The organism is Enterococcus sp. C74 (assembly GCF_040887125.1).
Classification (GTDB): Bacteria; Bacillota; Bacilli; order Lactobacillales; family Enterococcaceae; genus Enterococcus_B; species Enterococcus_B hirae.
Window position 1 is genome coordinate 1 of the sequence record NZ_JBFOFA010000001.1, and the last position, 230,686, is coordinate 230,686.

The following is a 230,686-nucleotide window of genomic DNA, read 5'->3' on the forward strand; positions in this document are numbered from 1 at the left end:
ATTCATCTGCTTTTTTGTTATTCAATATTATAAAACAGCTTCAATCGCGCTGGTCATTTTCATAGGTGTCGTTTGTGGAGCAAAACGTTCAACGACATTCCCCTCTTTATCAATCAAAAATTTAGTAAAATTCCATTTGATAGCATTTGATAATGTGCCGGGGGCTTGTTTTTTTAGATAGTCGAAAAGAGGGTCTGCTTTTGGACCGTTGATATCAATGATTTGATGCATTGGAAAAGTAACGCCATAGGTATTTCGACAGGCTTGAGCGGCATCGCTGGCAGAAGCAACTTCTTGTTTGAATTGGTTAGAAGGAAAACCTAATATAATTAATCCTTGAGATTGATAACGCTCATAAAGTTCTTCTAATTGCTCGAATTGCGGAGCTAACCCACATTTCGTTGCGGTATTCACGATGATCATCGGTTGGTTCTTGTACTTATCTAATGAATAAGAGGTTCCATCTTCTAAAGTAACCGTAAAATTATAAATACTCATCATCTTTCCTCCTCAGGATAGTTTAAAAGCTCCAAACATCAAACAAAATCATTTGTTTTCGTTTAGAGCTTAGCTAAAAATTATCTTCTACTGATAAATATGGTTATTTTGTAACTCTTTGTCAAAAGTTTCGCTTATCGCTTATAAGGAAACGATTTGTTATAGAACATTGAAATGACATATCTGAGAATATATGGATTTCTCAATAGCTATGTCAATTATGCTTCTACTTGAGACCATTCATCACGTTTTTCTAAGAATTCACGAGCGAGTGCTTGCGCACCTTCCAAAGTATGGCTAGCTGCCCAGCCACATTGCGTTTCGTTGCTTGCAGGGACTTCCGTCGCTTCAAGTACATCTTTCATTGTTTGTTCTAAAACTTCTAAAATATCTTCGTAACTTTCATGGTTCAAAACAGTTAAGTAAAAACCTGTTTGGCAACCCATTGGTGACCAGTCAACAATATAATCAGCATGGTTACGGATCAATTCTGCAGTTAAATGCTCTAAAGAATGTAAACTTGGCATATCCATATGCTCTTTATTAGGTTGTTTGAAGCGAACATCATATTTGATAATGACATCGCCGTGTTCCCCAGTTTTTTTATCAGCTACTCTGATATAAGGTGCTTTTACTTTTGTGTGATCAAGATTAAAACTTTCTACGTTCATTTTCATGACTTAAGGCTCCTAACTATTGGTAATCATTTTTGTTTATCGGAATCAAGTACACATCTACTAGAAGAAACTTCGATAAACACAGTGCTTCCAATTAGATTCTAACACTTATTGCTTTGTAGGTGTAGCAATCTGAAATGAAATTTATCTTTTCTTTCATTCGCTAATTTTCTTTTAATTGCTGAAATGCTTGAGTTAAATCTTCAATAAGATCATCCTCATACTCAATTCCCACGGATAAGCGGATCAATCCATCTTTGATACCTGCTTTTTCCCTTTTTTCTTTAGGAACGGAAGCATGAGTCATCACTGCGGGAAGTTCGACTAAACTTTCCACACCACCTAAGCTTTCTGCCAAAATAAACAATCGGAGAGATTCAACGAAAGGAATCGCAGCCTGTTCATTTTTTAGTGTAAAAGAAACCATGCCACTATAACCACTCATTTGTGCTTGCGCAATTTCATGATTTTTATGAGTGACCAAACCAGGATAAAAGACTTGTTCAACTTCAGGACGTCCTTTTAAAAAGTGTGCGACCGCAAAAGCATTTTTTTGATGTTCTGCCATTCGTACACTTAATGTTTTGATTCCTCTTTGAAGTAGCCAGCTGTCTTGTGGCCCTAATACACCGCCAATGGCATTTTGATAATAGCCGATAGCATCCGCTAAGGTTTCATTATTTGTAGTAACCAAACCTGCGACGAGATCACTGTGTCCTCCGAGATATTTTGTCCCGCTGTGCAAGACGATATCTGCCCCTAAGTCAAGTGGTCTCTGGAAATAAGGGGTGGCAAAAGTATTATCAACAATTGTTATCAGTTGGTGTTTTTTTGCTAGTTGACTATTTTTTTGGAGATCAGTGATTTTTAATAACGGGTTACTTGGAGTTTCTAAATAAAGTGCTTTTGTATTGGGTTGAATGGCTTGCTCTACTTGTGCCAAATCACTCGTATCGACAATTGTATATTCCAGACCACTTTTGGTTAGGACTTGATCAAAGAGTCGAAAAGTACCACCATAAACATCATCGCCTAATAAAATGTGGTCTCCTGATTGAAAAAGAGAGAAGACTGCATGAATACCGGCTAAACCAGAGGCAAAAGCAAATCCTTTGATTCCACCTTCCAACTCAGCAATCAATTCTTCAAGGGCAAAACGTGTGGGATTCCCAGAACGAGAATATTCATATTGCTTGGGATTTCCCACGCTATTTTGTCGATAAGTGGATGTTTGATAGATCGGAACACTAACTGCTCCAGTAGTAGGGTCTTCACTGATTCCGCCGTGTATTAGTTTTGTTTGAATATGCATTATTTGTTCCTCCTAATTTTTTATATCTGGATTTCGGACAAAACGACTATTTGTTTTTATGAATAGATTCCTTTTGACAAATAACGGTCTGCTCCATCTGGGAAAATAGTTACCACTGAACTTCCTAAAGGTAATCGTTGGACTTCATGTAAGGCTGCCGCAAAAGCAGCGCCGCTAGAACTGCCAACTAGTATTCCTTGTTGCTTGGCTAGTTGCTTCGTGTAAGCAAAGCCTTCTTGATCAGAAATCGTTTCAAAACCATCTATGGTGATTCCAGAAAGAAATGGTGGGGTAAATTCAACGCCAATTCCCTCGATCTTGTGACTATGAGCAGTACCACCATTCAAAATTGAGCCTTCTGGTTCGACACCAATTAAACGAATGTCTGCATTTTGTTCCTTTAAATATTTAGCGGTGCCCGCAAACGTACCGCCACTACCAATCCCCGCTACAAAGCTAGTGATTGGTTCTGTAAGTTCTTGACTGATTTCTGGACCAATCGTCTGATAATAGGCCATGGGATTTGCCCAATTCTCAAATTGCATTGGTAGAAAGCTGTGAGGAATGGTTTTTGCTAATTCTTTACTTTTTTCAATCGCACCAACGATGCCCAGTTCACTTGGTGTGTGGATGATTGTTGCGCCTAATGCTTTCATCACTTGTTGTTTTTCCATACTGAATTTTTCAGGAACAACAAAGATTGTTTTGATAGAATAACTTAAAGCAGTTAATGCTAAACCAATTCCAGTATTACCAGCAGTAGGTTCAATAATTGTTGTCTCTTTTGTGATCTGTCCGGTTTGAATCCCTTGTTGGATCAGATAATGACCGAGTCGATCTTTGATACTTCCGCCAGGGTTCAGATACTCTAATTTTGCATAAATAGCTGAATGTTGGGGCATAGGATAATCTTTAGCAGTAAATTTAAAAAACGGGGTGGAACCAATTGCTTCGGTGATTGTTGTAATAATCATAATTCCCTCCTAAAAAAATAGAATATAAAAAGGAGCTGACTATTAAATCAGCTCCTTGAAAAAATCATGAAATAAGTATTGGAAAACGGAAGAAGGCAATACCAATTTATGAAGGGCTATTAATAGACATGACAAATCGTATGCTGCTTTTATGCACCATACAACAACAAATATTCATTTGTTTTGATTTGCTGTTTGTCATGTGAAGTCCCTCCAAAAATGAATTTCATTAAAAATAGCATGATTAAACGAGAAAGTCAAAGAGTAAAACTTAAAAATAGATAATTCCCTAGTTTTCTAAGCGGTTGTCTGATACAATAAAGTTGATTATGATTAAGTTAAGAAGGAGCAAAAATAATGATCTCAGCAAGTGATTTAAGAGCCGGTATGACATTTGTTCAAGACGGTAAATTAATTAAAGTTTTAGACGCAAGCCACCACAAACCTGGTAAAGGAAACACTGTGATGCGTATGAAACTAAAAGATGTTCGTTCAGGAGCAACATATGACACAACTTTCCGACCAGAAGAAAAGTTTGAAAAAGCACATATTGATACGAAACCAGTACAATATTTATATACAATGGACGACACAGCATTCTTTATGGACCTTGAAACATATGAACAATATGAAATTCCAGTAGAGACTGTAGAAGAAGAAATGAAATATATTTTAGAAAATATGGAAGTAAAAATTCAATTCTTCGGCAGCGAAGTGATTGGTGTTCAACTTCCAACAACGGTTGTTTTGCGTGTTGTTGAAACACAACCTTCAATTAAAGGAGCAACCGTGACTGGTTCTGGTAAACCAGCTACAATGGAAACAGGTTTAGTCGTGAACGTTCCAGACTTCATCGAAACAGATGAACTACTTGAAATCAATACAACAGAAGGCACATACGTAAAACGTGCATCAAAATAACAATAAAGGCTTTTGTTCAAGATCCAGTAGGATACTTGAGCAAAAGCCTTTATTTATAGCTGTTTTTTTAATTTTTCATGGTGGGCATGTGAAAGTCGTTGATACAATGCCGTTTCAAAATCATTGTAACGACAAAAATCAATGACCGCATATTTTGCTGGGTCTAGCTCTGGAGGAATAAGCAAGGGCGAACCAATAATATAAAAATCATACTGTTTCGTGAGTGGCAGATGGGCTTTTTCAATCTCGATAAAAGGAATCTTTTCACCTAGATTAAATATCTCATAAGTTATCAAGTATTCTGAAACGTTGATAAAGCCAACTTTCAATTTATAGTCTTCTTCTAGCTTGGTATAATACGGATAAAGTAAACAAGCTTGGATGAAAGCTAATTCACTACTACAATTTTTTAACCAAAGGAAGTTTTTACGATTCGCAATCTTTTTCCAATAACCTTCGATTTTAGTAGCTAAAATTTGGATCATAGGATATTTCTTTTGGATATACGTAGAAATAAAAAAGGTTGTTAAAGGGATTTTTTGTTTGAATACAGTAAAATTCAACAATGAAAGGTAGATATTCGCATGAAGGGAAGGCTCTTCATGAAAGTTGAAATTACAAATATATTTTTGACAATGCGTTTCAAACTCTTCCAAGACTTTTTTTAAATGGTTGTTCGCCTGCAGATAAGAATGTTCCACGATTGGTAATTGGACATCTGATTTGGAATTTAGAAAAGGCCAATAATAGAACAAATAAAAAAGGGAATTGATTTCTAAAATATCGAGCTTCAAATTAGCAAGTTGAAAGAAATCATAAAAAAATTCAACATCTGTTCCACTAGGGATAAAAGAAGTGGGAGTTAATTCATAAATATCAGTGAAATGACCCTCTTTAATTCGTAAAAGATTGATTTTACAATGGAGCATAGCTTGCTTCTTGCCGATTGCATATTTATCTTTCAGATGTTCCGCTTCGTATAACTCAAATAGTGCTTTTAAATCATCGCTAAAATAGAGATCATCTAGACTTTCACCTAATGAAACAAACCAAAAAAAGTTAAAAAACATAATCCGGATCAGCATTTCCGAACCTGTTAGTGTTAAGTTCGTTAAGTTCAAAGTGATATGATAGTCTTTAAAATACTGCGCTAATTTTTTGGTTTGGCGAAAACAAGTGGAACGGCTAATATAGTTGCGTTGACAAAAAGAAGCAAGATCTTCATCTTGCTTCTTGATGATACTAAGCAATAACTGATAAGGGATACTTTGTGTGGTTAAAAAATTTTGATATTGATTGTAATGGATCATTCTTTCACGAATGATCAACTTATTTTTAGCCGTTAATAATTGTTTATTACTTATCTTTTCCAAGTCTTCTTGAATAGAAACAAGAATTTTTTTTAGTTTAACCATACTGATTGTTGTTTCTAAGTTTTCTCTTAGGTTATCGATCAAGTGCTCTCCTGGAGATAACGTCAATAGTTGACCATAAACAGCTAATTTTCCTCGCGAATGATCATCTAACAATAATTGCTCGATCAATAAATCACCATCTTTTCTAATTTAGTATTATTATTATTAACTCATTTTTATCATCTTGTAAATATGTATCTCAGATTTTTATATTTTTTCAGTAATTGTAGAAATGAGAAGAAAGTCAGTGTTTCAAAACCAAGTCTATTCGATCAGTTATTTTGAAAATATAAACTATATCATTATATAAAAATAACAGAAAGTTTATAGATATATTTTTTACTTACATATCTTCTGTAGATTTAATATAACTAAAAAATCCACTTAAAAATTGAATGAGAATAAAAAGAGAAAAAATAGAGGTTTTTTCTCTTTTTTTATATTATCTAACTGAATTTTAAATAATTTTTAAGGAGGATATCTATGAGAAAGAAACAATTATTCTTTTTGTTAGGGTCTTTAGGAATCATTGTTGTACTCAATTTTTTCTTTCAGAATAGGAAACTTGTGGAAGCAAGTAATGAGGCTACTATGGAAATAATGGCTAATGAATATGGCCAAGTCCAAGCTCATCAATCTGCGGAACAATTGACCGTCGAATTAGGGCTTTCTGAGAATGACCAAGGACATAGATACTTGGTACGGGTTATTGATTCAGAAACAAAAGAAATGCTTCTACCAATTCCAACAACTGAATATACGGAATACCTTAATGAAACTAGTGGAAAATGGCTCACAACTAGCCAATTTTTCAAGCAAGAGTATCACGAGAAGTGGATTTTTGCAGGCATCAAGCAGAATCAGTCAGTTGACGTAGAAGTTTTAGTGGAACAACAAACGGCAGAAAATGAGCAAGGAAAAGCACTCACGCCGATTGTGAAGGAATCATTTAAGTTTCTGGAAAATAATACATTAGAGCAACAAAGTAATAAGGAAACTTCGCTGGAAACAACGGAGCAATCGACTAAATCTAACGAAGCAGATACAAAGGGATCAACAGAAAGAGGAAATGAAGAGCAGCAAGCAAAGGAACAAGATCTTGAAGAAGAGACCAAAGAAGAGGTTGTACGTCCGTTTGAATTTCCCGCTCTCTTTTCTGCTGGAAATAATAAACAAACTGTCACACCTATCGTACCAAATTATACCAACGATTCTACCGGGGTCTACCCACAAGCAGCGTGGCAGCCGACAGGGAACGAAACGGTTCTCAATCATCAAGGAAATCAAAATGGTCAGTGGGATGGTGTGACGTCATGGAATGGCGACCCATCTAATCGGTCAAATTCTTATATTGAATACGGGGGAACAGGAGAAGAATCCTCTTATGCTATTCGTAAATATGCACGTGAAACGACTACACCAGGATTATACGATGTTTTTTTAAATGTACGTGGGAACGTTCAAAAAGAGTTTTCACCTGTAGACGTTGTATTAGTAGTCGATTGGTCAGGCAGTATGAATGAAGACAATCGTTTGGCAGAAGTGAAACGAGGGGTCAATAGTTTTGTAGATACCCTTGACCATAGTGGTATAGCTGAAAAAATCAATCTTGGCTATATTGGGTATTCTAGTGTGGGTTATAACAACGGTTCAATCCCACTAAGTTCATTCAATTCTGTAAAAAATCAGATTAAAGCGATCACACCTTCAACGACACAAGGGGGAACCTTTACTCAAAAAGCGTTGAGAGAAGCTGGTGAGATGTTGGCTGAACAAAATAATCATGAAAAAGTGATTGTGTTATTAACGGATGGTGTGCCAACCTACTCCTATCACGTGAACAAAGTGTTTACAGAACAAGATGGTAGTTATTATGGAACTGAATTTAGCGATGTACGAGAAGGAGCCGGAAATACTTCTCTTTTAAGTAGATATTACGATGTTCCAGATCAAAACAATCGAGAGAAGCAAATTCGGAGTACGTTTATAGCGACGATTGGCGAAGCATTAGCGTTGAAAGAACGAGGAATCAAGATCCATGGCTTAGGAATCCAATTGCAATCAGATATTCCAGCTGGCTTATCAAAAGCGGATGTGGAAACAAATATGAAGAAAATGGTATCAACGGATGAATCTGGGCAATTCTATTACGAATCGGCTGATCGTGCCACAGATATTTCTGATTATTTAGCGAAAAAAGCGGTCCATATTGCTGGAACCATCAGTAATGGAAAAGTGATTGATCCGATTGCTCAACCCTTTGTTTACGAAGAAAATACCCTCACGATCAAAGATGTAGGGAAAAATGCTGTCGCAGTAATGCCTACGATTGGTATTTCTGGTTCAACGATCCAAAGCAATCAACTATATTTAGGGAAAGATCAGGAAATCCAAATCCATTATCAGGTACGAATCCAAACTGAAAGTAAAACGTTTAAACCCGATGTATGGTATCAAATGAATGAAAAAACAACCTTGCAACCGACGGCGGATGCTTCAACAATTGTTGAATTTGGCGTTCCTTCCGCAAAAGCACCAGGCGTAACATTGTCTTTCACAAAAGAATGGGAAGAATATGATCATGATACTAGCCTACGACCAGATCAAATCACTTATGAAATAAAACGAACGCCAACAACAGATAAAAATAGTTGGCAAACGGGATTTATCCAGTTAAATAAACCAACTAATGATACCGAGGGAACTTGGAGACGTGAAGACATCAAGTTACTCTCAGCAAGTACTGGCGCTGACTATCAAGAAAACATAATGTTGCCAAAATTTAATAACCAAGGACAACCGTTTAACTATCAAGCAAGTAACGAAATGACCGTTGAAGGCTATGAGGCTGCTAAAGTCAACGATACGACTTGGAAAAATACTAAAAAGTTTACACCATTTGATTTGAACATCACCAAACATTCTTCATCTGGAGCAAAAAATCTTGTAGGAGCAGTTTTCGAATTAACTGGTCAATCTAAAACGATCCGCTTGATCGATAACAAAGATGGCAGTTATCACTTGCCTGCTGATGTTCGATTAATGAAAGGGGAAACCTATACGCTTACAGAGGTACAGGCACCAGACGGACATGAACTTGCTCAAAAACACACCTGGAAGATTGCGGTATCAGCCGAAGGAAAGGTAACGATCGACGGACAATCCGCAAAAATCGAGGAACAGGCGATTCTTCTAACGATCGAAAATCCTTTCAAAAAAATTCCTTTGGCGATTCACAAATATACGCTTCATGGGTCAGAAAAAGTCCACTTAGCAGGTGCTACTTTTGAATTACAGAAAAAAGATGCTGCTGATAGTTATCGAACAGTAGCGACAAAAGTATCGGAACTAACGGGACTGGCTCAATTTACAGTAGAGGAACCAGGAGAATATCGAATGGTAGAGACGAAAGGACCCGTTGGCTATGATACGATTGCTGGGAATTATGAATGGACGATTGATCAATATGGCACGATCCACTATGAACATGAAAATGTTGAGGTAGATCCGCAGTGGACATTACAGCATCAAAACCATCTCAAACCTTTTAATCTTACGGTCTATAAAAAACAAGATAACGGGCAATCATTAAAAGGGGCTAGCTTTAAACTAGAGGGAGAAGGGTCAAGTGTCGAACTACCTCAAGCAGGTGAATCAACGGATATATTTACATTTGAAAACCTTCAACCTGGTTCTTACACGTTAACGGAAACCAAAACACCAGATGGGTATCAAGGATTGAAAAAGCCAGTCTTGATCGTTGTGAAGGAAGATGGAACAGTGACCGTGGATGGGGCCAAACAAGAAAGTGGATTAGTAGCTGGAGACGAAAATAATCAAATTACGTTAACGATTACCAATCAAGTCAAAGTTCCTTTACCTGAGACTGGCGGAATGGGTCGTATTTGGTTCTATTTAGCTGGTTTCCTTGCGATAAGCAGCACATGTTTCGTTGCCTTTTTCAAAAAACAAAGAAAGGGCGTGGCGTAATGAAAAAAAGAATCTGGTATATCTTGTTCCTCATTCCGCTGTTGTTGACGATTGGATCGCAAAGAAGTGCGGCTCAAAATATTCCGAATCAATCTTCGAATGAGCAAGTACAGATTATCTTGCATAAACTTCTGTTTACGGAAGGGAATTTACCTGATCCACAAAAAAATACGGGTGAAGAGCAAGTATTCTTCCAAGAAGCTCAGGGACTAAATGAGGTGAGTTTTTCGGTTTATGATGTCACAGCTTCTTTCTATCAATTGAGAGAACAAGGGATCGATGTCACAACAGCGCAACAACAATTAGCAAAAAAGGGACAAGAGATCGGAACGTTTGTAACAGAACAAATCACCAAAACCGTTGGTAACGAAGCTGGTATCGCTCAATTTCAATTACCAAAGCAAGATGCACAAGGAAGAGATCAAGTGTATCTTTTTCAAGAAACGAAGATGCCAGTAAACGTCAAAGAAAAATCAGCCAATTTAGTTGTGGTACTCCCAATTAATAATGAGCAAGGTCAAGAATTGAAGACGATTCATTTATATCCTAAGAACGAAGAAACGACTCCACTTTCTTTTTTGGAAAAAAAGATCCAAGGAGATTCCAGTGTTTCGTTTGGTGAAATCGTCACTTATACAGTAGATACCATTGTTTCTGACTGTCAAAGCTATCAACTCATTGATGAAGCTGATGATCATTTGCTCTTCTTACCTGATACATGGAAACTCAAAATTGGCGGACAAGAAATACATTCCGGGTATAAGATGGTTTCTCATCAAAATGGCTTTGAATTGACATTGGCTAAAGAGACACTCCAAAAAATGGTTGGACAACCACTTTCGATTACCTATCAGATGCAAGTATCAGCGACAGCAATTCCAGACGAGGAATTGAAGAATAACGTCACGGTCACTACAGAACGTGAGTACCTCCAACGATCAACTGCCATCCGTACGGGAGGAAAGCATTTTTTGAAAATTGATAGTCGAAATCAAAGTCCTCTACAAGGCGCTGTATTTCTAGTAAGAAATCAAAGAGGCAAATACCTTCATCAAACGAAGGAAGGCGTTACTTGGCGAATGAGTAGTGAAGGAGCGTGTCGACTAACTTCCGACCAATCAGGGAATTTTTCAGTTCGAGGGTTGACCGACGGGAATTATTACCTTGAAGAGATCCAGTCACCGAAAGGTTATATCAAAAGTGAAGAGCTAATTCCTTTTGTAGTTGAAAAAAATTCGTTTCAGCAAAACGGACAACAGGCGGATCCTTTGAAGGTAAAGAATCGTAAAGCAGATTTCGGTTTGCTGCCTAAAACAAATGAAAAAAATAGCCAGTTTTATGTCATCGTTGGGCTAATACTAGTTAGTATCAGTCTGTGGAAATGGAGAAAGAAAGGTGAAAATAAATGAAAAAAGAGTGGAAAGCAATCGACATTTGTTGGGGAATATTATTCGTGTTATCAGCTGTTTTAGGTAGCTGGGTAGGGCAATCGCCTGTCTTTGCAGCTACCGATCAAGAAGTTGCACAAGTGATCTTGCATAAGAAAAAAGCACTTTCTTTACCCAATGTTATTCAAAACAGTGGGAAAGAGATGACAGAGTTTGACCAATATCAAGGTCTAGGAGATGTATCATTTACTGTTTATAATGTAACGAATCAATTTTATGAACAACGAAATAATGGTAAATCAGTCGAAGAAGCGCAACAAGCAGTTCAAGAGCTGACTCCTGGAGAACCTATCACGTCGGGAACGACAGATGCACAAGGAAGCGTAACGCTGGAATTGCCAAAATCTCAAAACGGAAAAGATGCGGTTTATGTCATCAAAGAAGAACTGAAAGCAGGGGTAGTCGCAGCTGGCAATATGGTATTGGCTTTTCCTGTTTATGAAATGATCAAACAACCAGACGGCTCTTATCAGTATGGTACAGAAGAATTAGACACGATTCATTTATATCCTAAAAATCTTGTTTCTAATAATGGGGTATTGCAAGTCAAAAAAGTGGGGACAGCCGAAAATGAACCATTGAATGGCGCAGTCTTTAACATTTTAAAAACCGAAGGATCAGTAAAAAAATACCTTCATAGTGTGAAAGACGGGCTTTATACTTGGACAACTGATCAAACCACTGCTAAATCTTTTTTGACTGGGAAAACGTATCATATCGGAACAGCTGACTTCATTGAAGAAAACAGTGAAAAAGGTCAGATGGAAATTTACGGGTTAGAAGTTGGCCGCTACCTTTTGGAAGAAGTGAAGGCACCAGATAACGCCGCATTGATTGAGAGTCAAACGAAAACAGCATTTGAAATTACCGAAAATAATCAAACGCCTGTCGAAAAAACGATTAAAAATGATACATCAAAAGTTGAAAAAAGTACGCCAAAATTAAATGGCAAAGATGTAGCAATTGGCGAAATGATCCAGTATGAAATCAAGGTCAATCTTCCCGAAGGAATTGCTGATAAAGAAGGTTCAATGAACAAATACACGAAATTCAATTTAATCGATCAACACGATGCAGCATTGACTTTTCATCATGCAGTCAATGGCGCCAATGGCTATGCACTTTACGATGGAGAAACAACAATCGATCCAAGTCATTATACAGTGATTGAGCAAGAAAATGGCTTTACGGTGGCAGTTGATCCAGCATACATTCCTTCTTTAACGCCTGGAGGAACATTGAAATTTATTTATTATATGTATTTGAATGACCAAGCAAATCCAACTACAGGATACCAAAATGAAGCAAATGTAGAAAACGACTATACGAAAGACCAAACACCACCAACTGTTGAAGTAGTTACAGGTGGTAAGCAGTTTATCAAAGTTGATGGAGCGGTTTCAACAAACCAACCGTTAGCAGGCGCTAGCTTTGTCGTTCGAGACCAAGATTCAAGTGAGGCGAACTATTTGTTGATTGATCCTCAAACGAAAGCCGTTAATTGGACGAAAGAGCAAGGAAAAGCGACTGTTTTTACTACTGAAAAAGATGGGTTGATTACCATCATTGGATTAGCTTATGGAACCTACTATTTAGAAGAAATCAAGGCACCAGAAAATTATGTACAGTTGACTAGTCGCCTTTCATTTGTAGTCGATGAACAATCTTATCATTTGTCTGGACAAGTCATTTCACCAGAAAAGGTACCAAACAAGCATAAAGGAACATTACCTTCTACAGGTGGCAAAGGGATTTACCTTTACCTAACAATTGGTACAGTCTTATTAATCATGGGAATTGGTTATTTTGTAAAAGTAAAAAAATCCCATCAATAAAAGGAAAAACTAGTCAAAAAAGGATGACGATCAATGAGTAACAACAAGCGGCGATATTTGGATAGTTTCATGACCTTGTTATTCATCACAGGAATCGTAATTTTTATGTATCCTTTTGTTAGTGATCGTATCAATGATTACCTGGATCAGCAAATCATTAGAAAATACCAACAACAAGCACAACAACAAAAGACAGAAGAGTTAGAGAAAATCCAACAAAAATATCTAGAAAAAAATCGAGAACTTGCAAAAAGTAATTCTTCCCCAGGCTCTGACCCATTCGCCGAAGAAGAACCGGAGAAGGTAACACAATCAACGATCCAAAAACATACCATTGGTGTGTTATCAATCCCGAAAATCAATGTGCGACTACCGATTTTTGACCAAACGACTTCTTTTTTTCTGGAAAAAGGTGCATCTTTATTGGCAGGAACCTCTTATCCAGTTGGGGGTGAAAGTACTCATGCCGTTCTTTCCAGTCATCGTGGATTACCCAAAGCCAAACTATTTACGGATTTAGATCAACTAGAGAAAAACGATTTGTTTTTTATCGAAAGTCAGAATGGTAAATTAGCGTATCAAGTGGATCAAATCAAAATTATTGAGCCTACAGATCTTGATGATCTGATGATTGAAAAAGGGCAGGATTTAGTTACATTATTAACATGTACCCCTTATATGGTCAATAGTCACCGGTTGCTGGTACGAGGACACCGTATTCCCTATGAAGATCAAGACATTGAAAAAGAAGTCAAGAAAATCGATAGCCAAAAAACACGCTCTCTTTTGATTCTTGGATCCGTATTGATTGGATTGCTAGTGGTCGGGATAGTGTGTTTCATTTGCTATTTTAAACATTAAGTTTTAATATAGTTTTGGAAACTAGATGTAAAAGTCTTATAAACAGTATATAATAGGTTTATAAGAAGAAGGCATCAATGATTGGAGGAAATACAAAAATGGAAGTAGAATTTAGTCGGAAGTATCAAATAGTGAATGAAGTGTTGAATGCCGTCACCCATGGAATTGCAGCGTTTTTAAGTCTCATTTGTTTTGACTTGCTGATGGAACAAGCTCATTCAACCCTCGATTATGTTGCGTTTATCATTTATGGCAGTTCGCTGTTTTTGCTTTTTTTCAGTTCTACGTTGTTCCATAGCTTGATTTTTACAAAAGCAAAAAAAGTGTTTCAAATATTCGATCATTGTTCGATCTATTTACTGATTGCCGGGACCTATACGCCTTTTTGCCTGTTAATCGTTCAGGGACTTTCTGGTGTACTATTACTTAGTGTGATCTGGGCAACAGCAGTTATCGGGATCATTTACAAGTGTTTGACTTTAGCGAAAGCCAGTCAGGTTTCTAAAGTATCAACGATTATTTATAATGTGATGGGCTGGGGAATCGTGATTGTTTTACCGAAACTTTATCAAAATATCAATTTGACCGGTTTACTTTTATTGGTCGCTGGTGGGTTAGCTTACTCGATCGGCTCAATTTTTTATAGCATGAAAAGTAAGAGATTCACACATGTTATTTGGCACTTATTTGTGATGTTAGGTGCATCATTGATGTTTTTAGCCGTTTACTTTGGGTATGTGGTTTAAATAAAATCAATTTAAGAATGAATTTTCTGATGAACAAAGGAATAGCTCTCCTTTTTACAACAAAGGATTAAATTAAAAAATACGTTTGGTTTCGATGGAATGATCGCAACCAAACGTATTTTTATTTGATGGAGCAGTTGCTTTCATTAGATTGTATGATTGAAATAGTGAGATTTATGAGCATATCCATTGTTTTTTAATCTTTTATTCGCTAGTTTTGTATTTATACAAAAAAATGTATGAATGCACTTTTTTTTATTAAATTTATGAATATAGTAGACAATCACTGAGAATTTGTTTAATATTATTCAAATAAAATTCAAATCTTAATGAGAGAAATTTTAAAAAACATTGCGGAAAAGAGGTAGTCTCGAATGTCAGAATTAATGATCGGTGAAATTCCTGTTAGTCAATTAGTAAAACAATATCAAACACCCCTTTATGTTTACGACGAGAAGCAAATGGTGGAGAACATCAAGGCATTTAAACAAGGATTTCAATCAGATCATTTTGAGACAAAGATTTTATATGCATCAAAAGCATTTCAGACCGTCGCCATGTTAAAACTGATTCAATCACAAGGATTAGGTTTAGATGTAGTTAGTGGTGGCGAGATTTATACAGCTGTGTGTGCTGACTTTCCAATGGAAGAGGTCTATTTTCATGGAAACAATAAAACACCTGCGGAAATCCGTTATGCTATCGAAAATGGACTTGTTCATTTTGTAGCGGATAATCTCATGGAAGTTGAATTGTTAGTCGCACTTAGCCAAGAATATCAAAAAGAACTTCAGGTGATGATCCGGTTGAATGTAGGGATCGAAGCACATACGCATGAATATGTCGTTACCGCTCATATTGATTCAAAATTTGGTCTACTCTATGAAAGTGAAGAGTGTCAAAAAGCGATCCAATTTATTCAGGGTAGTGAATTTTTACAGTTAGAAGGCTTTCATGCCCATATTGGTTCGCAGATTTTTGAATTATCGGCCTGGATAGCAGAAATCCATAAACTGGTTGGTTATCTTAAAGATTTTGATGAAGTACTTTCGCTAAATCTTGGGGGAGGGTTCGGTATTCGTTATACCGAAAGTGATCAGCCATTACCCATTGAAGAATCTGTTCGAGAATTAGTACGTTTTACGGAAGAAGCTTTAAAAAAACAAGGATTAGTAATCAATGAATTGTTGATCGAACCCGGAAGAAGTATCGTTGGGGAAGCAGGAACGACGCTTTATACGGTAGGATTTATTAAGCAAACGCCGAATAAAAAGTATTATTTTGTCGATGGGGGAATGACCGATAATATCCGTCCAGCACTCTATCAAGCGAGCTATCAATGTGATCTGGCAACCAAATTAAGGGAAAAGAAAACCGAAAAAGTCACGATCGCTGGGAAAATGTGTGAGTCAGGTGATGTGGTTATTCAAGAAGCTCTTTTGCCTATCGCTGAACCCGGAGATATTTTAGCGGTATATGCCACAGGCGCTTATGGTTATTCAATGAGTAGCAACTATAACCGAGCCTTGAGGCCTGCTGTGGTATTCGTCAACGGTGAAACTGCTCGATTAGTGGTACGTAGGCAAGAATATGAGGATTTATTGCGAGGTGAAGTTCAATGATCCTGCATAAATATAATGGTTGCGGCAATGATTTTATCTTAATGGACTATGAAGAAGGTATCGATTATCACCAATTAGCCAGCAAGTGGTGTGGACAGGATCGTTTTGATACAGATGGGCTGATTGTCGTTCGAGAGCAACCTTTAACGATGCTTTATTTCAATAAAGATGGCAGTCAGGCGCCGATGTGTGGGAATGGGATTCGTTGTTTTGCTCGGCATGTATGGGATAAAGCTATGGTAGAAACTTCACCTTTCGACGTACACACATTAGCGGGTGTGATTTCCATTGAAATTTTGACAGAAGAACCTTTTTATTGTACCGCTCAGATGGGACAACCCGATTATTCGACAGAAAAGTTAGCGGTCAATCAAACAGAACCCATCGTGGATCAAATAGTACGTATTGGACAAGTGGATGTCCAGCTAACTAGTTTGTTTATGGGCACGATCCATACCGTTGTTTTTGTAGAGGATGCAAAAGCGCAACAAATGAAAGCGTTAGGGGAACAGATTTGTCACCATCCATTATTCTCAGAAAAAACCAATGTTAATTTTGTCCAACGAGTCAATGAACAGGAACTGATCGTACGCACGTATGAACGTGGCGTTGGTTGGACATTGGCTTGTGGTACTGGCTGTTGTGCGGCTTATGTCGTAGCTAGAGATCATGGATACTTAGCAAGTGCTAAGGCCATGATTCACTTAGAGCAAGGAGAGTTAATGATTACTGGGGAGACACAAATACAAATGACGGGACCAGCTGTTCATGAATGGTCACAAAAGGAGATGTCGTATGATTAAAGGTTCGATCGTTGCATTGATTACACCGATGGATGCGCTTGGCGAAATTGACTATCAAGGATTAGAGAAACTAATTGAGTTTCATCTTTCAGAAGGTACAGATGGCCTGTTAGTGTTAGGAACAACTGGGGAATCTTCGACGTTAACGCCAGAAGAAGAAGAGGAGATTCTACGTTTTACAGTAGCAAAAGTAAATAAAAGAATCCCAGTCATCGCAGGCGCAGGAACAAACGATACGAAAAAAACAATTGAAAGAGTCCAACGTTTAGCAGCGATTGGGGCGGATCAATTGTTAGTGATCACGCCTTATTATAATAAGACAAGTGATGCAGGTTTGTTGGCGCATTTTACTGCAATTGCTGACCAATCACCACGACCGATCATTTTATACAATGTACCATCTAGAACTGGAATGACGATCCCAATCCCAGTCCTGGAAAAATTAGCGACACATCCACAAATCAGCGGTATCAAAGAAGCATCAGGTGATCTGGCTTATGTGATGGCAGTTGGTCGTCTTTTGACAGACTCGTTTGTCCTTTATAGTGGCAACGATGATGCTATTTTGCCGATATTAAGTGTGGGTGGAAGTGGGGTTATCAGTGTTTGGGCCAATATCCAGCCTAGATTAGTCCATGAATTAGTCGCAACGTTTGAGCAAGGGAATCTTCGACGAGCGCAGCAAATCCAATTAACTGCCTTACCATTGATCCATGCCTTGTTTAGTGAAACAAATCCGATCCCAATAAAAGCCGCAATGGAGATGATGGCTCTTCCTTCAGGTGTGTTACGGCTACCACTTGTTCCTCTGTCTGAGGACAAGCGAGGAGTATTACAGGAATTATTACCTATGAAAGGACGAGAACAGGTATGAAAATTGGTGTAGTCGGACATGGTCGAATGGGTAAAAAAATCCAAGAAGTCATTGAATCTTATGAGCATGAAGTCGTTTTTCCAAAGGTCTCCCTTAAAGAAGCGACTACTTTATCTTTTCCGAGTAATATCTCACTTCTTATTGATTTTTCTCACGCAGATAATTTGGAAAAAGTGCTAGATTATGGAGCAGCACACCAACTTCCAGTCGTGATCGGAACGACTGGCTATAGTGAGGAACAATTCCAGGCAATCGAAGCGTTTGGGCAACGTTTCCCCATTTTATACAGTGCGAACTTTTCTTTAGGGATTTTTGTCATGAATCAATTAGTGAAGCAGGCTGCTGAATTATTGAAAACATGGCAAATCGAATTGATTGAAAAACATCATGACCAAAAAAAAGATGCGCCTTCTGGAACGGCTCAATCACTACTCGCTAGTATGCAAGAAGTCCGCAAACTATCGCCTGTTTTCCAATGGAAAGATCAACCTAGAAAAACCGATGAAATCGGAGTACACAGTTTACGTATTGGTTCTGTACCTGGAGAGCACGAAGTTTTATTTGCATCTACGGATGAAGTATTATCAATCAAACATGAGTCGTTTTCCAATCAGATTTTTGCAGAAGGAGCAGTAAGTGCAGCTTTTTGGTTAAGCAATCAACCAGCTGGATACTATCAATTAGCAGATACTTTAGGTGGATAAAGGAGAGAAAGCAAATGGACGCACAAGCAATTATACGTTTGATTCAAACAGCTGATAAAAAAACACCGGTTAAAGTGTATTTAAATGTCACTGAACCAATTAAATTTGAAAAGTGTAAAGTATTTGGTCAGGGGAATAGCCAAATTATTTTCGGTGATTACCAAGAAATCGCACCAATCCTCGCAAAAGAATCCGCTAAAATCATTGAGATCGAAATAGAAGAAACAGCTAGAAATAGTGCCATACCTCTGCTTGATTTAAAAGAAATCAATGCTCGGATCGAGCCAGGAGCAATTATCCGGGATCAAGTAACGATCGGTGATCATGCGGTTATCATGATGGGAGCAATCATCAATATCGGTGCTGAGATTGGGGAAAACTCGATGATCGACATGGGGGCAATCTTAGGCGGAAGAGCGATTGTTGGCAAAAATTGTCACATTGGTGCGGGTGCAGTGTTGGCGGGTGTGATCGAACCGGCTTCCGCTCAACCAGTGGTGGTTGAAGACGGTGTCTTGGTTGGTGCGAATGCTGTCATTGTTGAAGGTGTCCGTATTGGCAAAAATGCAGTCGTGGCGGCTGGAGCAGTTGTTTTAGAAGATGTAGCCGCTGATACCGTAGTAGGTGGAACGCCTGCCCGAGTATTAAAGATCAAAGATGACCAAACGAGGGAAAACACCGCATTAATCGCTGCATTACGGGAATTATAGAGAGGATGACAAAGATGCGCAAAATAGATACCTGTATCGTTGGAGCAACTGGTTTAGTTGGCCAAACGATGTTGAACGTGTTAGCAGAATATGATTTTCCAGTAGGTCGTTTGAAATTATTAGCATCCAAGCGTTCAGCTGGAAAAGTCTGTGTGTTTAAGGGAAAAGAATACACAGTAGAAGAATTAACAAAGACATCATTTGACGGGTATGATTTAGCGCTTTTTTCAGCCGGAGCAGAAATTTCACTTGAATTTGCGCCACTTGCTAAAGAACAAGGATTGGTCGTCATTGATAATTCTTCTGCTTGGCGAGAAGATCCGACGATTCCGTTGATCGTTCCAGAAGTCAATCTAGCAGATCATGAAATGAACCGATTGATTGCCAATCCAAACTGTTCCACGATCCAAGCCGTTTTACCGTTAAAGGCATTGCAACAGACATTTGGTGTCAACCGCGTGAACTATTCCACCTATCAAGCGGTCTCTGGTTCGGGGCAACAAGGGCTAACTGATCTTCACGCCACTCAAAAAGGGCAGGAACCTTCGCTTTATCCGTATGATATCAGTCAAACAGTCATCCCCGAAATTGATGCACCGTTGGACGATGGGTATACGAAAGAAGAACACAAAATGATGGCTGAGACAAGGAAGATCCTACATTTGCCTAACTTACCTGTCTCGGCTACTTGTGTACGTGTCCCCATCGAAGTTGGTCATGGTGTTTTAATCGCAGTCCAGTTGGCGCAGCCATTTTCACTTGCAGCAGTCCGTCAATGTTTGCAACATTTTCCGGGAATAACAGTCGTGGATGATTTGCCCAACCATAGTTACCCGACCAGTATCCTTGCTAAAGGAACAGATGAGGTATACGTCGGCAGACTCCGGCATGATCCTACATTGGAAAATGGGCTGTTGCTGTATACCGTAGCGGATAATATCCGTAAAGGCGCAGCTGCGAATGCTGTACAAATCGCCTCTGCATTGTTATCACCAATCAGGGAGGGGATCCAATGAAAGTCGCAAAATTTGGTGGCTCATCGATGGCTCATGAAGAACAATTCAAAAAGGTAAAATCTATTATTTTAGCTGCTCCTGAACGAAGTGTGATCGTTGTTTCCGCTTTAGGAAAACGAACAAAAGAAGATGACAAAGTCACGGATCTCTTGTATTTGATCCATGCCTATCTTCATCATGGAGTCGATTGGACACCTTTGTGGGAAAGGATCTGTGAACGATTCATTCAAGTGAGAGATGTCTTGTCGTTGACTTTTCCGATTGAAGATGAATTGTTAGAGATCCAAAAAAAATTACAGCGAGAAAAAGTCTCACAGGATTTTTTGGTCAGTCGGGGAGAATATCTCACTGCGAAGTTATTAGCTGAATATGTTGGTTATACGTTTATAGATGCGAAAGAACTGATTTTCTTTGATTATACGGGTGAGATCGATGAAGAACGGACGAAACAAGCAATAATAACTATTTATCAAGAAAAAGGCCCACTAGTAGTCCCAGGATTCTATGGTGCTAATCCAGTTGGAAAAGAAAAATTGATGGGGCGAGGTGGGAGCGACATCACTGGCGCAATCTTAGCCAAACTATTGAATGCCGACTGTTATGAGAATTGGACGGATGTTTCTGGGATTATGATGGCTGATCCACGAATCATTGACACGCCAAAAATCATCAAAGAAATTTCATTTAGAGAATTACGAGAGATGGCGTATATGGGGGCAAATGTTCTCCATGAATCAGCTATTTTCCCAGTACAAGAAGCAGGTATCCCGATTCAAATAAAAAATACGAACGATCCAGAGGCGCAAGGCACTAGAATTTCCAGCAAAGAAGTCGAAAAAGAAAATGGCTTAACAGGGATTGCTGGAAAAAAAGATTTTCTTTCGCTAACACTATTTAAACGACATATGTCTGATGAAATCGGGTTTATTTGGAAAGCAATGAGTGTCTTTGCGAATCATGGTATCTCGATCGAACACATTCCTTCGGGGATCGACAATATTGGAGTAGTCGTTTCAGCAGAAGCCATTGCAGATCAATTATTTTTGATTACCAAAGAGTTAAAAGAAAATTTGGGTGTCGAGGAAGTCGAAATTATCGAGAATCTGGCATTGATCTCAGTTGTTGGCGGACCACATAAAGAACTGATTGGACTTTCTGGCAAAGTCTTATCCATCTTAAATCAACTAGAGATTCGGACATCGATCTTATCCCAAGGGGCACAAGAATTAAACTTGATCATTGGGGTAAAAAATGAAGAATATGAAACAGTCGTTAAAGGGCTCTATGAAGGGATGGTGAATGTCGATGTTAGCAAAACATCGCATGGCGTTACATCAAATTCCTGAAATCGGCTTTCATGAATTTAAAACCAAAGCGTATTTGCATGAACAAATCAAGGATCTTGGGGGAGTCCTGCATGAAATCGGCGAGACTGGTTTATTGCTTTATTTTGATCATCAACAAAACGAAACGATTGCTTTTCGGACAGATATTGACGCCTTGCCGATCCAAGAAGAAACAAATCTTCCCTTTGCTTCTACTCATGAAGGGATGATGCATGCGTGTGGTCACGATGGACATATGGCAATGTTATTAGGGTTAACGGAATATATCGCAAATCATAAAGAACAGTTAATGTACAACGTTGTTCTGATTTTTCAACCTTCGGAAGAAATATCTGGCGGAGCGGAAAGTGTTATTCAAACAGGTTTGTTAGAGGACTATCAAGTCCAAGCGATTTTCGGGTTTCATTTATGGCCAGGTCTTCCCAAAGGCGAGATCTATTCACGATCGGGCGCCTTTATGGCACAAAGTAGTGAGACAGATATCATTGTCAAAGGGAGATCTGCCCATATTGCCTCTAGTGAACAAGGGATCGACAGTATCCGAGGAGCCATTGGTTTTATGGATGTAGTATACGAGTTGGAACAATTTTTACCTAAAGAATGGCGACGTTTAATAAAGTTTGGACAGATCACTGGTGGTACGATTCGAAATGTTTTAGCAAATGAAGTGACTATCTCAGGCAGCATCCGTTCTTATGATCAGCAAATCCAAGATTCGATCAAAGCACAACTGGCTGATTTAGCAGAGAAATTTCAAAAAAATTCGCAGGTATCGATCCAATTCCGTTATAATGATGGATATCCAGCGGTCATCAATGATCCTCACTTATATACAGCCTTGAAGCAATCAGAAAAATTACATGAGCTTGAACAACCGGTCTTGCAAGCAGAGGATTTCGGTGTTTATACCCAGAAGTATCCATGTGTTTTTTTCTTTCTCGGTGTCGGTGATACACCAGCACTTCATGATGCACGATTTGATTTTGATATGGCTGTGTTAGAAAAGGGTGTCGCTTGGTATCAAACGATCCTTCATACAAAAGGACTTTTGCTAAAAAAGGATCAGTGACAAAGAAGTGATAAAAAGGAGAAAACCACATGAATTTAACCAATCGTTTTAATCACAGGCTTGCAAAAATAGCAGTGTCACAAATCAGAAGTTTTGACCAACAAATTTCTGCTATCCCCGATGTCATCAAGTTAACCTTAGGAGAGCCTGATTTTCCAACACCCGAACATGTCAAACAGGCGGGGATCACTGCTATTGAAGAAAATTATTCCCATTATACGGGGATGAGGGGACTACCCGAACTTTGTGAAGCTGCTTGTTTATTTCAAAAAGAACGTTATGGGTTGGTATACGATCCTCAAACTGAAGTACTAACGACAGTTGGTGCCACAGAAGCAATCGCTGCTTCTTTACTAGCGATTTTAGAAGAAGGCGACAAAGTATTGATTCCTGCGCCTGCTTATCCTGGCTATCAGCCGATAGTGGATCTTGCTGGAGCGGAATTGATCACGATCGATACGTCAGAAACAGGCTTTATTTGCCAACCAGAACAGTTAGAAGCAGCCTTTGCTATTTATGGCGACTCGATCAAAGCAATTATCTTGAACTATCCAAGCAATCCAACAGGAACACTGTTAACTTCAGAACAAATGGCAAAATTAGCTGAAGTCATCAAACAACGATCGGTCTTCGTGATCAGTGATGAAGTCTATGCAGAGTTGAATTATGTCGGAGACCATGTCTCGCCAGCGTCTTATCTTCCGGAGCAAACAATTGTGATTAGCGGTTTATCCAAATCTCATGCGATGACCGGCTGGCGGATCGGCTTTATTTTTGCTCAAAAATATGTGATTGATGAAATCATCAAAGTCCATCAATATTTAGTCACTTCAGCCACCACAATGGCTCAAAAAGCTGCGGTTGAGGCACTTACTACCGGAATGTATGATGGGGAAAAAATGAAAGAACAGTATGCGAAGAGAAGAGATTATCTTTTAGGTCAATTAAGTGAGTCAGGGTTTGAAGTCATACCACCTGATGGCGCCTTTTACCTGTTTTGTAAACTGCCAAAAGAAGTTACCTTGAATTCTTGGGAGTTTTGCTTACAGTTAGCAGAACAAGGCAGAGTCGCCTGTATCCCTGGTTCAGCTTTTGGACCAGAGGGTGAAGGCTATATTCGGATTTCTTATGCAAGTAGTTTGGCAGAACTTACGGAAGCTTGCCAACGGATTCGCCTTTTTTTAGCTAATATATAATCAAAAAAAATGAAAAGCTGCGTTCGTTTTATTGAACGAAGTTTTTCATTTTTTTGTTTGTTTTGTTGATTGAAAGAAGATCATTTGTCATTTTTCTTTTTTAATGGTGTACATTTTTTAGTTTTATTTGGCATAACGAAAGATTATGATCCAATTTAAGGTGCTTAAAATATATACTGGATAATCTGATCAATTTTAGCCATATCTTGTAAAGGTAAATTTTCGACCTTTTTGAGTTTTCTTTCCTTGAAATCAAGTGATTTTAATTGAGAAATAAGTACTTGTCCCTTTGTATCTAAATCTTTGGGAAGCGAATAGCGTGTCGGTAGATTTTTTATAGTAGAAGTAATTGGATAGATTATTGCAAACATTGTTGTGCAATTAAATTCATAACAAGATACAAACAATCCTGGTCTTCTCTTTTGAATTCCTTTGCCTGTGGATGGATCAAAATCGATCCAAACAATATCCCCTTGTTTAGGAATATAATTTCTAGCTTTAGGCACTATAAAATTTCTCTCCCTTCAGGAGTTAAGTCTTTCCATTCATCTTTTTCGTAATACTCAGCTTCTTGTCCAGCACTAAATGGATCTTCGATTTTAGGAACTAATGTGATTGTCCCATCTTCAGAGTAGACAACAATATATTCTTGATTTTCTGAAGGTTTTTTACCATTATCAGATGGTAGAGTAATTACTACAGAACCACCTTGTAATCTAGATTTTGCAATGAGCACATATACCACCTCTTTACTCTTATAGTACTATACAACATTAAGTAACGAAAATTTTTTTCCTATATTTATTTGTAAATGTTAAGTGTCCTGAAACGATCTTTTTTGTACAATTATTATTTTTGGTATGTTTTTTTGTTTTTTTTTCTAATTTATGGTTGAGGAGGTCTATAGTACCAACTAACTTTATTAGTATGAAAAATGTCTTTTACATAAATTTTACAAGTTAAGTCAAGCGATATAATTGACAAATAATAGCATAACCGTTTTATTTTTCTGTACAGTTATTTCTTACTAAAAAGTATTGCCATCTAAAAAGAAAGTTGATAAACATTTAAGTCAAAAACTTAATAGAGAAAGTCTTATTTTTTCTGTCCAATATTTGGGCATTTCTTTTGATTTATAAAAAATCGAGTGTTATGTTTGAATTGTTTAGAGTTATTCTAAATAATTGAACAAGGAGGTTTCATCAATGGAGAAAACAAAGGTTATTATTGTCGGCGCATCTCATGGCGGACATCAATCGATTTTAGAATTGCTATCTAGATATGGTGAAAATGTCGATATCACCTTATTTGAAGCAGGGGATTATGTTTCGTTCATGTCATGTGGCATGGAATTATATTTAGAGGACCAAGTGACAGATGTTAATGATGTACGAAATTTCAGACCAGAAAACTTTCCACAACCCAATGTTCACATTTTAAACAATCATGAAGTAAAAGCGATTCATGCAGACCAAAAGACAGTAACGGTGACTAGTATCTTAGATAAGAGTACCAAAGAGTATGAATATGATAAATTGATCTTAAGCTCAGGAGTAAAACCAAATTCATTGCCAGTACCAGGAACAGATTTAGAGAACGTTTATTTGATGCGTGGGTACGATTGGGCTACTAGAATCAAAGATAAATTAACTGATCCAGCAATCAAAAATGTAGCTGTTATCGGTGCAGGCTATATCGGGATCGAAGCCGCTGAAGCTTTTCAAAAAGCAGGGAAAGAAGTGACGTTATTAGACGTGATTGATCGACCATTAGGCACTTATTTAGATCCGGAAATGACGGATATTTTAACCGAACATTTAAAAGAAAAGGGTATCAAAGTCGTGACGGGTGCGAAAATCACTGCTTTCACTGGTGAGCAACAAGTCGCTGCGATTCAAACAGCAGATGAAGAAATCGCGACAGATCTTGTGATTCAAGCAGCTGGAGTCAAAGCGAATACGGAATGGCTAAAAGGAGTCGTAGATTTAGATGATCGTGGTTGGATCGTTACCGATGAATATTTGCAAACCAATTTACCTGATGTGTATGCAGTAGGGGATGCAACCCTTGCTTATTCGATACCTGCCCGCTCAAAAATGCCGATTGCACTAGCAACAGTGGCAAGAAGAGAAGCACGATATGTAGTCAAACATCTATTTGAGGATACACCAAGCCAACCATTTGGAGGCGTTGTAGGTTCTTCGGCATTAAGTGTTTTTGATTATCACTTTGCAGCTAGTGGTTTGAATAGTTTTACAGCAGGAAAAGCAGGCGTAGCCATTCGCACAGCTTATTATGAAGATACTATTCGTCCTAAATATGTACCTGAAGAATATGGGAACACGAAAGTTTCAATCCAATTATTCTTTGACCCAATGACACATCAAGTCCTTGGCGGAGCTGTTTTATCTACTTATGATGTGACTGCTCAAGGCAACGTACTAGCGCTAGCGATCCAACAAAAACTGACGATCGAAGATTTAGCAGAAGCTGACTTTTTCTTCCAACCAGGTTTTGATCGCCAATGGAATATGATCAATCTAGCCGCGCAACAAGCATTGGGAGAAGAACCATTTGTAGAATAAAATCAAACAATTAGAGACATTCGTTAGAAACGTGGTATTTTACGTAAAATATAAATGGACCGCCTGAAACATATCAATTGTTTCAGGCGGTTTTTGTTATTTTTTTTGTTAATAACTTTTCGTCACTGTTTTACAGTTGGAATTAGAGAGTTGTACCATTCATGTTTCAACTACTCTTTTTACATCCGTTTTTTTCGGAAATAATCAGGTGTTTTTCCGGTTTCTTTTTGGAAAAGTTTGAAAATCGAAGGGACACTTTTATAGCCGATTTTTAAGGCAATCGTACTTAAACTATCGTTTGTTTCTAGCATGAGTCGCTTTGCTTCAGATAAGCGTTTTTGATCGATCAACTCTTGGAAACTACTACCGGTTTTATTTTTTAACAAATTGCTTAAATAGTTTTTGTTATAGCCAAAAGTTTCTCCTAATTGATGTAAGGTGATTTCTGCATAGTGATCATTGATATAATCCAAGATTTGAATCAGCGGCTCATTACGAATCGTTTTTTTATTCGTGATAATCACTGGTGCTTGGGCGCTTTCTACCATCAGTGAAGAAAATAATAAATTTAGCAAAAGTTGCTTATGCACAGACTCTTTTTGATAAGTGGTCATCATCAGACTTTTAATTAGCTGATTCGCTAAGGGACTCATTGATAAATCTAGGAGGATATAACTAGTATGTTCAGTAGGCGAACGAGTTGCTTGAAAGAAAAAATCTGTGATTAGATTATTGGATTTTGGTAGATTAGGCAATAGAATATTTTGAATAGCTGGAATATCAAGGAGGAAATTGATCAAGATATCCTCTGCTCCTACATAATCGATTTGTTGGATAACCTTACTATCTAACAGAAGTAACTGTCCTTTTTCTAAATGAAAAACGTCACCGTTCAAACGCTGGGTGCAGTGCCCATTGAATAAAAAATTCAACTCAATAAAATGATGGGTATGCGCGGGTGTGTAAGAAAATCTTGGATGTTTGTTAATTGCGATTGATCCAAACTCAAAGAACTTACTTTTAGGAATTTCTGGAACGATCGAACGATGATAGTTGAGGTTCATCGTATTAATATTTTTACCTGATTTTTTTTGCAATTTTTCGATTTCCGTTTCTTTGAATAACTCTGCGATCCATTTCTCCATGAACTTCACCTCTTAATGATCATCTTACCTTGCTATTAATGTAACACAACTTCTTAACCAAAAAACCTGTAGATTTGATATAAACATTCTGGATTTTGGAAATTGTTCCCTGAATATGAAAGCGGTTAATATGTAGAGGGAGAAAAAGCATAAGTGTTTAGGAAGGAGAACTTAAATCTATTTAGCTATTGATTGATAACGGCTGTTCCTGTTTTTTTAAGTGATAGAAAGCGCAAAATAGAAAATTTTAACCTATTTTTGAGGAAGAGTGAGCTATCAAAATGACTAAACAAATATGTTCATTTTGCTTAACTTTCGCTAGTTTGGGTGAGACGTACGGGGCTGTTTCATTTGTTATTAATCAATATGTTTAAAAGGCTTAGACTATCAGTTATTGACAATGAGAAAAAAGAATCGTGCATGATTACCAGTGCTACGATCCAAAACCAAGGAGTGTGGAAGATGAATAGTGAAAAACAAACAAGATGGTTATGGTACCCAGGAGATTTTGAAATCAGACAAGGATTATTACAAAATTTTTCAAGAGAAGAAAGAGGCTATGACTGGCCTGCTTATTGGAACGTTGATGATTGTCATAAAAATGTGAAATTCAAACGTTACTACGAACTGACAGAACCAACTTCTTTTATTGTTTATGCAACAGGGATTGGCTATGTGGAAGTGAATGGGAAAAAGTATCCACTTAAAGAAACAATCAATTGTCAGCCTGGAAAGAATAAAATCAGGATTTTTGTAGGCAACGCAACTGGATTACCCGCTGTCTTTGTCGAAGGAGAGGTTATCAAGAGTGATTTAGGTTGGCGAGCAAGTAACTTTATTGAAGAACTACCAGCTGGTTGGAGTTCCCTTTATTTAGATAAAGAAAACGATCCAAATCATGTCTATTTTGAAAAAAAAGTGGTTACACCTGTTTCAATCAACGAACAGAATGATGGGGTATTGATCGATTATGGTCGTGCGGTTTACGGAACACTGGCAATCAAAAAAATGACACATGGACAACCGATCATGATTTGCTATGGTGAATCTGCATCAGAAGCATTGGATGTGGAGATGTGCTATTACAAGGAAAAAGCAGCTACTGTTGAAACAATCCCAAGAAAGCGTGCTTTTCGGTATTTGTTTGTTCCAGATGTTGCGAAGGAAGAAATTGAGATCGAGGCGATCCATGAATCCCTTCCTTTAACCAATCATGCTGCTTTTTCTTCAGACAATGTCCTTTTAAACAAGATTTGGGAAGTTTCTGTGGAAACATTTACCCTATGTAGCGGATTGTTCTTTATCGATGGGATCAAGCGAGATCGGTGGATCTGGTCAGGCGATGCTTACCAAAGCTATTTTATCAATCAATACCTCTTTTTCGATGAAGAAATCAATACTCGAACGATGTTAGCGCTTCGTGGGCAAAATGAGATCAAGCAACACATGAATACGATCGTTGACTACTCGATTTTATGGATCATCGCTGTTGAGAATCACTATCTAATGACGGGCGACACGGTTTTCTTGAAACAAATCTATCCTAAGATGAAGACGATGATGGACTATCTCCAAGCACAAACGAATGAACTTGGCTTTATTTATGGGCGAGAAAAAGATTGGTTGTTTATTGACTGGACGGAGATGGATCGAGAAGGAACCTTGGCAGCAGAACAAATTCTATTGCTTAAAGCTTACCAAACGATGATGACTTGTGGAGCTGTTTTGGGTGAGGTAGATGACTACGAACAGAAGTATCAACAACTAAAAGAAAACGTCATGAGCTATTTCTGGGACGAAGAAAAGCAGGCATTTATTGATTCCTATGAATCGAAAAAGCGCCACGTAACTCGTCATGCCAATATTTTTGCCATTTTATTCGATTTAGTGGAACAAGAAAAGAAAGAACAGATTTTAACCCATGTATTGTTAAACCCTGAAATTACCCAGATCACGACACCTTATTTCAAATTTTTCGAGCAAGATGCTCTATGTAAAATGGGTCAAACAGACCAAGTGTATCAAATCATCTGTGATTACTGGGGCGGAATGGTTGAAAGAGGGGCAGTGACATTCTGGGAAGAATATATCCCTGAGGAAACGGGCGAACAAGTGTATGAAATGTATGGGGATCCTTTTGGCAAAAGCTTATGCCATGCTTGGGGAGCAAGCCCAATCTATCTATTAGGCAGATATTTCGCAGGTGTCCGACCACTTTCACCAGGATATCAAACTTTCGTCGTTGAACCTAATCTAGCTGCCTTTGAAAGTCTAAACATGCAAATACCAATCAAAAATGGACTTGTCACAATCAATAAAGAACAAGAACAGTTACGCATTTCAACGACACGAGAAGGAGGGATTCTCCGTATCAACCAGCAAGAGGTTCATTTAGAGCCAGGAAAAAATTATGATATCTCCCTTGAAACAACTAAGAGCAAACAACTGATTTGAAAAAGGAGAGGATTGGAATGCAACAAACACGAATCAGTGTAAAGGAAAAAATTGGTTTTGCTTTAACAAATCTCGGAAATATCCCAGTGATGACGTTGTTGAATACGTACCTTTTGATTTTTTATACCGATGTAATTGGCATTAATCCTGCTGTAGTTAGTACGCTTTTTCTGGTCTCCAGACTACTTGATGGTTTCAGTGATCCTTTATTAGGTTTTTTGATCGATCGTTTCCCAGTGACACGCTTTGGCAAATATCGCCCGATTTTGGTGCTAGGAACAGTAATTTGTTGTATCAATTATTTACTCGTTTGGTTTGCACCGTTACTTTTTACTAGTCAAAAAATCGTCGTTATCTATATTTCTTATATTTTGTTAGGTATCACTTTTGATTTAATGGATATCCCATTAAATAGTTTGATCCCCGTATTAACCGATCAAGAAGCCGATCGAAACATCTTGTCGTCCATAAAAGGTGTGTCGTATACAGTAGGACCTACTTGTTTGAATATTTTGGCACCGTTGATCCTTTCCGCTTACAATAATGGGCTTTCTGGGTATACCTTGTTGATTGTCGGAACGGTACTAGTCGTCTTGTTCTTCACGATTTTTGGTACATTAGCACTGAAAGAAAGAGGGAATGAAGAGCCCGCTGAATTATCGCAAGAGCGCGGCTATTCTTATAAAGAAGCGCTTGCTATCTTAAAAATTCGTCCAGTGATGACCCTATTTATCAGTATGCTTTTTATTACCGCCGCAAGCAATATCTTTAGTGGATCGCTTTTGTATTATTTGAACTATATTTTGAATGACACAAAATTGCTTAGTTTCGCTAGTTTTTTAGGACTGTTTGGTGCTTTAGGAGCAGGTGTGTTGGTCCCTAGTTTATCTAAGCGATGGGGGAAGAAAAAAGTATATGTTGGCGCATTATCTTTACTCTGTTTAGCGATGATCGTGATGATCGGCGTGCATCAATCGAAAATGATTTTCTTAGGGGCTTATCTTGCTGTCCAAGTTGGCTTAGGGCTGACCAATACTTTGCAGTATAGTTTATCTGCTGATAATGTGGATCAAATAAAACACGAGTTGGGAATTGAAACAGCAGCGCTGATCGCTTCATTGAATTCTTTTATCATGAAATTTGCGATGGCGATTGGTGGAGCTATCCCAGGATTTGTTTTGAGCTATACAGGCTATGTAGCGAATCAGGCGCAATTATCTAGCGCATCATTTGGCATTATTTTCTCTACTTTTGTAGTACCACTTGTTTTTTACCTAATCACGCTCGGTGTTTTCCAAATCGGTTATCCAGCGAATTATTTATTTGTTACGACTAAGGAAAAACCTTCCATTGGTTGATTTGCTGCTTTTTCGTTCGTTAGACTGAAAGATAGTTACCTAATTACCTAAAAGATCCGGTTGCTATTGACGAAAAGCTAACTGAAAATGAAGAAAAAGGGGAGGATGCCAGTGTTTACCTTTGAGCAACTAAAAACATTTTTGATGGAAAATAACGAAATTGAATGTCGACAACAAATTGATGGTCAAAATATCAATGACCAACAGTTGCCCTATGAGACAGTCGCAGTACCTAAAATGCCCAAAAACCAATTTTTCAAAGAGGGTAATATCTTTATCAATAAACATCATCGTTACGCTGAAATGCCTGCACATACGCATGAATTTGTTGAATTTAACTATATGTTGTCTGGTTCATGTGTCCAATATGTCAACGATAAGAAAATTCACTTGAAAGAAGGTGAATTGCTGTTATTAGACAAAGAAATCGTTCAGCGTATCGATCCTTTAGAAGAGGAAGACCTTTTGATCAATATTTTATTGAAAGGGGAATCGATTACGACTGACATCGTGATCAATATGGTGAAGTCACGTGGATTGGTCAATGAATCTCTATTAAATGCTTCGCAGGAAAAAGGAAAACATGATGAATTTATCCATTTTCATTGTGGTGATAACTTAGAAGTGCAAGGGTTATTGCACAAAATGATTTTGGAATATTACAACAAACAAGACTATTATATGCGGGCACTGAATCTGAGATTGTCTTTACTATTGATCGAACTTACCCGTGATTTAGAAGAATATGTTACGCAACGTGAGAATCAGGAATTATTAGAGATTTTACGATATATCGATCTTCATTTTCGAAAACTGACACTGAAAAATCTAGCGAAACATTTTGGTTATAATGCAAATTATTTAAGTAATAAATTGAAAAAAGAAACAGGGAGTTCTTTCCAAGAATTGGTCAATTCTTTGCGGTATAAAACGATGATCGAGTTGATGAGAGAAACGAATAAAACTTTTGAAGAAATCTCGTATGAACTTGGTTTTGAAACTCTTGCTTCTTTGTATAAATTAGTCGGGAAATACACAGAACTGACACCTAAAGAACTCAAAGATAGTCTGTTAAAAAAATAGAATAGGCAGTTGTGATGCAACGCGTCCTTTTTCTCAGGTGATCTGGAAAAAAGATTTCACCAATCATGAACTGGCAATGAAAAGCGAAGATTAACGAAAGCGTATTCCAAATGTATTGGACAAGTGTGAACCTTCTTTTCATTTCCTGAATGTTCGCAAAAGAATCGCTTGTTTGATTCGCTGAAGCATACGAATGTGATTTGGATAAAAAGAACACTTTTTTTGCTATAGTCCTGAGTAATTCATACGTTTACAATTCTAACTGTTCGAACTTATAAAACTTATTTTAAGGAGTGTTTTTTATTAAGAAACAACAGGCATCAACTACTACCACGGTCAAAGAGTATTCGCCTCTAGCTGTCGCTGCTGGAATTGGCTCCATGCTTGGATCTGGCTGTATTGTTGGACTCTCAGCGACGATTCCCGTTTGGCAAAAGGGACTAGAGCTGACAACTGGACAAGTCGGGATCGTTTCTGGCGGGCTAACTTTTGCAATCGCTTTCGGATCGCTGTTTACCGGACAGATATCAAAAGCATTTGGCTTGATCCGTTCATTTAACTGGATCAATTTGTTTTACGCGATCGGAGCTGCGGTCTGTATTCTAGCCACAAGTTTCCCAATGCTCTTATTAGGCGTGATTATCATGGGCGTAGCATCTGGAGCAGACTTACCATTAAGTTTGACCGTTGTTTCTCATGATGCACCTGATGAGCATACTTCTGCTCGTTTGATTTCTTCCACACAGATTTTTTGGCAAGTGGGGATATTCATTTCTTACATCTGTTCGTTTCTTTTATCGGGAATCGAAGGTGTGTTAGGAGCAAGAATTGTTTTTGCCATCTTATTTACGTTTGCAGTGATCACTTGGTTATGGCGGACACTTTCACCTAAGTTTAGACAATTTCATGAAGCCGGAGCTGCTCGACAAGCAATGACCAAAGTGACAAGCGACTCGAAAGAAGTTTCTTTCAAGACAGTACTATTTGGGGAAAACAAACAAAAATACCTTGGCTTTTTCGCCGCTATCTTGATTTTTTATGTGTGTTGGAACCTCTTAGCGAATACTTGGGGACAATTTCAAACCTATGCTTTGACAAATGCCGGAGCTAGTCAAGCACAAGCTACAGGATTAGGGATCGGGTTGAATGTGATTTCTTTAGCAACAACGATTGCATTTGCCTCTGTTGCAGGTGGTAAATTTAGAAACAAAGCTTTCTTTATTGGGGCAGTCGTTCAATTTGGCGCAATGTTAGGTATGGCATTGATCGGTGGTGGTGCAGGATTTATTGCATTAGCGATCACAATTGCTTTTTATAATTTTGGGAATCCACTAGCCGGAGAAGCAATCTACAAAGTGTGGACACAAGAATCTTTCCCAGCAGAAACACGAGCTTCACTTCAAGGGTTCATCAATGGTTTTTCAAGAATGTGTTGTGGATTATTTGCTTTTGTTACCCCTTACTTAGTTGCTCCTGATCGTATCCAGACGTCTATGTTTGGCTTTGCGGGAATCGTTTTAGTAGCAACAATTGCTGGAGTGATCATGATGCGTCTACAGAAAAAATACCCAGTGATTGATCCCGTGGATAAAGAGCTGACTGAAGGAGAAATGACTGCATCGTTCACCAAGTAAAGAAGAGGAGAAAGCAAGATGGCATTTACTTTTCAAATCAATCAAGATGTGCGTTGGAAGAAAGACGAGGCACTGCTAACCAAAGCACAACAACATGTACCAAATCTTCTGAAAACGAAGATCGAACCAGTAGCAATCACTGAAGTCGTTGAAGACCCACATGGTTTGAATGGGTATTCAGCAATTAACAGTGACAAAGAAATCAAACAACTAGCTGATTATACTTTAAAAAGGGATGAAGCGATTATCTTAGATTTAGGGGATCATTATGTTGGGCATTTTAGTCTGTCCATTGACTCGGTTGGTTCGCCAATGGATGCGCCCTTATATTTACAACTGAAATTTGCGGAAGTACCCGCTGAACTTGCGGCAGATTCTAGTGTATATGATGGTTGGTTGTCAAAGTCTTGGATTCAAGAAGAATTTATCCATCTAGATGTTTTACCGGCACGTTTAGAATTACCAAGAAGATATAGCTGTCGTTATATTGAGCTAAAGGTGTTAGATACTTCACCCAAGTGGCAAGCTAGTTTTTCTGATCCGCTTTTTATCGCAGAAAGTTGTGTGTCACTCGACCAATTACCAAAGCCTGTGATTGCTGATGAAGAACTTGCTTCCATCTACCAAGTTTCTGTTAAAACATTATTTGATTGCATGCAAGAAGTCTTTGAAGATGGGCCCAAACGAGATCGCCGATTATGGATTGGTGATTTACGTTTACAAGCGTTAGCGAATTATGCGACTTTCGGTGATTTAGCTTTAACGAAACGTTGTCTTTATTTATTTGGTGGGATGACGACCAGTGAAGGGAAGATTCCAGCCAATGTTTTCACAGCCCCGCAATTGACACCAGATGATACGTTTTTATTCGACTATAGTTTGTTTTTTGCAGTGATCTTAGCTGATTTTTATCAACAGACGAAAGATTCAGTTGTCTTGCAGGATTTATATCCAGTAGCGAAAAAGCAGATGGAACTAGCACTGACATGTGTCGATGAAGAGGGACGCCTGAATTTGTTAGAAGAGTGGCCAGTATTTATCGACTGGTCGAATGAGTTTGAAAAGAGTACAGCAGGGCAAGCAGTGTTGATCTATGCGATGAAACGATTCAACCAGTTGGCAGAACAAGTGAAAGATCCACAACTGAGTCATTACCAAGAAACAACAGAGAAACTGATTGCGTTTGCGAAGCAACAATTATTTGATGAAGAACAAAAGCAGTTTATTATTGAAACAACCGGAGAAATCAATGTGGCGAGTCAAGTTTGGATGGTTTTAGCAGAGGTCTTTGATCAACCAATGAATCGAGAAATTTTGGAGACGATGATTGCGCATCATTTTCCGATCACAGGGATTGCTACACCTTATATGTATCATCATGTAGTCGAAGCGTTATTTGTAGCTGGACTTCAAGAAGAAGCTATCCAGTTAATGAAAAACTATTGGGGCAAAATGATTCAGCTGGGAGCAGACACTTTTTGGGAAGCTTTTAAACCAGAAGAACCAGATTTTTCTCCTTATGGCAGCCCGATCATCAGTAGTTATTGCCATGCGTGGAGCTGTACGCCAGCGTACTTGATCGAAAAATATCTAAATTGAAAAAGCAGTCAGTTACTTTACATTGTCAACTGAAAAAAAGACAGTTGGATCGTTAAGTAATGATTCACTGATTCATCCTAGACATAAGCAAAAAATCTCAAAACCATTTTTGCGGTTTTGAGATTTTTTGCTGTAGTATGAAACGGACGAGCAGTTTATCCGTATAATCAAAGGTTTATCGCTTACGAGAAGACTTGTACGTTTTTTTGAGGGAGTCCATGCGTCCCATATAATAGGATTAGGTGTTCCAATTATATGGCTTTGTTAAGATGTCGGTTCCTTTAGATGTAAAATATCTTCCCAAAAGTGAAAGTATTGATCGGTCAATTGGATTTCAACGATGTCCACCCAATGAATCAATTGTTCATCTAAGGAAAATCCTTTTTCTGTCATGTCTCGTTGGACAAATCCTCGATAAGAGTTGTTATCCTTACAGCGGACAATGATTTCTTGTTTGGCAATAAACGCAGTGATAGCGATCGTTTCAAAATGTTGATGGACTGTTTTCAAAAAATCACTTCTTTCTAGTTTAATGAAATAGGCATTTTATGCTGATCAATGACAAAACGCTACTCTTCTTCAGGAAAACTTTGGTAAAATTCATCTTTGATCGGAACGATCTCTTCGTTAAGACTTGGGTTACTTAACGTTTCATGTTGTGTGACTGACTGGGGAAAATAGGAAACATCAAACCACTTATCTTCCTGTTTTATTTGAACATGTCGGACGTCACACCAGTGAACGGTCTGTTCTTCAAGGATAAAATAGTCGTGATAAGCTTCACCAGTAAAGAAACCCTCGATGCTTTCTAAGTAGCGGCCAAATTCATCCTTGGTATTTAATTGCAGACTTACTTTTTTATGGTAAAGAAAAGCCTCTAATAAAACACTATCCATTTCTTCTCGAGACATTTGTTCCAACGGACGAATCTCTTTCACTGCCCACGCTTCATTTTTTTTGATCCCAGTGACTAGCTCTTCCATAGCGAATGCGGTGCCCCATTTTAATCCGAATGGGCGATCTCGGTATTCATTGTAGTCGAGAAATTCTTTTTTTGTTCGACGCATAGCCCTCACCTTCAATACCGGCATGACCACCAGCGTGTCCGCCAACGAGTGAACTCCTTGCGATCGCACGGCCACCTTCTAATAAGCTATGGGCATGGACAATTGCACTGAACCCATATTTTTGGCGAATACGATCAACGACAAAATCGATTTTGGCATCGTTGACTTGTTCATCGGGATCTGCAAATAGATTCAATTGCAGACTGTCTGTGTAAATTAGTTTGGAGCAGTTGACACCGACACTGCGAATGTCTTGATGCTGGTAATGTTTACGAAAAAGATTCAATAAAATGAGACTGAGTTCATGACTAGAATTTGTCGGCTCAACTTTTAGTTGTTGATGAAATCCAGTTTTCCCTAGACGATCTCGATAACCTAAAGAGTAGCCCATCCACAAGCTAACAACTTGCGCTTTCGCATGTTCACGCCGCAGACGAGTTCCAACTTGATCAGCCATTTCTTTAAGAACGATTTCAAGTTCTTCACGCCTTGTATAATCACGATTCAAAATTTGACTATTCCCAATACTTTTTGATTGGGGGGTATAGTCTTCTCCCAAAAAGCTTCGATCAATTCCCCAAGCATGGGCAAAAAGCTGGGTGCCAATCACTCCAAATTTTTCTTTTAGTTGGTAATAATCCGCATGAGCTAAATCATGAACAGAATGAATCCCCAGTCGTTTGAGCCGTTTGGCTGTCCGATGTCCAATTCCCCAAAAATCGGTGAGAGAAGGAATACGCCAAACGTTGTCTGCCACATCTGCATAGCGCCATTCGGCTTTTCGCTCTTTTCCTTTAGAACCGTTATCCAACGCTAACTTAGCTAGTAGTGGATTATCACCAATCCCAATAGTTGTATGGATTCCTGTTTGTTGGTAGACATCCTGATAGATGATTTCAGCTAGATCCCAAGCACTTTTGACTTTAAAAAGTTTCAAACTGTTGGTGACATCAAGAAAGCTTTCATCGACAGAATAGACATGGTGATTCTCTTCATCCACGTACTTTTTATAAATAGCATTGATCTCGGTATTTTTTTTCATGTAGTAAGCCATTCGTGGAGGGACCATATAAAGATCGTCGGGATAGGGAAAGGGTAAATCTCTTGCTCGACTGATATTTGTAATATGATAGGCTTTTTTTGCGGCTGGACTGGCAGCTAAGATCAAGCCGCTCCCACGTTCATCGGTTTTCCCTGACGGATAGGACATGACGACGAGTTTGGTTGTTAGAGGATCTAAATGACGTTCGGCACACTCAACAGAAGCATAAAACGACTTACAATCGATGCAAAGAATATCTCTCGAAGGTTCTTTTGTGTAATCAAAGACTGGATTTTGATTTCGAATCATATTCGTCACCTCTTCTTATTGATTAGAACACATGTTCGTGTTTTGTGTCAACGAAAAAAACGTGATGGAATGGGTAAAAAAAAGTGGAGAAGAAGATTGTTGTCTTTTTATCGTTTAGAGAAATGGGTAGTATCTGAAGCAAAATCAATTGAAAGAAAAAACAGCTGGATGACCTCATTAGTTAATAAAAAAAGTTATTTTATTTTTTGCTGATCAGAAAGTCATTAGGAAGTTTTACACTGAAAAAAGAATGAGCCTAGATATACTCATCATTAGAATGGTAAAAAAAGATTTGCTTTGAAATTATCGTGTAAAAGTGCACAAAATCGTTTATAATGAATCCGATCGAATGAGAACGATTCTCAATGAAGGAGGAAGTAAAATGAGAGAGATCGATTTTTCCAAAACATTATTTGAATTAGTTACTGAATATCCAGAAGTCAAACAAATCATGGTAGAGCTAGGATTTAATGCTATCAACCAACCTGGGATGTTGCAAACTGCTGGTCGCTATATGACGATTCCTAAAGGGGCTCAAATGAAAAAAATTCCTTTAGAACAAATTGTTACGGCCTTTGAAACATCAGGATTTATTGTGAAAGGATTGGTAAAATGAAACCCACGAATCAACGACAAGAACGGATTGTTGAAATCCTGTCACTTTTACATAAAGGTGGTTCTTTTGAAGAAGCAAAACGATTGTTCAATGAAGAATTTGAGGGAGTCGATGTTACAGAAATCACTGCTGCGGAAAAAGCATTGATTCAAAGCGGTCTTGATCCGTCAGAAATCCAAAAGTTATGTAATATCCATGCAGCTGTTTTTAAAGGAGCGATCAATGAGATCCATCATTCCAATTATGAACACGCACAACCAGGACACCCGATCCATACCTTAAAGTTAGAAAACCAAGTGTTGCAGTCGTTATTGACAGATGAAATTGACGGATTATTGGCAAAAATGGCTAAAGGAGATTGGTCACAAAAGGAACGATTGCAACACGCTTTGACTGATTTATTGCAGATCGACAAGCATTATGCACGAAAAGAAACGTTGATCTTTTCTTATATGGAAAAATACGGAATCTCAGCCCCACCTAAAGTGATGTGGGGTGTAGATGATGATATCCGTGAAATGATCAAAGCGCTGAATGCTTATTTAGCTACAGACAAAGCGGCTTATAATCCGCTATCCGAAAAATGGGAAGCAGTAAAAACAGAAATTGAAGAGATGATTTTTAAGGAAGAGGAGATCATGGTACCCATGACCTTAGATGTGTTTAGCCTTAAAGATTGGGAACAAATCGCTCATGACAGCTTTGATATCGGTTTTGCGTTTATCCCTGAACCACTTCCATGGAAGCCAAGCCAAGAATCACTCGAAAAAGAAAGCGAACGGGAACCAGCTCGTCAATTAGCCATTAAAAAAGCTAAAGAAACGACCGATGGTATTGCTGCTGGTCTTGGGATCGAAGAGTTTACGTCAGAGGCAGTTCAAGACGAAACAGCACCTATGACTGATTTAGTTGTGCAATTTCCGACAGGAGCGTTACAGTTGGAGCAATTAGTTGCCTTGTTTCAAGTGTTGCCTGTGGATTTGACATTTGTTGATCATGAGGATCGGGTTCGTTTCTTCTCAGAAGGAAAGAAACGGGTCTTTCCAAGAACTACTTCTGTCATTGGTCGTGAAGTCGTCAACTGTCATCCACCAAAAAGCATGCATCTTGTCCAACAAATACTTGACGATTTCCGTACAGGAACAAGGGATTCAGCAGAATTTTGGATTGATATGAGAGGACGGAAAATTTATATTCGCTACTTTGCTTTAAAAAATGAGACAGGTGATTATCTTGGGTGCTTAGAAGTCACGCAAGATATTACTGAAATCCAAAAGTTAGACGGACAAAAACGATTGTAAGAGCGGGCAAATTTCAAAATAAAGAACAATTTCAGCTCACTTTTGGGCTCGTTTGATTATAGAAGTAGAAGCTGGGCATGCTGTTGATACTTTTCTATGGTATTTTCAGCATTCTCCTGCGACTATTTAGTGGGTAAATTGGAGTTTTTATCAGGTAAAAGCCCTTTTTTCATACCCTTTGATCATTTTATTCAAGAAATTGTTTGACTTCTTTCAAAAACATCTCTATACTTAAACTCAATCTTATATCAGTTTGGAGCGATTATTATGAAAATCACACATAGTTCACAACTGAATAATTATTACTTTAGCTATTTTAGATAAGTTTGTATTCATACGATTATGGGTGCAAACATCAGCGTTTGTTTGTATCTATGATGGCTAAGGATGTTTGAGATGACTTGCTCGCCGCATAGATGAAAAATCTATAGTGGCTTTTTTATTTGATTGATTCAGGGGCTCACTGTAGATGGATTTTCTACGGTGGGCTTTTTTTGTTACATAAAGGGGGAACTAAACGCATTCAAACAAGGTATAAGCAAAGTAACGATTGATTTGCAAGAATTTATGTAATCCAATCAAACAGCGAGGAAATCGATGAAGCGAAACACAAAATAAAAAACAAAGGGAGTTATTGTATGATTCTAATCATTAAACCAGGTATCCAAGAAAGTGAGTTAACACAAGTGATTGAACGTATTAAAGAAGAAGGGCTAGATGTACAGATCAACCATGGTAAAGATCGTTTTGTCTTAGGGCTTTTAGGAGATCCAAAGGTAATTCGGGATGTTCCGTTTGAACGCTACGATATCGTAGAACGTGCCGTACCGATTACCAATACGTACAAATTGACGTCACGAGAATTTCATCCTCAAGATACGATCGTTGATGTAGCTGGAGTGAAAATCGGTGATGGAAGTTTTGTGACAATGGCTGGTCCTTGTTCTGTCGAAGGGGAAGAACAAATCATGGAGACAGCACGAATGGCTAAGGCTGGTGGTGCTAAAATCTTACGTGGTGGTGCCTACAAACCAAGAACGTCACCATACGCTTTCCAAGGATTAGGTGAAGAAGGGTTGAAAATGATGCGTAAAGCTGCGGATCATTATGACTTGAAAGTGATTACCGAAGTGATGGATGAAGCGCATATCGATGTGGTCAGTGAATACGCAGATATCATTCAAATCGGCGCACGAAATATGCAAAATTTCCGTTTATTAGAAGCTGTAGGACGAACAGGAAAACCAATTGGCTTAAAACGTGGCATCTCAGGTACGATCGAAGAGTGGTTAAATGCCGCTGAATACATTGCAGTTCAAAACAATTCAAACATCATCTTCATTGAACGCGGAATCCGCACTTACGAAACAGCTACTAGAAATACATTCGATCTAAGTGCCGTACCACTGATCAAAAAATTAAGTCATTTCCCGATCATCGTTGACCCAAGTCATGGAACGGGTGTCTGGGACTTAGTGACACCAATGGCACGAGCAGGTGTTGCTAGTGGGGCAGATGGAATGATTGTAGAGATCCATCCTGATCCGATTCATGCTTGGTCTGATGGACAGCAGTCATTGAATGAGAAAAACTACCTGAAAATGATGAATGAAGTGGACATCTTAGTAGAAGCGATGAAGAAAATCAACGCTTTATAGAGAGGAGAAACACGGATGTTAGAAGTTGTCTTACCCGAAAAAAGCTATGAGATCATCATCCAGCGAAACGCACTAGATCAAGTCGCAGATTGGCTTTCCGGTTTATGGCAAGAAAAGAAAATTGCGATCATTAGTGATGAAAATGTCTTTCCGCTTTATGGTCAAAAGATACAACAACAATTAGCCGATCGGTATGAGGTTGTGAATTATGTTATTCCGGCTGGCGAAGAAAGTAAATCACTGTCGATGGCTGCTAAATTATATGATTTTCTAGCCACTGAACAATTGACGAGAAGTGATGGCATTATTGCTCTAGGTGGCGGTGTTGTAGGCGATTTAGCTGGTTTTGTGGCATCAACTTACATGAGAGGAATTTCTTTTGTACAGATTCCTACCTCCTTATTGGCACAAGTAGACTCAAGCATAGGTGGCAAAACAGCAGTCAATGCACCAAACGCCAAAAATATGATTGGCACATTTGCACAGCCAGACGGTGTGTTGATTGATCCAGAAACGCTGACGACATTACCAGTAAAAAGGATCCAAGAAGGAATTGCAGAAATCATCAAGTGTGGTGCGATCAAGGATGAAAGTCTTTGGAGAGAGTTAGCTCGTTTTATTGATGTAGCTGATTTAGTAGCACATAGCGAGCTAGTGATCGAAAAAGCTTTACGTGTAAAAAAAGAAGTGGTAGAAGAAGATCAATTTGATCAAGGCAGTCGTTTGTTCCTCAACTTTGGTCACACGATCGGACACGCTATCGAGCAAACAGCAGGATATGGACAGATTAGTCATGGAGAAGCAGTGGCGATCGGCATGGTACAAATCAGTCGGAATGCTGAAAAAAGGAAAGAAACACCTGAAGGAACGACGCAACAACTTATCAAGATGATCCAAAAGTATCAGTTGCCCATTTCTTACGAACCATGGGATGAACAGGCGTTGTTCCAGGCGATCACTCATGATAAAAAAGCCCGGGGAAAACAGTTGAAAATTATTTTATTAGAAAAAATCGGTCAGGCAAAAATCCAATCGATCCCAATCGAAGCAATCAAAAATTATTTAGAAGAAGGTGAGTAAATGCGTTACTTAACAGCAGGAGAATCACATGGGCCTAATTTGACAGCGATTATTGAAGGAGTTCCAGCAGGCTTAACCTTATCGATTGAGGCAATCAATCAAGAATTAGCTAGACGACAAGGTGGTTATGGTCGAGGTGGGCGCATGAAGATTGAAAAAGATCAAGTGACAATCACATCGGGTATTCGTCACGGCAAAACATTAGGCTCACCGATCACAGTGACTGTCACGAACAAAGATTGGAAGAACTGGCAAACGGTGATGTCAGTTACTCCAGTTTCTGAAAAAGAAGAAAATCTACGACGAGTGGCTAAACCAAGACCAGGTCATGCCGATTTAGTTGGTGGTATGAAGTATCAACACCATGATCTTAGAAATGTATTAGAGCGTTCTTCCGCAAGAGAAACGACGATGCGAGTAGCAATCGGGGCACTAGCAAAACAGATTTTAGCTGCTTTAGATATAGAGATTGCTAGTCATGTAGCGATCCTTGGAGGAATCAAAGCGAATGTGCCAGAGAATTTGACCGTGACAGAAATCAAAGAAAAGACGACTATTTCCGAAGTGAACATGGTAGATCTAATGATTGAAGAGGAAGTAAAAGCCTTGATCGATGCTACTAAAAAAGCAGGAGACACTTTGGGAGGTGTAGTGGAAGTTCGGGTCGAAAATGTGCCAGCAGGGTTAGGGAGCTATGTACAGTGGGATAAAAAATTAGACGGTAAGTTAGCTCAAGCGATGTTAAGCATCAATGCTTTTAAGGGAGTCGAATTTGGAATTGGGTTTGAAGCTGCTTCGTTACCAGGATCACAGGTGATGGATGAAATCACTTGGGACGAAAGCGGCTATCACCGAGCAAGTAATCATTTAGGTGGCTTTGAAGGTGGAATGACCAACGGAGAACAGATTATTGTTCGGGGCGTGATGAAACCAATTCCTACTTTATATAAACCTCTCATGAGCGTGAACATCGATACTAAAGAACCTTATAAAGCTAGTGTGGAACGTTCCGATAGTACGGCAGTTCCAGCAGCTTCAGTCGTCGCAGAGCATGTGATTGCGACCACTCTTGTTCGCGAGATACTTGAGCATTTTCCAGCAGATAATATGCAAGAATTAAAAAAAGCCGTTGCAAATCACCGCCAAATGACCAAAGAATTCTAATCGGAGGTAGCGATGAAAAAAAAGGTGTTTGTCATAGGATTGGGTCTGATTGGCGCTTCCTTATGCCGAGCGATCAAAGGGTCAGCAATTACCCTTTATGGCTGGGATCATTCAGAAGAAACAAGAGAAATAGCGGAAAAAACACAGTTAGTCGATCAGGTTGTCACAGGGATCGAGGCAGCTAGTCAAATGGATGTGATTATCCTTGCCGTTCCAGTTCAAGTCAGCTTGGAGTATCTCAACTGTTTGGCGACACTTCCCTTGAAAGAAACAGTATTAGTAAGTGATACCGGAAGTACGAAAGCGACGATAATGGCGCTAGCGAAGCAACTCCCATTTGATTTTATTGGTGGGCATCCGATGGCTGGTTCACATAAATCAGGAGTAAAAGCAGGCAATCCGTATTTATTTGAAGAAGCGTATTATATCGTAACGGATGACTGTCAAAGTGAACGTACAGAAGAACTGATCGCTTTACTACGTCCTACTCGAGCAAAATTTGTTCGCTTAACTGCCAAAGATCACGATGAAATCGTTGGGGTGCTAAGTCATTTGCCACATATTGTCGCTTCAGGATTAGTACAAATCAGTGAGCAGCTGAATCAAAAATATCCACGTGCCTCACAATTAGCTGCTGGCGGATTTCGGGATATCACACGGATTGCTTCATCAGATCCCCAAATGTGGACGGATATTTTAATGACGAACCAAGAAATGATGATTCAGTTGATGGAAGACTGGCAAGGCGCAATGGAAACGTTAAAACAGGAACTGATTGATCAAAACCAATCGGCAATTCAAGAGTTCTTTGTGCAGGCAAAACAAACACGGGATCAGTTGCCCCGGAAAAAACAAGGGGCGATTCCAGCTTTTTATGATTTATATGTCGATATTCCCGATATCGCTGGTGCTGTCGCAAAAGTTACTAACGTACTAAGTCAGGCAAATCTTTCCATTATTAATTTGAGCATCCAAGAAACAAGAGAAGATATTTTTGGTGTGTTAGAGTTGTCTTTTAAAAATCAAGCGGATTTACTTAAAGGACAGAAGCTGATCGAAGCCGAAAAATTTCATTGTTGGATAAGGAGTTGAAGTCATGAAACTATTGACAGCTAAAAATGGGATCAATGGAGAATTAGTGATTCCTGCTGATAAATCGATTTCCCATCGCAGCATCATGTTTGGTGCGATCAGCAAAGGAACTACGATCGTCAACAATTTTTTAAAAGCTGAAGATTGTTTAAGTACGATTGCAGTTTTTAAGCAATTAGGGGTACGTATTACCGAAAAAAATGAACAAATCATGATTGAAGGAAAAGGATTTGAAGGATTAACAGCACCATTTTCCAGGCTAGATGCAGGAAATTCTGGCACAACGATGCGCTTAGTATTAGGAATTTTAGCAGGCTGTCCATTTACTTCTGAGATTGCAGGGGATGCTTCTTTGAATCGCCGTCCGATGGAACGTGTGATGAAGCCATTGCGTGAGATGGGTGCTGATTTACAAGGAACGGCCGAAGCTGAATTTCCTCCACTAAAAGTAACTGGAAATACATTGCACGGGATCGAGTATCACATGCCCATTGCTAGTGCGCAAGTGAAGTCTGCTATCCTTTTTGCAGCTTTACAAGCCGAAGGAACCACTAAAATCATCGAGAAAGAACAGTCAAGGAACCATACAGAAGAGATGATCAAACAATTCGGTGGGAAGATCCAAGTGGAAGGAAAAGAAATTATAGTTGCTGGACCACAACAGTTGATCGGACAAGAAGTCACTGTCCCAGGGGATATTTCTTCGGCTGCGTTTTATCTCGTCGCAGCAAGTATTTTAGCAAACAGTGAAGTCCTCTTAAAACAAGTAGGAATCAATCCGACACGGACAGGGATTCTCGATGTGTTGACGCAAATGGGTGCTAATATTGAAGAAAGACAGTTGGATGAGCAAAATCAAGCAGCAGATTTGATTGTCCGTTCTGCGCAACTCCATGCTTGTGAGATCCAAGGAGAAATCATCCCACGCTTGATTGATGAGTTACCGATCATTGCATTAGCTGCTACTCAAGCAACAGGCACAACCATCATTCGTGATGCTCAGGAATTAAAAGTCAAAGAAACGAATCGGATTGATGCAACTGCGGAAGAATTAACGAAAATGGGTGCGAACATTGAACCGACAGAAGATGGTTTGATTATTCACGGACCAACACCTTTACATGGAGCGACAGTGGATAGCCATGGGGACCATCGAATTGGGATGATGTTACAAATCGCCGCTTTACTAACCGCAGAACCTGTCGAATTACTCAATCCTGAAGCAGTCAATATTTCATATCCTGAATTTTTTACGGATCTAGCCAAATTGGTTCAGGAGGACCCATCATGACGTCACTTGTATTGATCGGTTTTATGGGCGCTGGTAAGACGACGATCAGTAAGAAACTAGCGGCTCGATTGGATCAACCAGTCATCGATATGGATGACTATTTAGTTCAACAATTAGGCTGTTCCATTGAGCAATACTTTGCTACCTTCGGAGAAGCCGCGTTTCGCGACCACGAAACCGCTCTTTTAAAAACAATTTTACAAAAAAAGGCAGTGATCGCTACTGGTGGCGGGGTTGTCTTACAGAAAGAAAATCAGGAACTATTAAAACAGCAACAAGTCATTTATTTAAAAGGAGAAGCCGATATCTTGATCGAACGGATACGACAAGATCAAACAAATATTCGACCGTTAGCGTTAAAGAATAGTGACACAAAACTACGTGAGATCATGTGGGAACGGGAAAAAATATACAAAAGTTTAGCAAAAATCACGATAGATACGTCTAAGAAATCGCCAGACGAAATTATCACAGAAATCATAAAGTGGGTAGAAAATAATGATGAAAATTGGGTATCTAGGTCCTAAAGGTTCCTTTACTTATAGTGCAGCCACACGTTATTTCAAACAAGGTACTTTTCTTTCTTATGATTCCTTGATTGATTTGATCGATGCACAATTAGAAAAAGAGATTACTTATGCAATGGTGCCAATCGAAAATACGATTGAAGGTTCTGTTTTGCCAACACTTGATCATGTGTATGAGACATTACCTTCTATTCAAGGAGAAATCGTTCTGCCGATCCGACAACAATTGATGGTCCATCCGACCCAACAAGCCAACTGGCGAAATATCACAAAGATTTGTAGTCATCCGCAAGCATTAGCCCAATCACAACTTTTTCTACGGGCAAATTTTCCAAAGGTCGAGATTGAACAAGTAGGTTCCACTGCCCAAGGAGCCCAGCAAGTAGCAACCCATCCAGAAGAATGTCTAGGTGCGATCGGCTCCAAAGAAGCTGCAAACGAATTTGGGTTGACCATCGTGCAATCAGATATCCAGTCCATTGCAACTAATGAGACCCGTTTTTGGGTTCTAAGTGCCGCGCCTGTTGATGCAAAATTACAAAAAAACAGTCATAAAGCGACATTCTTTGTGGATTTGCCAGAAAATAAACCTGGGGCGCTTTATCAAGTTCTTTCGGTCTTTGCTAATAATCAAGTGAATTTAACAAAAATCGAATCACGCCCACAAAAAACGCGGTTAGGCGAATACTTTTTTGTTATCGATGTTGCTATCGATGACAAGATCGACAAGGTGAATGAGCTGATTGAAGTGCTAAAAGAGCAAGGCTATCCTACGCATTTGGTTGGTTGTTATCCGGTTTATCACATCGATGAATGACTAAAAGAAACAAGATGGACGGAGGCAAAAACCGATCTTTAGTCCAAACAGATGATTTGCACACTTGAATAAATTCCTTTAGGCTTGAATTAAGCGATAAGAAAGGAAGAGAACAAATGGCAAAAAAAGTTGCAGCAATCGTTACAGATTTAGTTGAAGATGTGGAACTAACGTCACCGAAAGAAGCACTAGAAAAAGCTGGACATACAGTGACTTTGATTGGGTTTGAAGGAAATCAAACAATCAAAGGAAAAAAAGGCGCAGAATTCACAGTCGAACAAAGTATTGCAGATGTTTCTCCTGAAGACTTCGATGCGCTATTGATACCAGGGGGATTTTCACCGGATCAATTACGAGCAGATCAACGATTCGTTGATTTTGTTTCTTACTTTTTAAAAAATGATCAACCGTTATTTGCAATTTGTCACGGTCCACAATTATTTATTCAAACAGGTTTAACTGAAGGACGGACAATGACAGCTTATGATACGGTACGTCCAGATATCGAATATGCCGGTGCCGTCGTGAAGGATGAGCCAGTGGTAATTGATCGAGGCTTGATTACTAGCCGAAATCCTGATGATATTCCAGCATTTAACGAAGCAATCGTTGAAGCACTAGGAAGCTAATTTGAAAAGTTTAGTCCTAAACATTAAAAAAGCAGTCGTATCGGTCGAAAATGGCATCAGCTATTTTCTGAAGGATGCGATTGCTTTTTGTCGTTTTTCGAAAAACTCTTTCTTATTTCTTGATGCTACACACTTTTATCTCAACCTCAGACGATGCGATGCTATTAGTCCATGTTGGTAAAGATTCCCATATTTTTCTACAAGCACCAAATAACCGTTTTTCGAATACTTAGCGATCTAAGTACTTGAAAAACGGTTAGTTAGTGAAACGAATGGTTCTTGACATGATTAGTTAGAGAGTAAATATAAATGGCTACTTCCTGGTTGTAAGCGAGAATCATTTGTATGTAAATGTTCACCATCAAAAATTTGATAAGAATCATTTTTAGTCTTACAAAGTTCTTTTATTTTTCGGACTGTATTTGTACCTTCAATTAAGACACCAAAGTCTTGTTCACAGGAGTAGTTATACACTACAGCAGAAGGATGTTTGGTGATGCCCATTTCTCGAGCAATTTTTTGATCAGAGAAAAAAACTTCTTTAACAAACTCGGATTGACGATCTTCTTTGAACATCTCGATATCGCCGCCGACTTCTGCAAAAAGTGATTCAGCAAGTTCTGGAGAATACGGTACTTTATTACAACCTACAGCTTCTTGCATTTTGATCAAAAATTGACGTCCTTTTTTCTTACCTTGAAACTGTGCCGCTTTACAGTCTAACGCAGCAGAATAGGTAGTTGAAAATAAGTGGTTACGCGTAACGAGGTCGTTTTGAGAAATTCCGTTACGTTGCATGACATCCCCAATTGTCTGCAAATTAACTAAAGGCAGAAAACGAAATTGCATCTTTTCTTTGGATGTTTTTCCGTACTCTTCTTCAATAAATTGTAATAACTGTTGTTCTAGTGTAAAACAATGTTTCCCCAAAGGATTAACAAATAAATAAATTTCGATCATATGAATCTCCCCCAAAATAGATTCTATACAACTCGTGAATTCTTTTATTCACAACGTATAACTTAACAGAAAAATGATAAAAAATGAACTCAAGTGCCTTGTGAAAATGATAGAACTTTAATTTTTCGCTGCTAGCATCCGTTGAATTTTATTTTTAGCTGGTCGATAAGGGAAAGAATGTCTTTCCAAAAACGCTAAAAAGGCAGATTTACCAAGAGTAGCATCAGATACTTCTAACTCCAGTTCAAAATCATGTAATTGTTCTCCAAAACTTTCATCAATCGCTAAAAGACCTTCCTCAATGTGAAATTCCGCACGTTTGGTAGTAATGTCTCCAATTTTGCCCAATTCATCCGAAGGAACAGCTAATTCTAACAATTTTTGAAAAACAGCACCCTGACGTGGCAAATGACGTTGCTCAATGAAAGAGAGTGCTTCCTCTTTGCTTAAAGTATCAGTGGTTTCAAGTTTTCCTTCTTTTGCAGGTGTTTTTAGCGTATATTCTGCCCGATCTTCAAGTAATCGGATGCGTAATCCACAATTTTTTTGTGCTAATTGTCCATCTGGTGTATCAAAATAGATATTCGTTTGAACCGTAAAATCTTCTGGTTTTAGTTGATAATACTGGATCAATTGATTATATTCTTGTTGCGTCAGCATGGACTTGTATTCAATTTCTAACATTTCAGACATAATGATCGCCCCTTTCATTCATTCTGCCTAATTTTTCCTTTTTGGTCAATACAAAAAGCCGAGAGGTACAAAAAAACTTCATTTATATGTTAAAATAGAAAAGAATGTTAACGAAGTAGAGGGATCAGCGATGGAACGAGATTGGGAAGAGTTTTTAGCACCGTATGAACAAACAGTATCAGAATTAAAAGTAAAGTTACGCGGGATCCGTAAGCAATTCAGAGAACAAAACCGACATGTTCCGATTGAGTTTGTTACTGGACGAGTCAAACCAGTCGATAGCATTGTGACAAAATCACAGCTGCGTCATATTCCGATGAGCCGTTTAGAAGAAGAAATGTCTGATATTGCTGGATTACGAATCATGTGTCAGTTTGTAGAAGATATCCACCAAGTAGTAGATATCATTCGTAAAAGAAAAGATATGAAAGTGATTCAAGAAAGAGATTATATTACAAATAAAAAAGCCAGTGGGTATCGTTCGTATCATTTAGTGATTGAGTATCCTGTTCAGTTGATCAGTGGCGAAAAGAAAATTTTAGCTGAAATTCAAATCCGGACGTTAGCTATGAACTTTTGGGCGACAATCGAACACTCATTGAACTATAAATATCAAGGCGTGTTTCCTGAAGAAATGAGTGAAAGACTCCAACGTGCGGCAGAAGCGGCTTATCAATTGGACGAAGAAATGTCCAATATTCGGGAAGAAATCCAAGAAGCTCAACGTCTATTTTCCCATGGAAGAGGAAAACGAGATGACGTTTACTATCGTACCGTATTAAATCGAGAGAAAAAAGAGGAGGTCACGGATGAAAGTAGCGATCGTTCATAACCAAGAAGCGAAAACAATTGAAGTTACCGAACGATTGAAAGCTCTTTTGACACAATCGGCTATTCAAATCGACGGACAACGCCCCGATTTAGTGATTTCCGTAGGTGGCGATGGGACGTTATTGTCCGCTTTTCACAAGTATAGCCATCTATTAAATGAAGTTCGTTTTTTAGGGGTCCATACAGGGCACTTAGGTTTTTATACGGATTGGCGTGACTATGAATTGGAAGAATTAGTCAATAGCTTACAGACCAATCAAGAACAAAGTGTAAGTTATCCTTTGCTCGATATAAAGATCAGTTATTTAGATGATAAGCCGGCAAAACATTTCTTGGCTTTGAATGAATCCACGATTAAACGATCAAATCGGACGATGGTTGCCGATGTATATATCAAAAATGAATTGTTTGAAAGTTTCAGAGGGGACGGATTGGCTGTGTCTACGCCAACAGGTTCAACCGCTTATAATAAAAGTATCGGCGGGGCAGTTATTCATCCGAGTATCAATGCCTTTCAGTTAACTGAAATTGCTTCATTAAATAATCGAGTCTTTCGTACACTCGGTTCGCCTATGGTCATCGCACAAGACGAATGGCTGGAAATCAAATTAGAAAATACAGAGGATTATCTTGTTACAGTCGACCAATTGGATATTAAGGAATCGAATATTCGTTCCATCTATTATCGCATTGCAAAAGAGCGAATTCATTTTGCTTCTTATCGCCATATGCATTTTTGGCATCGTGTAAAAGATTCCTTTATTGGTGAGGGATAACATGGAATTTGTGTGGACGTATGAAAAAAATCATCCGCAGCAGATAAAATATTTTTTAAAAGAAAAAGGAATTTCTAAAGGTTTGTTAGCGAAAATCAAATTTCAAGGTGGCGAGATCAAAGTAAATGGTCAAACTGAAAATGTCTTGTTTTCTCTATCGTACAATGATAAGGTAACGATTGTCATTCCAGCAGAAGGCGAACATGAAACGGTGCTTTTAGATGAAACACCGATCGAGATCGTTTACGAAGATGAACATCTTTTAGTTGTGAATAAACCAGCTGGCGTCTCTTCGATTCCAGCACAATATCATCCAAACTATACGATGGCTAATCGAGTAAAAGCTTATTACAAACGACAAGGTTACGAAAATCAAGTCATTCATGTGGTGACAAGACTAGATCGGGATACTTCTGGGTTGATGTTGTTTGCCAAACATGGCTTTGCTCATGCAAAGTTAGATGTACAGCTTCGAGAAAAACGATTTGTGAAGAAATACCAAGCACTTGTGAGTGGCGAAATAACTAAATTGGCACCCCACGGCTGGATTGACCTTCCAATTGCGAGAGACCAATCTTCTTTACTGAAACGGATGGTTTCGACAGCTGGGCGAAGCGCACAAACCGAATATTGGTTAACGAAAAACACCGCAGAGGTTGCTTTGGTAGATATCCAACTGCATACGGGGAGAACCCATCAAATCAGAGTTCATTTTTCAGAAATTGGCTGTGCGCTATTAGGAGATGAAATGTATGGTGGGCGTATGGATCTTGGAATAGCAAGACAAGCTTTACATTGTTACGACCTGCGTTTTGATCATCCTTTTACACAGGAACGATTGGAATTTAAACAGCCTTTGGCTAAAGATATGGCGACTGTTCTCCAGCATTTTGAAAGTTAGGGTGAGGTGAGATAGAGTTGGATGAAAATCAAGAACTAGAGGAACGATTTGCCCAGTTACTACAGGATTTAAGAGAAAATAACCTACAGGAATTTAGAAATAGTTTCCTGGAAATGCATATTTACGAGCAGGGGCAATTCTATCAATCTCTGAACGAAGAGGATCGTCAACTGATCTATTCCTACTTATCTCCTAAAGAATTGGCAGATATGTTTGATGTGATTGAAGAAGACAATGAATATATGAAAGAGTATTTAGCTGAAATGCGTCCGAGTTATGCTGCAGAAATGCTTTCAGAGATGTATACCGATAATGCGGTAGATTTGCTAAATACCTTAGATAAAAAACAAGTCGCTAAATATTTAAGTTTAATGACTACTGACGATGCTAGTGAAATCAAAGAGTTATTACACTATGAAGATGAAACAGCTGGCGCGATCATGACGACAGAATTTGTTTCGATCGTGGCGAATCAAACGGTTCGTTCTGCGATGTATGTCTTAAAAAACGAAGCAGATGTAGCTGAAACCATTTACTATATCTATGTCGTCAATCAAGAAGAACAATTGGTTGGAGTTATTTCATTGCGGGATTTGATCGTTAATGATGATGATGCAATGATCTCTGACTTGATGAGCGAACGTGTGTTATCCGTCCATGTGGGAGATGACCAAGAAGATGTCGCGCAAACCTTTCGTGATTATGACTTTCTAGCATTACCCGTAACAGATTACGATGACCATCTACTGGGGATCGTAACAGTTGATGATATTATTGATGTTATTGATGATGAGGCTGCAAGTGATTACTCTGGTTTGGCAGGGGTCAATGTTGAGGAAATCAATGAAAATCCCGTGAAGTCAGCTGCTAGACGTCTTCCTTGGTTGATCACCTTATTATTTTTAGGGATGTCTACGGCTTCGTTGATCAGCCATTACGAAGAACTGGTGAGTGAAGCAAGTATTTTAGCCGTCTTCATTTCGTTGATCACCGGAACTGCGGGGAATGCTGGCACCCAATCATTGGCGGTTGCAGTTCGCCGTTTGGCTGTTTCTGACGACAAAGATGCTGGTTTTGTCCGTTTGATTCTAGCTGAAGTACTCACAGGACTTGTGACAGGGGCAATCACTGGCTTGACGATCTTTTTGATTGTAGGAATTTGGAAGCATAACTTTATTTTAGGCTTTGTGATTGGGATTGCCATGTTATTTGCGATTACTGTAGCCAACTTGGCAGGAAGCTTGATTCCGATGTTGATGGATCGCTTAGGGTTTGATCCTGCCGTGGCTAGTGGTCCTTTTATTACCACCTTGAGTGATTTGACTAGTGTCTTGATCTATTTCAACATCGCTTCATTGTTTATGGGGTATTTTATGTAGCCATTCCTTTTGAGATGGTGCAACAAGTCTGTGATAAAAATAAAAAACGTAAGGAGCAAAGTAAGCAACTTGCTTCTTACGTTTTTATTATTACTAGAAAAAATTTAGTCGAATGAAACGATTTTTGTTCCATGAACTTCATTCACGCCTAGTTCTTTGGCAACATGTTCTGCATTTTTGTAATCGATCTTGCCACCAGGTAGGATGATCAGACGTCCGTCAGCATAAGCAATCAATTTTTTTAAATGGTCAAAATTGGCTTCAATTGGTGCGTTCGCATCTCCACCATGAGTTAAAATACGGTCTACACCGTGTTCAACCAGCCAATCAATTGCTTCAAATTGCCGTTCTTGCGGGATACAATCAAAAGCCATGTGGAACGTGATTTGTAGACCTTCTGAGGTTTCGATCAATAATTCCATTGCCTCTTCATCAATCCAATTTGAAGGAGTCAAACAGCCTATAACTACGCCATCTGTACCTAATTTCTTTGCTTCGATTAAATCAGTATGCATGATTTTTAATTCAATATCATTGTAGACAAAATCGCCACCTCGTGGTCGGATAATTGTCATTACAGGTACTTCTTTTTCATTGGCATAGCTTAAAACTTCTTCGATTACTCCGGTGCTAGGTGTGGTTCCGCCAGCAGCTAAGTTATCGCATAATTCGATCCGGTTCGCTCCCTTAGCAATTGCTAGAGGAATGGAAGTATAATTTTCTGCACAAAATTCTTTGATCATTTGCCTGCTCCTTTATCATTCGCCTTCTTCTTCTAAAATTGTACCATATTTTTTGTAGTTGCTAAAGTTTTCTTCTAACGGTAAGATGAAAAGGGAATAAAGCAATATTCAACGATTAAAACAAGAAATGAGCAAAAAAAATGTTAAAAAAAATTGATCAAGGTCGCCAATTTTTAAAGGGAAATCAACAGTTGTTCCGATGCCCACTTTGCCATGCTGGAGTAGCAGTCACTGAGAACGGTTTGGTTTGTCATCAGAACCATCGCTTCGACTTATCCAAAAAAGGCACGCTTTACTTTTTATCTCATGGGGTAAAAACGGAATATGATCAGAGTATGTTTGATCCCAGACGTAGAATGATCCAAGCAGGGATGTATCAGCCAGTGATCGACTTGTTAGCACAACAAGTATCGCAGGGATCAGAGGTCTTAGATGTTGGCTGTGGCGAAGGAAGCTTTTTAAATGAATTAGCACGACTGCAACCATTGAAAAAGGCCGTAGGTTTTGATCTTTCTAAAGAAGGTGTTTATGCGGCTACTTCTCAGCCGGTCGAGGCGTTTTGGTGTGTAGCAGATTTAACCAATCTTCCTTTTGAAGACCAAACATTTACTACGATTCTAAATATTTTTTCGCCTTCTCACTATAAAGAATTTCAACGTGTGCTAACCGATGATGGGGAAGTCTTGAAAATCGTTCCGCAACAAGATTATTTAAAAGAATTACGCCAAGCGTTTTATCCAGACCAGCCTGAGAAACAACAGTATTCAAATGAACGAGTGGTGGCTAAGTTTGCGGAGTCCCTAGAATTGACTGAACGTCGGCGTGTTACTTACGAATTTGATATCCCAGAAAAAAATCGGCAAGATTTGTTAGCGATGTCTCCGCTCGAATGGCAAGTCAGTCAAGACGTCAAAGAGCGTGTGTACCAGAATCCTTTGAAAAAGATTACAATTGACGTAGAATTATTAAAAGGAAATAAGAGAAAACGATTGCAATGAAATTATTCATTTCTAAAGGTTGCAAAAAGAGTTTGTTGATGATATAGTAACGACAAGTTGTTTTTTCATTGGTTTTTATCAGGTTCCTGTTCTGATAAAAGTTAGTGAGAAGAGCTTCACTAACGTAACGACTCGCAGTGACTGACACCGAGTTGATACGTTTTTTTTTATGCCAAAATCACTACTAGTTAGTTAACATATAGATGAGAGGATGGATCTTAATGAACCATATCGTTTTATTTGAACCATTGATTCCAGCAAATACTGGAAACATTGCCCGAACTTGTGCAGCAACCAATACGCCCTTGCACTTGATTGAACCGTTAGGATTTTCAACAGATGATAAACATCTAAAACGTGCAGGATTGGATTATTGGAACGATGTCAATATTACCTATCATCAAAATTTAGATGCTTTTATGGCTTATTTAGGGGAACGTAAACTTCATTTGGTATCGAAGTTTGCCCATAAAGTATATAGTGACGAAAATTTCGCTGATGGAGAAGACCATTTCTTTTTATTCGGCAAGGAAACAACAGGATTACCTGAAGAATTTATGCGTGAAAATGAAGAAAAATGTTTAAGAATCCCAATGAATGACGAACATGTCCGTTCATTGAATCTCTCAAATACGGCTGCAATGATCGTCTATGAAGCATTGCGCCAACAAGGATTTCCTAATTTAGAGTTAACGCACCATTATGAAAATGATAAACTAGACTAGAGGTCATTTTTCAAGTGCTCTGATTTAAGCATTAAGGATAAACAAAGAAAAACAGCTTTTCATGTTTTACTTGGTTTGGACTTAATGCACAGAATCAACTTGGAAAATACCGTTTATCAAGAGGTCATTTTCAAAGTATTCTGATTCAATACGAATAATCACAAGGACTTTTTATTGAAGGAGTTCTTTGTTTTTAAGGAACAAATTTTATAAAATAGTAGCATCATCTTTGTCTAAATGAGCCTATAAGGAGTCCGATATAAATGGAATTATATTTTACCCGACATGGAAAAACACAATGGAATCTCGAACGCCGTTTTCAAGGAAGCCAAGGCGACTCACCACTTTTACCTGAAAGCTATGAGGAAATCAAAGCATTTGGTAAAAAAGTGAAGTATGTACCATTTAAAGCAATCTATTCAAGTACCGCTAAGCGTGCCCGTGACACAGCCGAAGGGATCAACCAAGAATTAGCGCATCCAGTCGAAATTATTTATACTGATAAATTAAGAGAATTGGGTTTAGGAGAATTAGAAGGTCAATCAATTGATGAAATGTACGAACGATATCCGGAAAACCTTCCCAATCTACGTAACCACTTAGATCGTTATGATCCGACACCTTTTAAAGGAGAAGCGATCGAATGTGCCATTACTCGTATTGAAACAGTTGTGGCTGATGCCGTTGCTTTACATGATGGACCGATCTTGTTTGTTGGACATGGGGCATCATTAACTGCGGCGATCCAATGGTTGACAGGAAAAAAACTGAGTCAACTAAGAGAAATGGGTGGCTTATATAATAGTAGTTTGACGATTTTAGAAACAGGAGAACCCAACAATTTGTTGCCTTATGAATTAAAAGTTTGGAACGAAATTGACTTTTTAGGAAAAGAGACAAAACCAGAACCATTACTCTAATTGGAAAGGAGGCGGCAAGATGCAGCCAGAAGAAATGCCTTATTTTGTTGGTACAGTTGCCGCAATCTTTTTTCAAAATCCAAGTAATTTTTATAAAGTACTGTTGGTTCGGCTCACTGAAACAACAGCTGACTATCGTGAAAAAGAAATTGTGGTCACTGGAAGCTTTGGTGAGATCCAAGAAAATGAGCTTTATCGTTTTTACGGCGAATTAGTCGATCATCCTAAATATGGGCGACAGTTAAAGGTTGAACGCTATGAGCAGGAGAAACCAACAACAGTCAACGGGATCGTGGGTTATCTATCCAGTGAAAAATTTCCTGGGATTGGCAAGAAAACAGCTGAGAAGATCGTGGAGCAACTAGGTGAAGAAGCGATTGAAAAAATTATCGAAGAACCGTCCGTATTAGAACAAATCGCAGGCTTGAATCAAGCCAAAAGAGACATGATCGTTGAGACGATTCGTTTGAACCATGGGATGGATCAAGTGATCATGGGCTTGAATCGTTATGGCTTTGGTAGTCAGTTAGCTTTTAGTATCTATCAAGCATATAAAAATGAAGCTTTAGATATCATCCAGGAAAACCCCTATCAGTTAGTCGAAGATGTGGAAGGGATCGGCTTTAAAAGAGCAGATAATCTTGCAGAACAATTAGGGATCGCGGCTGATTCACCAAGACGGATTCGAGCTGCAGTTTTACATCAGATTTTTCAACATGCTGTTCAAACTGGCGATACATATGTACCAGCTGAAACGCTTCTTCATCAAACAATCAAAATTCTGGAAACCAGTCGACCAATTGAGATCCAACCTGATCAAGTGGCGACGGTCATTATTCAACTTGTGGAAGAAGGTAAGATCCAACAAGAAGAAACCAATCTCTATGAAAATAGTCTGTATTTCTCAGAATGGGGGATCGGTAACTCGATTCAACGGTTACTTAGTCGGAAAAAAGAAATCAACTATGACGAAAAAGAAGTGCAGAAAAACATTCGGAGAATTGAAAAAATATTTGGTATCCAATATGGAGAATCGCAAGAAAAAGCAATTTCGGAAGCAATCCGATCACCTTTATTTATTTTAACTGGGGGTCCCGGCACAGGGAAAACAACAGTTATCAATGGGATCGTCAACTTGTTTGCGGAATTAAATGGCTTAGAATTAGATCCAAACAAATATACCCAAGAAATTTTTCCGATTCTACTGGCTGCACCAACTGGTCGAGCAGCCAAACGAATGAATGAGACGACAGGATTACCTGCCAGCACGATCCATCGACTACTAGGTTTGAATGGTCGAGAAAAATCTCCTTCAGTAAGTACGAAAGAATTAGAAGGTGGGTTGTTGATCATCGATGAAATGTCGATGGTCGATACATGGCTAGCTAATACGCTATTTAAAGCCATCCCTACCAACATGCAAGTGATTTTAGTAGGAGATAAAGATCAATTACCTTCTGTCGGACCGGGACAAGTCTTGCATGATTTATTAGGAATTGACCAAATCCCGAAAGTGGAATTGAATCAAATTTATCGGCAGGGAGACGGATCAAGTATTATCCCCCTTGCTCATGAAATCAAAGAAGGTCATTTGCCAAGTGATTTTTTGCAAAATCAAAAAGATCGTTCTTTCTTTCGAAGCGATGCCTATAGTATCGAACCTTTAATCGCAAAGATTGTTGAAAAAGCCAAAAATAAAGGCTTCACTGCACAAGATATCCAAGTCTTGGCGCCAATGTACCGTGGACCAGCTGGAATCGATGCGTTAAACAAAATGATGCAGTCGATTTTTAACCCTGGAGGTGCAGGGCGGAAAGAAGTCCACTGGAATGAGACTGTTTATCGAATCGGTGATAAAGTATTACAATTAGTGAACACACCTGAACTCAATGTGTTTAATGGTGATATGGGTGAGATCACGGGGATCGTGTTAGCGAAAGATTCAGAAGATAAAGTGGATGAATTAGTGATTCAATTTGATGCGAATGAAGTGACTTACAAACGCAATGAATGGAATAAAATCACCCTTTCTTATTGTTGCTCGATCCATAAATCTCAAGGAAGCGAATTTAAGATGGTCATTTTGCCGATGGTTCATCAGTACCAACGGATGTTGCAACGAAATCTTCTCTACACGGCTGTCACAAGAAGTAAAGAACTATTGATTCTACTTGGAGAAGAACAAGCGTACGTTACTTGCGTTGCGAATGAATCGGCTAGTCGAATGACGACATTGAAGAAACGGATCGAAGAAAATGACAGTATGAGTCTTGTTACACGAACGAAACTTGTCGCTTATGAAGATTCCCTTGTAGGTAATGATCCTTTTGAAGAAGGAAATTATACCAAGGCGGGAGAAACTGCTCATCCCGTAAAAGCAGAGACAAGTCAACAAGCCACTCAAGAAAATGCCGTAGATTCAACGGAGGGAAATGTTGGCGATGATCTCTTTACTTTATCAGTAGAACAAGACACAACCGAAACGGCTGTCGAATCAAAAGTGATGGAAGAAGCACCAACAGAGCAACTACCAAAAACATATATTTTAACAACCGAAGCGATTGAAAAACAGTGGATTGATCCAATGATTGGGATGGAGCAAGAGGCTGTGAAAGAAGTGTTTAGCTCCGAATAAGAGAGGATTTTTTTAAATAGCTCCTCATATTTTAGAAAATCATCGCTAATTGTTGAGGAGTTGCTTTTTGAACGCCGTTTAGCAAGAGGTCGTAAAAAGAGTGTCTTGACCTGAGCGCTCACCAAGTAAAAACTGCGACGAGTAATCACAGGAGCATTAAGGATGAAAATCTCGAAACAGCTTCCCATGTTTTGAGATTTTTGACTTATCGCCGAAGGTCAGCTCTTTGAACACCGTTTAGCAAGAGGCTGTGAAAGAAGCGTTTAGCTCCGAGCGAATAAGAGAGGATTTTTTAAAATAGCTCCTCATATTTTAGAAAATCATCGCTTATTGTTGAGGAGTTGCTTCTTGAACGCCGTTTATTCGTTTTTAGAGATACTAGAAGAGCCTGAGGCAAGTTTTGGCTCAGGCTCACTTGAATCGCTCCTAATGAGAATGTTACTTATTTTTTAAGAGCCAAGAGATAGATAAAGACCGCAAAAGTTAGCCAAACAAGTCTGACTTTTGCGGTCTCTTCAATATCTCCAGCTCTTTTTATGGGGTTATCTTACCCATGGAAGAAAATGTATATAAAATAGGCAAAATCAATGTGACACGTTACACCAAAACAGTTGCTTTTTGGTAGCTAATTGCAAATCAAAAGGTTGTTTTTGGCTATCTTCACCATCTTCTTGACCATACTGAGGAACAGTTGATAGTATGCGCAATCTGCTAGTAGTAAAATGATGGAAATTTTTTGATTTCATTTGCTTTTTCTGTAGTAATAAGAAGATGATTCCCAAGATTTTGAATAAATTCACTCGTTCAACAACAACTAGATCGATCGTTGGTTTGGTAATTTCTGCTGTCGGCGCAATCGCTACACCGCCACCAAAATAAGGATGGTTCGTTGCAGTACATAAAAAGGCTTTGTCAAAACTGATTTGTTTTCCGCCAATGTCCACTAAGATTGGAAACCCTTTTTGCCAAAAAAAGACACGTAGGATAGAAAATAGGTAAGCAAAAGAACCTAAATTATATTTATTTAATTTTGTTTTTGAAGTAGAGTGGTTTGTAGCATGGACGATTGCCGCATCTAAGCCAATACCAAAATTGTTTACTACTACACCTTGTTTGTCACTCACTTTTTCCTCGTAAGTTAAGAGGTTGATTTCTTGAGGTTTGTTCGTCTTTAGGATATTTTCTAATGCTTTCTCGGCATTTCTAGGTAACCCAATCCCTCGAGCGAAATCATTGCCAGAGCCTGCGGGAATATAGGCTACTGGAAATGCCACATCTAGTTGATAAAAGGTATTTAACACTTGATGCAGCGTACCATCACCACCGATGATCACGAGTAGGGGAAATTCAGACTCGCTTTCTTGTGGTTCGTCTGTCCATTCAACTAATGTTTCTTTCGCTAACTCTTCGGCAATTTTAGCATCATGCCCTGGATACTCACTGTATTGGATCGAATAGTGAAGCTTTTTTTCGGCAAATAGCGGAATCATTTTTTCTGCTACTTTTTTACCAGCACCACTTCCAGCAGCTGGATTGATCAATAAGTAATAATGGAAATTCATTTTTACCTCCTGCATCTGATTCAGAAGATGAGTAAATCTCACTCATTCCACTCATTCATTAAAATAGAAAAAATGATCAAACTATTTTTTGCTTAGTCATTTAGTGAACAAGCAACTGAAACTTCTATCGTTAATTTTACATGGTTTGTGTCTTAGCGAAACTAAGAAAACAAACATTATTTTTTATCCTTGGCTATTATAGCAGAGAAGAGGAATTTTGAAAAAGCACCGTGCATAAATAAGAGGTAAAGTTCACCCTGATTTGAATAAATAGCATGGAAGCAAAAGACTTATATTTAGAGAACGTTTTTTGTAGGAGCAGTTTCAAATCGCGGGGATATCTGCTATAATGAATCCTTGCTTATGACAGCTGCGGTTCATCAACCATCCCGCATTAAAAAAACTAGGAGAAATGAGGAATATTTTATGCAAAAAACGGTGGAACGCCAACGATTGATGGTCGTTGTAGTAAATGGAATCATTATGGCTTTGTATTTGGCACTTACGATTTTAGTGGCACCAGTCTCTTCTGGACCTATTCAATTTCGTATTTCTGAAAGCTTGAATCACTTAGTAGTCTTCAACCGGAAATTACTTTGGGGCGTGTTAGGTGGCGTCATTGTCTATAACGCATTTTTTGGTTTTGGTATATTAGATGTGGTCTATGGTGGGGGACAAACCCTTATTTCATTGGGGTTGACTGCTTTACTACAAAATAAAGTAAAGAATGTCAAAATAAGATTAGCATTAAATACGCTTTTCTTTACAATTAGTATGGGATTGATTGCGTACATGTTGGTACCAACTGGTGGACAAGCATTTTGGACAACTTACGGTACGCTAGCTTTGAGTGAGTTCATCATTATGGCTATTTCTGCACCATTGATGTATTACTTGGATCGTTCCCTAGACTTTGAAAAAAGAGTATAGCGATCAATAGGTAGATAGAGGAAAACCTGTTAATCAGTTAAAATATATTTATAAAAAGGGATAACAGTAGTTAAAAGAAATTCATCTTTAGCTACTGTTTTTATTTCTGAAAAATTAGCGGATTGAACCAACCGTTATTGATTCTATCCGCTAATCTTAGTATGTTTTTTTCTATCGTAAAGTCGTAAAGTCGTAAAGTTGACTGATCCTTTACACATTTATTCAGGGTTTTGTAAATTTTCGATTTCGATCACTTTGTAATTTTTCTTTTCAAGATGGTTCACGATCGTGTCGCAAACTTTTTGATCTGTATGTGCAGGTAACGTGATCAGTGTACGACGGATGTATTCTTCTTTTTCAATATCTAACGTGATGCAACTTGCGATACTACTATGTTTTGCGATGATTTTAGCGATCGTAGCTAAATCTCCTTGTTTTCCAGTAGAAGCAATCGTTAAAACATAGCTGCCTTGTTTTACGCTCCAAGATTGTGAAAGCATGTTTAGCAATGTACTGTGGGTCAAAATACCGTAGAAATGATTGTCATTGTCAAGAACAGCGATATAAGGCAACTCTTTGATCGTAAAAAATATTTTAAAGAATGAAGTATCTAAATAAATGAATTTTGTTGCATTTTTCAAGAGGTGGGTGACGGGTAAAGTCATATCTCCACCATTCGCTTTGTGACGATAAATGTGCATTTTGTAAATATTTCCACGGAAAATATTTCCTGAAGCATCTAAAATTGGCACACAACGATAACCAGAGGATTCTAGAATCGCTAAGGCTTCTTCCAAGGTACTAGTTTCTGTGACAGTTGTTAAATCTTTTTTCTTATATACGAGTGTTTTTAGTAGCATAAAGTTACCTCCATGTATCTCATTTTTACTTAATTTCAAATTAATCATATCATAATTAATTATAAAACAATAGGTTATTCAATCTCGAATTGACAGAAAATCTTTTCCATGATACTGTAAATGAGTATAATTTTGATTTTCAGTGAGGAGGTAGGAGCGGATGGCAAAGAAGAAAGCAGCATTAGCTTGTTCCGTTTGTGGTTCTAGAAACTATACCAAATCGGTTAGTGAAGGAAAAAGTGGCGAACGTTTGGAAATCAATAAATTTTGTAAATATTGTAATCAATACACATTACATAAAGAAACAAAATAGAGGACAGGAGGGCCCGCAATGAAATTCATTAAAAGTGTAAAAGATGAAATGAAACAAGTGACTTGGCCTAGTGGCAAACAATTACGCAAAGACACACTAGTTGTCATTGAAACATCAATTATCTTTGGTGTGATGTTTTTCGTAATGGACACAGCGATCCAAAGCTTATTTGCTTACTTACTAAAATAAGTCGCTAGTAAAAGCAAGGATATCGTGCTATAATCAACGTGAAGAAAAACTTCGGGAAACTGGGGTTTTTTTATTTTACAACGAAATGAGGAGCCTTTAATGGAATCTTTTGAAAAAAATTGGTATGTACTACATACATACTCTGGTTATGAAAACAAAGTAAAAGCAAATATCGAATCACGTGCGCAAAGTATGAAAATGGCTGACTTTATTTTTCGTGTAGTTGTTCCTGAAGAAACTGAGAAAGAAGTAAAGAACGGAAAAGAAAAAGAAATCGTTCATAAAACATTTCCTGGTTATGTCTTAGTAGAAATGATTATGACAGATGCTTCTTGGTATGTTGTACGTAATACACCTGGTGTAACAGGATTTGTAGGGTCACATGGTGCAGGTAGTAAGCCAGCTCCATTATTGCCAGAAGAAGTAAGTCACATCTTACGTTCAATCGGTATGAGTCTTCGTCAAACAGATCTAGAGATCGAAGTTGGCGAAGTAATCAAGATCATCGAAGGTGCTTTTGCAGGCTTAGAAGGTCAAGTAACTGAAGTAGATGAAGAAAAAGAAAAACTAAAAGTTAATATTGATATGTTTGGTCGTGAAACAAGTACTGAACTTGATTTTGAACAAGTAGATAAAATCGACTAAGTATTCAACTATCTGAGGATGGATTTTTAAATAGAAATCCATGCGACGATCAGATAGCATCACGACTAAAAGATTGAAACCGAGATTTGCAAAAATTGTTTAACCTATTTTTGCAATATTTCGGTTTATTTTTTCAAGTTGTTCACGAATAACCAATAATATAGGTTCGGAATTTGAGTCGGTTTGTCAGTGGAAAATTGAGATCGCTAATCAGAGGATCGATCAAATTAGGAAGGAGAAATAATGAAAAATTGGAGAAAGTTTGGAATCGTTGGCTTTTTATTGATGGTCAGCGTTCTTTTTATAAGTGGCTGTCGTCAGACAAAAGAAACAAGTCAGTCGTCTGAAGCCGCTAAAACAGTTGAAACAACGCAAGCAACGAAAGAAAAGGAAACGCAATCGACTACCCCTACTTTGTTTTTCCATGGCTATAGTGGGACGGTTAATTCATTCAAAGGAATGATCCAGCGCCTGGAATCATCAGAGAGTGGGAAAAAAGAATTAACATTGACGGTTGATGTCAATGGTAATGTACAAGCAGAAGGGGAACTTTCAAAAGAAGCAGATAATCCAATGATCCAAGTTCTATTTGTAGATAATAAAAATAATGAATGGAACCAAACAGAATGGATCAAAGACTGCTTGATTTATTTGCAACAGACGTATGGAATCAATCAAGTGAATCTGGTAGGACATTCAATGGGGGGCGTCAGTGGTCTTCGGTATTTAGCTACTTATGGACAAGATCAAACGTTGCCTAAAGTGGATAAATTCGTGGCAATTGCCGCACCATTCAATGACTTTGAAGAAAATAATGGGCAAAGTATCAGCGATGAATTAGCTAATGGTCCAGCGATAGCTTCTAGTCGTTATCAAGACTACCAACGACTTATTGGCAATGTGCCAACCACTACACAAATCCTGCTGATTGCAGGACAAGTGAGTGAGACGGATTTAAGTGATGGGACGGTGCCATTAAGCAGCGCTTTAGCAGTGTATGCGTTATTGAAGCAACATGGAAATCAAGTGGAAGAAAAAGTGATCACAGGGGAGAACGTAACGCATAGTATGCTTCATGAGAATAAAGAAGTTGATGCCCTCACGCGCCAGTTTCTTTGGAACATCGACTAATGAAAAAAATAGGTTGTTAAAGTATATAAATATATTTTTAAACTATTGATATATCATAAAAAAACTATGGCAATCGGCAGGAATGGCATGTTGGATTTTCAGTCGCTTTCTATTTTTTAGAAAAGTAGCGCTTGTTACGAAGATCAGTCCAGTAACCTCTAATTATTCGATAGTCGCTGAGCTTGGGACAAAAAGGTCGTCCCGAGCTCTTTAGCATGTATAAAAACGAATAAACAGAGATGCAAAAGTAGCGCCTTCGAGAATTTCCTTCTAATCTTTGGATAATAAATGTTTTTAGCTCAACCTCTAAGGAACTTTTTTTTCGAAAAATAAGGAAAAATGTACCCGTGTTTCAGCATTTTCTATGAAATAATAAAAGATAGAAGCTAGCGAAAGGAGTAAATGAGCATGAGAGTTTTTTTCCCTGATCCTCAACGAAGACCACAAAAAGATATTCAAGAAATGACCGCCAAGCTAACTAAAAAATTCCAAGCCATAGATGAACGATTAACACTAGAACATTTTGATGATTTTGTTGATTATGGCCCAGAAGTGTTTCCCCAATTAGCTCCACTTTATTGGGATCCACGAGTGCCGAATCATCCAATGGAACACTTTGTTTACTATGAATATGTTTTGAGATTAAATGGGTTTCCTATTTATGTGATCACACCGTATAGTGAGGTCATAGATAAAACTTATACGAGAAAAGGGAGAGATAAAGATCCCTTTTGGTCTTTGATGAGACGTATTGATCCTGAGATTTTATCGCTCATCCATGAGTATCAGATCCAAAATCTTCATTACTGGCGGGATCTTTATTCAGTAACCCAATTTCAAGCAGAAATCAATAAAATCAATAGTAGAGTATCCTTGATCCCCGAAAAAACAAATAACGAGGCGCGCACACTCCTTTTTATTGATCCAAAACAACGAGACCCTGAATTTGTCCGACGAACCACAGAACAAATGGCTCAAGAATTAGCTGAGCTTGATCCGCACTTGTCCGTGGTCTACCATGAGGACTTTATTGATTTTGGCCCAGAAGATGGGCTGTTTTTATCCGAGTGTCCTTTTGATCCAGAAGAGGATGATCCTGATGATCCACGAGCGGGGCTAGCAGATACAGAGTATACCGTCTATTATGAGGATACGATTTTATATGCTTCAACCCCTTATTCCTTAGGTTATGGGTACCATGGGGACTATTTTAGAGGAGGAATCCCTAGCAGGGAATACTTAGGACTATCTCAAGAATTTACGGAAGAAATCCTAAGAATAATGAATAAATTTAGCCTTTATAACTACTATTATTGGCGACATTTATATACTCCTGCAGATTTTCAAACAGAAATAAGACGCTATCAAAAAAGTTGGGACTTAGAGTAAGCAAAGTCCCAACTTTTTTCTATTTTTTTACAAGAGGATAGACGGTGGAAATCGTTATTTTTCCATTTTCTTTGATATTGACATGACCTTGGATCTCAAAAAGACCGTTGCTTGCTTTTCCGCTGAATGGTTTATTTCCGGTGCCATTAAAGGTCGTTTCGGAAATGATTTGTTCGACTTCTTGCATGATTTTTTCTGCACCCCAATCATCGGGAAAAACAGTAGAATTAGCTTTCTTGTATTCCCCCGCATATTTTACTTTTGCTTCATAAGGCATACCTTCTGTTACTTTCCCGACTGGTTCGTAGATAATGCCGCTTTCTTTTCTATAAAAATCTGGGTGTCTTGAATGCGCACCTGACAGATCAGGAACACCATTTTTTCCTGGTTTGACCTCGCCAGATAGATGATTGAGGGTTTTCCGTTTAAAATATTTTGTAGGCTGGATCTTTTCTACAATACTTTTATTCGGGCACCCTTTGAGAAGGGCTTCTTCTTCTACTGCTAGAATCGTTTTTACTTGTGCTTCTTCAACTTCAACCGCTCCGAGGAGTTCTCCTCGTTCGACCGTGGTCAATAAGGAACGCATCTCACTCCACGGCAGACACATCGCCACTAAAAGCACATCCAGTGGTTCAATTTTCATCTCGGATTGCTTGATGCGCAATTCGGTATTTTCGTAATTCGGTAGGTTCCTTAAGACGTTGCCACCAATCTCTTCTAAGATATTTACCGTGTCGTCATTTAAGGTTTTAGGTAAGGCATCGGTTCGTTCCTCGTCATAAAAGCCATCAGCTAATGCATAGTATGTAGCGTAAATACCAAAAAATTTCTGGACTTTCCGTAAAGAATAGATGACTTGTTGGTTATAGCCGATCGTGATTTGTTCCATCGGCACAACGGTTTGTGTCCCGCGATAAACGAACATACCTTCTCGATTGAGTACTAAATCCTGTCCGTTGGCTTGGGCAACGATTCGAAAGAAATTGGTATGAAATGTTTCGGGAAATTGGTTAATCAGCTGATCTCGTTCCTTGATCATTGCTCCGGTGATGTCTTTTCCTGTACGATTGACGGTATCAACATCGGTTGGTGGGATCGCACCTATTTGAACGGTTGCATGATTCAAAAAGAACTGTAGTACGGTCTCAGGTGTGTCCATTTGGTTAAGGAAGGTAGCAAAATCTGTTTCGATGGCAATATTGATCGTATTAGAACTGTAGTTATTGTAGGTTTGTTTCTCATGATCATAGGCAGTAAATGCAAAAGTAGCATTCACTTGCTTATCGGTCCACATCGAAGGAACAAACGTGATTTCTTGTAATGAGCCGATCCTAGGTGGAATTTTGATGTTCCCGAGGTAGTAATTATTGATCGAATTCTCTAGATAAACTAATAAACTTTGTCCATCAGTTGTTTTTGGTCGAAAAGTCAATTTTTCTTTGGTTTTGATGAGTTGATAGCCTGACAGATCGGGACTGACATTTAAGTAATCGATAAATTGGTTTTGTAAAGCAATCCAGCTAGCCATTTCCATTTTGCTAAATTCGTCTAAATCGGTAGGATTTTCTGGATGATCAATGATTTCGTCAAAAACAGCAAGGGTATGTCGTAACAACTTCTTTTGTGTGAGACGATAAGCTTGACTAAGGGCGGTTTCTTGTGCACCGGGTTTGAGATACGGGGTAGTAAACTCTGCTAAGGTGACCGCTTGAATAATTGGTGCGATCGGTGCAAGATTGAAACGGGTGCTTAACGGTAGGAACGCTGGGCCATACATTAAATCTATGTAGTCATTTAAGATCAAATTATCGAAGACGTTTCGTTGACTCGATAAAGAAGATGGGTCTTTTTCAAATTTGAGTTTTTCTATTTCTGTTATTTTTTGTGGTTCCTCGGGAGACGAAAGCGCATTAGGTAGTGTGAACGTCACTGGTGCTTCTCTACTTGCAGAATGAAGGGTATGATCGGTCGCAAAAGCTATGATACTAGGTGGAAGTATCGTTGTTAGTAAGAGATAGAGGACAAGCCACCAACAGCCCCAAGTTAATTTTTTGTTTTTCATTTTTTATCACTCCTTTGTATTTGGTACCACAAGTGTACAAAACAAAGAAAGCGTTTTATTTGAAAATGAATATTCTCTAACACCTTATTTTTCCAAAAAAAAGAAAAAAAGTTCTTCTATAATGAGCAAACATGAGCAAGGTGGTGTAAATCATGTGTTTTTACGATGGCTTATAAATAGAAATACTCTTTGACAATAAAAAAAGGCTCTTTTAAAATGCGAAAAACGATTTTAAAAGAGCCTCTTTTTATTGCTCAAAATGAGGGAAATCAACACACCCTCACATGAAACAAATAACTATTCATTTTTTATAAGGAAACTATTGTTAGTGATTCAAGAGTTCGGCTGTTAAACGTTTTGCTGTCGGTGTAACCGCCAAACCACCTTCAGCCGTTTCTTTAAAGATGGCTGGCATCTGACGACCTACTTGATACATCGCTGCGACGACTTCATCTGGTGGGATGACACTTTCGATTCCTGCTAAGGCCATATCTGCCGAGATGAATGCCTGAGAAGAGCCGAGGGCGTTTCTTTTAACACAAGGGACTTCAACGAGGCCTGCGACAGGATCACAAATCAGACCCATCATGTTTTTCAGCGTAATTGCGATAGCTTGGGCTGCTTGATGGGGCGTGCCATTTTTTGCACAGACTAGGGCGGCAGCGGCCATTGCACTTGCTGAACCAACTTCTGCCTGGCATCCGCCTTCTGCACCACTGATGGAGGCGTTATTGGCAATGACTAATCCAAAGGCACCAGCGGTAAAAAGAAACTCAATCTGTTGTTCGTGGGTCAAAGACAATCGGTCACGGACAGCCATGAGGACACCAGGTACAACACCAGCGCTTCCTGCTGTAGGGGTGGCACAAATCAACCCCATTTTTGCATTTACTTCGTTGACAGCGATAGCGTTGCGGACTGCTGACAAAATGGTTTCACCACTTAAAAAGTCGGCTTCTTTTAAGTAACGAGCTAGTTTTTGGGCATCGCCGCCAGTGATTCCAGTCACAGACGTTACACCTTCGTTTCCTTCAGCGATGGATTGTTCCATGACACTGAGGTTTTTTTCCATGATTGCAATGATTTGTTCTCGTGGACGACCACTCATATCCATTTCAACAGCAATCATTAATTCTGCGACACTAGGATAATTTTCTGCTTGGCGAACCAACTCTTCAATAGAGAAAAACATCTTTCTTCCTCCTTTAATCAAAATAATTAACGCTGTCGATCTTCGGTAATTGCGTTAGTTTACTTATAGTGTCATCTACTTGTGGATCATCTACTTCGATAATCATAATGGCATTTTCACCCTTTGATTCTCGTGTAACAGTCATTGTACCGATATTTGTATTTGTTTCTGAAAGGATATTCGTTACTTTAGCAATCATCCCAGGTACATCTTGATGAACGATGATAAAGGTCGGTGTTCCCATGCTTAATGAGATTTTGAAGCCGTTTAATTCCGAGATTTGGATATTTCCGCCACCAATCGAGATACCAGTGACTGAAAGTTTCCGTTTTCCTTTTTTCAACAATAGTTTAACGGAGTTAGGATGCTCTGCTTTTTCACCCTTAGGCACAAAGAGAACTTCCATTCCTGCTTCATAAGCTAACTGCAGTGAATCTGCCAGACGCTCATCATCTGGTTCCATGCCTAACAAACCACCAACTAAGGCGATGTCTGTTCCGTGTCCCCGATAGGTTTTTGCAAATGATTCATAAAGATAGATATCCACAGAATCTGGTTGTTCCCCAAAAATACTACGGACGATTTTGCCGATTCGAGCAGCTCCAGCAGTGTGAGAGCTGCTTGGACCGATCATGACTGGACCAATAATGTCAAAAACACTACGATATCTTAATTCTTTCATTTTTCCACCTCTTTAAAATAGATAAACACCCCAGCAAAAGTAAGTGAACTGTGTATAGCTCACTTACTCGTTTCCTCATCATTTTTGAACCATAAACTACATTAGTTAAATTAAATAAATATTTCACAAGGGTGCATTAATCTAGGAAATGCATCAATGATAGCTATGAAAATATATCGAACAATATTTTTATATTTTTAAATAGAAGAAAGCAGAAATTTCTAAATTACTAATGAGTGAGCGGTAGTGATACCTTATGTATTTTCGCTTGTTTTCTTTTCAGCGTAAGTGTATCACAAAAGAAGGAAGATGAGGGGGACTTCCTGTTGATTTTTAGTTTTTTTTTAGAGGTTCAAGCAATAAATTAAACATTTATCAGAAAAAAATCTTGAAAAATAGAATATATTTGCTATACTGTATCAGTGTGCATTGTCATATGCATTATTTTGACTGATAATCGAAGGATTATGAGTGGAAACGTGGGAGGAGAAATATGCATCTCCAATTAACCACATCACGGACTTAAGGAGGTATGTCTCGTGGCAAAGAAAGTAGAAAAAATCGTTAAATTGCAAATTCCTGCAGGTAAAGCAACTCCAGCTCCACCAGTAGGTCCTGCACTAGGTCAAGCGGGTATCAATATCATGGGATTCACTAAAGAATTCAACGCTCGTACAGCTGATCAAGCAGGTTTAATCATTCCGGTTGTTATTTCTGTATACGAAGACCGTTCATTCACATTCGTTACAAAAACACCACCAGCTGCAGTATTATTGAAAAAAGCTGCAAAAATCAATAAAGGTTCAGGCGAACCAAACAAAACTAAAGTTGCTAAAGTTTCTAGCGATCAAGTAAAAGAAATCGCTGAATTAAAAATGGAAGACCTAAACGCAGCTGATATCGAAGCAGCTATGCGCATGGTTGAAGGAACTGCACGAAGCATGGGGATCACTGTAGAATAATCGCTACACCCTAAGAAAGTAGCTTCTCAGTTGGCTCTGTATTGAAAGATATAGAACACGTGGGAGGTACAACCGTTATAACCACAATCAAGGAGGAACCAAAATGGCTAAAAAGAGCAAAAAAATGCAAGACGCATTAAAAAAAGTTGATTCAAGTAAAGTTTATCCTGTTGCCGAGGCTGTAGCTTTAGCAAAAGAAACAAACATTGCAAAATTTGACGCGACTGTTGAAGTTGCATACCGTTTGAACGTAGACCCTAAAAAAGCAGACCAACAAATTCGTGGTGCTGTAGTATTACCAAACGGAACTGGTAAAACACAAACTGTTTTAGTTTTTGCTAAAGGAGACAAAGCAAAAGAAGCTGAAGCAGCTGGTGCAGATTTCGTTGGTGACGACGACATGGTTCAAAAAATCCAAAACGGATGGTTTGACTTTGACGTAGTTGTTGCTACACCTGATATGATGGCAACTGTTGGTCGTCTAGGACGTGTTTTAGGACCTAAAGGCTTAATGCCAAACCCTAAAACAGGTACTGTAACAATGGACGTAACAAAAGCTGTTAACGAAGTAAAAGCTGGTAAAGTTACTTACCGCGTAGACAAAGCTGGAAACATCCATGTACCAATCGGTAAAGTATCATTCGACAATGAAAAATTAGTTGAAAACTTTGCAACAATCCATGATGTATTAGTGAAAGCTAAACCATCAGCAGCTAAAGGTCAATACATGAAAAATATCACAGTTACAACAACATTTGGACCTGGTATCCATGTAGACCAAGCTTCTTTCTAATTCTTGAATTAGAACGTTGATTGATCCAACTGAAAAATAATTCTTGACTCAACTAGTTTAGCATGCTAAGCTAGTTGAGGTTAATAATTAACTTGTACCGAAGACAGTAGGTGGCGTAGCCTTAATTTCCTACCGAGGACGTTTATTGAATACTTTCAATAGTCCCTCTATGTCTACGGTGGCATAGAGTTTTTTTATTGTGAATCACTAAGAACGAAGTGAGTAGATGATGAACAATACTTGGCGAACAGAGTGAGCGAAGTTCCCTCTCAAGCGAAGCATGATGAATCACTAAGAACGAAGTGAGTAGATGATGAACAATACTTGGTCAATGATCAAGTGTAAAAACTCTTCCATCAAAATTCAGGAGGTGAAACTCAAAAATGAGTGAAGCAATTATCGCAAAAAAAGCAGCAATCGTTGATGAAGTGAGCGAAAAATTTACAGCAGCAGCTTCTGTAGTCGTAGTTGACTACCGTGGTTTAACTGTTGATGAAGTGACTCGTTTACGTAAACAACTTCGTGATGCAAACGTAGAAATGAAAGTTATCAAAAACTCAATCCTTTCACGTGCCGCTAAAAAAGCTGGATTAGAAGGCTTAGACGAAGTATTCACTGGACCTACAGCCGTTGCATTTAGTAACGAAGACGTTGTAGCACCAGCGAAAATCATGGACGAATTTGCTAAAGAAGCAAAAGCATTAGAAATCAAAGGCGGTATCATCGAAGGTAAAGTATCTTCATTGGAAGAAATCACAGCATTGGCAAAATTGCCAAACCGCGAAGGACTTCTATCTATGTTGCTATCTGTACTACAAGCGCCAGTCCGCAACGTGGCTTACGCTGTCAAAGCAGTGGCAGACAAAGAAGATGGAGATGCAGCTTAATAGCCGCATAGCATAAATAAAAATACGAACATCTAAAACGGAGGAAATTATAATGGCAATGAACATTGAAAACATTGTTGCTGAGTTAAAAGAAGCAACTATCCTAGAACTTAACGACTTAGTTAAAGCTATTGAAGAAGAATTTGGCGTATCTGCTGCTGCTCCTGTAGCTGCAGTTGCTGCTGGTGGCGCTGCTGCTGCTGAAGAACAAACAGAATTCACTGTAGAATTAACTGCAGCTGGAGACCAAAAAGTTAAAGTTATCAAAGCAGTTCGTGAAGCAACTGGCTTAGGCTTGAAAGAAGCTAAAGCTGTAGTTGACGGAGCTCCTGCACCAGTTAAAGAAGGCGTATCTAAAGAAGAAGCTGAAGAATTAAAAGCTAAACTTGAAGAAGTTGGCGCATCTGTAACTGTTAAATAATTTTATTGATTTTTAATTGACTAAAAGCCTTGATATTTAAGGTTTTTAGTCTTTTTTTATTTTTTTTGACCATACTTTTGACCATACTTTTTAAAAATTTAAATAAGCCGCAAACTTATCAGCAGACCTTTCTTTTTGTTTTTTAGTCACATGAGTGTATATGTTCATTGTTGTATGAATATCTGAATGTCCTAACCTTTCTTGAACTTCTTTGATAGACAAACCAGCTTCAAATAATAAGCTACAATGTGTATGACGGAAGCCATGTATGGTAATATCATTGAAATTATGTTCTTTGCATATTCTAGATAAAATAATATTAGGCCGAGTTATATCTATATAATTATTGTTTTTAGAAGAAAAAATTATTTGATTCTTTGTTTTAGCGTGTTGACCATGTGCAAGTAAATAACGTTTTTGCTGAGTTTTCCATGCCTTCAAAATATTTAGTGTTTCGTCATCTAGCGAAATTTTTCTAATAGATGTGTTTGTTTTTGGTGGTGTAGAAATAAATTTATTATCTGAATTTCTCGTGATAGTTTTATTGATTTCAAGTGTTTTATTAAAAAAATCTACATCGTCCCAAGTTAATGCTAATGCTTCACCTTTTCGTATTCCTGTAAATGCTAGAACTCTGAATAGAGAATAAGTTATAGGGAATTTGTCTTTTTGACAGCATTCAAGAAAATCTTGTAATTCTTCTTTTTCAAAATATTTTAATTTAGTCTTTTTTTGCTTGCGTTCTCCTTTTGAAAAAGTTACTTCTTTCATAGGATTTTCTTTAATTAGGTTCATTTTTTTTGCATAATCAAAAACTGCAGATGTATAACATTTTAAAGCTTTATAGGTAGAATATTGTTCTTTCCATTTGTTGATAGCTTCTTGACAGTAAGCTATATTATAGTTTTGTATTTTTTTATTTCCAAAAAAAGTTGAAATGTTTTTATCAAACAAAAACTTAACACGTAAGTAAGTACTTTCTCTGACTGTTGGTTTATATTGTTCAATCCACATATCTTTTACTTGTGTAAAAGTGTAGTTATTATCTTTTACTAGTTTTTTATCTGTAGCTAAAACTTCTAGTCTAGCTAGTGCGATTTTCGCTTCTTTTTGTGTTTTGAATCCTCTTTTAGTTGTATATCTCTTCTTTCCAGTTAATGGATCGATACCAAGATATGTCTTGAAGTACCAGGCTTTTTCACCATTTTTCTTTTGGTATTGTTTAATCATTGCCATAAAATCCAACTCCTATTCTAATTCTATTTCTAAAATACTGTTATCAAATGATTCTAAAATCTCATTTTTTTCTATAAAATCAATCCATTCTTGATATCCGTTGTATTTTGGAATTCCTAAATGAGATTTAAGTTTTTGATAGGTATTTGCCACAATTTTTTTCCATTCTTCTTCGCCAGTACGAATGATTTTATCATCATCCCACTTTTTTGTTTTTCCAGTTCGTTTACTATTTTTTGATATTTGATAGTTTTTCCATTTGGTTAAAAATATATGTTTTGAATTAGAATTGTTTTCTAACCATTCTTTGAATTCTTGATATTGCATGTTTTTCTCCTTTCGAATGTATGTTCTTATCGTTATAAAAGAAAAGCCCGAAGGCTTTTTTATTTATAAAAACCACCTAACCGAATTGGCCAGGTGGTTTTGTTGTTATCACACAATCACTCTGCCAATAACATAAAGATCATCATATTCATCTGCATAGAAATCTGGATACAAGCGATTTCCATTTTCATCACATTCACAATTTAAGGATACTAATCGTAGTCTTCGATTTTCTACATACATTTTCTTTAAAAATGCTTCACCATTTATTTCTACAGCACCAATTTGACCATTCATAACATGTGGAGTCAGTTTAATAAAAACTATTTCTCCATTTTCAAAAGTGGGGTGCATACTATTTCCATTTATCATAAAAGCAAGATCATAATGAGAAGGAATTTGAGATTCTCTCATTGTTACCGTACCTAACGGGCGCTCTTTATCATAATTAGGACAACCATGTCCTGCTGATAATAAACCGACATATGGAACTTCCTGTTTTTCATCTTCATCAACAGCTTTTCCAAAACTACCTTGAATAATGTTCGATTTATTTTGTTCAGTCAATTCGCTTTTTGCAAAATTATAGACTTTTTGTTGGTGATAATTATTTAATAAATACATTGTAGAAAGAGTATTTGATATACATTCATTGAGAGAAAAATCATTTGATAGTTGTTCGGGAGATATTTCAAGTCCTTTACAAATCTTAATGACATTATCTATTCCAGCTTTGCCTATGCCTCTTTCTAGAATAGAACGAATAGTAGTGTACGGCACATTTATAAATTCGGAGAAATTTTTAATGGTTCCATATTTACTAATAATGAGTTGTTTAATAAATTCTTCTCTGTTCATCTTATCACCTCCTAAAGAAATATTAACATACGCATTTTCGTATGTAAATGACAAAAGGTAAAAAAAAACGCATTTTCGTATTGACTAAATACGCAATTGCGTGTTACTCTAACTTCAGAGTTAATTAATTATTTTTTTACTCTTTTAATACGCAATTGAGTAACGAAAAGGAGGGAAAAGAATGCTTAAAAATTTAGAAAAAGCTTTGACCGAAAAGAATATTACTCGAACTCAAGTTGCTAGTGCATTAGGTTATAAAAGGTATGCTACTATTTCTGACAAAATCGAAGGGAAAACACAGTTTAGCTTTGACGAAGCAGTGAAATTAAAGAAAACTTTCTTTCCTGAATATGAGCTGGAGTATCTTTTTACTAACGATGTCAAACAACCAGCGTAGGAGGTGTAATCTATGCAACTAAACATTCCAGATGAAGTAATTCAAAACGAATTAGCAAGTAATATTACTTTTATTGTTTTGAAAGAAATCGAAAAGCGATCCAGCTTGTTGACTAAAACTGTTGAATTACCACCTTACCCGAATAAGTCTCAAGTAAAAGAAATATTGAGAATTGGTGATGACAAATTAAGCGGTTGGATTTCAAAAGGTTTAAAGATTCAACAATGGAGTGAACAAGATATTCGAATTGAACGAACTGAATTACAACGATTTTTAAAAGAAACTTTTGAAATTTAAATATTTAAACTTGTTCTACACTCACCACTTCCGAAAAGAGGAGTTGCGAGTTTTCTCCTTAAAAAATCAAGTTCGCACATACACGTTGGCATGAGCAACTCCTCTTTCCGGAGGTGGTGACGGTGAGAGACGAAGGAGGGAGCGAATGACCTTACAAGAGCATCAACACTTGATGCGAAAACTAAATCAGGAATACCACAAGGAAATGAAATCTAGATTGTTAGGGGAACAATGGCGTGAACGCCAGAAGAAGTGGTTAGAAATAAAAAGACCGACCAGCGACTGCAATCGCTAATCGGCAACAAACAAAAAATTATATCGGGAGAATTATAACATATGAATAAAAAAATTGAAAACCTTATTGAAGAATTAGCTAATGAATGTGAAAAAGAAAGCTTAGGTCTTTCACTAGCTGTGGCAGATGATGAATGTGTGGCAATCAAAATCGCTGGACCAGCTAATCTTTACGCAATTAGTATTTTTGAACAAGGAAACATCATTAAGAAATCGTTTCGAAGCAATTGCAATTGCGAAGAGTGTCAAACTTTTAGACGAGCTGTCCTTAAGTATCAGAAAGAAATGGTGTTCCATTTAATGGAGGAATCTGAATTGCTGGAGGAATTTGAATGATGAATGAAAAAACAATTGATTTACTCATTATTTTATTTTTCACGTTAGTGATTGTAGCGAAAAGGTACGTAATCTTTGGCTTGTTATTCGCAATTACGATGCTTGTCCTTTGCGTGTTAGCAAGCAGAAAAGAGGGGAAACATGAACGAGTTAGCAAATCTTGACAACTATTTAACTGATCCTGATTATGCTAAACCACCATATGAAGCACCAATCGACGAGGAGGATGAAGATGAGTAAATCAACTTTAGACATGAGCCATCAAGAATGGCTCGAAGACCGCAAAAGAGGTATTGGTGGTTCAGATGTCGCAACCGTACTTGGATTGAATAAATACAAATCCCCTTATCAATTATGGCTTGAGAAAACGGGTCAAATTGAATTGAAAGATTCAGAGAGCGAACCAGCTTATTGGGGCAATGTTTTAGAAGAAGTTGTTGCCAAAGAATTTCAAGAACGAACAGGCAAAAAAGTACGTAGAAGAAACCAAGTGTTTGAACATCCGTTACATCCATTTTTAAGAGCCAATATCGACCGTGATGTAGTAGGAGAAAATGCCATTCTTGAATGTAAAACAGCGAATCAATTTCTTAGCAAAGAGTGGGAAGGGGAAGAAGTGCCACTTAGTTATTTGTGTCAAGTGCAACATTATATGAATGTTTTGAACAAGGATTATTGTTATATCGCTGTGTTGATTGGTGGTCAAAGATTTATATGGAAACGAGTTGAACGAGATCAAGAACTGATTGACATCATCACAGAACGGTTAGTTGATTTTTGGGAAACGAACATTATTGGCGGAGAAGAGCCACTGATTGATGGAAGTAAAGCAACGTCAGATTTTCTAAAAGAACGTTATTCGGAATTAGATTCAACTGAAATTATGCTTCATGCCGATTATGATGTTCTACTCGATCAAAAAGCAGAGTTACTCAAAAGTAAGAAGGAACTAGAGAAGAGTATTCGACAAATCGACAATCAAATTATCCAAGAACTTGGAATAAATAATGCGTCTACAGGGATCACGCCTAATCGGATTATTTGTTTAAAATCAGTTGTTTCTAAACGAAAAGACTTGAAGAAAATAGCAGAGAAATATCCATATGTGATGAAAGATGAGGAAATTTACAGTTTATCAACTTCAAATAGATTAGTGATAAAGGAGATTCAGTGATATGGCAACAAGTAAAGATTTAAAGAATCAACTAACAGAAAAAAACAATCAAGCAGTGGATGTTTCAAAATTAGGTTTTAAAACATTGATGAGTCAGCCAGCTATGAAAAAGAAATTCAATGATATTTTACACGAAAAATCAGATGCTTTTATGGGTTCTCTTTTAACGTTAGTTGGTGGCGATGATTATTTATCTAAAGCAGAGCCGATGACAATCATCGCTTCTGCTTTAAAAGCAGCAACGATGGATTTACCAATAGATAAAAATTTAGGATATGCCTATATTGTTCCATTTAATCGGAAAGAAAAGGTAGGAAAAGATTGGATTACGCATAACGAAGCCCAATTCATCCTAGGATACAAAGGCTATATTCAGTTAGCACAACGTTCTGGACAATACAAAGCACTTAATGCAATAGAAATTTATGAAGGGCAATTAATTGAATGGAATCCTCTGACAGAAGAGTTTCAGTTTGACTACAATGCGAAACAATCTGATCGAGTAATCGGTTATGTTGGATTTTTTGAATTACTAAATGGGTTTAAAAAAACTGTTTATTGGACAAAGCAAGAAGTGGAAGCTCATCGTATTAAACATGCCAAAGGGTTTGATAAAACAAAGCTAACTGGAGCGTGGAAAGAGAATTATGATGCGATGGCGATAAAAACCGTCTTACGTAACATGTTAGCTAAATGGGGGATTTTATCTGTAGAAATGCAAAATGCGGTTACTTCTGATGAAAGAGTTTTTCGATTTGATGAAAATAATGATCTTGTAGAAGAAGTGACTTTAAATGATGCAGAACCAATCGAACCAGAACGTAAAGAAGCAGAAAAAGTGGAAGACGTATCATCAGCGTTTGATGAATACGAAGAAACAGCAAATATAGACGAACAACAGGATTCATTGTTCGATGATATGAATCCGCCACTATAGCGAGGGAATTTCCCCTCGCTTATCTAAGGAGGTGATAGTGTGGCAAGACCAACAAAAGAAGGTCTTGATTATTTTCCTCTTGATGTTGATGTTTTCGAAGATGAAAAAATAGAGGCTATTGCTGGGGAATTTGGACTTAAAGGAGAAATTGCGGTAATCAAACTGCTTTGTGCGATATATAAAAAAGGATATTTCATTTTGTGGAATGATTTAACGCAAGCTACTCTTTTAAAACGCCTGCCAGGAGTAAGTAAGGAAATGCTCAATCAAATAGTGAACCGCTTAGTCAAATGGGGTTTTTTTGATAAACAACTGTTTGACTCGGTCGAGGTGCTTACGAGTGAGAATATCCAAGCCACCTACTTTGAAGCGACAAAAAGACGAAAATCACCAAAACCAACTAAGTATGTAATTAACGCAAACATTAATACACAAGATGAAAGAGATAATGCTGACATTAATCCCCAAAGTAAAGGAAATAAAAGTAAAGTAAATGAAACAAGAGTATCTTCTTCTAGATCTAGTATAGATATTCATTCAGAAAATAGCGCAGAGAGCTATTGGCTAAATCAAGTGAATCCAGCAGAAGCACCAATGGTTTTAGAATCTATTCGTTTTTGGGTAAATGATTTTCAAGGACAAGATGAAATTGTCATCATGGCGATTGAAGAAATGCTAAAAAATGGTGCTAAAAATTATAACTATCTCGATAGAGTGCTAAAAAACTGGGAAAACAAGCAACTAGACACCGTTGAGAAAGTGAGAAAGTATTTGCAAGGTCATTATTCAAAATCACCTAGAAATGCAAATAAAACGCTTGAATACGAGAAATTTAGCACAGATGAGTTGCCTATTTGAGAGGAGGCGTAGGCATGGAAACCGTTGGAGAAATCATGGAAAAACTAATACAGAAAGTGCTTGTCCAACGTGGCGAATGTCCTGAATGCGGACAGCCCTTGTATGGATGGCGTACGAAGAATCCTGATGGCTCAGATCGTTGTAAACCAACTTGTATGCAATGTGGGTATAAAGCATTGCGAGTTCAGGAAGACTTACAAACAGAGCAAATGTACAACGAAAGTCTGAAAGCAAGAGCTATCAATTTTTTCAAAGGTGGTTCTGTCGTGCCTAATAAAGCGTTGTTTGATTGTACATTGCAGAATTATCAAATCGTTGATCAAGAAACAAGACAAGCGGTTGAAGTAACCAAACGCTTTGTTAATTCAGTCTTGTTAGGAAATCCAAGTCATCTTGTTTTAACTGGCAAACAGGGAACAGGTAAAAGTCACCTAGCGATGGCAGCGACTTGGGAAGTTTTGAGGCGATCAAACTACGACAAGAAAATCTTGTTTATCGGGTTACAGGAAATGCTGGATCAAATCAAGTTTTCGTACAACAATCCTGAACTTAGAAAAACGATTGAGGGATCGTTGATTGCAGATATCAAAACGGCGGATTTAGTCGTCATTGATGATATCGGTTCAGAGCTAGGAAAAGATACTTCAGATAGTCGAGCATTTGGCATAAACACGTTGAATTCGTTCTTGGATGCACGACAGAACTTAGCAACGATTATCACAACGAACTTGCTTGGGGAAGAGTTGAAAAAGGCTTACGGTATGAGGACAACATCAAGAATATTTGTCAATTCTGATGGATTTACGATGGTCTTTTCTCAAACAACCGATAAACGATTAAAACCAGTAAAAGGAGCGACAGCATGAACAAATATCGCAATCGAAAAACGGTTCATCGTGAGATCAAATTCGATTCTGTAGCAGAAGCAGAGTACTATGATCTGGCAGTATGACAAGCGGAAGCAAACGGCTGGAAAGTAAAGCTTCAGGAAAAATTTGAACTATTGCCAAAATTTGAATTGGAAGGCAAGAAGTACCGTAAAATCGAGTATATTCCTGACTTCACGTTTTATAAAAACGGTAAGCTTGTGAAAGTTGTAGATGTCAAAGGAATGCAGACAAAAGATTTTAAAATCAAAGCGAAACTGTTCTGCCATCGTTATCAAGTGCCGTTGATATTAGCTAAAAAATATGGCAAGACGTTCAAGGAAGAGCGTTTTTAAAAGAAAGATTAGGAAGGTTTGAAAATGAGCAGAAAAAAGAAATTCATTCCAGAAGTTAACCAAGAGGTTGAATGCTTCTGTTGCGATTCAAATAGAGGAACACCATGGCTATATCCATTCTCAGGATACGTAAAACATGTTTATGACAATTCAGCGATGGTAACGATTGATAGTACTCATCCAGACGATGATGGTTTAGCAGTTGGATACCACGGGAAAACGATTGTTCCATTTACAGAAATGAGGGCTGTGGAATGCTAGATATGAAAATTGAAAACTATCGAATCACTGAAATGAGTGATTGCAGAAATATTGTTCTATCACGAGTTATTTTTGATGAAAAAGGGAATATTCAATATACCGTAAATAGCAAAGGTGAAAAAGTAGAAGGGGTTTCGTTTATTGGATACTATCAAACGTTGAGTATGTGTTTAAAAGCAATACAGCGTGACTACGTGATGAGAGAAGGTCACGTGATAAAAAGTATTATCGAGTACAAAAAAGCGCTTGAGCGTATCACTAACGAGTTTGAAAAAGCATGTGAAATTGAGGAGGAAGACAAATGAAAAAATTAATTGTATTTATCAGTTTATTAGGAATAGGCATCACATTAGGGGCTTGTAGAGAAAGTGATAAAGTTTCCTACAATGTAAGCCAAGAAGCAGATAATTTTAATGTGATTCGTCGAGTAGCAGTAATCAATACTCGAACGGACAAAGTGGAGTTTGAAGCGATCGGTCGAATATCTGTGGATACGGAAGATAAAAATAAACTCGTTATTCTAGTTGAAACAGGAAAGAATGAGTACAAAAAACATCTTGTAAACATGACTAGTTGGAACATGTATGTAGTTGAAGATTTAGAAGGCGCGAAGGTCAATGAATACAAATACGAAGTAAATTACATGCCAGAAAGTATTGTGCCGTTTACGGTGACTGAGAAGAAGTAGGAGGACAGCGAATGATACCGAAGTTTCGAGCTTGGTACACACCGTTTAAAGGTGAAAAATTTGGACAAGAAATGAAATATGGACAAGCAGGAAGTTTGATCACTCATGCTGAAATGTCTCCAGATAAATATGTTCTCATGCAATCCACAGGGCTGAAAGATAAAAATGGTGTGGAGATATTTGAAGGAGATGTAGTATTTTTCAGTGTAAGTGATGGTTTTAATCACTTAGATCATGAAAAAGCTGTTATTCAAGCCTCTGGGTGTCATTCTGGCTTAATTTGTAAGCTAGTAGACTTGGACTTAGAATATCGAATTTATTATGATCCAGTATTTCACACTGACTATGAAGTTATCGGGAATGTCTACGAAAATAGCGAGTTATTGGAGGAACAGCGATGAACATACAAGAAGGAATCAAAGAATTAGAAAGTCATAAAATGAAAAGTGAAGACATAAGAACTGATTGTTTCAATAACGGTTTAAATGCCGGTATTGCGGTAATGAAAAAACTAGACGAACCTCAGAAGCTAGTTGTTGATTCGTTCGTGGCGGAGTGGTTTGAAGATAATAAAGATGCATTGGATTTAGCGATTTTTATGGCAATCAGAGAATTAGACGATGAAGAATGGCCACACAAGACAGATTTTGAGAATTGGCTAGATGTTGCTAAAAACAAACCAATCGAAACCCTCATCCGTATGAAAGACGGCTACGAGGTCGAGAAAGAGTCGTTGTACAGAGTTAAACTAGGTGAGGGTTATTTCGTTGAATATCAAGGAAGAGGTGCGCTGATTATGATTATCCCTGACGACAATAAAGAAATTAAGATATTCGATTCGAAATCAGATGCTGAGCGCACTGCTCAAACGATTGGCGGAACAGTGGAAGAGGTGGCGGAAGGATGAGTTTCAAAAAAGGCGACAAAGTCGTGAGTAAAATGGGATCAGGCGTGTCATTATACTTCTTGGACAACGAATATTATATAGTTCAAGATGCTTCGATGCCTGGCAGAATCGTTTTGATTGACGACGATAAACAGCGTTTGAGTTGGCCATCTAGTAAATTCGAATTATATGAGGAGGAAACGGAATGAAAATATCAATTGAAACGCTAAAAAAAATCATTGCTGAAAGTAAAAATGATTTGACGTTAGATGAACTGTTAGTTAGAGCCAATATTGGAGAAGATGATATTGATGGGGAAGATTACGAAGTGTTACGAGAATGGACAAGCGTGTTAGTTAACGAAGCGCTAGATGCCGTGTTAATGAGAAGTGCGTTTTGTGCTGAGGTGGGAGAGGAAAAAGAATGATTTATTCTTTTATCTTTATTGTACTTTTTGTTTGCATACTAGCAATCATACAAGAGGGATATAAGAAAAAATAAAAAAAGCCACCTCTTAACGAGATAGCGGCACAAAACTATTTTACCATAAGGGGTGGCGTTTGTGAGATTTCAGTGGTTGAAAGATTATCAAGAACTTGATGAGCAGATTCTTTACTTAAAATGGAATCTTAATAAAAGTAAGCTTGAATTGAATCGGTGGGTCTATGGAGATTTGGCAGACGTCCGAATCGAAAAGAATTCTAGATCAGCTTCTTTAGAAGAAAATATTCAAAAAATCGAAAATGAAATTGAAATACTCGAAGAGCAACGTCAAGAAATGCTGGCAATTATTAACTCTTTTAAAGGAATTGATAATGAGATCATTCGAAAAAAGTATGTCGAGGGTTGTTCGTTAGAGATAATAGCCGAAGAGATTGGTTACAGCGCATCTTATGTTAGACAAAGACATGCTGATATTCGCAAAACTTTGAATTTCTTAGATGAATATGAAATGAACAAGATAGACAGACAAAACAAACTTAATGAAATTGATTATTACAATAAGGGCAGAGACGAAGCTGTACAAATTAGTTTATTCTAAAATTCCAATGTTCACTAAATGTTCGAACATTGTAGCTATGTCAGTATTGTATACATCATGATATTCTATTAGTGTCGAAAGATTAAGAAAAGGATTTCGACAAAATAAACAAAGGGGGGAGTCTCCTTCATCGTTGTAATTAAGCTTTGATAGACAGCAACAAATACAAAACATATTATTGATTATTTGTTATCGATTTCATTTTATACTTTCTTTATTTTTTAATTTTGTTATTATTGAGATATAAAAATTAAGGGAGGTTTTAAAAATGCTAAGTGGAAAATTGATTTTTAAGTGTGGAAAAGGGAATTGTGGAGGGATTTTAAAAGCTGATTCATCGGAGTTTGATTTTGAAAATACATGGATTGACGATGATCGTAGTATGGGTTCAGAAGAAGGATATGAAGCCATGGTAGAAAAGAAATGTCCAAATTGTGGTGAAGAATATAGTATAAGTTATACTTATACAGAATATCCAGTAGGTGCACTTAATTTCGAAGATGGTCCAAACTTTGATAAAGAAGTTAAAGATGTAAAGAGTACATTAACTGTATTTTAAAATTATGAATAACAAATGAAAGTACCAACCATAAAAAATGTAGGACAAGTATGTTGGGATATAAAGATAAAAACAATAGATGTTTTTTTGTAATTAAATTTTCGCTAAATATTCGAACATGTAACCATTACTAGCAGAGTGATATTTTATTAGTGTCAGAAAATATAAAATTTTTAAATGTTAAAATAAGCAATTACGAAGAGGTGAATTAAGTGAATGACAAGGTAATTGAAATTTTATCTAAAAGTTTAAAAAAAGAAGAAGTTAATGCAAAGGTAATAGGTTTAACTGATGACGATTATAAAACTATAATTATCGAAATGGAAAAAAAGGATTAATCAATAGTGTTATCTATTCATCGAATGTACCATTTTATTTTGAGATAACTGAAAAAGGTAAAAGTAAAATCAGTTAACTTTTTAGATCACTCATTGAGTGGTCTTTTTATTTTACAAAAGAGAGGAAATGAAAAATGGATAATGAAAAATTTATTACTAAATGCAAACAATTGGTAGCAGACTATGCAAATGAGAACTTTGATAAAACAGATCAAACGCAGATTACAATGGACAATGTGTTTGTTGTCTGGTCCTGCAAGACGCTTCAAAACAATAAAGCTTTGCTGAGTACTACGATTTCTGACGGAATGTATTACGAACTAACATATAACGGAGACAAATCAGAAATTTATTTTGATGCATATAAAAAATGGGGAAATAAGGCAATTAAAGTCTAGCGAATACTAGACTTTTTTCTTTACATAAAGGGGAGTTTGAAACATGGAAATTAAATTAATGAAATTGTCAGAGTTAAAGCCTGCAGATTACAACCCAAGAGTTGATTTAGTTCCAGGAATGGACGAATACGAAAAGCTGAAACAATCAATTCTTAAATTTGGCTTTGTTGATCCACCTATTTTTAACAAACAAACAGGGAATCTCGTAGGCGGTCATCAGCGTGTCGCTGTGGCTAAAGATTTGGGCATATGTGAAGAGATAGAGGTATCAGTTGTAGATTTACCCCTTGATAAAGAGAAAGCTCTTAATGTGGCTCTCAATAAGATTTCTGGTCAATGGAATGAAGATAAACTAGCTTTGTTATTAAAAGAGTTAGATGCTGAAAATCTTGACTTATCTGGCTTTGCTGAAGAAGAAATACAAGACGTTATCGAACAATATGATATGAAGTTGGATATGGAAAACGAAGCAATAGATGATGAATTTGAAATTGAGCTTCCGGAGAAACCTAAAGCAACATTAGGGGATATTTACCAACTAGGTAATCATCGATTAATGTGTGGTGATAGTACAGATGCCATTCAAATAGAAAAGCTTATGGGTGGGGAAAAGGCAGATATCCTAATCACTGATCCACCATACAACGTAAATTACGAAGGAAAAACAGAAGATGTATTAACTATACAAAACGATAACAAAACTTCCCTTGAATTTTATGAGTTTCTAAAAAATGCTTTTGATGCAGTTGGTAGCAATTTATCTAAAGGCGCGTCTTTTTATGTGTGGTATGCATCATCTGAGGTCGTGAATTTTGTTACAGCATTAGTTGATTCAGGTTTTTTAGTTAAACAAGAACTCATATGGTGTAAAAATACTTTCGTGTTGGGAAGGCAAGATTACCACTGGCAACATGAACCGTGTCTTTACGGATGGAAGTCAGATGGAAGCCACACGTGGTATGGAGATAGAAAGCAAACAACCATTTTGGAGTTTGATAAGCCATTAGTCAACAAAGACCATCCAACAATGAAACCAGTACCTCTATTTGATTATCAGATTAAGAATAGTTCCAAAAAGGGTGATAAAGTCTTAGATGTATTTGGTGGAAGTGGTACAACTATGATTGCATGTGAACAAAACAAACGTCATGCGTATTTAATGGAGTTAGATCCTCGATATGTAGATGCTATCATTCGTAGATGGGAAGAATTCACAGGTGAGCAAGCAATAAAGTTAAACTAAAATAAAAGAAGCCGAGTGCTTGAACACTCGACTACTCAACGAGAACAATAAGCCCCCGAAGACACAGAAGCTAGCACGCGTGCGTTTCAGACAGTTCTGTGTCTTTTAGCATTCTAACAAATGCGGGGTGCTTATACAATGGAAAATGAAAACTTTGATTTAGACTATGAGATTAAAAAGGCTGTAGAGAAGGCAGAATCAATTGACGAATATAAAAAGATTATTCGTGTGGCTTTAGGAAAATGGCTTAAAAATCTCCAATCAGGACAAATCAAGTTAGATAAAGTTTCCGATTTAAAGATATTGATTGAAGCAGATTTGATGTTAAAGGACATCGATAATGATTAACAAATTTCATAAAATTCCTGATATACTTAAATTAAAATTTATTGGGAGTGTTTTTTATGGAATGGTGGAACTTATGGGTACCTTTTGTTGGAACTATTTTTGGTATTGGGGCTAACATTTTTATTAATTTTGTACAAAGTAAAAAACAACAAAAATTTCAGAGAGAATTGAATGATAACCAGCAACTATTTCAAAAAGAAATAGCTAAAAAACAAATTGATGCTGACGTAATTTTAAAATCTCGTTTACATTGGATTGATAATACTAAGAGTATTGCGTCAGAATTTTTAATTGATTCACTTAAATTAGTAACAGTGAATACTTCGCTTGTCGAAAATTATAGCAATGTAGCTATATGGAAAAAGTTAGAATATAAAAATTATACAGAAATAAAAAATGATAAAATTGACAAAAAAAGAAAAGAAGAGGCTATTGAATTTGAAAAAACAATAGAAACTATGCTTCGTGATTATAAAGAAAACAGTATCCAAAGTAATAATCAGATAAACGAATTAATATATAGAACTTCTAAAAATAATACTTTACTCTTGTTAAATTTTGGTGATAATGATGAAAATAATGAAATCATTAATTTGGTGAAAGATATTAATAATTGTTTGAGACGAGTAACTAGAGAAGTGAAAGATTTAGAGTATATTGTTGATGACGAAGAAGTAGATTGGCTTAATAAAATTGAAAAATCGTATACTGAACAAACAGCCATAAATCAAAAAGTAGAAAAATTAACTCTTCTTTTAAGAAACTATTATAAAAGGGAATGGGAGAAAGTTAAAGAAGGAGAATAGAAAACAAAACTCAATTAGTGAGAATTGTGAGGTGGTGTTATATGGTGTATGGATAAGAAAGAGCAAGCTAAGCGAATGTATGAAGAAGGCTTGAAATATAAAGAAATAACTGAAAAGCTTTCTATCCCTCTGAATACTTTGAAATCATGGCGGAAACGTTATGACTGGCAAAGAGGGGGTGCAACTTTAAGGGTGCAACCAAATAACAGGGGTGCGCCCAAAGGTAATCAGAATGCCATAGGAAATAAAGGCAATAGCCGAGCCTCACCGCCAGTAGGAAACAAGAACGCTTTGAAAACTGGCGAGTATGAAACTATATTTTTTGAAACACTAAGTGATGAAGAGAAGGACATCTATTCTAGTTTGAATGATGATCCTTCTCTTGTTTTGTCTGAGGAAATACGGTTGCTGAAGATACGGCAGTTGCGAATGATGAAAAGAATTCAGCAAGCCGAGGCTGGTTTAAACGATGAAGAAATCGAACGTCTGCAACAACTAAGGAAAATAAAAACGCCGATTGAAAAAGACGGTAGAAAGCTAGAAATTAAGCGAGACGTAATGCAAGATGTTCAAGTTAGCAGAAAAACACATCGCAAAATTGATGATATTCTTTCAATTGAAGATTCATTGACTCGTATTAGCAACCAGTTAGCTAAAGCCATCAAGCAAATGAATGAACTTTATATGAATGAATACAGAACTGATTTAATGAAAGCACAAACCGAGAAAATTCAAGCTGAAATAGCAGATATTGGCGGTAATAATTCTGGCGAAGAAGTGGAAGAATGGAAGCAAGCAGTTTTAAATGCAGCAAATAAACGGGCGGTGAGAGAGAATGAGCAATGATTTTATTACTTTTGCTGATATAGGTGCTGCGATTGATTATTACTATGATAAGCCAGTAGCTTTTTGCCAAGATATATTGGGCTTGGATCCTGATGAATGGCAGGAAAGTGTTTTGAATGATTTGGCTGAATTTCCAAAGGTTTCAGTTCGTTCTGGACAAGGTGTTGGAAAAACAGCATTGGAAGCAGGAGCAATACTTTGGTTTTTAACTTGTCGACCATACGCAAAAGTGATTGCTACAGCTCCAACCATGAAACAACTTTACGATGTGCTTTGGGCGGAAGTAGCCAAATGGCTAAATGATAGCTTGATCAAAAACTTACTGAAGTGGACAAAGACCAAAATTTATATGGTTGGTGATTCAGAGCGTTGGTTTGCTACGGCTAGAACAGCGACTAAACCAGAAAATATGCAAGGTTTTCACGAGGACCATATGTTGATTGTGGTAGATGAAGCTTCTGGTGTGTCTGATCCAATTATGGAAGCTATTCTTGGTACGCTATCAGGTTTTGATAATAAGCTATTGATGTGTGGAAACCCAAATAATATTGAAGGTGTTTTTTACGATTCCCACAATTCAGACCGTGATAAATACAGAGTCCATAAAGTATCTAGTTACGATAGTAAACGTACAAACAAAGATAACATAGAGATGATCCTTAAAAAGTATGGAAAAGAAAGCGACGTTGCTCGTGTCCGTATTTTTGGAGAATTTCCCAAAGGAGCGTTGGATTCATTTGTCAGTCTTGAAACGGTAGAATTGGCTACAGAAAAACAAATTAGTGATTCTTTAGTCAATAAAACAACGGTTGCTCATATAGGTGTCGACGTAGCTCGGTATGGTGATGATTCTACGATTCTTTTCCCTAGAATTGCTACTAGGGCATTAGAGTATGAGAAATATTCAAAACGTAGCACCATGGAAACAACAGGATATGTCATCAATATGGCCAAGAATCTAATGAGTCAATATCCGAGTATTGATAAAGTGATGATTAAAGTCGATGACACTGGTGTCGGAGGTGGTGTAACCGATCGCCTAGAAGAACTGATAGAAGATAATCATTATCCTTTTGAGGTGTTTGGAGTGAATAATGGTTCAACATCGGAAGATGATTTTTACGATAATTTAGGTACTCAACTATGGGGAAACATCAAGGAAATGTTAGAAGAAAATATGACAGCAAATCTTAACGGTGAACAACCGATTATTGAACTGCCTGATGACGGATCGTTGATTAAAGAATTGAGTACACGTAAATTCAAAATGACAAGTAGAAGTCGTATTCGTTTAGAAAGTAAAGATGATATGAAAAAGCGAAACATTGGTAGTCCAGATATTGCTGATGCGTTGGCTTTAGCATTTTATGAGCCACCAAGTCACTATCAATTTATTCAATTTTAGGAGGTGAGCTTTTGATTAGTACAGTATTATCTTTAGAGAGATATAAGAAGTTACGTATTAAATATGCAACACAAATTGAAGATGGAATGTTTGATCCGAATGGTTTTATAGAAGATATGAAACCATTTTTTGCTGATCGTGAAAGAAAATATCTAGCGTATACTAGCGAAAACAATGAAATAGACAAAAGACCAAAGCCTAACACTGATATTGTAAAGGTTAATAATAAACTTCATGCTGGTATGTATTCGATTGTCGTAGATCAAGCAGTCAATCATTTTACTGGTATACCTATTAAATGGGATTACGATGTATCGGAACAAAAAAGAACACTCATTCAAAGATTAAAAGATAAATTCTTAAAAAATGATACAGAGCTTCCAACAGTTCCAGAAGCTTTTAACAAATTAACAAGCAATCTTGATTCCATGAGATTTGCAATGCTTGACCCTGAGACAGCCACTTTCCAAGGTGCATGTGGAGTAGCTTTCCGATTGTTAGAGCCTGTGAAAGGAGATGATGGTTGGGAGTTAAGAGCAAGCAATATTGAGCCTTGGAGAGCTGAAAGATATGGAAATGCTGGAATCTATATTAAAGAAAAGTATGACTCTTATCAGAAAAAGTTTTTCCAAGAAATGAAAGTTATAACTAGAAATGAAATTACGACATATGCTTGTTATGGTGATTTAGATTTTATTACTAACGGAACATTCAAAAAAATCGATGAAACAAAAAATCCTTTAGAAGTGATTAATTTGTCCGAATTTAAAAACAATACAAATCGTTATTGTGATTTTGAAGTAGCTGAGGAAATTGGAGATGCGATTGATCGTGCTTTGTCTGATCAACAAAACGAAATCGAACAATTTAAGCTTGCGTACATGCTTGTTACTGGTACGACAATGAGCAAAGACACTGCTAAAGAAACGATGAATCAGCTAGGGATTATTAACTTAAAAGACCCTACAGCAAAAGCAGAATATGTCACCAAAGATTTAGCGAAAGATTTCAATGAATATCATATGGATCTATTGAAAAAACAATTTTACACCATTTGTAAAGCAATCGATTTTAACGATGAGGTGTTTAAATCAAACAGTTCTGGAGAAGCTCGTAAGTGGCAAATCATTAGCCTAGAAGCAAAAACAAATACTAAAGAGCAATATTTTAGAGAAGGACTGAAAGAATGCGCAGAAACAATTGCTGCTTTTCTTAAGTTTCATGACAAAGTAGAAATTGAGCCAGAAAAAATTATTTTTACTTTCTCTAGATCTTTGCCAACTGATCTAAGTTATTTAGCTGAAGCTTTACCTAAGCTTGCACCTTATGTATCCAAACGAACCATTCAAAGACAAATTCCATTTGTGACAGACGTTGATTATGAAAATGAAATAATGGAGTTGGAAAATGGAAATGCTTATCCAGATAGTGAATACAATTTTGGCGGAGGTGGCAATAGTGACGATAGAAACGAAGTATTGGACCAAACGTCGAGAACTGGAGGATCAAGCAAGGCTCAAACAAGAAAATCAGACACTTAAAAAATTAACTAGTGTATTTCCTGAAGCGCTGAAAGAGATACAAGAAAAACTATTATCTCAAGCAGACTTACATGATATTACTTATGCTGAAATGATGGAGTTTTACAGCAAAAGTGATCAAAAAAAATATCGTGAATATGTGGAAAAAAATTACAAATCTCTCAAAATGTATGATTCAAAATACAAAGAGTTTATCGATGAATTTTTTCCATCTTTTGATTATGCAAAGGTTAATCGTTTGCTACAGATACGTTCTGATATCTTTAAAATCCTTGCATACCATGCAATAGATGTAGACGTGAACAAGTATTTTTCAGATCGATTGGAAGAGATATTGCAACGTTCATATGCTTCAAATGCAAATGTGTTATCGCAATTGCTGAATGTTGATTTGCCGAATTATTTATCCCAAGTGGAATTAGAGAGTTATCTAAACTATCCTTGGTCGGGTAAAACCTTTTCTAGGAGGCTTTGGGGAAATATTTCATCACTCGAACAGAAACTCTCCAATGCTATTGTAAAAAGTGTTGCTAGTGGAGAAGGCGTTATACACGCACTAAATACCATGCGAACAGACTCAGAAATTTGTGACATGTTTAAGTTAGAAGAATCAAAGTATAACAAAGCGATAGAAAATCTCGTTCGAACGGAGTATGCAAAATTTGCTCAAGATGGTATTGAAAAATCATATTTAGAAACAGGTATTGAGGAATACAACGTTTTAACTGCAAAGGATGAGAGAGTTTGCCGAATTTGTGGAGGAAAGGCAAGTAAGAATCCCTATAAACTGAAAGATGCTGTCATAGGTGAGAATCGAGCGCCTTTCCATAGTCGTTGCAGATGTACGGATGTTCCTAATTTACCAAAATTAGGAAAGGATATTGATGAAGAATATGACCGTTTATTTGGCGATTTATTAGATGAGTTTGCACATGATTCTTTTGGAATTAATTTGAAACGGAGGAAGTAGAATGAAAGATTTTCATGAAGCAGTACTAACAATTAATGTAAAAGCTGATATTGCAGAAGCCTACAAAACAGCTATTGAGTCTGAGAACCATCCTAATGGCTTGAGAGATCAGTGGAATGGTAATTATGCCTACGTGGTTATTGGCGATCAAACTGTTAATTATCAAGAGAATACTCCAGTTAATAAGAATACCGTTAATTTAACGATTCAATTATTATCTCATACATTACCAAATTTAAAAGAAACAGTTAATTGGTATGAAAAGACGGGATGTATTGTTGTTAGAACTGACTACAAAGAAGGAAAGTCTAGTAAATAGGCTTTTTATTTCAAATTTCTACAAATACTAACAAAAAGGAGTTGGCAATTAAGCCACTCCTTTTTGTCTACAGTCTGAGATAACTTAATTAATAAGTTATCTTTTTCTTGGTGCGAAATCACCTTAAACTAGCGCAATACTGGGCTTGGTTGAATGGTGGGGCGCAACTATTAAAACTCAAAGCAATGCGGGGCGTGAAAACGAATCGTGGGGCGAAAGGAGAATAAGCGTGAAAAACAAATCATTAATACCAATGAATTTGCAATACTTTGCCGAAGGTGACGATCCACAGTTTTCTTTTGAGGATTTCAAAACTTTTGCGGAATCTAATGAAGAAGCTCAAAAATTTCTTCAGTCACAATCTCAAAGTGTTGCTGACAAGCAATTGGAAGCTTGGAAACAAAATAACCTAGATAAAATTAAACAGGATACTATCAAGGAATATGAGGAATCCAAGAAAAACAAGTCACCTGAACAAATACAACTAGAGAAATTACAAGCTGAATTCGAAGCTGAGAAGGCTTTACGTGTGACAAGTGACAACAAAGCATTTGTTGCTGAACAAATTGCTGGGCTAGAACTAGATGGAGAGTTAAAAGATTTTATTTCTCAATTTATGTTAAATAATCTTGTTAGTTCTGATACAGAATTCACTAAAAAAGCTGTGGAAGGTTTTACTAACGTTTTGGAATCTATTAAAGAGAAACATTCCGAAGAAATTAAAAGTCTAGAAATGCAGACAGCATTTGGTACGAAAAAACAGCAACAAACAGCTGATAATACACAAGAAAATATTGATGATCCAATGGGTAAGTTAGGCGAAATGCTACAACAATTTAATTAGGAGAGTGACAAATTATGAAAAAAACATCTTTAAATAATTTAGAGTATTTGGATATTTCACCAGCGATTAATGCTATGCAAGTACCAAATACACCTTTTTTAAGCTATTTACTTGGTGCTGGAAAGACAGAGCAAGCAAACTCTACAGAAATTAAATGGCGTGAATATGATATCAATAACGATGATTCTTCTGAAAAGCTTGAGGGCGGAGATTATCCAGATGCTGAATCAGGTAGAACTTGGTTTAACAACTATACTGAAATTTTTAGAAAATCTACTTCTGTATCTGGTACATTAGATGCTATTAATGTGAATGGTGTCGGAAACGAATTAACTAATCAAGTAGCACTACGTGGTATGGAAATGAAAATTGATTTGAACCGAAAATTGATTACTGGTGTAAAAGCTGATGAAAATGGTTCTAAGGGTCGTCGAATGAATGGAATTTTGAACTTGATCAATTCAGCAAATAAGGCAGAAACAGCTACTGCGGGTGCAGTAACAAGAAAAGATATCGATGGTTTATTTAAATTGATGTATGAAAAAGGTTATATGGGAGAAAAATTATGCTTGATTTCTCCAGATATGCAGGAGTTAATGACTGATGAGTTAGATGGAAAATCAACAAAAATTGTTCAGTTCGGTGAAAGAGTAACTTTTGGATTGCAAATTGGAAATATCGTGTCTAATTACGGTACAGGTATTGCTTTACTAGAACCATCATTGCCAAAAGGAACAATTGCCGCAATCGATACTAATTATGTGAAACTACGTCCATTACGTGAATGGAGAGCAGAAGAACTTGCAAAAACAACTGATTCAAGACGTATCGGTCTTGTAGGTGAATATTCTCTTGAATACAACGCTTCAAACTCTGGGGCAATTTTAAATTTAAAGTCTGAATAAAAGGGAGTTAGTACTCCCTTTTTTGATAGGAGGAATTACAGTGGTAAAAAAAGATGAAACTAAAAAAGATGAAGTCGTGAAATATAGAGTAGGTAAAACTAAAAATTTTGTTGGGTTTGTTCATCCTAAAACTCGTAGATTTATCACAGCAGATTCAAATAACGAATTTATCATTTCTATAGATGATAAAGAAGCAATTGCAATTTTGGAAGATGCAATTGATGTTAATGAAATTTAGGAAGTGATCTGATGGATGAATCGCTAAAAACGGAAATCATTGAGTCTATAAAAGAAGATTTTCCAGATTTGAGTGAAGAACGCATAACTAATTTATTAGAAATAATTTTGCTAGAAATTGAATCATACAATAGTTGTAAAAATGATATTTCATGGGAGAAGTTAAAAAGCGTGATTAGTGAAGTGTTGTATCAAATAATAAAAAATGAATCAGAAAAAACAGTATCTTCAGTTAGACGTGGCGGTACGACGATTAGTTATGCGTCAACAGCGAATGCTGTTAGTGAGTTACTTCTAGGATATGGCGATTTGATACGAAGGGTTATTGGTTGTGGAGGATTGGAGTTTTTTTAATGAATGAAGCAGATATTTTAGAAACTACTTACGAAGATAGTTGTATTATCGAAAGACTAATGGACATTGAAGATTCTAATACAAATATTACTATTCAAGATTATAAAAAAGTATATGATAATCCTATCCCTTGCGCTCTTTCACAAGGTCAAATCGATGGACTAGCAGTCATAGAAGATGGAGAAATGGTAAATGTTTCGACTGACACATATAAATTATTTATTCATCCTAAGATTAAACTCAAAAAAGGAGATCGAATAACAATAACTCAAAAGGCCAGTGGCTTAATTTTTTCTCTATTTGCTACTAAGCCTTTTTACTATCCTAGTCATTGTGAAGTAAATTTGATAGGAAGTGAAAAAAATGGGTGATCTCAAATATGAATCTAATGCAGAAAAGATCATTGAAAATTTTAAAAATATGACTGTAATTGCTCAAAAAGAAGGAATATCTTTTGTAAATGATTCGATGAATAAAGTTGTTAGCCTAGCTAAACCTTTAACTCCTGTAAAATCAGGTGATTTAAGACGTGGTTATCGAGTAGTAAAAGCTAGGAAGCTTTCAACTGGTCGTATTGTTGGAGCAGTTATAAATAATGAACATTACTTTAAGTATGTGGAAGAAGGACACAGGACTAAAAATGGTGGATTTGTAAAAGGACGGTTTATGTTGACTCGTGCAACGAATCTTGCAAATATGTCTTATATTCCTCGAAGATTTAAACAAATGGCAATAAAAATCGTTAAGAAAGGAAAGTAACATGAAAGATAAAATCATTGCTGAAATCAGTAGTAAATTAAAAGAAATATATCCAGATGGGACAATATATCTTGATTCAGTTATGCAGTCAACTAAAGATTTTTACTTTGTATTATCCGTAATGGAATCTGGGACTGAAAATGTAGGGATTGATGTTCAAAATGTTTCTTTCTTAATTGATATTGCATTGATTGATAATAAATCTGATAAAAAATTAGTGAATGAATTAGTCTCACGCTGTGGGGCTTTTTTTAATACGATTACAATTGATAGTCAAACAATATTTCCAGAAAACTATTTACCTGATGAAACAGATGGTGTTCAACACATTCGCTTTACATTGGGATTTCCACAATATATTGAATGGAGTGAAAAATAAATGGGAGAAAAAAGAAGTAAAATTGGAATTATTTCTGTTGAACAACCTACTTGGTTTCCTTTGAAAGATGAGACAGGAGAACTTCCAGTATATGATACTGCAATGACGATGGGAACAGCAGTTAGTATCAAACCTACAGCTAATTACGAAACAACACAAGACTATGGTGATTCAGTTGTTCAAGATCAATTCACTGCGTTTGGTGGTGCAGAAGTTGAATTAGAAGCAAATGGGTATAGTCATAAAGTTTTAACAGCAATCACTGGAGGAAAACTTGTCAAAGGTGGTGCGTTGCGCTCTGGAGAAGATATTGCCCAAGATGGGGCTTTTGCATATCGGCGTAAAAAGTCGAATGGAAAATATCGTTATACAGTCTTTTATAAAGGGCAGTTTGCTTTAGATTCAGATGAAACTTCAACTATTGAAGGAAGTAAAGTAAGTTTTACTCATCCAACTTGGAAGGGTTCATTTGTAGATGTACCAGGACTTGGATATATGTACTCAGTTGATGAAGATGATGAAGGCGTTGATCAAACAATGATCGAAAACTGGTTTACAAAAGTAGCAATTCCAATTGAAGAAGCAGAACAAGAAGAACTTACAGGAGGTAAAAAATAATGTCTAAATATCAAACTACAATTAAATTAATGAAAAAAAATGAAGATGGGAAATATAAACAAGTGCAATTCAAATCTGCTGAATTTCTACCAGGTCCAGTTGTAGAAGAAGCGGCAGAAGTGATGGAAGTAATGCAAAATGCTGTAGACAAAAAATCAGTGTCAGAAGCTTTAAGTCGAGCTTATTCATTTATTGCAGATACTTTGTTTGAAGGACAATTTACTGGTGAAGATTATCGTCAAGGGATTGATGCTCGAGAAATTGCTCCATTGACAGGAAAGTTATTAAAATCTGTTACCGCAGGATTTGATGAAACTTATACGGAGACGAAAAAAAAGTAAGCGAAGCTCTCAAATATCCTTCTTTTAAACATTCGATTACTTATCGAGAATTAGATTTAAAGACGCAATTACTCGAAGCAGGTTGGACGTTACCAGAAATTGAACGTACTGACTTTGACGAGTTAATGCGTCTTTTTGCTTTTCGAGATGCAGTAAAAGAGCATGAGGATGTTGAGTACTACGATAACTTCACCCAATTTTAGGAGGTGATACTTTGAATAACGATGACCTAATTCTGAAGATGATATTAGATGAATCAGGTTTTACTGCTGGTATGAATAATGCTATCAAAAAGCTAGGTTCTTTTGATGGAACTATCGAAAGAACGAGTAGAAAAAGTGGCAGTTCATTAGGTAGTATTTGGAAAATATTTGCTGGTAGCTTTCTAGCCAGTGGAGTGACTAGAATTGTTGGAGCTGGTTTTGATCTAATTAAAGGTTCCGTAAGTGGAGCAATTGATCGAGTAGATACGATGAATAATGCTCTACGAAATTTCCAAAACATGGGATTCAGCAACTCAGAAATTATGAAGAATATCGGAAAGAATGGGCTTTTATCTCAAGGTATTCAAGGACTTCCTACCGCTTTGAATGATGCGATAAGTCATGTACAACTTCTTGCTTCTTCTACTGGGAATTTGACTCGTTCGACTCAAATATTTAAAGCATTGAATGATGGGATTCTTGGGTTTGGTGGTTCAACTGATCAAGTAAATGAAGCTGTTATTCAGCTATCTCAAAGTTTCTCAAACGGAAAAGTAGACGCACAAACTTGGAATTCAATGATTAATGCTCAACTTGGTCCTACTCTATCTGCTATCGCTAAAAAGATGGGAATTACAATGGGAGAGCTTAAAGAAGGTTTGTCTCAAGGTAAGATTTCTGTTGAAGAGTTCCAAAATCAATTAATAGAAATGGATACTAAAGGTGGCGGAGGACTTAAATCATTAAATCGAATTGCAAAAGATTCAACTAAAGGGATTAAAACCTCTATCCAGAATGCCAAAACAGCTGTTACTCGTGGTGTTGGCGAAGTAATAGAAGGATTAAATAAAGCCCTTGTGGATGAAGATTTAGGTGGATTTAAAGGAATTATTGATAAAGTAGGTAGTTCCATGGAATATTTTTTGAAAGTGATGGCTGCGAATATTCCTAGAGCAGTGTCTTTTTTAAGTAATCTTTTTGATGCAGTTCAAAAATTTGGCTCTGCATTGAAATTCATGATGCCATTTCTGGTTCCTGCAACTACTGCTTTTGGCGCATTAATGTTTCAACTTAAAGGAATACCAACAATTATAAAAAGCTTCAATAATTTTAAGAATGCCATAATCGGTGTTGGAAATTCACTAAAGATTATGTGGGCTATAGCCGCCGCAAATCCGTTTGTTTTGATTGTTGGAGCCGTTGTTGGAGCGATTGCTGTATTTGGCTATTTTATGGCAACCAACGAAGAGTTTAGAAACAAAGTTATATCCGTTTGGAATGATGTAAAAGATTCCGTACTTGGTGTATTAAAGAATATAAAAGATTGGGGAATTGATACTTGGAATTCTGCTAAAGAATTGGCATCAAATGCCGTTGAGAGTGTCAAGAATACTTGGTCTGGAATAAAGGAATGGTTTTCAAATACTTGGCAAGACATTAAAAATGGAGCAACAGGTTTATTTGATAAAACAGTAGAAACATCTATTAATGCAGTTGATAGTGTAAAAAACGCATGGTCAAATACAAAGCAATGGTTTTCTGATATTTGGCAGAGTATAAAAGAATTGGCAACTGAAAAATGGAATGAAATTAAAGGTTCTATTATGGAAGTTGCTGGTCCATTGATTATAGGTTTAAAGAACGCATTCTTACATGTCACTTTTTATTTAGAGACCTTATGGAATAATTTAGTTGAGATTGGTAAAAATGTTTTTGAGATTTTAAAAAATGTTATACTTGCGCCAGTTTTGTTTATTACCTCCATGATTTCTGGTGGATGGGAAGAAACAAAAAACAACATGATTGGTGTATGGAATAATATTAAAGAAAGTGCTCTAAATATTTGGGAGTCTATAAAAAATATTTTTGTTAGTTACGTTACAAATATTTATTTTGCTGCGCTTAATATTTGGACAGGTTTCAAACTTACTTTGATAAATATTTGGAATGAAGTAGTAAGTCAAGCTAAATCAATTTGGATTAATGTAAAATACTTTTTTATTAATCTTTGGATTGACATTAAGTATTTTGCTATTCAAAAATGGATTGAATTAAAATTCGGGATTATTCAAACTTGGATTGATTTAAAATATAATGCTATTACTACTTGGAACAATATTAAACAGTTCTTCAAAGATACTTGGCAGAACATTAAAGATATAGCATACAATACATGGATTTCTATAAAGAATTCCATGATCAATACTTGGAATAACATCAAGGAATCTTTCTGGAATATTGTTACTGGAATTGTTAACTCCGCTGAAAATGCATGGACTAATCTAAAAAATGGTGTTTCAAAAGCAATTAATCGGGTGAAAGAAATCTTTGATTCATTAAGGGAAATCAATTTATTCGAAATCGGTAAGAATATCATTGATGGACTTATCAATGGTGTAGTAGAAAAATGGAATGCATTGAAAAAGACTATTAAAGGAATAGCTGGAAGTATCAAAGATTCTATTAAGGGTGCATTAGGTATTCATTCTCCATCTAGATGGATGAGGGATATGGTAGGTAAAAATATTGTTCAAGGTATTATCGTTGGTATTGATAAAGAAAAAAGTAAATTGGATCAGACAATGACTGATTTAGTGAAAACTCCGTCGGTTCAACCAGTTATTACAGGGTCTAATAGTCAACCAGTGGTACAAGCTAAACAAAATACATCTTCAAATGCAGTGAATGAAATTCACTTGCATTTAAATGTTTATGGAGATCTACCTGATTCGATGATTAAACAAATCGCCAAGAAGATGAAAACAGAATTGACGAGACAAATGAAACGAGATGCTGATGCAGTAGGAGGGACATTATATGCAACTTAAAAGAGGACAATTTTTTATCAATCAACATTATTCTTCTGAGTTTAACGTATATATTCAAAATAGGCCTGCCTCTGTTTCAGCTAGTCGTGTAATTGAATTGAGAGAACGTGAAGGCAATGACTCAATTATTATCGATAAAGCCTATTACAAAAACGTTACTAGAAAAATTGAATGTTATTACAAAGCACCATCGATTGATTTAGTGCAGGAATGGGAAGATCGAATTACTGAATGGTTAGATATGAACTCTTACAGTGATTTTATTCTTTATTACGATCAACAATATATCTATCAAGCTATAGTAACCGAAGCGCCAGAATTTAAAGGAACAAGAAAAACAGGGAACATAGTTCCATTTGAATTTACAGTTAGTCTTCGACCATTCAAAGAAAATTATAGTGGTCGTTTTGCTATTCAACAGATAAAAGCTTTCGAGTTATTTAATCCAGAGAAGTATGCTTCAAAACCGCTTATTAAATTGAGTGGTTCAGGAGATGCTTCTTTTTATATTAATAATGATAAATATGATTTGAAACTATTAGATAGAGAATTATATATAGATTCTAAACTAGAAGAGTCTTATCGAAAGCTAGATGGCAATTTAGAACATCAAGATCATGTCACTTTATTTTTAGATTTTCCATTTCTATACCCTGGAAAAAATGAAATCAAATGGACGAATAACATACATTCGTTTGAGATAATACCAAGGTGGTGGAGAAAAGTATGATACCAAGAATATATAGTCCTACCGAGACAGATTTTTCTACGAATGGTTTAGGGATTTTGAAGGATGCTACAAAATGTGAAATATATGAAGTAGCAAATGGAAAATATGAATTAGAGTTGGAGTATCCATTAGGCACTCGATTTGATGAATATTTTGAAAATGACTATCAAATAAAAGCAAAACCAAATGACCAAGAAGAGTATCATATCTTTTTTATTGATGATAAAGATATCGATACCTTTTTAGATACCATAACTATTTATGCCCAGAGTCGTACAAATCGGCTTGGAAGACGAGCAGTTACTTTTGCTGAAGTAGACTCTAAAACTGGTCGAGAAGCAATGGCAATTATTGAAAACAATATGGATAAAAAATCAGATATAAGCTTATATTCTGATATTACAACTGTATCAAGTACAACTTTTGAAGCAAGAAATGTTTTAAATTGTATTGCTGGTGAACAAGGATCTTTACTTCAGTATTGGGGCGGAGAAATTAAACGTGAGCCATTTAAGCTATCCTTATTAAAACGAAGAGGCCGTGACAATATTGGAACAATCCGATATGGAAAAGATTTATCTGGGTTAAAAGTTAAGTTAGATTGGACAGGCGTGAAAACAAGAATTATTCCGTATGCTGATCCTCAAAGTGATACAGGTACAACTAGCCGAATTTATGGATCGCCAGTAGATAGCGAATATATTAATAATTATCCTGATGTATATACAGAACACGTCCAATTCACAGAAGAACAGGGAGTTAAAGATGTTAATAGTTTAAATAAAATAGCTAAGAATTATTTCAAAACAATTAATCCAGGCTGTGATAAACCGAAGATTTCTATTACCGTTGAGTTCGATAAATTAACGGACACAGAAGAAGGAAAAGAATTCGCTAAGATAAGAAATTATGGGTTATTTGATACGTTTAAAATATATCATCGAAAATATAAACTATATTTTGAATCGAAAGTTAGCGGTGTTCAATATGATTCATTATCTGAAAAGGTTCTGAAATTGGAAGCTGGGGATACTCAAGTTGCTTTTTATCAACAACAAGCTGTAACTATTCAAGATAAATTAAAAGATTATGCTACGAATAATTATATGAGTAGTTTTAATGATTATGTGTCCTCTATGATTACAGGTCAAGGAAATGCAGGCGGTTATGTAGTTTTATGGCCAAAAGAAAAACCTTCAAATATTTTTATAATGGATAGCCCTGATTTAAACAAGGCAAAAGAAGTATTAAGAATGAACAAAAATGGAATTGCCTTTTCTAAAAATGGTTGGAATGGTCCTTTTAATTCCGCTTGGACATTGGATAGTATATTCAATGCTAATTTTATTCAAACAGGATTAATAAAGGCAGATATCTTTCAAAACTCTTTTAATAAAACTGGAGATGTATTGAAATTAGTTAATGGACTACTTCAAATTTGGAATAACAAAAAGAAAATAATGGAGTTAACCAAAAAAGGAATGGAGTTTTGGAATTCTAATAGTTCAATTGGAACGATTGGAACAACTGATTCTGCTGGTAATCCTTTTCCTGGAGCTTCTACTCCCACACCTATTGAAGATAATTCTTTAGTTATTCGTACAAATGGAGACGGCAAATATATTTTGATTTCTCCTAAAGTAGGAAAAGGATTAGTTTTATTAGGAAATGGTAAAGCAATTTATTTTGGAGACTTAGATGTACAAGGAAAACTTACAGTTAAAGGAAAAGAAATAATTCCTGGACAAGGTGGTGGTCCATCAGGAGGTGGAGAATCTACTGGTGGGTATCCTAGTGAATTAAAAACAGATGCAGAAAAGAGAGCTTGGAGAATTTACGATATTTTGTGTAATAACGGATTTACGAAACAATCTGCATGTGGAATATTGGGGAACATTCAACAAGAAACAGGAGGAACTTTTGATCCTGATACTGTACAGATTGGTGGACCTGCTTACGGAATTGTCCAGTGGGATGGTTCTTCATATCCTCTTGTTGGTCCAGCAACATGGGATGGAAAAGTTTATGTTCAAAACTTATTTAATGCTGCAGGTATTAAAGAACCAATAACGAGCTTAGATGCACAAGTTCGATTGCTTATTTGGACATTTACAAACGGGCAATGGATGGGTGTGGTACAACCTACTACGTTTGATGGATTTAAGGCTTGTACTGATACAAGACAAGCAGCATACGCTTTTGAACGGAACTATGAACGTCCGGCAGCGACACATCCTGAACGTCAAGATTATGCTGTGAACTGGTATAACAAGTTTAAAGATTTAAAACCAGGAGGAGCTACTGGAGAAGCTGGACTGAAACATTTAGAGTCTTTGATTGGACAACGAATTGGTAATGGTCAGTGTTATGCCTTGTCTGCAGAATATTCAGGATATCTGGGTGGTTGTGGCATGGGTGCTGGAACAAAATATGGTTTAACTCATGTGATAGGAAATACTTCTGCAGCATCTGATATTGGTATTGCCTATGATTGGTCTGCTGTTGGTTGGAAAGTGATTCAAAACCCTAGATACGATCAATTAGTAGTTGGTGCAATTATTAATTGGGCAAGAGGTGGACAAGTGGGTTCATGGTTTGCAGATGGAACTTATGGACATACTGGCGTTATCCGAGGCTTAGCTAATGGTCGTATGCAAACTTATGAACAAAATACAGAGTTAGGTATGATTTGTGGAAAGTTAGATCGCCAGTATTATAGTGCAAGTGCAATTTCTTCCATTGTCATACCACCAAAATAGGGAGGTGATTTAATGGCAAAGTGGAATGTCATATTAAGTACAACAGAACCCTATAATTACGTGGGGATGATTCAAGTTCGACAAGGCAATAAAAACACTGAAGTTATGGAAGCGACTATAGTTGAAAATGGTCTTCCCTACGATTTATCAGAATGTAAGGTATATTTTGAATCAGTTGTAGGTGGGAAATATCCAGTCCAATTAGAAACAAAAATTGTGGATGCTAAAAAAGGGAAAATTAACTATATTTTTGATAAATATTCCATGCAGTGTTTACATCGACAAACAGCCAATTTCATTATATTTAAAGGAGAAGACTTGATTGGAACAACTCAAGACTTCTCTTATTTTGTCATCAATGCTGTTTCAAAAACAGAAGGAGAAATGGGTTCTTATTGGCAATCAATCGAAGATTTAATCGCGGATATGACGGACTTTATTAATGAAAATCAAGGCGATTTTACGGACTGGATGAATGAAAGGAAAGAAGAATTTGATCGTTGGAGACAAGAACAGGAACACAGTTTCCAAGATTGGAGAGAAGGACAAGAATCAGACTATTTGGCATGGTTTGAATCAATCAAGGATATTTTAAAAACAATTGATCCTGGAGGAACGATGCTTGCGGAATTGATGGATGCGAGAGTGGATATTCAAGGAAAACGACACAATTCAATTTCTAATCGTTTGCTTGCAGATATGGATTATTTATTCGAAAAATTGAGAGAAAGTTTATTTACTATCGAATACGGTGAAATTGAAATGGTGGATGTTTTACAAGATGATTTATTTTCTAAGAATCATGAGGTAGAAAAAGTAGAAACTATTGAAAGTGATATATCCGAAGGAGCATTAGTTATAGCCACCATTGATGATGAAAAACAAAATGTATTCACTCTTGAGAAAGTTGGGGTGATTTGATGGTTAAAGTAAAGAGAATGATGGAAACTGATGAATCTGGTGTTAAACGTCAATTTATGCCAATTACACATGTTTCTGCAGTTTTAGGCATAGAAAAAATGATATCAGGACAATCAAAAGTTCTTTCGGTTAATGGTAAATATGGTGCAGTCATTTTAACGAAAGCTGATTTAGGATTAGAGAATGCAATTACTGAACTACCTTATGCAAGCGAGACAAGCGATGGTATTCTTACTGCTGAAATGTTTCAAAAGATTGTAAATGGAGAAGGTGGAACATATATTTTGCCGATTGCTACCCCTGAACAATTAGGAGGTATAAAAGTTGGGGAACTCTTAGAAGTTACTGAAGAAGGAGTTTTATCTGCAACTAAGCAAACAGACTTCAATTTCTCTGAAGAATTAAAGGGAAAATTAGAATCTCTAAAAATATTAAAAGCAGGTGCAAATATATCAATTGCAGAAGATGGGACGATTAGTTCTACAGGCGGGAGTGAATCTGGTGGGGTTAATCAATTATATGTGGATCAAAAATTTCAAGAAGCAGTTGACCAAGCTAAAAGCTACACCAATGAAAGAATTCCAAATTTTACTTTTGAAAAAATTGGGGAGGTATAGAGAATGACAGATATCGTAAAGGTAAAACAAAGCGGTGTACAGGTTTTTCCACAAACTCATTGGAATGCTGTAGAAGGCAAACCCGAAACTATTAAAGGGGATAAAGGAGATCCTGGGCAAGCTGCAACTATTACTGTAGGTACAGTTACTAGTGGATCTACTGCTTCTGTTACAAATGTAGGAACCTCATCTGTGGCTAGATTCAATTTTGTATTACCAAAAGGAGATAAGGGAGATCCTGGAGTTAATGCAACAACGACATCTGTAGCTACGACAACTGCTAATGGGTTGATGTCCAAAGAAGACAAAGCAAAATTAGATGGAGTAGCAAAAATTATATTTGAGAAAGTAGGCGAAGTTTAATGTCTGATATTGTGCAATTAAAAGAAAATGGTGTTCCTAAATATTTAAAAACTCATTTTAGAGCAATTGATGGAGCTGAAGTATTAGTACAAACATCTGGTAATCAGTCAGTTGATGGTTTTAAAAACTTTTTACAAACGCCAACAGTGAATGATACACCAGTAGCTTTAGATCGTTTTGTTTCAAAAACAGTAAAAACAACGAATACAACAGATTTTACCAATGAAAGTTTAGTCAGATTTGAACGATGGGGGCGTCTTATAGTAGCCAATTTTGAGATTACAAATAAATCATCAAATTTTGCTGGATGGAAAAATTTAATGGCTTTTCCGAAAGGATATACTCCGATTTCGCTAACAGGTTGGGGTGGAACTTTGGCGAATAAAACCAATCGAAATCCTGCATTATCTGTTTATGCGAATGCTTCGGGAATTTCTGTGATGGTTTCTACTACAAATTTACCAGAAAATCAAACTTGCTCTGGAACCATCGTCTATTTTACAAATGATGCGTGGCCAAATTAATAGGGGGAATAACTAATGAAAACAATGTATGAATATATGTATCCAGTAGGTTGCAAGGTATGGGAAAACATGCCAGATGATTTTCCAGAAGGAGTGCCGTATACCTTGGTACCACCATTACCAGATATTCCGTTAGATCGTCAGTTTTGGAATCCGAGTGAACGGAAATGGGAAGAAGTTGTCACACAAGATTTCTCTAAAAAACTAGAGTTGTTGGAAGAAATCCATCGTAAGACCGAACAACAGCTTGAACAAGTTCAAGAGGAAAATCAAGCGTTTAAAGAAAATAATCAATCATTAAATGAACAAGTTACGAATTTACAAGTAGCAATGACCGAAATTTATGAATCTTCATTAGGGAGTGAGTAACATGGAAAACATCTATGCGGACTTAATCAGAAAAGGAAAGAAAACGATTGATGATGTGCCAAAAACACTAAAAAAGAAAGTTCAAGCTATTCTAGCTCAAGATGCGACTGAGTAGAATAGCTTTTATTATTTGGGAAGGAGGTGTAGTAAATGACGTTTAAAAAAATTGGTCGAATAAAAGTCAATACAAAAGTAAAGGGAAGACATGGCCAAGATACAGGCTTTGTTTTTTATAGTTATGACAAAGGTTCTGTAGTATTAGAATTTTTGTTCCGTGATCAAGATTATCAAATTGTCGATCTCACCAATACTACATTTAAAATTTTACTAACCATCAATCAAGATGGCCAAGAAAAGAAATTTACTGCAATCGATAGTCAACCGATTATTGAATACCCTGAAAGTGGGATTGTGACTTATCCTCTGCCTGACCAGTTATTAAATTATGAAGGCGAAGTAAAAGGATACGTGTATCTTGATTTCGAAGATGGCTCTCACAGTGATGAGCTAGCCTTCACTTTTACAGTTATCCGTTCAAAAATTGAAAGTGAAATTGAAGAAGCAAGTGAGGTATACATCAAAGACTTCGAACAAATCAAAAAAGAAATTTTTGATTTAGCAGAAAGTGAAAAAGAAGCCATTGAAACACTAAGACCAGAATTAGAGGCTAGCGTTGGTCAAGTGACCGAACAAGTCCAATCACTTAGTCAAAAAGTAGAAGTTAATCAAAGCGAAACCAATCGATTGCTTCAGTTGATTGCTGATAATGGAGTACTTACTGTGAATGATTTGGTTATTGGTTTGGCACAAGGCTATTTTGAATTTACAAGAGAACTTAATTTTAATGGAAAAATCGTAGGGAGCATGGTAGAAAATCAAAATATTGCGACTGAAGTCGTATTTATAGGAGAAAAATATTTTTCCATGCCTACTCCTTATACGAGATATGATGAAATGCGGGACTATCCAGATGCTGTGAAAGCAAATGGTTATGAAGCATTACGAGGAAATAAGGTATGGAGTGCGACATGTTCAGGATATGATAATAATCCTCAATATCCTTTTTTGCGGATTCAATGGAACATTGTTGAAGAAGTCAGACATTGGTTAGGAGACGATTATTTTCTTGGATTGAAAGCAGAAACCCTGACACAGCAAGTTGCACTTGTAGAAAAATGTCTTTATTCTATTACACCTAGTACGTACGGTTATGCCACTCATGAATCGAGAGCAGAAGGCTCAAGTAGCCGAAAAGGCGGACTAGGAAGTTTGTGGTATGACAATCACACTGAGCAATGGATGGAATATGGGCATAATAGTGAAAAAAATAAATATCAAACAATGACGAATACTATTCTGAAAGCAAATGGATGTCAGTTTCTAGATAATCAAGGACGTGTCAATATTTCTATGATGGGTGAAAAAGGGGCGTATACTTCTTTGTATTACGGAAAAACTATATTGCAATTTACTTATCGAATTTACTTGACAGATATTCTCTATTACAAACGAGATCCAACGATTGATCAAATGCAGACACAAATTCAACAATTATGGAATGAAGTATTTAAAAATTAGGAGGAAATTTTATGAACGAAAACATGAAAGTTGTCTATAAAGTAGTAGGACAAGGTTATGAAATCTGGTTAGCGCCTAAAGATTCAACGACTTCACGACCATTCACAGAAGTCGAACCGCCAAAAGGCCCAGATGTGATGATTGCAGGGTTTGATTGGGAAAACAACCAGTGGATGTGGGTTCGAGGGGTACCATATGATACGTATGTTCGTTCGAATCAAATTATGGCAAATACGATGAAGGAATTGACAAAATTAAGAGGAATCGTAGAAAAGATTCAAGACGTTGTTTTTCCGAAAGAAGATGTCGTAATTACAGAAGGAGGCGTGCCAAATGTATCCAAGTAAAGAAGATATCCAATTTTTATATGATTTAGGTGTGTATACTAAAGCAGATATAATGGGTTATGTTGCACAAGGAAGTATTACTGAAGAAGAAGCAGATAAAATTATTAATAAAGAAAGTTAAAGCATGCTCCCTGGAGTATGCTTTTTTGTTGGAAAGTTGGTGAACTATGAGTATTGATGCGATTATTTCTGCTTTAAGTATTACAGGAACGTTAGTTGGTACGTTTGCAGGCATTGTTTTTTCAAATAAACTGACCATTTATCGAATTGAACAATTGGAGAAAAAAGTTGAAAAGCATAACCATATTGTTGAACGTACTTTTCTATTAGAAGGACGGATGAATGAAGCAGAACATGATATTCAGGAAATGAAAGGAGGCGAGAAGTAATGATTTTACCCGATAAATATTATCAAATTATTAAATGGACAGTACTTACGGTATTGCCCACTTTATCTGTATTAGTAGCCACGTTAGGAAAAGCGTATGGATGGAATGACACTGATATGACAGTATTAACTATCAATGCAGTAGCAACATTTTTAGGAGTAATTACAGGGGTATCAGCTTACAATTTAAAAGATAAGGAGTAAACGAATGAAAAAGAAAATTTTAGCAGGAGCTCTCGTAGCTCTTTTTTTGTTGCCTATAAATGTTTTTGCCGCCAAAGGCGATCAGGGTGTGGATTGGGCGATTTATCAAGGAGATCAAGGGCGTTTTGGTTATGCTCATGATAAATTTGCTATTGCTCAAATTGGCGGGTATAACGCTAATGGCATTTACGAGCAGCGCACATACAAAACACAAGTAGCAAGTGCTATTGCGCAAGGAAAACGAGCGCATACCTATATCTGGTATGACACCTATGGAAACATGGATATCGCTAAACATACAATGGATTATTTCTTGCCTAAGATTCAAACACCGAAAGGTTCGATTGTAGCTTTAGATTTTGAACACGGCGCTAGTTCTGATAGAAATGCAAATACAGAAACGATTTTGTATGGTATGCGCCGTATCAAACAAGCAGGATATACACCAATGTATTACAGCTATAAGCCTTTTACGTTGCAATACGTGGATTATCAACAAATCATCAAAGAGTTTCCTAACTCTTTATGGATTGCCGGATATCCTAGCTATAATGTAACTCCAGAACCGTTGTATAACTATTTTCCAAGTATGGATGGGGTTGCCATTTGGCAGTTTACATCTACTTATATTGCAGGGGGATTGGATGGGGATGTCGATTTAACAGGAATCACTGATAATGGTTATACTAATTCAGATAAACCACAAACAGATACACCAGCAATTAATGCAGGCGAAGAAACGAGTGAAAAAACAAAATCAGAGATTAAAACTGGTGACACTGTTAAAGTGAATTTCTCAGCGAAAAACTGGGCAACTGGAGAAGCAATCCCACAATGGGTAAAGGGTGAAAGCTACAAAGTACAGCAAGTAGACGGTAATAAAATCTTACTTGCGAATATTTTATCTTGGATCGATAAATCTAATGTAGAACTTTTACCAGATTCCACGACAGTTGCAGAACAACCATCAGTTGTTCAAACTCATGTCGTTCAATATGGCGAAACGCTATCTTCAATCGCTACAAAATATGGAACAACGTATCAAGCACTTGCTTCGTTAAATGGACTAAGCAATCCGAATATGATCTATGCTGGACAAGTTCTCAAAGTGAACGGAACAGCAAGTACTACTAGAACATACACTGTTCGATCAGGAGATAACTTATCGTCAATCGCATCTAAGTTAGGTACAACGTATCAAGCGCTGGCACAGCGTAATGGATTATCCAATCCTAATTTGATTTATCCAGGACAAGTACTATCCTATTAAAAAATTATCCCCTCAATTTTGAGGGGAAGTACATATAGTTGTTAAGATAGTTGCTAATATTGTTAACTAATTTGTTAGTAAAACTGTATACTATTTAGATAGTAAAAATACAGCTTATTCCTTATACAAAGGCATTTTTACTATTTATATACTATCAGATATACAAACAAAATTGTTAACAAAATTAGCTAATAAATTAACTTATATATATTGACTTTATATTATAGGTATCGGATAATTTATATATAAATATTAACAGTAAAACGGTTTTTATGTATTACTAAAAGGAGGCGGAATTTAATGTCTGAAAAACAAACTAAAGTTGTTTTTGATAATATTTTAACTTTGGCAAAATTAGTGAAAAGTAAGTCTCGAAGAGAAATGACTCCTCTTAGATTACAAAAAACTTTATATTTTATTTTTGCTTTTTATGGAGCTACGCTTGGACAGCTGAATTCAGAAAATGAAGGAGATAGCAAATTTGAAGGAAGCTCAGACTACCCTAAATATCTGTTTAAAGAAAATTTTGAAGCATGGCAGTATGGTCCTGTACTTCGTTCTATTTACCAAGCCAATAAATATAACTCACAATGGATTGATGAAGCACCTGATTGGAGTCCATCAAATGAAAAAGAAGAGTCAATTAATGAATTAATCGAGCAAGTGATTAAGCAAACAGATGAAATGGGTGATTTTACTCTTGTTGAAAGAAGTCATGAGGATGAAGAGTGGAAGAAAGCATTTGATCAGGGACAAAAAGAGATGGATAAGGATAAAATAATTGATGAATATAAACTCGAAGTCATTTAATTTTTCTGTATCTAATAAATCTAGTTCTCAAACAAACGAAGAAAAAATAAAAAATAAATTAAAACCTCAAAATATTATTGATATAAAAGCAAAACTTAAAAATGGCGGAGAAATTCTATTGGAAGAGCCAAAGAGAAAACGTCGTATTAATATATCGGAGAAATTTTTGGTATCTAAACATTTACCTAAGATAAAATTCACTAACTTTATAAATAAAAATGAAGTTCCTACCACAACAAAAAAAACAATTGAGAAAATTACACAAGATATCAGTTATATATGTATGAATAATGAACAAGTAGATTTTTCTAGAACCAATACATCTACTTTAAGAACAGTTTTAAAAGAGTATGGATATAATGAAGTATTAAGTGCTGAGAATGTTTCATTATTTAAAGTTGATGGTGTAGCTCATTATGAAAAAAATATTAAAGAAAATCCTTTTAGGATTTATCTAAGGATAGAGGCGCTTAGCAGTGAAGAGACTGAATATCAATTGATTTTTTGTGATGTTTACCATCTATGTATTACTGCTGGACACAATGGACTTAGTGCAGAACAGGTAAGAGACAGAACCTATAGTAAGTATTGCTACATATGTAAAGAGCATATAAAAGTTTTATTAGAATAAAAGACCTCAACTAATCATTCTTGGTTGAGGTCTTTTTTGTGCTGAAATCAATTGTTCTAATTCTTGTAAATCTTCAAGAGTAGCTTGCTTTCGAATAAATGATCGATATAAAGTATTTAGATGACTGTATTGACAACTATAAAAATTATTCGATAAAATAATCTTGTTATCGCATGTCTTCATTTTTACCCATAGCTAATCACACTCCAAAGTTATGCGATAATAGGTTTGCTGCCACAAAAACTAATGTTATCTCTTTTTTTATTGTTCATGGTGGCAACAACCTGTACCCTTAGCTCAGTTGGTCAGAGCAGACGGCTCATAACCGTCCGGTCGTAGGTTCGAGTCCTGCAGGGTACATAATTAATCTATTTGATAAAAACACTTGAAAATTATTAAATAATAAAAAGTATTTCTATTTTGATGTTTTTGGTTAAATAAATTTAATCGAGAATAGTTGACAACGTGTTTTTGCTTTGGTTTAATGTAATCAATAGAACCCCACACACCTCTGACTCAAGTGTCCCAAGTGGGGACGTTTTTTTGTTCAAGGAGAATGTCTATGAAATACAATAGATGTGCTACGACTGTTGAAAGGCAAGTAGAGATTTTGAAAGAAAGAGGTTTAGTAGTAGAAAATATTGAGTTTGCTATTAAAGCATTAAAAAAAATTGGTTATTTTAGATTTAAAGGATATTGCTTGCCTTATTATGAATCAAAAGATAAATTTAAAAATGGTGTAACTTTTGATTTGATTTATAAAAATTATCGTTTTGATGAACGTTTCAGATTATTGTTGTTCCAAATAATTGAACATATTGAAGTAGAATTGAAATCAGTGATATCTGGTGATTTTGCTTTAGCAACTTCTGCAACTGGATTTTATAACTCTGAGAATTTTGAAAATAAGGAATATCATGAAGCATGGTTAAAAAATTTTGAAAAATTAATATTTCAATCGGCTAAGAGAAGAGAATTATATACTGAACACTATATTACAAAATACGAAAAAATATTTCCTGTATGGGTAGCTGCAGAAATATCTGATTTTGGTTCTTTATCTAAGTTTTTTTCTAATATAAAAAGACCTTTGAGAAATAGTATTTCAAAAAGCAACTATGGTATAGGAAGTTTTTATTTAGCAAATTGGATTTATCTACTATCTTTAGTTAGAAATATTTGTGCGCATAATGGAAGAATATATGATAGAATATTTCCTATTCAAGCTAAGTTGACCAGAGAAGAACAAGAAAAAAATCTTATAAATAATCGAGCATTTATCGTTATATTAATTTGTCAAAAGTTATGTTTAGATAAAGAATACTTTTCTTTATTTAAAAAGAATTTGAAATATCTTATTGATTTATATGATGATTTCATTTCGATTGATCGTATAGGATTTCCTATAGATTGGAAAGAATATTTGCGTTAATACAATATTCCATGCAACTTTCCATAAATCATCCCCACTCACATTCGGGTGGTATTTTTTATTTTTATCTGTACGTCAAAAAAGTAATAAAACAATAATTTCAATCGTGGTAAAATGACAGTGTCATCATTTTACACAATCTATAAAAAATGAATTTTTTCTGAACCCCCCCAAGATGATGACATCCGTTCAAGGCTACTCGAAAGAGTAGCTTTTTTAGATTATTTGCAAATAACTTGGTTGTGAAAATTCATAGATTATTGTATAAAAAGTTGTAAAAAATAAAATTCAATAATGCTATAATAAAATGTCGGCTCGTCGCTTCCACAGAGATTTTTGTGGAAGGAGGTGTATAATTTGTTTGAATTCACTTTAGAGCACGTGCTCTTGCCATTATTAATTGGTTTAACGTTGGCATTATTTAGTCATTGGCTAGATAAACATTAGAGCCGACATGGCGCTTACTGTTTCGCAGCGGTAAGCGTCTTTTTTTGAAAAAGAAAAAACACAACGTATTCGCAGGTACGTTGTGTTTATGGTGTATATTTGTTTAAATTCACTTTCAACTATCATTATACTTGATAAATAAAATGTGTCAAACGTAATGAAAAATGACCATACTTTGACCATACTTTTTAGAAAAATATAGAAAATATTAGTAACTGAAAAACTTTATAAACGTTGATATTAAAGCAATCAGAATTAACTAGAATTAGTCAAAAAATGGAAAAATAAAAACTGTTAAATAATTTTTCGAAATTAGTTGGCATTGAGACCCTTGATACGATAGGGTTTCAATGCTTTTTTATTATGGCTCTATAATTTATGTGATTGATAATATTTGAAGGATGACAGTCTATCCAATGTCTCTAAAAAAGAAATAAGGAGTAAAAGATGGAACTTTATAAAATGCTAAGCCCTGCAGATATCCAGTTTTTGAAAACTAAATTGAACGTCATTATTCAAGATCGTAATTATACAGATGATGAAGTTGTGCAGATTTACGATAAAATTGAAGATTTTCATATCCTTCAATCCTTTGATGAGAACTATAATCTTTCAGAAGACGGTAAACACGCGTTAGATATTTTGTACTTAGATATTTGGTAATAGTACTTAATCAGCTAATGATTAGGTGTTATTTTTTATTCCAACATTAAAGATTTTCTGAAAGAAAAAGCTCGTTTTAGGAGTGGGATGATAGTGAGGCAGGAATGAGAGGTTGTATTAGCGGTCTCGAAGTCTTAAATAGCTATTATTTCGTTCTTTTGCGTATGTTATCATTGTAATTGAAGCCGAGAAAGACCATTGTCGTTTATTTTTAAGCATATTGCCAACTCATAGCCCGCCAGATATCATGATAGATTAAGAACTGGAGAGCAGCATTACATACAAATGGGAACGGTTGGATTGGATTATACGTTCGGGAAATGTGGAATGATTCGCAGACTGTTTTTATTGGGACAGAATATAAAACAATGTAAGTAAGGTGTAATGATGAAAAAGTTCGATTCCAGATATATAATAGGTGTATTTCTTGTATTGTTTATTTTAATAGGAAGTGTAGAATTCATTTTGAAAGGGCATCACTCATTTACTCTCAATGAAATTTATTTTAGAGTACCTATTGTTGTTGTCGGTATGGTTGAGATGCTACCAAATGAGAAAGGTTGGGGAACGTTTCGTGTGCTTTTTCTCGTTTTTTTGAGTGATTATTTATTAAAAAAAATATTCGATCATTTTGGGTTAGAAGAAATAACACTTACATTTATACCCTATCTAATTATCTTAGGAATCCTTTTGGTTATTTTCTTTGCCAGATTAACGATAAAAAAAGACTTTTTCGAACACATAAAAAAGGAAAATAAATGAACAGAAGAGGCTGTGACAGAAGTGTCTAGCTCTGAGAAATAAGCCGGAGAATCCAAAAATAGCATCCCCTATTTTTGGTGTTCTACGGCTTATTTTCTGATAGAATTTGGAATACCGTGGAAATGAGGTTGTGAGAGTATCGGGTAGCTCCAATGACAATAAGAAAGAATTTTTTGAAACAGCTGTCCATGTTTTGAGATTTTTTGACTTATCGCCTAAGGTCAGCTCTTTGAATACCGTTTACCCGTTTTTAAAGTGATTCCCCAGACTCTTTTTCTCATACTTCTGAATAATTACCAATGTGATAAAAAGCGTAAAATGAATAAAAAAGACTCATAGTTATTTTTGTGATACTCTAATAGAAGATGGATTATTTTAGGCAGGTGGAAAAATGAAAACAAAAAAACTACGTGTTTTCTTAATCATTATTGGACTCCTTTTGATTCTATTTATTGGTTATCGTTTATATTTGGAGTATCAGACGGATATCCAAATGTTTTTGGATCCCAAGACCAGTCGACAAGCATTACTGGATCAGATTCGATCACATGGCTTTCGGACAGCGCTCTTTTTGATATTACTGATCAGCGTGATGTGTGCTGTTCCAGGTATCCCTACTTCTGTCATCGGTGTATTGGTAGGTTTAAGCTATGGTCCGTTGCTAGGAACTTTAATCAATGTCTCTGGTAATGCTTTTGGGAATATGTTATCGATTTTTTTAATGCAACATTTAAAGCTGTTTGATCATTCAAAAAAATCCAATCGCTGGGTAACAGCGATCCGCAATATGAAACATCCCAAAATTGGCGTAATGGTGGGGTACATGGTTCCTGTGATCCCTTCTTCCGTTATCAACTTTGCAGCGATGACGTTAAATCTACAAATTCGTGACATCATTTTATCAATCGTGATTGGCGTGATTCCTTCCTCGATTCTTTATGCTTGTGGAGGCGAAGCGTTATTTCATGGCTATAGTAAGACTGCTTTGTTGTTAGTTGCTAGTGTCCTTATTTTGACACTTCTAGTGGTAATTATTTACAAGGATCGTAGAAAACGACATGTAAAATAATTGATATTATCAATGATTAAAAGAAATATCCCTTTGATTTCGTTCTATACTTTTAAGATTCATTTTTATTTTAATTTCACGATAACTTATGTTTCATAAAGTAGTAAAACACTGAACTTTCCTATTCCCAATTTTTCTAAGAAGTTGTAAACTAATAAAGGAAATGAGGGAAATAAATGGATAAAAATGAAAAAACGACGTTAACGTCTTCACTGATTTTGCTCTTATCAATTACTTGTGGCGTGGTAGTAGCGAATATGTATTATATCCAACCGATTGGTACGAAAGTGGCAGCCAGTTTATCGGTTAGCACAAGTGCAATTGGTATTTTGACGATGTTGACTCAACTTGGTTATGCGTTAGGTTTGTTGTTTTTGGTGCCATTAGGGGATGTAGTCGATCGTACGAAGCTGATTATCCAAATGGCTGCACTCTCTGCGATTTCATTATTAGCGGCCTTTTTTGCACCGTCATTTACATTATTTGCGTGTGCTTCTTTTTTGATCGGCTTATTATCGATCGTGCCCCAAATCATTATTCCCTATGGAGCAGTATTGGCAGGACCCAAGGCTAGAGGGAAAGTGATGGGGACCTTGTTAAGCGGTTTATTAGTGGGGATTTTACTTTCACGGACGGTTTCGGGCATTGTAGCAAGCCTCTTTTCTTGGCGGATGATTTATCTTTTTGCTTTAGTGTTAGTGGCTATCTTGACCGGATTATTGTATTGGAAAATGCCAAGAACGCAAATAAAAACAACTTCATCTGTATCGTATCTTGATTCCTTAAAAAGTTTACCTTATTTAGTGAAAACACAACGCTTATTGAGAGAAGCGTCTATTAGCGGCTTTTTTATGTTTGGAACTTTTTCGATTTTTTGGTCAACATTGATTTTTTATATCAGTAGTCCGGTGTACCATTGGGGAACATTTGAAGCAGGAATTTTGGCGATTTTTGGACTATCAGGAGCAGTAGCTGCACCGATTGTTGGCCGGTTGTCTGATTCTTATTCCGAGAGAAAGATTGTCGGAATGGGACTTGCGATGCAAACGCTCAGTTTTGTTGCTTTATTAGTTGCAGGGAGTCATTTAGTCGTTTTGTTAGTGGCAATTATTCTGTTAGATGTCGGGAATCAATTTGGGCAAGTGGCAAATCAGACACGAGTGCAAGGACTAGGCGAAGCAGCAAGTAATCGAAATAACACGGTATTCATGTTTATGTATTTTATTGGTGGTGCTACTGGTTCATTACTAGGCACAACGATGTGGCAACAATTTGGTTGGCTCGGTGTGACACTTACTGGTTTAGCCTTTCAATTATGTGCCTATATTTGTCAATACATCATTTTTCAAAAGTGGTCATGATAGAAGTGTCCAACTTGAAAAGTAAGCTGAAGGATTCGAAAGTCGTTTTTCGATTCCTTCGCTTACTTTTTTAATATACTTCTATCCTATTTTATTTGGGAGTTTCTATAACTGATTTCGTGATCAACCGCAGTTATTAGAAAATTTCGTGCAACTTCCAACGAAAAAATAATATGGATACGTTCAATAGTATAAAATCACTTTGTTTAGTACCAGTTATATTATGAAAGATCCAAAAAAATATTCAGTAGACTACTTAGAAATTTTTATATTTAATTTGTATAACATTTTCATATGAAAATGAGTTGTTTCCATAAAAATCTATTCACTTAAAAGATATGTTTTGATAATTTCGTTAAACTGAGTTTAACTTAATTTAGCAAAAGGATTGGAGATGAAAGATATGGAAACAGTAGCAAGAAAAATAGGTAATTCTGTGGGAGCAATTTTCCCGAAGGATATATCTCCAAAAGTGGGAGAAATATTTACTATTTTGAAAGTAGGAGAAGCATATATATTGAAACCTAAGAAAGAAGATATTTTTAAAAACGAAAAGGCTTGGGAAGGTTTTAGAGAATCGATTACAGCCGAAGAATCCGAATGGGATAGCATGAAACTTGAAGGCGAGGAATACTAGATGAAATATCCAAAACAAAAGGATATTATTTGGATTGACTTTGACCCTTCTAAAGGTAAAGATATAAGAAAGCGTAGACCTGCGTTAGTAGTTAGTAGAGACGAGTTTAATGAGCGTACAGGTTTTTGCTTAGTTTGTCCTATCACTTCTACAAAGAGGAACTTTGCAACATATATTGAAATAAAAGACCCGCAGAAAATAGTGGGTGAAGTAGCTACACACCAATTAAGATCGGTTGATTATACCACAAGAAATATTGAAAAAATTGAACAATGCGATTTGTTGACGTGGATTGAAGTGGTGGAAGTCATAGGGATGTTTATTTAGTAGGAGATAACGGGCAAAGTAGTAATTTCCATTTTAGAGAAAGTTAGATTACTCACCGCTTTTACGACGTTGGTTTTGCTAATAATTGACCATGTAGAAAAAAGTAACCATCTTCGAACTTTGGCGAATGAAGATACAATAGACACTTTATGAGTCTACCGTTTTTTTAACGATTCTAAATTGGGGCGATGTTTACCTGGACAATTAAGAAAAGAGAGAAGATTGTAAAAAACGATGATCTAAACAGCAATAGCCCCCACCCACACAAGGGTTCTTGTGTAGAGGAGACAGGCTGGTGTTAAAGGCTGTACATAATCTATTTTTAGAGAATTTAGTCAATTTTATCCCTCAATTTCAATGACTCGATCGACTAAATCCTGGTAAAATTCTTGTTCATGAGAGACGATGATCACCGTCCCAGGAAAATGCTTGATACCGGTTTGTAAGCTATCTTTTGTTTCATGATCGATATGATTCGTTGGTTCATCAAGAATTAATAAGTTTCCTTGGTTCATCGTGAGTTGTGCCAATTTTACTTTGGTTTGTTCACCACCGCTAAGAGTAGAAAGTGGTTCACTAGCTAGTTGATTGACTAAACCAGATTTGGCTAGTTGTCTTCTTAATTCTTTAACGGTTGCTTTAGGAAACTGTGCGCCTAGATATTGTAAGGGTGTTTCTAAAGGTTTTTCCCAAATGAGATCTTGTGAAAAATAATTGATCGCTGTGTTGTCGGGAAAGTGATATTCGCCGGCTAGTTGTTCGATTTCGCCAATCAAGGTTTTCAAAAGTGTGGATTTACCAATACCGTTAAATCCACGAATCGCCACTTTTTCACCAAAGCGGATGGTTAGGTTGATCGGCGAAAGCAAAGGTCGGTCATACCCAATAACTAAATCGGTCGTTTCAACAGCCAATGTCGTTACGATCGGAGAATAAGGAAAATCAAAGATTGGCTTAGCTGTTGAGGCAGGCGGAGTCAATCGCTCAATTTTATCTAATTGTTTTTGGCGACTTTTTGCCATGGTAGAGCGAGAACCAGCTTTATATTTTCGGATATAAGCTTCGGTTTTTTCGATGTGCTTTTGTTGGGCATGGAATTGGCGTAGATAACTTTCACGGTTTTGTTCTTTTTGTCGTAATGCTTGTTTTAAGTGCCCCGTATATTTGGTGATTTTACCAAATTCTATGTCAGCGATATGGGTTGTGATTTTATCTAAAAATTCTTGGTCATGAGAAATCACGATATAAGCGCCCTCGAATGATTGTAAAAATTGAGTAAGCCATTGGATGTGTTGGTCGTCTAAGTGATTGGTTGGTTCATCTAAAATCAGGACATCGGGGGTTTCTAAGAGTAGTTTCGCTAAAATCACTTTAGAACGCTGTCCGCCACTCAGTTTTTTCAAGGGGGCCGACAAACCTAAAACGTCAATGCCTAGACCACTACTCATCTCAGCGACTAAGGTATCAATTTGATAGAATACTCCTTGGTCTAATTCTGTTTGAAGCTTTCCCGCTTTTTCGAGTAATGCCTCTTCCATTGTTTCGCTGTATTCTTGATAAAGTTGGGTAATCAATGCTTCTTTTTTAAATTCATCAGAGTAGGCTGTTTTTAAAAATTCTTCGATGGTCAATGTTTCATCCACCGCTACATATTGATCTAAATAGCCTCTATGGATATTTTTTTGCCAATGGACTTGTCCATCATCTGGTAGAATTTCTCCTGTGATGATCTTGATCAACGTACTTTTGCCAGCTCCATTTTGTCCGATCAATCCTAGATGTTCTCCAGCATTGACTTGGAGTTGTACATTTTCATATAAGATTTTATCTCCAAATTGTTGCGTGATATTTGTTAATGTTAAAAGACTCATGTTCTGTTCCTTTCTAATAATGTTATGCATGTTAAGAAGACTAATAGAAGAAAGCAAAACAAATAAAAAAGCTGATCTGAAGTTGTTCAACATACTATAGGATCATTCGACATGATCGAACGAATCTAGGAGAACATGTCAGTTAAAATTTTTAAATAAGTTGCTCGTCTTTTAGAAAATCGTTTCTCAGTTAATGAGAAGTAGCGATTGTTTTCTAAATTTCTTGGTCTTTAATGTTTTAATTATAAAAAACGTATACTAAAAGTATCAGTTTAAAGGACATGCGATAGGTTATCTTATGCAACCTAACATGCAAGGGACAAGATTGTCAAGAAAACGAAAATCGTCGGTTTTGGTCTATACTAATATTGTAAAAAAAGACAAGTCGTGCTATAATTGGGCTATACCAAAAACAAAGGAGTAGTCGTTATGGAAATCATTCGAGTGAAAAATGCTGAAGAGGGCGGAAAAAAAGCTTTTGAAATTATTAAAAAAGGCATGGAAAATGGGGCAAAAGTATTAGGTCTTGCAACAGGTAGTACGCCAATTACTTTATACAAAGAAATGACTTCAAGCGATCTGGATTTCAGTGACATGACTTCTGTAAACTTAGACGAGTACGTTGGACTAGGCGGTTCAGATGATCAAAGTTACCGTCATTTTATGAATAGCCAATTGTTTGATAAAAAACCATTTAAAGAATCATATGTACCAGATGGAAAAGCTGCTGATCTTGAAGCGGCTTGTCAAGAATACGATGAAATCCTTGAACAACATCCAATCGATATCCAAATTCTAGGAATTGGTCAAAATGGACATATCGGATTTAATGAACCTGGTGCACCATTTGATGGCACAACTTCAGTAGTGGACTTAACAGAATCAACGATCAATGCGAATAAACGATTCTTTGAAAAGGCAGAAGATGTTCCAACAAAAGCTGTCTCAATGGGGATTGGTTCGATCTTAAAAGGAAAAGAGATTGTCTTACTTGCTTATGGTGAAAACAAAGCAGATGCAATCAAAGGAATGATTCAAGGACCAATGACCACTGATTTGCCAGCAAGTGCTTTACAAGAACACGACAACGTGATCGTGATTATTGATGATGCAGCAGGAAGCAAACTATAAGAATAAATAAAAATTTTGGGGGGCTGCTCGTTTTCAGCTCCCTTTTTTGATCGAATAAGATTTTTAATCTGTCGCACAAAGCAATGGGGTGATTTGCTTTGTTTGAAGTTGCGAAACATGCTATATTGATTTGGAGGGGATTTATATGGATGAGATGATCTTATCGGTCCCAGAAATCATCTTACGACTAGGGATTGCATTGATCTTTGGCGGGGCGATTGGATTTGAACGGCAATATAAAAATCGTCCAGCAGGGATGCGGACGCATATTTTAGTATGTATGGGTGCTTGTATCATTGCGTTGATCCAAGTGGAAATTGCAAGTAAAGCGTTACGTGATGCGTTAGAATACCCAGAACTAGTTGGTACGATTCGCTCAGATGAAGCACGTTTGATTGCACAAGTCGTTAGTGGCGTTGGGTTTTTAGGAGCTGGCACGATCATTGTGACGAAACAATCAGTCACCGGGCTAACCACAGCTGCTTCCCTGTGGGCGATTGCTGGACTAGGAATCGCCATTGGTATGGGATTTTATTGGATTGCGATCATTAGTTTTATCGGGATCGTGATTGCATTAACGGTTGTCAAAAAAATTATCCACGTACCAACGACCAAAAAACTAGAAATCCAATATATTCATCGGAAAGAAACCAAAGATTTCTTGACCGAGTATTTTGAACAACGAGGAATTATCATTGAAGACGTAAATTTTGACGTGGATTTCGTGGAGGATTATCGGGTATATAAAAATATTTATACAATTGACTTACCAAAGGACATGACTTATGCAGATGTCATTGAAGAGTTATCTGTCCATAAAAATATCATGAAGCTTCATTTAGTTAGTGTGGCACAATGAAACAATTCCGTTCAGTTGGTAATATAAGGCTTTTCACATGTTGTTTTTATGAAGAGTGGGTTATAAAATAAAAACGCTTATTCGCTAAGAGAGTATTTCCTATTTTAGCGAATGAGCGCTTTTGGTGTCTTTTTTTGGTTTATTTGCATTTGTTTAGATAATGATTTCAGTCATTAAGCTTAGAAGTTTTTTAAATTTGAAAATTAGCTACTAGTAATTAGAAAAAGAAAGAATATTTTTGTAGCTGTTTATCAGAAAAGAGCGCTTTAATTCTAATAAAATGATAAAATAAAAGTATCAAGAGTTGGAGGAGATGTATGCAAGAAAAGTTTAAAAATTCAAAATTATTATTTTGGACTGTCGAGTTGGTACTGACGATTATTGGGGTATATTTTATTTTACAGATGCCAAATGTCTTTAGTCCAGTGTTAAAAATGTTATCAGCGATTTTATTGCCATTGCTGGTTGCTAAATTTTTCTATTATATGTTTGATCCGGTCGTTGTTTTTTTGGAAAAACGAAAAATCCCAAGGGTTTATGGATACATATTAACGCTAGTTGTTCTAGTCGTACTAGCGGTTTTAGCGATAATGAATGTGATTCCTCAATTGGCAGAACAGACGATCCAGTTGACTAAAAGTTTGCCGATGTATGCGGAAGAGACAAGTAAATGGCTCAATGAATTGGCACAGCGTGAGGAAATCAAAAATTTCAATATTGAAGAACAATTAGCTTCGGCTAATCTTTCGTTGAGTAATTTGTTCAATATTGTATTGGTAAGCTTATCCAGCAGTGTCTCTAAAGTTTTTTCATTTATGATGCAGTTTTTTGTTTTACTGTTTACCGTGCCTTTTATTCTATTATTCATGTTTAAAGACGGACACAAATTTATCGATGCTTTAGCAAAATTCTTTCCACAAGGGATTCGGGGCGAGGTACGTCAAACGGTCAAAGAACTAAATGAGACGTTATCGGCATATATCAGTAGTACGATCGTTGATGCGGTTATCATTGGTATCATGAGTTTTATTGCTATGACCATCTTTAAACAACCATATAGTTTATTGTTAGCTGTATTTTGTGGTATCACCAATATTATTCCATATGTGGGACCGTTTATTGGCGCTGTCCCGGCAGTGATCGTTGGTCTATTTGTTTCGCCATTCCAAGCATTATACATGGCGCTTTCGATCCTTGTTATCCAACAATTAGATGGAAATGTAATCAAACCGTTGTTATTTGGAAAAAACATGAATATGCATCCATTAACGATTATCTTAGTGTTAATCGGTGCTGGCAGTGTCGCAGGGATTCTAGGAATGTTGATTTGTATTCCGGTGTATGCTGTCATTAAAACATTAGTCTTGAATATCAGAAAAATTTACTTATTGCGAAAGTTTGATTCTGGTGTGGAACCAACGATCCAAGAGATAAAAACGAATGGACGTGAAAATTAAAGGTACTATAAAGAAGTAGAAGGTAGCACAACAGTAGTCACTAAGTAATTTTGTACACCATTCATTATTTATTAGAGAGTCTAGGAAAACGTCCTAGACTCTCTTTTTTTGTTAAAATTCTTATGAGTTCCTGGGATTATTTGAAAATGAGTAATTTTTTCCCATAATAAGTTAAAAAAGACTATAATAAACAAAATCTTTCTTACGCTTTCGTAAAAAGTAAGTAACAGATAACAAAGTTAAAGAAAACGCATACAAAATTGTCTGTTGCAATGGACAAAGTCCAGTGAAACAAAATAAATAATGTGTCTTATGATAAAGATACACAGGGGGGATGAAACATGACTAGTCAGATGAATCGAGAAAATAAGTTGATCCTTTTGTTATCAAAACAAAAAGATTATATGACTTCAGAAGAACTAGCCATTCTATTAGAAACTTCGACCAAAACAATTTACCGTTTGATAAAGAAAATCAATCTTGAATTTCCTAACGGTCACTTGATCCTAGCCGAAAAAGGTCGGGGGTACAAATTAGATTATGGGAAGTTTATCGAACAAACCAATGAACTGAATAAACCCTCTGTAGAGCTATCGCCTGCTGAACGTCAAGATCGAGTAATGGAAGAATTACTGATGGTTTCACCTAAAGCACTTAAAATCACTGAGCTGTTCAGAGATTATTATGTTGGTGATTCTGCTATTGCCAATGATGAAAAGCAGATAGCTAAGAAAATAAAAAAGTTTGATCTTGAACTGATCCGTAAAAATCGCACGCTTGCGATCCAAGGATCAGAAACAAATATTCGGCGAGGGATCGCCGAAGTCATCTGGCGGATGAATATTCTTGATATTGATGAAATCAATCGAACAAAAGAGTTGAATTTTAATCGTTACGATGTGTTGTTTGTATCAGAACAATTGAAATTGATTGAAAAAACATTAGGCGGTGGAATCCCTTATCCTTATAACGTCAATATTTTTTCACATCTGTACATCATGATCAGCCGTTCCAGAAAGACGAATTACCAAATCAAAGAAATCGAGTTATCTACCGAGCAACTTCAATCGTTAGACCACGAAAGTCCAATTTATGAGATGGCGATGATCGTGATCCAAAACGTGGAACGTTATCTCGTTACTCGCTTACCGATGAACGAAGTCTATTATTTGTATCAATATCTAGTATCCTCACGGATGGAAAAAACAACGCAAAAGAAACAGGTTTTTCCAGATAAAGTATCAGAAATTACCTCTTATTACCTGAAAGAGGTGGGCGATAAAATCAATCTGAAGGTGGCGAATGAAGCGATTTTTGTTGATCTAGCCAATCACATCAAACCAATGCTCAATCGGTTAAAAAATCATATCCATGTCAAAAACGGATTGTTAGAACAAATTCAATTGACCTATGAAGAGATTTATAAAAATGTATCAGTTGTTTCTAAAGATGTTAGCAAAAAGTATCAGCTGCCTTTGATCAATCAAGATGAAATCGGTTTTATCACATTATATTTTGCACGGATGTTGGAAACACAGCAACTACCGATTCAAACACTGATCATGTGTACTACAGGGATCGGTACTTCAGAATTATTAAGAGCAAAAATCAATAAGAAGTTTCCTGAACTGGCGGTCGTTGATGTGATTGCCACCAAGAATTACCAATCAGCATTAGAAAAAAATCCCGGAATTGAATTGATTTTAACAACCATTGGAATCAAAGATCCGCTGCCTGCACGTACATTACTTGTTAGCGGCATGTTAACAGCAGATGATCAGTTAAGAATCCAACGAAAGATTGAGGAAATATACAATGAAAGATGATTGGCTCGAATATGTTCCTCCCACAGTATTCCATTCACGAAATGAAGTCTATGAATGGCTAGCACAGCAAGTCGATTCAGAAACGGGAATAAAAAAAGAACAAATCGTACAAGCGTTGTTGGAACGCGAGGAAACTGGAGATATTCAAATTGATGAAGGGGTACTTCTACCTCATATTGAAAACCAATTAGTCAAAGCAACAAAAGTCATTATTTTACCATTGAAACAAAGAATGGCGAACTGGAACCCAGCCATCCAACAAGTCGAGTTGATTCTTGCGGTATTTCTGGCACCGCAAGAAAAAATCGAAACCAAGCGTCAAATAGCAAACTTCATGCGCCTACTAGCAGATGAACAAGTAATTGAAACTTTAAAAGAAGGAAAAAGACTGGAAACAATCGATGGAAACGAAAGGAGAAATGACAAATGAAAATCATTGGAGTAGCAGCTTGTACCGTGGGGATTGCCCACACCTACATTGCTCAAGAAAAATTAGAAAATGCAGCTAAAAAAGCAGGGCATGAGATACACGTAGAAACCCAAGGAACCATCGGGATCGAGAATGAACTAACGCCTGTACAAATCAAAGAAGCAGATTTGGTGATCTTAGCAGTGGATGTAAAAATCAGTGGTCGAGAACGGTTTGAAGGAAAGCGGATCATCCAAGTACCGACTGAAATTGCGATCAAATCACCAAATAAGTTGATTGAGAAAGCCATGGAAGTCGTAAAACAGTAAAGAATAGGAGTGAAATTTGATGGTAGAAGTAGCAAAAATCATTGATCCAAATAATATTAAGACCAATTTAGTGGGGGAAACGAAAGATGAAGTACTCAAAGAATTGGCAACGGTGTTATTGCAAAATCATTATATTACAGATGTAGATGGCTTCATGGCAGATATCTATGCGCGAGAAGAAGAAGGACAAACTGGGATCGGCAATTATATTGCCATTCCTCATGGGAAAAGTCCTTATGTAAATAGAATTGGTGTAGCAATCGGTGTTACAGAAAATGAAATTCCGTGGGAATCATTAGATGGTAAGGGAGTCAAAGGAATTATTTTATTTGCAGTGGGGGATGATAATGAAGGGGCACAAGAACACTTGAAGTTACTTTCACTATTTGCTAGGAAACTAGGTAATGATGAAGTAATCGAGCAATTGATCCAAGCAAAAGATGCAGATGAAGTGGTCGCAGCATTCAGCTAAAAATCAAAGGAGGATAAAAAGATGAAAATCGTTGGAGTAGCAGCTTGTACTGTGGGGATTGCCCACACCTATATTGCCCAAGAGAAACTAGAGAATGCGGCAAAAAAAGCAGGACATGAGATGCACGTAGAAACTCAAGGAACCATCGGGATCGAAAATGAATTAACGCCCGAACAAATCAAGGAAGCAGATTTGGTAATCTTAGCAGTTGACGTGAAAATCAGTGGTCGAGAACGCTTTGAAGGGAAAAGAATCATCCAAGTACCAACTGAGATTGCGGTGAAATCACCCAATAAATTGATTGAAAAAGCGCAAGAAGTGTTAGCACAGCAAAGTATTTCATAAAAATAAGGAGGAAGACTGATGGAAAAGATAAAGAAGCTGAATCTGAAAGGGCATTTGTTAACTGCCATCTCTTATTTAATTCCCATTGTGTGTGGTGCGGGATTTCTGATTGCGATTGGGATGGCATTTGGTGGAACGAGCCAAGGAACTTTGGTGCAAGGCGAATTTTCATTTTTTGATGCCTTAGCAACGATGGGTGGTGCTGGTTTAGGCTTATTACCAGTCGTGATTGCTACGGGGATTTCTTACTCGATTGCTGGAAAACCTGGTATTGCTCCTGGCTTTATTATTGGTTTAACAGCTAATGCGATCGGTGCAGGGTTTATTGGTGGAATATTAGGTGGTTATCTAGCTGGTTATCTTGTTTTAGCAATTTTAAAATATTTCAAAGTGCCAAATTGGGCAAAAGGCTTGATGCCAACATTGATTATTCCTTTTGTTGCTTCATTTATTGGTGGATTAGTGATGGTCTATGTGATTGGAGCTCCAGTCGCAGCATTCACTTCTTTGCTAACGAACTTCTTGGATGGATTAGGAAACTCTTCCTTGTTGATCTTTGGGGGAGTGATCGGTTTACTAAGTGGTGTTGACTATGGTGGACCAATCAACAAGACGGTTTTTGCTTTTGTGTTAACGATGCAAGCAGAAGGCGTGAACGGTCCTATTACAGCTTTACAACTTGTGAATACCGCTACACCAATCGGTTTTGGCCTAGCTTATTTCATTGCTAAACTTTTCCGCAAAAACATCTATACAAAGGTTGAAGTGGAAACCTTGAAGTCAGCAGTTCCTATGGGTGTGATCAATATCGTTGAAGGGGTCATCCCGCTAGTGATGAATGATATTGTTCGTGGGGTTGTAGCAACTGCAATCGGGGGCTTTGCTGGTGGTGCGACTACTATGATCTTAGGTGCAGATGCAACGGTTCCTTTTGGAGGCGTTTTAATGATCCCAACGATGTCACGTCCTTGGGCAGGCGTTATCGCCATTTTAGTCAATGTGATCGTGACAGCGGTTGTTTTAGCCATCATTAAGAAAGATGTTGGTGAGGAAGTCACAACAGTCCCAGAAAAAGAAGAGGAAGACATTCGTTTAGATGACATTCAAATCTTTTAAGCGATAAAGCAAATTAGTTAAAAGGTGTCGCTATAGTGTAGATAAATTATAGAATAAAGGAGTTTTTTCAATGAGCAAAGTAGCTTTTTCACCATCCTTAATGACGATGGATTTAGATAAATTCAAAGAACAAATCGAATTTTTGAATGAACATGTTGATTCTTACCATATCGATATCATGGACGGCCATTACGTTCCGAACATTACATTATCGCCATGGTTCATCGATGAAGTACGTAAAATCAGTCAATTACCTATGTCTGCTCATTTAATGGTCAGCGATCAAAGTTTTTGGGTAAATCAACTAATCCAACAAAAATGTGAGTGGATTTGTATGCATGCTGAATTACTTGACGGTTTAGCTTTTCGTTTGATTGATCAAATCCATGATGCTGGCTTAAAAGCTGGAGTAGTCTTAAACCCTGAAACACCAATTGAAACGATTTTTCCTTATATCGAATTAGTTGATAAAGTAACGATCATGACAGTTGATCCAGGATTTGCTGGTCAACGATTTATCGAAAGTACATTAGATAAAATCACCGCATTACGACAATTACGGCAAGAAAAAGGATATCATTATTTGATCGAAATGGATGGTTCGTCTAACCGTCAATCATTTAAGCGAATTGATCAAGCCAATCCAGATATTTATATTATTGGGCGTAGCGGATTATTCGGCTTAGATGAGGATATCAAAACTTCTTGGGAGATCATGAAAAAAGATTTTGAAGAGATGACTGGAAAAACAGTCGAATCAAATAATAGTATAAATGCGTACAGTCTATAGCTATACAAGAATCAAAAATTACTTTTAGGGAATAAATACGCTTTTCTTGCAATACCCGTGTAAGGAATGCTGAGAATATAAACAAAAAATAAACCAAAGAACTTCAAAAATAGGGAAATCTATTTTTTGGATTCTTTGGTTTATTTTGCGTACTTAGGTTTAGGTACCTCTGTCACGATCTCTCAAAAATGATCGATCAATAGAGAAATTCGGTATCGTGTTTCAACGCAAGTTGTAAGTAATCATCTGCTGGTTGTTGATCCGTGACGATGTATTCAAAAGAGGTCCAATCAGAAAATTTATACGCATGTTTTTTATCAAATTTTGTATAGTCGACTAATAACAAACTTTTATCTCCTCTAGACATTACCTTCTTTTTCACTAAGGCTTGAGCAAAATTAGCTTCATAGATCCCTGATAAATCAATTCCTGTCGAACTAAAAATACATAAATCGATTTGAAAAAGGTCTAAGAAAGAATTCCCATAGTCCCCAACAACGCTCTCGGCATCCTTGATTACTTCACCCGCCAGCATAAAAACTTTGGAATCTTCCGTACAAGCTTGGGAAAGCTCATAGGCGATTTTCAAGCCATTGGTTATGACAACGAGATTTGACAGTTTAACTAAATAGGGAAGCAGCTGTTTCACAGTTGAACTTGAGTCAATAAAAAGACTCATTCCTGGTCCGATAAATGTGCTAGCGATCTCCGCAATTTTTTCTTTTTCTTGAACCATGACATTTTCACGATAATTTGTTGAGATGACGTGATTTCGTTCGACTTCTAAAACGACACCACCACGGTAACGACGGATGATCCCATCTTTTTCAAGTGCGACTAATTCACGCCTTAAAGTCGAAGGAGAGCAAAACAACTGTTTTTGCAGTTCTGAGTTATCTAATTTTTTATATTTTTTTAGCAAAGTTAAGATTTGTTCTTTTCGTGACTCAGTCATGGCTATCCCTCCTTAACCACTGGTCTAACATGACTAAAGTGTACCACAAGAAACTTATTTTTGTCCGTACGTTTTAAAACGAATCGCCATATTTGCCATTTCTTCTTCGGACATCAAGGTTGGTTTGCCAACACTTGAAGCTATGATATGGACTTTTGAACAATATTCTAATTCTTCTAAAACGGCAAAGGCTTCAGTCATTGTCTTTCCACCAGTCAAAACGCCATGATTTGCTAATAAAACGGCTTTTCGATCTTTCATGGCTTCATAGGCATTTAGAGATAATTCTTCCGTGCCAAATGAAGCATAGTCTGCACAACGAACATCTTTACCGGCAACAGCAATCATGTAATGTGATGCAGGCAATGGTTGTCTGAGGACCGCTAGCGCAGTGGAATAAATCGTGTGACCATGGATGATATAGTCTAGATCTTCCCGCTTTTCATACATGATTCCGTGCATTCGCCATTCACTGGAAGGACGACGATGACCTTGAACGATCGTTCCATCTAATCGCATAGTCACGATGTCAGGTAATTCGATTTTATCAAATGGGATTCCAGAAGGCGTGATGAGCATCACTTCATCTTGTCGGATATACGTACTTAAATTTCCGCCTGTTCCTAAGGTATAGCCATCTGCTATTAATTTATTTCCATAATCGATCAATTCTTGTTTTTGTATTGAATACATCATAATCCTTCTTCCATCATCTTATTTATAAAAGGGGCCAAATGATTGGCAAGCATTGAAATCAGCTGCTTCTAAATCTTTTGTTCCGAAACCAGAAAAGGCGTGGGGTCTAAAGATTTTTTCACTAGGTACGTTGTGAAGTGAAACGGGAATGCGAAGCATACTGGCTAATGTCAGTAGTTCTGCGCCTACGTGACCGTGGACACTAGCGCCATGGTTGCTTCCCCAGTGGTTCATCATCGTATACACATCTTCAAAGCCTTTTTCACCTAAGTTTGGTGCAAACCAGAGTGTTGGCCATGTTTGATCGGTTCGTTCGTTTAAGATGTCATGGACTTCATCAGGTAATGAACAGGAATAACCCTCTGCTACTTGTAAAGTTGGTCCCACACCCTCAACGATATTCAAACGAATGAGCGTTAAAGGTAATTCTGCTTGTAGATGATATTGGCTGGAGAAGCCACCGCCTCTAAAGTATTCATAATTAGCACGACACCATTTTGTTTTTTCCAAGCAGGCTTGGATATCGGTTTTCGTCATATTCCAAAATTCTTTCATTGTTGGATTACCTTCGTGATCGATACTTCCACCACTGCCATCTAAAGCACTCGCACCTGAATTCAGTAGATGGATTAAGCCATGTTGTGCTTTACCCGTTAATTTGTGCCCAGTGATTCTTTCCACTGACTCCGCACTCCAATAGGTTCTGACATCGGAAAAAATCGGTGCTTTATTAGTCAATAAAGAGCCAAATAACATAGCAGCAGCGTTACAGGTATCATTTTCAGTAGCGAATGAGACGGGTTGTTTAGGGCCGTTCCAGTCAAAAGTACTGGTTAAAATAGATTCCATAAAATCACCATTGGGTAGCCAGTCGGTCCATTGTCGTTGTCCTTGGAACCCTCCAGCAATGGCATTTCTGCCTTTTGCTTCTTCCAGCCAACCCAATTTTGCTAGTTCAGGGTTGCCAAATAAAAGATCACGAACAATTAGGGTTTGTTTGGCAATAAAGTCCCACTGATCTTCTTCAGCGATATAGCGTGATTTTGTAATGACTTCAGGGAATGACTTGCCTGCATTGATATCGATTCCTTCCTGACAATATTGTTTGATCCAAGTTCTAATGGTGTCATATTCTTTCGGATCAAAGATATTTAGTTCGATTCGACGTAAGACTTCAGTCATATCCACATATTCAACTTGCATTCCTAGATATTTTTCAAAAAAGGTTTGATTGATTTGACTACCGGCAATTCCCATTGAAGAAGCACCGATATTCACATAAGATTTGTTTTTCATTTCCCCGGCAGCCACACTCGCACGTGCAAAGAGTAAGATTTTTTCTTGGACGTCAGCGGGAATCGACTTGTCGTCACTATCTTGGACTTGTTCACCATAGATCTTATAGGCAGGGATTCCTTTTTGCGCATAGCCACTCATAGCGGCAGCTAAGTAAACAGCTCCTGGTCGTTCTGTACCATTAAATCCCCAAATCGCCTTAAAGGTATCTGGTCGTAAATCGATCGTTTCTGTGCCATAGCACCAGCAAGGTGTCACCGTTAAGGTAGCGACCACATCTTGACGGGCAAAATCATCGTCAACAAAGCTGGCATCGGCGTAACCGCCAATCGTTTGTTCTGGTAAAACGCACTGTACTGGAGTGCCGTCCATGTAATAAAGGGATGATTCGATCAATTCTTTTGCTCGACGCGCCATGTCCAGCGTTTGTTGTTCTAATGATTCACGGACGCCTCCTTGTCTGCCATCGATCGTGGGTCTAATGCCGATTTTAGGATAATTCATTGATGTTCCTCCTCATAAATTGTTTATAGTTGATATAAGTTTGGTTAAAGGGTGTCGAAGTTTCTGGAAAAAAAGAAATTGGTGGATAATTTTCTGTGACGAGCGTAACTAATTCCTCTCTATTTTTGATTGCTTTGATCGCTAAAAATTGGGCTAACGCATTACCTAAAGCTGAATTTTCAGAATAGCAGACCTCTATCGTCGTTTGCGTTAAATTGGCTGTTAGTTGAGTCAAAAAGTGTGATTTACTCCCACCACCAAATAAATATAGCTTAGTGAAAGGAGCGGAACCTGCTAATTTATCGAACGTTTCAGCGTATTTAAATGCTAGATTTTGATAGATGGCTAAAAACAATTGTTGTGGCTCTTCAATTGATGAAAAATGATGTTGGTTTCCGTATTGCTGCAATTTTTTTACAAATTGACCTTTACTCAAAAATTCAGGATGTTCGTTATCAAAGAAAAAATGAATCGGCTCAGCAGTAAGTAGCATGTCTTGGATCTGTTGGATCGTGATTGACTGGGTTTGATTGCTGAACGCTAAAGCTTCCTCAATGAACCACATTCCTAACATGTTTTTGAGTTTTAATATTTTTCCATCACCGGCTTGTTCATAAGAATAGTTCGTATCTAATGGGTGATTGACCAAAATTCCTCTTTCTGATTTTTCTCCTAGAACAGACCAGGTGCCAGAGGATAAAAAGAAACAAGAGTGATCGTTGGTTGGTAAAGCAAAGATCGCACTAGCAGTATCATGGGACATCACCGAATGAATCGGAAGTTGTTTTTCGGCTAGATTTATCAAACCGATTTTTGTATATGGAAGAACGATCGTTGAGAACAAGGAAGGGGAAATCCCTAATTGTTCAATAAGGTCGGATGCCCATTGATGTTTATCGATATCGAATAATTGACTCGTTGAGGCGATCGAAGATTCTGTTAAGATCGTACCTGTTAATAAAAAATGGATCAGATCAGGCATCATCAAAAGAGTACTTGCTTTATTTAGCTGCTCAGGATAATGTTCTTTCAAGTAGAGTAGTTGGGAACTGGTATTGATCGATGCATTTGGAATCCCTGTACGTTCGTGAAAGTGAGTTGGTAAATCCCCACCATAATGTAAATTAGGTTCTTTCAGCATAGTTTGATAGCAAAGTGGTGGTAGCACTAGCTGTCCTTTTTTATCTATCAAACCAAAATCACAGCCCCATGTATCGATGCCGATACTTTCAATGACATATTCTGTAGTTGCTAAAGTAATGATTTCCTTGATATTCGTCATGATTTTCTCAATATTCCAATGGATTTCATCTTTGTTGGGATCAATCACTTGGTAATCAGTGAAACGATAAACTTTTTCTTCCTTGATTTGACCATTCATTAAGGAAAAAACGATACCTCGCGCACTGGTAGCACCTAAATCAAAGGCTAAGATCGTACTCATAGATTTTTCCTCCTTTTCTAAGTGGATAGCAAATCTGCTTCGGTTATAATCATACAATAGAACGCTTACATATTTTCGCGTGAATCATTTTTTGAATAAATGTCAACAAATTATTCAAGTATGGAAACGTTTTAAATTGCTCGTTATACTTTGGTTAAATCAAATAGAAATGTTAACGGAGGAAAAAAATGAGTGTAAATAGTGAACGAAAATGGTTTTCTGAGAGTCGATATGGTTTATTTATTCATTTCGGATTGTATTCAGTGGCAGGAAGACATGAATGGGTCCAGACTTTAGAAGAAATCAGTGTAGCAGATTACCAAAAATATCTGGATCAATTCGATCCTGATTTATTAGATCCACATGAATGGGCTCAAAAAGCCAAAGAAGCAGGTTTTAAGTATGTCATTATTACAGCAAAACATCATGATGGCTTTTGTTTATGGCATACGAAAGAAACAGAATATCACATAGGAAAAACACCGTATCAAAGAGATTTGTTAGGAGAATTGATTGAAGCATTTCGTGAAGTGGGGATCAAAATTGGTCTTTATTATTCTTTATTAGACTGGCATCATCCAGATTTCTTAGTAGATGGCTATCATCCAATGAGAAATAATCCAACCTATATCGAACAACATCCTGGCAACATGGAAAATTATCGCCAATTTATGGCGAATCAAGTCAGAGAATTATTGACAAGTTACGGTACGATTGACTATCTATGGTTTGATTTTTCTTATAAAAGCAGAGATTGGGGGACTTCGGTCGGTAAAGGGGCGCAAGATTGGGGAAGTGTTGAATTAGAAAAAATGATCCATGAGATTCAACCCAATATTTTGATCAATGACCGGTTAGACTTACATCGTGGTGTACTTACCCCAGAACAATTTGCTAGAAGTAAGGCAATGGACAACGAAGAAGAGGTATGGGAAACCGTTCAAACCTTAAATAATAGTTGGGGTTACGATCGGGACAATCTTAATTTCAAAACGAGTGAAATGGTAGCGAAACAACTAGTGGATACTGTCTCCAAAGGTGGGAATTTCACGATGAATATTGGACCAAACGCACGAGGAGAGTGGGATGACAATAGCGATAGCATTTTAAGTTCTGTTGGTCAATGGCTACGAAAACATGGAAAAGCGATTTACGGTGCGGGGTTATCTAGTTTTACACCACCTCAAGATTGCCGATACACTCAAAAAGGAAATAAATTATATCTTCACATTTTTAGTTGGCCTTATCGAACAATTTTATTACCAGAATTAGGTGGGAAAGTGAAGTTTGCGAAACTGCTCAATGATGGTTCCGAGATTCGTTTTGTCGATACGAAGCATTTAGGAGGAGAAAGAAAAGCGACAACTAATTTATACAAAGAGATTACTGAAGTTCATGTGAAGGAGGCGCTTGACCCGAGCATGTTGATGCTAAACATTCCGATTAAAGAACCAAATGAATTGATCCCAGTGATTGAATTAACACTAAAGGAGGAAGAAAAATGAGTATCGGCATTATTCTTGCAAGCCATGGCGAGTTCGCTTTAGGCGTAAAACAAACGGGAGACATGATCTTTGGAGAACAAGAACAGGTAGATGTGTGTGTATTGATGCCTGAAAATAGTCCAGAAGAGTTTCGCCACCAAGTGGAACAGGTGTTAGCGAAGTATTCCGTTGATGATGAACTGTTGTGTTTAGTTGATCTATGGAGTGGGACACCTTTTAATCAGCTGAACCAGCTGAAAGAAGAAGGAAGCAGAAAAATCGAAATTGTTTCTGGTTTGAATATTCCGATGCTGCTTCAAGCTTATAGCGAACGCTTTAATCCTAAGGCTTCGCTGAATGAAATCGTTCAGACCATTTCGACCGTCGGTGTTCAAGGGATTAAAACGTCCCTTGGAAGCACCGCAGCGGATTTACCATCGAACACAGCAGAGACTGAGCCATCAGTTGTGGCTTCCGTTTCCAACAAAATGAGTGAATTGGGGATCAGCCATGTCCGATTGGATGAACGGTTGATCCATGGTCAAGTAGCGACACTTTGGTTAGGGAAAATGGGAACAACAAGAGTTATGATCGTTGATGATGGAGTGGTCAATGATCCAATTGCTAAGGCCTCTTTAAAAGCTGCTGTTCCTGGTGGTATCAAATTGAGTATATTGAAAACGGTTACCGCTGCGAAACGGTTAAAAGAAGGGATTTATCAAGATCAAAAAATCATGTTGCTTACCAAAAAGATTCAAACGATCTTTGATTTGATCGATGCGGGTGTACCAATTGAATCATTTAATTTAGGCAATGCCAGTTCGAGAGAAGGAACCCTTCAAATCAAAAAATCCGTCTTTTTAACCGAAGCAGAAATTGCGAAGATTTTAGAGTTGGAAAAAGCAGGAGTCGTTGTGACGGCACAAATGGTACCAATGGAAGAAGAAAAACGATTTTCACAATTTTACGGAAAGTAGGGGGAACGAATGAATATAGAAATTTGGCAAATCATCGTATTATCACTGTTAGGATTTTATGTCATCATCGAAAATTTAGGGATCAATGTGATTGCTAACCAAGCACTGATCGTAGGTACCATTACAGGTTTAGTAATGGGGGATCTGACCACTGGATTGGCAGTAGGTGCGACATTGCAATTAATGGGATTGGGGATTCAAGCTTATGGAGGAGCAAGTGTCCCAGATTATATGACCGCTTCGATCGTAGGAACTGTTTTTGCGATTACGAGTGGAAGAGGTGTGGAATTTGGTATCGGATTAGCTGTTCCAGTAGCATTGTTGATGATCCAGTTAGATATTTTTGCTCGTTTTTGCAATGTGTTCTTTCAAAAGAGAATCGATAAAAATATTCGTTTAGCTGATACTAAAAAAATAAGAATTTATCACTTGTTGGGAGCAATGAGTTGGGGATTATCACGAGGCGTTCCTATTTTTATCGTCTTTAGTTTTGGTGACCGAGTGATTCAAATTGTTTCAGATGTAATTCCAGAATGGTTGACTGGTGGGTTGGCAGTTGCAGGAGGCATGTTACCAGCAGTCGGTATCGCCATTTTATTAAGATTTTTACCAGTTAAAAATTTCATTACGTACTTGATGATTGGGTTTTTGGCAGTTGCTTACTTAAAGATGCCTATGTTTGGCGTGGCTTTATTAGGATTGGCTTTAGCCATTTTACAATTTAAGAATTTGATTGGAAAGCAAAACAATCTGACACAAGTGGCTCAAGCTGATGCAAATGGAAAAGGAGGATTAAGTGCTGATGAGTACGAAGATTAATCAAAAAGACCTAGATAAAGTAAGTATCAATTGGTTGTATGGTAGCCAATTGTCTTGGAACTATGAGCGAATGATGGGTGGGGGCTATTTGTACTCCATGTTACCGATCATCGAAAAACTCTACGGCGACGATGAAGAAACCAAGATTGCCATGATGAACATGCAAAGTCAATTTTTTAATACAACACCACATATGGGCGGTTTTATTTTGGGAATCGATATCGCTACTGAAGAAGCGGAAGGCAAACAATCAAAAGATACGGTGTCTAGTTTGAAAACTGGATTAATGGGTTCATTTGCTGGTGTCGGGGATACGATTTTTGGAGTATTGTTCCCAACTGTTTTTGGTTCAGTGGCTTCCTATTTAGCTCTACAAGGAAACGCGATCGGAGTTGCTGTTTGGGTATTAGTAAATCTGGCGATTTTAGTCTTTCGATTTTTCTCTGTAAGAATAGGTTATACTCAAGGCGTGAAATTAGTGACTAGTATGTCCGGACATTTGAATGCATTGACCAATGCTGCCACTTTATTAGGGGTCACAGTGATTGGTGCCATGATTCCATCGGTGATCAATGCCCAAATTACTTGGACCTTTAAAACGGGAGATGTCGAACTTAACCTTCAAGAAACACTAGATCAGATCATGCCGATGATGATTCCAGCCCTTTTAGTGGGTGTCATTTATTGGTTGTTAGGCAAAAAATACTTTAATTCAACAAGAGCGATTTTAGCGATCATGGTGTTATCGATTTTATTAAGAGTATTCGGAATCATGTGATTTTCTAACTAAATGAGGAATAATCATAAAAAGGAGAGAGCCTTATGACACTCGCATTTTTTGAAGAATGTAAAAAATTAACTGAAACATTAGAGAAGTATAAAACAGAAAATATAACGAAAGCAGCCCAAATCGTAACCGATGGAATTATGAACGGTGGGATTACGCAGGCTTTTGGTAGCGGACATTCCCATGCAGCAGCGCTAGAAATCAGTGGGCGTGCAGGTGGATTGATACCGTCAAAACTGATTTTAGATCCTGCGGGGGGCATGTATGAACAACATGCTGGTGTCGGACGAACACTCATGCACAAAGTGTCCATCCATCCCAATGATGTCTTTTTCCTGATTTCTAATTCTGGAAGAAACCCCATGGCAATTGAAATGGCTGAGGAAATCAAAAAGCGTGGAAATAAATTGATCGTGGTCACGGCATTGGCTGCCTCTAAAGCATCCACTTCACGACATGAAAGTGGAAAGTTATTGTATGAATTTGCGGATGTTGTTTTAGATAACCACTCTGTTTATGGTGATGCGGTATTACCTGTTGATGGATTAGAGACCAAAGTATGCGGGACTTCGACATATGCGGCTACATTGTTACTCCAACAAACGATGTTAGAAGCCATTGAGCGAATGGTTGCTCAAGGTTTTGAACCGCCAGTTTATTTAAGTGCGAATATCGATGGGGGACACGAACGAAACCTAAAAATCGAAGACCAGTATGCAGAGAGAATTTTCCATATTTAGTTTCATGAACATATCAAATGATTGACTGAGAAAAAGCACATAAAAAAGAACGTTTAAGGTGGGGACAACCCAACGCTTAAACGTTCTTTTCCTATTTAGTCATCTAAACCAATCAAATAATCGTCATCTTGCATTGCTTCTACATGCCCTAAGAGGTAGCCATTTCCCACTTGTGAGAAGAAATCATGGTTGCTGGTACCGGTAGAGATACCGTTCATCACGATTGGATTGACATCATTCGCTGTATCTGGAAAAAGTGGATCCATTCCCAGGTTCATCAATGCTTTATTGGCATTGTAGCGCAAGAATGTTTTTACTTCTTCCGTCCAACCGATTGGATCATACAGTTCCTCGGTATAACGTTCTTCATTTTCGTACAATTCATATAATAAATTATACATCCAGTCTTTTAACTGTTCTTGTGCTTCTTCTGATAGTTCATTGTAACCTAATTGGAATTTGTAGCCAATGTAAGTCCCATGAACAGATTCATCTCGAATAATCAATTTGATGATTTCTGCTACATTCGCTAACTTATTATTTCCTAAATAATAAAGAGGAGTATAAAAGCCGGAATAAAATAAGAATGTTTCTAAGAACACACTAGCGATTTTCTTTTCTAAAGGTGTGCCATTTTTGTAGATTTCATTGATACGTTCCGCTTTTTTTTGTAAATAAGGATTTGTATTCGTCCATTCAAAGATTTCTTCGATTTCTTTTTTTGTATTCAATGTACTAAAAATGGAAGAATAGCTTTTTGCATGGACCGATTCCATAAATTGGATATTGTTCAATACAGCCTCTTCATGCGGCGTACGGACATCCTTACGCAGCTGATCCATTCCGCTTTCTGATTGGACGGTATCGAGTAAAGTCAGTCCACCGAAGACATGGCCAACCGTATCTTTTTCTAACTGTGACAGTGTCCGCCAGTCATCTAAATCATTAGACAAAGGAATACGGGTATCTAACCAAAATTGTTCAGTTAGTTTCTCCCACGTAGATTTATCAATGATATCTTCAATTTCATTCCAGTTTATTGCTTCATAGTAAGTTTCTGACATGAGAAATGCTCCTTTATTTAAATTACCTGTCTGTTCATTTTTTGCTTACTTGTTTTAGATGACACAACTTTCACATTGATTGCTGCCGATTTCTTCTGCATCATCAGTAAACGTCCGAACGTAATAAATTGATTTGATTCCTTTATGGAAAGCGTAGTGACGTAAGATATTCAAATCACGTGTTGTTTGTTTAGTCGTTGTTTTCCATTCATATAGACCTTCTGGGATTTCAGAACGCATAAATAGGGTTAAACTCATTCCTTGATCTACATGTTGTTGAGCAGTTGCGTAAATGTCAATGACTTTTCGCATGTCCATGTCATAAGCTGAAGTATAGTAAGGAATTGTTTCATTTGACAGATAAGGCGCTGGGTAATAGATTTTCCCGATTTTCTTTTCTTGACGCTCTTCGATCATGCGTGTAATCGGATGAATACTTGCACTAGTGTCATTGATATAAGAAATCGAACCATTCGGTGCTACAGCTAGACGATTTTGATGGTATAAACCATCGGTCATGATCGCTTGTTTTAAGTTTTCCCAATCTTCAGCAGTTGGAATAAAGATTCCTTCAAATAAAGCTTTTACTTTATCAGATTTTGGTTGGAATTCTCCAGTAACATATTTATCAAAATAGCTTCCATCTGCATAAGCAGATTTTTCAAAGTTATGGAAGACTTGTTTTCTTTCACGAGCAATCGTATTACTTTCAACTAATGTCCAGTAATTTAAAAGCATAAAGTAAATATTTGTGAAATCTAAGGATTCTTCAGAGCCATACGCCATTTGTTCCTTCGCAAAGAAAGTGTGTAAGCCCATTGCGCCTAGTCCGATCGTATGATTCAATTTGTTTCCATTTTGGATTGGAGGGACAACATCGATATCGGAAGCATCTGTGATGTAAGTCAATGCCCGTGTCATCGTACGCACAGACTGACCAAAATCAGGGCTGTCCATCAAGTTAACGATGTTAGTCGAACCGAGATTACATGAGATGTCCGTTCCTAATACTTCATATTCTTGTTTTCCATTGATAACAGAAGGTGTTTGAACTTGTAGGATTTCCGAACACAAGTTACTCATGATGATCTTTCCGTCAACTGGATTTTCACGATTAGCTGTATCAATATTGATGATATAAGGATAACCGGATTCTTGTTGTAATTTCGAAATTTCATTTTCAAGTTCACGTGCTTTGATTTTTTGTTTCCGAATATTAGGATTCGCTACTAAATGATCATACTCAGCAGTGATGTCGACATAAGAAAATGGCACGCCATATTCTTTTTCCACACTATAAGGACTGAAAAGATACATTTCTTCATTTTTACGAGCTAACTCGTAAAATTTATCAGGAACGATTACACCAAGTGAAAGTGTCTTTACTCGGATCTTTTCATCTGCATTTTCTTTCTTGGCAGAAAGAAAAGCAATGATATCTGGGTGGAAGACGTTCAAATAAACGACACCAGCACCTTGACGTTGACCTAATTGGTTTGAATAGCTAAAACTATCTTCAAATAATTTCATAACAGGGACAACACCACTTGCTGCTCCTTCATAACCTTTGATCGGTGCACCCGCTTCACGTAGGTTTGAAAGAGTGATCCCAACACCACCACCGATACGTGATAGTTGTAAAGCAGAGTTGATCGAACGACCGATAGAGTTCATATCATCAGTTACTTGTGTCAAGAAACAAGAAACGAGTTCTCCACGACGTTTCCGACCGGCATTTAAGAAAGAAGGGGTAGCAGGTTGGTAACGTTGGTGGATCATTTCATCTGCTAAAGACAACGCTAATTGTTCATCACCATTAGCAAAATAAAGTGCGTTGAAAGCTACTCGATCTTCATAAGATTCAAGATAAGCAGTCCCATCATTCGTTTTTAACGCATATTGTGAATAAAATTTGTAGGCAGCCATAAATGATTTAAAGGTAAAGTGTTGTTCTGCTAAAAATTGATAAAGTGATTCAATAAATTCAGCAGAGTACAGTTGGATAAATTCTGACTCTAAATAGTCGTTTTCAATCAAATAATTGATTTTATCCATTGCTGTTGCAAACGTCATCGTGTTTGGTTTGACATTTTCTTCAAAAAAAGCGGTTAGCGCTTCTTTATCTTTATTTAGCGGGATCTGACCATTTACTGGTCGATTGATTTCATTGTTTAATTTAAAGTAACTAACATCTTTTAACTGCTTAAGACTCATAAGTACGCCCAACCTTCATTCCATATTTTGATAGTGAATATTGTTTCGTGCTGTAAAAAAGGATTTGGGGAGTTTACGGCAAAAACAAGTGCCTCAATTCCATCAAATCCAATTCTACGTTCTTTTCCATTTCGATTGACTGGTGACTAACTAGCAAGTTTGCGAAGTTGATCTGGTCGAAACCCGATCACCGTTTGTGCATCTGACGTAATGACAGGAACACTTTGGAATCCTTGAGCTTTTAACCATTCAATTGCATCTGGTTGTTCGTCGATATTAACTTCTTCAAAATCGATTTGGTTGTCAGTTAAAAAGCGTTTGACCATCTTGCATTGCATACAATTATTTTTAGAAAATATTTTGACATTCATGTGTATTGCCTCCTCCACAGCTCTTGTTTATCTATAATGAATAGTATAAAACTATTAGTAAAAAAGTCAAACAACAAACACTACATCTTGTGTTGTGGAAACTGTGGAATACTATGTTTTGTGGTTTTTGAAAAACAGCTGAAAACAAGTAACAGGGGAAAAAATACTTGTTTTAGTACAGTGAAGGTTGTGGAAAAATCCCCGAAAAGATTTTTTTATTTCCCTTATTAAGTGGTTAAATGAAAGTTCGCTCATAAAATCACAACGTTCGTTGACTTTATCAAGTAACGAGAGTATTCTTATTGAGAATGATTCTCAATGTATGTTGATAAATGAAGTAAATAATAGAAAAAATAAATAGAAAGAACTATCATGATGTTTTTCACAAGAAGGAGATGAAAATCGATTTATGAATTTGGATGCTACTTTATCTTTAGATGCCACTGTCCCTTTAGAAGAAGCGAAGCTAAATCTTGTTTACCAAATTGAAAAATTGCAAACGAGTGAAGCAGTCAAAAAACATTTGCAAAATCTCGGTATAATCGTTGGAAGTAAACTCGTTGTTATCAATCGATCAGGAAGTAATGGAATCGTCCTGCTAAAAAATAATCGGATCGCGATCGATCGAGAGTTGTTTAAACAAATTTTAGTGAAAAAGAACGAACTTTCTAAGGATAACTGGACTTCATTAGATCAACTGACTGTTGGAGAACGAGGAATCGTTGTAGGGATACATGGAAAAGGCGCTGTTAAACGGCGTTTGATGGATATGGGTGTAACGAAAAATGTTCCTTTGACCGTAAGAAAATTAGCACCACTAGGAGATCCGTTAGAAATTACCTTGCGAGGGTATGAGTTAACGCTTCGTAAAGAAGAAGCAATGTTGATCCTTGTGCAAAAAGAGGTGTAAAAAATGAAGGTAGCTTTAGTCGGTAACCCTAATAGTGGAAAGAGTAGTTTATTCAATGCCTTAACTGGTGCTAAACAATACGTAGGGAATTGGCCAGGGGTAACGGTGGAAAAAAAAGAAGGAAAAATGAAGAAGAATCCGATAATCAAGATTCAAGATTTACCTGGAATCTATTCCCTGTCACCTTATACACCTGAAGAAGTAATTGCGAGAGATTATCTGACCAACGAATGTCCTGATCTGATCATCAATATTGTCGATGCCACAAATTTAGAAAGAAATCTTTATCTGACTGCACAATTATTAGATCTAGGCATCCCCATCATTATCGGACTGAATATGATGGATATCATTAAAAAAAATGGCAAAAAAATCAATGTCGAAAAATTAAGTTATGGTTTAGGCATACCTGTGGTTCCTATCAGTGTATTGAAAAAAGAAGGGTTGGATAAACTCACGAAGAAAATCATTGATGCCTCCAAGCAGCCAAAAGAACAGAAGGTATCCTTACTAACTAATTATGACGATCGACTAGAAGCTGCAATCCATGAAATCGAAGAGATATTAGGAAAAGATCAGCCTTTTCAACGCTGGTCTGCCATCAAATATTTTGAGCGTGATCCACAGTTATGGGAAAAACAAACAATAACGACAAAACAAGAAAAAGAAATTGAGCAGCTGATTCGTCTGACAGAGAGACTATTTGATGAAGATAGCGAAACAATAGTTATTAATGAACGATATGAATGGCTAACGCAACTTACTGCACTTTGTGTCGTGTCTACGGATTCATTTCGCTTGTCCATCAGTGATAAAATCGATCGAATCGTTACTAATCGCTGGTTCGCTTTACCAATTTTTGCTTTTGTCATGTGGCTGATCTATTATTTAGCGATTCAAACAATCGGAACAATGGGAACCGATTGGATCAATGACACGTTATTTGGCAGCTGGTTGCCACAACACGTCGAACAGGTACTGGTCAACTGGCAAGTGGCACAGTGGATGCAACAATTGATCCTCAATGGAATCATAGCAGGGGTAGGCGCAGTGTTGGGCTTTCTACCTCAGCTGATCGTCTTGTTCTTGTGTTTAAGTTTCTTGGAAGATTGTGGCTACATGTCACGGATCGCTTTTGTGATGGATCGTTTATTTCGGAAATTTGGTTTGTCAGGGAAATCGTTTATTCCTATGTTGATTGCTACAGGTTGTGGCGTTCCAGGGGTGATGGCTAGCCGAACCATTGAAAATGAGCAAGATCGGCGCTTGACGATTATGGTCACGACGTTTATGCCATGTTCTGCTAAATTACCAATCATTGCTTTGATTGCAGGAGCGTTTTTCCCCCATACTTCTTGGGTAGCACCCTCTGCTTATTTTCTAGGTATGTCTTCCATCGTTTTATCAGGGATCATGTTGAAGAAGACGAAGTTATTTGCTGGAGATACCGCACCATTTATTATGGAACTACCAGCGTATCATTTTCCACAAGGAACAACGATTTTACGCCAAACCTATGACCGCAGTAAATCATTCGTCAAAAAAGCAGGAACGATCATCTTTGTTTCGAGTATTTTGATTTGGTTTACTTCTTCGTATAACTTTCTTGGTCAATCTGTTACGGAAGATCAAAGTATCTTAGCAAGTGTTGGTCGGGTCGTGGCTCCTCTTTTCCAACCACTAGGATGGGGGAATTGGCAAGGAACAGTAGCTACGATCACTGGATTAGTGGCCAAAGAAAATGTCATTGGGACTTTTGGTATTTTGTTTGGGCACAAAGAAGTAGCGGAAAATGGTCGAGAGATTTGGCAAGCATTACAAGGTACGTATACTTCCGCTGCTGCTTATTCCTTATTGTCCTTCAATCTGCTTTGTGCTCCCTGTTTTGCAGCAATCGGTGCGATCCATCGTGAAATGAATTCAAGGAAATGGACACTGATCGCAGTTGGCTATCAATGTGGGTTTGCTTACTTGGTAAGCTTCATGATTTATCAGTTCGCTCATTTATTAGAAGGCGGCTCTATCGTATTTTCGACTTATTTAGCAGGTATGGTTCTGATTGGATTAGGTTACGCTTTATTGAAAAAGCAGCAGAAGAAACAAGAAATTTTGACGTTATCATTAGAAGGTGGAAATTAAATGGCGACTTTTTTATTAAGTGTATTGATCTTTGGCAGTGCTGGTTATATTGTATTTTCACGTATCAAATCTGGAAAAACGTGTGATGACTGTAAAAGTGCTTGCCCAGTAAAGAAAATCTAACGGATGTGAGATGATAAAAACAACGAGTGATGATCGAAAAACAGTTCATCGTTCGTTGTTTTTTTTGTGGTTGATTCTGCTTCTTTTGATTTTTCTCCAAGGAACAGACTTAAAACCTTTTTAAGATTTTTTGCTTATTTTGATTTCCCATAGTAAGATGTAACTGAAAAAGAGAAGGAAGAGGAGAATAAATGGCAGGAAAGAAAAAAATTGTTCGTCCAAGATACCAACAAATCGCAGTTGATCTGGCTGAACGAATCGTGGAAAACCGTTATCAGGTAGGGGAGAAGATCCATGCGAGATCCACTTTAGCAAGTACATATAATGCTTCTCCTGAAACTACAAGAAAAGCAATCAATGTGCTAGTTGATCTAGGGATCATGGAGGTTCGCCATGGCAGTGGGGCATTCGTTGCCTCAAAAGAGAAAGCCAAAGATTTTTTATTGCAATACCAAGATGTTCAATCGATCCAAGAAACAAAAGCCGAAATTATGGCAAGTGTAGAAAAGCAACAAGAAGAATTGGATCATTTTTCACAATTATTAGATCAATTAGTCAGTCAAACGAAACGGATACATAAGATGAATCCTTTATTGCCATTTGAATTAACGTTGACGAAAGAAGCGACCCATCTTGACCGCTCCATCAGCGAGTTGAATATTTGGCAAGCAACAGGAGCGACAGTGATTGCGATTTCCCATAAAGAAGAGTTGCTCGTTTCACCTGGACCGTATGCCAAATTCACAGCGGGTGACACTGTACATTTCATTGGAAACGAATTTACCTTACAAAGAATGACTAATTTCTTCTATCCAGAAAACTAGTCCTTTAATTATTTTTTATCATCAAATTTTAATCTTGAATAAGCCTAACCGCTAGGGCTTTATTCAAGTTTTTTTTATTTTGGAAGCAAACAAAAAAGTCTCCTTTTTGACAAAGTGACTACACGATGTTAGTATAGTGTGGTCACTTTTTTCAGAAAGTAAAATGAATTTACATAAACATAAAAAAGGAGAAATTTGTTTGGTAAAGGTAGAAGTAAAAAATTTAACAAAAATATTTGGTAAAAAGACACAAGTAGCTTTAGAAATGATGAAGAATCATCAACCGAAGACAGATATATTGAAAAAAACCGGCGCAACGGTCGGTGTGTACGATGCTAGCTTTGATGTTCAAGAAGGCGAAATATTCGTTATCATGGGTCTTTCCGGTAGTGGGAAATCAACCTTGATTCGATTATTGAATCGTTTGATCGAACCAACAGCAGGAAACATCTATATCGATGGAGAAGACATCTCAAAATTGAGTAAAGAAGAACTTCGTGAAGTTCGTCGTCACAAGATCAATATGGTTTTCCAAAACTTTGGGTTATTTCCACATCGTACGATCTTAGAAAATACGGAATATGGTTTAGAAGTTCGAGGAGTTCCGAAAGAAGAACGCCAACAAAAAGCAGAACAAGCACTTGAAAACTCAAGTTTGCTTTCATTTAAAGATCAATATCCAAATCAATTATCTGGTGGGATGCAACAACGTGTTGGGCTAGCTCGAGCATTAGCCAACGATCCAGAGATTTTATTGATGGATGAAGCTTTTTCTGCTCTTGATCCGTTGATTCGCCGTGAAATGCAAGATGAACTACTCGAATTACAATCAAATGTCCAAAAAACGATCATTTTCATCACCCATGATCTAAACGAAGCGTTGCGAATCGGTGACCGTATTGCATTGATGAAAGATGGTGAAATCATGCAAATCGGCACAGGGGAAGAAATCTTAACGAATCCTGCTAACGATTATGTTCGAGAATTTGTGGAGGAAGTGGACCGTTCCAAAGTCTTAACAGCTCAAAATATCATGGTTCCAGCGTTGACTACAAATATTGAATCAGATGGTCCGAATGTTGCATTGACTCGAATGCGCAACGAAGAAGTAAGTATGTTGATGGCAGTCGATAGAAAACGAAACTTAAAAGGAATCATTACAGCTGATCAAGCGCTAGAAGCCAGACGCCAAAAACGGCCGTTGATTGATTTCTTAGATGAAAATGTCACTGTCATTGGGAAAGACATGATTGTCAGTGATATCTTCAATATTATTTATGATTCACCGACGCCACTAGCAGTCGTTGACAACGGTAAACTTAAAGGGGTTGTCATTCGAGGAAGTGTGATTGAAGCATTAGCAGAATCAGGTGAGGTGAATGAACATGAATAATTTATTAAACTATCAATTACCCGTAGCAGATTGGGTTGAAAAATTGACAGAATGGTTTACGACTACGTTTGCAGGATTATTTGCTTTTCTACAAACGATCGGGCAAGCAGTGATGTCTGGGATCACTAATTTATTATTAGTTATTCCAGCACCAGTGTTCATCCTTTTATTAACAGTCGTTGCATTCTTTATCTCTAAGAAACGTCCAGGACTGACCTTGTTTACGTTGATCGGTCTATGGTTTATTTACAATCAAGGGTTATGGTCTGATTTGATGAATACTGTGACACTTGTCTTATTGTCTAGTATGATCTCCATCATTATTGGTGTACCATTAGGAATCTTAATGGCAAAAAGCAGCAAAGCGCAAAGTATCATCAAACCGATCCTTGACTTTATGCAAACTATGCCAGGATTTGTTTACTTGATCCCAGCAGTTGCATTCTTTGGGATTGGGATGGTTCCAGGGGTATTCGCCTCAGTTATCTTTGCGTTACCACCAACTGTTCGTTTCACAAATCTAGGTATTCGCCAAGTACCAAAAGAATTGGTGGAAGCATCTGATTCATTTGGTAGTACCAGTTGGCAAAAACTGTTCAAGTTAGAATTACCATTGGCTAAAAGTACGATCATGGCGGGGATCAACCAAACCACCATGTTGTCACTTTCAATGGTCGTGATTGCTTCAATGATTGGAGCGCCAGGATTAGGTCGTGGCGTCTTGTCAGCATTACAACGTGCGCAAGTCGGAAATGGATTTGTTAACGGGGTAGCTTTAGTTATCTTGGCGATCATCATTGACCGTTTTACGCAACATTTGAATCAACCAAATAATAAAAAAGCGACAGGTGCGAACAAACAAAAAAGTAAAAAACGCCAAGGAATCATTATTGGAGCTGTAGTGGTTGTGATTTTAGGTGCCATTGGCTTAGGTAGTTTAGCTAATAACAAAGAAACAAAAAAAATCAATCTTTCATATGTAGAATGGGATACTGAAGTAGCTTCAACGAATGTAGTTGCTGAAGTACTTAAAGGAATGGGCTATGATGTGTCGATCACACCATTAGATAATTCCATCATGTGGGAATCTGTTTCTAAAGGAGAATCAGATGGGATGGTAGCTGCTTGGTTACCAAAAACCCATGGTTCCCAATATGCACAGTACAAAGACCAAATAAATGATCTAGGTGCTAATTTAACCGGTGCTAAAGTTGGCTTAGCTGTTCCAAGCTATATGGATGTCAACTCAATTGAAGAATTAACCAATCAAGCAGGTAAGAAAATCACCGGTATTGAACCTGGTGCCGGAGTCGTCAATGCTGCTGAAAATACAATCAAGCAATATGACAACTTAAAAGATTGGACCGTAGAAACTTCTTCTTCAGGTGCGATGACAGTGGCATTAGGTCAAGCCATCAAAAAGAAAGAACCAATCGTTATTACTGGTTGGACTCCACATTGGATGTTTGCTAAATATGACTTGAAGTATCTTGAAGATCCTAAAAAAGCCATGGGAAGTGCTGAAGAAATCCATACGATCGTCCGCAAAGGATTAAAAGAAGACCAACCAGAAGCATATAAGGTCTTAGATAATTTCCACTGGTCAGAAAAAGATATGGAAAAAGTCATGTTAGAAATCAATAACGGAAAAGATCCACAACAAGCAGCGCAAGACTGGATCAAAGAAAATCAAAAAACAGTCGATAGCTGGAAAGAATAATGTTTAGGTAACTGATCACGAAAAGTTCGATCAAACTCTAGTAAATCATAATGAAGCGTTCTGAAAATAGTCTTTACTATTTTTGGAACGCTTCATTTTTTGTACCAATATATTAGAAGTTTTTGTGCAAGACAGCTAGTATTGAGGTGCTCGTTCAATTTTTTGTAAATATTTGAATAATGTTATGATGCTTCAACACTTCAAAACAAACCGAAGTATCTGAGAAGCATTTTGCTCATTGTATTTTTCAGTACATGTTTGTTTTTGGTTATATATGGTTTTCGTCTACATTTCGTCGACTTAACTCAGGCATCTTCGCTGTCAGCTGATTCCTTGCAAAATCTAAATCATTAAGCCAGTCTTTAATCTGTTCTTTTGCTAGGATTAAGGGCATGCGATCATGAACGGGAAGCACTGATTGACTTGGTTGAGTGGTCAAAATGATTGATTCGGTTTCAAATCCAGCTTCATTTTTATGGATCCGATAAAAACCACCGACATAAAGGACGGACGTTTGACTGTCAGTGAACATTACTTTGTGTTTGTCAGAATCCCATTCATAAAAACCCGACATTGGGAAAACACAACGAGTCTCTTTGAAAGGGTGAGAGAATGTCTTTTTTTCTTCGACTGTTTCTGCTCGAGCATTGATCATTAGCTGTCCTTTTTTAAAACCGGTAAAGCCCCAACGAGTGATACCTGGCACAACAGCGGATTCTTGATTAAGACCTAATGTTACTACATGGTTCGATGGAAAAATTTCATTTTTTCCAATGTGGATTTGCTGACTTTCTGCCTGTGGCTTTACTTGTTCATAATACTTTTTCAGTTCATCGGATGCTAAATCAAAAAAATAACGTCCACACATAATTTTTTCCTCCAATCACTAGTTGATAAAACGATCCAATAGTTAGTTAATGGTTGGCAAAAGGCTGTCTCATCAACTAAATAGGATCCCAAGGTGTACGAATTTCTCTGGTAATACGTCAAAAGGGCTAGACTTACTTTGTTTCATTGAAACTTTAATTAGATTGTAACGATAAATGCTCTATTAATAAAGTAAACGCTATCATTTGGTTGCGATGAAGAGATCTGTTAGAGGAAGCAATGTGGGTTAATTAATTGACGGTTTGGCGGAGTTCATTCATTCGTAGTTTTCCCCCGGACAATACTAAGTGATCAATCAAAAGAATATATCCGAAAAACAAAAAATGTCATCACGTACACTCTTTTCGAAACTACCGAAGTAGCCAAGAATGTACTGATGACGTGGGTTTGGCACCCAATGGGCCGTGAGGGGCTCGAACCCGCGACCCGCTGATTAAGAGTCAGCTGCTCTACCAACTGAGCTAACGGCCCAATAAATTTATGAAATATTTACTGAATATTACTTAATAATAGTAGCACTGTGGATTTTAAAATGCAAGACTAGCTTAAAAAAAATCATAAAAAACTTTACGTCTTTATAGAAATTCATTCATAGTTTATTCACAAATGCTCAGTATGATATAACCATACCAACCAACAAAAGTTCTTGCAAAAGAACTAACCCTAACACTTTTTCATTTTTACTCCTTCCCGCCATTTTTAATGGCGGGTCTCCTATTTTAGTAGGTAAAACCATGCAAATGATCCACTTCCTCAAATCCTGCTGCGATCCCTTTTTGTTCCAAAAGCGTTTCATTATTTTTTTGTAACGTTACATAGATTTCTGTACTGGCTTTTTCACGAATCACTCGATTCATCAATCCTTTGTGAGGCGCCATTAATGGATGTCCGTCTTTTTGCAGGACTGCCAGTGTTAATTTAAGCTGTTGTTGTTTGATCGTGATAACTAAATAGTCTTTTTCTTGGACGATCGATAAAATTTTAGCTCCGTAGTAAGTAGCAAAGCGGTATTCTTCGCTCTGGATCTGCAGCACTGCGATGATTCCCAAAAAACGTCCACCAAGAAATGGAATTTCTGCTGCAGAAAAGAAAAAACGAGCATCGGACGTCTCAAATTGATTACACTGGGCCCATACATAAGTTGCAGGAAAAGAAGAGCCCCAATCTTTTTCTACATAACCAATCCCCTGATCAAAATCAATGGGTTGATCATTCCAGACTAATTCTCCCTGTAGTGAATGTTTCATGCTTAATATCCCATGGTAACATTCCATAAAAGCGAAATAAGAAAAAGGGCCCATGATACTAGGGGCATAGTAGGTCCGATGGATAGGTGTAAAATCGCCATAATCAATCGTTCCATGAATCGACAGATTGTCATTGGTTAACGAAAGAGAAATACCCTTTTCACTAAAGATATTTTCACCAATTTTTATGAATAAATGTTCTTTTTCGATAAAGAGTTGCGCACTATCAAAATAAAAAATCTCGGAATGTTCATGACTGATTACTTGTATAAAGGGAGACTTTTCGCCATTTTCCGCAATCGAATAGCCAGGAATGAAAGCATAAACGTTATTTCCGATTTGATGTTTAAAATACCATCCTTCAAAAAAAGGGTGGGTTTTGTTTTCTCCTTGAAAAAATTTATCTGTTGGAATCATCTTTATTTCCCTCCATTCACTCTTATTCAGTGTACCATGCCGAATGGACTGAAGGTTTCAAATAAGCTTAGAAGTAAGCCAGTTACTATCCGTAGGTCTTAAGGAATCAGAAAAGTAAGAAAAAATAGCAAACAAAGAACCAAGGTATCTGTTTAAGGAGGGAAAGATTGTTTTATTTTAGGTATTCGCAAGTAAAATTGTTTTATTTTCTCGAGAAATTTAATATAATTGAATTACCTAGTTAAAAAAACTAGATTGGATGTTTTTAATAACTCTAATAAGATGTTTGTAAAAACAACAAAGGAGAACAAGTAATGGAAAAAATGCGACAACAATTAATTGAATGGGGAAAAGAACTGGAAAATTATCATTTACCTCAGTGGGATGAACTTCCTGATTTAGAACTTTATATGGATCAGGTCAGAACGTTAGTTGATCGCTATCTTTCTCCTGTTATCCGAGGTGAGAAACATCCATTGTTGACCTCTTCAATGGTAAATAATTATGTGAAATTAGGGCTAGTTCCAGCGCCCATCAAAAAACGATACAACAAAGAGCATGTTGCATTTTTAATTGCAATTACATCATTGAAGCAAGTTCTAACGATTCCGGAAATTAAAGAAGGAATCCTCTTTCAAGGGAAAACGGTTGGTATCCGTGAAGCCTACAATCTATTTTGTCACGAACAAGAAAAAGCCATCAAAATGGTTAGCCAATTGGCTCAAGGAGAAGTCTATCCACAGATATTGGAGCAAGAGATACCCGTAGAATATATCGCAGTTCGATCGGCGACCTTATCATTTGCGATGAAATTGTTGGCAGAAAAAACGATTAGTCTAGAAACTGAGTATTTAATTGAGGAGAAAAAAAATGAAAAATAAAGTGGCGATTTTAGTAGACTCTGGGACAGACGTTCCACAAGAGCTAATTGAAAAATATCAAATGTATGTGATTCCATTAAAGATTATTTATAAAGATCGAGTATATACTGATAAAGTTGATATTACTCCGGAGGAAATCTATCAAAGATTACCTCAAGAGATTCCAGGAACATCTTTACCTGATGGCGAAACAATTACCAAAATTTTTGAACAGATCAAACAGGACGGCTATGAAAAAATCTTAGCAGTAACAATCTCGAGTGGATTAAGTGGTACGTATAACATCGTTCGGTTGATTGCCCAACAACAAGAAGAATTGGAAGCGTATGTACTAGATACTAAGAACATTGGGATCGGAGCAGGCTTTTCAGCAATTCAAGCAGCTAAATGGTTAGAAGAAGGAATGGAATGGTCATTATTGATTGAAAGGCTCAATGAATTAGTCAAACAGACCAAAGTATTCTTTAACGTGGCAACCCTTGAATATTTACAAAAAGGGGGAAGGATTGGATTAGTTGCTTCTATATTAGGAACGGCTTTAAAATTAAATCCAATCATTTCTTGTAATGATGAAGGCATTTATTATACAGTGGGCAAAGCAAGAGGACGTAAAAAAAGTCTAGATCGAACTGTTTCCTATGTGAAAGAACGAGTTGGAACAGCTAAAGTCTTTAACTTAGCCGTTGCGCATGGAGACGCTAAAGAAGAAGCAACTGAGATGATGGCGAGATTGAAGGAAGAATTTCCACAAGCGCAACAAATCTATTTTGGTCAAATATCCCCTGCACTTGTTGTTCATACAGGTCCTGGTTTGTTAGGTGTCGGGGTTCAAGTATTAGAAAAGTAATCAGAAAAATAGCTATTCAACAAAGTCAAACAGCTTAAAATAGCAAAGAAGAGGTTGAAATAAAAGTGTTTAGCATCGAGAAATAAGAAGGGATTTTCGAAAATTGAAAAGAAGTATAAATACTAGTGTTTGCTGTTAATTGTTATCTACTTGGCACTTCCCAAATTATTGGTTAATTTCGGCTTATTTTTCGAAGATGTTGGTTTCACCATTTATTTGTTTTTCTAGATACTAGAAGAGACTGAGGCAAGTTTTGCCTTAGTCTCTTTTTGATCGTTTAGCTAAGAATGATTCTGAGCGATAGGAAAGATAAAAATCAACATCTTACAACTTAAACAAAAAAAGATAAATATTATATAGCTTAAGTAGCGATGTATTTGGCAGCGTAAAATGTTATAATACGAACTATTAATAAAAAGAGGTGGTATAAATGAAAAAAGTAGGATTTGTAATGGTTATTTCAGCTTTTCTTCTTGTTGGTTGTGGCACAAAAGGAAATAAAGCAGAAGAATCAAAGGCTGCTTCATCCAGTGAAACTCAAACAATGACTAACTCTTCAAGTTCAGCCAAACAAGCATCATCACAAACCCAATCTACTACGACTAACTCCCAGTCTGTCGCGAAAAATACGAATACTACGCAAAATGAAACAACGAGCGCATCAACGACAATCAGCAGCACCACCGAAACAATGGTCACTCCCGATCCGCTAAGTGGCTATACAAACGACCAAATTGAATATGCCCGTGTCTGGTTAGCAGTTATGGGTACACATTACAAAACCGATTTAGCCAGTGGGAATTTTAAACTTCATGTGTCACATTCAGCTGCTGGAGCAGCAGTCAATCCTTATGATAGCACGAGTTTGACTTTTCCAACTGAAACGGTCACTCTTTCAGGAGAATATGGTTATCAAAGTTTAGTTGTTTATTCAAGCAATCATAACGGTACGATCACTTGTTATCCTGTTCCGAGTCATTTTCAAGGTGATCCAAGAGATCAAGCAGCAGTGAAAAAGCAGGAACAAGAAATCCTTGATCAAGCAACGATTGTTTCGATCCCGACTGGCAATCCTGAAGATGTCAAAGAATTAATTGCGGTACAAGTTGTAGATAACTGATGAATACCGTCGTTTTCTATAAAAAATAAAATAGCCCTATCAATCAGTAAAACGAATCGAAAAAATGCTATTTTTTGATTCGTTTATTTTTTGTCACCAAAAACAAATAAAAGATAAACAAAATGAGGATTCAAGTGAGAAGTGTATGTTTTCTGTAAGGCTTTTTTTACAAAGATGAAACATCTTGGAAAATACGTTATAATGGGAGAGTATGACAATAATAAAAAAGAGGTGGCTCTTTAATGAAAAAGATTTTAGTTGTCGATGACGAAAAGCCGATTTCGGATATCGTCAAATTCAATTTAGCCAAGGAAGGCTATGATGTTTATACTGCATATGACGGGGAAGAAGCCTTAGAAAAAGTCACTGAGGTGGAACCTGATTTGATCTTGCTAGATTTGATGTTACCAAAAATGGATGGCTTAGAAGTCGCGCGTGAAGTACGGAAAACCTACGACATGCCGATCATTATGGTGACTGCAAAAGATTCTGAAATCGATAAGGTATTAGGACTGGAATTAGGTGCTGATGATTACGTGACGAAGCCTTTTTCTAATCGTGAACTAGTGGCTCGAGTGAAAGCCAATCTTCGTCGTGGCGCAACTGCTACCAAAGAAGTAGAAGAAATTGCCCCTTCTGAACTCGTGATTGGTGACCTGACGATTCATCCGGATGCTTATATGGTAACGAAACGAGGCGAAACAATTGAACTAACGCATCGTGAATTTGAATTGCTTTTTTACTTAGCAAAACACATCGGACAAGTGATGACACGAGAGCATTTGCTGCAAACCGTGTGGGGCTATGATTACTTTGGTGATGTGCGAACTGTAGATGTAACCGTGAGACGTCTACGCGAAAAAATTGAAGATAATCCAAGTCATCCTAATTATTTAGTGACACGGCGAGGTGTTGGTTACTATTTACGTAACCAGGAACAGGAGTAATTGATGAAAGGAAAAGTGCGCTTTTTTCGATCAGTCAATTTCAAAATTGCGATCACGTTTATTTTGATCTTACTGATTTCGATTGAGATTATTGGTGCCTACTTTATCCGAGGGTTAGAGCGTTCAACAATCAATACATTTATCAAAGATATGAATCAAACAGTTGAATCTTTAGCGACCACGATCAGTCCCGAATTAAATCGTAAAGACAACGCAGACATTGAAGAAGTCAATGCCAATATCAAACGATTCATTGAAAACAATGCCTCGAGTGACATTTTAGAGATTCGAGTTATTGATGAAAAAGGGATTATACGTGGGACAACGGATGTTAGTGATCAAAGCTCAATCGGTAAGAAAAACGATTATGTAGATATCAATGATTTCACAACAAAAAGGTATGTCGCATTAGATAGTGACGATAAGCGAGTGAATATCAATATTCAACCGATCCTGTCCCCGACCGGCGATGCCGTTATCGGGGCTCTTTACGTCAAAAGTAATATTGAGCAAAAATATTCTGAAATCAATAATACTGCGATTATATTCTTCACAGCTTCGTTGATTGCAGCCCTGATCTCCATGGTCGTATCAGTCTTAGTCGCACGGTCGATCACTCAGCCAATTGGCGAGATGCGAGAGCAAGCGATTAGGATTGCTAGGGGAGATTATAGTCGTAAAGTTAAAGTCCATGGACAAGATGAATTAGGACAACTGGCGGATACATTCAACCAGCTGGCTGAAAGAATCGAAGAAGCTCAAGACACGATGGAAGCGGAAAGGAATCGGTTAGATAGCGTCCTGTCACATATGACAGATGGTGTCATTGCGACCGATCGAAGAGGTAAAGTCATTACGATCAACGATATGGCTGTTTCTTTATTGGATGTCAAAAATGAAGATGCAATCGGTCAGTCGATTTTGACTTTGTTAGATATTGAAGAAGAATATACATTACGTAAACTGCTAGAAGACCCAAATGAAATGGTACTTGATCGTTCAACTGGATTAATGGAAAGCGACCAAATGATTTTACGAGTAGATTTCTCTATGATCCGCAGAGAATCAGGTTTTATTAGTGGATTGGTAGCCGTATTGCATGATGTAACAGAACAAGAAAAAACAGAAAGAGAACGTCGTGAATTTGTCTCGAACGTGTCTCATGAACTACGCACACCGTTGACAAGTATGCGTAGTTATATTGAAGCTTTAAGTGAGGGAGCTTGGAAAGATGAAGAAGTTGCTCCTAATTTCCTAAAAGTAACGTTAGATGAAACAGATCGAATGATCCGCATGATCAATGACCTGTTGAATCTTTCTCGAATGGATACAGGAAATACACAATTACAGTTAGAGTACGTCAATTTTAATGAATTAGTCAATTTTGTTCTTGACCGCTTTGATATGATGGTGGGTAACCAAGAAAAGAACTATACGATTAAACGGGAATTTACCCAAAGAGATCTTTGGGTAGAGATTGATACCGATAAAGTAATCCAAGTGATTGATAATATTATGAATAATGCGATCAAATATTCTCCAGACGGTGGAATGATCACATGTCGTTTGTTGGAAACACACAATAATGTGATTTTAAGTATTACTGACCAAGGACTTGGGATTCCTAAAAAAGATTTGAATCGGGTATTTGAACGATTTTACCGCGTGGATAAAGCGCGTGCGAGAGCCCAAGGTGGAACGGGGTTAGGATTGGCTATCTCTAGAGAAGTAGTCAAAGCCCACCGTGGCGCAATCTGGGCAGAGAGTAAAGAAGGAAAAGGATCAACCTTCTATATCTCGTTGCCATATGAACCATATGAGGAGGAATGGTGGGAATGAAAATTTCTGAAAAAGTTATTCGAATAGGATTACTCCTAATGATTGCTTTAAGTATCTACCTCTCATATGCCATTTGGCTGAGTCCAGCAGGTAAAACCTCGGTTAATTTTGACGAATCCAATTCACAGATGATCGATTCACAAAACTACCGAAAAGCATCTGAAGTTTTTCTTCCATTACATGTGACTTGGTTGCATTCAGGACAAATAAAGGAAACAAATAGTGAAAATCTTGTTTCTCGCCTCCAAACAGTCATCGAGGGCGCTCGATTTGGCAGAGTAACAGAAATCGTCAATGGCGATAAAGAGAAATTTGACAAGCTAAAAACTATTCAAGAAGGCATTGAGCTTACTTATAATGCGCCGCTACTACTTAGTGAGTATAAAGAAGCTTTTCATCTAAGTTTGGATTTTTCAGCGCTTCCTAATCGGACAGATTCTATTTACTTTATGCGTATCCAGTTTGATAAAAATGAGAACAAAGTGCGATTCCTTGATTTTGAGACGGATTCCATTTACGAATCGAATCTTTCAGTTGATTGGAAAGAGTTGGAAAAAGAATTAAAGGCAACCGATAGTACGTGGACAGAGATGGAAAAAACGCCTTCGATTGTTGAGACACAATATGAAACGAAAGATAAAATCAAATTAAAAAAATATAGTTATATCCTGTCACAACAACCATATACTTTGTTTAGAAATGCCTTTTTCCAAAAACCAGATGAGGTCAAAACAAATAATGAGAGCAATGAACTGCTTTTTTATGATGGAAATGAGACGATGAGGATTCATTCAGAAACACAAATCGTTGATTTTCGGGGAGAGATCGGACAAGACAACGTCACAGCGAATATTTTCTCACAAAGTTTTCCATATATTAGTAAATTAGGCAATTCATTAGGAAATATGCGTTATTTTGATCGAGAGAACAATCAGATCGATTATCGAATATTTGTAGAAGGATTTCCTGTATTTGGTTCAGACAGTAAAGGGAAAGTTGAGATTGAAATTGGAGCGGATCAAGTAGATTCACAAGTGAAGATCCAAACCAGCTTGAATACGATCCAAGTACCGATTCCATCTGATGAAGAAGTTGAATTGCCACAAACAGAAAAAGTCATCCAGAGTCTTTTGGATAAAGGGGCAGACAAAGAAAAAATCGAGTCGTTGATTGTTGGCTACACGTGGCAAAATATCAAGGAAACGAATCGAGTCGTCGATTTATTACCTGAGTGGTATGTAAAATACCAAGGTCAATGGTACGCTGTCAATGATTTGCTTGGACGATTACCTGAAACGGAGGCGAATTAAATGGATTTCAAAAAAATTGAATGGATTTTTTTCGTTGCTTTTTTAGGGTTAAATGTTTTTTTATTTAGAAGTTATCAAGAAACGATCAGCCAAGAAAATAATGTGATCCGATCAGGACAAACCGAATCCATTCAACAACGACTTTCTAGTGATGACATTTCTTATACTGGTAAAATCTCTTCAGAAAGTAGACAAGGGTATTATTTAAGTGCGGAGGAAACGGACCTTAGTAAGGAACTGGACAGTCAACGTCATGGGACAAGTAAAAAAGGACTGTTGAGTAGTGGGATTGTTTTCAATGACAATGTTTTAACAAAAACTTTATCTGAGACAGAATCAGAAAATAGTATTTTTGATCCTGATAAAATGGGAAGTTCAGTGAATAGCTTTTTAAACAAAAAAAACAATGTACTCTTTGGTAGCGATTATGTTTATATGAAGAATTTTTCTGATCTAGACAGCGCAACGCCCGAAGTACAAGCGAGTCAGAAATATGATGGTCTACCTTTTTATGATGATACAGCTAAAATTGTGTTTTCACTGAATAAACAAGATAAAAGTTATGCTGTCACGAAGTACACGCAGACACATTTATCCGATATTGAACAATTACGGGAAAAAACAGAATTACACACAGAAGAAGATGCAATCAAAACATTGTATGTAAATAATAAGATTTCTCGAGGTTCAAAAATCCTTTGGAGGCAGCTTGCTTACTCTTGTATTTTGAAAGTGCGAGAAAAGAATGTGTATGTTCCAGTCTGGTATGTGGCGATAGAAACGCCTGATAAATCGATCCAAGTAGAGTCGGTCAATGCATTTAGTAATACGATTGTAACAAATAATACGATTCCAAAGGTGGAAGATCATTAAAAAAGTAGTATAATGAAAAAAGTTTACAAAGTAAGAAGGGAAGTAGTCAAATGGCTGAAGAAAAACCAGCTTTTAAAATCAGTATCCTAGCCAGTGGAAGCTCTGGAAATTCACTTTATATCGAAAGTGATAAAAAAAGGCTCTTGGTAGATGCTGGTCTCAGCGGGAAAAAAATTACTTCTTTGTTGGCTCAAATTGATCGGACACCTGACCAATTAGACGGAATTTTAGTCACTCACGAACATCGAGATCATATTCATGGGGTAGGGGTACTTGCAAGGAAATATCATTTAGATGTGTTTGCCAATGAAAAAACATGGGAAGCAATGTCTCCATTAATTGGGAATGTTCCTATTGAACAAAAGCATTTGTTTGAAATGGGGAAGGTGCAAACATTTGGAGATCTAGATATTGAAAGCTTTGGCGTTTCTCACGATGCTGCAGCTCCGCAATTCTATCGTTTCCATAAAGAAAACCGTTCATTTGTGATGTTAACTGATACAGGTTATTGCAGTGATCATATGCGAGGAATCATCAAAAATGCAGATGGCTATTTGATGGAAAGTAACCATGATTTAGAGATGTTGCGGATGGGCCCTTATCCTTGGAATTTAAAGCAACGGATCTTAGGTGATCGGGGGCACTTATCCAATGAAGATGGCGCCTTAGTCATGACAGATGTTATTGGTGATCGTACCAAACGTATCTACCTTGGTCACTTGAGTAAAGAAAACAATCTAAAAGAACTAGCTCACTTGACGATGGAGAATGTCCTAAAAGAAAAAGATCTAGGTGTCGGTTATGAATTTGATATTTATGATACCGATCCCTCAGAAGCAACGGAGTTATTTTCGATTTAGCCGTAGTCAACTATATAACCCAAAAAACGCTCAAACAACTTGTTTTGAGTGTTTTTTTGTTCATTTAAAGCAGAGAGGATTTTTGTCTCATTCAGTTACGTTTTATTAACAACGAGGTGTACTTTCAATAAGGCTATAATAGTTTAAATTTTAGATAAGATATATTGTTCATTGGTTATTGATAGTGATTTTTTATTATATTTAATTAAATATAAATGTTTGTTTAATAGAGGTTTTTTATGAAAAATAGTTATTTTATTATTTTAGGGTTGTTATTGTTGGCGGGGTGTTCAAGCTCAGGAGTTGATCGTACCTCTTCCAGCACGGATCAGACTTCCACGCAGATCACCAAGACTTCTACAGAAAATTCACAAAATAGTACTACCAAGGAAAAAGAGAATCAACCTATTAGTAATGTAGAATCGACGGGAAATAATCCTGCAGAGGATTCAAATGTGCAAGAAATAAAGGATTCTTCAACTACTACTGAAACGACTGCTAATGAAAGCGAGAAAACAGATGAATACTATCGTTTAATCAAGCAGGCGTGGCAAGAACAATCTGAATATATCAACTCGTTAACAGATCCTAAGGTGAAACAATCTGTTCAAACACCGTCTGCTGCCGCAAACGCCAAAGCTAGCCAATTGGAATTGGACAATCCAGCAGATACTCAGTTGATCCAAACTAGTTTAAAACAAGTGCTGAATGGTCAATAATAAATAAGGAAAAATAGTTGTGATTAACAGGATCCTTTCCGAAAAAATTAGCCGAAGGAGATTGAGACAAGTTTTGTCCCAGTCCCTTCGGCATTTTTTGACAAATGCTAAAACAGCTATTCAAAGGTCAAGTATAGTTAGACCGTAAATGAAAAATATAATAGAGAAGACTAGGCAAGAGGGTCATTGCTCAAAACAGACAGATACAAAGTGAAACTAGCTCTCATTATTATTGTATTAGTGAAAAGATTGAAAATTTTTATTACGCCTAATAGGTGTATCACTTACTTTTACATAATCAAAAAGTTGAAACCAGCTAAAAATTTTTAGAAAAATGATTAGAACATATCAAATGTTTCGTTGTTTTGCACTCTCTATGCGAGATAACGATAACACTCAAAGTAGGAAACATAATCAGATGTGATCCACATTGACGATAGACATACCATTGAAATGCTTTACTATTTTTCAAAGTAGATGAATAGGGAAAGAAAAACATAGTGATTAGGCAATATATTTCAAGAATGATTCTTTGATTCGTTGACATTTTTTTCTGGTTTTTGCATCGTAAGTCTTACTGATTCCTAAAAGGAGACAAATTTCTTTACAAGAATAACCGTGATAAAGCAGTTCGATGAAGGTACCTCTAAAAAAGTCCTGTTTTTTAAAATTTTCTATTAGAAGTTTTTCCTCGATCGAACGTTCTGCACTTTTAACTGTGCAATTTTTAGAATGATGTAGCGATTCGATGTTTTCCCATCTTGTCACGTCATAAGTAATCCCATCTTTATTGAAGACCTTGCTTCCGGATTTTTTATATTGTTTCCAAGTCTTCTTTTCAGCAATATAAATCCTTCGCAACGTAACATTTTTAAACGTGGAGCCTGTGATACTCTTGAAATCTTCAATGCCTTCCCAAATTGCTAAACAAAGGTTACTGTAGAAGTCTTCAAAAGGAATAAATACTCCGTTAGATTGTGCTTTGAACACAAAACGATGCGCACAAGATTTTATATAAGGGTCTAAATCCAAAATGATTAAATCTAAGATATCTTTATCATTCGTCAGATAATATTTTTTCAATAAGTCATCAATCATTTGCCAGATATTCATTTCGCAACACACTACCTTTATTTTTTTGAAAGATACGTTCCTAAAAATGTTATTTTGTGACATATAAAATAACTTTTTTTGTAAAAGTTAAATAAATGATAGTCTGATAGATATATAATAAAAACAGTGGTTTTTTAACAAAAAATTTTATTTTTGTTTTATTCTTTATAAAATCGTGAATGACAGCAGTCAGTCTGATATAAAGGAGATGTCTTTCTTTAAATGATTTTTCTAAGAGAAGGTGCATTCGTAAGTAGTAATGATTGATAAAATTAATTAAAGTATGTAATGAATTAGCAAGTTCCTCATTTAATAACAAAAACAAAACAATATTAATTGTTTTAAAATCACTTTTGTATTTATATTTTTATAAATAAAGTGTTTTTTAATCGCATTTTTGTTAGGCTGTTTTTCTCTCATACTGCGTATTTTTGTAAAACGAAAGCAAAGACACTTTAGTTGGAAGAGAAGGGGAACGAGTTGGTTTAGTGCAAAGTTGATAACTCTTGTGGGCGCCCATAAGACGATGTGGTTAAATTTTTTCTATGAACCAATCTAATTCAATGTTTATAGTTAGATCTAGATGAACATGATTTTAATAGGATCTGAAAATAATCCAAATGGCAATGACTGCTATTTTCTGTCGTATTTAAAATAAGTGTGCTATTAGAGAAGACCATCAAAGTGTTTTGAGAAGGTTAACAGAGGAAATGGTGAGTGTCACGATAAATGGAAACTGCTAGTAGCTAGCGGATAAAACATAATGAATAGCTCTAAATAACTCTATCTTTTTCATAACTACGAAGGAAAAATTTGTTAAGAGAATGAGCTAGGATCGGAAAGAACGCAAAAAAAGACCAGCGACTAAGATTTGCTGGTCAGTAGATAGTATAAGGCGAGTCTTTAGATTGGTGTTAGTTGGCAGCTCATGAAGCAGCGATCCAGCCCTTTTGAACGGCGATCTGCACCACTACCACCAATGTATTCATTCCCACATGTGTGATCATCGAGGTCCAGATTCTTCCCGTTGCTTTGTATTGGAGACTAAAGAAAAAACCTAAGAAAAAGTAGATCAGTAAGTGACCATCGTTATGGGCAAAAGCAAACAATAAGGAACTAACGATTGCCCCGATCCAAAAGTTTGTATATTTGCCAACGATACCTAAGATGCTACGACGAAAGACGAATTCTTCCATGACTGGACCAGCGACTGTGGTAGCTATTAAAAAGGCTGGAGCTTCAAGAATCATTTGAATAATATTTTGCGTATTCTCAGAAGGAGCGCTGTTACCAAATAAAAGAGTTTCCAACGTCACTGCAAGTGCCTGTAAGATCAAAGCAATGAAAATCCCAACAAACCCATATAAGATGATTTTTGGTGTCGAAGCACTAGGAATGGCTGCTTCCAGTGGTAGTGGTTCATTTTGCTTGAAATAAAAGAAAGCTAAAACAATTGCTCCTATGATATAGGCAATCGTCGTTGCTGTAATCACGTCAGTAACAGTATGGATGAGTCCGATAGAGGAAAGGATCAATGGGGAAAGAAAAATGAGTCCATAGCAAAAGATACTAGCGAAACTATATTTTTTTAATGACATAAAATACCTCCTTAAAGATAGGCAGAAGTAGACTGCAAGAATAGAAATTAATTATAACATAGATCAATTTAGAGGCTATTACTAAGGGACTTCTAACGGTTACGGATAAAATTAGTGTACTTTCATTTAAAAAGCTTGCAAAAAAATCAAAGTATGAGTATTATTAAAAATGTAGGTTAGCACTCGATGTGTAAGAGTGCTAACGAATCCAAAAAAAGAGTTATCGGAGGGATTTATCGTGTTAAAACCATTAGGTGATCGCGTCATTATCGAAGTCGCAAAAGAAGAAGAAACAACTGTTGGAGGAATTGTTTTAGCTTCATCCGCTAAAGAAAAACCACAAACAGGAACAGTTGTTGCAGTCGGTGAAGGCCGTTTATTGGAAAACGGAGAAAAAGTTCCTGCTGCTGTAAAAGCGGGCGACCAAGTGATGTTTGAAAAATATGCCGGTACAGAAGTAAAATTTGAAGGAAAAGAATATTTGATCGTTGCAGGAAAAGATATCATGGCGATCGTTGAATAAATAAAAAAGTACGAAAAAAATTTGATGAGGTGAATAGACATGGCAAAAGAATTGAAATTTGCAGAAGATGCACGCGCAGCAATGCTACGTGGAGTTGATAAATTAGCTGATACAGTAAAAGTAACATTAGGTCCAAAAGGTCGTAATGTTGTATTAGAAAAATCATACGGTTCACCATTGATTACTAATGATGGCGTAACGATTGCAAAAGAAATCGAATTGGAAGATCACTTTGAAAACATGGGTGCAAAATTAGTTTCTGAAGTGGCTTCAAAAACCAATGATATCGCAGGTGACGGAACAACAACCGCTACTGTGTTAACCCAAGCAATTGTTCGTGAAGGATTAAAAAACGTAACAGCTGGGGCAAATCCTTTAGGTATTCGTCGTGGGATCGAATTGGCAACCAAAGCAGCAGTTGAAGAATTACACAACATTTCAACAGTCGTAGATTCTAAAGAAGCAATTGCTCAAGTTGCAGCTGTTTCTTCTGGTTCAGAAAAAGTGGGACATTTGATTGCTGATGCAATGGAAAAAGTCGGCAATGATGGTGTTATTACTATTGAAGAATCAAAAGGAATCGAAACCGAATTAGATGTTGTTGAAGGTATGCAATTTGATCGTGGTTACTTGTCACAATACATGGTGACTGACAATGACAAAATGGAAGCTGTTTTAGAAAATCCATACATTTTGATCACAGATAAGAAGATTTCTAATATCCAAGACATCCTGCCTTTATTAGAACAAATCTTACAACAATCTCGTCCGCTATTGATCATCGCTGACGATGTGGATGGAGAAGCTTTACCAACATTAGTCTTGAACAAAATCCGTGGGACATTTAACGTTGTTGCAGTGAAAGCACCTGGTTTCGGTGATCGTCGTAAAGCAATGCTTGAAGATATCGCTATCCTAACAGGCGGAACAGTGATTACGGACGACTTAGGATTAGAATTGAAAGATGCAACAATCGAAAACCTAGGAAATGCTTCAAAAGTTGTGGTAGACAAAGATAACACAACAATCGTTGAAGGCTCTGGCGATAAAACAGCCATTGAAGCACGTGTTCAATTGATCAAAAACCAAATTGCTGAAACAACATCAGATTTTGACCGTGAAAAATTACAAGAACGCTTAGCAAAACTTGCTGGTGGGGTTGCAGTGGTCAAAGTTGGTGCAGCAACTGAAACAGAATTAAAAGAATTGAAATTACGAATTGAAGATGCATTGAATGCAACTCGTGCTGCCGTTGAAGAAGGTATGGTTTCTGGTGGTGGTACAGCATTAGTGAATGTCATCAGCAAAGTTTCAGCAGTTGAAGCTCAAGGGGACGTTGCAACAGGTGTGAAAATCGTTGTTCGTGCCTTAGAAGAACCAATTCGTCAAATCGCAGAAAATGCGGGATATGAAGGTTCAGTCATCGTTGATAAATTGAAAAATGTTGAATTAGGAACAGGTTTCAATGCTGCAACAGGCGAATGGGTAAATATGGTTGAAGCAGGGATTGTTGATCCAACCAAAGTTACTCGTTCAGCATTACAAAATGCTGCATCTGTTTCAGCTCTATTATTAACAACTGAAGCAGTAGTTGCTGACAAACCAGAACCAGCAGCACCTGCAGCGCCAGCAATGGATCCATCAATGATGGGTGGAATGATGTAGTAATTAAGAAAGAACCCTGATATAAAAGGGTTCTTTCTTCTTTTTTTGTTTTAAGTAAAAGGGGCAAAAAATTAAGGGATATTTAGTTAATCAATCATTCGATGCGGATAGTTGCTTATGTTCTAGAACGACCTATATACGTGAAGCTAGAGGATCTTGATGTGCTACTATTTTTGTCTTTTTTTTTCTTCTTTATATTCTTCATATTTTTCAGATTCTCATTCTTAGACAACAAGGAGTGATTATTTTCCTTTGTACTTTTTAATGGCATAGGTTTCTCTACTAGGCAGTATTCTTTAATGTTTACTAGGTTAGACATTCGTTCGTTTATTCGATGTTTTCTTCTCAATATTTTTAATAGTCTTATGCGTTGTAGTATGGCCTTTATTTTCTTCTTTATTAGTCTCAGTATTCTTTTCAGTATACCTGCTTTTTTTTGCTTTTTATACAATTGAAAAACTCCTCTCAATTAATGGTTTAAATGTATAGTAGCAGAGTTTGAATGAGGTACTCGAACTTATTTTTCTAGATAATTAAAATAAAGTTCTGCTTTTAAAAATTCAAAGACAAGTTTAAAGATTCGAAGACAAAAGTATGTATCGTATTGCTCGTTTTTTTAGAAGGTGAAGCAAAGATCTTGCTATGAGACGCGTTTCATAAGCTATACTCAATTCATCAAAAAGGAGGAATTACTGATGAATACTTATATCAAAACGACCAATGGCGCTACGAATGACTATTTTTATGCTTTTGTTGAATTTAAAGAAACAATGCTTGAATTGTCTAGTCCTCAAGGGTTAAATAAAACGGTAATGAAAAAAATTCCTTTAGATGAAATTAGTGGATTGGCAAAAGATACGTATCTGGGTGGGCAACGTATTAGCTTTGAATATGATGGAACGTTCTATCAATTTTTTGAATGTGGGCATGCTGTGGTAGACTATTTACAAGAAAATCTTTTTGCATAGGTGGTTTTAGTAAAGCATGACAAACATCAGAGATATTGCAAAACTGACGGGCTATTCTGTCTCTACCGTTTCACGGGTGATCAATAATCATCCTTATGTTGACGAAACAAAACGTGCCAAGATTCTATCCGTCATTAATGAGTTATCGTATGTTCCTAATGCAAGTGCCAGACAGCTCAGTTATGGAAAAACAAAAAATGTTGGTGTTATTCTGCCTTATACGGATCATCCTTATTTCGATCAATTGCTTAGTGGGATCATTGAAGTCGCCTTCAACGAAGATTATCAGGTGACCTTGTTACCAACAAATTATCAGGCAGAAAGAGAGAGAATGTATTTAGAAGAATTTGCAGGTAAACGATTTGATGGGTTGATCGTTACTTCTCGTGCCAACAATTTAGATGTATTGCTCTCTTATCAAAAGTATGGGCCAATCATTTTTTGTGAAGAAATAAAAGAAACAGAAGCTGGTTGCGTGTTTATCGATCGTGAACAATCTATTACTGAAGCATTATTGTATTTAAAAAAACAAGGCGTGGAAAAGCTTGGCGTTACTTTAGGAAGAAGTGGTCGTCTTAGTTTTAATACAAAAGTGACGTTGGAACTTTGTAAAAAAATATTTCCCGATTTCAAAGAGGAAAATGTTTTTTGGAACTGTATTGACTATGAACAAGGGGTGAATGCAGCGACGTATTTTAAAGAAAAAAAGGTAGATGGTGTCTTCACTAATTCAGATACAGTTGCTGCCGGTATATTGCAAAGCTCCATCTTAGAAAGTAAAAACCGTCTTGTTGGTCGTGATAATCTGTTGATCAGTGAGCTAATGTCTTTTTCTACGATTGACCATGGCTTAAGAGAGTGTGGAGAAACGGCCTTTCTACTTTTTATCGAAGAAAAAAAAGATCAAATCAAAATTCCTTATCGATTTATTGTGCGATAGTCGAAATGGTTTTAATGCGGAATCAAAAGTAGATCGAAGTAACGCAAAAACCTAAAAAAGAAACCGAATAGCCAAAAATAGTTTCTCCTATTTTTGTGATTGCTTCGGTTTCTTTTTGACGTCAATGGATTATGAAAGAATGTAGTGTCTGCATTCTGACAGGATGGATCATAAAGTGAGATCTTCGCTACTTATTTCCTAAAATGAACGTCCACTCAAAGACAACTTATTCAACAGCGTATGTTTGAATGATCGTATTCAATGCTTGGGCAGCTCCGTTTCCACAACGCTCATCATAGTAAGCGGTGAATCGTTCATCAGAGATATACAATAAGCCTAAGCCACGATGAGCTTCGGAACTATAAGAAGGCCAGCTAAAAGTAAGCCATTTTTTGTGTTCTTCAAATAGTTTCAATGCTAGTTTTTGATCAGAGTCTGGTTGTAAATAAGCTGTCAAATCAGCTAAGAGTTGTTTTTCTAAAGACTGCATTTCTTCAAATTTTTCTTCAGACATATTTTGCCATTTTTTATTTGCTTTCTCAACGGTGTCGTCTCCATATTTTTCTCGTATTTCTTGTCCATAGTTTGTTTCATTTTCCATTATTTTTTGTTTTTTAAATCCTTCAAATTTATCATGATCTTTCATCGGTTTTCCTCCTTCGTAACTCTCCAATGTATGTTGAATAGTCATTAATAGTGTGTCGAGCTGTTTTCTTTTTTCTTGTAACATTTCTTGATGTTGGATCAACGCTTGTCGATGATCGAAAGCTGGATTATCTAAAATTTCTGCAATTTGTTCTAACTTAAAATCAAGGGAGCGATAAAACAAAATCTGTTGTAGTCGATCAACTTCTTGGCTGGTGTAGATCCGATAGCCAGACTCAGTCACCCGTGACGGTTTCAGTAAGTGGATCTGATCGTAAAAACGCAGGGTACGAGGACTAACACCAGAAATTTCTGCCATTTTTTTTATAGTATATTCCATGCTTAACCTCCTTATAGAATGATCTTATTCCTTGACGTAACTAGAAGGTCAAGAATTTTTGAATATTTTTTTATGTTTATTTTTATGTTATAATAAGTAAAGTAGAAAAACGAATTTTTCTGCTTTAAATATGTCATGTTGAAAGCGATTCCTTTGTTGGGCGCTTGTTATAAATAATAATAGAAAAGAGGAATAAGATGAAATTAATCGAAACGCCAGTTACAAGTAATTTAAATATTAAGACGTTTTATCCTAAAGTAGTAGATTTTTTCTTTAGTAGCAAAGCCATCAAATACTATAAACTTTATTCGCTTGATCGAACACAGATTTTATACATTGATACGTATGAAAAATCCCAATTATTGATGATTAATACGAAGAAAAAAATCACCAAGCAAGAAATTGATTTTGCAATCCGTCGTATTTTGAAAGCAGAACGTGAAGACGTCAAGGTCCATATTGGTGTAAAACAAGACTTAGAACGAGCAGGTGTCCAATTCAAACGACCAAATAAAGATATCGTGATTGTTGAACAGAAAGTAGGTCGTTCAGTGGAGGAAAAATAAAACAGTCTTCTGCAAATGAGTAAGTTGTGTACCGGTCTCAAAATTGGAGCTGTTAAGAAAAACTAGATACTTGGTTCAGAGAACAAGAGAAAAAATTTTTTTCAAGGTCTCTAGGGATGGATGACTAAGGGCAAAATGCATCCCTTTAGTATTGTAGTAAGTTTTAATACATTTAAATATTTCCATCTGAGTTTGAGGTGATGTCTCTGAATTGAGTCTCTTTGTCCAACGAGGTTGGTAACGAGAAATCTTAGGATAAATTCAACAGAAAGAAGAAAACTTCTTTCTGTTTTTTTGAACTGGAAATCGGACGCTTGTTTGACTTCAAAAAAACTAGGAACTTTTTTATAAGCCTCGTTCCTCTCTTAAGTAATGCTTTTCTTGTTCTAACTTCTTCATGTCATCATGAGCATCAAAAAGTGCGTTCCCTTTTCTAAGAAACGCACTTGCTTTATATTTTTTAACTTCTTGAATCCAACGATACAAGCGGTGAGCCTGTTTTTTTAGCTACAGGCTAACTTCTTTCACAAAAAATTATTCTTCGATCATTAGGTTGACGGCAACAATTTTACTTACTTTATCAACTGAATCTCTTGGCATAATAGAAATCCTCGATTTTCCTTCATTTTTTATCTAGTTTATTACAACAATTCCAACATCAAACTATAAATCTTTCCTAATACTTATTAAAATATAAAAAAAAATTTATGATGGTACCTCTTTATCAGTATATAATGCTAAGTGTCGGGAGATACGTTACATAAATCTTATTACTATAGATAAAGGGAGGTCGTTAAATATATAAGAAAGCGCAAAGTGTAATATTTTTATTTAGGAAAAGAAAATTAAGTTTATGTAACTATGTATTATTAGATCTCTATTGAATCCAAGGATGATTTATTTAGATGATGATCAAATTTAAACCCATACAGATATCTATTATAGAATAAACATAATCATCCGATTACTTGGAGAAAAATCAATACCGACATTTATTAATGGTTAGAGAATATGAACTTTAGGATGTCATGATAAAAAATAAAACATAAAAGGATTGATTTGATGAAACATAGTAAACTATTATTATTAACCTCGTTTTTGTGCATTAGCGCTGGGACAATAAATACCATGACAGTTAATGCAGCTCAACAAGTAACTGTCTCAGATTCAACTGTCCGAAACGCTGTAGAGGCTGTAAACCATTTATTTACCGACAATACATACACCACATTATCTCCAAACACAACAACTGAAACGATCAAAGAAGCTAGAACGCTGATTCTTAAGGCCGCAGGAAAATGTGACATCATTCATTTAAGTAATTTATGCAAGAAGGCGGAAAAATTGTTATTAGAAAGTACCAATTCAGTAGATTCAGCTGTCCAAAATGCTGTAGAGGCTGTAAACAATTTATTTACCGACAATACATATACCACATTATCTCCAAACACAACAACTGAAACGATCAAAGAAGCTAGAACGTTGATTCTTAAGACCGTAGGAAAATGTGACATCGTTCATTTAAGTAATTTATGCAAAAAGGCGGAAAGCTTGTTATTAGAAAGTACCAATTCAGTAGATTCAGCTGTCCAAAATGCTGTAGAGGCTGTAAACAATTTATTTACCGACAATACATATACCGCATTATCTCCAAACACAACAACTGAAACGATCAAAGAAGCTAGAACGCTGATTCTTAAGGCTGTAGGAAAATGTGACATCGTTCATTTAAGTAATTTATGCAAGAAGGCGGAAAGTTTATTAGCACTGTCTGTTCATTTATAAAAAATAGAAACTTTATAACCTTTCACTTCTTGAAATATTCCTATAGGCACGACACCTAAAAGTGGAAAGTAAAAAAATTGACATAGGCTGTTTGTCCTCTGCACTGTACGGAGGGCGAACAGCCTAATGTCTGTAGTCTTTTATGAGAGAAGCGGTGATTAAAGTCAGTTTTTTCGGAAAAATCATGGAAGATTGGACAACTTTTAATTTCACTTCAAAATTGTCTGTAACCATAAAAAGATCGACCACCAAAAAGGTCACTTTTTAGTCTAAATTTTTTGAGGTTGGTTCATTATTGTGCTAGGTTATAAATTTATTTTCATTTGTCCTTTTTCAGAAAATAATCAAGATTTCTTCTACTCTAGCGTTTTTTTGTTATAATGGATAAGAAATGAAAACTTGCCAAGAGGAGTAATATAAAGATGAATAAAATTTACCCAGATGACAGTTTGACGTTGCATACTGATTTATACCAAATCAACATGATGCAAACGTACTGGGAATTAGGTCGTGCGGATCTCCACGCTGTTTTTGAATGCTATTTCCGTGATATGCCATTTAACCATGGGTATGCCGTGTTTGCAGGATTAGAACGTCTTGTGGAATACCTAGAAAATTTGACGTTTAGTGAGTCAGATATTGAATACTTACGCAAAATGGACATCTACCCAGAAGGTTTTTTAACATACTTAAAAGAATTTAAATTTAAAGCTACTGTCCGCTCGGCGCGTGAAGGTGAATTAGTGTTTGCCAATGAACCGTTGATCCAAGTGGAAGGTCCGTTAGCACATTGTCAATTGATTGAAACAGCCCTACTGAATATGGTGAACTTTCAAACGTTGATCGCTACGAAGGCAGCAAGAATCAAATCAGTGATCGGCGATGATCCATTGTTAGAATTTGGTACTAGAAGAGCGCAAGAATTGGATGCTGCTGTTTGGGGAACTCGAGCTGCTTACATCGGTGGAGCAGATGCTACTAGTAATGTCAGAGCTGGGAAAATCTTTGGGATTCCTGCAAGTGGAACGCATGCGCATGCACTTGTTCAATCTTATGGAAATGATTATGAAGCGTTTATGGCTTATGCGAAAACTCATAAAGACTGCGTGTTCTTAGTTGATACTTACGACACCTTGAAATCTGGTGTGCCTAGTGCGATCCGTGTAGCAAAAGAATTAGGCAATAAAATCAATTTCCTTGGGGTTCGTATCGATAGTGGCGACATGGCGTATATTTCGAAACGTGTTCGTGAACAATTAGATGCTGCTGGTTTCACTGAGGCTAAAATTTATGCTTCAAATGATTTAGATGAAGCAACGATTTTAAATTTAAAAATGCAAAAAGCTAAAATCGACGTTTGGGGTGTAGGAACGAAATTGATTACAGCCTATGACCAACCTGCGCTTGGTGCAGTCTTCAAATTGGTTTCAATTGAAGATAAAGAGGGCAAAATGATCGATACAATCAAGCTTTCCAGCAATGCAGAAAAAGTAACAACTCCTGGCAAGAAGCAAGTGTGGCGAATCACTCGCAATTTTGATGGCAAATCAGAAGGAGACTACGTTACGCTTTGGGATGAAGATCCTAGAGAGGAAGCAGAAATTTTTATGTTTCATCCTGTGCATACCTTTATCAATAAAACGGTGCGTGACTTTACAGCTCGACCTATCTTACAAGATATTTTCGTGAAGGGCGAACGGGTCTATGAATTACCAACTTTAGATGAAATCAAAGCATATACACGTGATAACCTTGATTCACTGTGGGAAGAGTACAAACGTGACCTTAATCCACAAAAATACCCAGTTGATTTATCAACAGATTGTTGGAATCATAAAATGGCTACGATGGAACGGATGAAGAAAAACGTAGCTACTTTATACAATGAATATTAAGGAGGAAAAAGAATGAGCTTACAAGAAGAGATTATCCAAGAATTAGGTGTCAAACCAACCATTGATCCACAAGGTGAGATTCGAACTAGTATTGATTTCATGAAAGCTTATTTAAAGAAATATCCTTTCTTAAAAACCTTTGTTTTAGGAATCAGTGGGGGACAAGATTCTACGTTAGCGGGACGTTTGGCTCAATTAGCAATGGAAGAAATGCGTGAAGAAACACAAGACGATCGTTATCAATTTATCGCTGTACGCTTACCTTATGGCGAACAAGTAGACGAAGAGGATGCGAAAGCTGCAGTTGAGTTTATCCAGCCTGACGTTCGCCTACGAGTGAATATCAAACCTGCTGTCGATGCGCAAGTTGCTGAATTAGTCGCTGCAGGGATCGAAGTCAGTGACTTCAATAAAGGAAATATCAAAGCTCGTCAACGGATGATCACACAGTATGCAATTGCAGGTGGGCATGCAGGAGCAGTCCTGGGAACGGATCATGCAGCTGAAAATATTACTGGTTTCTTTACAAAGTATGGCGACGGTGGCGCCGATTTGTTACCATTATTCCGCTTGGACAAACGTCAAGGAAAACAATTATTACAAGAACTAGGGGCACCTGAGAAACTTTATACCAAAATCCCAACAGCTGATTTGGAAGATGGCAAGCCGTTGATCGCCGATGAGGTTGCTTTAGGTGTTACTTACACTGAGATTGATGATTATTTAGAAGGTAAAGAAGTTCCAACAGATGCCAAACAAAAAATTGAAGCTTGGTGGAATAAAACTCAGCATAAACGACACTTACCTATCTCAGTGTTAGATGATTTTTGGAAATAAGCCTAAAAACTTTGTTGAAGATCACACCAATGAATGAAGTAACATTGCTTGTTTTTAATGAACTCGTCATTTAGTAAAAAATAAGGTTGTCATAGTAAAGTTCAGATGGAAAAATAACCTGCTATATCCGAAAACAGCTTCTCGCATTTTCTGGATATAGCGGGTTATTTCTATTATCAAGAGAATATGAACCGCATGTTCTTTTTCAAGATTTAAGACAAAAGATTAAAAATAGCTATTCATTGGGTTTCAGTTCTATTCTGTAGTAGTACGTCAATGAAGTACTATTAATTAAGATTATAAACGCATGGAGGATTTTTTAACGCCTTTTTTATTAGTCACTACTTGAATACCATTGTTATGCTTTTACAATACGATATTGAACAGTCGACAATTTGTGAGCAATCAAATCGGACAACGAATAAAAAAAGATAAGGGTTTGCAGACAGTTCTTTACTTGTTATCTGGAAATCATTAAAATAAGGAAAGCGGTATCGAATAATAAATGAATTAAAGGAGTAACCATTTGAAAAGACATATAAAAGATAGTCTCAATCAATTGTCTGTCAAACAGAAAAATTGGTTAAAATATACATTAGTGGCGATAAGTATCGTTTTTGTCGTTGGACTAAGCAATTTGTATTTACAATGGTGTCAAAACGATCTTTCTTTTGATCTAGCTGTAAAATTTGCTTTCTCGTGGCATACGGAAAAATTTTTATTAGCTTGTTTAGTGTTATTAATGATCTTCCTTTTTTTAGTGGCAGTATTAGGTTCTTTTCTCTTTGGAACATTCTTTTATCTTGTTGGCATTGGAATATTAGGTTACGCAAACTATTTAAAAATGACCTATCGACAAGAACCGATTTATCCCGACGACCTAAAGATGATCAAAGAGTTTGGTTTATTAAAAGATATGACAGGCACAATCTCGTTTTATCTATTAGCAGGAATGATTCTATTGGTGGTAGCAGGTGGTTGCTGGGCTATCTATCGGAGTTTTAAGAAAGACAAGAAATTTCAAGCCATCCGAGTGATCACATTATTTACTACGATCTTTGCGCTAATTTATATTAGTCATTTCAATAACCCAAATAATTTATTACGTAAAGCATATAACAAAACGGCTTTGTGGATCCCTTATAGTCAAAAGATGAATTATTATAATACAGGTTTTATTGGTGGTTTCTTATACAATTTAAAAATCGATCCAATGGAAAAGCCAAAAGGGTACTCCGAAGAAAAAATCAAGGAAATTACATCACACTATCAAAAGCTGGCAGATGAAAAAAATAAAACTGCCTCAGAAGAACAACCGAATATCATTTATGTGATGAGCGAAAGTTTTTCAGATCCTAGTCGTTTGAATGGGGTGGAAATTACCGGTGATCCTTTGGCAGATTATTATGCGGTTGCTGATCAGACTTATAGTGGTCAGATGCTTTCTCAAAATTATGGTGGTGGAACAGCCAATATCGAATTTGAAGCATTAACAGGTTTTTCAATGGGACTATTCAATGCCCAATTAACAACACCCTACACAATGTTAGTACCCAAAATGAATCAATTACCTTCGATCGTTTCAACATTGAAAGATCAAAATTATCATACGACTGCGATCCATCCTTATAACACCTCGATGTACAAAAGAAAAGATGTTTATGAGGTTTTAGGTTTTGATGAATTTATTAGTGAAAATACGATGACGTATACTGACACCATTGAAGATAATCCCTACATTTCTGATGCTTCTGCTTATCAAGAAGTGATGGATCTTTTAAAAGAGGACGATACACCCCAATTTATCCATCTTGTGACGATGCAAACCCATATGCCTTATGATGGAAAATATCAGCAGCTCGAATATACAGCCAAAACAGAGGATAATAGTGGGATAAGTAGTTTAGAAAATTATCTTCAAGATATTTCGTATAGTAGCCAATCCTTAAAAGCGTTCACGGAAGAACTGAAGAAGTTATCAAGAAGAACGCTAGTTGTTTTCTGGGGAGATCATTTACCAGGGATCTATTCTGACACCATTCAAAATAGTAATGAGAAACACACCTTACACGAAACACAGTTTTTGATGTTTGATAGTCAAGGAGAATTAGAAAAAACCGAAGCTCCTGTTACAAGTCCCTTTTATTTTGCTGCTGACTTGATGAATCAGACTAATCAACAGACAACTGGTTTTTATCAATTATTGTTGGCACTTCAAAATGAATTACCAGCATTTGAGCGAGAACTATACTACCAAGAGGGGCAATGGCATCGGGAAGCACAATTAAACAAAAAACAAGCAGAACTTTATCAAGCTTATGAGATGATTCAATATGATATTGTTTCTGGAGAAAAATACAGTTTGCAAACAAATTTTTTTGAAAAATAACATATGACTTTATTACTCTGGGTAGAAAGCCTATTCAATTGTGCTAAAAAAAGGTAAAATAAAAGAGAAATAAAATCGAAAGTAGGAGAAAGAATGTTACCAAATATTGGTTATTATGTACAATCAGTCGATCGAATGGTCAAAGAGACGGAAGAGATCGGTGAACAGATGCATCCAAAATATCAAGTAATCAGAGAAGCGATTGATCAGAAAAAAACAGAAGACTTGTCTCCAGAAGAGTTAGCTGAAATCGTTCATTTGTTTGAAGAAGGAACAAAAAAATATCGTGTGATATTGAAAAAAATCAGTCAGTTGCGACCACCAGCAAAAGTAATGGGTATTCATAAAAGTTTTGAAAAAGCCTATACTTCCTACGTGGCTGGTTGTGAAGAAATGACTCAAAGTATCCAACCAGAGTCTGGAGTTGACCATGACTTATTTGATGCTTCTGAAGAAAAACAGGATCAAGCGACAGAAAATATTTCTTCAGCCATCCAAAAAATGACAAATTTATTGTTGAAAAAATAAAACAGTATAAAGTTTCATTGAAAAATAGAGTGTTTTAATTTAATTATCATATGTTTTTTATGATAAAAATCAGTCAATCACTTATTATATGAAAGTAACCTATACCAACAACAATTTTGAATTACTCGATCGAATAATTCACTTTTACCGTCAAGCCTAACCAACTTGACGGTTTTTGCTATTTACCGATCGTTTGTCTCAGTTCAACTCAATACCTCCATAATCAAGTTCAACTTATAGAGGCTGCTCTCAACAAATCGTTCACCGAAAACAATGTAGTTCAGATGAACAAATAATATACCCGGCGGAGTTTCAACACTAAGCCAAAAAACTCGAAACGTGAAAAAGTTGTTTCGAGTTTTTTCTTCATGATCAAATCAAGTAGTACTTTTCCGATCATTTATTTAATTTTCAACATTTCTGACATAATCATCAAAATATTGAAGTAAATCTTGTTTTAATTTTTGATAATCTGCTTCACTATATTCTTTTTCTTCTAACTTTCCTTGGAAAAAAGGGATTTCTAACTCTTCCCGTAATCGATCCAATACTTCATCTTTGTTCATGTTACTGCTCCTTTTCAAAATAAACACAGACACATTCTGGTGCATAGATGTCTTTTTGGCGTAATTCTAGTAAACCAGTCTCTTTATTTCGCGCGAAAAGCGTAAGATTATCGGTATTTTGATTGGCAGATAAGACATAGTCGTTCGTAGGATCTAAAGCGAAATCTCTAGGGAAATCGCCTTCAGTAGAAATAATTTGGATACATTCCAACAGTTGATCCTTTTCAGAAACTGCAAAGACTGCAATTGAGTTATGGCCACGATTGGAAGCATATACAAATCGTCCATCATCTGAAATACGAATTGCAGCACCACCATTTTCTCCTTGAAAATCATCTGGTAGTGTACTAATTTTTTGTTTTTCTTCAAAGCTGCCTTGGGATTTATTATACGAAAGCACACGAACAGTACTATCAAGTTCACCAAATAGGTAAGCAATGGTTTCATTTGCAGGATGGAAGACAAGGTGGCGGGGACCAGTTCCAGGTTCTGCCACAAATTCAGAAACTATAGTTAATTTTCCTTGATCAGATACATCGTACGTATAGACCCGATCCGTTCCTAGGTCACAAACCACTAAGCGGTTGTCTGGAGTTAAATCAGTATAATGGACATGTGCATGGTCTTGATTTTTATGAGGACCAGTTGCTTCTTGATGAAAAACGGCATCAGTTGCTTCGAGACCTCCATCGTCTAGAATACGATAAACATTGACTTCACCTTTATGATAATTAGCACCATATACTAATTGACGAGATTCATCAACTGCAACGTAACATAAAGGAGCGCCTGATTCTGTTACCGCATTCAAAAAATGGAATTCTTGATCGTAAGCCCCGATCCCACCTAAACCGTCCAGACTTGTGACGTTATAAAGATTACCAGCTTCACTTTTTGCTAAGTAAGTTGGACTATTTTCTTTTACAGCTAGCTTCAATCCTGAGACTTCTGCTTTTTCTGTATCTAATTCAATGGTATAAATTCCTTCACTCACACGTCTTGTGTACGTCCCTAAAATGATTTTTTCTTTCATTTTATCCCTCCTAGAATGTATGAAATAGGTTCCTTGTTTATTTTAGCACATTTCAAACAGGAGAGTTAAACAATGAGAATATGTTATACTGAATATAGAGTGAGCGACAGAATTTGTAACAAAGGAGAGAATAAAATGATTCATGCAACCATCAAAGAAATCGGAGAAAATGCAGTAAGTGAACAAGAACCGATCTTGATTTTATTTGATCGAACAGCAACAACTACACTACGTAACTATTCAGTGATCCAAAAGATTACTTCTACCGAAAAATTTTCATTAAAAAAAGGGGATTCACTTTTTTTTGATCAACAAGAATATCAGATTGAACATGTGGGAAGATTGGCAAATGAAAATTTAAACACAGTAGGGCATGTTACGCTGATTTTTGATTATTATTCTGAGGAAAATAGTATTGTGAACGGTCTTTACTTAACACCACATCAGTTACCTGAGATTCATGTCGGTACACAAATCAAATACAAGTAGGTGAGATTATGGAAGGAAAAAACAAGCGATCAAAACCAGTCTCTTGGTTTTGGCGATGGTTTTTAAATAATCAAGTCGTTACTGCGTTATTAGTAGTACTTTTGATCTTATTGATCGTTTTTTTATTTACTAAGGTGTCCTATCTATTTGCCCCGATCTGGCAATTCCTGGCGATCGTTGGCTTACCCATTATTTTAGCGGCAATTTTGTATTATTTGATGAATCCAGTTGTTGACTATTTGGAAAAGCGCCAAGTTCCAAGGCTCTATAGCATCATCGGGTTATTTGTATTAGTCGTGGCACTGATTGCTTGGGGAACAGTGGTAATCATTCCTAAAATCCAAGAGCAAACCGTGAGTTTTATCAATCATTTTCCTCAATATGTGGATACGATCGATAATAAATTGACAGAAATACTAAGAGATCCTCTATTCAACCAATTTAGGGAACAATTGGAAGCTACTGGCGATAAGTTCATGAGTTCAGCAGGTGATATGCTCCAAGATATTTCAAAAAGTACGGTTCAAAGTTTAGGAAGTTTTGTGGGAGCAGTTGCTACGATTATTGTTGCTTTGCTAACTATGCCGTTTATCCTTTTCTATTTATTGAAAGATGGCAAGCAACTTGCCCCTTACTTTGTGAATTTCCTACCAACACGTATGCGAAAACCAACTTTGAAAGTATTAAGTGAAATGAACGATCAAGTTTCTTCTTATATCCGTGGACAATTGACGGTGGCTTTTGCAGTAGCGATCATGTTTATGATTGGATTTGCGATCATTGGACTCGATTATGCAGTCACCTTAGGGATCATTGCCGGTTTTTTAAATTTGATTCCCTATCTAGGCTCATTTTTAGCAATGATTCCGGCCGTATTCTTAGGAATCGTGGCGGGACCGATCATGTTGATCAAAGTATTGATCGTGTTTGCTTTAGAACAAACGATTGAAGGACGATTGATTTCTCCATTAGTCTTAGGGAATCAATTGGCGATCCATCCGGTCACGATCTTATTAGTTTTATTAACTTCTGGGAAGCTGTTTGGAATCGTCGGTGTGATTTTAGGTATTCCAGTATATGCTGCAGCAAAAGTGGTTATCTCACATGTTTTTGAATGGTATACAACTATCTCTAGTTTATATGAAGAAAAACAAAGTGACTAGCCAACTGTGCACTAAAAACACATGACTAAAAAAACGAAGAAAGCGAAAATAGTTTAACTATTTTCGCTTTCTTCATTTTTTTAAATTTTTAGGTGCCCACTATGCAACAATCAAAGTTAGTAAGGGACTAACTTTATGGTAAACGTGCAAGTAGCTTTTATTAGAAAGTTTGACCAAATGCTGCAGCTTTATCTAAAGCTGATTGCATCAATTCTTCTGCACGGTCAGGGGTATAGTCGATACCTTCAATAAATAATTGATCCACTTGATCGATACCGACAAAGTTTAAGATGCCTTTGACATATTGAGAAGCGAAGTCTTGACCGTTATAAATGCCTCCGTTGGATTGGATGTGCAAAGCTTTTTTACCAGAAACTAATCCTTCTGGTCCGTTTTCAGTATAACGGAATGTCTTGCCAGCGACATTGACGGTGTCAAACCAAGCTTTTAATTTTGTTGGGATATTCAAGTTCCATAAAGCATTCGCAATAACGATCTTGTCTGCAGCAAGAAATTGGTCGGTCAATTCATTGAAACGAGCAATTTTTTGTTGTTGACTTTCAGACAAAGTAGAGAACTCAGCACCTGCCCGAAGTGCTTCCCATCCTGAAAGTAATTCTTCATCGATTTCTGGGATATCATCACGATAAAGCTCTAAAACAGTCACTTCATCTTCCGGATGATTTTCTTTGTAACTAGTTAAAAAAGTTGTTAATGCTTTAACTGAACGTGATTCCTGTGCAGTTAATGGGTGCCCTTTTACTACTAAAACTGATGCCATAATATTCTCTCCTTTAAGCTGACTTGTTATCTGACTAACATAGCTAGTTTACTTGAAAGCGAAAAGGCTATCAAGTTTTTTTAAGGTTCGATTTTTAATTATGAATTTTTTTAGTCTTTTCATGAAAAAAATATGGAAAAGCATTGCAAAACATCTTCTTGGTGTTATAATGACATAGTGTCATGTGACAGTGTGTCATTTTAGGAAGGAGGAAAAAGATGCCTACGAAAACTTTTTTTCATCTACCAGAGGAAAAGCAGAAACGTTTATTAGAAGCAGCTAGGATTGAATTTTCCAGAGTACCATTAAAAGATGCTTCCATCGCAAATATCGTGAAAATCGCAGAAATCCCTAGAGGTAGTTTTTATCAGTATTTTGAAGACAAAGAGGATCTTTACTATTATTATTTTGAAACTGTTCGACGTGATAGTTCAAAAGATATGTTCCAACTGATAAAAGATGTCGATGGGGATTTATTCGAAGGATTCGAGCTTTATTTTACTAAAATCATTCGGGAGATTTTAGTCGGGGAAAATGCTTCTTTTTATCGTAATCTTTTCATGAACTTGGACTATCGTGCTTCTCGTAAAGTCGTGCCACATACAAAAGATGATCAGCGTCATTCACATGAAAAGCATCAAAAAGAGGCGAAAGAATTAATTGGATTGATTGATCGAACGACACTGAAAGTAAACGATGATCATGAACTGGAACTACTGATCCAATTGATCATGAATATCGTCTTTACTACGATTGCTCATGCCTATAAATCATTTTCAAAAAACGAAAATTACTCCGTGGATCATGCCATTAAAGAATTTAAATTAAAACTATCATGGTTGAAAGACGGCGTATATCAATAGAAAGAGGGGAATTACATGCTAAAAATCGTCAAACGGATTTCACTGACTTCAGCTATTGCAGCTACGTTGTTCATGGTTATCCAAGTTTTATCAGATCTTTATTTGCCGACGCTCACATCAAATATCATTGATAAAGGTGTAGCACGAGGTGATGTTGATTATATTTGGCAAACAGGTTTTGTTATGATCGGTTTTTCTTTGATTAGTATCATCGCAGCGATCGCAAATACCTTTTTTGCTACACGTGAGTCACAAAAATTAGGAAAGCAATTACGTACCGATGTTTATAAAAAATCTGAAAGTTTAACAAAAGATGCATTTGACAAATATGGTACAGCATCCTTGATTACCCGTACAACTAATGACGTGACACAAATCCAGATGGTTACGCAAATGTTTTTAAGAATGATGATCAATGCACCGATCACGTTGGTTGGTGCAAGCTTTCTTGCTTATCAAAAAGATCATCAATTAACCAAAATTTTCTTAGTAGTTATTCCAATCATGCTAGTGGTGATCGGCGGAATCATGTTTTTTGCGGTACCACTATTCAAGAGCATGCAAAAGAAGACAGACCGTTTGAACCTAGTGTTTCGTGAAGGATTAACAGGGGTAAGGGTAATCCGAGCGTTTGATAAGACACGTTTTGAAGAAAATCGTTTTGATTTAGCGAACAAAGATTATACAAATACAGCAATTAAAGTCAACACGATCGTTGCATTGATGATGCCGATGATGACTTTGATTATGAGTGGAACAAACGTAGCAATTACTTGGTTTGGTGGACACTACATAGCAGATATGACGTTAGAAGTCGGAAACCTAATTGCATTTATGACGTATGCTATGCAAATTTTAATTAGCTTTATGATGCTTTCTGCTATTTTTATCATGGTCCCTCGAGCGCAAGCTTCTGCTGATCGGATCAATGAAGTATTAGATGAAAAAGTAGGTATCTCAGATCCTGAGAACCCAACTGAGGTGACTCCTGCAGGTAAAGCTGCCACAATCTCATTTGAACATGTCAACTACCGGTACCATGGAGCTGAGAAGCTGGCATTAGAAGATATTGATTTTTCAGCACAATCAGGCGAAACTGTTGCGATTATTGGTGGAACTGGTTCGGGTAAATCTACTTTAGTCAACCTTATCCCACGACTATACGATGTCGAATCAGGAACAATCAAGATTGATGGTGTAAGTATTACCGATATGACTCAGTATAATTTGCGTGAATTGATGGGCTTTGTTCCACAAAAAGCCATGTTGTTCTCTGGCACGATCAGAGAAAACATGCAGTACGGTAAAGCAGATGCTACTGATGAAATGATTTGGAAAGCGTTAGAAATCGCCCAAGCCAAAGACTTCGTTTCAGAAATGGAAGAGGGCTTAGACAGCCATGTTGAACAAGGCGGAGGAAATTTTTCTGGTGGGCAAAGACAACGTTTGGCGATTGCTCGAGCATTAGTCAAACCAGCTGACATTTATGTATTTGATGATTCTTTCTCGGCTTTGGACTTTAAAACAGATGCAAAATTACGCCAAGCTTTAAAACAAAATATGAAAGAAAGTATTACGGTTTTAGTTGCACAACGAGTAAGTACAGTAATGGATGCGGATATGATCTTAGTCCTTGATGAAGGAAAACTAGTTGGCAAAGGCACACACGATGAACTTCTTAAAACGAATGAAACCTATCAGGAAATCGTTCATTCACAATTAAGAGAGGAGGATCTAGCATGAGTAAAGGAACGACCAAACCTTCTCAACGACCAATGCCTGGCGGCGGTCACGGACCCGGTCGAAACATTGGGGCAAAAGGAGAAAAACCAAAGAATTTTTGGGGCACAGTGAAACGTTTATTTGGCTATATGTCAAAACGCTCGGTTGCGATCATTGCTGTATTTGTATTAGCGATCGCAGCAGTCATTTTCCAGATCCAAACACCAAAAGTATTAGGGAGAGCAACTACTGAGATTTTTAATGGGGTAATGGCTGGAGCAAAACAAATGCAAGCGGGGCAACAAATTTCTAAATTCCCAATTGATTTTGATAAAATTGCTCAAATCATCGCCACGGTTATTGTGATGTATTTGATTTCTGCAGTATTCAATTTCTTGCAACAATTTATTATGACACGAGTATCGCAACGAACAGTTTATGAGTTACGTCATGATCTAGAAGCAAAAATGAATCGAGTACCGATTTCTTATTATGATACACATACAAATGGAGACATCATGTCTCGTGCAATCAATGATATGGATAATATTGCCAGTACCCTTCAACAAAACTTAACACAGTTTGTAACAAGTGCAGTTACTTTGATCGGTGTCATCGTTATGATGCTTTCTATTAGTTGGCAATTGACGTTAGTGGCTTTACTGATGATTCCATTGAGTTTGATCGTCGTGATGATCATTGCACCAAAATCCCAAGTCTTTTTTGCAGATCAACAAAAAAGTTTAGGTCTCTTAAACAACCAAGTAGAAGAAACCTATGGTGGTCATACGATCGTCAAAACTTTCAATCATACAGCCAAAGACCAAGAAGTTTTTGAAGAAGAAAACGACAAGTTATATGCTGCTGGGTGGAAAGCGCAGTTTATCTCTGCCATCATTATGCCTTTGATGAACTTCGTTAAAAATCTTGGCTATGTATTTGTTGCTGTATTAGGTGGGGTCAAAGTTGCAAATGGGAATATGACACTTGGGGACGTTCAAGCGTTCTTACAATATACGACACAATTCTCACAGCCGATTACTCAACTTGCAAGTTTAATGAATACGATCCAGTCAACTGTTGCATCTGCGGAACGGGTTTTTGAAGTGCTGGATGAAGAGGAAATGTCTGATAAAAAATCTGGGTTACCTGTTGAAGAGAATACACCATATAAAGTTCGTTTTGAAAATGTTCAATTCGGTTATACCAAAGATCAACTATTGATGACAGATTTTAATCTGGATGTGAAACCTGGAGAAATGGTGGCAATTGTTGGTCCAACTGGTGCTGGTAAAACGACCTTGATCAACTTGTTAGAACGTTTCTATGATGTTTCTGGCGGAAGTATCCGTTATGACGGGGTAGATACGAGAGATTTATCTCGAGATAACTTACGTGCTCAATTTTCAATGGTTCTGCAAGATACATGGCTATTTACAGGTAGCATCTACGACAATATCAAATACGGAAACGATGATGCAACTGACGAACAAGTGATTGAAGCAGCCAAAGCTGCCCATGTTGATGACTTTGTTCGCAAACTTCCTGAAGGTTATCAAACGGTATTAAATGAAGATGCCAGCAACATCTCCCAAGGGCAACGACAGTTAATCACGATTGCTCGGGCATTTTTAGCTAATCCGGATGTATTGATACTTGATGAAGCAACTTCTAGTGTGGATACTCGGACAGAGATTTTGATCCAAAAAGCGATGAATCGTTTATTAGAAAATCGAACAAGCTTTGTAGTAGCTCACCGTCTGTCAACCATTCGAGATGCTGATAACATTATTGTCATGAACCATGGTTCAATTGTTGAAACGGGAAATCATGATCAATTGATGGAAAAAGATGGATTTTATGCTGATTTATATAATAGCCAGTTTTCCGAAGAAGCTGTTTCTTAACAATTCATTAATAGTAAAACGCATGGAAAGAGCATCTGAAGCGTTCCATGCGTTTTATTTATTATAATGAATGTTATTTAAAAATAATTGCAGTGTTGCGTGGAAAATGCGAAAATTCTCACATTTTTTTTAATAAAAACCCATTTATTGCTTGAAAGAAATGTGAAGCATCGTTAAAATAAAGCTGGACGTAGAGGGGAGCAAGAAAAATGAAAGAATTTAAATTGGGGTCTACTACTTACCTAAAAAGTGTAGCAATCCGGGTTAAAGATAGAGATAAAATGATTGATTTTTACAAAAATACGATCGGTTTTGATTTGAAACGGGAAGAAAATGAATTAGCTATTTTAGGGACACAAGAGCAAAATAGTGAGATGCTATTGCTGGAAGAAAGTCCTAGAGCGCATGATTACATTGGGGAAATCAAAAAACTGAAACGTTTTTCATTGATTATTCCAACGGTAGCAGAAATGGCTGATATCCTTTCCCGTATCCGTAAAACAAATTATCCAATTGAAGATGCGTTAGAAGATCAAGGGCGCATGGGGATCTTACTTAAGGATCCAGAAGGTAACGAATTAGAAATTTATCACGAAGAGGACAATGTTCAAGAACGAAATCAACCAGAAGCAATGGATCAAGAGTCATTATTACGTAAGTCAGAAGAGCGTTACAAAAAATTATCCGCTAATTCTTACTTTGAAAAAATCCATTTAAACGTTTTTGATAGCGAAGAAGAACGCCGTTTTTTAAGTGATTTACTGGGACTAAAAGTTCGGGAAGAAGAGAACGGATTACATGTTTTAAATGAAGGGAACTTCCATGTAGGAATCTCAGAAGCAAATAGTGAGGCATTAGCCTTGCCGACTCATGAAGTATTAGGTTTAGATTTCTTGAAATTCGTGATTGATCAAGAAAGCATGGAACAGTTGATTCAGCATTTAAATGAAACTGCAGTTGACTTCTTTATCGATCAAAGACATACTGTGTTAACAATTTATGATGCGATTGGTATCGAATGGTGGTTTGTGATCGATACAAAAAAAGCCAAAAAATAAAGCGAAGACAAATAATTGAATAGGTAGAAATAGCTCCTAACGATTTGATGTTTAGGGGCTTTTGCTTTTGTTCATTGTTGGTAAAGCGCATCACAAGCAACAACGGAAATCGAAAGCTGATTTTTTGTTCAATATATAAAGAGATACCAGAAACAACTCTTCAACTAAAGAAGTTTCTCTAAGATACAAGAGGATAGAAGAAAAGTTGATTTAAAAAATTTTCTTATTGTCATTGGAGCTGACCGATGTTTTCACGACCTTACCCACGGCGTTCAAGAAGCAACTCCTCGGCAATAAGCGATGATTTTCTAAAATATGAGAAGCTATTTTAAAAAATCATCGCTTATTCGTTCGGAGCTGAACGCTTCTATCACGACGTAATCCACGGTGTTCAAAGAGCTGCCCTTCGGTAATAAGTCAAAAAATCTCAAAACATGGAAAGCTGTTTCGAGATTTTCCTCCTTATTACTCAGGGCAAAACGCTCTTTTCACAACCTTTATCTACTTGCATCCTCTTGGATAAAGCTATATGATTTGACTTAGCATGATGAACAAAAATTGATTTCTTCGACAGAGAAGGAGAATAAAATGTACCCAGAAACGAAACAGTTGATTTTAAATAAACTTGAAGAAGGTTATTATCCTGGTGTTGTTGGTGCGTTTATTAAGCATAAGCATGTTGAAACTTTTTCAGCAGGTCATGCACAGATCGTACCTGAAACCCAACCAATGACAGCAGATCTATTATTTGATGTGGCTTCTTTAACAAAAGTGATCGCTACCACCAGTCTAGTGTTACGCTTGTGGGAAGATGGTAAAATCGACTTAGACAAACCGTTACACCATTATTTACCGGCTTTTGAAAATGAAACAATCACGATACGACATTTACTGACTCATACATCAAATATTGAAACTTGGATTCCTAATCGAGATCAACTCTCTCAAGAACAGCTGATCGAAGCCTATTTAAAGCTTCAACCTGGTGATCAGTTAGGGAAATTAGTGAAATATACAGATGCAGGCACGATTTTATTAGGATTGATGCTTGAAGAGATTTTCCAAGAGCCAGCCACAGAATTATTTGAAGAACAAGTATTAGCGCCTTTAGGGATGATGCACAGTACGTTTTTACCTTATCCTTCTAAAAGGATTGTTCCCACACAACAACTTGCTTCAGGTGAGGTTTTGCGGGGCGTTACACATGATCCTAAAGCGAGAGTACTCGCTGAGCATGCAGGAAATGCTGGGTTGTTTCTTGATTTAGAGGACAGTATTACCTTTGTAAAAATGTATTTGAATTTAGGGAAAGCTGAAAATGGGCGTTTTTTAGAAGAACAAACGATTCGCTCACTTTTACAAGATCATACGCCAACGAAAAAAGGCAATCGTTCCTTAGGATGGGATTTAAAAAAAGGATTAGAACAACAGCAACCAATTCTTTTTCATACTGGTTATACGGGCACGTTCTTACTAATTGACATTATTGAACAAGAAGCATTTATTTTCTTATCAAACCGTATCCATCCAACGGATCATCGTGAAGCTTATATTCGTTGTCGTGATGAAATTGTTGAAAAATTTTTGAAAGAGAAAGCGTTATTAAAAAAATGATGCTATAATAACTATGAACATTGAGAGGAGTTTGAACTATGCAAGAACCTATGTTTTTAAAACCAGTTTTTCAAGAAAAGATTTGGGGAGGCAGCCGTTTAAGATCAGTATTTGGATTTGATATACCTAATGATAAAATCGGTGAAGATTGGGCGATCAGCGCACATCCACATGGTGTAAGTGTCGTTGAAAACGGTGAATACCAAGGACAAAAATTAGACGAGTTATGGCAAAACCACAAGGAATTGTTTGGCAACCCAACTGAGCCTGTCTTTCCATTATTAATTAAAATCTTAGATGCAGAAGATGAATTATCAGTACAAGTCCATCCAGATGATGCTTATGGAATGAAGCACGAAGGTGAGTTAGGAAAAACAGAATGTTGGTATATCATTGATGCTGAACCTGGAGCAGAAATCATTTATGGCCATCATGCAAAAACAAGAGAAGAACTTGCTGAGATGATCCAAGAGGGTCGTTGGGATGACTTATTGAAAAAAGTCCCAGTTAAAAAAGGCGACTTTTTCTATGTCCCTAGTGGAACGATCCATGCAATTGGTAAAGGGATCATGATTTTAGAAACGCAACAAAGCTCGGACACGACTTATCGTGTATATGATTATGACCGTAAAGATGCCAATGGCAATACGCGTGAATTGCATATCCAACAATCAATTGATGTGACAACTGTTCCAGCTATTACGCCACAGATTCAAATGAAAGAAGTACGTAAAGGGAATTCTTCGATCGTTACGTATTTAGAGACCGAGTTTTTTAATGTTTATGAATGGGATATCAAAGGAATTACATCATTTAAAAAACAAGCACCTTATACATTAGCGACAGTAATCGATGGAGCAGGAGAGTTAGTTGTTAATGAAAAAATTTACCCATTAACTAAAGGGGCAAGTTTTATTTTACCAAATGATGTGACAGAATGGACGGTTCAAGGAGAGTTATCAATCATTGCCTCTGAGCCAGGTAAAGCATCGAAATAAAGAATCAGTGATTTATTAGTTAACTTTGCAGATGGTTATTTTTTCTGATTGGTGTTGTGAAATAAAAAAACTGAGCCTTGTGTTGTGAATGTCTTCAGTTAGACCAAGATCTAACTGAAGCAAGTCAGCACAAGTGTTCAGCTTTTTTGTTTTAGAATGCTGGTAAAAATGAAGCTGCTGATTGCTAATAAAAAATTAGGAAAAATAGGTTCTTGAAATAGCTTTCAATCTGTGGTATATTTTCGGTGTAGAGTTAAAACGTTTTAATTATTGATGAATGGCGTTTGATTCAATTAATATGTAATATGGAGTGATGAAGGAATGAACACTGTAACAGTTATCGGTAGCATTAATTTAGATCGGACCATCCGAGTCAAACATATGCCTAAGCCAGGAGAAACGATCCACACGAAAGAAACATTTTCAGCTGGCGGAGGAAAAGGAGCAAACCAAGCAGTTGCTGCAAGACGTTCAGAAGCTACTACTCATTTTATTGGAGCGATTGGTACCGATGAAGCTGGCAAAACAATGGCTGAGCTTTTAGAACAAGAAGAAATCAATTTACAAGGTGTAGCAACTCTTGAAAACCAAGCGACTGGTCAAGCTTACATCATCGTTGATGATGCTGGGGAAAATAGTATTATGATCCATGCCGGAGCGAACAATGCGTTTACACCAGAACAAGTTAGACAAAACAAAGCGATCATCGAAAAAAGTGATTTTATCATCGCACAGTTTGAAAGCGCTATAGAAAGTACGATTGAAGCTTTTAACCTAGCAAAAGAGGTTGGAGTAAAAACAATTTTGAATCCTGCCCCAGCATTAGAAAATGTGCCTGAAGAGTTATTGAAAGTAACAGATATGATTATTCCTAATGAAACAGAAACAGAAATTTTAACAGGGATTTCGATTACGGACGAAGAAAGCTTAAAACAGGCTGCAGCTCACTTACATCAATTAGGAATCGAAGTTGTAATTATCACGATCGGAAGTAAAGGCGCATTTTACTCGATTAAAAACAGCAAAAATGGGATCGTGCCAGCGTTCAAAGTGAATGCAGTCGATACGACAGCTGCAGGTGATACATTCATTGGTGCGATGAGTAGCATGTTAGCAACTGATTTTAGTAATTTAGAGGAAGCAATTACCTATGGAAATAAAGCTTCTTCTTTGACTGTTCAACGTTTTGGCGCACAACCTTCTATTCCATATAAACAAGAATTGAATTAAGAAAGGACGTTTTTATTATGAAAAAATCAAAAGTAATCAATTCAGATATCTCTCGTGTAATCGCACAAATGGGACATTTTGACACATTAAGTATCGGTGATGCAGGTATGCCCGTGCCGATGACAACTGAAAAAATCGATTTGGCTGTAGATAATGGTATTCCAAGCTTTATGGAAGTCTTGAACAATGTGCTTGAAGAGTTAGAAGTTCAACGTATTTATTTAGCTGAAGAAATCAAGTCAGAAAACCCTAAAGTATTATCGGAAATTCAACAACGGCTACCTGAAACACCTATTACTTTTATCCCTCATAGTAAAATGAAAGCTGATTTGAATCAGTGTCATGCGTTTATTCGCACGGGGGAAATGACACCTTATGCTAATATTATTTTAGAAAGCGGCGTCGTTTTTTAAAAAAGAAGGAGGAATAGTCTACCATGAATACTACCGCGCTTTTAATTGGCTTAGGCCCACTACTTGGTTGGGGGTTATATCCTACGATCGCATCTAAGATCGGGGGACGTCCGGTCAATCAAATTTTAGGTTCAACATTAGGAACATTGATTTTTGCAATTGTTTTTGCTTTATATAAAGGAATGGAGTTACCAACAGGATCTGACCTGACTTTTTCAATCTTATCTGGTGTTGGTTGGGCAATCGCCCAAATCATTACATTCCAATCCTTTACCTTGATTGGTTCTTCTCGTGCAATGCCTATTACTACTGCTTTTCAATTATTAGGGGCTTCATTGTGGGGCGTGTTTGCTTTAGGAAATTGGCCTGGCGCTACTGCGAAAGTCTTGGGTGCCTTTGCTTTAGTTTTGATTATTTTAGGTGCTTGGATGACTGTTTGGACTGAAAAGAAAAATACAGAAGGCAGTAACTTATTGAAAAAAGCGGTCCTTTTGTTAGCAGTAGGTGAAATCGGCTACTGGGCTTATTCCGCAGCTCCTCAAGCAACTTCAATTGATGGAATGCATGCCTTTTTACCTCAAGCAATTGGTATGGTAATCGTTGCTGTTGTTTATTCAGCTGTTTTAAGTTTTAAAGAAAAATCAGCGTTTGTCGAAGTTGTCTCTTATAAACATATTTTTTCAGGATTTTTCTTTGCCTTCGCTGCTTTAACTTATTTAATTTCAGCTCAACCAGATATGAATGGGTTAGCAACAGGGTTTATTCTTTCTCAAACATCCGTAGTATTAGCGACACTGACTGGTATTTGGTTCCTAGGACAAAAGAAAACCAAGAAAGAAATGACTGTTACAGTTATTGGACTAGTCTTGATTTTAGCTGCTGCTACGATCACTGTAATGATCTAACTCTTCCCCAAAACAAAATAAGCTGAACTGAAAGACATTGATTGACTTAAGTTGATCAATGTCTTTTATTTTTTTTGGAAGAATCGCAAATAAATCGTAATTATAGAGTGAGGAGGGATTTACGTGTTACGAATCTGTTCAAAAAAAGCAATTCGAAGTAAAGCACTAACGATTCGATTATTTGATGGTTCTACGTGGGCTAATTTAGGGAATGGACAGTTTATCAATCAAGAGACAAAAAAAGAATTACCTGACTACAAGATTTATCCACAAATAAAAACAGCCGTTTCTTCTGGCGGTCTTATCTTTGCTAAACGAAGGAACACAAAACAAAACTTACAGTACGTGGAACGACCAATGAAAGTAAAAGCTTGGCAAGTTTAGTCGTTGCAAAAAAACATATTTGTTCGTTGAAAACGTTATATGTGAGCATCATTACTGGTTAGCAATCTAACTGATAACGATGATTTGCTGTCAATCTTTATCGATGCTCAACTAAATGACAGTCCTGTTAGTGTTGGCATGCTAACAGCAAAAGTATGACTAGAATCTCTTACGGAGGACGGAACCGATAACTGTGATTAATGGTTTGAAGAAAAATTTCTTACGTAATGTTTTTTCCGAGGACCGTGAGGATATGGGTTGGCTTTTTCCTAAAAAAGTCAGGTTTCCATTTATCCTAAAAATGGTGTGGCCTTAAAATTTTTAAGGAGTGACAACTTGATGACAGAACTCCAGCGATTATTAACTTTTATGCGTAGTAGTAAAAGAAAACAGATTACTTTGCGTGAATATGAACAGCTTGTTCATCAAGATGGATGGACAAATGGAGACAAAGCAAAATTGATCAATCAGATACAAAAAAGTGGCGTTTTAAGGTATGACCGCACTAAAAATGAATATGTGATTCGCTTGATTCAGTAGCGAATATTTTGATTTTTAGTGTCAATAGTAATTCTATGTTTATGAGAGAACTTTTGTAGATAAGCAGGTTTATTATCAAAAAACAGGAGAATTTCGATGAAAAAATACCAGTTAGTTGTACGCATATTTTTGATCATTCATTTATTATCCGTTTCGTTTTGCCGACCACTTGTTGTTTTAGCAGGAAATTTAGAAAATACAGATCAAGACGATCGTAAGATAAGTTTTCTTCAAGAGAATCAGTTGATTCAAACTGAAGACGGCAAATTATATACGACAACTCCTTCGAATTACATCACTCACTCGATTCATGCTGCTTTAGGAGAAACTCAAACCCACCAACGAAACAATCAAACGATTTATGTTGACCCCAATGCTCATATCTCCAATATTGATATTCGCTTATCGAACGGTGTACGTGAATATGGCTGGTACGGTAAACGGATCAACAATGAAATTGCCTTGTGCATAGAACCAGGTGCTGCACTTAATCTTGGAAATAACTCTGGCTATACAGTCGCTGAGCGAAATACTGAACAGATGAAAAAAATTTCTTTGATTAAGTATTACGGGCTGATGGTTTCGGGCCACACGTTGAAAAAAGAATTGATGACTCAAATTTTGGCATGGGAACAACAAGGGATTACACCGTTGAGTATTTCAGGGGTATTTTCGATGACGGACTATCAAACCTTTAAATCTGCTGTCATGAAAAATGTCAATTATTTCTATACATCACCTTCTTTTGATAAACAAACGATAAACTTAAAAGTTGGAGAAAGTATCACCTTAACTGACACGACCCATGCCTTTAGTAATTATCAGTCATTACCATCTTTCGTCTCACAAGGACTAAGTATTTCTAAAAAAGGAAATCAATTAACGATTCTTGCCAACAAAAATGCAGAAGCGACTAGTCGAGTTGAATTTGACTATGATATTGCCTCTACTTTTCAAGGTGTTCCGCTAATTTATCAACACCCATATACCCAAAATATGATGGTTGGTAGATTAAATGAACGTAAAAAAATTTCTTTAACCATAACTCTTTTAAAAAACGGCAATGCCCGTGTACGCAAAGTAGATGAAACGACCAAGCAACCATTGGCAGGTGCCGTTTTTCGTTTTACTACGTCTGATGGAAAAACCAAAGAAATCACTACAGGTTCTGATGGCTATGCTACCTGGAATGATTTGTTAGTCGACACAAAAGTAACGATCCAGGAAATCAAAGCACCGAATGGATATGTCCTCAATGCCACACCTCAGACAGTGACCATCAAAGCCAATGAGACCACCACAATCAGTTTAGATAATAAAGAGCAACTAGCGAATCTCAAAGTGATCAAAGAAGATGAAGAAACAGGCAGTAAACCACAAGGGGCTTCTCAATTGGTAGGAGCTGTTTATGAGTTAACTGATAAGAATGGGACTTCTGTTAGCAAACTAACGATGCAAGATATCGATGGCGTAGCACAAGCAGAGGTGAAAGGATTAAAGCTGGGAACCTATTATCTCCAAGAAATCGAACCACCAGAAGGCTACACTTTAGATACTACAAAACATACCGTTAACCTCACGTATGCTGGACAAAATGAAACTGTAGCGCTTCACAGTAAAACGGTGACCGATCGAGTCATCAAAGGAAATGTAGAAGGCTATAAGTTTGGTTCACGCCCCTTGATTCCTCAAACCGTTTTTGAAGTAATTGCCAGACTGGCGAAAGAGCAACAGGGGGTAAAGCCACCTTTAGAAGGCGTTGAACTGACAGCTACTTCTCACACCACTGGACAAGAATATATCCAAGTCACTGGTAAGAACGGGTATTTCAAGTTTGAGAATCTACCTTATGACACTTATACCATTGAAGAAACCCAAGGTGTGGATGGCTATTTATTGATCGAACCATTTGAAGTGACGATCACGGAAGACGGCTATACCCATTTCTTTTTATTGGAAGATAAAGTGATTGAATCTCGATTGCATATCATCAAAGTGGATGAAGAAACAGGCGAGAACATACCTTACGCAGGCGCTCAGTTCAAAATTTTTGATACATGGGCAAATGAAGGAGAAGGCGAATTTGTTTCGATGGTACGACCCAATGACACGGAACAGACCGATATTTTTGAAACCAATGACAAAGGCGAAATCATTACCACAGAAAGTTTGCCTTGGGGTGTGGATCGCTATGAACTCCATGAGATCAAAGCACCAGAAGGATATGTACCACTAGAAGAACCACTCATTTTTAGTGTCACAGAAGAGAATGCTGGCGCCTTGATTCGCCTAGAAGTTCCGAATCGCTTAGCTCGACAAGATATCCAATTGATCAAACGAGATCGGTTGAATGAACAACCATTAGAAAATGTCCCATTTCATTTATACAACATAGCAGCGGATGAAAATGGAGAATTGACTGAAACCTTAATTGAAAAATATTTGACTGATAAAGAAGGGAAAATCAATGTAGAGGCACTACCTTATGGCGACTATAAATTTGTTGAAGTGGAACCTTTGGCAGGCTATTTACCATTAGAAGAACCAATGGATTTTTCTGTCACGGTTGAAAAGGATGGCGAACTACTTGTTCTTGAAGCCTACAATGAACGGGAACCATTAGAGTTGACCTCTTTATTTACCGATATTGCTGGCGAAAAAACACTTGATCCAACAGTAGATAATCAGTTGAAAGATGTGGTGTGGGTCAAAGGCGAGGCAATCGAAATCGGACACACTTATACTGTTTTTACGCAATATAAGAATACGAAAACAGGAGAAGTGGTCAGTGAAGCGACATCAACTTACACTCCAAAGAACAAAGAAGATACATTTGAAGTATTTCTTGAGTTGAAGGCAAATATCCTCAAAGATAGCGATCAATTAACAGCGACCCACGTCTTATATTACGAAGAAGAGCAAAAAAATGAAGTAGGACGTGAGGATGATTTAAGGAACAAAGATCAGACAATTACATTAAAAAAAGAAAAATTATTATTAAAGCAAAGCATATTGCCAAAAACGAATGAACGACGTTCGCTAGAGATGGTTCTTCTTGGATTGAGCTTGATTATTATCGTTAGCAGTTATCTCTATCTTCAAAAAAAGCAGAAACATGTAAAGTTGTGAAAAAATTGATTTCGCTTATTTTTACTAAAAGTATGATCAAAGTGTTTAGAAGATAAAAGAAAGGATGATCTAAAGAATGGTGAAACGTTCAATTGTTGTAGATCAGTTATCGAAAAAGAATCTAGGCAGGATAAAATATAGTCTCTTGTTCTTTTTTATCAGTGGAAGTATCACAGGAATTACTAGCATCTACCTGAGTCACAATCAAGAAAAACCAGTAGCAATTAAACAAAAACAAGTAGCAAATATCATTGATACAAAAAACATAGAAAAAGAAGAAATACCCACTCATTATTTTCTTGAAGAGGATCATGATCCGGCAATCGCAGTCATGGAACAATTTGACTATTTTAGTTCTAAAACTGAGGGAACAGAATTGCCACTTCAACAACTAGAGCATGAAGTAGCGCAATTAGTTGTTGCCTTTGCTAAAGAAAAAAAGAAAACAGAAGTCACAACTTTAGAAACTTCAAAAGAAAGAGCGGATAGTAAACAAGCCCCAGTCTATGAGGCCCCTCCAGTTTCTGTTGAAAAAGAAAAGAATCGTGAGAGTGACCAAACGACTTGGCAGAGACCACAAATTTCACTAGCATCCACTTACATGGTCATTGAGCAATACAGTAAATTTGAACCAACAGACTATTTTGAGATTCTTACGGGTAACGACGCTTTTCCCACAGTCAAACATAATTTTATTGACACGTCGAAGCTAGGCGAGCAAAAATTTACGATCCGTGTCACCGACTCGGCAGGAATGTTTACAGATGCCACCATCTACTTTTTTGTTAATAGCTTACCGAAAATCAACTTGAAGCAGACGACAATGTACCAGCAGATCGGTGTACCAGTTGATTTGTTAGCAGGAGTATCCGCAATGGACCAAGAAGATGGGGATTTAACCGCAAAGATTGAAGTCGAAACAAATCTAGATATCAACAAAGAAGGAAGCTATGAGGTGCTTTATTCTGTCAATGATCGACATGGGGCTCAAGCGAAAACGAAAGCGTTTGTCAAAATTGAAAATGAGGCACCGGTAATCCATATACCCGAATGGATTGACCATCAGATAAATCAAGAGTTGAATATTTTCGACTATGTGAAAGCTTGGGATAGGGAAGACGGAGATATCTCATTAACTAAAACCAATATCTTAGAAACTAATTTTGATTCCAATAAAGAAGGAAAATATTTCTTTAGGATTGGCAATGTGCAAGATCGATATGGAAAATATGCAGAGGAGAGACGACTTCTCGTACAAGTAACGAATGAAGCCCCTAAAATCATCCAGGCGGATCTTCAAGTCAATGTTTTCTCTGCTTTGAAGAAAGAAGATTATTTTGCACAACTGGTTGTTTCAGATCGAGAAGATCCGTTAGAACGATTAAATATTGAAATAGATGAAGCAGCATGGAATCGGATCGATACATCTAAATTAAGAAAATATTTGCTTCCTCTTAAAGTCACTGATACAAATGGCAAAACAACCAGTGGTTATGGGAAAATCACGGTCATCAATGAACCACCACGATTTATAGGCATAGCCGATAAGGTGCTAACTATTGGAGAGGCGTTTGATCCGCTAGCCGGAATTGAGGTTTACGACAAAGAAGAAACATTATCTTTAACAGATGTCGAAGTGACTGAAAACGTCGATGTCAACAAACCAGGAACTTACACTGTCAGTTTGAGTATCAGGGATTCTTTTGAGCGGGTACATGCTAGTTACCAAGTAACCATTATGAATCAACAAGCGATAGAAAAGGAGAAAGAATAATATGGACTATTTTGAGCAAGCGATGTCGTTGTTTTCAAAAGGAGTACTTGCTTCTGGCAGTCTGCTCACTGTATGGGGGATTATTCAACTCGGTGCGGCTATCAAAGAACATAATGGTCCCGGAATGCAAAATGCTCTTTTTCAGATCGTTGGTGGGGCTGTTATCGTTGCAGCTGGCGCTTGGGTAGCAACTATTTCAATCTAAGGAAGTGGCTAAGCTGGACGGTGCAATCAAATTTTTACTACAAACAATTGCTGATCAATTAAATTTTTCAAACGACCCTAAAAATATGCTACTACAAAATCTAGAAACCTATCTACCTGATATCTATCAATACAGTGAATTAATTATGAATGGAGTGATCAAACCAATTGCTTATTCTGTACTAGGCTTTTTACTATTGCTGGAGTTTCAACAAATGGCACAAAAGATTTATGGAAATTATTCCGGTTTTGGTGGCATGGAGTTGTTCCTCCCGCTCTTTCTTAAATTAGGAGTAAGCCTGTTGATCATGCGCCATTTAACAATATTTATCCATATGATCGTTGAAATTAGTACAACAATCAGTAATGGTATCAGTCAAATTGGGATTCGAGAAGGTGGAAGTAAGGCTGTTGATGTTCTTTCATTGATTGAGGGAATCTACCATTGGGGCTTTTTTGAAAAACTTACGTTGTTAATTATTTTGTTGATCCCGTTGATTTTATCCGTACTAACAAGTGTGCTAACAAAACTGGTTATTTTCATGCGTTTTTTTGAAATTTATTTGTATTTTAGCATTTCTCCATTACCTCTTGTGACGTTTCTTAATGAAGAAGTTAGTTCGATTGGTAAAAATTTTTTGAAATTAGTTTGTGCTTCCTCCCTACAAGGGATCCTCTTATTTATTATATTAAGTTTTTATCCACTGCTCGTACATTCTGTGTTTTCAATTGATGAAAAACAGGGAATGATTGCAGTGATCAGTGGGATATCAGGGAATTGTCTAACATTATGTGCTAGTTTATTTTATACCAATAAATGGGCAAAAATCATTCTTGCAACTGCCTAGAGAATCATTTTTAACTGGAGGGAAATAAAATCGATGATTGAAGTACCAATTCGAAAAGAAATTTTAACCTACCAAGAAAAATTGTTTTTTGGCGTTTCGTTAAGACAATTTATCTCTGCTGTTGTAACGTTGCTTTTGATCGTTCCTCTGGGCATTTTAAATTATGTCAGTTGGAAGTATCCGATTGATGATATCGGGATCGTTTTTATGGTACTCAGTGCCCCTATCTTGTCAGTGGGCTGGCTGACACCTAACCACTTACCTTTAGAAAAGTATGTGCAGATTCGATGGAATTATTTTCAATTGGCGAATTATTATACTTATCCTATTGTAGAGGAGTTGTATTCAAATGCCATGGTGGGTCAAAGGAGTAAGCGTGCGGAAAGAAAACAAGTTGAGTACGGAAACTAATAATAAAAAATTTATTCGTTTGATGCAAAAACAAAAGAAAAAAAGAGGGCAATATCAAAAAAAGTTAGCGCCAAAGCGTAATGTCCAAGATTTGTTGCGTTATGAAAAAATGTTTGAAAGTGGCATTTGTGAAATTGTGCCTAATTATTATTCCAAAAGTGTTCGATTTTCAGATGTGAATTATCAAATTGCTCAACAAGACGAACAATTGTTGATTTTCCAAAAATATGGCGAACTATTGAACAGTCTTGATGATACGATCCATTTAACAATCACGATCTTAAAAAAAAGAGTTGAGCTTGATGAGATGACGGATAAGCTTTTTTATGAGAGTAAAGGCGATCAACATGATAGCTATCGTGAAGAAGTCAATCAGATGCTTCTTCAAAAAATCAATGAAGGGGAGAATCGTTTTACAAAAGAAAACTATTTGACTTTCAGTACCCCAGCCAATCACTTAGAGCAGGCAAAACAATTATTGGGACGAATCGAAAAGAATTTAATCGGAAATTTGGAAGAAATTGGCTCAACAGTTGACCCATTAGACGGTTTAAAGCGTCTAAAATTGGTCAATCAGTTGTTGAAATCATCGGAACACTTTCAATTTAACTATTCCGATTTAGTTTTTAATCATCTTTCAACAAAAGCTGTGATTGCTCCTTCCAGTTTTAATTTTAAAAAGAAAAACTATTTTGAAATCAATGAGGAATATGCCCAGATTCTTTACCTAAAAGACTATCCAGCTAGATTGTCAGATAAACTCATGGCAGAATTGATGGAAATACCCGAAGAAATCACGTTATCGATCCACATTGATCCAGTCGGGGCTGAGCAAGCCAATCATCTGGTTCAAATAAAAAAAGCCTATATGGAAGGAGACAAAGTCGCTGCTCAAAGAAAAGCAACTCAAAAAGGCTACGATCCTTATACAAGTATTCCATATGAATTAACCAATAGTATCAATGAAGCTAATTTATTATTAGATGATTTGTTAAAAGAAGGACAGAATTTATTTTTCGTTTCGGTTTTTGTCTATTTCAGAACAAACACAAAAGAAAAATTGACTGATATAGCCGAACGAGTTTTGAGTATTGCCAGAAAAAATGGTTGTGGCTTTCATTATTTGGATTATCTACAACTAGAAGGGATGAACTCCGTCCTTCCATTTGGAAAAAATTGGATAACAACCCGCCGAACATTGACTACAGCAAGTGCAGCTATTTTTATTCCATTTACTGCGCAAGAACTTGACCACGAGGAGGGCAAATACTATGGAATGAATGAGCTAACGAAAAATGTAGTTCGGATCAATCGGAAACGGTTGAATACCCCAAGTGGAATGATTTTAGGTAGTTCAGGCTCAGGAAAAGGGGTAGCCAAAAAATATGAAGAAATTACTACACTACTAAAAAATCCAACAGACGAAATCATCTCGATTGATCCTGAAGATGAAGATACATTAATTGGGCAAACTTTTGATGCGCAAATTGTTAAAATTGCACCAAACACCGATACATTTATCAATCTATTGGATATCACAGATGATTTAAGTGGGGAAGTTGATCCAGTAAAATTAAAATCCGACTTTTTGTTAACAGCATTTGAAGCTTTGATCGGTGGACAATCGGGTTTGAATTCCGCACAACGTTCCATCATTGATCGTGTGACTCGCTTGACTTATTTTAACTATTTTCATTCTCAGGACAAGCAAATGCCAACATTAGCGAAGGAATGGTTTACGTTGCTCAAAGAACAGCCGGAAAAAGAAGCGCAGGCACTAGTATTAGACTTAGAATTATATATTGAAGGTTCTTTAGCGATTTTTTCCCATACGACAAATATTGAGTTAAATAAGCGTTTTATCATCTACAACACCAAAGAGTTAGGAAGTCAGTTAAAAACATTTGGGATGATGGTGGTTTTAGAGCAAGTATGGAATCGGGTGGTACGTAATCGGGATCGAGGGATCACTACGTGGATTTACATTGATGAAATGCAGTTGATGCTAAATGATCCTTACTGTGAAAATTATTTTTTTGAATTATGGAGTCGTATCCGAAAGTGGGGAGCAATTCCTACAGGGATCACGCAAAATGTGGAGACGTTACTGCTTTCAGATAAAGCACGGAGGATGCTAAGCAACACTGAATTTATCATTATGCTAAAACAGGCTAAAAGTGATCTGGACGAACTTTCTACTCTTTTTCGTCTTTCTACTCAACAACAAAAACACTTGATCCATCCGCCAAAAGGTGCAGGGTTGATACGTGCAGGTCATGCAATCGTGCCTTTTTCTAATACCGTTGATTCAACCACAAGATTATATGAATTAATCACGACTGATCCCGAGGAACGGATAAAAAGAAAACAGGAACAATCCGATGAATAAATCTAATTGGAACAAACGAGACAACGAGTATCGGAAAATTTTTCTATCAAGTAGCTTGAATCAATCGATAAAACGGAGCGTTACAAATAAAATGTTAGTTCCCTTCAGAAAAAAGCGTCGTAAGTTCTTAGCTGTTCAGCCCAATAAATGGCATTTTTTTAGATCACTCATGGTTCTTAGTTGTGTATTACTATTCTTACTGACGATAGGGATAACCAGTGTCATTTATTCGAGTGTACCCAATATCAATGAATTTGAATTAACAAATATTTGGACGTACATGACTCATTTGGATGTTGAAAAAAATCGAGTGCTTCGTCAGCAGCATAACATTATTAAAATCAACGGACAGATAGGGATGACACAAGACATGAATTTGGTTTCTAATATTGATGAAGTATTGTCTTATTTGGGTATTTGTTATGAGAATGTGGAACTCGAAAATCCAGTAATCAAAGCGAAAATCCATGAGATCCATGATAACTTATGGTCCCTTCATGCAAAAGGGAACGAAGCAACATTAACAACAAAATATTTTACTCAGATCATTGAATGGACAGAAGAATTGAAAGAACGATTGAATGCTGGTTCAACGATTGGTCGTTATCGTCAATTGATGGAACTACAATCGCCATTTAAGGAAGATCATCGATTAATGGTCAATCAAAGATATGGTTACTTTCTCGATGGCCAAGAAAAAAAGCTATTTCAGGGAATCCAAATACAAGCTGAGAAAAATATAGAATTATATGCTCCGATGGCTGGGAAAACGACTGTGACTGATCAGTCAATCGTGATCCAATTCAATAATCGACAGCTTGTCTTAAAGAATGTTTCACCATTAGTCAATCATGACCAAGAAGTCGTTTCGGGAGAATTGATTGGAACTGTAGCGAAAGAAAATGAAGTAACCATTGAATATTCCAAAAATGGACAATCAGTAAATCCAAGTTTTTATTTTGAAGAAGTAGCATATTCGGAAACATTCCAATTAGACTCTGGTAATCAAAACACGTCATTTGATGAATGGACATTTCGGCAATTAATTCTGCTTAAGTGTCATGCGTTTAGCGATCGAGCAGATAAAATTTTACAAGAAGCAAAAAGAAACGGCATCTCACCGGTGATCTTAGCGGCGATCATGATTCATGAAAGTGCTTGGGGGACTAGTAAAGGAATCCTAGAAAAAAATAACCCAGCTGGTCTAATGAATGATCAAGGTTTAATTTCATATCGTACGTTAGACGAAGGAATCGAAGCAACTGGTCGAACACTTAAAAAGCTGATTATTGACCAGCAACGAGTTACTGTCGAACAATTAGGAGCGGTCTATTGCCCGATTGATGCGACAAATGATCCCATGGGGCTCAATCGTTATTGGGTGCCTGCGATCAAACAATTAATGGTGCAATTGGGTGGAAAGCAAGAGATGGGATTGCTGTGGGAGCGATTCTCTGACTTTCATGAAGCTCTTTTAGCTAAAGCACAAAGTCTTCATCAAAAAGGTGTGTATTATTCTCAGGGAAACCAAAGAGGCGTATTTCCTTATCACGATTGCTCGTCTTACGTAATTTGGGTGTTGAATGAAATGGGACTAAATGTACCGTTGGGAAATACAGAAACACTTTATGGTTTGGAAGGACAACTTCTCTATCCGATCAACTATTCCGAAATACAAGCAGGTGACTTATTTATTTGGGGAGAAAAAGGTAATTCGTCGGGCGATTTTGGGCATACAGGATTCTTTTTAGATGCTGGTGGAAAAACGATTATTCACTGTACACCCGCTACGAAAAAAGGATTTAGTCAAAATGGTGATGTCGTCATTACTCCATTTGCAGGGTATTATGGTGATCCACAACTGGCACCAGTTTACTTTTATCGAATCGTAGGGAGCGGGTAAAAATCAGAAATAAACATCAATTATTTACAACGATTGCTTGTTTGGTTATCAGTAGCAGTATAGCCGTAAGTATTGGATATACTTTTGGTAAAAAGAACACACAACAAGAAACAAATAACCGTATACCTGTTGCTCATTTCTCGGAACAACAGGTCAATGATTTTTTACGCTCGTATTTTACTTTCACAGAGTACGGGGATAATTATTTGAATTATGAGAAATTTTTAGCAAAACAAGCGAAAATTGCTGAAGAAGAAAGCAGAAAGCAAAGCGATTTTTTTCCACAATTTTTTGGTCATTCTCGTTTTATAAAAAGTAAGAATTTTATACGTCACGTGAATGACCAAAAAATTGAAGTGATTGCCTACGTCACAAGGACGATTGATAGTTTGAATCAAGAAGGTAAGTCTACTAAAACACTTGAGAATGAAGGGCTGTTTCAAATTTGGTATGTGTTTGATTCAGCTACAAAACACTTTTTGGTGGAAAGGTATCAACCAATAGAGATAGATGAAAAGGAATCGAAAGAATACGCAGAATGAAAATACCGGTTTTGTCCATCACTTTTGGTAAATGAAAAGGATGTCTATCCATGGCAAGAGAAACTGTACTGATTGATCATGTCAAAAGGCTAGAAATCGAAGAAGAACGTCTACCGATTTTCGAGGCCCTCATTTTATTAGAAGAGGTCAATAAACAAACGATCCTTAATAAAAGAATAGGTAGTTGTCGTATTCGGATTTACAATCATAAAAATCACCTTCTTCATTCAATGGAATTACAATTTCCGTTAAAGGATGCCATAGAAGAAATAATCAGTGGGCAATATCAGATAGTCCGAAGTAAAAAGAAGACGACAAAAAGTAAAGCAGCGATACGAACGAAAAAAGCAATTAAGTATGGTGAACCTAGCAGATCAACCAAAGGAAAATTACTATCTTTGATCCCCACGATCAAAAGGGTCTGGTTTATTGTGGTGATTGTTTTCAGTCTTTTCATAGGCATTAGCGTAATGTGGCCACACTTTATTACGAAAGTAGATCAAAAAGAAATTACCACGACAGAGGAGCAGGAGTGGGCAAAATTAATCGAAGCGCAAGCCTATCTTCAAGCGGCAACGGAATATCCAGAAAAGCGTCATGAATTGATCGACTATTTGACAGAGCAACAAGAATTTACATGGTTGAAAGAGATCAATGAATATTACCCCACCGCAGATGCACAATTTGATTTGGCTTTTTTTGAAAAAAATTGGGAAGTAGTTATTGAAACGTCCCCAGAAAATTTATCTGACAAAAGAAAAGTGATGCTTGCATTTGCTTACATTGAATTAGAACAATTGGCCGAAGCAGAGATATTAAATAAATATTTAGAAAGTGAAGAATTATCAAAAAAGTTAGACCAAAATTATTTACAGAAAGGGCTGTTTTTTTTAAAACAGAAGAAGATTGCAGAAACAACGAAACATTTAGAATTGATCCAAGAGGAAGAAGTGAAAAAAATATTACAAACTTATATCGAACAAGCTTCCATCATTATCGATTTTATTGAGTTATACCAGCAAAATGAAGATCCGGAAAATCAATTATTGTGGGAACAACGATTAGAAATGATTGGTCAATCAGATATCAATGATAGGGAATGAGTGGTCTTGGATTCAGTTGTTATTTGTCGAAGGGTAACTAATTAAGGGGAATAAAATAATAAAAAAGAAAAACTGATTGGCAAATTAGCTAAAATTATTAGTTAAATGATAGTGTTGAAGTGTTAATGAAAAGAGGTAACGGCAGAAAAGTTAGTTCGCTTTTTCAAACGATTCTTTCTTATCGTCAGTGAAGTCATTTGCTTTTCCAATCGTATCCCAAGGTAATAATCATTACTTGATCAAAAATAGGCCAAAGAATACCAGAAATCAGAGCAGTGATTTTCGTATTCTTTGGCTCAATTATTAAAGTTTGCTATTTCTGTTGTGGTGTTGCGCTTGTTACTATTGATTTATTTACAATCACAATCCAGCAAATATTTATGGTAATAAAAGTTATGTTTTATGCTAAAGATTCGACTGGTAAATCAAGTTCTGTTCCATAACGTTGTTTAAGTGCTAAACGAATCAATCGTTCCGCAAGATTCTCATTTCGGGCAAGAATCGGTCCGTGGAAATAAGAGCCAAAAACATTTTTATAAATGACGCCTTCGGATTGGTCTTCACCATTATTTCCGTGACCTTGAACGACTTTTCCTAAAGGTCGTTCGCCTTCCCCTAAGAATGTCCGCCCATTGTGGTTTTCAAAACCATAATAGGTTTCATTAAACTCTTCATTATAGATAACGATATCGCCGATAAAACGATTATTTTCTTGACTTAAGGTGTAATGGTCTAATGCACTGATTCCTTGGATTTTTTCTCCATTGGCACCCACATAATAGTGTCCAAGGAATTGGTACCCGCCACAGATAGCTAACATCACACCATCATTTTCAATGTAGTTTGTTAGTGCTGCTTTTTTTTCTTGGATATCTTTTGAAATGATCAGTTGCTCATAATCTTGTCCGCCACCAAAAAAGACTAAATCATATTTATCTGCTTCAAATGGTTCATGCAGACTGACAATTTCGGTATGACAGGTCACACCTAATTTTTTAGCGACATATTTAAGCATCAATAGATTGCCGTTGTCTCCATAAGTATTCATCAAATTACCGTAGAGATGGGCGATATTCAATTCATAATTAGGCATGATTCATCCCTCCTTTGATAAATCCTTGATTCGCTAATTCTTTTCGTAATTGAAGAACTGCTGTATAGGTAGCTAGGATGTAGACGTGTTCGGTCGGTAATTGTTTGATATTTTTAATGACTTCATTCAGTTCCTTTGTTTCGATGATCTTATCTTCAGGGATTCCTGCAACTTTTAGACGTAACGACATATCGGTATGACGATCCCCACCAGCGATCACTGCAGGAATATCCATATCAGCAAAATGTTCAAAATTCCCGTCCCAGATCCAACTAACGTCAATTCCATCTGCATAGTTTGCATTTAATAAAGCAACTAGTGAGAATGGATAAGGGGCTAAGCCGATCATATCGATGACCTGATTGATCCCAACAGGATTTTTAACAAGTACGAGTGTACATTTTTTACCATTGATATCAATGATTTCTTGACGACCAAATATTTTTTCGTCGTATCCTAGGCCTTGCTTGATTTTTTCAGGGGTTACCCCAAAATATTCAGCTACCGCTGTGGCAGCTAACGCGTTGTAGACATTGTACATCCCGCCAACTTCAATTCCATAGTTATGACCATCAATCGTAAAATCAGCTGAGACATTGTCCATGCGCAACATATCCGTTAGACGATAATCAAGTTCAGGACGTTTAAAGTCACAGTTTGGACAATAGTATTTCCCTAAATTTGCATACGTGATCATCTTGTAATGTAAAATATGATGACATTTAGGACAGAGCACACCATCCGTATTATAATGAGCCATTTGTTCATGGTCTTCTTCATGATCAAACCCATAATATTGGCGAGGATTGATTGTTTCCACAGAGTTGAAGATTGGCGAATCTCCATTACTGATAATTGTGGCATCAGGTGATTTCGCTGCTCCGTCTACAATCATTTTGTAGGTGGTATAGATTTCTCCATAACGATCCATTTGATCACGGAAAATGTTTGTAAATAAAAATAGTTCAGGCTTCATGTATTCAGTTACTTTACTCAAACTTGCTTCATCGATTTCTAAAACAGCGAATTTTTTTTGCCCTTTTTTAGGTTTGGCTTGCAAAAAAGTAGAAACGATTCCTTGAACCATATTTGCCCCAGTTGGGTTGGTTAATACTTCATCAAATTGTTGCCGTAATATATTAACTGTCAAAGCAGTTGTCAATGTCTTTCCGTTTGTTCCAGTAACGACAACCACTTGATAATCTTTTGCAAGACTGTCTAAAATGTGTGGGTCGATTTTAAGTGCAAGTTTACCCGGTAAACTTGATCCTCCTTTAAAGAAGGTTTTTAATGCCCATTGTGATGTTTTACCAACAGCAATCGCAAATTGACTGCGTACTCCCATTATGTAACCTCCATAAAACGTCTTAACGACGAGTAAATTCAATTAATCATACCATATGTTCAAAAAAAGGTTAAATTGCTTTTCTTTTTTTTAAGAAATGGTTGCGATTCTCTTGTCTAACAACGATTGGTACTAGGCTTGATTGTTTACTTGAAGTTTCGTTTAGTCTAAGAATAGCCCCAACGGATAACAGTTGATTTTTTAGGAATAACTATAGTGGATTAATAGTTGTTTTTGATCGTCTGAAAAAAGAGTGTACATTGTTCGCTTAAAAAAGAATAATCCAGTTTGTCTAAGGTTTCGATAATAAAGTGGATCATTGTTTCACTTGTGCTTTTTTCTTCTGTACAGTAAATCAGAATGTTCTCAAAATAAATACGATATAATTTAAAGATTGTATCTTCAGTGCCGGTAGTTAATTCCTTTAAATGACTAAGCGCATCTTTTGCTAAAAAGAAATTCCCATAGGAAATAAAATGACCGCAACTATTAAGAAGCAACGTCAAATAAATTTTTTTACCAGCGGGATATTCTTGATAGATCTGAATTTTTTTTAATGAATTTTTATAGAAAATTTGTTGCTGTTCTTCTGAAAAGTAATTCAAGGTGTTGGTATAAATTTTGATTTCTTGTAGTGTCCATGTTTCGATGGATTTTAAATAATCAACAAGGAACTCCAAGGTCTCATTGTCTATTTGATGGTCACTCAATTGATCATGGCCAATTTTAGTTAAAGCGTTTAGAAGCTGACTTTTTTTATCTTTTGAAGCGGTTGTCGTTTGATAGATCTCAAAGAGCTTTTCTAAGTCCTTTGTATTAGAAGCCAATTCATATTGTTTCCATAAATTTTGTGAAGAAGAGTGATAATAGTCATATAAAAAGATAAATTCTTCCACATCTACCAGCAATCGCTCCAACACTTGAGCTAGAAGTCGGAAAGACAAGTCATGGTTTCCTTTTTCAAATTCAATGCAATAAGATTTTGTTACGATTCCTGAATAGATTTCCTTTTGAGAAAAACCTTTATCTAATCGGATTTTTCGTACTAACTGACCATACTCCATAGTATCTCTCCATCAAAATTATTTTATGTGTTTATGTAATGAAGTAATAGTAGCAAAAAATTTGTCAAAATTCTAAGAAAGTTACTTTTGGAAAAGTGACCAGAAATGCGACTGAAAGAAAGAGAAATTAGTAAAGTTAGACGAGGGGTGTTATCCACACGTTTCTTATAACAAATAAGTACGAATGAAGGTTAAGTGGAGTTCAAAAAAACTAATTATTCGCATATTTATTGTATTTATGGTCAGATTATTTTTAGATACAAAGTACCAAAAGTCTTAAATATAGGACTATAAAAGAATTTTCATTCGTAGATGATTATACTATGGAAAATTAAAAGAAAACATTCATGATAAATCATTGGAAATCTGTCAATGATGAAGGCTTGTTTGAGGAGATGGGGTAGTATAAAAGACACGTAAACAATACTCATGTGAAGGGTCGTCAGCGACTAATCAATGAACAAATGATAATTATTTAACGGAAGAGGAACAAGAAATATGACAAAAAGAATTACAGAACCAAATAATCAAGTCCTTAGAATAATGATTGCTTTTGGAGTATTAGGGGCAGGGTTCTATGGGTTGACTCAGGTTGACTTTTATTATATTCAGTTTAGTTTTCTTGTCATTAGTGGTTTAGTAAGCTATTTACTGGTATTTGGTTTTGTTGGTGTGAGGCAATTATTTAGTACACCTAAACGATTTATAAAAACATTCTTGCTGATTTTAGTTGGTTCACAAATTTATGGTATGTTGGCTTCGATGATCATGGGAATACTGGCACAGTTGTTAGATATTCAGACGAAAGCAAATAGTGCGCAAGATAATCCTTGGTGGTTTTTTGTATTTATTTTACCAATTGCTTTACTGGGAGAAGAACTATTTTCGATCACTATCTTTGATACTTTACGTAAAAAAATGGGGATCAATACTAAGGTGGCATCATTGCTCACAGCAATTATTTTTGGACTGATTCACTTTGAAACTTATCTAGGAAGTTCAGCGTTGTTCACGATTGTGCAAGTCATCTTAGTTCAAGGAGGAATTAGACTTTGGTTTAACCAAGCCTATTTAAAAACAAAGTCATTGAATACTAGTTGGGCAGTGCATTATGCTTTTGATTTAATTGCTTTTGTTTTAGGAAGTTTATTATCCTCTTAGACAAATAAGAGCAAAGTTTTCAGTACAAATAAATAACCCGAAGTGGCCGAAAATAGCTTTTCTATTTTCTGACTACTTTGGGTTATTTTTATTAGAGCGACACAGGATGCATTTTTGTATACTAAATACAGATTCAGCCTTTCAAGGTTTGTCGATTGTCTGAAATTTTACCCAATGATGATTTTTTCAGTAGGGTATTCGTAGCCTAAATCTCGTGTTTCTTTTGGAACAAATAACATCAAAGTATACAACATACCGATACGACCGATAAACATTAAAGCTGCGATCGTGATTTTCCCAATTACTGACAAGTTCCCAGTAATTCCCAGGGATAAGCCAGTGGTTCCGAAGGCTGAAGTTACTTCAACGATAATTGCAATTAAAGGCTGATTTTCTGTAGCTGATAAAAAGACGATACAGAAAAAACACATACCAAGAGATAACATAAATACAACGACTGACTTACGCACATCATCATTATCGATTCGACGACCAAAAATATTGATGTTGTCTTCGCTTTTAAGGAAAGAGTAGAGATAAAGACCAATAATTGCTACGGTCGTTGTACGAATCCCTCCACCTACCGAACTGGGGCTACATCCAATGAACATCAATAAAGAAAAAACGATCAATGTAGTGATTTGGAAATTACCCAAATCATGGATTTGTAAGCCAGCATTACGAGTAGTCATAGAGTAAAACATAGAATTGATCCACTTGACACTTAAACTAGAATCTTGAAAAAGATGGTCTTTTTCAAGTAAAAAGATTAACAGCGTCCCACCAACAAATAAGATGATAAAGGCTAAAACCGCTAATTTTGTAAATAAGGAAAAGCGAAACGGTAATTTTGCTTTTGAGCGTTTATACAAAATCCATTCACGAAATTCCATCAAAACAGGAAATCCTATCCCACCAATAAAAATCAAAAACATGATAACAAATAGGAACAGATAGTCATGTGCAAACGGCTCGATTGAGTTTCCTGTGACATCGAAACCCGAATTGGTCACAGCAGAAATCGATTGGTAAAATCCATAGAAAAGAGCATCCCGCCAATGATCAAAGTAGCCTCGATAATAGAAATAAATGGAAAAGAAAGCGCCAAAAAGGACTTGGAACCACAACAAAATTACAAAGGTGATACGAATCAAACGAACAATACCAGATAAGCGTGGCTGATTCATATCCGTCATGATCAGTTGTCGCTGTCGTAACGTGATTCTTCGTTTAGAAAAGATAATAAAAGCAGTAGAGATCATCATAATCCCTAATCCACCTACTTGGAATAGTATTTCAAGTAAGATTACCCCGTTATCATTAAAAGCCGAATTAATATCAAATGTGGACAATCCCGTTACACTGATTGTACTGATCGCCATGAAAAGCATATCGATAAAAGGTACGTGACTATCTGGTTCACGAAAAAAAGGAATGTAAAACAATCCTAAAGAGACAATGGTCATAATAAGATAGTAAAAAACAATGACTTGGATTGAAGAAAAATGACTAGAAGCGTAACGTTCGCTTCGACGTCTTAATTTCCGCATGAAAAGGGTTAATTTCAAGAAACTATCCTCCTTTTTAAAAGTTGTTTCTTTCAGTATACCGAGGTTATAAATAATACTCAAAGAAATCTTAAACAAAATGTACGTTTTCTTTTGATTTGCTATCAAATAGCATATAATTATGGAAGAATTGAAGAATAGCGAGGTCTCCCAATGATTGATGCAAAGGTAATTGTTGAAAAAATGAAAAACCAGAAAATAAATTATGATCGAGTACTACAAAAAATGATCCAACAATGGCAACAAGAAGAAACTCGACCAAAAATATTAATCCATACTTGTTGTGCTCCTTGCAGCACACATACGTTAGAATTTATGTGCCAATTTGCAGAGGTTACTTTATTTTTTTCAAATTCTAATATCCATCCTAAAAATGAATATTTAAGAAGACTCCATGAACAAAAGCGATTTGTTGATCAGTTTAACGAGCAAACCAATCATCATGTTCAGTTGATCGTTGATGAGTACCGCCCCAGTGAGTTTAATAAAATGGTCATTACGCAAGGCCTTACGGAAGAAAAAGAAGGTGGCGCAAGATGTAGTGCCTGTTTTAATATGCGTTTAGACCTGGTAGCACAAAAAGCCCAAGAACTTGGTTATGATTATTTTGGGAGTGCATTAACGATCTCACCCAAGAAAAATGCTGCTCTGATCAACCAAATCGGGATGGATATCCAAAAAATTTATGGAACTCATTACTTACCAAGTGATTTTAAGAAAAAGAAAGGATATGAGCGATCGATCCAGATGTGTAAAGAGTATGACATTTTTCGTCAGTGTTACTGTGGCTGTGTCTTTGCAGCTAAACAGCAAGGTTGTGATTTAAAGAAAATAAACCAAGAAGCAAAGGATTATTTAGCAAGTTCAAAAATTTCAATTAATTAGCTCTATTATAAAATTTTCAAGAAAACGTAAGAAAAAAATAAGAAATTTATGTTAAGTATAATTAAGTGTCAAAATAAAAGCGATTGATTCGATTGAAAATGAATATTCAGTTTGGTGGAAAAATGAATTTTAGACCAAGCATAAAAAATAATAGTGATGAAAAATAAAACATAAAGGAAGAGATATGATGCGAAAAGTAGCACCTATTTTGAAACCAATAGCAGTCTTAACTATTTCAACAATCGTTGCTACTGCGACCGGTGTTGTCAACAGTTCAAGTTATCGTACCCCTAGTTCAAGTTCGGTGGAAGAAACAACACCAACATCAACACCAGAGACCACATCTAATGAAACGTCGACAACACTGGATCAGACGAATGATTCATCGAGCACATGGGAAGAAAATACGAGTTCAACCAATGAAAATACGTATTCTACAGAGCAACCAAGTAGTTCGAAAGAAAAGTCTGACAAGCAAGGAAGCAGTTCATCCGAAACCAGTGATACGAATGCGATCAATGGAGGAAATCATACAGAACCAAGCTCAAGTTCGTCAACAGTACCAAGTAATACGACACCAAGTACTGAAGGACAAGATAGTGGAGAGGCTACCGTGAAAAATGTAACGCCAACCCAAAATACAGATGGGAAGCAAGTGTATAATCAGCAAGCAGGTGATTCACAATGACAATTTTATTAGATATTATCAATAGCGTGCATAAGTTTTTAGGTTATTTAGATATTAGTCCTAAATATTTAAATCGAGGCTATACGATTTTAAGTGTGATCCCAACGATGTATCTTTTACGGATTATTTATGGACTTTGGCAAAACCAAAATTACTTACAATTTTTCTTGTATGGAATCGGCTTTTTAGTGTTAGTGTATTTTATCATTTTGAATGTATTTTATTACTTTCTGGATAAGAATACCAAAGCGGATGTGACACAATTGTTTGTCAAATATTTACCGGAAGAAGCATTCAATATTCAAACAGAAGAAGCGATGCTGAATAGCGGTGCAATCGACAAAGTGAACACGAAAGAAGTCAGTGTTTCTTATGATGAAGATTATCAATTGCGATTAGCTGAAAACATGCGTTATTTAATCGGAAATGGTGAGATTAAAACAAATGATCTAGGAAGAATGGATGGCTATCTTGTGGATCGTAACACACTTTATCCTTATTATTACGTTAAAAAAGTAGCAGAAAAAGAATATCAGTTGAGTATTGGGCGCAGCTACTCGGATTTAGCCCCTGTTGGAACGATTGTTATGGATTCGGCGGATGAAAAGCTCGAACCAGTTGGGTTGTTTATTGTAGGTGGTGACTTCGTCAAAGAAGGCTTAAGGTATCATGAGCCTTATCGTTTAAAACTTATCGTGAAAAAAGAACAACCAGAAAATGAAGCAATGGTTTACAGTAGAAGTCAACGAAGAAAGCATTCACGAAGTTAATGGATCACGTTGATCAAGACAGGTTGGAAAATTGTGGATGAAAAATGACAGAATCTCCCTTTGAATAATAAAAGAAAAAAATAGAGTTATACGTGATGTATTCTTATTCTTTCCTTTACTTTCTAAAAAAGGTAAAATAAAAAAGAACAATAAAAAAATCAATTGAATAATACGAAGAGAAAACAAAAGTAAAGCGGGAGGTATGTTGTGAAAGAATTTTTTAAAAATTGGGGTATTTTGATCGTAGTACTAGCAGCTATTTTATTAGCTCGGGTCTATGTATTTACGCCAGTTACCGTTAATGGACATTCAATGGATCCGACGTTGAGTGATGGTCAACGATTGATCTCGTCGAAAATCTCAAAGTATGAACGCTTTGATATTATCACGACGAAAGAACCTGGAGATGAAGAACGAATGATCGTTAAACGAATCATTGGCATGCCGGGCGATACCGTGAAAATGGAAAATGATCAATTGACGATTAATGGTAAAAAATATAATGAGTCTTATTTAAATGAGTTTAAAAAAGATTTTGCGAAAGATAAATTGCAGAATGAATATTCTTACAGTGAAGCTTTCCAAGCACAGGCTGAAAATTCGCAGCATTTCACAAGTGATTTTGAATATGTCGTGCCCAAAGGAAAATATTTAGTTTTAGGAGATAATCGTTTGATCTCTAAAGATAGCCGAATATTTGGCTTGGTGGATGCAGACATGATTCAAGGAAAAGTAGTTTTCCGTTACTGGCCTTTAAACGAAATCAAAATCTTTTAAGTCTCTTTCTGAGCAGGTATCAGAAAGAGCATGAGCAAAAATGTAGGCAACAGTGGTCATGACCAAGTTGTCTAGCCCAGAAAATAAGCCACAGAATCCGAAATAGTTTTTCCTATTTTAAGGATTCTGTGGCTTATTTTTTATTTTTTTCCGCTAGCAAAAAACAAAGAAGCATCTTGGTTCATGAATAAATTTTTACCAGAGTGAAAAGTGTAGATATTCGTGGAATGAAACCCAATTTGTTCAAGTAGAGCCATAAGTGCTTCATGGTCAAACCCATTATGGACTTTTGGATGGTTGATCGCATCATTGTGATCAAAATCAATGATCAAAAGTTGACCGTTTGGCGTAAGCATGTGGTAGAGTTTTTCTAAGATCAAACGTGTGTCAGGAATATGCAGTAGGACTAATGACATCAAAATAAGATCTACTTTTTGATCGATTTTTTGATCGATGGATTCGGTTGTGGCATCGAACGTTACCGAAGAGACGTTTGTTAATCCTCTAGTCTTAATTTTGTCTTCAGCAATTGTTAGCATCGCATCAGAGGAATCAACTAGAAGAAGTTGCTTGAATCGGTCAGCTAAAGCTAACGAAACCAAACCGGTACCTCCGCCATAATCCATAAAAGTCAGTTCTTTGGTGGAAGAAGGTAGTTGAGAAATTAGTTCGTCTTGAATAATTTTTGCTAGTGCTTTTCTTTCGGGAGTATCATAATGGTTTGCGATTTGATTGAAGATTTCTGACATAAGGTCACTCCTGACTTCATAAGTTAGATGAATTTTATTAAGTATAGCAAAAAAATCTGTTTTCCCAAACCACTAGTTGATTTTGAAGAATTGAAAGACACGTAGCTATTGTTTTAAATGTATGAGTGTTTTAATCTAAAGTAACGTTTTTACCAGATGAAAAATTCTCACTGTAAAAAATAATGAAAATCAAGTATAATACCATAGGAACAAACTGGAAGGTGAGCAAGTAAATGGCACAACTATTTTTTAAGTATGGCGCAATGAATAGCGGCAAGACAATTGAGATCTTAAAAGTCGCACATAATTATGAAGAACAGAATAAACCAGTTGTCTTGATGACAAGTGGGATCGATACCAGAGATGGTGTTGGTGTTGTCTCTAGTCGTATTGGGTTAAAAAGAGAAGCCACGCCGATTTTTGAAGAAACAGATGTCTTTGATGTCATTTTTCAAATGGAGGATAAGCCATATTGTATATTGATCGACGAGGCGCAATTTTTAAAGAAAAAACACGTAATTGCGTTTACGAAAATTGTTGATGAATTAAACATTCCGGTGATGGCATTTGGTTTGAAGAATGATTTTAGAAATGAGTTATTTGAAGGATCAAAATATCTATTGCTTTATGCAGACAAAATCGAAGAGATGAAAACGATCTGTTGGTTCTGCCATAAGAAAGCAATCATGAATTTACATTATATCGATGGTCAACCAGTTTACGAGGGTGATCAGGTACAAATTGGTGGAAATGAAGCCTATTACCCCGTTTGTCGGAAACACTATTTTGAACCATCAATTATGACAGAAGGAGAATAAAGATGTACGATCAATTACAAGCAATTGAAGACCGTTATGAAGAACTGGGCGAGCTACTAAGCGATCCAGAAGTAATCTCAGATACGAAACGTTTTATGCAATTGTCAAAAGAAGAAGCAAACACTCGTGAAACTGTTGATGTCTATCGCCGTTACAAAGATGTCGTACAAGGGATCAAAGACACAGAAGAACTGTTAGGTGAAAAGTTAGATGATGAAATGGCTGAAATGGCCAAAGAAGAATTATCTGATTTGAAAAAAGAAAAAGAAGAATTAGAAGAAAAAATCAAAATCTTATTACTGCCAAAGGACCCGAACGATGATAAAAACATCATCATGGAAATCCGTGGGGCAGCAGGTGGAGATGAAGCAGCGTTATTTGCTGGTGACTTATTCAACATGTATCAGAAATATGCAGAATCACAAGGTTGGAAAACGGAAGTGATGGAGGCAAGTATTACTGGTATCGGTGGCTATAAAGAAGTCATCATGATGATCTCTGGAGAAAATGTCTATTCAAAATTAAAATATGAAAGTGGTGCGCATCGTGTACAACGAGTACCATCTACAGAATCACAAGGACGAATCCATACATCAACAGCAACCGTTGTGGTCATGCCAGAAGCAGAAGAAGTAGAAATCGATATTGAAGATAAAGATATCAGAACAGATATCTATCATGCATCAGGGGCGGGTGGTCAGCACGTCAATAAAACAGCATCGGCAGTTCGTCTAACTCATTTACCTACTGGAATCGTGGTAGCAATGCAAGATGAACGTTCACAGCTGAAAAACCGTGAAAAAGCCATGAAGATTTTACGTGCCCGTGTCTATGATAAAATCCAACAAGAAGCACAAAGTGAATACGATGCAAACCGTAAATCAGCCGTTGGAACGGGTGATCGCTCCGAGCGGATCCGTACGTATAACTTCCCGCAAAACCGTGTGACTGATCATCGTATTGGTTTAACTATCCAAAAATTAGATCAAATCCTTGCTGGAAAAATGGATGAGATCGTGGATGCGTTGATCATGTATGACCAAACATCAAAATTGGAAGAAATGCAAAATGGGTAAGACCACGTATTTAGAAGTCCTATCACGGGCTTCTTCTTTTTTAGAAGATCATGGAAAAGAAGGTCATAGTATCCAATTTCTTTTTCTTGAACGTAAAGGCTGGCAAAAACTTGATTGGTTGTTGCAGATGAATGAGCCCATTTCTAGCGAAGATCAACAGATGATCGAACAAGATCTGGAGCATTTGATGAACAATTATCCGCCTCAATATTTGTTGGGGTATGCTGACTTTTATGGTCACCGCCTAAAAGTGACAGAGGACACTTTGATCCCTAGACCGGAAACAGAAGAATTAGTTGAACGATGTTTGCAAGAAACGTCAGAACAAAACTTGAAGGTCATAGATATTGGAACAGGAACAGGGGCAATTGCGATCAGTTTAAAAGCTGCAAGAAAGAACTGGGACGTTTCGGCTGTGGACCTATCTCCAGCAGCTCTTTCAGTAGCGAAAGAGAATGCGCAACAGGCTGGACTGGCGATCCATTTTTATCATGGAGATACACTGGCACCGGTCAGTGATCAAACCTTTGACGTCATTATTTCCAACCCGCCGTATATTCGTTTCGATGAATGGGAATTGATGGATGAAAGTGTTCGGACAGTTGAACCTAAAATGGCATTATTTGCCGAAGATGAAGGATTAGCCATCTATAAAAAAATAGCAAAAGAAGCAAAACAATGTTTGAAACCAGAGGGAAAACTTTTTTTGGAAATAGGATTTAGCCAAGGGGAGATCGTGAAACAAATCTTTCAAACGGCATTCCCCAATAAACAAGTAAGTATTCATAAAGATTTATTTGGAAATGAACGAATAGTTTCTGTGATGAGCTGATTGTGGATGAAAAATATTTTTTATGTTTTTTTATCATAAAAAAACATTGATTTTACAAGGATGAAAACGAGTTATTAACTTATCAACATACTTATCCACTATTGACAAAATAGTTATCAACAATCTGTTGATAACGTGAGGATAAAGTAGAATAAATCAAGCATATTGAAAAATGAGGGTGTGGATAGACTGTGGAAACAAACTATTATCATGAAGAACAATTATCAGAAGCAGCACAAGCATTAAAAAGTGGCGAACTCGTTGCTTTTCCAACTGAAACTGTCTATGGACTAGGCGCTAATGCACTTTTGCCTGAAGCGGTAACCGAAGTGTTTTCGGTCAAAGGTCGTCCACAAGATAATCCTTTGATTGTCCATGTTTCATCGTTTGAGCAAGTAAAACAATTTGTGGATAACTTTCATCCTTTAACGGAAAAAATCGTCAATCATTTCTGGCCAGGTCCCTTAACACTTATTTTTGGGATCAAAAAAGGGTCTTTACCACCTATTGTAACAGGTGGGTTATCCACAGCTGCTTTTCGTATGCCAGATAACAAAAAAACACTTGAAGTCATCCAATTAGCTGGTATACCAATTGTTGGTCCTAGTGCGAATACTTCGGGAAAACCTAGTCCAACGACTGCGGAACATGTCTACCATGATTTAAAAGGAAAAATCAATGGGATCATTGATGATGGTGCAACCCGAATTGGTGTGGAATCAACCGTGATCGATCTCAGTGATCCGGATCGTGAACCCATGATTTTACGTCCAGGAGCGGTGACCAAAGAACAGCTTGAAAAAGTGATCGGTGGAAAGGTAGCCGTTGATCGTCATTTAGTCCAAAGTACTGAAACACCTAAATCACCAGGAATGAAATATAAGCACTATTCGCCTGATACGCAAGTCATGATGGTCCAAGAAAATGATTGGGAAGCCGCTGTAAAATGGGCGAAAGAAGAACATATGCGTGTTGGAGTAATTGCAGGTCCTAAAATTGCTGAAGCTGTTCGTTTTGATGTAGCAGCAGTCTACATGTATTTTGATGATTCAGTAGAAGCCGCTACGAAAGGATTATTTGCAGGATTACGTGGGTTAGATGAGAAGAACCTTGGACTTGATATGATCTTTGTTGCAGTATTTCCAGAAGAAGGTCTGGGAAATGCTTATATGAATCGCTTAAAAAAATCAGCGGGACAAAAATATTTTGAAAAAAGAACGTAGGTAGCTTGTACCCATACTTTATTATGATACAATGCAATAAAGTAAACTCTACTTGAATAAAATTGAATAAAACTGAGAGATCATGTTCAAAAGAGAAAGAATCAGCAATCATTCGTGAGATATAGCTTTTTACAGCGATCTGAATGACCAGTTAAGGATTTTAGCTGATCATGCCTAGATTGCTAGTTGATTCATGATTTCTTAGTAAACAATAAGAAGGAGCTGTTGTGTGTGGTAGACTACAAAACGTTTGACCCAGATTTATGGGCAGCAATCGCAAAAGAAGAAGAAAGACAAGAAAATAATTTGGAACTTATCGCTTCCGAAAATTTTGTCTCTGAAGCAGTGATGGCGGCTCAAGGAAGTATCTTGACAAATAAATATGCAGAAGGTTACCCTGGGCATCGTTATTATGGTGGCTGTGAATTTGTCGATATCGTTGAAAGTTTAGCGATCGATCGTGCAAAAGAATTATTCGGTGCAAAATTTGTCAATGTTCAACCTCATTCTGGTTCACAAGCGAACACGGCAGCATATCTTGCTTTAGTAGAACCCGGTGACACGATTTTAGGGATGGATCTTTCAGCAGGTGGACATTTGACTCATGGTTCTCCTGTGAACTTTAGTGGAAAAACGTACCATTTTGTAGCCTATGGTGTTGATCCAACAACAGAAGTCATTGATTACAATGTTGTGCGGATTTTAGCTAGAAAACATCAACCAAAATTGATCGTTGCCGGAGCAAGTGCCTATGGTAGAATCATTGATTTTGAAAAATTTAAAGAAATCGCTGATGAAGTAGGTGCGAAATTAATGGTTGATATGGCACATATCGCTGGCTTAGTTGCAGCTGGTGTCCATCCAAGTCCAATCCCTTATGCGGACATTACTACGACAACCACTCATAAAACATTACGTGGACCACGTGGTGGTATGATTTTGACCAATAATGAAGAATTAGCGAAAAAAATCAATAGTGCAGTTTTCCCTGGCATCCAAGGTGGACCACTAGAGCATGTCATTGCAGGGAAAGCAGCAGCATTCAAAGAAGCTTTGACACCTGAATTTAAAGAATACAGTGAACAGATTATTGCTAATGCCAAAGCGATGGCAAAAGTCTTCAATCAAGCAATCGGTACAAGAGTGGTCTCTGGCGCAACGGATAATCATTTAGTTTTAATCGATGTCCGTGGATTAGAGTTAAACGGGAAAGAAGCCGAAAGTATTTTAGATAGTGTGAATATTACGGTTAACAAAAATTCAATTCCATTTGAAACACTTAGCCCGTTCAAGACTAGCGGTATCCGTATCGGTACTCCAGCAATTACTACAAGAGGCTTCAAAGAAGAAGATGCTGCGAAGGTGGCGGAATTGATCGTCAAAGCTTTACAAGCCAAAGAGAATGAAGCCGAATTAGCTGAAGTCAAAGCTGGTGTGCGTGAATTGACTGAAAAATATCCTTTATATAATAAATAAAAGGAATAATCACTACAAAACGAGTCGCTTAACGCAAGAAGTACCATCAGCAGACATAAAAAAGCAACTGTTACAAAATTCTTAGTTTGCTAAAATTTACTGTGTATTAAAAATAATCCGAAGAATCCAAAATCGCTTCTCCTGTTTTTGGAATTCTTTGGATTATTTTTTGAAATGGCTTATTGTGTGTGGGCACTTTTTCAAGGGAAAGTTGTTGGAATCGCTTCTTTTGGGTGTTTTAGTTTTATTTAGGCAAAAGTTTTCTTCTATCGATGCAGCACGAATACATTGGTGAGATCTATTTAAAATAGTCTGAGATATAGGATTGAGATGGATTAGGTGTGGAAGTGTTGAGGTTTTGTTTTAATGATTGGATAAACTAAGACGGAGGTACTGGGGGAAGTATGGGGAATGCTTATGTTGACTGAGTTTGAGAGAAAACAAACAAACTGATTTTTTGACTTTTTCATTGGGGCTCACTAGTATATGAGGTGTAATTTGGCTTTTTATTATAATCTAGGGAGGAACCATGATGACCGAACGAATCTCATTAGAAAAAGCAGCAATCGAATTTAGTGATGCAAATGCTCCCCACCCAAGAATCTACGAATTACCACCTGAAGAAGGACGAGCGCTATTAGAAAAAGTCCAAGAATCGCCCGTTGATAAACTACCAGTCGACATTGAAGATTTAACGGTTGATACTGGTCAATGGGGGGCCATCAACGTTCGTTTTGTCCGTCCAGAAGGAAATACTGATAAATTACCAGTAATTTTCTATATTCATGGAGCTGGTTGGGTTTTTGGTAGCGCACAAACTCATGACAAGTTGATTCGTGAATTAGCCGTTCGCACGAACTCGGTCGTCGTTTTTCCAGAGTACAGCCGTTCGCCGGAAGCAAAATATCCAACAGCGATCGAACAAAGCTATGCAGTCTTACAAAAGCTAAGTGAACTAGCGGAATCAAAAGGGTTAGATTTATCTGAATTAGCGGTAGCGGGCGATTCAGTTGGAGGTAATATGGCAACTGTAATGACTATTTTAACCAAAGAACGCCAAGGGTTGCCCATCCAAAAACAACTTTTGTTTTATCCGGTGACGGATGCCAATTTCACTACTGATTCTTATCAAGAATTTGCCGAAAACTATTTTTTAACAAAAGAAGGAATGAAATGGTTTTGGGACCAATATACAACTGATGATTTAGAGCGGTCAGAAATCACAGCATCACCATTACGAGCGACTTCTGAAGAGTTGGCAGACTTACCACCAGCTTTGATTTTAACTGGTGAAGTGGATGTTTTAAGAGACGAAGGAGAAGCTTATGCTCGGAAGTTACGTGATGCAGGTGTGGCAGTCACTCAGGTTCGTTTTCAAGGGATGATCCACGATTTTGTGATGGTCAATTCATTGGACCAAACCAATGCTACCAGAGCAGCGATGCTTTTAGCGACTCAGTGGTTACAGCAGGATCGATGATCCTATTTATATAACCAGATATATGTAATATTAATCTGACTAAAAGACAGTAAAAATAACAAAAAAACTCATTTTCCAAAGCTTTTTTGTTATTTTTTACTGCTTTTTTTTATTTTTGATTACTGTTGTTTTATTTATTTTATTTTCTTTTGAAAAGTTGTTGGTTTGACTAGTCAATTGGGTCTTTTTGTTTTACAATTAAAAAGAAACGACAGAACAAAGGAGACCAGAAAAATGGGCAAATTCCAAGTAATCGACCATCCATTGATCCAACATAAACTAACTATTATTCGTGACAAAGACTGTGGAACAAAAGTTTTCCGTGAGGTTGTCGACGAAATTGCTATGTTGATGGCATATGAAGTATCACGTGACATGCCATTAGAAGATATCGTAATCGAAACACCGATTACAGAAACAACTCAAAAAACGTTATCTGGTAAAAAAGTAGCGATCATTCCGATTCTACGAGCAGGTATTGGGATGGTTGACGGTATTTTAGAATTGATCCCAGCTGCGAAAGTCGGACATATCGGGTTATACCGTGACGAAGAAACATTTGAACCTCATGAATATTTCGTAAAATTACCTGAAGATATCGATGCACGACAATTATTTGTTGTTGACCCAATGTTAGCGACAGGTGGCTCAGCGATCATGGCGATCGATGCATTAAAAGAACGTGGCGCTTCAAATATCAAATTTGTTTGTCTAGTAGCTGCTCCAGAGGGTGTAAAAGCTTTACAAGAAGCACATCCAGATATTGACATCTACACAGCTGCATTAGATGAAAAATTGAATGAACACGGCTACATCGTTCCAGGTCTAGGCGATGCAGGGGACCGTTTATTTGGTACGAAATAAAAATAATAAACGCTAAAGCACCAAACCATAGTAGGATTTCTTATTCTATTATGGTTTTTTGTTTGTTATTAATTCTAGTAATTTTATCATGGTTTTGATAGAAAGTAGTTTATTCAAAGAATAGCTGCAAGAAGATGGATCAAAGAATATACGGAATTTGAAAAAACGGATGGAGTCTTGCGGAATCTTAAGTGAACAAGAGGAACAGCAAAAGAATAGAGGATGATTTTTGCCATCTCATAAGACTTTATTGATGTGAGAAAAAAACTGTTTTTTAGTTAGAGAGAGCAATAGGCACGTTTATGATGACATGAATGGAATAAGTGATCCTAGATAGTTGATGAAATTTTTCAAATAAAAAAACCATCCCAAAAAACGCAGAGATGGTCAGTGTTAAATTTTCTTCAATTCTTTGTAATTGATGATGATTACACCTTTGCTTTGCGTCATTAAATTGGCATTTTCATCTGTTTTGTCAATTTCAACCACAGCCGAGTTTTTCAGTTGTTTTGAAATTGTTCCAGTTTGCGGTGTTCCATGAATCATAAATGTCACGTGAGTGTCGATCGTAAATTTTTCCCCAAATTCTGACGGTACGATAGTTGTATCAAATTTTCCAAACGTTGCCATTTTCATAAAACCTGCCTTTCATACCAATTATACCACGTTTTATGAAAAAAATCATGAAATAGAACGAAATTTACACTTGTGCCTTTACAAATTTTTAAAATACGTATATAATTTCATATGGAAACGCCAGCTTAGCTCAGTTGGTAGAGCAACGCACTCGTAACGCGTAGGTCACAGGTTCGATCCCTGCAGCTGGCATCATTTATAAAAGCAACGATCTCAAAGATTTTTTATTTTGAGATCGTTGCTTTTTTTCGTAAGGAATTTGAAAAGAAGAGGAAGGAACAACATTAAAAATAGCGGATACGATGATGTCGATTCTAGATCTGTTTTACTATTCAATAACTGAGAAGAAGCATCAAGTTCTGGTTCTTCAACCAATTTTTTAAACATCAAAATTAGTAGATTCTACTAGTTTTGATGTTTTTTTGTTGAACAAATGACAGCCATCAAGTGCTAAAACAGATGGAATCATAAAACTGTTGAAAAATAAAGGAGTTTGGCACAACTAGAGGTTTCGTTCTTTTTTATAAAAAAACTAAGTGGGATTTCTAATAAATGTAAAATTATGGATAGGAAAAAAGCGGATAGGAAATGATTTTTTTCTTAAATCAAGTCAATTATTTGGCACATTATTCCTTTTTTTGCTATCTAAGTCGCCTTTTTTTTCACTGTAAATATAGATTACTAATTTTTAAAATGTTATACCGATTTTTTTATTGGTTATTTATTTGTCGTTATTAATGATAGCGAACTAGTTCTGTAGTTGTATTTTTATATTGAAATAAACGATGGTCTGTATGATCTTGCTTCATGACCTTCTGATTTAAAAGTTAAAGAAATTTGACGATCAAAAAAAATTCACTTGAAATTAGTTATTTATTTTTCATATTTATATGCAAACATCAGCAAACCTTCATAATACTATTATTTTTTATTTTAAAAGTGAAAAAAATAGAAAAAAACGGAAAAAATTGGTGTTTATTCAATAAAAAACACTCTATTCTAATTATATATTTGAATTTATTTTAAATTAGGAGGGAAAAATGAAAAAGAAAAAAATTTATCAGATATTGGTGATGGGGTTAGTTGTTGGTCAGGTTCTTACTAACGGGACAACATTTGCTTACGCAGCGACCATTGAAAGAAATCTTTTGGATGAGAGCAAGTTTTCAGATGAGCGTATGGATGCATTGAATGATCAGTATCAACCAGTTACTTATGTTTACCATAAAATAACGATAAATGAAGCGCCTAAAATTCCTAGTCAACTTCAAAATAAAGAGCTTGTTGAAACTCAAAATATAAATAAAAATGAAGTAAAACAGATCGTTTATCAAGTTCATCAGCAAATAAAACAACAAATAAAACCAACTACACAGCAACAAATAAAACAACGAAATTTGTCAAAAACGAACGAAAAGAACCTTTCTAGCCTCTGATTTGAAATGTTTGGAATAGGATTCAATGCTCTTGAAGACTATCAGGTCTTTTGGAAAAAGAGCAAAACTGAATAATTAACATACTTCTAGTGTATTGAATTCATCTACTGGAAGTAATTAGGGAAAGGAATGGCGAAATGGATATCGTTCAGTTGCTAGATGAAAACTCAAAAATGAAAATTAAACTTCTGGAACTTATTCAGACCAAACTTGGTGAAAGAGTGGAAATCTCTTTTTTAGCGCAGAAAACAGGTATATCTAAATTTAAATTAAGTAAATTAATTCATGAGTTGAAAATGGAGCTAGAACAGAAATTATGCTTAAATGATTTTTTTGTCGTAAAGCGGGGCGTTATTCAAGTATATTCTTTTATTTGTGATGAGGACATTCTTAAATTACGTCAGCACTATTTAAATAGTTCGCTAACTTATCAGCTGCTTATTTTCCTGCTGTTTTCAAACCGACCGATTAATAAATTTACGACCGATCATTACATTTCAAATTCTTCTTTATATCTTTATAAAAAACGAATCAATAAATTGTTAGAAAAAGATCATCTCATTATTAAGAAAAATAAGATAGTAGGGAATGAATGGAAGATTCGCTCGGTAGGGTATGGCATTCTCCATAATTTGAATGGGATTGATTCCCCTTTTGCTGAGCAACAAAAAAACCAAAGTGATCGGCTTGTATTTTGGATCGAACAATTTTTTAGAATTAGAATCCGTAATAGTTTACGTTATAAATTATCTTTATTTCTATCAATCAGTGCGCTTCGGATTCAGAGAAAAGCGTATTTAGATGAAGCACATCTGACGATCAAAGTTGATCAGACCTCAATATTGGTTCAAAAACTTGCAGGAAAATTAAAGACAGAGTACCAAATATCAGATACAGTAGCAGTAAAAGAAGCTTCAGTCTTGTATGCCTATTTATATGTTAATCGGATCATTGATAAGAAGTCTTGTCTAGATTTTTCTGAACTAGATCCGACACTGTCAATTTTTAACAATAATTATTCAAGTATGCTAAAAGGTATTGCTGATTCAACTTTTGTTGATCAACGTCTGTTTAAAGTGTTATTGAAAAATGTACAACCGATACATGAACGGTTGTTATTTATGCCCGATATCCATCATCGTTTTGGAAATATCCATAATTTTCAATTTTTAAGAGAAGAATATCCTTTATTTGATCAGAAAGTCAATGAAACCATTATGGAAACAGCTCGTTCTATTTTACTTAATGAAGAAGAAAAAGCAGATTTATACATGTACTATATGATGGAATTGATTGAAAATTTTCCCTTAGAAGCAGTTGAAGAAGCTGTTTATATTACGTTGGATTTTTCTTATGGAAAAGCGTATGAAGAGTTTATTGCAGAACATCTCCAATATTCCTTAGCTGGAAAAATAGTCATTGAAAAAGTTATTTCTTCGAAAACGGATATCTATATTTCTGACTTTCATTTAGGAAACCTTCAATGTACCCATATCTTATGGCAACGATTGCCCAACAATCATAATTGGCAAGAACTAATTAAACAAATTAAACAATGCATCAGCGAAAAAAATGTCGTAAATCAAAAGGAGACGTCCAATATTTCCTCTACCAGCTAGTCTTTTTTCTTTTACCTGCCTATAATGTGACAGAGATTCATTCAATAGCTTTATCGGAATGTTATTGTTGTGTTTAGAAGTAATGTATTTGCTAACTAGAAAAATAAAAAAACACCTGAAATCAAACGCTCATTTCAGGTGTTTTTTTATAGAGAAAACCTTGGGCATGAAGGGAGAACATCTCGAAATAGAAATAGCTATTCTCACAACGGTCAGTATTCACGATTTATTCTTTTTCACGAGAAACGATGGTTTGTTCTGTTTCACGTATGATATAAACGGGGCGTTGTTTGGTTTCAAGGAAAATTTTACCAATGTATTTGCCAATGATCCCTAGGCATAGTAATTGGATGCCGCCGATAAATAAAAAGATCGATACCATTGAAGGCCAGCCTGCTGTCGGGTCACCAAATAATAATGCTCGTGCAATGATAAATAAAATAGCAATTCCCGAACCAATACAAGAAAGAGCGCCAGTGAAAGAGGCGATCGTTAGTGGTGCATCTGAAAAATTGACGATTCCATCAATCGAATAATTGAATAATTTCCAAAAGGACCAAGAGGTTTCACCAGCCACTCGTTCACGGTTTTCAAAAGAAAGATACTCTGTTTTGAAACCGACCCAACTAAATAATCCTTTTGAAAAACGATTGTACTCGGTTAACTCTAAAACAGCATCAACCATCTGTCGAGTCATCAAGCGGAAATCTCTTGCACCATCTACCATTTCTGTGTCACTGATTTTATTGATCAACTGATAGAACCGTTTAGCGAAGAAACTCCGAATCACTGGTTCTCCTTCTCTTGTTGAGCGTCTCGTTCCTACGCAATCAATGTCAGTTGTCGTGATTTTTTCAATCATGAGTGGTAGTAATTCTGGAGGATCTTGTAAATCAACGTCCATTACTGTGATTAGCTCCCCAGTCGAAGCTTGTAAACCCGCATAGAGGGCAGCTTCTTTTCCGAAATTTCGAGAAAAAGAAACGAATCTCACATATTCATATTTTCTCGCTAATGCTTTAATGGCTTGTAGCGTACCATCTGAGGAGCCATCATCAATAAACAAGTATTCAAACTCGTGTCCGTCTTTGAATTTTTCTACTTCATCGAAAAAAAGCGGTACAGTCTTTTCTTCGTTATAGCAAGGGACAACAATTGATATTTTCATATGATAAATCCTTTCAAGCAAATATTATTTGTTCGAACAGAATAGTAAATAAACTGTATTTTCTGTTACTTAAGTAATTATCATTTTTAGTTTATCATTAAGCTGACACTTAATAAAACTTTAAATTGCATTTTTAGCCAAAATAATACAAGATAAATAAAATAGTAGAACGGTAGAGGAGGGCAAGTCTAGTTCATTCAGGATTAGACGATGAAAATGAAAATAAATACGCCAATTGGAGAACTATGGTTAGATGCAGATCAGAATGGGTTGACGAAGGTTTCGTTTCATCCGATTGAAGAAATGGCGGTAAATGGTGCACAGGATCAAGGAAAGAAACAAGAAATTCTACTTGAAACAGAACGTCAATTGGCTGAGTACTTTGAGGGCAACCGGCAGGACTTTCAACTTCCGTTATCAATAAACACAGGCACGATTTTTCAACAAAAGGTTTGGCAAGCATTACAAGAGATTCCTTATGGAGAACTACGCACATATAAAAAAATAGCAGAAACCATTGATCATCCCAAAGCGGTCCGAGCGATCGGACAAGCGAATCGCATGAATCCATTACCAATCGTGATTCCATGTCATCGAGTGATTGGACAAAACGGTCAATTAACCGGTTATATGGGAAATGCGGAAGCTGGCTTATTGATCAAACGTCAACTACTTGTATTAGAAAAAGCACTATCTGAATAAAAAAGAACTGGAATTATTTGACCTAAAAACCACCCCTTCGCCCTGAAATAGAAGTGACTATTTTGGGACGAAGAGGTGGTTTTAAGTCTGGGGATTTTATGAAGCCAACAAAGGCAGATCGCTTATACCAGCGGAATCCGGTAGTTATAGTGTTGTTAACCAAATGAATAGCAGCGCAGCAACAGTTTGCAGTAAACCAACTGCTAGACCATAAGATAAGAATCGAGGTCCTTCTTTCATGAATTTAGCGAAATCTAAACGTAAACCAATTGCGGCTAAAGCAGTGATTTCAAACCAATTACTAATAAAGTGAGCCCCTTTGTCGATAAAAGTTGGGAGCGTAAATAGGCTGTTGAGCAAGCAGAAAACTAAAAAGCCTAAAACATACCATGGTAATGGGAATCTTCTTTTCTTGGAACTGTCAGACGAAATCGTTTCAGCAGAAGCTGTCTTTTTTTGGATAAATTTTTCAAATAAATAGACAACAGCAACTAACATCATGATCCTTAAAATTTTAAAGAGCATGGCAAATTGAACAACTGAAGCATCAAGCAAACTGGCGCCAGCGACTACTTGTCCCACAGATTGAAGTGTTCCACCTAAAAGGGCACTTTTTTCAATTAAGTGATCTCCGTATAAGTGTAAACCAAGAAAAGGTAAAGAAAGCATCATGATCGTTCCTAATAAATTCACTAATGTAATGATCTGTCCTTTTTCTTCCTCTTCAGCATGGATCACTGGAGCGATCGCTGCAATAGCCGAAGAACCGCAAACAGCATTTCCTCCTGCCATCATCAAGGAAGCTGTATCGCTAAACAACAATTTTTTGCCGATCCAATAGGCACCGACGATCGTCACACTCATTTGCAACAAGACGAAGGCAATCCCTTTGATGCCGATTTGAGCAATCGTTTGAGCCGTAACCGTTGCTCCCAATAAGAAAACGGAGCATTCCAATAATTTGCTTTCAGCGAATTTTGTTCCAATGGCTAAAGAAGGTTGTTTGAAAAAAGTATTACCTAGCAAGATCCCTAATAAAATGGCGATCGTGGCAGCACCAAGCTGTGGGAGCAACAATGCGAGAAGTTTGCTCATGACTGCTACTGAAAAAGCAAGAAGTAATCCAGGCAAGATTCTTCGTGAGCCTTGATTTTTAAATTGATTAATGG

233 protein-coding genes, 3 tRNA genes, 1 pseudogene, 1 riboswitch and 1 other annotated feature (1 of these 239 cut by a window edge) are annotated in these 230,686 nt (G+C 36.8%); of the genes and pseudogenes, 190 read left to right on the forward strand and 47 right to left on the reverse strand.

Features of this window, described 5'->3' with window-relative positions; translation table 11 throughout:
• Positions 1-27: 27 nt before the first annotated feature.
• From AB3H93_RS00005 to AB3H93_RS00020, 4 genes are all read right to left on the reverse strand, one after another.
• Positions 28-498: a glutathione peroxidase gene (locus tag AB3H93_RS00005; RefSeq protein ID WP_034699391.1), complete on the reverse strand. Its 471-nt coding sequence runs from the start codon at positions 496-498 to the stop codon at positions 28-30.
• A gap of 218 nt (positions 499-716) precedes the next feature.
• A complete protein-coding gene (locus AB3H93_RS00010) occupies positions 717-1,175 on the reverse strand; it encodes an S-ribosylhomocysteine lyase (protein WP_178286883.1) in 459 nt (152 codons plus the stop codon).
• Positions 1,176-1,338: 163 nt separating this feature from the next.
• Positions 1,339-2,487, reverse strand: a complete 1,149-nt coding sequence (locus tag AB3H93_RS00015) for a cystathionine gamma-synthase (RefSeq protein ID WP_053765858.1) — start codon at positions 2,485-2,487, stop codon at positions 1,339-1,341.
• A 56-nt stretch (positions 2,488-2,543) separates the two neighbouring features.
• On the reverse strand, positions 2,544-3,461 hold the full coding sequence (locus AB3H93_RS00020; RefSeq protein WP_081127636.1) for a PLP-dependent cysteine synthase family protein: 918 nt from the start codon (positions 3,459-3,461) through the stop codon (positions 2,544-2,546).
• A 357-nt stretch (positions 3,462-3,818) separates the two neighbouring features.
• Between AB3H93_RS00020 and efp the strand changes: the two genes are divergently transcribed.
• A complete protein-coding gene (gene efp, locus AB3H93_RS00025) occupies positions 3,819-4,382 on the forward strand; it encodes an elongation factor P (RefSeq protein ID WP_010720208.1) in 564 nt (187 codons plus the stop codon).
• Between the two features lie 53 nt (positions 4,383-4,435).
• On the opposite strand, the gene AB3H93_RS00030 is transcribed toward efp, so the two are convergent.
• Positions 4,436-5,926: a helix-turn-helix domain-containing protein gene (locus AB3H93_RS00030; RefSeq protein WP_368019921.1), complete on the reverse strand. Its 1,491-nt coding sequence runs from the start codon at positions 5,924-5,926 to the stop codon at positions 4,436-4,438.
• A 354-nt stretch (positions 5,927-6,280) separates the two neighbouring features.
• Here AB3H93_RS00030 and AB3H93_RS00035 point away from each other — a divergent pair, with 354 nt between their 5' ends.
• The 14 genes from AB3H93_RS00035 (at position 6,281) to AB3H93_RS00100 (ending at position 24,017) form a co-directional block, all read left to right on the forward strand.
• Positions 6,281-9,787 carry a SpaA isopeptide-forming pilin-related protein gene (locus AB3H93_RS00035; RefSeq protein ID WP_368019923.1) on the forward strand — a complete coding sequence of 1,169 codons (3,507 nt, stop codon included), beginning with the start codon at positions 6,281-6,283 and terminating at the stop codon, positions 9,785-9,787.
• Positions 9,787-11,196 (forward strand): SpaH/EbpB family LPXTG-anchored major pilin, encoded by a 1,410-nt coding sequence (locus AB3H93_RS00040; protein WP_368019924.1) that lies wholly within the window; start codon positions 9,787-9,789, stop codon positions 11,194-11,196. Before AB3H93_RS00035 ends, AB3H93_RS00040 begins: the two co-directional genes overlap by 1 nt.
• A complete protein-coding gene (locus tag AB3H93_RS00045) occupies positions 11,193-13,070 on the forward strand; it encodes a SpaH/EbpB family LPXTG-anchored major pilin (RefSeq protein WP_368019925.1) in 1,878 nt (625 codons plus the stop codon). Before AB3H93_RS00040 ends, AB3H93_RS00045 begins: the two co-directional genes overlap by 4 nt.
• A 33-nt stretch (positions 13,071-13,103) precedes the next feature.
• The gene (locus AB3H93_RS00050) at positions 13,104-13,931 is read left to right on the forward strand and encodes a class C sortase (RefSeq protein WP_368019926.1); all 828 of its coding nucleotides are present in this window, start codon (positions 13,104-13,106) and stop codon (positions 13,929-13,931) included.
• Positions 13,932-14,029: 98 nt separating this feature from the next.
• A complete protein-coding gene (locus tag AB3H93_RS00055; RefSeq protein ID WP_025480259.1) occupies positions 14,030-14,677 on the forward strand; it encodes a hemolysin III family protein in 648 nt (215 codons plus the stop codon).
• Between the two features lie 374 nt (positions 14,678-15,051).
• Positions 15,052-16,299 (forward strand): diaminopimelate decarboxylase, encoded by a 1,248-nt coding sequence (gene lysA / locus AB3H93_RS00060; protein WP_368019927.1) that lies wholly within the window; start codon positions 15,052-15,054, stop codon positions 16,297-16,299.
• Complete coding sequence (dapF, locus tag AB3H93_RS00065) at positions 16,296-17,102, forward strand: diaminopimelate epimerase (RefSeq protein ID WP_053765851.1); 807 nt, start codon at positions 16,296-16,298, stop codon at positions 17,100-17,102. Before lysA ends, dapF begins: the two co-directional genes overlap by 4 nt.
• The gene (gene dapA, locus AB3H93_RS00070) at positions 17,095-17,976 is read left to right on the forward strand and encodes a 4-hydroxy-tetrahydrodipicolinate synthase (RefSeq protein ID WP_053765850.1); all 882 of its coding nucleotides are present in this window, start codon (positions 17,095-17,097) and stop codon (positions 17,974-17,976) included. The genes dapF and dapA overlap by 8 nt, the downstream gene beginning before the upstream one ends.
• Positions 17,973-18,680, forward strand: a complete 708-nt coding sequence (gene dapB / locus AB3H93_RS00075; protein WP_034699411.1) for a 4-hydroxy-tetrahydrodipicolinate reductase — start codon at positions 17,973-17,975, stop codon at positions 18,678-18,680. The genes dapA and dapB overlap by 4 nt, the downstream gene beginning before the upstream one ends.
• A 14-nt stretch (positions 18,681-18,694) precedes the next feature.
• Entirely contained in the window at positions 18,695-19,390 is a 696-nt protein-coding gene (dapD, locus tag AB3H93_RS00080) for a 2,3,4,5-tetrahydropyridine-2,6-dicarboxylate N-acetyltransferase (RefSeq protein WP_095454064.1), read from the forward strand.
• Positions 19,391-19,404: 14 nt separating this feature from the next.
• Positions 19,405-20,406: an aspartate-semialdehyde dehydrogenase gene (locus tag AB3H93_RS00085; RefSeq protein ID WP_368019929.1), complete on the forward strand. Its 1,002-nt coding sequence runs from the start codon at positions 19,405-19,407 to the stop codon at positions 20,404-20,406.
• A complete protein-coding gene (locus tag AB3H93_RS00090) occupies positions 20,403-21,752 on the forward strand; it encodes an aspartate kinase (protein WP_010720195.1) in 1,350 nt (449 codons plus the stop codon). Before AB3H93_RS00085 ends, AB3H93_RS00090 begins: the two co-directional genes overlap by 4 nt.
• Positions 21,712-22,821 (forward strand): M20 family metallopeptidase, encoded by a 1,110-nt coding sequence (locus AB3H93_RS00095; protein WP_368020087.1) that lies wholly within the window; start codon positions 21,712-21,714, stop codon positions 22,819-22,821. Before AB3H93_RS00090 ends, AB3H93_RS00095 begins: the two co-directional genes overlap by 41 nt.
• A 29-nt stretch (positions 22,822-22,850) precedes the next feature.
• Positions 22,851-24,017 (forward strand): pyridoxal phosphate-dependent aminotransferase, encoded by a 1,167-nt coding sequence (locus AB3H93_RS00100; protein WP_368019930.1) that lies wholly within the window; start codon positions 22,851-22,853, stop codon positions 24,015-24,017.
• Between the two features lie 164 nt (positions 24,018-24,181).
• Here the strand turns inward: AB3H93_RS00100 and AB3H93_RS00105 are convergent, their stop codons facing one another.
• Complete coding sequence (locus AB3H93_RS00105; RefSeq protein WP_368019931.1) at positions 24,182-24,523, reverse strand: type II toxin-antitoxin system PemK/MazF family toxin; 342 nt, start codon at positions 24,521-24,523, stop codon at positions 24,182-24,184.
• A complete protein-coding gene (locus AB3H93_RS00110; RefSeq protein ID WP_207413470.1) occupies positions 24,523-24,753 on the reverse strand; it encodes an AbrB family transcriptional regulator in 231 nt (76 codons plus the stop codon). The genes AB3H93_RS00105 and AB3H93_RS00110 overlap by 1 nt, the downstream gene beginning before the upstream one ends.
• Before the next feature lie 469 nt (positions 24,754-25,222).
• Here AB3H93_RS00110 and AB3H93_RS00115 point away from each other — a divergent pair, with 469 nt between their 5' ends.
• The gene (locus tag AB3H93_RS00115; protein ID WP_010720192.1) at positions 25,223-26,602 is read left to right on the forward strand and encodes an FAD-dependent oxidoreductase; all 1,380 of its coding nucleotides are present in this window, start codon (positions 25,223-25,225) and stop codon (positions 26,600-26,602) included.
• Positions 26,603-26,781: 179 nt separating this feature from the next.
• Here the strand turns inward: AB3H93_RS00115 and AB3H93_RS00120 are convergent, their stop codons facing one another.
• Positions 26,782-27,747 carry an AraC family transcriptional regulator gene (locus AB3H93_RS00120; protein WP_368019932.1) on the reverse strand — a complete coding sequence of 322 codons (966 nt, stop codon included), beginning with the start codon at positions 27,745-27,747 and terminating at the stop codon, positions 26,782-26,784.
• A 462-nt stretch (positions 27,748-28,209) separates the two neighbouring features.
• On the opposite strand from AB3H93_RS00120, the gene AB3H93_RS00125 reads away from it, so the two are divergent.
• The 5 genes from AB3H93_RS00125 (at position 28,210) to AB3H93_RS00145 (ending at position 35,875) form a co-directional block, all read left to right on the forward strand.
• Entirely contained in the window at positions 28,210-30,201 is a 1,992-nt protein-coding gene (locus AB3H93_RS00125; protein ID WP_368019933.1) for an amylo-alpha-1,6-glucosidase, read from the forward strand.
• A gap of 17 nt (positions 30,202-30,218) precedes the next feature.
• Complete coding sequence (locus AB3H93_RS00130; RefSeq protein ID WP_010720189.1) at positions 30,219-31,559, forward strand: MFS transporter; 1,341 nt, start codon at positions 30,219-30,221, stop codon at positions 31,557-31,559.
• 111 nt (positions 31,560-31,670) lie between these two features.
• Positions 31,671-32,642, forward strand: coding sequence for an AraC family transcriptional regulator (locus AB3H93_RS00135; protein WP_368019934.1), 972 nt, complete (start codon positions 31,671-31,673; stop codon positions 32,640-32,642).
• A gap of 302 nt (positions 32,643-32,944) precedes the next feature.
• Positions 32,945-34,276, forward strand: a complete 1,332-nt coding sequence (locus tag AB3H93_RS00140; RefSeq protein ID WP_053765841.1) for an MFS transporter — start codon at positions 32,945-32,947, stop codon at positions 34,274-34,276.
• Positions 34,277-34,294: 18 nt separating this feature from the next.
• Entirely contained in the window at positions 34,295-35,875 is a 1,581-nt protein-coding gene (locus AB3H93_RS00145) for an alpha-rhamnosidase (RefSeq protein WP_368019935.1), read from the forward strand.
• Between the two features lie 264 nt (positions 35,876-36,139).
• On the opposite strand, the gene AB3H93_RS00150 is transcribed toward AB3H93_RS00145, so the two are convergent.
• From AB3H93_RS00150 to AB3H93_RS00160, 3 genes are read right to left on the reverse strand one after another with little or no spacing between them, the layout of a single operon-like run.
• Entirely contained in the window at positions 36,140-36,385 is a 246-nt protein-coding gene (locus tag AB3H93_RS00150) for a hypothetical protein (RefSeq protein ID WP_034699443.1), read from the reverse strand.
• A 59-nt stretch (positions 36,386-36,444) separates the two neighbouring features.
• On the reverse strand, positions 36,445-36,942 hold the full coding sequence (locus AB3H93_RS00155) for a hypothetical protein (protein WP_126344736.1): 498 nt from the start codon (positions 36,940-36,942) through the stop codon (positions 36,445-36,447).
• Positions 36,905-38,293 (reverse strand): Y-family DNA polymerase, encoded by a 1,389-nt coding sequence (locus AB3H93_RS00160; RefSeq protein ID WP_368019936.1) that lies wholly within the window; start codon positions 38,291-38,293, stop codon positions 36,905-36,907. The genes AB3H93_RS00155 and AB3H93_RS00160 overlap by 38 nt, the downstream gene beginning before the upstream one ends.
• A gap of 382 nt (positions 38,294-38,675) precedes the next feature.
• Between AB3H93_RS00160 and AB3H93_RS00165 the strand changes: the two genes are divergently transcribed.
• The 10 genes from AB3H93_RS00165 (at position 38,676) to AB3H93_RS00210 (ending at position 48,468) form a co-directional block, all read left to right on the forward strand.
• A complete protein-coding gene (locus AB3H93_RS00165; RefSeq protein ID WP_368019938.1) occupies positions 38,676-38,909 on the forward strand; it encodes a DUF1858 domain-containing protein in 234 nt (77 codons plus the stop codon).
• Positions 38,906-40,210: a DUF438 domain-containing protein gene (locus AB3H93_RS00170; protein ID WP_113820891.1), complete on the forward strand. Its 1,305-nt coding sequence runs from the start codon at positions 38,906-38,908 to the stop codon at positions 40,208-40,210. Before AB3H93_RS00165 ends, AB3H93_RS00170 begins: the two co-directional genes overlap by 4 nt.
• A 638-nt stretch (positions 40,211-40,848) precedes the next feature.
• A complete protein-coding gene (aroF, locus tag AB3H93_RS00175; RefSeq protein ID WP_010738525.1) occupies positions 40,849-41,868 on the forward strand; it encodes a 3-deoxy-7-phosphoheptulonate synthase in 1,020 nt (339 codons plus the stop codon).
• Positions 41,869-41,883: 15 nt separating this feature from the next.
• The gene (aroB, locus tag AB3H93_RS00180; protein ID WP_010738524.1) at positions 41,884-42,948 is read left to right on the forward strand and encodes a 3-dehydroquinate synthase; all 1,065 of its coding nucleotides are present in this window, start codon (positions 41,884-41,886) and stop codon (positions 42,946-42,948) included.
• On the forward strand, positions 42,949-44,112 hold the full coding sequence (aroC, locus tag AB3H93_RS00185; RefSeq protein ID WP_368019939.1) for a chorismate synthase: 1,164 nt from the start codon (positions 42,949-42,951) through the stop codon (positions 44,110-44,112).
• A 12-nt stretch (positions 44,113-44,124) separates the two neighbouring features.
• Complete coding sequence (locus AB3H93_RS00190) at positions 44,125-45,204, forward strand: prephenate dehydrogenase (RefSeq protein ID WP_034866089.1); 1,080 nt, start codon at positions 44,125-44,127, stop codon at positions 45,202-45,204.
• Between the two features lie 4 nt (positions 45,205-45,208).
• Positions 45,209-46,495 (forward strand): 3-phosphoshikimate 1-carboxyvinyltransferase, encoded by a 1,287-nt coding sequence (aroA, locus tag AB3H93_RS00195; RefSeq protein WP_368019941.1) that lies wholly within the window; start codon positions 45,209-45,211, stop codon positions 46,493-46,495.
• Positions 46,492-47,022 (forward strand): shikimate kinase, encoded by a 531-nt coding sequence (locus AB3H93_RS00200; protein ID WP_010720175.1) that lies wholly within the window; start codon positions 46,492-46,494, stop codon positions 47,020-47,022. The genes aroA and AB3H93_RS00200 overlap by 4 nt, the downstream gene beginning before the upstream one ends.
• Positions 46,994-47,839 carry a prephenate dehydratase gene (gene pheA, locus AB3H93_RS00205; protein ID WP_034699462.1) on the forward strand — a complete coding sequence of 282 codons (846 nt, stop codon included), beginning with the start codon at positions 46,994-46,996 and terminating at the stop codon, positions 47,837-47,839. The genes AB3H93_RS00200 and pheA overlap by 29 nt, the downstream gene beginning before the upstream one ends.
• A gap of 116 nt (positions 47,840-47,955) precedes the next feature.
• On the forward strand, positions 47,956-48,468 hold the full coding sequence (locus AB3H93_RS00210) for a type 1 glutamine amidotransferase domain-containing protein (protein WP_034699465.1): 513 nt from the start codon (positions 47,956-47,958) through the stop codon (positions 48,466-48,468).
• 288 nt (positions 48,469-48,756) lie between these two features.
• On the opposite strand, the gene AB3H93_RS00215 is transcribed toward AB3H93_RS00210, so the two are convergent.
• Positions 48,757-49,428: a ClpXP adapter SpxH family protein gene (locus AB3H93_RS00215; protein WP_034699468.1), complete on the reverse strand. Its 672-nt coding sequence runs from the start codon at positions 49,426-49,428 to the stop codon at positions 48,757-48,759.
• Between the two features lie 117 nt (positions 49,429-49,545).
• Positions 49,546-50,121 (reverse strand): CYTH domain-containing protein, encoded by a 576-nt coding sequence (locus AB3H93_RS00220; protein WP_228197161.1) that lies wholly within the window; start codon positions 50,119-50,121, stop codon positions 49,546-49,548.
• 130 nt (positions 50,122-50,251) lie between these two features.
• Between AB3H93_RS00220 and AB3H93_RS00225 the strand changes: the two genes are divergently transcribed.
• From AB3H93_RS00225 to mgtE, 4 genes are read left to right on the forward strand one after another with little or no spacing between them, the layout of a single operon-like run.
• Positions 50,252-50,953 (forward strand): GTP pyrophosphokinase family protein, encoded by a 702-nt coding sequence (locus tag AB3H93_RS00225; RefSeq protein WP_010720170.1) that lies wholly within the window; start codon positions 50,252-50,254, stop codon positions 50,951-50,953.
• Positions 50,931-51,728: an NAD kinase gene (locus AB3H93_RS00230; RefSeq protein WP_010720169.1), complete on the forward strand. Its 798-nt coding sequence runs from the start codon at positions 50,931-50,933 to the stop codon at positions 51,726-51,728. Before AB3H93_RS00225 ends, AB3H93_RS00230 begins: the two co-directional genes overlap by 23 nt.
• Position 51,729: 1 nt before the next feature.
• Positions 51,730-52,629 carry an RluA family pseudouridine synthase gene (locus AB3H93_RS00235; protein WP_010720168.1) on the forward strand — a complete coding sequence of 300 codons (900 nt, stop codon included), beginning with the start codon at positions 51,730-51,732 and terminating at the stop codon, positions 52,627-52,629.
• Positions 52,630-52,646: 17 nt separating this feature from the next.
• On the forward strand, positions 52,647-54,008 hold the full coding sequence (mgtE, locus tag AB3H93_RS00240; RefSeq protein WP_010720167.1) for a magnesium transporter: 1,362 nt from the start codon (positions 52,647-52,649) through the stop codon (positions 54,006-54,008).
• Between the two features lie 104 nt (positions 54,009-54,112).
• Here mgtE and AB3H93_RS00245 read toward each other — a convergent pair whose 3' ends face one another.
• The gene (locus AB3H93_RS00245; RefSeq protein ID WP_010720166.1) at positions 54,113-54,751 is read right to left on the reverse strand and encodes a copper homeostasis protein CutC; all 639 of its coding nucleotides are present in this window, start codon (positions 54,749-54,751) and stop codon (positions 54,113-54,115) included.
• 140 nt (positions 54,752-54,891) lie between these two features.
• Between AB3H93_RS00245 and AB3H93_RS00250 the strand changes: the two genes are divergently transcribed.
• From AB3H93_RS00250 to AB3H93_RS00265, 4 genes are all read left to right on the forward strand, one after another.
• Positions 54,892-55,749: a methyltransferase domain-containing protein gene (locus AB3H93_RS00250; RefSeq protein WP_368019942.1), complete on the forward strand. Its 858-nt coding sequence runs from the start codon at positions 54,892-54,894 to the stop codon at positions 55,747-55,749.
• A gap of 221 nt (positions 55,750-55,970) precedes the next feature.
• Positions 55,971-56,474, forward strand: coding sequence for a tRNA (uridine(34)/cytosine(34)/5-carboxymethylaminomethyluridine(34)-2'-O)-methyltransferase TrmL (gene trmL / locus AB3H93_RS00255; RefSeq protein ID WP_010720164.1), 504 nt, complete (start codon positions 55,971-55,973; stop codon positions 56,472-56,474).
• Between the two features lie 263 nt (positions 56,475-56,737).
• Positions 56,738-57,394, forward strand: coding sequence for a histidine phosphatase family protein (locus tag AB3H93_RS00260; protein ID WP_010738514.1), 657 nt, complete (start codon positions 56,738-56,740; stop codon positions 57,392-57,394).
• Positions 57,395-57,413: 19 nt separating this feature from the next.
• Positions 57,414-60,029, forward strand: a complete 2,616-nt coding sequence (locus tag AB3H93_RS00265; protein ID WP_368019943.1) for an ATP-dependent RecD-like DNA helicase — start codon at positions 57,414-57,416, stop codon at positions 60,027-60,029.
• Positions 60,030-60,613: 584 nt separating this feature from the next.
• Here AB3H93_RS00265 and AB3H93_RS00270 read toward each other — a convergent pair.
• Positions 60,614-61,591, reverse strand: coding sequence for a diacylglycerol kinase family protein (locus AB3H93_RS00270; RefSeq protein WP_367010861.1), 978 nt, complete (start codon positions 61,589-61,591; stop codon positions 60,614-60,616).
• Positions 61,592-61,957: 366 nt separating this feature from the next.
• Positions 61,958-62,004, forward strand: a riboswitch (PreQ1 riboswitch).
• A 13-nt stretch (positions 62,005-62,017) separates the two neighbouring features.
• Here AB3H93_RS00270 and AB3H93_RS00275 point away from each other — a divergent pair.
• The gene (locus AB3H93_RS00275) at positions 62,018-62,521 is read left to right on the forward strand and encodes a QueT transporter family protein (protein WP_010720160.1); all 504 of its coding nucleotides are present in this window, start codon (positions 62,018-62,020) and stop codon (positions 62,519-62,521) included.
• 218 nt (positions 62,522-62,739) lie between these two features.
• On the opposite strand, the gene cbpA is transcribed toward AB3H93_RS00275, so the two are convergent.
• Complete coding sequence (cbpA, locus tag AB3H93_RS00280; protein WP_368019944.1) at positions 62,740-63,381, reverse strand: cyclic di-AMP binding protein CbpA; 642 nt, start codon at positions 63,379-63,381, stop codon at positions 62,740-62,742.
• Positions 63,382-63,541: 160 nt separating this feature from the next.
• Between cbpA and rpmG the strand changes: the two genes are divergently transcribed.
• From rpmG to AB3H93_RS00305, 5 genes are all read left to right on the forward strand, one after another.
• The gene (gene rpmG, locus AB3H93_RS00285; RefSeq protein ID WP_002294578.1) at positions 63,542-63,694 is read left to right on the forward strand and encodes a 50S ribosomal protein L33; all 153 of its coding nucleotides are present in this window, start codon (positions 63,542-63,544) and stop codon (positions 63,692-63,694) included.
• 18 nt (positions 63,695-63,712) lie between these two features.
• Positions 63,713-63,883, forward strand: coding sequence for a preprotein translocase subunit SecE (secE, locus tag AB3H93_RS00290; protein ID WP_010720158.1), 171 nt, complete (start codon positions 63,713-63,715; stop codon positions 63,881-63,883).
• Between the two features lie 99 nt (positions 63,884-63,982).
• A complete protein-coding gene (gene nusG / locus AB3H93_RS00295; RefSeq protein ID WP_010720157.1) occupies positions 63,983-64,528 on the forward strand; it encodes a transcription termination/antitermination protein NusG in 546 nt (181 codons plus the stop codon).
• A gap of 243 nt (positions 64,529-64,771) precedes the next feature.
• Positions 64,772-65,659 carry an alpha/beta fold hydrolase gene (locus AB3H93_RS00300; protein ID WP_368019945.1) on the forward strand — a complete coding sequence of 296 codons (888 nt, stop codon included), beginning with the start codon at positions 64,772-64,774 and terminating at the stop codon, positions 65,657-65,659.
• A gap of 408 nt (positions 65,660-66,067) precedes the next feature.
• Entirely contained in the window at positions 66,068-67,048 is a 981-nt protein-coding gene (locus tag AB3H93_RS00305) for a hypothetical protein (protein ID WP_368019946.1), read from the forward strand.
• Between the two features lie 19 nt (positions 67,049-67,067).
• Here AB3H93_RS00305 and AB3H93_RS00310 read toward each other — a convergent pair whose 3' ends face one another.
• The 3 genes from AB3H93_RS00310 to sdaAB all read right to left on the reverse strand — a co-directional run bounded on the left by AB3H93_RS00310 (position 67,068) and on the right by sdaAB (position 70,987).
• A complete protein-coding gene (locus AB3H93_RS00310) occupies positions 67,068-69,113 on the reverse strand; it encodes an EndoU domain-containing protein (RefSeq protein WP_368019947.1) in 2,046 nt (681 codons plus the stop codon).
• 325 nt (positions 69,114-69,438) lie between these two features.
• On the reverse strand, positions 69,439-70,305 hold the full coding sequence (gene sdaAA, locus AB3H93_RS00315; protein ID WP_096709617.1) for an L-serine ammonia-lyase, iron-sulfur-dependent, subunit alpha: 867 nt from the start codon (positions 70,303-70,305) through the stop codon (positions 69,439-69,441).
• A 13-nt stretch (positions 70,306-70,318) separates the two neighbouring features.
• Positions 70,319-70,987, reverse strand: coding sequence for an L-serine ammonia-lyase, iron-sulfur-dependent subunit beta (gene sdaAB / locus AB3H93_RS00320; protein WP_010720152.1), 669 nt, complete (start codon positions 70,985-70,987; stop codon positions 70,319-70,321).
• 539 nt (positions 70,988-71,526) lie between these two features.
• Here sdaAB and rplK point away from each other — a divergent pair.
• The 4 genes from rplK to rplL all read left to right on the forward strand — a co-directional run bounded on the left by rplK (position 71,527) and on the right by rplL (position 74,050).
• A complete protein-coding gene (rplK, locus tag AB3H93_RS00325) occupies positions 71,527-71,949 on the forward strand; it encodes a 50S ribosomal protein L11 (RefSeq protein WP_368019949.1) in 423 nt (140 codons plus the stop codon).
• Positions 71,950-72,052: 103 nt separating this feature from the next.
• Complete coding sequence (gene rplA / locus AB3H93_RS00330; protein ID WP_010720150.1) at positions 72,053-72,742, forward strand: 50S ribosomal protein L1; 690 nt, start codon at positions 72,053-72,055, stop codon at positions 72,740-72,742.
• 79 nt (positions 72,743-72,821) lie between these two features.
• Positions 72,822-72,947 (forward strand) — a sequence feature (ribosomal protein L10 leader region).
• Positions 72,948-73,125: 178 nt separating this feature from the next.
• Positions 73,126-73,629, forward strand: coding sequence for a 50S ribosomal protein L10 (gene rplJ / locus AB3H93_RS00335; protein WP_010720149.1), 504 nt, complete (start codon positions 73,126-73,128; stop codon positions 73,627-73,629).
• Between the two features lie 52 nt (positions 73,630-73,681).
• A complete protein-coding gene (gene rplL / locus AB3H93_RS00340) occupies positions 73,682-74,050 on the forward strand; it encodes a 50S ribosomal protein L7/L12 (RefSeq protein ID WP_010720148.1) in 369 nt (122 codons plus the stop codon).
• A 90-nt stretch (positions 74,051-74,140) separates the two neighbouring features.
• Here the strand turns inward: rplL and AB3H93_RS00345 are convergent, their stop codons facing one another.
• The 3 genes from AB3H93_RS00345 to AB3H93_RS00355 form a co-directional block, all read right to left on the reverse strand.
• Positions 74,141-75,286, reverse strand: coding sequence for a site-specific integrase (locus AB3H93_RS00345; protein WP_081115306.1), 1,146 nt, complete (start codon positions 75,284-75,286; stop codon positions 74,141-74,143).
• Positions 75,287-75,298: 12 nt separating this feature from the next.
• A complete protein-coding gene (locus AB3H93_RS00350) occupies positions 75,299-75,613 on the reverse strand; it encodes a hypothetical protein (RefSeq protein ID WP_010751852.1) in 315 nt (104 codons plus the stop codon).
• Positions 75,614-75,721: 108 nt separating this feature from the next.
• Positions 75,722-76,471: an XRE family transcriptional regulator gene (locus AB3H93_RS00355; RefSeq protein WP_128436377.1), complete on the reverse strand. Its 750-nt coding sequence runs from the start codon at positions 76,469-76,471 to the stop codon at positions 75,722-75,724.
• A 181-nt stretch (positions 76,472-76,652) separates the two neighbouring features.
• Here AB3H93_RS00355 and AB3H93_RS00360 point away from each other — a divergent pair, with 181 nt between their 5' ends.
• The 63 genes and pseudogenes from AB3H93_RS00360 to AB3H93_RS00670 all read left to right on the forward strand — a co-directional run bounded on the left by AB3H93_RS00360 (position 76,653) and on the right by AB3H93_RS00670 (position 119,313).
• Positions 76,653-76,868, forward strand: a complete 216-nt coding sequence (locus AB3H93_RS00360) for a helix-turn-helix transcriptional regulator (protein WP_010719536.1) — start codon at positions 76,653-76,655, stop codon at positions 76,866-76,868.
• Positions 76,869-76,880: 12 nt separating this feature from the next.
• Positions 76,881-77,165 (forward strand): hypothetical protein, encoded by a 285-nt coding sequence (locus AB3H93_RS00365; RefSeq protein WP_010738250.1) that lies wholly within the window; start codon positions 76,881-76,883, stop codon positions 77,163-77,165.
• 145 nt (positions 77,166-77,310) lie between these two features.
• Entirely contained in the window at positions 77,311-77,460 is a 150-nt protein-coding gene (locus AB3H93_RS00370; RefSeq protein ID WP_169301967.1) for a hypothetical protein, read from the forward strand.
• Between the two features lie 41 nt (positions 77,461-77,501).
• Positions 77,502-77,795, forward strand: coding sequence for a hypothetical protein (locus tag AB3H93_RS00375; protein ID WP_010738245.1), 294 nt, complete (start codon positions 77,502-77,504; stop codon positions 77,793-77,795).
• A complete protein-coding gene (locus AB3H93_RS00380) occupies positions 77,792-77,959 on the forward strand; it encodes a hypothetical protein (RefSeq protein ID WP_201701243.1) in 168 nt (55 codons plus the stop codon). Before AB3H93_RS00375 ends, AB3H93_RS00380 begins: the two co-directional genes overlap by 4 nt.
• 62 nt (positions 77,960-78,021) lie before the next feature.
• Positions 78,022-78,969, forward strand: a complete 948-nt coding sequence (locus AB3H93_RS00385; protein WP_368019951.1) for a YqaJ viral recombinase family protein — start codon at positions 78,022-78,024, stop codon at positions 78,967-78,969.
• Position 78,970: 1 nt separating this feature from the next.
• Entirely contained in the window at positions 78,971-79,906 is a 936-nt protein-coding gene (locus AB3H93_RS00390; protein WP_094940409.1) for a recombinase RecT, read from the forward strand.
• Between the two features lie 39 nt (positions 79,907-79,945).
• Positions 79,946-80,764: a Lin1244/Lin1753 domain-containing protein gene (locus tag AB3H93_RS00395; RefSeq protein ID WP_368019952.1), complete on the forward strand. Its 819-nt coding sequence runs from the start codon at positions 79,946-79,948 to the stop codon at positions 80,762-80,764.
• Between the two features lie 14 nt (positions 80,765-80,778).
• Complete coding sequence (locus AB3H93_RS00400) at positions 80,779-81,630, forward strand: ATP-binding protein (protein ID WP_368019953.1); 852 nt, start codon at positions 80,779-80,781, stop codon at positions 81,628-81,630.
• Positions 81,627-81,986: pseudogene (locus AB3H93_RS00405) on the forward strand (DUF1064 domain-containing protein). The gene AB3H93_RS00400 and the pseudogene AB3H93_RS00405 overlap by 4 nt, the downstream one beginning before the upstream one ends.
• A gap of 24 nt (positions 81,987-82,010) precedes the next feature.
• Positions 82,011-82,247 (forward strand): hypothetical protein, encoded by a 237-nt coding sequence (locus AB3H93_RS00410; protein ID WP_113820949.1) that lies wholly within the window; start codon positions 82,011-82,013, stop codon positions 82,245-82,247.
• Entirely contained in the window at positions 82,241-82,552 is a 312-nt protein-coding gene (locus AB3H93_RS00415) for a hypothetical protein (protein WP_368019954.1), read from the forward strand. Before AB3H93_RS00410 ends, AB3H93_RS00415 begins: the two co-directional genes overlap by 7 nt.
• Positions 82,549-82,935 (forward strand): hypothetical protein, encoded by a 387-nt coding sequence (locus AB3H93_RS00420; RefSeq protein WP_014834205.1) that lies wholly within the window; start codon positions 82,549-82,551, stop codon positions 82,933-82,935. The genes AB3H93_RS00415 and AB3H93_RS00420 overlap by 4 nt, the downstream gene beginning before the upstream one ends.
• An 11-nt stretch (positions 82,936-82,946) precedes the next feature.
• On the forward strand, positions 82,947-83,336 hold the full coding sequence (locus tag AB3H93_RS00425; protein ID WP_368019956.1) for a YopX family protein: 390 nt from the start codon (positions 82,947-82,949) through the stop codon (positions 83,334-83,336).
• Positions 83,333-83,842 (forward strand): DUF1642 domain-containing protein, encoded by a 510-nt coding sequence (locus tag AB3H93_RS00430; RefSeq protein WP_368019958.1) that lies wholly within the window; start codon positions 83,333-83,335, stop codon positions 83,840-83,842. Before AB3H93_RS00425 ends, AB3H93_RS00430 begins: the two co-directional genes overlap by 4 nt.
• Before the next feature lie 23 nt (positions 83,843-83,865).
• On the forward strand, positions 83,866-84,030 hold the full coding sequence (locus AB3H93_RS00435; protein WP_368020089.1) for a hypothetical protein: 165 nt from the start codon (positions 83,866-83,868) through the stop codon (positions 84,028-84,030).
• Positions 84,027-84,248 carry a hypothetical protein gene (locus tag AB3H93_RS00440; RefSeq protein ID WP_034867599.1) on the forward strand — a complete coding sequence of 74 codons (222 nt, stop codon included), beginning with the start codon at positions 84,027-84,029 and terminating at the stop codon, positions 84,246-84,248. Before AB3H93_RS00435 ends, AB3H93_RS00440 begins: the two co-directional genes overlap by 4 nt.
• A 135-nt stretch (positions 84,249-84,383) precedes the next feature.
• Entirely contained in the window at positions 84,384-84,863 is a 480-nt protein-coding gene (locus tag AB3H93_RS00445) for a hypothetical protein (RefSeq protein WP_368019959.1), read from the forward strand.
• Positions 84,864-85,131: 268 nt separating this feature from the next.
• The gene (locus tag AB3H93_RS00450; protein ID WP_081115317.1) at positions 85,132-85,422 is read left to right on the forward strand and encodes a hypothetical protein; all 291 of its coding nucleotides are present in this window, start codon (positions 85,132-85,134) and stop codon (positions 85,420-85,422) included.
• 212 nt (positions 85,423-85,634) lie between these two features.
• Positions 85,635-85,760: a hypothetical protein gene (locus AB3H93_RS00455; protein WP_256736369.1), complete on the forward strand. Its 126-nt coding sequence runs from the start codon at positions 85,635-85,637 to the stop codon at positions 85,758-85,760.
• A gap of 134 nt (positions 85,761-85,894) precedes the next feature.
• Complete coding sequence (locus AB3H93_RS00460) at positions 85,895-86,158, forward strand: DUF6275 family protein (RefSeq protein ID WP_081115319.1); 264 nt, start codon at positions 85,895-85,897, stop codon at positions 86,156-86,158.
• Positions 86,159-86,201: 43 nt separating this feature from the next.
• Positions 86,202-87,401: a site-specific DNA-methyltransferase gene (locus AB3H93_RS00465; RefSeq protein WP_128436296.1), complete on the forward strand. Its 1,200-nt coding sequence runs from the start codon at positions 86,202-86,204 to the stop codon at positions 87,399-87,401.
• A 138-nt stretch (positions 87,402-87,539) separates the two neighbouring features.
• Complete coding sequence (locus tag AB3H93_RS00470; protein ID WP_081115321.1) at positions 87,540-87,749, forward strand: hypothetical protein; 210 nt, start codon at positions 87,540-87,542, stop codon at positions 87,747-87,749.
• A gap of 56 nt (positions 87,750-87,805) precedes the next feature.
• Positions 87,806-88,555: a hypothetical protein gene (locus AB3H93_RS00475; RefSeq protein WP_081115322.1), complete on the forward strand. Its 750-nt coding sequence runs from the start codon at positions 87,806-87,808 to the stop codon at positions 88,553-88,555.
• Positions 88,556-88,603: 48 nt separating this feature from the next.
• On the forward strand, positions 88,604-89,401 hold the full coding sequence (terS, locus tag AB3H93_RS00480; RefSeq protein ID WP_081115323.1) for a phage terminase small subunit: 798 nt from the start codon (positions 88,604-88,606) through the stop codon (positions 89,399-89,401).
• Positions 89,391-90,806 (forward strand): DEAD/DEAH box helicase family protein, encoded by a 1,416-nt coding sequence (locus AB3H93_RS00485; RefSeq protein ID WP_368019960.1) that lies wholly within the window; start codon positions 89,391-89,393, stop codon positions 90,804-90,806. Before terS ends, AB3H93_RS00485 begins: the two co-directional genes overlap by 11 nt.
• 11 nt (positions 90,807-90,817) lie before the next feature.
• Positions 90,818-92,347, forward strand: a complete 1,530-nt coding sequence (locus AB3H93_RS00490) for a phage portal protein (protein WP_128436291.1) — start codon at positions 90,818-90,820, stop codon at positions 92,345-92,347.
• 91 nt (positions 92,348-92,438) lie between these two features.
• Positions 92,439-93,317 carry a minor capsid protein gene (locus AB3H93_RS00495; protein WP_081115326.1) on the forward strand — a complete coding sequence of 293 codons (879 nt, stop codon included), beginning with the start codon at positions 92,439-92,441 and terminating at the stop codon, positions 93,315-93,317.
• 1 nt (position 93,318) lies between these two features.
• Positions 93,319-93,636 (forward strand): hypothetical protein, encoded by a 318-nt coding sequence (locus AB3H93_RS00500; protein WP_034698454.1) that lies wholly within the window; start codon positions 93,319-93,321, stop codon positions 93,634-93,636.
• 229 nt (positions 93,637-93,865) lie between these two features.
• Positions 93,866-94,480: a DUF4355 domain-containing protein gene (locus tag AB3H93_RS00505; protein WP_241546100.1), complete on the forward strand. Its 615-nt coding sequence runs from the start codon at positions 93,866-93,868 to the stop codon at positions 94,478-94,480.
• Between the two features lie 14 nt (positions 94,481-94,494).
• Positions 94,495-95,385, forward strand: a complete 891-nt coding sequence (locus AB3H93_RS00510; RefSeq protein WP_034867678.1) for a DUF5309 family protein — start codon at positions 94,495-94,497, stop codon at positions 95,383-95,385.
• A 22-nt stretch (positions 95,386-95,407) separates the two neighbouring features.
• Positions 95,408-95,623 (forward strand): hypothetical protein, encoded by a 216-nt coding sequence (locus AB3H93_RS00515; RefSeq protein ID WP_002311614.1) that lies wholly within the window; start codon positions 95,408-95,410, stop codon positions 95,621-95,623.
• A gap of 11 nt (positions 95,624-95,634) precedes the next feature.
• Positions 95,635-95,976: a hypothetical protein gene (locus AB3H93_RS00520; protein ID WP_368019961.1), complete on the forward strand. Its 342-nt coding sequence runs from the start codon at positions 95,635-95,637 to the stop codon at positions 95,974-95,976.
• Positions 95,976-96,347 carry a hypothetical protein gene (locus AB3H93_RS00525; RefSeq protein WP_034867685.1) on the forward strand — a complete coding sequence of 124 codons (372 nt, stop codon included), beginning with the start codon at positions 95,976-95,978 and terminating at the stop codon, positions 96,345-96,347. The genes AB3H93_RS00520 and AB3H93_RS00525 overlap by 1 nt, the downstream gene beginning before the upstream one ends.
• Positions 96,340-96,735, forward strand: a complete 396-nt coding sequence (locus AB3H93_RS00530; protein WP_034698433.1) for an HK97 gp10 family phage protein — start codon at positions 96,340-96,342, stop codon at positions 96,733-96,735. Before AB3H93_RS00525 ends, AB3H93_RS00530 begins: the two co-directional genes overlap by 8 nt.
• Before the next feature lies 1 nt (position 96,736).
• Positions 96,737-97,114, forward strand: a complete 378-nt coding sequence (locus AB3H93_RS00535) for a DUF6838 family protein (protein WP_081115328.1) — start codon at positions 96,737-96,739, stop codon at positions 97,112-97,114.
• Positions 97,115-97,732, forward strand: a complete 618-nt coding sequence (locus tag AB3H93_RS00540) for a major tail protein (protein ID WP_128436288.1) — start codon at positions 97,115-97,117, stop codon at positions 97,730-97,732.
• The gene (locus tag AB3H93_RS00545; protein ID WP_034698427.1) at positions 97,732-98,073 is read left to right on the forward strand and encodes a hypothetical protein; all 342 of its coding nucleotides are present in this window, start codon (positions 97,732-97,734) and stop codon (positions 98,071-98,073) included. Before AB3H93_RS00540 ends, AB3H93_RS00545 begins: the two co-directional genes overlap by 1 nt.
• Before the next feature lie 241 nt (positions 98,074-98,314).
• The gene (locus tag AB3H93_RS00550) at positions 98,315-101,104 is read left to right on the forward strand and encodes a tape measure protein (protein ID WP_128436299.1); all 2,790 of its coding nucleotides are present in this window, start codon (positions 98,315-98,317) and stop codon (positions 101,102-101,104) included.
• Positions 101,094-101,834 (forward strand): phage tail protein, encoded by a 741-nt coding sequence (locus AB3H93_RS00555; RefSeq protein WP_053766661.1) that lies wholly within the window; start codon positions 101,094-101,096, stop codon positions 101,832-101,834. Before AB3H93_RS00550 ends, AB3H93_RS00555 begins: the two co-directional genes overlap by 11 nt.
• Positions 101,831-104,593 (forward strand): phage tail spike protein, encoded by a 2,763-nt coding sequence (locus AB3H93_RS00560; protein ID WP_128436287.1) that lies wholly within the window; start codon positions 101,831-101,833, stop codon positions 104,591-104,593. The genes AB3H93_RS00555 and AB3H93_RS00560 overlap by 4 nt, the downstream gene beginning before the upstream one ends.
• Positions 104,594-104,605: 12 nt before the next feature.
• Positions 104,606-105,514, forward strand: a complete 909-nt coding sequence (locus AB3H93_RS00565) for a phage baseplate upper protein (protein WP_128436284.1) — start codon at positions 104,606-104,608, stop codon at positions 105,512-105,514.
• On the forward strand, positions 105,514-106,131 hold the full coding sequence (locus tag AB3H93_RS00570) for a hypothetical protein (RefSeq protein WP_081115333.1): 618 nt from the start codon (positions 105,514-105,516) through the stop codon (positions 106,129-106,131). Before AB3H93_RS00565 ends, AB3H93_RS00570 begins: the two co-directional genes overlap by 1 nt.
• Positions 106,132-106,134: 3 nt before the next feature.
• Positions 106,135-106,494, forward strand: a complete 360-nt coding sequence (locus AB3H93_RS00575; protein WP_081115334.1) for a hypothetical protein — start codon at positions 106,135-106,137, stop codon at positions 106,492-106,494.
• The gene (locus tag AB3H93_RS00580; protein ID WP_161440310.1) at positions 106,494-107,018 is read left to right on the forward strand and encodes a hypothetical protein; all 525 of its coding nucleotides are present in this window, start codon (positions 106,494-106,496) and stop codon (positions 107,016-107,018) included. The genes AB3H93_RS00575 and AB3H93_RS00580 overlap by 1 nt, the downstream gene beginning before the upstream one ends.
• A 15-nt stretch (positions 107,019-107,033) precedes the next feature.
• Positions 107,034-107,387, forward strand: coding sequence for a hypothetical protein (locus tag AB3H93_RS00585; RefSeq protein WP_081115526.1), 354 nt, complete (start codon positions 107,034-107,036; stop codon positions 107,385-107,387).
• Between the two features lies 1 nt (position 107,388).
• The gene (locus AB3H93_RS00590) at positions 107,389-107,502 is read left to right on the forward strand and encodes a CD1375 family protein (protein ID WP_252710568.1); all 114 of its coding nucleotides are present in this window, start codon (positions 107,389-107,391) and stop codon (positions 107,500-107,502) included.
• Between the two features lie 35 nt (positions 107,503-107,537).
• Positions 107,538-108,965: a BppU family phage baseplate upper protein gene (locus AB3H93_RS00595; RefSeq protein WP_081186479.1), complete on the forward strand. Its 1,428-nt coding sequence runs from the start codon at positions 107,538-107,540 to the stop codon at positions 108,963-108,965.
• An 11-nt stretch (positions 108,966-108,976) separates the two neighbouring features.
• The gene (locus tag AB3H93_RS00600) at positions 108,977-109,312 is read left to right on the forward strand and encodes a hypothetical protein (protein ID WP_081115524.1); all 336 of its coding nucleotides are present in this window, start codon (positions 108,977-108,979) and stop codon (positions 109,310-109,312) included.
• Positions 109,299-109,433 carry an XkdX family protein gene (locus AB3H93_RS00605; RefSeq protein ID WP_128436279.1) on the forward strand — a complete coding sequence of 45 codons (135 nt, stop codon included), beginning with the start codon at positions 109,299-109,301 and terminating at the stop codon, positions 109,431-109,433. Before AB3H93_RS00600 ends, AB3H93_RS00605 begins: the two co-directional genes overlap by 14 nt.
• Before the next feature lie 46 nt (positions 109,434-109,479).
• Positions 109,480-109,701, forward strand: a complete 222-nt coding sequence (locus AB3H93_RS00610) for a hypothetical protein (RefSeq protein WP_128436277.1) — start codon at positions 109,480-109,482, stop codon at positions 109,699-109,701.
• Positions 109,701-109,904: a phage holin gene (locus AB3H93_RS00615; protein WP_081126476.1), complete on the forward strand. Its 204-nt coding sequence runs from the start codon at positions 109,701-109,703 to the stop codon at positions 109,902-109,904. The genes AB3H93_RS00610 and AB3H93_RS00615 overlap by 1 nt, the downstream gene beginning before the upstream one ends.
• A 4-nt stretch (positions 109,905-109,908) precedes the next feature.
• The gene (locus tag AB3H93_RS00620; protein ID WP_128436274.1) at positions 109,909-111,174 is read left to right on the forward strand and encodes a LysM peptidoglycan-binding domain-containing protein; all 1,266 of its coding nucleotides are present in this window, start codon (positions 109,909-109,911) and stop codon (positions 111,172-111,174) included.
• A gap of 300 nt (positions 111,175-111,474) precedes the next feature.
• Positions 111,475-111,984 carry a Panacea domain-containing protein gene (locus AB3H93_RS00625; protein WP_128436272.1) on the forward strand — a complete coding sequence of 170 codons (510 nt, stop codon included), beginning with the start codon at positions 111,475-111,477 and terminating at the stop codon, positions 111,982-111,984.
• Positions 111,959-112,615, forward strand: coding sequence for a hypothetical protein (locus AB3H93_RS00630; RefSeq protein ID WP_128436270.1), 657 nt, complete (start codon positions 111,959-111,961; stop codon positions 112,613-112,615). The genes AB3H93_RS00625 and AB3H93_RS00630 overlap by 26 nt, the downstream gene beginning before the upstream one ends.
• A 286-nt stretch (positions 112,616-112,901) precedes the next feature.
• Positions 112,902-112,975 (forward strand) — tRNA-Ile (locus AB3H93_RS00635).
• Positions 112,976-113,177: 202 nt separating this feature from the next.
• Positions 113,178-114,047, forward strand: a complete 870-nt coding sequence (locus AB3H93_RS00640) for an Abi family protein (RefSeq protein ID WP_128448501.1) — start codon at positions 113,178-113,180, stop codon at positions 114,045-114,047.
• Positions 114,048-114,941: 894 nt separating this feature from the next.
• The gene (locus AB3H93_RS00645; RefSeq protein WP_081127692.1) at positions 114,942-115,157 is read left to right on the forward strand and encodes a Spo0E family sporulation regulatory protein-aspartic acid phosphatase; all 216 of its coding nucleotides are present in this window, start codon (positions 114,942-114,944) and stop codon (positions 115,155-115,157) included.
• Positions 115,158-115,544: 387 nt separating this feature from the next.
• A complete protein-coding gene (locus tag AB3H93_RS00650; protein WP_088745407.1) occupies positions 115,545-115,919 on the forward strand; it encodes a hypothetical protein in 375 nt (124 codons plus the stop codon).
• Positions 115,920-116,310: 391 nt separating this feature from the next.
• Positions 116,311-116,988, forward strand: coding sequence for a TVP38/TMEM64 family protein (locus AB3H93_RS00655; RefSeq protein WP_010720092.1), 678 nt, complete (start codon positions 116,311-116,313; stop codon positions 116,986-116,988).
• 176 nt (positions 116,989-117,164) lie between these two features.
• A complete protein-coding gene (locus AB3H93_RS00660; RefSeq protein WP_368019962.1) occupies positions 117,165-118,349 on the forward strand; it encodes an MFS transporter in 1,185 nt (394 codons plus the stop codon).
• A 403-nt stretch (positions 118,350-118,752) separates the two neighbouring features.
• Complete coding sequence (locus tag AB3H93_RS00665) at positions 118,753-118,986, forward strand: hypothetical protein (protein WP_010720090.1); 234 nt, start codon at positions 118,753-118,755, stop codon at positions 118,984-118,986.
• Positions 118,987-119,313 (forward strand): type II toxin-antitoxin system PemK/MazF family toxin, encoded by a 327-nt coding sequence (locus AB3H93_RS00670; protein WP_010720089.1) that lies wholly within the window; start codon positions 118,987-118,989, stop codon positions 119,311-119,313.
• Positions 119,314-119,654: 341 nt separating this feature from the next.
• Here AB3H93_RS00670 and AB3H93_RS00675 read toward each other — a convergent pair whose 3' ends face one another.
• Entirely contained in the window at positions 119,655-121,184 is a 1,530-nt protein-coding gene (locus AB3H93_RS00675) for an ABC-F family ATP-binding cassette domain-containing protein (RefSeq protein WP_368019963.1), read from the reverse strand.
• A 429-nt stretch (positions 121,185-121,613) separates the two neighbouring features.
• Here AB3H93_RS00675 and AB3H93_RS00680 point away from each other — a divergent pair, with 429 nt between their 5' ends.
• The 10 genes from AB3H93_RS00680 (at position 121,614) to alsE (ending at position 129,918) form a co-directional block, all read left to right on the forward strand.
• Positions 121,614-122,315 (forward strand): glucosamine-6-phosphate deaminase, encoded by a 702-nt coding sequence (locus AB3H93_RS00680; RefSeq protein ID WP_010720087.1) that lies wholly within the window; start codon positions 121,614-121,616, stop codon positions 122,313-122,315.
• Positions 122,316-122,460: 145 nt separating this feature from the next.
• On the forward strand, positions 122,461-123,174 hold the full coding sequence (locus AB3H93_RS00685) for an MgtC/SapB family protein (RefSeq protein ID WP_010720086.1): 714 nt from the start codon (positions 122,461-122,463) through the stop codon (positions 123,172-123,174).
• 317 nt (positions 123,175-123,491) lie between these two features.
• Positions 123,492-124,631, forward strand: coding sequence for an AI-2E family transporter (locus AB3H93_RS00690; RefSeq protein WP_368019964.1), 1,140 nt, complete (start codon positions 123,492-123,494; stop codon positions 124,629-124,631).
• 341 nt (positions 124,632-124,972) lie between these two features.
• On the forward strand, positions 124,973-126,457 hold the full coding sequence (locus AB3H93_RS00695) for a PRD domain-containing protein (RefSeq protein WP_010720084.1): 1,485 nt from the start codon (positions 124,973-124,975) through the stop codon (positions 126,455-126,457).
• Complete coding sequence (locus tag AB3H93_RS00700; protein ID WP_010720083.1) at positions 126,447-126,887, forward strand: PTS sugar transporter subunit IIA; 441 nt, start codon at positions 126,447-126,449, stop codon at positions 126,885-126,887. The genes AB3H93_RS00695 and AB3H93_RS00700 overlap by 11 nt, the downstream gene beginning before the upstream one ends.
• Positions 126,884-127,195, forward strand: coding sequence for a PTS fructose transporter subunit IIB (locus AB3H93_RS00705; protein ID WP_368019965.1), 312 nt, complete (start codon positions 126,884-126,886; stop codon positions 127,193-127,195). The genes AB3H93_RS00700 and AB3H93_RS00705 overlap by 4 nt, the downstream gene beginning before the upstream one ends.
• A 19-nt stretch (positions 127,196-127,214) precedes the next feature.
• Positions 127,215-127,667, forward strand: coding sequence for a PTS sugar transporter subunit IIA (locus AB3H93_RS00710; RefSeq protein ID WP_368019966.1), 453 nt, complete (start codon positions 127,215-127,217; stop codon positions 127,665-127,667).
• Between the two features lie 21 nt (positions 127,668-127,688).
• Positions 127,689-128,012 (forward strand): PTS fructose transporter subunit IIB, encoded by a 324-nt coding sequence (locus AB3H93_RS00715; RefSeq protein WP_034699505.1) that lies wholly within the window; start codon positions 127,689-127,691, stop codon positions 128,010-128,012.
• A gap of 18 nt (positions 128,013-128,030) precedes the next feature.
• Positions 128,031-129,128: a PTS fructose transporter subunit IIC gene (locus AB3H93_RS00720; RefSeq protein ID WP_010720079.1), complete on the forward strand. Its 1,098-nt coding sequence runs from the start codon at positions 128,031-128,033 to the stop codon at positions 129,126-129,128.
• A gap of 70 nt (positions 129,129-129,198) precedes the next feature.
• The gene (gene alsE / locus AB3H93_RS00725; protein ID WP_368019967.1) at positions 129,199-129,918 is read left to right on the forward strand and encodes a D-allulose 6-phosphate 3-epimerase; all 720 of its coding nucleotides are present in this window, start codon (positions 129,199-129,201) and stop codon (positions 129,916-129,918) included.
• A gap of 196 nt (positions 129,919-130,114) precedes the next feature.
• On the opposite strand, the gene AB3H93_RS00730 is transcribed toward alsE, so the two are convergent.
• The 4 genes from AB3H93_RS00730 to AB3H93_RS00745 are packed head-to-tail and all read right to left on the reverse strand — an operon-like array spanning position 130,115 to position 134,813.
• Positions 130,115-130,873 carry a DeoR/GlpR family DNA-binding transcription regulator gene (locus tag AB3H93_RS00730; protein ID WP_010720077.1) on the reverse strand — a complete coding sequence of 253 codons (759 nt, stop codon included), beginning with the start codon at positions 130,871-130,873 and terminating at the stop codon, positions 130,115-130,117.
• 54 nt (positions 130,874-130,927) lie between these two features.
• Positions 130,928-131,566 carry an L-fuculose-phosphate aldolase gene (locus AB3H93_RS00735; protein WP_010738454.1) on the reverse strand — a complete coding sequence of 213 codons (639 nt, stop codon included), beginning with the start codon at positions 131,564-131,566 and terminating at the stop codon, positions 130,928-130,930.
• 21 nt (positions 131,567-131,587) lie between these two features.
• Positions 131,588-133,369, reverse strand: a complete 1,782-nt coding sequence (locus AB3H93_RS00740) for an L-fucose isomerase (protein WP_034699509.1) — start codon at positions 133,367-133,369, stop codon at positions 131,588-131,590.
• Complete coding sequence (locus AB3H93_RS00745) at positions 133,356-134,813, reverse strand: rhamnulokinase family protein (protein ID WP_081127702.1); 1,458 nt, start codon at positions 134,811-134,813, stop codon at positions 133,356-133,358. The genes AB3H93_RS00740 and AB3H93_RS00745 overlap by 14 nt, the downstream gene beginning before the upstream one ends.
• A gap of 188 nt (positions 134,814-135,001) precedes the next feature.
• On the opposite strand from AB3H93_RS00745, the gene AB3H93_RS00750 reads away from it, so the two are divergent.
• The 5 genes from AB3H93_RS00750 to AB3H93_RS00770 are packed head-to-tail and all read left to right on the forward strand — an operon-like array spanning position 135,002 to position 139,620.
• Positions 135,002-136,318 carry an alpha-L-fucosidase gene (locus AB3H93_RS00750; protein ID WP_034699511.1) on the forward strand — a complete coding sequence of 439 codons (1,317 nt, stop codon included), beginning with the start codon at positions 135,002-135,004 and terminating at the stop codon, positions 136,316-136,318.
• Positions 136,315-137,274 (forward strand): PTS mannose/fructose/sorbose transporter subunit IIAB, encoded by a 960-nt coding sequence (locus AB3H93_RS00755; protein WP_088745399.1) that lies wholly within the window; start codon positions 136,315-136,317, stop codon positions 137,272-137,274. Before AB3H93_RS00750 ends, AB3H93_RS00755 begins: the two co-directional genes overlap by 4 nt.
• Positions 137,275-137,283: 9 nt before the next feature.
• Entirely contained in the window at positions 137,284-138,093 is an 810-nt protein-coding gene (locus AB3H93_RS00760) for a PTS sugar transporter subunit IIC (protein ID WP_010720071.1), read from the forward strand.
• Complete coding sequence (locus tag AB3H93_RS00765) at positions 138,077-138,871, forward strand: PTS system mannose/fructose/sorbose family transporter subunit IID (protein WP_010720070.1); 795 nt, start codon at positions 138,077-138,079, stop codon at positions 138,869-138,871. Before AB3H93_RS00760 ends, AB3H93_RS00765 begins: the two co-directional genes overlap by 17 nt.
• A gap of 44 nt (positions 138,872-138,915) precedes the next feature.
• The gene (locus tag AB3H93_RS00770; protein ID WP_368019968.1) at positions 138,916-139,620 is read left to right on the forward strand and encodes an SIS domain-containing protein; all 705 of its coding nucleotides are present in this window, start codon (positions 138,916-138,918) and stop codon (positions 139,618-139,620) included.
• A gap of 95 nt (positions 139,621-139,715) precedes the next feature.
• Here AB3H93_RS00770 and nrdF read toward each other — a convergent pair whose 3' ends face one another.
• The 3 genes from nrdF to nrdH all read right to left on the reverse strand — a co-directional run bounded on the left by nrdF (position 139,716) and on the right by nrdH (position 143,269).
• A complete protein-coding gene (nrdF, locus tag AB3H93_RS00775) occupies positions 139,716-140,684 on the reverse strand; it encodes a class 1b ribonucleoside-diphosphate reductase subunit beta (protein WP_010720068.1) in 969 nt (322 codons plus the stop codon).
• 54 nt (positions 140,685-140,738) lie between these two features.
• The gene (gene nrdE / locus AB3H93_RS00780; protein WP_010720067.1) at positions 140,739-142,898 is read right to left on the reverse strand and encodes a class 1b ribonucleoside-diphosphate reductase subunit alpha; all 2,160 of its coding nucleotides are present in this window, start codon (positions 142,896-142,898) and stop codon (positions 140,739-140,741) included.
• A gap of 146 nt (positions 142,899-143,044) precedes the next feature.
• Positions 143,045-143,269, reverse strand: coding sequence for a glutaredoxin-like protein NrdH (gene nrdH, locus AB3H93_RS00785; protein ID WP_010738447.1), 225 nt, complete (start codon positions 143,267-143,269; stop codon positions 143,045-143,047).
• Positions 143,270-143,678: 409 nt separating this feature from the next.
• On the opposite strand from nrdH, the gene AB3H93_RS00790 reads away from it, so the two are divergent.
• The 6 genes from AB3H93_RS00790 to AB3H93_RS00815 all read left to right on the forward strand — a co-directional run bounded on the left by AB3H93_RS00790 (position 143,679) and on the right by AB3H93_RS00815 (position 150,378).
• Positions 143,679-144,179 carry a ferrous iron transport protein A gene (locus AB3H93_RS00790; protein ID WP_053765768.1) on the forward strand — a complete coding sequence of 167 codons (501 nt, stop codon included), beginning with the start codon at positions 143,679-143,681 and terminating at the stop codon, positions 144,177-144,179.
• Between the two features lie 3 nt (positions 144,180-144,182).
• Positions 144,183-146,318 carry a ferrous iron transport protein B gene (gene feoB, locus AB3H93_RS00795; RefSeq protein ID WP_368019969.1) on the forward strand — a complete coding sequence of 712 codons (2,136 nt, stop codon included), beginning with the start codon at positions 144,183-144,185 and terminating at the stop codon, positions 146,316-146,318.
• Positions 146,319-146,441, forward strand: a complete 123-nt coding sequence (locus AB3H93_RS00800) for a FeoB-associated Cys-rich membrane protein (RefSeq protein ID WP_207432769.1) — start codon at positions 146,319-146,321, stop codon at positions 146,439-146,441.
• Positions 146,442-146,632: 191 nt separating this feature from the next.
• Positions 146,633-147,265 carry a GntR family transcriptional regulator gene (locus AB3H93_RS00805; protein WP_010720062.1) on the forward strand — a complete coding sequence of 211 codons (633 nt, stop codon included), beginning with the start codon at positions 146,633-146,635 and terminating at the stop codon, positions 147,263-147,265.
• Positions 147,266-147,464: 199 nt separating this feature from the next.
• Positions 147,465-148,658, forward strand: coding sequence for a glycine betaine/L-proline ABC transporter ATP-binding protein (locus AB3H93_RS00810; RefSeq protein ID WP_010720061.1), 1,194 nt, complete (start codon positions 147,465-147,467; stop codon positions 148,656-148,658).
• Positions 148,651-150,378 (forward strand): ABC transporter permease/substrate binding protein, encoded by a 1,728-nt coding sequence (locus AB3H93_RS00815; RefSeq protein WP_010720060.1) that lies wholly within the window; start codon positions 148,651-148,653, stop codon positions 150,376-150,378. The genes AB3H93_RS00810 and AB3H93_RS00815 overlap by 8 nt, the downstream gene beginning before the upstream one ends.
• A gap of 268 nt (positions 150,379-150,646) precedes the next feature.
• Here the strand turns inward: AB3H93_RS00815 and AB3H93_RS00820 are convergent, their stop codons facing one another.
• The 3 genes from AB3H93_RS00820 to AB3H93_RS00830 form a co-directional block, all read right to left on the reverse strand.
• Positions 150,647-151,246 carry an SOS response-associated peptidase gene (locus tag AB3H93_RS00820; protein ID WP_368019970.1) on the reverse strand — a complete coding sequence of 200 codons (600 nt, stop codon included), beginning with the start codon at positions 151,244-151,246 and terminating at the stop codon, positions 150,647-150,649.
• A gap of 418 nt (positions 151,247-151,664) precedes the next feature.
• Positions 151,665-151,737 (reverse strand) — tRNA-Lys (locus AB3H93_RS00825).
• Positions 151,738-151,985: 248 nt separating this feature from the next.
• Positions 151,986-152,930 carry a tocopherol cyclase family protein gene (locus AB3H93_RS00830; RefSeq protein WP_207432770.1) on the reverse strand — a complete coding sequence of 315 codons (945 nt, stop codon included), beginning with the start codon at positions 152,928-152,930 and terminating at the stop codon, positions 151,986-151,988.
• Between the two features lie 314 nt (positions 152,931-153,244).
• Here AB3H93_RS00830 and AB3H93_RS00835 point away from each other — a divergent pair, with 314 nt between their 5' ends.
• The 9 genes from AB3H93_RS00835 (at position 153,245) to AB3H93_RS00875 (ending at position 162,326) form a co-directional block, all read left to right on the forward strand.
• Positions 153,245-153,811 (forward strand): DUF1836 domain-containing protein, encoded by a 567-nt coding sequence (locus AB3H93_RS00835; RefSeq protein ID WP_010720056.1) that lies wholly within the window; start codon positions 153,245-153,247, stop codon positions 153,809-153,811.
• Positions 153,801-154,658 (forward strand): DegV family protein, encoded by an 858-nt coding sequence (locus tag AB3H93_RS00840; RefSeq protein ID WP_010738442.1) that lies wholly within the window; start codon positions 153,801-153,803, stop codon positions 154,656-154,658. The genes AB3H93_RS00835 and AB3H93_RS00840 overlap by 11 nt, the downstream gene beginning before the upstream one ends.
• A 430-nt stretch (positions 154,659-155,088) precedes the next feature.
• Positions 155,089-155,778, forward strand: coding sequence for a hypothetical protein (locus AB3H93_RS00845; RefSeq protein WP_053765760.1), 690 nt, complete (start codon positions 155,089-155,091; stop codon positions 155,776-155,778).
• A gap of 242 nt (positions 155,779-156,020) precedes the next feature.
• Complete coding sequence (gene yycF / locus AB3H93_RS00850; RefSeq protein WP_010720053.1) at positions 156,021-156,725, forward strand: response regulator YycF; 705 nt, start codon at positions 156,021-156,023, stop codon at positions 156,723-156,725.
• A 3-nt stretch (positions 156,726-156,728) separates the two neighbouring features.
• Complete coding sequence (walK, locus tag AB3H93_RS00855) at positions 156,729-158,564, forward strand: cell wall metabolism sensor histidine kinase WalK (RefSeq protein ID WP_010738440.1); 1,836 nt, start codon at positions 156,729-156,731, stop codon at positions 158,562-158,564.
• Positions 158,561-159,874: a YycH family regulatory protein gene (gene yycH / locus AB3H93_RS00860; protein ID WP_010720051.1), complete on the forward strand. Its 1,314-nt coding sequence runs from the start codon at positions 158,561-158,563 to the stop codon at positions 159,872-159,874. Before walK ends, yycH begins: the two co-directional genes overlap by 4 nt.
• Positions 159,875-160,747: a two-component system regulatory protein YycI gene (locus tag AB3H93_RS00865; RefSeq protein WP_010720050.1), complete on the forward strand. Its 873-nt coding sequence runs from the start codon at positions 159,875-159,877 to the stop codon at positions 160,745-160,747.
• 50 nt (positions 160,748-160,797) lie between these two features.
• Positions 160,798-161,607, forward strand: a complete 810-nt coding sequence (locus tag AB3H93_RS00870) for an MBL fold metallo-hydrolase (protein ID WP_010720049.1) — start codon at positions 160,798-160,800, stop codon at positions 161,605-161,607.
• Positions 161,608-161,846: 239 nt separating this feature from the next.
• Entirely contained in the window at positions 161,847-162,326 is a 480-nt protein-coding gene (locus AB3H93_RS00875) for a hypothetical protein (RefSeq protein WP_096708443.1), read from the forward strand.
• 504 nt (positions 162,327-162,830) lie between these two features.
• On the opposite strand, the gene bacL2 is transcribed toward AB3H93_RS00875, so the two are convergent.
• Together bacL2 and AB3H93_RS00885 are read right to left on the reverse strand one after the other, a co-directional pair.
• Entirely contained in the window at positions 162,831-163,439 is a 609-nt protein-coding gene (gene bacL2, locus AB3H93_RS00880; RefSeq protein WP_368019971.1) for a BacL2 family protein, read from the reverse strand.
• Positions 163,440-164,365: 926 nt separating this feature from the next.
• Positions 164,366-165,037 (reverse strand): lysostaphin resistance A-like protein, encoded by a 672-nt coding sequence (locus tag AB3H93_RS00885; RefSeq protein ID WP_368019972.1) that lies wholly within the window; start codon positions 165,035-165,037, stop codon positions 164,366-164,368.
• Positions 165,038-165,275: 238 nt separating this feature from the next.
• On the opposite strand from AB3H93_RS00885, the gene groES reads away from it, so the two are divergent.
• The 4 genes from groES (at position 165,276) to AB3H93_RS00905 (ending at position 169,133) form a co-directional block, all read left to right on the forward strand.
• Positions 165,276-165,560 carry a co-chaperone GroES gene (groES, locus tag AB3H93_RS00890; protein WP_010738436.1) on the forward strand — a complete coding sequence of 95 codons (285 nt, stop codon included), beginning with the start codon at positions 165,276-165,278 and terminating at the stop codon, positions 165,558-165,560.
• 39 nt (positions 165,561-165,599) lie between these two features.
• Positions 165,600-167,225, forward strand: coding sequence for a chaperonin GroEL (gene groL / locus AB3H93_RS00895; protein ID WP_010720044.1), 1,626 nt, complete (start codon positions 165,600-165,602; stop codon positions 167,223-167,225).
• Positions 167,226-167,920: 695 nt separating this feature from the next.
• Complete coding sequence (locus AB3H93_RS00900; protein ID WP_088745028.1) at positions 167,921-168,193, forward strand: hypothetical protein; 273 nt, start codon at positions 167,921-167,923, stop codon at positions 168,191-168,193.
• Between the two features lie 16 nt (positions 168,194-168,209).
• Complete coding sequence (locus AB3H93_RS00905) at positions 168,210-169,133, forward strand: LacI family DNA-binding transcriptional regulator (RefSeq protein ID WP_368019973.1); 924 nt, start codon at positions 168,210-168,212, stop codon at positions 169,131-169,133.
• A gap of 226 nt (positions 169,134-169,359) precedes the next feature.
• Here AB3H93_RS00905 and AB3H93_RS00910 read toward each other — a convergent pair whose 3' ends face one another.
• On the reverse strand, positions 169,360-170,118 hold the full coding sequence (locus AB3H93_RS00910) for a MerR family transcriptional regulator (RefSeq protein ID WP_368019974.1): 759 nt from the start codon (positions 170,116-170,118) through the stop codon (positions 169,360-169,362).
• Between the two features lie 197 nt (positions 170,119-170,315).
• Between AB3H93_RS00910 and AB3H93_RS00915 the strand changes: the two genes are divergently transcribed.
• The 6 genes from AB3H93_RS00915 to AB3H93_RS00940 all read left to right on the forward strand — a co-directional run bounded on the left by AB3H93_RS00915 (position 170,316) and on the right by AB3H93_RS00940 (position 178,118).
• Positions 170,316-170,684: a DUF1827 family protein gene (locus tag AB3H93_RS00915; protein ID WP_034699551.1), complete on the forward strand. Its 369-nt coding sequence runs from the start codon at positions 170,316-170,318 to the stop codon at positions 170,682-170,684.
• 1,062 nt (positions 170,685-171,746) lie between these two features.
• The gene (locus AB3H93_RS00920) at positions 171,747-172,469 is read left to right on the forward strand and encodes a toxin Cry1Ac domain D-VI-related protein (protein WP_368019975.1); all 723 of its coding nucleotides are present in this window, start codon (positions 171,747-171,749) and stop codon (positions 172,467-172,469) included.
• Positions 172,470-172,891: 422 nt separating this feature from the next.
• The gene (locus tag AB3H93_RS00925) at positions 172,892-174,364 is read left to right on the forward strand and encodes a nicotinate phosphoribosyltransferase (RefSeq protein WP_010738428.1); all 1,473 of its coding nucleotides are present in this window, start codon (positions 172,892-172,894) and stop codon (positions 174,362-174,364) included.
• 12 nt (positions 174,365-174,376) lie between these two features.
• Complete coding sequence (gene nadE / locus AB3H93_RS00930) at positions 174,377-175,201, forward strand: ammonia-dependent NAD(+) synthetase (RefSeq protein ID WP_010720037.1); 825 nt, start codon at positions 174,377-174,379, stop codon at positions 175,199-175,201.
• Positions 175,202-175,739: 538 nt separating this feature from the next.
• Positions 175,740-177,590 (forward strand): LTA synthase family protein, encoded by a 1,851-nt coding sequence (locus AB3H93_RS00935; RefSeq protein WP_178306425.1) that lies wholly within the window; start codon positions 175,740-175,742, stop codon positions 177,588-177,590.
• Positions 177,591-177,683: 93 nt separating this feature from the next.
• Positions 177,684-178,118 carry a hypothetical protein gene (locus AB3H93_RS00940; protein WP_010738426.1) on the forward strand — a complete coding sequence of 145 codons (435 nt, stop codon included), beginning with the start codon at positions 177,684-177,686 and terminating at the stop codon, positions 178,116-178,118.
• A gap of 404 nt (positions 178,119-178,522) precedes the next feature.
• Here AB3H93_RS00940 and AB3H93_RS00945 read toward each other — a convergent pair whose 3' ends face one another.
• Complete coding sequence (locus tag AB3H93_RS00945; protein ID WP_010720034.1) at positions 178,523-178,684, reverse strand: hypothetical protein; 162 nt, start codon at positions 178,682-178,684, stop codon at positions 178,523-178,525.
• Position 178,685: 1 nt separating this feature from the next.
• Positions 178,686-179,717 (reverse strand): lactonase family protein, encoded by a 1,032-nt coding sequence (locus tag AB3H93_RS00950; RefSeq protein ID WP_010738424.1) that lies wholly within the window; start codon positions 179,715-179,717, stop codon positions 178,686-178,688.
• Between the two features lie 135 nt (positions 179,718-179,852).
• Between AB3H93_RS00950 and AB3H93_RS00955 the strand changes: the two genes are divergently transcribed.
• Both AB3H93_RS00955 and AB3H93_RS00960 read left to right on the forward strand, forming a co-directional pair.
• The gene (locus AB3H93_RS00955) at positions 179,853-180,206 is read left to right on the forward strand and encodes a PTS glucitol/sorbitol transporter subunit IIA (RefSeq protein ID WP_010738423.1); all 354 of its coding nucleotides are present in this window, start codon (positions 179,853-179,855) and stop codon (positions 180,204-180,206) included.
• An 8-nt stretch (positions 180,207-180,214) separates the two neighbouring features.
• Complete coding sequence (locus tag AB3H93_RS00960; protein ID WP_010720031.1) at positions 180,215-181,369, forward strand: AI-2E family transporter; 1,155 nt, start codon at positions 180,215-180,217, stop codon at positions 181,367-181,369.
• A 160-nt stretch (positions 181,370-181,529) separates the two neighbouring features.
• Here the strand turns inward: AB3H93_RS00960 and AB3H93_RS00965 are convergent, their stop codons facing one another.
• Positions 181,530-182,150: an NAD(P)H-dependent oxidoreductase gene (locus AB3H93_RS00965; RefSeq protein WP_010720030.1), complete on the reverse strand. Its 621-nt coding sequence runs from the start codon at positions 182,148-182,150 to the stop codon at positions 181,530-181,532.
• A 218-nt stretch (positions 182,151-182,368) separates the two neighbouring features.
• Here AB3H93_RS00965 and AB3H93_RS00970 point away from each other — a divergent pair, with 218 nt between their 5' ends.
• The 20 genes from AB3H93_RS00970 to AB3H93_RS01065 all read left to right on the forward strand — a co-directional run bounded on the left by AB3H93_RS00970 (position 182,369) and on the right by AB3H93_RS01065 (position 206,087).
• The gene (locus AB3H93_RS00970) at positions 182,369-183,013 is read left to right on the forward strand and encodes a TetR/AcrR family transcriptional regulator (RefSeq protein ID WP_034866202.1); all 645 of its coding nucleotides are present in this window, start codon (positions 182,369-182,371) and stop codon (positions 183,011-183,013) included.
• 15 nt (positions 183,014-183,028) lie between these two features.
• Positions 183,029-184,756, forward strand: coding sequence for an ABC transporter ATP-binding protein (locus AB3H93_RS00975; RefSeq protein ID WP_010720028.1), 1,728 nt, complete (start codon positions 183,029-183,031; stop codon positions 184,754-184,756).
• Positions 184,753-186,642, forward strand: coding sequence for an ABC transporter ATP-binding protein (locus AB3H93_RS00980; protein ID WP_010738420.1), 1,890 nt, complete (start codon positions 184,753-184,755; stop codon positions 186,640-186,642). The genes AB3H93_RS00975 and AB3H93_RS00980 overlap by 4 nt, the downstream gene beginning before the upstream one ends.
• A gap of 209 nt (positions 186,643-186,851) precedes the next feature.
• Entirely contained in the window at positions 186,852-187,700 is an 849-nt protein-coding gene (locus AB3H93_RS00985; RefSeq protein ID WP_207496004.1) for a VOC family protein, read from the forward strand.
• A gap of 588 nt (positions 187,701-188,288) precedes the next feature.
• Complete coding sequence (locus tag AB3H93_RS00990) at positions 188,289-189,314, forward strand: serine hydrolase (protein WP_010720025.1); 1,026 nt, start codon at positions 188,289-188,291, stop codon at positions 189,312-189,314.
• A 38-nt stretch (positions 189,315-189,352) separates the two neighbouring features.
• Entirely contained in the window at positions 189,353-190,312 is a 960-nt protein-coding gene (gene manA, locus AB3H93_RS00995; RefSeq protein ID WP_010720024.1) for a mannose-6-phosphate isomerase, class I, read from the forward strand.
• A gap of 321 nt (positions 190,313-190,633) precedes the next feature.
• Positions 190,634-191,542, forward strand: a complete 909-nt coding sequence (gene rbsK, locus AB3H93_RS01000; protein ID WP_010720023.1) for a ribokinase — start codon at positions 190,634-190,636, stop codon at positions 191,540-191,542.
• A 17-nt stretch (positions 191,543-191,559) separates the two neighbouring features.
• The gene (gene rbsD / locus AB3H93_RS01005) at positions 191,560-191,955 is read left to right on the forward strand and encodes a D-ribose pyranase (RefSeq protein WP_010720022.1); all 396 of its coding nucleotides are present in this window, start codon (positions 191,560-191,562) and stop codon (positions 191,953-191,955) included.
• 23 nt (positions 191,956-191,978) lie between these two features.
• Entirely contained in the window at positions 191,979-192,860 is an 882-nt protein-coding gene (locus tag AB3H93_RS01010; protein WP_010720021.1) for a ribose/proton symporter RbsU, read from the forward strand.
• A gap of 123 nt (positions 192,861-192,983) precedes the next feature.
• Positions 192,984-193,244, forward strand: a complete 261-nt coding sequence (locus AB3H93_RS01015; RefSeq protein ID WP_010738415.1) for a hypothetical protein — start codon at positions 192,984-192,986, stop codon at positions 193,242-193,244.
• Positions 193,245-193,583: 339 nt separating this feature from the next.
• Positions 193,584-193,784: a hypothetical protein gene (locus AB3H93_RS01020; protein ID WP_010720019.1), complete on the forward strand. Its 201-nt coding sequence runs from the start codon at positions 193,584-193,586 to the stop codon at positions 193,782-193,784.
• Between the two features lie 96 nt (positions 193,785-193,880).
• The gene (locus AB3H93_RS01025) at positions 193,881-196,913 is read left to right on the forward strand and encodes a SpaA isopeptide-forming pilin-related protein (RefSeq protein ID WP_368019976.1); all 3,033 of its coding nucleotides are present in this window, start codon (positions 193,881-193,883) and stop codon (positions 196,911-196,913) included.
• A gap of 76 nt (positions 196,914-196,989) precedes the next feature.
• The gene (locus AB3H93_RS01030; RefSeq protein ID WP_368019977.1) at positions 196,990-198,687 is read left to right on the forward strand and encodes an immunoglobulin-like domain-containing protein; all 1,698 of its coding nucleotides are present in this window, start codon (positions 196,990-196,992) and stop codon (positions 198,685-198,687) included.
• Between the two features lies 1 nt (position 198,688).
• The gene (locus AB3H93_RS01035; protein ID WP_010720016.1) at positions 198,689-198,892 is read left to right on the forward strand and encodes a hypothetical protein; all 204 of its coding nucleotides are present in this window, start codon (positions 198,689-198,691) and stop codon (positions 198,890-198,892) included.
• 4 nt (positions 198,893-198,896) lie between these two features.
• Entirely contained in the window at positions 198,897-199,739 is an 843-nt protein-coding gene (locus AB3H93_RS01040) for a hypothetical protein (RefSeq protein WP_010720015.1), read from the forward strand.
• Positions 199,740-199,772: 33 nt separating this feature from the next.
• Complete coding sequence (locus tag AB3H93_RS01045) at positions 199,773-200,150, forward strand: PrgI family protein (protein ID WP_010720014.1); 378 nt, start codon at positions 199,773-199,775, stop codon at positions 200,148-200,150.
• Positions 200,089-202,539, forward strand: coding sequence for a VirB4-like conjugal transfer ATPase, CD1110 family (locus AB3H93_RS01050; protein ID WP_368019978.1), 2,451 nt, complete (start codon positions 200,089-200,091; stop codon positions 202,537-202,539). The genes AB3H93_RS01045 and AB3H93_RS01050 overlap by 62 nt, the downstream gene beginning before the upstream one ends.
• Complete coding sequence (locus tag AB3H93_RS01055; RefSeq protein WP_368019979.1) at positions 202,532-204,442, forward strand: peptidoglycan amidohydrolase family protein; 1,911 nt, start codon at positions 202,532-202,534, stop codon at positions 204,440-204,442. The genes AB3H93_RS01050 and AB3H93_RS01055 overlap by 8 nt, the downstream gene beginning before the upstream one ends.
• A gap of 206 nt (positions 204,443-204,648) precedes the next feature.
• Positions 204,649-204,984, forward strand: a complete 336-nt coding sequence (locus AB3H93_RS01060; protein WP_368019980.1) for a hypothetical protein — start codon at positions 204,649-204,651, stop codon at positions 204,982-204,984.
• A gap of 50 nt (positions 204,985-205,034) precedes the next feature.
• On the forward strand, positions 205,035-206,087 hold the full coding sequence (locus tag AB3H93_RS01065) for a hypothetical protein (protein WP_368019981.1): 1,053 nt from the start codon (positions 205,035-205,037) through the stop codon (positions 206,085-206,087).
• Between the two features lie 400 nt (positions 206,088-206,487).
• Here AB3H93_RS01065 and AB3H93_RS01070 read toward each other — a convergent pair whose 3' ends face one another.
• The 3 genes from AB3H93_RS01070 to AB3H93_RS01080 all read right to left on the reverse strand — a co-directional run bounded on the left by AB3H93_RS01070 (position 206,488) and on the right by AB3H93_RS01080 (position 209,589).
• Positions 206,488-207,180, reverse strand: a complete 693-nt coding sequence (locus AB3H93_RS01070; protein ID WP_034699589.1) for a type 1 glutamine amidotransferase — start codon at positions 207,178-207,180, stop codon at positions 206,488-206,490.
• Positions 207,173-208,525 carry a Mur ligase family protein gene (locus tag AB3H93_RS01075; protein ID WP_010738405.1) on the reverse strand — a complete coding sequence of 451 codons (1,353 nt, stop codon included), beginning with the start codon at positions 208,523-208,525 and terminating at the stop codon, positions 207,173-207,175. The genes AB3H93_RS01070 and AB3H93_RS01075 overlap by 8 nt, the downstream gene beginning before the upstream one ends.
• Before the next feature lie 221 nt (positions 208,526-208,746).
• On the reverse strand, positions 208,747-209,589 hold the full coding sequence (locus AB3H93_RS01080; protein WP_368019982.1) for a MutR family transcriptional regulator: 843 nt from the start codon (positions 209,587-209,589) through the stop codon (positions 208,747-208,749).
• Positions 209,590-210,087: 498 nt separating this feature from the next.
• Here AB3H93_RS01080 and AB3H93_RS01085 point away from each other — a divergent pair, with 498 nt between their 5' ends.
• Positions 210,088-210,750 (forward strand): CPBP family intramembrane glutamic endopeptidase, encoded by a 663-nt coding sequence (locus AB3H93_RS01085; protein ID WP_010720006.1) that lies wholly within the window; start codon positions 210,088-210,090, stop codon positions 210,748-210,750.
• Between the two features lie 167 nt (positions 210,751-210,917).
• Here AB3H93_RS01085 and AB3H93_RS01090 read toward each other — a convergent pair whose 3' ends face one another.
• Positions 210,918-212,318 (reverse strand): TrkH family potassium uptake protein, encoded by a 1,401-nt coding sequence (locus tag AB3H93_RS01090; RefSeq protein ID WP_010720005.1) that lies wholly within the window; start codon positions 212,316-212,318, stop codon positions 210,918-210,920.
• 153 nt (positions 212,319-212,471) lie between these two features.
• Between AB3H93_RS01090 and AB3H93_RS01095 the strand changes: the two genes are divergently transcribed.
• From AB3H93_RS01095 to lepB, 4 genes are all read left to right on the forward strand, one after another.
• Positions 212,472-213,203, forward strand: coding sequence for an epoxyqueuosine reductase QueH (locus tag AB3H93_RS01095; protein WP_368019983.1), 732 nt, complete (start codon positions 212,472-212,474; stop codon positions 213,201-213,203).
• A 187-nt stretch (positions 213,204-213,390) separates the two neighbouring features.
• A complete protein-coding gene (locus AB3H93_RS01100; protein WP_025480242.1) occupies positions 213,391-213,891 on the forward strand; it encodes a hypothetical protein in 501 nt (166 codons plus the stop codon).
• Positions 213,888-214,661, forward strand: a complete 774-nt coding sequence (locus AB3H93_RS01105) for a DUF6681 family protein (protein ID WP_053765910.1) — start codon at positions 213,888-213,890, stop codon at positions 214,659-214,661. Before AB3H93_RS01100 ends, AB3H93_RS01105 begins: the two co-directional genes overlap by 4 nt.
• Positions 214,662-214,868: 207 nt before the next feature.
• Positions 214,869-215,438 (forward strand): signal peptidase I, encoded by a 570-nt coding sequence (gene lepB, locus AB3H93_RS01110; RefSeq protein ID WP_010720001.1) that lies wholly within the window; start codon positions 214,869-214,871, stop codon positions 215,436-215,438.
• A 140-nt stretch (positions 215,439-215,578) separates the two neighbouring features.
• Here lepB and AB3H93_RS01115 read toward each other — a convergent pair whose 3' ends face one another.
• Positions 215,579-216,187, reverse strand: coding sequence for a class I SAM-dependent methyltransferase (locus AB3H93_RS01115; protein ID WP_368019984.1), 609 nt, complete (start codon positions 216,185-216,187; stop codon positions 215,579-215,581).
• A gap of 233 nt (positions 216,188-216,420) precedes the next feature.
• On the opposite strand from AB3H93_RS01115, the gene AB3H93_RS01120 reads away from it, so the two are divergent.
• The 7 genes from AB3H93_RS01120 (at position 216,421) to upp (ending at position 223,956) form a co-directional block, all read left to right on the forward strand.
• Complete coding sequence (locus tag AB3H93_RS01120; protein WP_010719999.1) at positions 216,421-217,005, forward strand: thymidine kinase; 585 nt, start codon at positions 216,421-216,423, stop codon at positions 217,003-217,005.
• A gap of 2 nt (positions 217,006-217,007) precedes the next feature.
• Positions 217,008-218,081 (forward strand): peptide chain release factor 1, encoded by a 1,074-nt coding sequence (gene prfA / locus AB3H93_RS01125; protein WP_010719998.1) that lies wholly within the window; start codon positions 217,008-217,010, stop codon positions 218,079-218,081.
• Positions 218,074-218,913 (forward strand): peptide chain release factor N(5)-glutamine methyltransferase, encoded by an 840-nt coding sequence (gene prmC, locus AB3H93_RS01130; RefSeq protein ID WP_368019985.1) that lies wholly within the window; start codon positions 218,074-218,076, stop codon positions 218,911-218,913. Before prfA ends, prmC begins: the two co-directional genes overlap by 8 nt.
• A 191-nt stretch (positions 218,914-219,104) precedes the next feature.
• Positions 219,105-220,136 carry an L-threonylcarbamoyladenylate synthase gene (locus AB3H93_RS01135; protein WP_010719996.1) on the forward strand — a complete coding sequence of 344 codons (1,032 nt, stop codon included), beginning with the start codon at positions 219,105-219,107 and terminating at the stop codon, positions 220,134-220,136.
• Positions 220,137-220,367: 231 nt separating this feature from the next.
• On the forward strand, positions 220,368-221,612 hold the full coding sequence (gene glyA / locus AB3H93_RS01140; RefSeq protein ID WP_368019986.1) for a serine hydroxymethyltransferase: 1,245 nt from the start codon (positions 220,368-220,370) through the stop codon (positions 221,610-221,612).
• Between the two features lie 532 nt (positions 221,613-222,144).
• Entirely contained in the window at positions 222,145-223,092 is a 948-nt protein-coding gene (locus AB3H93_RS01145; RefSeq protein ID WP_368019987.1) for an alpha/beta hydrolase, read from the forward strand.
• 234 nt (positions 223,093-223,326) lie between these two features.
• The gene (upp, locus tag AB3H93_RS01150) at positions 223,327-223,956 is read left to right on the forward strand and encodes a uracil phosphoribosyltransferase (RefSeq protein WP_010719993.1); all 630 of its coding nucleotides are present in this window, start codon (positions 223,327-223,329) and stop codon (positions 223,954-223,956) included.
• Between the two features lie 393 nt (positions 223,957-224,349).
• On the opposite strand, the gene AB3H93_RS01155 is transcribed toward upp, so the two are convergent.
• A complete protein-coding gene (locus tag AB3H93_RS01155; protein ID WP_010719992.1) occupies positions 224,350-224,592 on the reverse strand; it encodes a hypothetical protein in 243 nt (80 codons plus the stop codon).
• 119 nt (positions 224,593-224,711) lie between these two features.
• On the opposite strand from AB3H93_RS01155, the gene AB3H93_RS01160 reads away from it, so the two are divergent.
• The 3 genes from AB3H93_RS01160 (at position 224,712) to AB3H93_RS01170 (ending at position 227,647) form a co-directional block, all read left to right on the forward strand.
• A tRNA-Thr gene (locus tag AB3H93_RS01160) sits at positions 224,712-224,784 on the forward strand.
• An 848-nt stretch (positions 224,785-225,632) separates the two neighbouring features.
• Positions 225,633-226,028 carry a hypothetical protein gene (locus AB3H93_RS01165; RefSeq protein ID WP_368019988.1) on the forward strand — a complete coding sequence of 132 codons (396 nt, stop codon included), beginning with the start codon at positions 225,633-225,635 and terminating at the stop codon, positions 226,026-226,028.
• Between the two features lie 137 nt (positions 226,029-226,165).
• Positions 226,166-227,647: a helix-turn-helix domain-containing protein gene (locus AB3H93_RS01170; protein ID WP_368019989.1), complete on the forward strand. Its 1,482-nt coding sequence runs from the start codon at positions 226,166-226,168 to the stop codon at positions 227,645-227,647.
• Positions 227,648-227,873: 226 nt separating this feature from the next.
• On the opposite strand, the gene AB3H93_RS01175 is transcribed toward AB3H93_RS01170, so the two are convergent.
• On the reverse strand, positions 227,874-228,815 hold the full coding sequence (locus AB3H93_RS01175) for a glycosyltransferase family 2 protein (protein WP_034699620.1): 942 nt from the start codon (positions 228,813-228,815) through the stop codon (positions 227,874-227,876).
• 216 nt (positions 228,816-229,031) lie between these two features.
• On the opposite strand from AB3H93_RS01175, the gene AB3H93_RS01180 reads away from it, so the two are divergent.
• The gene (locus AB3H93_RS01180; RefSeq protein WP_025480241.1) at positions 229,032-229,517 is read left to right on the forward strand and encodes a methylated-DNA--[protein]-cysteine S-methyltransferase; all 486 of its coding nucleotides are present in this window, start codon (positions 229,032-229,034) and stop codon (positions 229,515-229,517) included.
• Positions 229,518-229,661: 144 nt separating this feature from the next.
• Here AB3H93_RS01180 and AB3H93_RS01185 read toward each other — a convergent pair whose 3' ends face one another.
• Positions 229,662-230,686: the 3' portion of a YeiH family protein gene (locus tag AB3H93_RS01185; RefSeq protein ID WP_034699623.1), read on the reverse strand. It continues 16 nt past the right edge of the window; 1,025 of the gene's 1,041 nt are visible here — the last part of the coding sequence; its start codon lies off the right edge, out of view — the gene reads right to left on this strand; the stop codon is at positions 229,662-229,664.

What these genes read in the sequence shown, in the direction of transcription:
- AB3H93_RS00145 (WP_368019935.1), top strand. Translation starts at nt 34,295, where the DNA reads ATGGCATTTACTTTTCAAATCAATCAAGATGTGCGTTGGAAGAAAGAC.
- AB3H93_RS00680 (WP_010720087.1), top strand. Translation starts at nt 121,614, where the DNA reads ATGGAAATCATTCGAGTGAAAAATGCTGAAGAGGGCGGAAAAAAAGCT.
- AB3H93_RS00870 (WP_010720049.1), top strand. Translation starts at nt 160,798, where the DNA reads ATGGCTGAAGAAAAACCAGCTTTTAAAATCAGTATCCTAGCCAGTGGA.
- AB3H93_RS00215 (WP_034699468.1), bottom strand. Translation starts at nt 49,428, where the DNA reads ATGATCGAAATTTATTTATTTGTTAATCCTTTGGGGAAACATTGTTTT.
- AB3H93_RS00735 (WP_010738454.1), bottom strand. Translation starts at nt 131,566, where the DNA reads ATGTATTCAATACAAAAACAAGAATTGATCGATTATGGAAATAAATTA.
- AB3H93_RS00620 (WP_128436274.1), top strand. Translation starts at nt 109,909, where the DNA reads ATGAAAAAGAAAATTTTAGCAGGAGCTCTCGTAGCTCTTTTTTTGTTG.
- AB3H93_RS00375 (WP_010738245.1), top strand. Translation starts at nt 77,502, where the DNA reads ATGAATAAAAAAATTGAAAACCTTATTGAAGAATTAGCTAATGAATGT.
- AB3H93_RS00055 (WP_025480259.1), top strand. Translation starts at nt 14,030, where the DNA reads ATGGAAGTAGAATTTAGTCGGAAGTATCAAATAGTGAATGAAGTGTTG.
- AB3H93_RS00710 (WP_368019966.1), top strand. Translation starts at nt 127,215, where the DNA reads ATGGTAGAAGTAGCAAAAATCATTGATCCAAATAATATTAAGACCAAT.
- AB3H93_RS00085 (WP_368019929.1), top strand. Translation starts at nt 19,405, where the DNA reads ATGCGCAAAATAGATACCTGTATCGTTGGAGCAACTGGTTTAGTTGGC.
- AB3H93_RS00845 (WP_053765760.1), top strand. Translation starts at nt 155,089, where the DNA reads ATGAAAAAAGTAGGATTTGTAATGGTTATTTCAGCTTTTCTTCTTGTT.
- AB3H93_RS01115 (WP_368019984.1), bottom strand. Translation starts at nt 216,187, where the DNA reads ATGTCAGAAATCTTCAATCAAATCGCAAACCATTATGATACTCCCGAA.
- AB3H93_RS00980 (WP_010738420.1), top strand. Translation starts at nt 184,753, where the DNA reads ATGAGTAAAGGAACGACCAAACCTTCTCAACGACCAATGCCTGGCGGC.
- AB3H93_RS00100 (WP_368019930.1), top strand. Translation starts at nt 22,851, where the DNA reads ATGAATTTAACCAATCGTTTTAATCACAGGCTTGCAAAAATAGCAGTG.
- AB3H93_RS00640 (WP_128448501.1), top strand. Translation starts at nt 113,178, where the DNA reads ATGAAATACAATAGATGTGCTACGACTGTTGAAAGGCAAGTAGAGATT.
- AB3H93_RS00960 (WP_010720031.1), top strand. Translation starts at nt 180,215, where the DNA reads ATGGAAGGAAAAAACAAGCGATCAAAACCAGTCTCTTGGTTTTGGCGA.
- trmL (WP_010720164.1), top strand. Translation starts at nt 55,971, where the DNA reads ATGAACCATATCGTTTTATTTGAACCATTGATTCCAGCAAATACTGGA.
- AB3H93_RS00575 (WP_081115334.1), top strand. Translation starts at nt 106,135, where the DNA reads ATGACAGATATCGTAAAGGTAAAACAAAGCGGTGTACAGGTTTTTCCA.
- AB3H93_RS01020 (WP_010720019.1), top strand. Translation starts at nt 193,584, where the DNA reads ATGACAGAACTCCAGCGATTATTAACTTTTATGCGTAGTAGTAAAAGA.
- AB3H93_RS00700 (WP_010720083.1), top strand. Translation starts at nt 126,447, where the DNA reads ATGAAAGATGATTGGCTCGAATATGTTCCTCCCACAGTATTCCATTCA.
- AB3H93_RS00300 (WP_368019945.1), top strand. Translation starts at nt 64,772, where the DNA reads ATGAAAAATTGGAGAAAGTTTGGAATCGTTGGCTTTTTATTGATGGTC.
- AB3H93_RS00020 (WP_081127636.1), bottom strand. Translation starts at nt 3,461, where the DNA reads ATGATTATTACAACAATCACCGAAGCAATTGGTTCCACCCCGTTTTTT.
- AB3H93_RS00920 (WP_368019975.1), top strand. Translation starts at nt 171,747, where the DNA reads ATGAAACATAGTAAACTATTATTATTAACCTCGTTTTTGTGCATTAGC.
- AB3H93_RS00520 (WP_368019961.1), top strand. Translation starts at nt 95,635, where the DNA reads ATGGATGAATCGCTAAAAACGGAAATCATTGAGTCTATAAAAGAAGAT.
- AB3H93_RS00130 (WP_010720189.1), top strand. Translation starts at nt 30,219, where the DNA reads ATGCAACAAACACGAATCAGTGTAAAGGAAAAAATTGGTTTTGCTTTA.
- sdaAA (WP_096709617.1), bottom strand. Translation starts at nt 70,305, where the DNA reads ATGTTTTTCTCTATTGAAGAGTTGGTTCGCCAAGCAGAAAATTATCCT.
- AB3H93_RS00190 (WP_034866089.1), top strand. Translation starts at nt 44,125, where the DNA reads ATGAAAAAAAAGGTGTTTGTCATAGGATTGGGTCTGATTGGCGCTTCC.
- AB3H93_RS00600 (WP_081115524.1), top strand. Translation starts at nt 108,977, where the DNA reads ATGAACGAAAACATGAAAGTTGTCTATAAAGTAGTAGGACAAGGTTAT.
- AB3H93_RS01070 (WP_034699589.1), bottom strand. Translation starts at nt 207,180, where the DNA reads ATGCCTAATTATGAATTGAATATCGCCCATCTCTACGGTAATTTGATG.
- AB3H93_RS00225 (WP_010720170.1), top strand. Translation starts at nt 50,252, where the DNA reads ATGGAACGAGATTGGGAAGAGTTTTTAGCACCGTATGAACAAACAGTA.
- AB3H93_RS00585 (WP_081115526.1), top strand. Translation starts at nt 107,034, where the DNA reads ATGAAAACAATGTATGAATATATGTATCCAGTAGGTTGCAAGGTATGG.
- AB3H93_RS00250 (WP_368019942.1), top strand. Translation starts at nt 54,892, where the DNA reads ATGTTAAAAAAAATTGATCAAGGTCGCCAATTTTTAAAGGGAAATCAA.
- AB3H93_RS01170 (WP_368019989.1), top strand. Translation starts at nt 226,166, where the DNA reads ATGGATATCGTTCAGTTGCTAGATGAAAACTCAAAAATGAAAATTAAA.
- AB3H93_RS00970 (WP_034866202.1), top strand. Translation starts at nt 182,369, where the DNA reads ATGCCTACGAAAACTTTTTTTCATCTACCAGAGGAAAAGCAGAAACGT.
- secE (WP_010720158.1), top strand. Translation starts at nt 63,713, where the DNA reads ATGAAATTCATTAAAAGTGTAAAAGATGAAATGAAACAAGTGACTTGG.
- AB3H93_RS00950 (WP_010738424.1), bottom strand. Translation starts at nt 179,717, where the DNA reads ATGAAAGAAAAAATCATTTTAGGGACGTACACAAGACGTGTGAGTGAA.
- AB3H93_RS00200 (WP_010720175.1), top strand. Translation starts at nt 46,492, where the DNA reads ATGACGTCACTTGTATTGATCGGTTTTATGGGCGCTGGTAAGACGACG.
- pheA (WP_034699462.1), top strand. Translation starts at nt 46,994, where the DNA reads ATGATGAAAATTGGGTATCTAGGTCCTAAAGGTTCCTTTACTTATAGT.
- AB3H93_RS00670 (WP_010720089.1), top strand. Translation starts at nt 118,987, where the DNA reads ATGAAATATCCAAAACAAAAGGATATTATTTGGATTGACTTTGACCCT.
- AB3H93_RS00345 (WP_081115306.1), bottom strand. Translation starts at nt 75,286, where the DNA reads ATGGCAATGATTAAACAATACCAAAAGAAAAATGGTGAAAAAGCCTGG.
- AB3H93_RS00615 (WP_081126476.1), top strand. Translation starts at nt 109,701, where the DNA reads ATGATTTTACCCGATAAATATTATCAAATTATTAAATGGACAGTACTT.
- AB3H93_RS00755 (WP_088745399.1), top strand. Translation starts at nt 136,315, where the DNA reads ATGAGTATCGGCATTATTCTTGCAAGCCATGGCGAGTTCGCTTTAGGC.
- nrdH (WP_010738447.1), bottom strand. Translation starts at nt 143,269, where the DNA reads ATGAATGTCAAAATATTTTCTAAAAATAATTGTATGCAATGCAAGATG.
- AB3H93_RS00410 (WP_113820949.1), top strand. Translation starts at nt 82,011, where the DNA reads ATGAGCAGAAAAAAGAAATTCATTCCAGAAGTTAACCAAGAGGTTGAA.
- AB3H93_RS00415 (WP_368019954.1), top strand. Translation starts at nt 82,241, where the DNA reads ATGCTAGATATGAAAATTGAAAACTATCGAATCACTGAAATGAGTGAT.
- AB3H93_RS01025 (WP_368019976.1), top strand. Translation starts at nt 193,881, where the DNA reads ATGAAAAAATACCAGTTAGTTGTACGCATATTTTTGATCATTCATTTA.
- AB3H93_RS00720 (WP_010720079.1), top strand. Translation starts at nt 128,031, where the DNA reads ATGGAAAAGATAAAGAAGCTGAATCTGAAAGGGCATTTGTTAACTGCC.
- AB3H93_RS00510 (WP_034867678.1), top strand. Translation starts at nt 94,495, where the DNA reads ATGAAAAAAACATCTTTAAATAATTTAGAGTATTTGGATATTTCACCA.
- AB3H93_RS00380 (WP_201701243.1), top strand. Translation starts at nt 77,792, where the DNA reads ATGATGAATGAAAAAACAATTGATTTACTCATTATTTTATTTTTCACG.
- AB3H93_RS00470 (WP_081115321.1), top strand. Translation starts at nt 87,540, where the DNA reads ATGGAAAATGAAAACTTTGATTTAGACTATGAGATTAAAAAGGCTGTA.
- AB3H93_RS01055 (WP_368019979.1), top strand. Translation starts at nt 202,532, where the DNA reads ATGAATAAATCTAATTGGAACAAACGAGACAACGAGTATCGGAAAATT.
- aroC (WP_368019939.1), top strand. Translation starts at nt 42,949, where the DNA reads ATGCGTTACTTAACAGCAGGAGAATCACATGGGCCTAATTTGACAGCG.
- AB3H93_RS00310 (WP_368019947.1), bottom strand. Translation starts at nt 69,113, where the DNA reads ATGAAAAACAAAAAATTAACTTGGGGCTGTTGGTGGCTTGTCCTCTAT.
- AB3H93_RS00630 (WP_128436270.1), top strand. Translation starts at nt 111,959, where the DNA reads ATGAATATAAACTCGAAGTCATTTAATTTTTCTGTATCTAATAAATCT.
- AB3H93_RS00005 (WP_034699391.1), bottom strand. Translation starts at nt 498, where the DNA reads ATGAGTATTTATAATTTTACGGTTACTTTAGAAGATGGAACCTCTTAT.
- AB3H93_RS00120 (WP_368019932.1), bottom strand. Translation starts at nt 27,747, where the DNA reads ATGGAGAAATGGATCGCAGAGTTATTCAAAGAAACGGAAATCGAAAAA.
- rplL (WP_010720148.1), top strand. Translation starts at nt 73,682, where the DNA reads ATGGCAATGAACATTGAAAACATTGTTGCTGAGTTAAAAGAAGCAACT.
- AB3H93_RS00160 (WP_368019936.1), bottom strand. Translation starts at nt 38,293, where the DNA reads ATGATTCGAAATCAAAATCCAGTCTTTGATTACACAAAAGAACCTTCG.
- bacL2 (WP_368019971.1), bottom strand. Translation starts at nt 163,439, where the DNA reads ATGAATATCTGGCAAATGATTGATGACTTATTGAAAAAATATTATCTG.
- prmC (WP_368019985.1), top strand. Translation starts at nt 218,074, where the DNA reads ATGGGTAAGACCACGTATTTAGAAGTCCTATCACGGGCTTCTTCTTTT.
- dapD (WP_095454064.1), top strand. Translation starts at nt 18,695, where the DNA reads ATGGACGCACAAGCAATTATACGTTTGATTCAAACAGCTGATAAAAAA.
- AB3H93_RS00430 (WP_368019958.1), top strand. Translation starts at nt 83,333, where the DNA reads ATGAACATACAAGAAGGAATCAAAGAATTAGAAAGTCATAAAATGAAA.
- dapA (WP_053765850.1), top strand. Translation starts at nt 17,095, where the DNA reads ATGATTAAAGGTTCGATCGTTGCATTGATTACACCGATGGATGCGCTT.
- AB3H93_RS00495 (WP_081115326.1), top strand. Translation starts at nt 92,439, where the DNA reads ATGATGGAGTTTTACAGCAAAAGTGATCAAAAAAAATATCGTGAATAT.
- AB3H93_RS01045 (WP_010720014.1), top strand. Translation starts at nt 199,773, where the DNA reads ATGATTGAAGTACCAATTCGAAAAGAAATTTTAACCTACCAAGAAAAA.
- AB3H93_RS00760 (WP_010720071.1), top strand. Translation starts at nt 137,284, where the DNA reads ATGAATATAGAAATTTGGCAAATCATCGTATTATCACTGTTAGGATTT.
- AB3H93_RS00530 (WP_034698433.1), top strand. Translation starts at nt 96,340, where the DNA reads ATGGGTGATCTCAAATATGAATCTAATGCAGAAAAGATCATTGAAAAT.
- AB3H93_RS00040 (WP_368019924.1), top strand. Translation starts at nt 9,787, where the DNA reads ATGAAAAAAAGAATCTGGTATATCTTGTTCCTCATTCCGCTGTTGTTG.
- groL (WP_010720044.1), top strand. Translation starts at nt 165,600, where the DNA reads ATGGCAAAAGAATTGAAATTTGCAGAAGATGCACGCGCAGCAATGCTA.
- AB3H93_RS00790 (WP_053765768.1), top strand. Translation starts at nt 143,679, where the DNA reads ATGAATTTGGATGCTACTTTATCTTTAGATGCCACTGTCCCTTTAGAA.
- manA (WP_010720024.1), top strand. Translation starts at nt 189,353, where the DNA reads ATGCAAGAACCTATGTTTTTAAAACCAGTTTTTCAAGAAAAGATTTGG.
- AB3H93_RS00975 (WP_010720028.1), top strand. Translation starts at nt 183,029, where the DNA reads ATGCTAAAAATCGTCAAACGGATTTCACTGACTTCAGCTATTGCAGCT.
- AB3H93_RS00400 (WP_368019953.1), top strand. Translation starts at nt 80,779, where the DNA reads ATGGAAACCGTTGGAGAAATCATGGAAAAACTAATACAGAAAGTGCTT.
- AB3H93_RS00535 (WP_081115328.1), top strand. Translation starts at nt 96,737, where the DNA reads ATGAAAGATAAAATCATTGCTGAAATCAGTAGTAAATTAAAAGAAATA.
- AB3H93_RS00905 (WP_368019973.1), top strand. Translation starts at nt 168,210, where the DNA reads ATGACAAACATCAGAGATATTGCAAAACTGACGGGCTATTCTGTCTCT.
- AB3H93_RS00245 (WP_010720166.1), bottom strand. Translation starts at nt 54,751, where the DNA reads ATGATCAAAGAATTTTGTGCAGAAAATTATACTTCCATTCCTCTAGCA.
- AB3H93_RS00660 (WP_368019962.1), top strand. Translation starts at nt 117,165, where the DNA reads ATGGATAAAAATGAAAAAACGACGTTAACGTCTTCACTGATTTTGCTC.
- yycH (WP_010720051.1), top strand. Translation starts at nt 158,561, where the DNA reads ATGAAAATTTCTGAAAAAGTTATTCGAATAGGATTACTCCTAATGATT.
- AB3H93_RS01030 (WP_368019977.1), top strand. Translation starts at nt 196,990, where the DNA reads ATGGTGAAACGTTCAATTGTTGTAGATCAGTTATCGAAAAAGAATCTA.
- rpmG (WP_002294578.1), top strand. Translation starts at nt 63,542, where the DNA reads ATGGCAAAGAAGAAAGCAGCATTAGCTTGTTCCGTTTGTGGTTCTAGA.
- AB3H93_RS00235 (WP_010720168.1), top strand. Translation starts at nt 51,730, where the DNA reads ATGGAATTTGTGTGGACGTATGAAAAAAATCATCCGCAGCAGATAAAA.
- nadE (WP_010720037.1), top strand. Translation starts at nt 174,377, where the DNA reads ATGAGCTTACAAGAAGAGATTATCCAAGAATTAGGTGTCAAACCAACC.
- walK (WP_010738440.1), top strand. Translation starts at nt 156,729, where the DNA reads ATGAAAGGAAAAGTGCGCTTTTTTCGATCAGTCAATTTCAAAATTGCG.
- AB3H93_RS00580 (WP_161440310.1), top strand. Translation starts at nt 106,494, where the DNA reads ATGTCTGATATTGTGCAATTAAAAGAAAATGGTGTTCCTAAATATTTA.
- AB3H93_RS00750 (WP_034699511.1), top strand. Translation starts at nt 135,002, where the DNA reads ATGAGTGTAAATAGTGAACGAAAATGGTTTTCTGAGAGTCGATATGGT.
- AB3H93_RS00095 (WP_368020087.1), top strand. Translation starts at nt 21,712, where the DNA reads ATGTTAGCAAAACATCGCATGGCGTTACATCAAATTCCTGAAATCGGC.
- AB3H93_RS00965 (WP_010720030.1), bottom strand. Translation starts at nt 182,150, where the DNA reads ATGGCATCAGTTTTAGTAGTAAAAGGGCACCCATTAACTGCACAGGAA.
- AB3H93_RS01100 (WP_025480242.1), top strand. Translation starts at nt 213,391, where the DNA reads ATGCGAAAAGTAGCACCTATTTTGAAACCAATAGCAGTCTTAACTATT.
- AB3H93_RS00090 (WP_010720195.1), top strand. Translation starts at nt 20,403, where the DNA reads ATGAAAGTCGCAAAATTTGGTGGCTCATCGATGGCTCATGAAGAACAA.
- AB3H93_RS00925 (WP_010738428.1), top strand. Translation starts at nt 172,892, where the DNA reads ATGAATAAAATTTACCCAGATGACAGTTTGACGTTGCATACTGATTTA.
- AB3H93_RS00910 (WP_368019974.1), bottom strand. Translation starts at nt 170,118, where the DNA reads ATGGAATATACTATAAAAAAAATGGCAGAAATTTCTGGTGTTAGTCCT.
- AB3H93_RS01080 (WP_368019982.1), bottom strand. Translation starts at nt 209,589, where the DNA reads ATGGAGTATGGTCAGTTAGTACGAAAAATCCGATTAGATAAAGGTTTT.
- AB3H93_RS00765 (WP_010720070.1), top strand. Translation starts at nt 138,077, where the DNA reads ATGAGTACGAAGATTAATCAAAAAGACCTAGATAAAGTAAGTATCAAT.
- aroB (WP_010738524.1), top strand. Translation starts at nt 41,884, where the DNA reads ATGTTAGAAGTTGTCTTACCCGAAAAAAGCTATGAGATCATCATCCAG.
- AB3H93_RS01050 (WP_368019978.1), top strand. Translation starts at nt 200,089, where the DNA reads ATGCCATGGTGGGTCAAAGGAGTAAGCGTGCGGAAAGAAAACAAGTTG.
- AB3H93_RS00545 (WP_034698427.1), top strand. Translation starts at nt 97,732, where the DNA reads ATGTCTAAATATCAAACTACAATTAAATTAATGAAAAAAAATGAAGAT.
- AB3H93_RS00525 (WP_034867685.1), top strand. Translation starts at nt 95,976, where the DNA reads ATGAATGAAGCAGATATTTTAGAAACTACTTACGAAGATAGTTGTATT.
- rbsD (WP_010720022.1), top strand. Translation starts at nt 191,560, where the DNA reads ATGAAAAAATCAAAAGTAATCAATTCAGATATCTCTCGTGTAATCGCA.
- AB3H93_RS00985 (WP_207496004.1), top strand. Translation starts at nt 186,852, where the DNA reads ATGAAAGAATTTAAATTGGGGTCTACTACTTACCTAAAAAGTGTAGCA.
- AB3H93_RS00835 (WP_010720056.1), top strand. Translation starts at nt 153,245, where the DNA reads ATGGAAAAAATGCGACAACAATTAATTGAATGGGGAAAAGAACTGGAA.
- AB3H93_RS00560 (WP_128436287.1), top strand. Translation starts at nt 101,831, where the DNA reads ATGATACCAAGAATATATAGTCCTACCGAGACAGATTTTTCTACGAAT.
- AB3H93_RS00675 (WP_368019963.1), bottom strand. Translation starts at nt 121,184, where the DNA reads ATGAGTCTTTTAACATTAACAAATATCACGCAACAATTTGGAGATAAA.
- AB3H93_RS00705 (WP_368019965.1), top strand. Translation starts at nt 126,884, where the DNA reads ATGAAAATCATTGGAGTAGCAGCTTGTACCGTGGGGATTGCCCACACC.
- lysA (WP_368019927.1), top strand. Translation starts at nt 15,052, where the DNA reads ATGTCAGAATTAATGATCGGTGAAATTCCTGTTAGTCAATTAGTAAAA.
- AB3H93_RS00685 (WP_010720086.1), top strand. Translation starts at nt 122,461, where the DNA reads ATGGATGAGATGATCTTATCGGTCCCAGAAATCATCTTACGACTAGGG.
- AB3H93_RS00655 (WP_010720092.1), top strand. Translation starts at nt 116,311, where the DNA reads ATGAAAACAAAAAAACTACGTGTTTTCTTAATCATTATTGGACTCCTT.
- AB3H93_RS00475 (WP_081115322.1), top strand. Translation starts at nt 87,806, where the DNA reads ATGGAATGGTGGAACTTATGGGTACCTTTTGTTGGAACTATTTTTGGT.
- AB3H93_RS00485 (WP_368019960.1), top strand. Translation starts at nt 89,391, where the DNA reads ATGAGCAATGATTTTATTACTTTTGCTGATATAGGTGCTGCGATTGAT.
- AB3H93_RS00210 (WP_034699465.1), top strand. Translation starts at nt 47,956, where the DNA reads ATGGCAAAAAAAGTTGCAGCAATCGTTACAGATTTAGTTGAAGATGTG.
- AB3H93_RS00365 (WP_010738250.1), top strand. Translation starts at nt 76,881, where the DNA reads ATGCAACTAAACATTCCAGATGAAGTAATTCAAAACGAATTAGCAAGT.
- AB3H93_RS00390 (WP_094940409.1), top strand. Translation starts at nt 78,971, where the DNA reads ATGGCAACAAGTAAAGATTTAAAGAATCAACTAACAGAAAAAAACAAT.
- AB3H93_RS01175 (WP_034699620.1), bottom strand. Translation starts at nt 228,815, where the DNA reads ATGAAAATATCAATTGTTGTCCCTTGCTATAACGAAGAAAAGACTGTA.
- AB3H93_RS00125 (WP_368019933.1), top strand. Translation starts at nt 28,210, where the DNA reads ATGAATAGTGAAAAACAAACAAGATGGTTATGGTACCCAGGAGATTTT.
- AB3H93_RS00610 (WP_128436277.1), top strand. Translation starts at nt 109,480, where the DNA reads ATGAGTATTGATGCGATTATTTCTGCTTTAAGTATTACAGGAACGTTA.
- AB3H93_RS00035 (WP_368019923.1), top strand. Translation starts at nt 6,281, where the DNA reads ATGAGAAAGAAACAATTATTCTTTTTGTTAGGGTCTTTAGGAATCATT.
- AB3H93_RS00220 (WP_228197161.1), bottom strand. Translation starts at nt 50,121, where the DNA reads ATGTCTGAAATGTTAGAAATTGAATACAAGTCCATGCTGACGCAACAA.
- AB3H93_RS00990 (WP_010720025.1), top strand. Translation starts at nt 188,289, where the DNA reads ATGTACCCAGAAACGAAACAGTTGATTTTAAATAAACTTGAAGAAGGT.
- AB3H93_RS00565 (WP_128436284.1), top strand. Translation starts at nt 104,606, where the DNA reads ATGGCAAAGTGGAATGTCATATTAAGTACAACAGAACCCTATAATTAC.
- AB3H93_RS01095 (WP_368019983.1), top strand. Translation starts at nt 212,472, where the DNA reads ATGATTGATGCAAAGGTAATTGTTGAAAAAATGAAAAACCAGAAAATA.
- AB3H93_RS01155 (WP_010719992.1), bottom strand. Translation starts at nt 224,592, where the DNA reads ATGAAAATGGCAACGTTTGGAAAATTTGATACAACTATCGTACCGTCA.
- AB3H93_RS00355 (WP_128436377.1), bottom strand. Translation starts at nt 76,471, where the DNA reads ATGAACAGAGAAGAATTTATTAAACAACTCATTATTAGTAAATATGGA.
- AB3H93_RS00605 (WP_128436279.1), top strand. Translation starts at nt 109,299, where the DNA reads ATGTATCCAAGTAAAGAAGATATCCAATTTTTATATGATTTAGGTGTG.
- AB3H93_RS00695 (WP_010720084.1), top strand. Translation starts at nt 124,973, where the DNA reads ATGACTAGTCAGATGAATCGAGAAAATAAGTTGATCCTTTTGTTATCA.
- aroA (WP_368019941.1), top strand. Translation starts at nt 45,209, where the DNA reads ATGAAACTATTGACAGCTAAAAATGGGATCAATGGAGAATTAGTGATT.
- AB3H93_RS00900 (WP_088745028.1), top strand. Translation starts at nt 167,921, where the DNA reads ATGAATACTTATATCAAAACGACCAATGGCGCTACGAATGACTATTTT.
- AB3H93_RS00270 (WP_367010861.1), bottom strand. Translation starts at nt 61,591, where the DNA reads ATGAATTTCCATTATTACTTATTGATCAATCCAGCTGCTGGAAGTGGT.
- AB3H93_RS00015 (WP_053765858.1), bottom strand. Translation starts at nt 2,487, where the DNA reads ATGCATATTCAAACAAAACTAATACACGGCGGAATCAGTGAAGACCCT.
- AB3H93_RS00425 (WP_368019956.1), top strand. Translation starts at nt 82,947, where the DNA reads ATGATACCGAAGTTTCGAGCTTGGTACACACCGTTTAAAGGTGAAAAA.
- cbpA (WP_368019944.1), bottom strand. Translation starts at nt 63,381, where the DNA reads ATGCTACTAAAAACACTCGTATATAAGAAAAAAGATTTAACAACTGTC.
- AB3H93_RS00625 (WP_128436272.1), top strand. Translation starts at nt 111,475, where the DNA reads ATGTCTGAAAAACAAACTAAAGTTGTTTTTGATAATATTTTAACTTTG.
- AB3H93_RS01105 (WP_053765910.1), top strand. Translation starts at nt 213,888, where the DNA reads ATGACAATTTTATTAGATATTATCAATAGCGTGCATAAGTTTTTAGGT.
- AB3H93_RS00370 (WP_169301967.1), top strand. Translation starts at nt 77,311, where the DNA reads ATGACCTTACAAGAGCATCAACACTTGATGCGAAAACTAAATCAGGAA.
- terS (WP_081115323.1), top strand. Translation starts at nt 88,604, where the DNA reads ATGGATAAGAAAGAGCAAGCTAAGCGAATGTATGAAGAAGGCTTGAAA.
- AB3H93_RS00945 (WP_010720034.1), bottom strand. Translation starts at nt 178,684, where the DNA reads ATGAACAAAGATGAAGTATTGGATCGATTACGGGAAGAGTTAGAAATC.
- AB3H93_RS00715 (WP_034699505.1), top strand. Translation starts at nt 127,689, where the DNA reads ATGAAAATCGTTGGAGTAGCAGCTTGTACTGTGGGGATTGCCCACACC.
- AB3H93_RS00460 (WP_081115319.1), top strand. Translation starts at nt 85,895, where the DNA reads ATGGATAATGAAAAATTTATTACTAAATGCAAACAATTGGTAGCAGAC.
- AB3H93_RS00465 (WP_128436296.1), top strand. Translation starts at nt 86,202, where the DNA reads ATGGAAATTAAATTAATGAAATTGTCAGAGTTAAAGCCTGCAGATTAC.
- sdaAB (WP_010720152.1), bottom strand. Translation starts at nt 70,987, where the DNA reads ATGAAAGAATTAAGATATCGTAGTGTTTTTGACATTATTGGTCCAGTC.
- AB3H93_RS00840 (WP_010738442.1), top strand. Translation starts at nt 153,801, where the DNA reads ATGAAAAATAAAGTGGCGATTTTAGTAGACTCTGGGACAGACGTTCCA.
- AB3H93_RS00115 (WP_010720192.1), top strand. Translation starts at nt 25,223, where the DNA reads ATGGAGAAAACAAAGGTTATTATTGTCGGCGCATCTCATGGCGGACAT.
- aroF (WP_010738525.1), top strand. Translation starts at nt 40,849, where the DNA reads ATGATTCTAATCATTAAACCAGGTATCCAAGAAAGTGAGTTAACACAA.
- AB3H93_RS01120 (WP_010719999.1), top strand. Translation starts at nt 216,421, where the DNA reads ATGGCACAACTATTTTTTAAGTATGGCGCAATGAATAGCGGCAAGACA.
- AB3H93_RS00260 (WP_010738514.1), top strand. Translation starts at nt 56,738, where the DNA reads ATGGAATTATATTTTACCCGACATGGAAAAACACAATGGAATCTCGAA.
- AB3H93_RS00745 (WP_081127702.1), bottom strand. Translation starts at nt 134,813, where the DNA reads ATGAGTACGATCTTAGCCTTTGATTTAGGTGCTACCAGTGCGCGAGGT.
- feoB (WP_368019969.1), top strand. Translation starts at nt 144,183, where the DNA reads ATGAAGGTAGCTTTAGTCGGTAACCCTAATAGTGGAAAGAGTAGTTTA.
- AB3H93_RS00230 (WP_010720169.1), top strand. Translation starts at nt 50,931, where the DNA reads ATGAAAGTAGCGATCGTTCATAACCAAGAAGCGAAAACAATTGAAGTT.
- AB3H93_RS00010 (WP_178286883.1), bottom strand. Translation starts at nt 1,175, where the DNA reads ATGAAAATGAACGTAGAAAGTTTTAATCTTGATCACACAAAAGTAAAA.
- prfA (WP_010719998.1), top strand. Translation starts at nt 217,008, where the DNA reads ATGTACGATCAATTACAAGCAATTGAAGACCGTTATGAAGAACTGGGC.
- AB3H93_RS00805 (WP_010720062.1), top strand. Translation starts at nt 146,633, where the DNA reads ATGGCAGGAAAGAAAAAAATTGTTCGTCCAAGATACCAACAAATCGCA.
- rbsK (WP_010720023.1), top strand. Translation starts at nt 190,634, where the DNA reads ATGAACACTGTAACAGTTATCGGTAGCATTAATTTAGATCGGACCATC.
- AB3H93_RS00915 (WP_034699551.1), top strand. Translation starts at nt 170,316, where the DNA reads ATGAAATTAATCGAAACGCCAGTTACAAGTAATTTAAATATTAAGACG.
- nrdF (WP_010720068.1), bottom strand. Translation starts at nt 140,684, where the DNA reads ATGTCAGAAACTTACTATGAAGCAATAAACTGGAATGAAATTGAAGAT.
- rplJ (WP_010720149.1), top strand. Translation starts at nt 73,126, where the DNA reads ATGAGTGAAGCAATTATCGCAAAAAAAGCAGCAATCGTTGATGAAGTG.
- AB3H93_RS00730 (WP_010720077.1), bottom strand. Translation starts at nt 130,873, where the DNA reads ATGACTGAGTCACGAAAAGAACAAATCTTAACTTTGCTAAAAAAATAT.
- AB3H93_RS00875 (WP_096708443.1), top strand. Translation starts at nt 161,847, where the DNA reads ATGAAAAATAGTTATTTTATTATTTTAGGGTTGTTATTGTTGGCGGGG.
- AB3H93_RS00170 (WP_113820891.1), top strand. Translation starts at nt 38,906, where the DNA reads ATGAAACCCACGAATCAACGACAAGAACGGATTGTTGAAATCCTGTCA.
- AB3H93_RS00045 (WP_368019925.1), top strand. Translation starts at nt 11,193, where the DNA reads ATGAAAAAAGAGTGGAAAGCAATCGACATTTGTTGGGGAATATTATTC.
- AB3H93_RS01180 (WP_025480241.1), top strand. Translation starts at nt 229,032, where the DNA reads ATGAAAATAAATACGCCAATTGGAGAACTATGGTTAGATGCAGATCAG.
- AB3H93_RS01085 (WP_010720006.1), top strand. Translation starts at nt 210,088, where the DNA reads ATGACAAAAAGAATTACAGAACCAAATAATCAAGTCCTTAGAATAATG.
- AB3H93_RS00815 (WP_010720060.1), top strand. Translation starts at nt 148,651, where the DNA reads ATGAATAATTTATTAAACTATCAATTACCCGTAGCAGATTGGGTTGAA.
- AB3H93_RS00155 (WP_126344736.1), bottom strand. Translation starts at nt 36,942, where the DNA reads ATGCGTCGAACAAAAAAAGAATTTCTCGACTACAATGAATACCGAGAT.
- AB3H93_RS00305 (WP_368019946.1), top strand. Translation starts at nt 66,068, where the DNA reads ATGAGAGTTTTTTTCCCTGATCCTCAACGAAGACCACAAAAAGATATT.
- AB3H93_RS00770 (WP_368019968.1), top strand. Translation starts at nt 138,916, where the DNA reads ATGACACTCGCATTTTTTGAAGAATGTAAAAAATTAACTGAAACATTA.
- AB3H93_RS00650 (WP_088745407.1), top strand. Translation starts at nt 115,545, where the DNA reads ATGAAAAAGTTCGATTCCAGATATATAATAGGTGTATTTCTTGTATTG.
- AB3H93_RS00265 (WP_368019943.1), top strand. Translation starts at nt 57,414, where the DNA reads ATGCAGCCAGAAGAAATGCCTTATTTTGTTGGTACAGTTGCCGCAATC.
- AB3H93_RS00165 (WP_368019938.1), top strand. Translation starts at nt 38,676, where the DNA reads ATGAGAGAGATCGATTTTTCCAAAACATTATTTGAATTAGTTACTGAA.
- dapB (WP_034699411.1), top strand. Translation starts at nt 17,973, where the DNA reads ATGAAAATTGGTGTAGTCGGACATGGTCGAATGGGTAAAAAAATCCAA.
- AB3H93_RS00800 (WP_207432769.1), top strand. Translation starts at nt 146,319, where the DNA reads ATGGCGACTTTTTTATTAAGTGTATTGATCTTTGGCAGTGCTGGTTAT.
- rplA (WP_010720150.1), top strand. Translation starts at nt 72,053, where the DNA reads ATGGCTAAAAAGAGCAAAAAAATGCAAGACGCATTAAAAAAAGTTGAT.
- AB3H93_RS00885 (WP_368019972.1), bottom strand. Translation starts at nt 165,037, where the DNA reads ATGTCATTAAAAAAATATAGTTTCGCTAGTATCTTTTGCTATGGACTC.
- AB3H93_RS01075 (WP_010738405.1), bottom strand. Translation starts at nt 208,525, where the DNA reads ATGGGAGTACGCAGTCAATTTGCGATTGCTGTTGGTAAAACATCACAA.
- dapF (WP_053765851.1), top strand. Translation starts at nt 16,296, where the DNA reads ATGATCCTGCATAAATATAATGGTTGCGGCAATGATTTTATCTTAATG.
- AB3H93_RS00865 (WP_010720050.1), top strand. Translation starts at nt 159,875, where the DNA reads ATGGATTTCAAAAAAATTGAATGGATTTTTTTCGTTGCTTTTTTAGGG.
- AB3H93_RS01010 (WP_010720021.1), top strand. Translation starts at nt 191,979, where the DNA reads ATGAATACTACCGCGCTTTTAATTGGCTTAGGCCCACTACTTGGTTGG.
- AB3H93_RS00350 (WP_010751852.1), bottom strand. Translation starts at nt 75,613, where the DNA reads ATGCAATATCAAGAATTCAAAGAATGGTTAGAAAACAATTCTAATTCA.
- AB3H93_RS00940 (WP_010738426.1), top strand. Translation starts at nt 177,684, where the DNA reads ATGTTACCAAATATTGGTTATTATGTACAATCAGTCGATCGAATGGTC.
- AB3H93_RS00555 (WP_053766661.1), top strand. Translation starts at nt 101,094, where the DNA reads ATGCAACTTAAAAGAGGACAATTTTTTATCAATCAACATTATTCTTCT.
- AB3H93_RS00275 (WP_010720160.1), top strand. Translation starts at nt 62,018, where the DNA reads ATGCAAAAAACGGTGGAACGCCAACGATTGATGGTCGTTGTAGTAAAT.
- AB3H93_RS00820 (WP_368019970.1), bottom strand. Translation starts at nt 151,246, where the DNA reads ATGTGTGGACGTTATTTTTTTGATTTAGCATCCGATGAACTGAAAAAG.
- AB3H93_RS00830 (WP_207432770.1), bottom strand. Translation starts at nt 152,930, where the DNA reads ATGATTCCAACAGATAAATTTTTTCAAGGAGAAAACAAAACCCACCCT.
- AB3H93_RS01165 (WP_368019988.1), top strand. Translation starts at nt 225,633, where the DNA reads ATGAAAAAGAAAAAAATTTATCAGATATTGGTGATGGGGTTAGTTGTT.
- AB3H93_RS00420 (WP_014834205.1), top strand. Translation starts at nt 82,549, where the DNA reads ATGAAAAAATTAATTGTATTTATCAGTTTATTAGGAATAGGCATCACA.
- nusG (WP_010720157.1), top strand. Translation starts at nt 63,983, where the DNA reads ATGGAATCTTTTGAAAAAAATTGGTATGTACTACATACATACTCTGGT.
- AB3H93_RS00740 (WP_034699509.1), bottom strand. Translation starts at nt 133,369, where the DNA reads ATGAATTATCCTAAAATCGGCATTAGACCCACGATCGATGGCAGACAA.
- AB3H93_RS01035 (WP_010720016.1), top strand. Translation starts at nt 198,689, where the DNA reads ATGGACTATTTTGAGCAAGCGATGTCGTTGTTTTCAAAAGGAGTACTT.
- AB3H93_RS00665 (WP_010720090.1), top strand. Translation starts at nt 118,753, where the DNA reads ATGGAAACAGTAGCAAGAAAAATAGGTAATTCTGTGGGAGCAATTTTC.
- AB3H93_RS00450 (WP_081115317.1), top strand. Translation starts at nt 85,132, where the DNA reads ATGCTAAGTGGAAAATTGATTTTTAAGTGTGGAAAAGGGAATTGTGGA.
- yycF (WP_010720053.1), top strand. Translation starts at nt 156,021, where the DNA reads ATGAAAAAGATTTTAGTTGTCGATGACGAAAAGCCGATTTCGGATATC.
- efp (WP_010720208.1), top strand. Translation starts at nt 3,819, where the DNA reads ATGATCTCAGCAAGTGATTTAAGAGCCGGTATGACATTTGTTCAAGAC.
- AB3H93_RS00570 (WP_081115333.1), top strand. Translation starts at nt 105,514, where the DNA reads ATGGTTAAAGTAAAGAGAATGATGGAAACTGATGAATCTGGTGTTAAA.
- AB3H93_RS01065 (WP_368019981.1), top strand. Translation starts at nt 205,035, where the DNA reads ATGGCAAGAGAAACTGTACTGATTGATCATGTCAAAAGGCTAGAAATC.
- AB3H93_RS00590 (WP_252710568.1), top strand. Translation starts at nt 107,389, where the DNA reads ATGGAAAACATCTATGCGGACTTAATCAGAAAAGGAAAGAAAACGATT.
- AB3H93_RS00690 (WP_368019964.1), top strand. Translation starts at nt 123,492, where the DNA reads ATGCAAGAAAAGTTTAAAAATTCAAAATTATTATTTTGGACTGTCGAG.
- AB3H93_RS00385 (WP_368019951.1), top strand. Translation starts at nt 78,022, where the DNA reads ATGAAGATGAGTAAATCAACTTTAGACATGAGCCATCAAGAATGGCTC.
- AB3H93_RS00500 (WP_034698454.1), top strand. Translation starts at nt 93,319, where the DNA reads ATGAAAGATTTTCATGAAGCAGTACTAACAATTAATGTAAAAGCTGAT.
- AB3H93_RS00595 (WP_081186479.1), top strand. Translation starts at nt 107,538, where the DNA reads ATGACGTTTAAAAAAATTGGTCGAATAAAAGTCAATACAAAAGTAAAG.
- upp (WP_010719993.1), top strand. Translation starts at nt 223,327, where the DNA reads ATGGGCAAATTCCAAGTAATCGACCATCCATTGATCCAACATAAACTA.
- AB3H93_RS00550 (WP_128436299.1), top strand. Translation starts at nt 98,315, where the DNA reads ATGATATTAGATGAATCAGGTTTTACTGCTGGTATGAATAATGCTATC.
- AB3H93_RS00645 (WP_081127692.1), top strand. Translation starts at nt 114,942, where the DNA reads ATGGAACTTTATAAAATGCTAAGCCCTGCAGATATCCAGTTTTTGAAA.
- AB3H93_RS00540 (WP_128436288.1), top strand. Translation starts at nt 97,115, where the DNA reads ATGGGAGAAAAAAGAAGTAAAATTGGAATTATTTCTGTTGAACAACCT.
- AB3H93_RS00360 (WP_010719536.1), top strand. Translation starts at nt 76,653, where the DNA reads ATGCTTAAAAATTTAGAAAAAGCTTTGACCGAAAAGAATATTACTCGA.
- nrdE (WP_010720067.1), bottom strand. Translation starts at nt 142,898, where the DNA reads ATGAGTCTTAAGCAGTTAAAAGATGTTAGTTACTTTAAATTAAACAAT.
- AB3H93_RS00050 (WP_368019926.1), top strand. Translation starts at nt 13,104, where the DNA reads ATGAGTAACAACAAGCGGCGATATTTGGATAGTTTCATGACCTTGTTA.
- AB3H93_RS01145 (WP_368019987.1), top strand. Translation starts at nt 222,145, where the DNA reads ATGACCGAACGAATCTCATTAGAAAAAGCAGCAATCGAATTTAGTGAT.
- AB3H93_RS00440 (WP_034867599.1), top strand. Translation starts at nt 84,027, where the DNA reads ATGAAAATATCAATTGAAACGCTAAAAAAAATCATTGCTGAAAGTAAA.
- alsE (WP_368019967.1), top strand. Translation starts at nt 129,199, where the DNA reads ATGAGCAAAGTAGCTTTTTCACCATCCTTAATGACGATGGATTTAGAT.
- AB3H93_RS00955 (WP_010738423.1), top strand. Translation starts at nt 179,853, where the DNA reads ATGATTCATGCAACCATCAAAGAAATCGGAGAAAATGCAGTAAGTGAA.